The following is a 230686-nucleotide window of genomic DNA, read 5'->3' on the forward strand; positions in this document are numbered from 1 at the left end:
AAACCGAAGTATGGGAAATGACGCTGCCAGCAGCGTGATTCCTAGTGTGACGTGGGCGCCGAATATTACAATACAAGGCAGCAGCCCAGAAACAAAACGCCAAGTCGAACAAGCGCTTGGTGAAGAGCGTCAACGATTTGAAAGATGGTATAGGGATATGCAGCAGCAGCAAAGGCGGGTGTCGATGGTATGATGTACAGTACAATACAAGGCGACACTTGGGACTTAATATCGTACAGGCTTTACGGCTCGGCGCTTATGATGCCGAAACTGGTTGCAGCTAACCCGCAGCATGCCAAGACAGTCGTATTTTCCTCGGGCGTACGTCTGACAATACCCGAGACGCCAGCGGTAACATCGGCGGATCTACCGCCTTGGAAGAGGTGATCCGGATGACGCGCAGAGCGGAAGTAATAATTAGCTACAACGGCCGAGACATATCCGGATCAATCGCAGCGTCACTGCTCGACCTATCTTATACCGACAATCCATCGGGACAGATTGACGATTTACAAATCTCCTTGCAGGATCGGGAGCGGAAGTGGCAAGGTCCATGGAATCCGGTGGACGGTGATACCATTGCAGCCAGCATCCGAACAATAGACTGGAGTGGGCGCAACGAGATTGCTAGTCTTCCACTCGGAATTTTTGAGGTCGATTCTGTGAGCCTCAGCGGGCCTCCTGATGTTGTGCAAATCAAAGCGCTGGCATTACCTTCGGGCACAACTGTAAAGCGAGAGGCGCGGTCAAAAGGCTGGGAGAAGGTGAAGCTTAAGACGGTAGCAGACGAAATTGCGAAGCGCTCCAAGCTGAAGCTGTTGTATGAGGCTGCGGACAATCCGCTTTACGAGCGTCTCGAACAGTCTAATCAAACTGATCTTTCCTTTTTAGTTGAGCTTTGTATTAAAGAGGGCATTGCTGTCAAGGCAGCTTCGGGAAATCTGGTCCTCTTTGACGAGGTTGCGTATGAGAAGCGCGCGGCGGTCGCTATGCTTACCCGAGAGGGGAAATCGGTCGTTAGCTATGGATTTGAATGGAGCGCGAGCGCATCCGCGTACCGCGCTTGTCAGCTAACCTATAGTGATTCTGCCAAAGGTAAGGAGTATAAAGTGCTATACACACCATCCGGGGCGCCAGCGAACGGACCTATTCTTAAGGTAAATGAGAATGTCGGCTCAGAGGCGGAGGCGCTTCGCGTTGCTAAGAATCTATTACGGAAAGAGAATAAGAATTTCGGGCGGGCTAACCTCACACTAGTAGGGGACATTCGTATGGCAGTCGGCCTGACAATTGATTTGTCCGGCTGGGGGACTTACGACGGTAAGTATATTATTGATCGAGCAACGCATTCCGTTGGCAGTGCTGGCTTTACAACGGATGTTGAAATAAGAAGGGTATTGGGGTGGTAGCGTGCAGGGACAAATTAAAGTCGGTAGGGTGTCAACGATTAATGCTGCATTGGCAGCGATCAGGGTCACATTTCCGGATTCAGACGATCTTGTTAGTCCGGAATTGCCGCTGCTAGTTACGCCCGGCTCATACGCCTTGCCGGAAGTCGGCGAAAGTGTGTTGTGCTTATTATTCGGTGGTGGTGCGGGTATTTGTTTAGGAGCATATTACTCGGAACTTTCACCGCCGCCTAATCTAATTGGATCTCGTATTGGAACATGGTTTTCTGACGGCAGCTTCGTATATTATGACAAGACTGCGGGCGAGCTCAAGATAAAAGCGGCGAGTAAGGTGCGCATTGATGGCGATCTTGTTGTTAGCGGTACAATTACTCATGGGGGGTTACTTCCATGAGCAGTCTTGGCTCGTTTGGTCCTGTCGTATTCGTCGTGTCCGGGCAGACAATTCGTACATTTGATGGCTTAACGCGGACTGCTGCGAGCCGATGGGCCAAACATGAAGTAATAGGGCGCCGTCCATTGACTCAGTATGTCGGGCAAGGACTTGATACGATCTCATTTACGATGCATTTCGATGTCGCATATGGTCTTAATCCGCGAAAAGAAATGGACGTTCTTCGAAATATGGAGCGTGACGCTGGCGCCTATACATTAATCCTCGGGGGCAAGGGATTCGGTACAGGGTTTTGGATAATCACCGGCCTTGAACAAGCATTTGAGACGATCGACAGCGCAGGCAATGTTATCACCGCCACCGTAACGATCAGTTTGGAGGAATACGTCAAATGATTGAGATTACAAGCGCTCCGGCTCCAATTAGCTTTGACCCGACGCCTCAAGAAGCAATTATTCAAAACATCAGAACTATACTCGGCACAACAAGAGGCAGCGTACCTATGGATCGAGAATTTGGGATCGACATTTCGGCAATAGATGAACCGCTTCCTGTCGCAAAGGCTAGGCTGACGGGTGCAGTCATTACCGCAATTCAGACATACGAGCCACGGGTCGAGGTTCTTCAAGTCTTATTCGAAGAAGACCAGAGTCTCGGTCAGCTTAAGCCGATAGTTCAGATCAACATCAGAGAGGAGGGCGGCGGCTAATGACAGCCCTTATCGATTTACCCGAAATTGAGTATGTGAGCGATGATGTCACAGTTACAGCGAATAATTTAGTAATTGCTTATGAGGCGATCAGCGGTCGAACGGTAAACCCCGGCGACCCTGTACGCCTCTTTTTATTATCTCTTGCGAGCATCATCGTGCAGCAGCGGACGTTGATAAACCTGACGGCTAAGCAAAATCTGTTGCGATACGCAAGCAGTGACATATTGGACCATATGGGCATTTTCGCGGGGACGGGGCGGCTTCCGGCGTCTCAAGCTGCGGTTACTCTACGCTTTACACTTTCAGCGCCACAGACCTCCGTTGTAACTATACCGGCAGGGACGCGGGCCAGCACGACTAGCGACCCAAAACGTTATTTCGCTACATCCTCGCTCGTTCAGATCGCGTCCGGCTCGATGACGGCGGAAGTCCTCGCGCTCTGTACAGAGGCGGGCTCCCTCGGTAACGGCTACGTAAGCGGTCAGATCAATCAAATTGTCGATCCGATAGCCTATGTTGCCAGTGTTACCAACCTATCGGGCAGCAGCGGAGGAGCAGATGTAGAGGACGATGAGGCGTACCGTGAGCGGATTCGAAGCGCTCCCGAGGCGTTTTCCGTAGCTGGCCCTAGTGGAGCTTACAAGCATTGGGCAAAATCGGCAAGCTCGTCAATCGTGGATGTGGCCGTTCATTCTCCTGCACCGTGCGAAGTTGTCGTCGTCCCGTTGCTGGAAGGCGGCGAGATCCCGGGTTTGGGACTGATCGAGCTCGTCGACGCTGCTGTTAATGACCGCACACGTCGTCCGCTGAGCGATCAGGTGACGGTAGAAGCGCCTGCAGTTGTTTCATTTAGCGTGGCGTTTAATTATTGGGTGCTGCAAGAAAGAATCGGAGAACTGGCCGCAATACAAGCACGGGTTGCTGCCGCAGTGGACAGTTATATCCTTTGGCAAAAGTCAAAGCTAGGTCGAGATATTAACCCATCCGAGCTTATAACTCGCATTATGCAAGCAGGGGCGCACAGGGTTAATGTAACAAGCCCTGCGTACGCCGCGATCGCATATAACGAGGTTGCGGTTGCCGGAACAGTGACAGTGACTTACGGAGGTCTGACAGATGATTAATATCCAAAGCATCAGCCTGATGGACCTCTTGCCGCCAAATATTCGGAACGATCCAACCATAGCAGCAGCGGCGCAAGCGTTAGACGTCGAGCTCTCTTCTTTAACCCAACAGATCGAGAAGCTAACCTACTTCAACCGGTTCGACAGCTTGACTTCGGACGAGGCCAATGAGCTTGCGTGGCAATTCAAGGTTGATTTTTACGATTATTCGTTGCCGCTTGAGCAACGCCGGCAGCTTATAAAGCAGAGCTATGCTCGCCATAAGGCGAAGGGGACACCAGGAGCGGTTGAGGATCTTATTGCAACGATTTTCGGACTCGGCGAGGTGCAGGAATGGTTTCAGTATGGCGGCGAGCCCGGCTATTTTAAGATCGTCACGAGCGATCCCGAAGCAACTGCGGGGAAGGCTGATGAGTTTTTAGCGGCAATCAACTCGGTCAAGAATGCGCGGAGCTGGCTCGAGGCAATCGAATTAACGACCGGAGACGATATGCAGCTTTACATTGGGGCTGCGGTGCACATCGGCAATTACATTAACGTGAAGCAGGTGATATGATGGGCGCTTTTAACGGATTGATTCTTACAAATCGAGGTTTAGCGCTACAGGGGAAAGTACAGGCGGGAGCACCTCTCGTTTATACGAAGATTGCGATGGGTGACGGCAACCTCGGCGGGACGACAATTCCGAACCTAACGGCAATGATCAGCTTGAAGAAGAACCTGTCCATTACAAGACTGACGCCACAAACAGGCGGGAAGGCTCTTGTAGGAACAAGCTATTCGAATAGCGAGATAACGACGGGTTTTTACTTCCGTGAGCTCGGCGTGTTTGCCAATGATCCCGACCTCGGTGAAATCCTTTATTGCTATGGCAATGCTGGCGCAGGAGCAGACTATATCGCTCCAGGAGGCGGGGCGGATTTAGTTGAGTCTCATATCGTTGTGCAAGTCCTTACAGGTAATGCATCAAACGTGAGTGCGATTATTGACGAATCGCTCGTTTTTGTCACAATTCAAGAATTTGATACGGCCATCGGTGATTTAAGTGAAGCGTTGAGCAATCACACAGGATCAGGCGGAACGGCTCACGCATTGGCTACGACATCGGCAGCAGGCTTTTTGAGCGCCGCCGACAAATCTAAACTCAATGGCGTAGCCACAGGAGCCGGATCGGCGGGCTCAGCGACGGATTCCGTAATCGGGAATCGTACTGTTAATGACACGACTGCTGCTAGCTTTACGGGAACGATTACTGCCTTGCTATCAGGACTCTTAAACCTCATCAAGGGGATAACGGGCAAAGCAAGCGCACTTACTGCGCCAGCGACGAATCTTGAGACAGCAAAGACACATATGGATGCGACCGCAGATATTCATGGAGCTGTCAGCGCCGCGATAGCGAATCGTCTTATGGCTCGCGATGCGAACGGGCGTGTAAAGGTCTCCGCGCCAAGTGCATCAGACGACGTTGCGATTAAGCAGACAATTGATGATCACGCGGCCCTTACCTCTCCACATTCCGCAACTAGCGCTGCAACAGCAAGTCGCTTAATGATGCGAGACGCATCCGGACGTGCGAAGGTGGCAGCCCCATCAGCTACGGACGATATAGCACGGCTCGATACGGTAACTGCAGCGGTATCGGCCAAGATAAACAACAAGATAACGGTCTCTACGACGGCGCCTGCGAGTCCGGCTACGGGCGATATATGGATCGATATGAGCGTCTAGGAGGCGAAGCGAATGCCTCAGATACGAGGAAGTAGTTCATCTGCTTGGTCAGTGCCTAAAGCCGTAAATGTTTGGGATGGCTCTGCATGGACTCAACGAATCGGGAAGATTTGGGACGGGTCATCGTGGATCCCGTTTATTACGTACTTTAACAACGCATGGCGTATACGAACAGCTGGTGGATCTGCTACTACTTTGCCCGGAGTTGCATGGTCTGATAGGTATATTCATGTAGTAGGCGGCGAAAATAGTTCCTCTACAGGGACAAATGTTCATAGACTTTATAATGTTGCAACCGATACATGGTCTAACGGAGCAAATCATGCTTCTGGATTCAGCTCAGCTTTAGGTACGTCCATTGGAAACAATCTAATGTATCTCTATATTACTAGCAATATCAGCAGCTATAACAATGATACAAATACGTGGACTGGACTATTGACCGTGTCTCCATCGTCAGTTCCTACGGTTTTTACTAGGCTATCTTCTCAAAAGCTGATTAGAATCGGTAACAACAACATCTCAAGTCTTCACACGTATGAGATTGCTACTAACACATGGTCTGCTATTGCATCCATTGACTTAACTCGGTCATCTGCTTTCAACGCTGTCGTTAATGGTAAGTTATACATCACTGGCGGTAGCACATCAAATACAGCAATTGCAACATACGATCCATCTACCAACACATGGAGTTATGGCATTTCAATGCCTACTCAACGTTACTATGGCGCATCAGGTTCTATCAACGGAATGTTGATTTGCGCATCGGGATCTACTTTGGCTGGAAATACTCAGTATAGTACTGCACTGCTTATGACGTCTGCTTATGTGGTGGCTACAAATTCATGGACCACATTAGCTGATGCACCTGCCGCACGTCACCGATCTGGCTATACTACTAGTCCAGATAATAAAGAAATGGTTATGACAAACGGGACTTCGGTAGATGGCACACGTCAAAACTCACTTTTAACATTCAGTTAAATTAATCTCTAGGAGGCATTCACATGATAAATGCATTGCAAGTTTTCGGAGAGGCAAAAAATATTTATGGCAGCACAAAGAGCTTTACGCAATGCCAAGTGTATATTAGCGAGTTTGATTGGTCGGCTGCGCGTGCTGCTGAGAGAACGAAGTATCAGCTTGTGTTGTGGGATAAGGTTACGACGATCAACGGAATCCAACCGCAGCAGATTCTTGCAGACGCTCCCGTTGACGGTGAAATCATTCTAGTTTATATCGAAGGCAAGCTGACGGTACTTCAGAAACACGACCCTACACAATCAGGCTTCGTTGCAATGGACGTTGCGCTCGCAACCGAAATCGGCAACTCTATCATCGATAATTTCGTTGAAACGAAGGTTGATGAAATCGCGCGCGAAACTGTATTAATTCAAATGATTTCATAAGCTCCGCTGCCGCGGGGCTTATTTATTTGAGGAGGCGACCATATTGACCCAAGAACAAACGATAAATGATATCGCCGTAAAGGTTGGCCGCCTTGAGGTGATGCAAGAGCAAAATAATCGCTCTATCGGCGAGATGGTGTCTAGTGTGCAGCGACTCGTCGATAAGTTGGATAAATCGGATGACGTTGCTAAAGAGGCCGCTCAGCGGGCTAAATCAGCCCATCATCGAGCTGACGCAATCGACAAACGAATTGATGACATGAAGGTCGGCCATCGCTGGGCAATAGGTGCAGCTCTATCTGCAATTGGGCTTTGCCTGACTGCGATCGGCTTACTTTGGAAGGCAATCGGAAGTTAATATGAGAGGATGATTTGAATGGAATGGTCAGCTATTTTTGAACTCATTGATCCTAAATTACTAGTTGTTGTCGCTGCCTGCTGGGTTATCGGGTACGTACTCAAACAAACGCCCGGCGTGCCGAATTGGTCGATCGTGTACATTGTTACGGTGGTTGCTGTCGCCTTTACGATTTGGATTCAGGGATTTGGCGCTGAGGCTGTCGTTCAAGGCGTGCTGGCGGGAGCGTTTGCTGTCTTTGGGCATCAGATTGCTAAACAGGCGAAGGACGCGGCCGAGAAGGATGAATAACATGCTGCAGCGTGGGAAGATAAGCGGTTTTGACGTTGCATATGCCGTCGCCGATCCGCTTTTCGACGACATCCATGCAACTTTTAAGATCGGGGAGACGGTCAAAGAGTTGGGGGAAGGCGCGGACGTTGCCGTTAACTTCAACTACGCGGATACTAACAACGGCGTTCCGATCGGACGCGTTATTGTTGATAATAAAGTCGTCATCACGGATATTCCGAAGACTGTAGCGCGAGACGAGCTCTACATGCTGTCGGACAAGTCCCTGCATATCGGGAAAGCCCCAGCTAATGCACTATGGGCTCTGCAAGGATCACCGCCTCTCCTCAAGGACGGGAAAAACGTTGTTGCCGAGGGGATCGAACGAGATCAACTCGCCTCGGATATATGGCACGGCCCGAATTACCGTACGGCAGCAGGCGTGACAGCATCTGGCAAGCTGGTGGTTGCGCGGACATACAACAAGCTTACACTCGACGAGTTGGCTGCGCTAATGATTAAGCTGGGATGTGTGGATGCATTGAACGGTGACGGCGGAGGCAGCTCGTACTTGTGGCCGCAGGAGACAGGCTGGGGGCGGAATCTTGGGGCGGCACTCGTTGTGAAGAAAGGGGAAGATAAGGAAATGACAATACCAGTACTGATTATCGATCCGGGGCATGGCGGCACCGATCCGGGAGCAAGCGGGAACGGGATCATCGAGAAAGAATATACGCTGAAGATTTCGCTTTACCAGTTTGAACGCTTCAAGGCTCTTGGTGTTCCGGTTTCTCTGACAAGGTCGACGGACATATCCCTTGAATCGGATGAAAGGACAAATATCGTTAAGGTGAGCGGTGCGAAATACTGCATCAGCAATCATATCAACGCTGCCGCTTCTGCGGACGCTGCTGGCGCCGAGGTCATACACAGCGTGTATAACCATGGAAAGCTTGCAAAAGCCTTCGTCGAAGCATTGCGGGGTGCTGGGCAAGTGCCGCGGCCGACGCCGACCTTCTCCAAACCAAATAGCAGCGGAGGAGATTACTATTTCATGCATCGACTGACCGGAAACGTTTCAACAAACATTATCGAGTATGGTTTCTGTTCAAATGTAGCTGACGCCGTACGGATTAAATCTAACTGGCAGAGATACGCAGAAGCGGTGATCAATGCGTTTTGCGTCTTTGCTGGTTATAATTACGCTGCTCCAATCGTTCAGGGTGATCCACTGCAAACACCTTCTGCGACATTTAGCGATGTTCCTGCAAACCATTGGGCGGTGAAATCGATTGAGAAGGCGGCGAAAGCCAACATCTTCGCCGGAGTCGAGCCGGACATATTTGGTCTCGGTCAGACGGTTACAAGAGAGCAACTGGCTGTCATATTGGATCGACTAGGATTGCTTAAATAAAATAACGAAGCCCACTGACCTAAGGGTCTGTGGGCTCTGCTATTTCAGGGATATTTTGTTGCACTACTTTCTTTTAAGAGTTATTTTTACTCCAGCTTCACCTTCGAGTCCTACAATGAATTGAGTAAGACCACCAGATTTAGCTACACCTTTTACATGAATTTCAATGTTATCTAATTCAAAACCAATAAAATCTTCGACAAAACCAGCCAAAGCTTCATAAGTAACAGGAACTGAATCAATAGCAGCGCTCATACCTGAAGAAGGGTAATAATCTGTTGTTGAACTTTCTTCTTCGATTAAAGGCATCATTAGTACAAACTTTTCTTTTTCTACCATTGTTAAATCTCCCTTCATAATTAACTAACATTTACTCGTCATCAATTTCTGAAGTAACGTCATCGTCAACATGTACTTCTGAAAGCATATGAAACCGAGTTTTTGTTTCTGTTGAGATTCCACCATGAACATCTACATCTGAATTTGTTAAATCTTCAATGGTTACTATTAAAACATACTCAACTTCTTCTTCATTTAATAGTTCAGGTTTTGTATATAGCTGGAGCCAGATTTGCCAATCTCCTGGATTAAAACTAGCGAAAACTTGGTTGAAATGATGTACATTATTCCACTGTTTTCTTCCTTCTCTTCCAGATGGATTGTCTGTTACTAATGTAGCATTAGAATTAATTCTATGCAATGAAGTATCTATGAAGCCTCTTAAATATTCGTTTCCCATACTTTGGTCTATTGGAGGAAATGAGATGCAGGTCACTGTAAGTTTGACTATCTTATTTCTTCTGTTAGATTGACTGGACATTGTTGTTGGCATGTGAAATTTAACTCTTTGTTTTGTTAATCGATCTAAAGTTCCTTTGCGAATATATGTAGCCCGTCCTCTATATGAATCTTTTGCATTAATGTAACTCCCTATACCTTTTCCGTAAATCTTGCAATATAATTCTCTAAGATCAAGGCTAACACTATAAGCATCTTCTAGAGGGTTCACCGCATGATGGAGCATCAAAGCTTTAGCAACTTCTAGATCATTAGCAGGATCTTCGGCTAATAAAAGGGCAAGCTCAAGAGCTGCTACTGGTGCAGCAAAACTTGTGCCAAAGTCTTGGGCTAACTGACCATTGTGATTAATTACGTAGGCCGCTGCATTTGCAGAAATGAAAAATTTATCATCATCAACAAACACATTCCCTCCGGGATACATCATGTCAGGTTTGGACGAGCCAGGAAAACCATGCCCTATTCTACTGAAAGGTGAAAGTTCATCTTTCTGGGAAATGCTCTTTTCATGATAGTCCCGTGAAATAGCTCCGATTGTAAGTCCGTAAAAAGATTCTGCTGGTGCAGAGAGTCTAGATGAGTCATCATCAATAATATCACTTAGAGTCTTATGTACAGCCCAAAGTTTGTGGTTTCCAGTAGGGAGGACAAACTGAATTCTATGCTCTCTCATTAATGAGTCTAAATCGTATGCGAGATTACTTACATAATCACCAGAAAGTGGATCTAACTGGTTAAGTGCAAGGCAGAAGATTTTCGTTTGGTCCTTAATATGAATTACAGCTTCTCTTATTCTGTTTATTAGTGTTTGCTCATCAAGTTTACTTCGTCCGTCATTTATAATACCATCAATTACTCTTATCTTTGGTACTAACAACTTATCTCTAACTTGCATATCTAAATTATCTCCAAAGATGGCTCTACTGGCGACTTTTGTACCATGGATACAAGTTGACTGAATTTTTATGTCAGAAGCTACAAATCGTCCTGCAATGCAGTCAATCATACTATCGGGTAGTTTTATTCCATCATCTAATATACAAATGAGTGGTAAGTCTCGTGGGTCAGTTGAAAACTCAACTTTAACATCATCTAGTGAGATCTTCGTTTGACCACCACCTTCACTATTCGCTTCGAAAAAAGGTGTTTTTCCTATTCCATTTATAATTTCTTGATCTGATAATTGATCGAGTCCACTAGATGGTATTAAAGCCCTTAAAACAGGTGTGTTATTTTTAAGAATTAGACTATTAATTAATTGTCCACGTTGTTCATGAATTTTATTCTCAATGAATTTTGTCATAACAGAATAGACTGATTCATTGAATTTAGGTACAAATGATATTTGAACGTCTTGCATCTCATCAGCTGTTTCTGTGATTTCAGGTAGAGTCTTTTCGGTATGATCATACTTAGAAAATGATTTTATGAATTGAAAGAAATTATAAGATTGTCCATTTCTCTCAGTATATAGGTTTAGTTTTCGATCTAAATTATCCAGATCTGAAGGTGTTGCAGAAACAACTGCGATATTTGATTTTTTTATAGAGTTGACTATTAAGTTGTTCTTTATAAACAGAGTTTCATAATCGCCTCGAGAATCAACTTTGTCTCCCTCAGCAAGCTCAACTTTAAATATTACAATTGAATCAGAAATAGGTGTTTTATGCTCCCGGTGAAAATCTTTAATACCAGAAATTCCACTTGCTAAGTAGGATCCATGTTCTCGATGATTAATATCTAATACAGTAGGTCTGGCAGTGGGAACATACTCAAGGGACTCTACTTCACTATCGGGAATCCAAAAGTGTGGTTTTGGATCCTTATGTGTTCTTTTTTCTTTCCTATTTTTAGGAAAATCATCTTTCAAGTTTCGCTCATCTCCTTAATTCTATCTGAAATGGTTGATTTGGGAATTCCAGTTAACTCTGATATTTCTCTAAGTGTAAGCCCATTTCCTTTTAGCGATTGTAGAAAAGTTGAATCTACATAAGAATCATTGAAGAGTAACAACATATTAGTAATAGTTCTCATAAAATCAGATGTACCAATATTATTTTTCTTTTCATGAAAAAGCGTGGTCTTTAATGTTTTTGTAACAATGTCATGAAGTTGTGAAAAGTTAAAACCCTTGGTTACATTTGCGATTTTACTAATGTCAGCATCATAAGATGCATTAAATTTTGAAAGTTGTTGTCTAAGATAACTAACCCTCATTTCTAGGTCAGGCACTTCTAAATATAAAACAGTATGAAATCTTCTCCAAACAGCTGAATCTAATAAACTGTGATGATTGGTTGCAGCTATCAGAAAAACATCATCTGAAAGTAAATCAATATTTTGAAGAAGAGTGTTTACAACACGCTTTAATTCGCCTAGTTCATGTTTATCATCGCGTTTTTTTGCAATTGCATCGAATTCATCAAGGAACAATATTACATTTTTCTTCTCAACGGATTCAAATATCTTTCTGATATTTGTTCCAGTCTGACCTAACAATGAAGAAATTAGACTGTCAAGCCTCACATATGCAAGTGGAATATTCAATGATTTAGCAAGTGAGAAAGCGGTAGATGTTTTACCACATCCTGGTGGCCCGCATAAGAGTAAGCGATTTTCAAATGTCAATCCGATATCGAATAATTTATCCCGATTAAAATACTCGTTTTTAATTGAATCCACTTGGTCGGTTAGTTGTTTACTTAGAATAATGCTATCAATATTTATATCTTCAGGATAATGCCAGTCAATTAGACTATTGTTTGAGACCTTGTCTTTAGGTGTGTAATTAGTGGAAGGCTCAAACATCGTCAATCCTGATGATGGCGCGTAATGCTTGTTATCTAAAGCTTTATTTGTTGGTTTTTGTTTTGAATTGGTAATATTAATATTTAGTGTTGAAATTATCTTTTCAGACAATTGTACATTCCCTTTTTTGCCCTCCTCCTCAGAAAGTTCTATTACTGTTTTTTTGAATTTTTCGGCATCGTTACTGTTGAAAGCTTCAATAAGTTTGATTACATAATCTGAACGCATAAGTTGCCTCCTCTTCGGACAGCGCCGGAATTTTAATCAATTGTAACACTAATAACACATATGTCAAAATTAAAATTCTCGGACATGTCGGAAATCGGACTGGAATACATATAATAAACTGCCACTCAAGATAAAAAGTACGAAGTCCAACCAACTAAGGCACTATATTTTATTTGTCTCCAAAACCAAGGATTCTCGGATGACGTAATAGTCCCGATTCCGTAAACTCAAGTGCAGCTACTCGGCAAGGGAAGGGGACGGCAATCCAAGCTACATCAGATTTCTTCATGCCGGGAGTAAGGCTCTGAAAAGGACATTCACTTGGATGCTGTTGCATGAATTGCTGGAGAACCTTTTTAGATGCAACATCAAGCCCTAATGAAACGTGTCCGATGTATCGTTCTTCGTACTTTAAGACAAGGCTTGATATATAGCCTTTCCTAAGCTTGAACCCCACCACATCCGCAACGATCTGCAACTCTTTCCTCTTCTTGAACCAATACTGATGTTTCTTCCCTTCAACGTAAGGGCTATCGAGCCGTTTTGAAACAATTCCTTCCCATTCGCGTTCCTCAACCCAATTCCATAATGCAGGTCCGTCACTATGCAGCTCCGTTACAAATACCCGTTTCTCCTTCTCGGGGAAAATAGTCTGTAGTCGTTTAAATCGTTCGCTAAAAGGTAGATGGCGGATGTCGATGCCGTTATCATAGAGCAGATCGAACATGACATAAATAATGTTCTCGTCAAACCGTTTACGGTTGATGCCGGACATCACTCGCTGAAAATTAGGTTTCGTGCCATCAAAATACAAAACCTCTCCGTCCAGCACGCACGGACCGATACGCAAAGAAGAAAGCAGCGCGACAATCTCGGGGTAACGATTGTTACGCTGCTCAACACGTTTGGAGTATATCTCGACTCCACCTTCGCCATCTAAGCGGACAATTGTGCGGACGCCATCCCATTTGATTTGATAACCCCATTCGGGCCCGATAGGTATATCAGGCGATGCGATCGGCGCCATCGGCTCTTTTGGTAGAGACATGCTGATCATGAAACATTACCCTTTGGCTTTGCAGCTTCAACACTTGCCTGCAGCGCGGCCATAAGATCGAGAACGTTTGTCGTACCAGTCTTCGGAGCTTCCACGACGTCGAGACTTTGACCAGATACCTTTCGCTCAATTGCGGAAAGGAGAGCTGTTCGATATTCATCCGTATATTTTTCAGGCTGGAAAGCCTCAGATAAATGGTTAATAAGCATCTGCGCGACTTGCAGTTCGTTATCACTGACTGTTATCTGAGCGGGAAGGTTTGGCACCTGAGTCAGAGGTCGGATCTCATCGGGGAAATGCATCGTCTCCATGCAGATGCAGTTTCCAAGCGCACGAATGGCTGCAAGTCTGGTCTTGCTCCGAATTGAGACCTTTGCAATTCCAATCTTACCTGACTGCCGAATAGCTTCGAGCAGCAAGTTATATGCGCCTCCGCCGGACATATCAGGTGACAGGTAGTAAGCTTTCTCAAAATAGATAGGATCGATCTCTGTGAGGTTCGCAAAGCTCATAATCTGTATGACCTTGGCAGACTCCGGCTTTAGTGCATCAATTTCATCCTCGTTGAAGAGAACGAATTTTCCTGTTTCATACTCGTAGCCCTTGATGGTGTCATCTGTTCCAACTTTGGTATTACAGTGCGAGCATGTTCGTGTTTGCGAGATTGGGCTGCTGCAAGTCTTATGTAATGTTCGAAAACTGATGTCTTTTTCATCGGTTGAAGTAAACATTTTAACAGGCACATGGACCAAGCCGAAGCTGATTGCGCCTTTCCAAACTGTGTTCATAAATATCCCTCCTTATCATTCATTCTTACCAAAAATCATGTTCTTCAACGTCATACCCCTTCTTTAATAGGGCAGCAATAATATTTCGTTTTGTAAGACCAGTCGCTTTATACTCATTATCTCCACAGAGCTTCGTCACCGTAGGTCTGCTTACTCCACTCCATTTAGTGAGTTCAGATTGTGAAATCTCTTTCCTATCAAGCCATTTGCCTAACTTCGTTCTTGATCTTCCTAGTTGAGCACTCCATGCCATAAAAAATCTCCTCCATCGAGCTCGTTATAGCAGCAGGATGGACGAGTCTAGTAAAAAATATACATGCTCTATGAATATTTTTAGCACATTGTGCAAGCAGTAACCCATAGGATGCTTACATAACCAGATACACAACGACAGGATTCGGCGCCAGTCCTGTTCCTTAACTGGTTACGTAAGGAGGAATCGACAGCATGAGCATACTGGCAATTGACGCGGGCGGACACACTACCAAGCTTTTCGACGGCAGCACGGCCCGCGTGTTTCCCTCAGTGATTGGTTACGACTGGCGGGAGCGCAATATCAACCATCAGCAGGGTGAGCACGACATTGAGTGGCAATACCGAGGGCAGCGCGGCTTCGCCGGCACGCTTGCGCTACATGAGAGCGAGTGTGCTGAGAGTAGGAAGGGCGACAGCAAAGCACATCCAGACGCTCTGCTCCGGATCCTCATCGCGTTACACCAGCGGGAAGGTATGGAGCATAAGATCGTGGTCGGGCAGCCGATTAAAATGCACACGCCAGAGGAAAAGCAGCTTATCAAGGAGATGGTCCTCGGTCGGCACGAGCTGACTGTTAACGGCCGTCAAAAGCAGATATTAATAACACGCTGCGAGGTTGCGGCGGAAGGCGTAACGGCGGGTCTGCTCGTGCCGGGCAGTGGCGTGGTCCGCGTTATCGACATCGGCAGCGGCACAGTAAACTTTGGTACGTTGATTGATCGTCGATTTAACGATCGTGGCAGCTTCACTTTAACTTCAGGCCTTGAGACGCTTCGTTCGGTCGATCCGATTGCCTTCGGGCGTCAGATCGCCATCAGGGCGCTTGCGGCGGGGTGGGGGAAGGGTGATGCCCTTTATCTTTGCGGAGGTGGAGCGGAGGCATTACGGGAGGCGTTGCGGGCTTATTTCCCGAAGGTGCAGGTCATTTCCGGCGATCCAGTGACGGCAAACGTACGTTCATTTTATCTGATCGCGAGGAAGCTATATGGCTAAGCAGCGCGATGTCGAAATCATACAGGTCTGCTTTAGCAGGAACGACATTTATCAGCAACGCCTATACTATCATGCTTCAAGCTTCCCAAACCGCTCAGGCTACCTCAAGCGGCTGATACAACGGGATATGGAGCAGTCGGTGGGAGCAACTGCTCAAGAGCCGCAAAAGGCCGCTCCTGCGGTCGTGGATGACTTTAACGCAGAGGGTTTTATCTACAGGAGGACGATGGATTATGGAAATATTGCTACCGGCATTTAAGATCGCGGGCATAGTGATCGCGAGTGAGTTTGTAGGCAGGCTTATGGAGGAGCACGGGCACGGTAACAAGGTTGTTTTCGTCAAGATCATCACTTATGTGGGCTGCGCCTATATCGCAATGGATTTTTGGTGGAGCGGATTGCGTACGATCGCCCGTGCGTTCGGGGTGTACGTATGATTCGCGCAGCTTCTCGATCTGATTTTGTAGGGTGGGCATTGGTCGGCGTCGCCGCGGTGCTCGGGGTGTATGCCTGTTATCTGTTCGAGACTGTGTCCGGACCGGTTGCCCACATGCTTGTAAAAATATTCGTTTGATCCCATGTATACTTTCGCCCGAATGGGGCATACTGGTTCGCGGGCTTCGCCGCTCTTTCTTCGTTCTTCTTCCTCCTCCGTCGTCATCAGTCTTCGAAACAAAATTCAAAATCCAGCCATATCAAGCATTTCTGCTTGTATATCCGCGGTATTGATACCTCGGTAAAGTCCTCGGTAATTGTCGCGGCAGTTACTGCGGTAGGAAGGAGTTGTCTATCCATTGCTATTATTAGGTTCGGGGCTGGCTGTAGTCGCCAAGATCGCGGGGATCGCCGCCAGCTCTTACATCTCATGGACTGCTTATGCAACAATGCCGGAGACTGAGCTGCGGCGTAACATCGCCAAAGCCTTTAGAGCGGGCGAAGTCGGGAAGAGGGTTAAGCGCGGAACCGGCAAGAACGTCCGGGAAGTAATTTTCTATCCGAAGGTGCAGCGAGTGAGTGCTTCGCTTGAGCGAAAGCAGATCGTGTTTACTGTGCCGACGGGGTTAAATCCAAAGGATGTATTCGACCGCGATTGGCTCTTCCGACAAGTTTTCGGTGAGCACATCGAGTTAAGCGGTAGCGTGAAGACGTTTGTGCTGTGTATATACGAGGCAGGTATCAAGCCATTTGAATACGATCTGCAGGAGGCTCAAAAGGCGGTCGAAGGGATACTGTTGCCGATTTATGCAGGGCGCAGCCGATCCGGACCAGTCGCATACGATATGTGCGAGCATCCACATCTCCTGATTGTCGGAGAGACAGGAAGCGGCAAATCCGTTTGTTTGCGGTCAATCTTGTCGACATTGATCGTGCTGGCCGGTGATCGCGTCGAGCTCTATTGCGCCGATCTTAAGCGCTCCGAGTTTCACGTTTTCCGAGACATCGCAAAGACCGTCGATATCGAAGCAGTGAAACTGCATGCGACTTTGCTCAAAATTCGGAAGGAGCTCCGGAAGCGCGGGGATTTGCTCGACGCAGCCGGCCAGTCTAACGTAAACGATTTGCCCGAAAGCCAGCGTCCGCCGTATATCGTATTGGCGATCGATGAGGTCGCTTTGCTGAAGAAGGAAAAAGACATCATGGAGATTATCGATGAGATCAGCGCGATCGGCCGCGCGCTGGGCGTCTTCTTAATCTTGAGCATGCAGCGACCGGATGCGGACGTACTCGACGGCAAGCTGAAGAATAACCTCACGGTCCGGATGGCTTTCCGTCATTCTGACGAGATCAACAGCCGTATCTCGATCGGAAGCGGCGAGGCTGCCGGCATTAAGCAAAGCGAGAAGGGGCTTATGGTCCACAAGCTCGACGGAATCCGCTACGTCCAGGCGCCGCATCTAAAGATTGAGGCAGCCAAGAAGCTGTTAGCACCATTCAAGGAAGGCGCAATAACACCTCAGAAGTCGAAAAAGCAGCGCCAACCGCAAGCTGAAGCAAACGTTGAGGAAATTGTCGAGAAGTACAACAATGCCCTGCAGGAGGTCGAGGAGGGCGGAGAGGACGACAACATAGAGTTTGGGGTGCTGTAGATGATCGAACGCGATAAGGCGATCATAGCCGACTTGGAACGCTTCCGCTGCCTCACAAGGGATGATGTGGCGGAGCTCCACTTTTCGGGCAAACGTAATCCGGCAAAGGAAGCAAATGAGGTATTGCTGCGCTTGCGGAAAGATGGCCGGATCGGCGTATCGAAGGAACGTCGTATGTACGTGTATTTCCCCGTTCCAGGCATCAAGAAGGATTCGTCGAAGCTGGGGCACTTCCTCGCTATCGCGAACTTTTACCGGGAGATACGGCGGATCGAAGCGCCTCGGATATTTGAGGTAGAGCCGAAGCTCGGCGGAAAGGGGCTGCCGGAGCCGGACGCCTTCGTTATTTGGCGGGGCGCGCCGTGGTACGTGGAAATCCAGCGGAGTGTATATAGTTAGCGGCAATGGACGGAGAAGATGAATCGCTATGAGAAGTACTACATTAACGGAGAGTGGGAGCGCGCTGAGTGGCAGCCGAAGGAGCGAAAGATTTTTCCTTATTTGTGGATAGTAGGTGGGAACAAATATAAGTTTGTAACTCGCTCATTCAAGGTGTTTCAGGGTAGCGTAAATTGTATCATAAAGAGGGAACGTCTTTGAAATCTGAAACAGGCGAGAGAACAACCTTCAAATATTTAGAGTTTGTTCAGCTTTATTCAAATATTTCGTAAATAGAATAGGCTACCAATTATAGGTAGCCTACTGATCTAATATTCAATTTTCTTCTTTTGAGAGTAATTCTATAATATGATCCATTTTCTGTGACAGAAGTTTATCTTGACGTTTTTTATATCCAATATAGTTAAGTACGCAAAACATTGTATACATTAATAGACCAAATAAAAGTAACACGATTAGGGATAGCAAGCCCTCATCCATTTCATTCTCCCCCTTTGCAGATTCACTCAATTATTGATTTTTTAATAGTAACAAATACTGTCTGGGCAGAAAAGTGGTAAATATTAAACGATTCTCATAGCCAGAAAAGATGCTATTATTCATTTGCACAAATCATGTTTCCGGGACATGATGTTGGTTGCTTTATAAAAAAATAATATCGAATTTCTACAAACGGGAGGAAAAAAGAAAATGAGAAAAAAAGTATTATCTATATCATTAGCTGCTGGTCTTGTGCTTGTAAGCAGCGTCACTGCATGGAAAATGGTGAGTGCAGAGAGCGATAAAGAGCAGACAATTGTTTCATCTCCAAAATGGGTCGCTGATGAAACTATTCAACCTAAACAATGGTTTAAGGAAAAAATCAAGACTGATAATGAGAAAATTAAGCCTGAAAAAGTTAGTAAGCAATATAATTTCATTCATAAAAATGGGAAGCCTATTTCTACAGAAGAAATTTCAACATTGATCGAAGGAAGTATTGATTTTGGACCTGATCAAAATTTAGTAGCAGTAGGATACTATACTGTTAATGGTGAAAATCAAATGGATTATTATTTTTCTAATATTGCTAATCCACCAATTAAAGATATTAAGAAGTATGCAGATGACACTGCAAACAAATTATATATTAGTACAGATGCTTTTACTAAGAAAAAAGAAAAATAAAAAAAGGGTGGTAAATAACAATGATAAGAAAAAGGATTACTATTTCATTGACTGCACTGGCTTTGTTTGCTAATGCACTTGCATTGCCTTCAATAGCTAAGGCCGAGGTTGCTGACGGAAAAGTCTATACTGATACCTTCCATTGGGCAATCTATAGTGATACAGAGTTAAGTAATGGTACAGCTGTAGTAGCTGGGCTATTGGATAGTACTGTTACTTACACTAAACAAGGAACAACCACGATAAATAATACAAACGTGGCCGTATGGGACATGAAAGCGTCAACGCAGACAAGACCTGTTAATGGTTATCAGACTCGTCAGATTGGTTCTCGCCATACTATTGAGCCGTATGTTCCGGACCAAAAACTTCTATCTTATGGGCCTACAACTACTGTCGCTGGTGCTAACTTCTCCGTATCACTAACAGGAGGAATGCCATCAGTAGGATGGAATTTTTCCAGAGAAACAGTCGACGTAATTGATAGTTCATCATTATCGTTGGGCTATGGAAAATGGACATTCGATTTCCCACTAGGTTCCACTGTAGCAAAAAGTTCTTTCCTTATGGAACCGGGTATTCGTATATCCAACGCGACAGGAATGGTAAAGTTTCAACATAGCCATCAAGGGAATTATTATAAGAATATTAGTTATCAAGGGATAGGTATTACTGGACTAATCAATCGTGATTTTGTTGATCGATAAATTTTAAATGTAGTTGCAAAAACACGTCCTTTATGGGACGTGTTTTTATTTTTGAAGAAAACTCAATGAGCTAAATATGGAGCTTAGAGTTAATATGTTCTCCTCCATGTAAAATTAGATATCACGTTCATGTCCAGCACTTCTTCAATATCACTTATTTGGATTACAAATTGTTGTAAATCATCCATCATAAACTGAGGAGCAAATTACTCACCTCTCAATTTATTAATTCGCAGTTTTACTGCAGGTAAGTGAATTCCGAAGTAGCTTGGTCGTTCGGGACTGACAACTAACTCAGTTGAAGCAATTGTAAGGCTAATAATCTGATCATCAAAATCTTCGGCTGTAAACCGTTGAAACGGTAAGTGGATTGGGATATAGAGGCATTCTTGAGTCCATTCAATGCCACCAGGTTTGAACTTAATGATCATCCACAGTGGGACGAGTTCAGCTTCTATGTAATCGAAGTACACAGATAATTTAGCCTTCATACGTCGAATTCAACCTTTTTAACCTGCCCCTGAATTCGTACATCATAGATCGGCAGGATACGAGGTGGGATACCCTTATTAGCAGCTTGTAAAACAACAGTATCTCCTTCATAGTAAACACGCTTTAATGTCCCTTCGTCACCGTTAACAATGACAACACCAATTTTCCCATGCTCACAGTGGTTTTGGCTCTTAACGAGTACTCTCATTCCTTCATGAATACCTTCCTCAATCATTGAATCACCTTTTACTATTAAGTAAAAGTAATCGCCGTCTCTTACGCTTTCTTTTGAAACAACCTCATATCCAATGATCCTCTGTTCAGCTAATGAGTCATAACCCGCTCTAATTTCTCCATAAATAGGTATTTGTACTAGCTCAACTGGAGGTGCAGACTCAGGTACGAGTGAGCCTTTTGTCACATTGTAATCAGAACGAGCTTCGTGGATTGTTTGTACGTAAGGGTCAATAATTTGGTTATATTCGGTTCTACCAAGTAAGTAATCCGTAGTGCAATTAAACACTTCAACCAACTTAAGCATAATATCCATTGGTGGAGTTGCTTTACCGGTTTCATAATTTGCGATGCTTGAACGATCCACTCCGACTTTATCCCCTAGTTGTACTTGTGTGTATCCTATTGAACTACGCATTTCTTTAATACGTTCACCAACAACATTCTTCCGTGTTTCACTCATAAAAGTCACCTCGAAAAATTGATGTTGACGTGCATAAAATAAACATGCTATTATTTGCATGTGCAGTATATGCACGTCATTGATATTATAGTCATAAGTTTTTAGTTTTATACGAAAGGAGTGAAACAATGGGCAAGCGCAAAGCAGACCCTCGTGTTATACAAAAGAGGGTACGATTTAAAGAACTTCGTGAAGAGATGGGCAAATCTCAACGCGGAGTATCGCTTGATTTGGCTGTGAGCGAAAGTTTTATTCGTAGTATTGAGAACGGACGATCCAACCCGGAATTACATTTTGCTTTTAAACTAGCTGCTTATCTAGGAACCACTGTCGATGAATTATTTAATGACCTTGTGGTTTAGTTTGTTACGTCTATAGCGTGCATATTATGCACACAAACAACATTATAAAGCGTTAATATAATTAACGCAACAGAACAAGTGTTCCATTTACAGGAATTTGAAATACGTGTTGATTAAATTCAAAACTGAGGAGTTAATTATCTGATGATGTTTTCACAACTGCTTAAGAACAAGGGTTTAACTTCTGGACCAGTGTTTGTATCTGGTTTGCTTAAAGGACATGAAGCTGCTCGAATGATTGCAGAGAGCAAGGCACAGGAGACGATCCGTGCCGCGCATGACCGTATTATTGCAGAAGCTGAGCCGGGTAGCACCGCCGAATTGGTGGAGCGTCTAGCGACCTTCTATCATTCCGAACACGTCGCTGCATGCCAGCCTTGGATACTAGAAACGCCGTTCGAGGTGTGGCGCGATCGGCAATTAGCAGCGAAGGGGTTTGTGCTATGAGGGCTGGCGAGGTGTTGATAAAAGACACATGCGATGCTGACAGCAGAACTATTGCAGAAGCCATCCTCAAAAACGCAGGTTTTAAGTTTCAGATCGATGAGCTAACTCTCGAGTGGGCACAGCAAACTTATAACCGGTCTGAATGGGAGCCGCGACCGTGGCCGGAACAAATTAAATGATTTAACTTTTATCTTCAGCTACCGGTGCCTTAAAGCAGAAGTAACATAAAAAATCTTTGTCTTTTCCTTCATTATAGAACTGCTTTACATCATACACCCGAAGGTGAACAATTTTTCCGCATTTAATGCACTTCAAGAAAGGCATAGTCACTCCTCCATCACATGGATTTAATCTTGAGATTCAGTTGTTCTATTATTTTTTTGCCAAAAACGGCAATTTGGGCTCGAAAAACGCATGAGGGGAGGTGGGGAAGGTGCAAATAGGAACGATTATTCAGTCGATTACAGTAGGTCAAAACCTGCAGCGGACATACTCGGTCGGGGACGAAGTGAATGGACGAGTAGTTATCGAGATTAGCGCAGTGGCGGAAGGCGATGGTGAAACAGCTAATTTCATTGGTTACGCATTGTTCGATGAAGACGAAGAATTGATCGTCAATATCGAGAACATGCCCGTCATCGTGGAACACAAGACGATCGTCGTCGACGGACCGTTAACGATTTAATGAAAAAGACCCATACAGCGATGGCAGTCGCGTAAGGGCCACTAAGTAAACAACTCATCGCCAGTTTACCACGGAGCTGGCAGAAAGGAAAGATATATGGACCGTAAGACGTTGGAGTACATGGAAGAACGGGCGAAAAAAGCGCGGGAGCTTGTAGATAGAATTAGCTCTTTGACACATCAAGCAGAACGACTCGATAATGCTCGTTTTATTACTATCGATAACGGAACAAGGCAACTTGTAGCTTCATTTGAACATCGCTCCAAAGCTCCAGGTAATGAAAGTTTGTTTCCATTAATCTGTTCTACGATTCAATCACTCATAGTCGATCAAATCAACTTGCTCGAGCAGGAGCTCGCGGAACTATGAAGCCAAATCACAGCAAACCTGATTCACGCGGCATTTTGTTCGTAGTTTGCTCCGAATGTCAGCGCGGCGGTAACGGCGATCAAGACTGCAGTAGCGGTTGGCGGATCAAAAGAGGTGGCCCCGAAAAGGGCGGCTGCTTCTCAGGTACATTACTAAACAAATACAAATCGGAGGAAATCAATCATGGCAATTAATTACGGATTCACGGAACAAGGCAAAGCGGGTCGCCGGCTGCTGGCGCAAGTGATGGCGGCGCGTCAATGGGCTGAGATGAAGCGGAATCGTCGCTTCAAACGCGAAAAATCGGACAAGCAGCCGTACAAGCCGGGCAAGACTGTTCTCGGTACTAACCCGGCTCATGAGGGTTATCCGGATTCGATCCGCGTTCGACACAGCGTGAATCCTCACCGGACGTCCCGGAGGTGGAGACATGCATAAAAGCCTCACTCTCATTTCTCTAGCCTTCAGCTACTTTAAGGGTCTTGTAAGTTTCAAGCTCGAAGCAGAAGGCAGCGACCTGGACGTATACGGCGACAACGCCGCCGGCAAGACGACGCTCTTCGATGGATTCTTCTGGCTTCTCTTCAATAAAGACAGCCGCGATAAGGCGCAGCCCGAGAAGTGGATCAAAACGCTTGATGCCTCCGGCCAGCCGATCCACCAACTCGAGCATACGGTCGAGGGAGTGCTGCTTATCAATGGGCAACGCCGAACGTTTCGAAAGGTGTTCAAGGAGGACTGGACCAAGAAGCGCGGTTCGGCAACGAAGGAGTTCAGCGGTCACTCGACTGATTACTTTATTGATGGCGCCCCAGTCAAAAAGTCTGATTACGAAGAAGAGATCGCCGATTTCATCGACGAAGAGACCTTTAAACTGTTGACGAATCCTACTTACTTCAATGAGCAGTATGACAAGAATAAGCGCCGAAAGCTGCTGTTGGACGTATGCGGCGACATTACAGACGAAGACGTTATCGCAAGCAATACTGCTTTGGCACAGTTGCCGGACTTGCTTGAGGGGCGTTCGATGGATCGGCATCGTGAGAAGATTAAAGCCGATCAGAAACGCATCAATGACGAACTGAAGGAGATTCCGGTTAGGATTTCAGAGATTCAACGGACAATGCCGGCTATTGATGGTCCAGACGAGAATACGGTCGTTGCTCAACTGGAAGCCCTTCGCGGCCGGATTGCCGGCAAAGAGTCGGAGTTTTCCAGGATACAGTCAGGCGGAGAGATCGCCGTTAAGGAGAACCGCAAGCGTGAACTCCAAGGCGAACTGCTGCAGTTGAAGAACAGCATTCAATCCGGATCGCTCGATAAGGTTTCCGCGCAACGCCGGACGGTCAGCCAATTACAGGGTCAGTTGAGCGATATCGAGAACGAGATAAGCAAAATTGGCGGACAAATCAAGCGGAATGACCAAGAAATTGCAGGTCAAAACGCCGTGAGGAAACAGCTTCGCGATCAGTGGCATCAAGTCAACGGAGATACATTCTCCCATAATCATGACGATACAAGCTGCTTAGCATGTGGCCAGCAGCTGCCCGATGACCAAATTGAAGCGGCACGACAGAAGGCAGAGGGATTGTTTAACCGATCAAGGTCGGAACGCATCGAATCGATAGAGCAAAAAGGCGGAGCTGCTAAGACAGAAGTTGAGCGCTTAGAGGCGGAGAGCAAGAATCTCGCGGGCAAGCTTCAGCAGTTGACGACACAACAGGATTCAGCATCTAAGCAGATCGAGGTAGCCAAGAACGCGCTCAGCAAGCTGGAAGCAGGCATTCAGGTCGTGGATACCGACCCGGTCTACATCGCTAAGCAGCAGGAAATTACCAAGGTTGAGAGTGAGCTGACTGGCTTGCGATCGGCATCGATTGGAGCGCTTGATTCTGCACGACTGGAACTCGCTAACCTGCGAACTGAAGCTGAAAGACTAGAGCGTGACCGTGGGGCATATGAAGCTACCGCAAAGGGTCGTGAACGAATTGAGGTCCTGAAAGCCGAGGAGAAGGTTCTTGCAAAACAATATGAAGAGCTCGAGCGGCAGTTGTATGTCACAGACGAATTTATCCGGACGAAAGTGAGCTTGCTTGAAACACGAATCAATTCAATGTTCCGAAACGTCCGCTTCAAGTTGTTCGAGACGCAGGTTAATGGCGCAATCAACGAAGTCTGCGAGACGCTGTATGGTCCGAATCTTGTTCCTTATAGCGGTGGCCTCAACCGAGCAGCACAGCTTAACTCCGGGCTCGACATCATCGAGACATTATCCCGTCATTACCAAGTCTCTGCGCCGATCTTCATTGATAACGCTGAGGCCGTCACCGAGTTGGTGGAAACGACAGGACAGCAGATTCGATTGATCGTTAGCAAGCCGGACAAGCAACTACGAGTCGAAGTAAACCAATAAAACCAACGGAGGATGACATATGACGAAACAAGTTTATTCCACGGCATTAACCAAGGTGAACGATACATTCCTGCCTATGATTCAAGGCCAATTAGAAGGCAATGGGATCAACATGGACCAATATTCGAAACAATGCGTCATGAATGCTTTGTCTGCCATCAATACGGCGCTTGATTCGAAGGGCATTACGTTCAGTGACCCCTCGCTTGATAAAAACAACCTGACAACAAACCTGCTAAACGTCGCTGCTCTCAAACTTAATGCAGCAGCAAGCCCGCGGGAAGTGTACTTCCAGATCCGAAATGTGAAGGTCAAGGTTGAGGGCAAGGATGTCTGGAAGAAGCAGATTGAAATGGGTATCGAAGGGGACGGCAATGATGCGATACTTTCGAATTTTGGGCGAGACGTCGCGAAAGTGTATCCGTTCTGGCTAGTTCGAGAACATGACAAATTCGAATATCCGAAATACCGAGGTGTCGAATATGAGCCGCCGGTGTGGGAACAAACAGGGAAAGGCAACGTGGTTCGTGTCGTTTATCCAGTCCTGCACGAAGATAAGACGATTCACTACTACATCGCCGAGCGGGAGGATGTTTCAAAGAACCTGCTCGCTCATATCAGCAACAGCATGATGAACGAGACATTCGGCATATTGGCGGCTGGAAAAACTCGTTATGATGCAACCCCAGAGCAAGCCAAGAAGATTGCGGTGAAGAAGGCTGAAATGCTGAAGAAAGCTGCGGATCTCGGTCTGAATGCTCTTGATGATCCGGAGCTGCAGCAATGGATCAGCCCGGCATGGTCTGAATATCAAAGCCGTGAATCCATGATTGTTCGTAAAATGCGAAACAACGTTGTTAAGAAGATTCCTAAAGACTTTGGAAGCGCGTTTGTCGAAATGATCCATAACGAAGCTACGGATGAAGGTTACACGGCAGCCCGACAAGAGGTGGAGCAGCAAGCAAATACAACTCCGATTGATGTCGAGTTTGAAGCAAGAACCATTGATCCTGAAGGCGATGGGCAACAAGAGCCGTCTGCCGAATCTAGCGCTCCTGTAAACGATGGTAACTCTAGTGAAACGGTAAATTCGCAAGAGCCGCCATTGGATGCTTCAGCAACCGGCCCTAAATTCTGATGATTAGCATAACCCCACTAGGCTCAAGTAGCGCGGGGAACGCATATCGAGTGACGGACGGCACGACCGTCCTTCTCCTCGAGGCGGGGCTTCGGATCAAAGATATACAGCGAGGCTTCGATTTCCGGTTAAGCGAAATTGCTGGCTGCCTGATCACGCATGAACATGGTGACCATGTTAAATCGGCAAAAGACCTCATGAAAGCTGGCATCGATGTTTATTGTTCTGAAGGAACAGCTAACGCCGCCGAGCTGCATGGACATCGAGTGATTACGATCGGCGCGCTTAAGCAATTCACGATCGGCACATGGACCATCCTACCGTTTGACGTGCAGCATGATGTCGCTGAGCCGCTAGGCTTCTTGCTCGCTAACCAAGCAGGAGAGAAGCTACTCTTCGCTACAGATACCTACTACATTCGTTATAAGTTTTCGGGGCTAACGCACTTAGTGATTGAATGCAATTACAGCATGGACATCTTGGACTCCAACATCATTTCCGGCCGTGTGCCTCCGGCGATGAAGTCCCGATTAATACGATCGCATTTCAGCTTGGAGAACATGAAGGAATTTATCCGCTCGAACGATATGAGCAGAGTATTGGAGATATGGTTGATCCATCTATCCGACACGAACAGCGATGAGGCACTTTTCAAGCGTGAGTTACAAGAACTAACCGGCAGGCCGATATACGTCGCCGGAAGATAAGGAGAGGGAGCACTTGCTGGATGACGTTTGTGTATTTGATTTTGAGACCTCTGGTCTCGACCCAGTAAAAGAGCGGGTTATTGAAATGGCTGCGATTCGCGTTATCAACGGTATAACGGGTTCCGAGTTCCGGACCTTCGTTAAATATGATGGGGTACTGGAGTCAAAGATCACCGAGCTCACTGGAATTACTGACGCCGATCTTGAGGGCGGCATGGAAGAAAAACAAGCGTTCATAGCGCTTCGCAAGATCATGGGGCCGAAAACGTTGCTTGTGGCTCATAGTGCTCAATTCGATCTATCATTCTTGCATTATGCTATGTTCCGGATTCAAGGAATCACTTTCGACAACCCGTTTATCGATACGCTTACGATCTCCAGGGATCGGACGCCGTTTCCGCACAAGCTTGAAAACATGTGCGATAAATACGGAATTAAGCTGGAGGGTGCGCATCGAGCATTGAATGATGTTGAGGCTACTCTGGCGTTGCTTAAGGCGCTGCATGCTGAGAAGCCGGTCGACGAATGGGTCAACAAATTGACTTATGTGGCAAAGTACGGGAAGCCGGAATGGATCCCTTCTTATGCTGAGCTTTCTCCGGTCGTTTGGAGGAACGAAAGGTCGGTGGTGTAAGTGGTAGTCCTTATAACAAACGGTTCGAATCCATCGACTTGGTATTACGGTAAAGACGGCCATTTATTCGAAGTAGATTATTTAAAGGATTGTCATTTTTTCGTGAAAGGCGTGGACAATGACGGTCCGGCAGGCGTTCATTATCCGGATGGAAAACTACTTTACACGTATTCAGAATTCAAGGAAGTCGAGTTGAGTAACGACAAGCTGCGATACGATAAGGAACGTTTGATTAATAACGTTGCACAACTGCAGCAAAAATTGGCTGATGAACGAGCAGTTTCTCAAGCGCTTCGAGATCAACTCCTATTCATCGACCTGCATCAGCTTTTCTTGGGAGGCGGGCGGATCCGTGATCTTGCTTTCGCTGCGGACAAGCTACTTAACAAATACATCAAAGAAACTAAAACTTGAACGGGTGAGGTGGAATGCAGGGTTACATCCTTGATCACCGTCAGGAATTAAGCTCTGATATTTGGAAAATGCCCCCGCTGTATCATCGTCTCTGGCAATGGTTGAAATATATCGTTAATCATGCCGACAACGAAATTCCTATGCGAGATGGAACAAGGATGCTCATCAAGCGGGGGCAACACCTCACGTCAGTGCGCGATATTGCAGAAGCCATTGGTTGGTATGAAGGGCGGAAGAAAAAGGTGCCTAATCCCAAGACGATTGACGCCATTCTGAAATTTTTAATACTTAACGACATGATTTCTGTAGATCGCGGTAAGGGTAACAGAGAATACACGCTCATAACCCTTATAAACTATGACAAATACCAGCCTGTTAAAGATCAGGGTAACGGAAAAGTAACAGTTGATGGAGAAGGTAGGGAACAGTCGATGGATATAAACAATAATGATAATAATGAAAAAGGAATGATAAAGAAAATATACGACTTCTGGATGAGTAAGAATCTGGTCAAACACAGAAAGTCGACTCCACACATTGAGCTTCAGATCAGGTATAAACTCAGTGAATACTCAATGAAAGAAATCATGGGTGCAATCTCGAACTATGAAGCTATTCTTAATGATCCTGCATACAAGCTATCTACTAGATGGGGATTGGAAGATTTCTTGGGAAAAGAACATTTCATGAAATTCCTTTCCGACAGAGATCCATATACCTTTTACCCAAAGGTCTCAAAAGATCCATCACCATCAAAACAGTCCAAGCTCAGTAAAAATAAAGAAAAACTCCTAGGCGGGGCGGTGAGCGGCAATGGAGAAGCAACAGGCACGATTCATCCTATTCAAAGCGTCGGCAGCTTACCCGAACCAAATTGAGCTCGAGGATGAAACGATTGCAGTATGGGAGGAACGATTGGCCGATGTTCCGTTTGCATGGGGCGTTAGCAATCTTAACTACCATATCGACAGGAGTCCGTACTTCCCCAAAATAGCCGACATTGCACGTTATGACCTAAAGCCCGTTCAGAACAACGCAGTATTGCGGCTGGAGGCTGCCGAACAACTCGCTTACCTGGAGTATTGGTCATCTGCGGATGCCGCCCCGCCTGAAGGCTATTGGGAAGAAATAAAAGCAAAACTCCGAGGAGGGGATGGCGGGTGAACGGACTATTTGAGGAAGAGGTTAACGTTCAGCCATTTAATCGCGAGGCGGAGCAATCGGTAATTGGATCGATTCTATTGAGGTCGGAAGCGATCGAAGAGATCGCCGGAAGGCTGGGCAGCGAGAAGTTTCTTGATAAGGCGCTCAGAAAGATCTACAAAACCATGCTCGAGCTTCGCAAGGCCGGCACGCCGATCGACCTTGTCACGTTATCGGCCGAATTGCAGGATCAAGATCAATTGGAGAATGTCGGCGGAGTATCGTTTCTCACTAGACTGGCGAATGCAGTTCCGACAGCGAGCAATATATCGTATTATGCCGACATCATTCTTGATATGGCCTTACGGCGCGATTCAATCGAAATAGCGCGGCAGCTATACAATCATGCGCGGGACGAGCAGGATGTATCCGGCTTCGTCGCACTGGCTGAGAAGCAGATCAGCAAATTGACGAATGCGAATAAGCCGGCGCGCGCATTTGTAACGATGAAGGATGCTCTCTTTCAAGTCTTTGAAGAGGCGGAGCAGAAGTATGTTAACCGCCATGAAAACAAGGGCGTTACCGGTCTCCCGAGTGGTTTGACTGACTTGGACAATATGACGGCCGGATTCCAAAAAAGTGATTTAATCATTGTCGCAGCGCGGCCGTCGGTCGGCAAGACGGCTTTCGCGCTGAACATCGCGCAAAACGTTGGTGTTCGGGCGAAAGAAACCGTCGCGATATTCAGCCTTGAAATGTCAGCGGCGCAGCTTGTGCAGCGAATGATTTCCGCTGAGGGCAGCATCGACGGCGCGAAGATGAAGTCCGGTTATTTCGAGAATGACGATTGGGAGAAGATGACGCACGCGATCGGCGTCCTCTCGGATGCGAATATCTTCATAGACGATACGCCTGGTATTACGGTGAATGAAATTAGATCGAAGTGTATTGCCTTGAAGAAGAAGAAAGGGCTCGGGCTGATTCTTATCGATTACCTTCAACTCATAAAGGGGCGCGGCCGCCCGGGAGAGAACCGGCAGCAGGAAGTTTCCGAAATATCACGGATGCTGAAAGAAATCGCTCGAGAACTGGAAGTGCCAGTTATCGCACTGTCGCAGCTCAGCCGCGGCGTTGAGCAGAGGCAGGACAAGCGCCCGATGATGTCCGACCTTCGGGAATCCGGATCGATAGAACAGGACGCTGACATCGTAGCTTTCCTGTACCGCGACGATTACTACGATAAGCAATCATCAAAGAAGAACATCATCGAAATTATTATCGCAAAGCAGCGCAATGGTTCTACGGGGACAGTAGAAGCCGTGTTCATGAAAAATTACGGGAAGCTGGTTAACCTGCTGCGGCAATCGACATTGGACGATTTTGAAGAAATGGAATAACGGGAGGCGAATGAATCGTGAGGCAGCCGGTTAAATACGATCCATATTTCAAGTCTAAACCCACCATTCGAATTAAATCGTTCGGCAAGGTGATAGGCGAAGTGTTCATTCCTCCGGCCGAATATTTGAACGACGGCCTAGTTAAGCGAAAGGAGCAGCATCATGACAGACGACCAACTCATACAAAGGGCAAACGCCTGCTTAGATGAAGGAGAGGCGATGGGACTTGCTTTTATGCGTGAGGCACTAGAAGCGAATCGGCGGCTGGTAGAAAAGCTGCAGGCGAAGCGGCCGCAGTTAGTTACTGGGCTCAAGCCGCTTTCTGCTCGGCAAGGTGAAGTATTCGATTTTATAACTAACTTCGTTGGTAAGCACGGCTATCCACCTTCTACGAGGGAGATTGCCCGAGCTGTCGGCCTACATTCTTCATCAACCGTACATGGTCAGCTTGAGCGATTGGAACAAAAGGGATACATTAAGCGTGGCAGCCCCGGCGCGCCGCGGGCAATTCAAATTATCGGAATGAGGGAGGTCGCTACCGATGCGGTTCGGTAAAAAGAAAGTGGCTGAAGGTGAAGAAGTAAGAACAAAGTACAACGCAAAGAAGGCGCTGCTCAACTTGGAAACGGAGTCGATTGTTGAGATCAGTAGCCAGCAAGTCAAAGATTTGCGGGAACGAGGGTTGGATTCGGACAGTCTGATCATTTTCGATTCGAAGCTCGAAGCGAAATATTACCTGGAGGAGCTGCTACCGCTCGTAAGAGAACAATCGATATTAGTGGAGCTGCAGCCGAAATTCACACTTGTCCCGAAATTCGAGAAAGATGGAATGAAGCATCAAGCGGTGACTTATTCACCGGATTTTAAGGTGACATATTTCTCCGGAAAGGTCCTTTTGATTGACGTGAAAGGGACGGAGGATCAAAAGTTCCCGATCAAACGGAAATTGTTCGATTATACCTTCCCAGAGTTCCCTCCGCTTCTTGTGATGAAATACGTTAAGAAATTCGGCGGATGGATTACTTTCGAGGAGTATACGGTCAAGAAGCGCGAGGAGAACAAACAGAAGAAGGCTGCGGCCAGTGTGTAAATAACCGCGCAAGCGCTCGGTGAAGGGGCTTCTGCTGTCTTTAAACCGAACATACGTTTCTAAATGGAGGCGATTTGAATGAAATTGAGCTGGCGTAAAGCCACTCGAGCACAGTTGTACGAGATCGCTTTTAACGACCCGGGCGCTTCAGTGTCCGACAAAGCTGCAGCCCGCAATGAGATTGCACGGAAGAAAAAGCGTCGCAGCGGCAAAGCTGACAAGCATGCTGGATCAAAGCGATGAGGCCTATTCGGATTCAGAGGATGAGTGAAGCTGAGCTTGATGCGGCCATTGGGGACTTGGTCAAGCGGGGTTTTAAGCTGCTGAATCGAGGATCATCGGGGTACACGATCAGTGAGATTCGATATGAGCCTTCGTCATTACGTCCGTTCAAGCATCGCGGCACGCATTTGCATCGACAGCATTGGGCGGTAATGCGAAAAGATGGTGATTAGGTGAAAAGGATGGCTTACGCGATAGCACACTAAGATTCAGTTTGAAGGGAATCACTATATTCTGAGGAGCGATCAAAGATGAAATACGATTTAGAGTATCTCTATCAAATGCAAAAAGACCTCGATGCGCGGATCATTCGGGAGATGGGGCTTGATGGACAAGACCTGCTGCCGAACACGGTGCTTGCGCTGCAGGTAGAGCTCGGCGAGCTGGCAAATGAATGGCGCGGTTTCAAGCATTGGAGTGATCGGCAAACACCGAGACTATTCCCGCTTGAAAAATGCGATTATTGCGAGGATGAGGTCGAATATACACGACCAACTCCTTTTATGGCTGACGCAGGCGCCAGTATGTGCAAACGTTGTTGGAATTGTACAAAGTCCGAATATGCTGCGGCCAATGACGAGTATATCCCTGATTTCGAAGATTACCCCCATTTCCCGCTGAAGCAGCCTGTTAAGCTTCTCGAAGAGTACGTAGATTGCGTTCATTTCATTTTATCGATTGGCCGACAAACGGTAAAAAATTTGCACGGTTACTTTTACGAAGATTTGTCCTCGGAATTCATCAGTATTACCGAGGCATTCAACCATAGCTTTAATTGGGTCGTGAACGTGTCGTTTCTACATGAGACTGGTAGGGACACGAGAGAAGGCTTCCAACGACTTCTCGATGCCTTCTTCTCTCTTGGTAAAATGCTTGGGTTCACATGGGACCAAATCGCCGAAGCATATGTAGCCAAGAATGCCGTCAACCATGAGCCGCAGCAGAATGGATACTGATACATGTAAATGATTAGAGGCGATCGTAAAAACTATTTATTTTCTCTAACTCTCTTTTTTCTCGCAGTTCAGCTATTTTTAGGAACGGTCTAAGAAATATGTGAAGTGCTTCTGCTGCAGCTGCTCCAATAAGAAATGGAAAGAGATTTGTATCTATTAATTGAATAAACTGATCTACTTTCTCGCTTCCAGGTAAATCGTTCGCTTTCATTTGAAAATATAAATACGTTGCAATCAATGAATAAGAAGTAAACTTCACGACATAAAGAACAAAATCTAAAGCTTTAACAATGGTATTAAACATTTTAATCCCCCTATCTAAGTTATTTATCGGAAATTCATTGGATATGTTTACAGCAGTTTGAAGAGGGTTAAGGGCCTTCTGCTGCCATTGAACCGAACATATGTTTGAGTGAGGAGTCTCTAGCATGCTCTATATCAGCACAAAACAGGCTGAATTGCTTGAAATGATCCGTTCTGATCCTATGATTACTTACCCGAAAATCGTCAAGGTCAAAGGATGGTCGCTAAGGGCCGTTGCAAACCGCTTCGTATCGCAGCTGAAGAACGAATTTATTGAGCGCTAAGGGAAGAAGAGGAACTTCAAATACACGGTCACTGAAGTGGAGTACGAGGTCACGATCGACGGCCTCGCTCCAGGCACTCCCGAAGTAGTCGAGGATGATCTGTTATTAAACAGGCTGACAACATTCAAGCCGACTAAGGAACAAATTGCATTCCTTCGGCAGCACCACGAGCTCCCGCGTAAGGAGTTAGCAAGAAGGCTCGGAATCGGCAAGCTCGAGGTAAACCAAGCTCTGCTGCAAGCGGGCATTGGTCAAAAGTAATTGAAATTATTCCAAAAATTATTCCGAGGAGCGATTTAATATGAAAATTTCCGTAAACGTGAACTTCACTAAGAATAACACTAACAAGAAGGATGAGACGGAGCTTGGTTTCTTCGTCCGTGGCAATCTGTCAGACGAGCAAATCGTTAAGCTTGCCCGCTTGAAACAAACCGGCGAAGTCATTATTGATATCCGCAGCTCGCAGTCTGATATCGAAGATTATGAGCGGGAGGAGCCGCGGGAAGGCGTGCGCGGGACAATTGCCTCTGACGGGACCGTGAACGTCGAAGATTCCGGTCAGATGACAATCGATCAAGTTGCCGGCCAACAGGGAGGCGAAGGTGCGGGAGAGCCAGTTGAGCACGATGGCGAGTCTCAAGAGTACGCTGCTGATGACCAAAATGAAAGTTCTGTTGAGGAAAGAGACCAGGACGACGACTCCGATCCGATGCGTGAACAAAACGAGGAAGAGGATACGCAGTTCACTGATGCGCCTGACCCGAATGAGCATGACCCAGAATATGACGGCCAGCATCGTGAAGACGAGGACAATCTTGAATAAGCGTATTAACTGGAACATCGCCTTCAGCAACGTACTGTTCATGGCTTGGTGGTTTCTAGCATTTTGGCTCGTATCGAAAATTTAACATAAAGCGTCTCGGCTTCGGCTGGGGCGCTCCCACCAAAGGGGTGAGCGAGAGTGGGTGAGAGGAAGAAGCAAGAGAAGATACCGGAGCTCGATGAACGTGGCTTCCTAGTGGAGTTTAAGGAACTAGAAGCCGGATATAGAAGGACGCACCAACTGCTTCGCGAGGCGATCGTTGCGACGGGCGAAGATGGGACGCATCCCGACGAACAGATATTGCGCGGTGCGATCTCGGATGTAAATTATGCGATCAACTGGATGCAGAGCGGCCGCCGACCAGGCAGCAAGCGCGGCATCGAACGGAGAAGTGTATATCAGAACACTGTACTGATGGACCCGATGATCATGGCGAACTTCTCGAATGCTTACAACAGCCGCAGCGGCACGACGCTCACGCCGGAAGAAGCCGACAGGCTGCGTGACGCGCTTGAGATACTGAGCCCGCAAGAAAGAGAGTGCTTCACGCTCGCATTCGGCCATTGCTATAGCCATGCGGATATCGCAAAGACGCTGGCGATCAGCAAGGGCGCGGTGGACAAGTACGTTAAGCGGGCGCACGAGAAGATGAGTAAGGAGTGGCAGGGGACGTTATTTTGAATTATGGACAGACCGCAGAACATAAACATATAGCGGGTGATGAATCATGGCGGAGAAAAGAAAGGCTTTTATAATAAATATTATTCGTGTAGGGAACAAGTCGGATGAAATTGTCAGATCACTAGTAAAGGAAAAGATCGAATCTGTGCTTGCTAAAAATGGCGCGGTGTCGCATAATCTTGATGAGGTTCTGCACAAATACATTTCGGAGGAAATGCGTAATGAGCAAAACGGGTGAAGATAGAGCTTATGTCAGGGTGTCGACCCTAAAAGATTCACAGAAAGACAGCCCTGAACATCAAGAGGCTTTTATTAGAGAAACAGCAAAACGGATGAATATTGAAATAGGAAAAGTTTATGAGGACCGTGATTCAGCGACAAGTATTGTCGCTAGAGAAGATGTTCAACAAATGATCACTGATGCAAAGAGGGGCGACATTCGTTCCCTCTTTTTCACGTCATTGTCCAGGTTTAGTAGGGATGCTCTTGATGCAATATCCTTAAAACGTATTCTAGTTAATGCTTTGAAAGTCCGCGTAGTTTCTATCGAGGATGGATACGATTCAGGGATAAAAGATGATGAGTTGTTGTTCGGCATTAAATCTGTCGTAAATCAGAATACGAGTGGAGATATAAGTGTATCTTCGAGACGAGGAATCAGAGCCTCCGCCGCTGCTGGTAACTACACAGGATCAATTCCGCCATATGGGTATAAGAAAGTTTTAGTCGAAGGCCGGAAAACTTTAGAGATAATACCGGAACAAGCGAATATCGTTAAAATGATCTTTGATTTGTATGTGAACGGCGGAAAAGGAGAAAAGGCGATAGTCAATTTCCTTAACGGAGACAATGGTAATCGCCAAGCAATACCTTCTTACAAGGGAGGTCTATGGGGGCTATCTACTGTACAGCGAATTCTTCAAAACGAAAACTATACTGGTTATACAGTATTTGGAAGGCATACAGTAGAGGTTACTTATAATGATCTCTCTGATCTGATGGATCGCGGTAAGAAATTAGTACAGAAACCGAAAGATGAATGGGAGATCACTAAGTTTCCAACACACGAAGCGATTATAAGTAAGGAACTTTATGATCGAGCGCAGGAAATACGACTAGTGCGAGGTGGAGGCTCTCGTGGCGGGAGAAGATCTTTCGTAAATGTATTTGCCAAGATGGTCTACTGCAGCGATTGTGGTTCTGCTATGGTTACAATGTCATCACTGGTTCGTGGGACTCAATACAGATATTTGATGTGTTCTCGTCGTCGTAGAGTCGGGGAGAGTGGTTGTCATAATGGGAAGTGGATTCCTTATTTCGAGATGCGGGACGAGCTAATCGGTCTCATCCTTGAAATTCTCAGTGAGAAGTTAACCGCATTTGATTCTGGTGGAGTTGAGAGTGTTGAAGCAAGTCTGCCTGAGAACTCCAATAAGAAGGATAAAGCTAAACTTGAGAAGAAAGTAATGGATAATCGGAAGTTGCTATTTGAAACAAGGAAGCTAAATATGCTTGGGGAAATCGATTCAGTCCAATACGAATTTGAAAAATCAATTTACGAGAGGGAGATCGAAGAGGTTGAGCAGAAATTGCGCGTTATCGAAGCCAACGAAAGGTTGACTTTGGATATGGAGAAGAATTATAAGGAAATTCGAGCTGTTATTAAAGAGTTGACTAGCCTTGAATCGTATGAAGATATCGAGAAAACAAGGTCTCTTCTGTTAAGGGTTGTGCAGAAAATTAATATCGATAAGAACGGTGTCATCAATGCAGAGGTTATTGTTTAACTTTATGTGCTTGGAAACACACTACGAATGTCATGCAGAAATTGAACGTAAAAGGTCGTTCGCAAGCGGTTGTCGAGCTGATTAAGCTTGGGGAGTTACAAATTTAACATAGTAAGCTCTCTCCATTCTCGTTTGTCAGGGCTTCTCGCCCTTTCTACATGCTTATAGAGAAAGTCAATGAGGCAGCATAGCGATATGCTGTCTTTGTTTTGCGTGGCGAGGAGACAAGCTTTGAAGGGTATCGACCATAAAGGCAAGTCTTCATTATTTCAGCCGCTTGTCCCTGAATCTATCATTTTCAATCGGCAAACGCCTGATTTTGTAATAAATAGATATCAGTCTAGCATCAGGTGGGTTAATATACGATCAGCTTTGATAGGCTATGAGTAATATATACAAATCCGTAGGAGGTGTATATATTTGTATAAGTTTGTGAACAAAAGGTCTCATAAGAGAGTAGTTTCGAAGTGTGAGCCGAAGTGGAAACCGGTATTTAAACCAGAGTGGAAACCGGAGTCTAAACCTAAGTGTAAGCCGAAGTGGAAACCGATTGATAAACCTAAATGTAAACCGAAATGTCATAAAAATATTGTTTTGAAAAAGAAAGTCGTAAAAGTAACTTGTCCGGCTCCTATTGTTAGAGTTCGTCCTGTTCCAGGGCCGCAAGGACCACAAGGTGCGCAAGGTCCTCAAGGAAATACGGGGCTTACGGGCCCTCAAGGAACTCCAGGAACTCCAGGCGCTCCAGGCGTTCAAGGACCTCAAGGCATTCAAGGCGTTCCGGGGATGCAAGGCCCTCCGGGAGGCATATCCGCGTTCGCTTTCGTATGCAGTGATGTAGATCAGGAAGTAGAGGCAGCAGAGGAAGCTGGTTCTCAAGGCGGAGCTGTTACGTTCGAGAATCCACCGGTTGTGGTTGGAACTGCAATTACTTTCACTGCTCCTTCTAGCCTGAATATTATCGAGAACGGCTTCTATCATATTAGTTGGGAAGTTTATCCAATGGAGGGGAATTCGGCATTCGGCTTGTGGTTCGATGCCGACGGCGCTGGGCCTGGAGCAGCAACGCTAGTTCCTTGCAGCAACTATGGATCAGCAGCTGGCAACAATCCTTATCAAGGTCAAGTCGTGGCTCAATTATCCGCAGGCGGGGTGTTGACACTCAATCGCATAGACCAAACGGGTACGGTAATTCTCCAAGGTAATTTGACTGGGCCGAATAGTGCGCCAACCGTTAGTGCTTCGATTGTAATCCAAAAAATAGCTTAATAAAGTCAACGAGACAGCATAGCGATATGCTGTCTTTGTTTTTGGGACAATTCAAATGCTCATCAACCGTTCAACTCGGCGCGCAAAATAATTTCATGGCCAGAAGAGACGTTGCCGTCCGTAACTAGCTGTTCAACGGTCTTTGTCAGTTCTGCGTTCTCGATCGCAACGGATGTAACCGGCGAATAGCCGGATGCAACAATCGCATCAATGTCGAAGTCAATGAGCGTTTCGCCTGCTCGGAACGTATCTCCAGCTCGAACATGAGACCTAAAACCATCGCCGCCGAGCTCGTCGGTACGAACGCCGATATCGATCTGAAGTCTTAAGCCTGATGCGTGCTCGACGACAATGGAGTGGCTGGTATCGGCAATATGCGATACGGTGCCATAGAAAGGTGCGACGATTTGTCCGCTCTCCGGGTTGATGGCGAGCGCATCCTCGCGGGGTCCCGCTAGAATCTCTCCTGATAGTGGCGAAGCGATGTCGACCTTGGTAAGCTTGCTCCTGCCGAATAGCTTAGTCAGCATATCGTAATATACTCCTTATAAAAGTTTAATTGCGCTAGTAAAAGAGCCATGTGAGAGTGCCTTTTCTGCCGCTGAAGCGACAGATGTCTCTGCATGGCTCATTTTTTTTGCATATCAAATGTTGCTTCGACTCAGTATCCGTCCGTTTGCTCGCCCAGCTCTTTTGCAATTTCCATACCTTCGTTCGCTGGATGCGTGCCGACATGGCCGGAAACGCCTTGTCCATTCGCATTCGCTTGCTTCAAGCCATCAGCGACACGAGCGCCATAATCGGCATCCGCTTCAGTGAAATGGCTGATCATCTTCTCTTGAATGTACGGCGTGCAGTTGCTCAATGCATCTACCAGGTTAGCGATTAGGTCATCGCGCTCAAGCTGGCTGAACTGGCGGTATGTATCACCCGCCTGTTTGAAGTTGTTCTGGCGGTCGATCGTCGCCCGCGTAAGTTTGTCCGAGTAGAACGGCTCATGTGGGGCGCCGGGGCGGTCTGCCTCTTGCAGTCCGCCGAGCGATGAAGGCTCATAGTTGACATGCGGATTTTGTCCAGGCGCGATATCGACGTAGAACGCCATTTGGCCGTCGCGCTGATTGGTCGCCACCCGTTTCTTTGGCGCATTAATCGGCAATTGCAAGTAGTTGCTGCCTACCCTGTAACGCTGCGTATCGGAGTAGGAAAGCGTGCGGCCTTGAAGCATTTTGTCATCGGAGAAGTCGAGTCCGTCAACGAGGACGCCTGTTCCGAAGGCAGCTTGCTCAACCTCGGCGAAATAGTTTTCCGGGTTTTTGTTCAGAACCATTTTGCCGACGGGCAGCATAGGGAATTGGTCTGGCGGCCATCGCTTCGTATCGTCAAGCGGATCGAAGTCCAGCTCCTCATGAGCATCGTCGCTCATCCATTGTACTTGAAGCTCCCACTCCGGATAAATGCCTTGTTCGATCGCTTCATACAGATCCTGTGTGGCATGATTGAAGTTTTTGGCTTGCAGCCTCTCTGCCTCGTCTTGGGTCAGGTTGCGAATCCCTTGAAGGGGCTCCCAATGGTATTTGACGAGAACGGCGTTGCCCTCCGCATTCACCCATTTATATGTATTGACGCCGGAGCCTTGCATCTGGCGATAGTTAGCCGGTATACCCCAAGGTGAGAAGAGGAACGTAATCATATGCGTAGCCTCAGGCGTTTGCGAGACGAAGTCGAAGAATCGCCCCATGCTCTGCACATTCGTTACCGGGTCGGGCTTAAAGGCATGAACCATATCCGGAAATTTCATCGCATCGCGAATGAAGAAGATTTTGAGGTTGTTCCCTACTAGATCCCAGTTGCCGTCTTCGGTGTAGAACTTCGTTGCGAAGCCTCGCGGATCGCGCAGCGTTTCCGGAGAATGGCCGCCGTGAATAACGCTGGAGAAGCGCACGAACACCGGCGTTTGCTTGCCTGCCGTCTGGAATAGCTTCGCGCGCGTATACTTGGCAATTGGCTCATCGCCAAGCTTGCCATACGCTTCGAAGTAACCGTGCGCCCCGGCGCCTCTGGCATGAACGACCCGCTCAGGCACGCGCTCGCGGTCGAAGTGCGATATTTTTTCAATAAAATGGTAGTTTTCGAGTGTGGACGGACCGCGATTGCCAATCGTTCTAATATTTTGGTTGTCGGTTATCGGATGGCCTTGGCGATTCGTTAACGTTTGCGCCGTCTCACCGGGAGCTACGCTGCCTTTATTGTCATTCGTTTCATTTGTACTCATAGCACAGCTGCCCTCCATATTGGAATCATGTGGATCCTTGCTATAGTATGAAGCGGCATAAATATTTTTATTCATATAAAAAAGAATGGGACAATATAGATCAATTTGCTCAAAAAATATGAATTATATGGTATGATAGAACCATTACATACGCATATTCACGCTTTTCAGATTGAAATTTCATAAAATTTGCACGTTTTGTTATGTTGCTAGGAATATTGTTCCGTATTGTAATGAAAGTTTACATGGCTAAAGGCTAATGATTTTGCTCTTTTTTTATTCAGGTTTTTGCCATTATTCAATTGTCAAAAAGAGTTGGATTGTCGATTAAGCGATCATGAGACATAATGAGAGCTATAATATACAGAAGGGCAAGATGCAGGGGATGCAGCGCAACATTTGGTTAATGGCGGTTAGCATTATCGTCATTCTTATTCTAATCAATAATACGGTCTATTATTTTTTGACGAAGAAGACGCTGGAAGAGTCGTTGAATCATGAAATGCTGGCACTGGCGAAGCAACTTGAGATATCTCTCGAGCAATCAAGGCTCGGCGCGGAGCTTTATCAGAATCAAATCGGTCGCGAGCTGCGCACTGCTTCGATCGCAACGCAATACGCGCTTGATCCGGATGTTGAGAATGTGACGAACGAGCAGCTAGTGGAGCTGAGAGACAAGCTTGATCTTAGCCACATCACACTGCTCAAGCGAGAGCCCGACGACATTATTTTGTACAAATCCTCCGACCCAACCCAGCTTGGCAAGAGCACGAAGTCATGGGATCCTTGGTACACCGCCTTCAATCAGCTTTTCGACAATAAGGAAGTGACGGTTGATTGGTTAGGACAGACGCTGGCTAATTTCTGGAGCGGGCCCTTTGAAGTATCATCCACTGACGTCAGCAAAATTTATAAATGGGGCTATTATTTCGACGGAGCATCCAATTACATCGTTGACCCGTATGTCAGCTATGAGCTGTTGGATGAATTCGAGAAGATGACGGGTGTCGATCGAATGATCGAGAATTCGGTCAAGCATAACGACGATTTGCTCGAAATTGCTTTCATTAATCCGGAAATGTTCCCTGACGGCCATCAAACGATTCATCCGAATGGCGATGTGCAGGAGCATCAAGTGCAGCGACCGATTTTCTACGGCAATTATACGTTTAAGTCGAAGAAGGATATCGAGCTCGTAAGGCAAGCGTATATGTCGAAGCAAATGGTAACGTTGAAAGAAAAGATAAACGGCAAGCATGTATTCAAAATGTTCATCCCCGTCGATGTAACGGATAAAGGGATGAGCATAACGGACGAGAACGGCGTTCCGATGAACAGCTATGTGCTCAGTCTCGTATCCGACTACAATGTTGTACAGAAGCAGCTCGACAAGCAGTTCCTTAATCTTGGTTTTATTATTATCATCCTTACGGGTTTTAGTTTGCTCATTGCCTTCGTAGCCATGCGTTATTTCAGACAGTCTCGCGATAAGGCGGTTCGTGTTACGCAGGAAACTTATATTGATGAGATTAACCAAATGTTCCATTCAATACGTGCCCAAAGGCATGATTTCCTTAATCACGTACAGACGATCCACTCTCTGGCCGAATTAAGCAAGACGAGGGAACTTGCTGCCTATACGAAGGAGCTAACCGGCGAAATTCGCTTAATGAACGATATTATTAATATCGGCAACCCGGCTATTGCGGCGCTCATCCGCTCGAAGATCTCGCAAGCAGAGAGCCACAAAATTCAGTTCGCTTGCTCATTCAGCGGATTGAATATGCAGGAGATGGGAGCTAAGACGCTGGATGTGAATCGCATACTCGGCAATCTTATCGATAACGCCTTCGATGAAGTGCTCAAGTACGCTGATGAGCAGCGAGTCGTCAATTTAACCGGCAATCAGACTGATTGCGAGTTGGAGCTGACGATCAGCAATATTTGCGCGAATGCTCCGAGTGTCATAACGAAGCCGCTTATGGAGGCTGGTTATTCGACGAAGCAGGATGAACATCAAGGTCTCGGTCTGTCGATCGTAAAGTCGATTACGGACAAATATAAGGGCTCGGTGAAAATAACTGCCGAACCTAATAATTGGATTACGTTTTCAGTTATCATTCCTATTTAACGCTGCTAATAAGCCAATTCGACGAGTATGATTCGTCGGATTGGCTTATTTTTGTTTCAAGAATGAAGGATTGGGCACTTAGAGAGGCAATTGACTAGTCGTCATGTGGTATAATAGTAAGAATGCAATGGAACGGAAAGGAAGCGGGTGAATGTCATTTATGCCTCTTAGTGAAAAGCTGCACACTGCGCTGGAACAAGAGCTGCGCGATCATATAGATGCATCCGTATTAAAGCGGGGTTGGCAATATTATGTAGACGGCCGCGTTCAAAATACTCGAGCGAGCGAATACGATACGCTGTATGGGATTGTGCAAGGCAGCGATCTTTATTCGGTCGTCATGGATGCAAGTCACTTTGCTTACAGCTCATGCACTTGTCCGGAGGATCATTACTGCAAGCATATGGCCGCTGTCTTATTCCAAGCATGCAGCGAGCTGCCTGATGGTCATAAGACGGCGGAAAGGACCTACTTTCGAATGCTCGGACTTACGTCCGCTAGCGAAGTGTCGATAGGCGGCCTGGAACAAGCTGCTGTAGCAGCGGGGAGCGTCACTCATCCGTCCGAGAGAGCAAGCGGCGAGGAGTGGCTTGCTTGGATGGAGCAATCGCAAGGCGAGACATGGCGCAAATGCCGGCATTCGCTTCATGCCCTGCAGCCAGTGCTTCAATCACTTAAAGGGTTATCCAAGGATTGGGAGAAGCCGCGTCAACGGCTGCACTGGGCAACTGCGGTTATTTTCGTGCTTGAGCAGGCTGAGGTGGCTATTACGACAGTCGATTCGTTCAGCCGGTATTATCATGAAATGTCGTTTATTCGAATGGCTGAGCCTTGGGTTGAGCATTTATATACACTCATTGGAGAGCTTGAACCCGCGGATATGGATGACGCGGAGACACGGTGGGCAGATCTGCTCGTAGCGGTCATTAAATCGCGGGCTTCTAACGTAGAACGCCAATTGTTTGAATGGGAATATATTTATTTGTCACTAAGCGAGAAGTTGTCGAGTAATAGAGAATGGTTCGAGCGTGAGCTGACGTCGATGCTGGAGGCGGAGAAAGAAGAGCCGTCGGCATTCGTGCAGATTGCAATAGCCATGATGTATTTCTTCGATAAACAGGATGATAAGTCGATGGAGCATTTCGCCAAGGCTAGCTTCGATAAAGCGCAAAGGGTTATTTATCCTTGCGCGGCACAACGGATGGAGGAGGAGAAGTGGGAGCTTGTAGAGCTCTGGATGAGCTTCCTGTATGAGCGCGTCTATCCGAATCGCAACGGCAGAACGGTAGGCGTCTTCGTGACGTTGTGCCGGAGAGCGGACCAGGATCGTCCCGACCTGCCGCAATGGTCTACCTATATGACAGAGCTGTTGCCATTTTCCTATCTCGAATTATCGGAGCATTGGCTGGGTCAGCAGCGTTATGAGGAATGGGCGGATCTCCAGCTGCTAACCGGAGCAAGGCTAGAGGATGTTGGCGTTCAGGCGTTGCGTGAAGTAGCCAAATCCGCGCCGCAGGTGCTCCTGCCGCTATACCATCAATCGATTGACGCAAGCATTCAGTCTCGTAACCGGCAAGGGTACAAGATGGCGGTGAAGCAGCTCAAGAAGCTGGAACGTCTGTACAAATCCGAGCAGGAGGATGCTCGCTGGGATAACTATATTAAAGGCTTAACTTCGAAATATCAGCGTTTGCGCGCATTCCAGGAGGAATTGTGGAAAGGGAAAATCGTAACATGAGAGTACAAAGCAGCGTTCGCAAACTGGTGGTTGACGGATTTTGGAACGAGAACGCGGAAGAGTCGGCGATTATGCTGGTCGCAGAAGGCCGGAAGGATGCGGCAGACAATCGGCTGCGCTCTCTCTTGTTCGCATGGCATAAGGCTTCATGGTACGGTACGGAAGTTGAAGAAATCAGCGCTGGCGGCAGGACGCTACTGCAGCTTAAGCCGCTAATAGCGGTCGATTATTTATCCGCCCCTCAGGCGGTAAGGCTGCTGCAGCTCGAATGGACGCCGAGGCTAATGCTTCTCATGCGAATCGCAGAGCAAATAAGAGAAGCGCTATTGAACGGTTGGTTCATGCCTGATTGGGCGACGTGGACCGAGCATCATCGCAGCTGGCGGATGGCGATTCCGAGGCAAGAAGAGCAAAAGTTGCTCATGTGGGAGCAGTCCATGCAGGAGGCTGCAGATGCCGGAGATAAAGGCGTCGATAGATGGCTCGGTTATGCCGTCGAGCAGATGATCGAGGAGAATGAGCTAGCTGCAAAAGCATGGCGAGAGATCGGCCTGTTATCGGGCGAAGGCGTGCTAAGGCGCAAATCGTCGGATGAGGAAGATTGGCTCATTGCTATTGGGCTGAGCAAGGATACGCTGCCGTTCCGCGTAGCGTTGCAGCTCGTCGAGCCTCAAGAGACGAGCGGCTGGCGTCTGCGCCCGGCGCTTCAAAGCCGGGAAGGCGGGCCGTGGCTGCCGATTCGCCATGACGGTTATACCGGCTGGGAAGCAGACACGGAAGATGGCCGCGCGATCGAAGAAGCGTGGCTGCCGCTTATAGAGGCGAAGCTTGCGAAGGAGCAAGCGAAGTGGATTGACGCGCTGCCGGAGTGGGAAGATACGGCGGCAGAAGGTGTGATTCGCGCAGAGCTGACGGATAATGAAGCGTGGATGTTTCTTGAGGGTGCAAGCGTGCAACTGCTGGAGGCCGGCTGTCCGGTACTGCTTCCGAGCTGGTGGGAAGCGGTGCGTTCGCGCAAGCTGCGTCTGAAGGCGAAGATGAAGTCGTCGGTCGGGTCGGCTGCCCAGCCGATGTTCGGTCTGAATCAGATCGTTCAATTCGATTGGAAGCTGGCGCTTGGCGACGTCGATCTGTCAGAGGCGGAATTTCTTCATCTCGCCGAGCAGAATCGCAGACTCTTCCAAGTGGGCGGCGAATGGGTGCATCTTGACCCGCAGGATGTTGACCAAATCAAGCAATGGCTGAATAAGATGGGCAAGCGCAGCGGATTATCGTTCCGCGACGTGCTGGAGATGCACCTGCGCGGCGGAACGCCGCTGGAAGACGACAGTGTCTATGAATCAGAGCTTCGCGCGGAGGTTGAGCTGAACGAGCATCTGACGACATGGCTTGCCCAACTGCAGCAAGCATCGCAGATTCCGCTAGCCGAGCTGCCTCCGCAATTTCTCGGAGAGCTTCGTCCTTATCAGCTGGAAGGCGTGTCATGGCTGTTGTTCTTGCGCAGATTCGGACTTGGCGGCGTGTTGGCCGATGATATGGGTCTCGGCAAGACGATTCAGTTCATGGCCTATATGATGGTGGTGAAGGAGAAACAGGGCGGATTCAGAGGTCCGTCGCTGCTCATCTGTCCGACCTCCGTCATAGGCAACTGGGAGAAAGAGCTTGAGAAGTTCGCCCCGTCGCTGAAGGTGATGCTTCATTACGGCGCGAAGCGCGACAAGGGTGACGCGTTCAGAGCGGCGGCCGATCAAGCGGATATTGTTATTACCTCGTATTCGCTTGCTCAATTAGATGAAGAAGTGCTTAGCCTCGTTGAATGGGATGTATTGTGCTTGGATGAAGCGCAAAATATAAAGAACGTATATACGAAACAGTCGAGCGCGATACGCAGGTTCAATGCCTTGCACCGAATCGCTCTCACCGGCACGCCGATGGAGAATCGACTTACGGAACTATGGTCGATCTATGATTTTATTAACCCAGGGTACTTAGGCAGCTTGAATGAATTCCGCACCGCCGTGGTTGCCCCGATCGAGAAGACGCGCGACGAAGCGATGATTGCAGGGCTGCAGCGCTGGGTGAAGCCGTTCATGCTGCGCAGAATTAAGAAGGATCCTTCCATTCAGCTGTCGCTGCCGGAGAAGAATGAGGCGAAGACGTATATGACGCTGACAGCAGAGCAAGGTGTCATCTACGAGAATCTGGTTGCCGATCTGCTGGATAAGCTCGACAAGCTGGGACCGATGCAGCGCCGCGGGCTTATCTTGTCCGCGCTCACGAAGTTCAAGCAGCTGTGCGACCATCCCTCGCTTCTTAATGCTGAGGAACGCAAGCTGCAATGGGAACCCGAGCGCTCGAATAAAGTGGTGCGGCTGCTGGAGATGTGCGAGGAGATCGCTGCTGAAGGCGAGCGCTGCCTCATCTTCACCCAATATGTTGATATGGGCGAGCAGCTTCAGAAGCTGCTTGAAGAGCGTCTCGGGATGCCGGTGCCGTATTTGCACGGCGGCGTGCCGAAGGCGAAGCGCGATGAAATGATCGAACGGTTCCAGAATCAGGATGAGCCGTGCTGCGCCTTCGTATTATCGCTTAAGGCTGGCGGGACCGGGCTTAACCTGACAGCGGCCAACCATGTGTTTCACTTCGATCGGTGGTGGAATCCGGCGGTCGAGAATCAGGCTACGGACCGAGCGTTCCGGATCGGACAGACGAAGCAGGTGCAGGTGCATAAGTTCGTTACGCTTGGCACGCTGGAGGAGAAGATCGACGAGATGATCCAGAGCAAGCAATCGCTTAGCGAGCAAGTCGTCGGACAGTCGGAGCAATGGATTACGGAAATGTCTACCGAGGACTTGAAAGAGATTTTTGCCCTCCGCAAGAGCTGGCTGAAGGGGTGAGGGATATAAATGTCGGACGATAATGCTCAGTTTAAGCAAAGACTGGAGAGACTGCGGCAAGAAAACGCTCCCATGTTGAAGGAAAACTCACATGAGGATTCTTCGAAATCCAAAGAAAATGGCGGATTGCAAAGTGAAAACGGAGAGTGGAGACGGTTTTACGAAGTAGTCAAGCAAATAACAGAGGATATGCGTCACTAATACGTAAGATAAATTTACATAGCCTGTCGGGAAAAGTAACCCGGCGGGCTATAAGATTTTATCCCTCCCCGCCAAAAAAGTAGAATTGTATCCCTAACTTATTGTTTTTTGGACCTCCTAGCGATAGGCAATGGCATCCTATAATGAGGGTGCGAGGCAAACAAGCAACACCATAAACGAGGAGGTCTATCAAATGAAAAGAAGCTTTACGAGTATCGCTGTTGCATTGGTATCCATTATGTTGGTCGCATCCGCTTGCGGAGGCAACAACAACGGCGGCAACAACAAGCCGGCTAATGAAGGCACGGACGCAACAAACGCACCGGTAGAGACGAAAGCGCCGGAAGCGGAAGCGAAAGACGTAACGTTGTCCCTTCGTCACACACAAATTAAAGAAACAAGCAAAACACGCTTGAAAATCCTAGAAGATGTCGTTGCAAAAACACAAGATGAGAACAAAGGCTTGACTTTCAAGCTTGAAGGCATCGACGAGATCGTTAACCGCGATCAGAAACTGAAAGCCGAGATGGCTGCAGGCAACCCTCCGGACATCTTCGAAGTATTCGGCGGCGCTGACCTTAACCTGTATGTGAAAGCAAACCGCATGCTTGACCTGACACCGATTATCGAAGAGCTTGGCATTAAAGACAAGTTCGCGAGCTTGGATGAGTTCACGATTGACGGCAAAGTATACGGTCTTCCTTTCGGCGGCTACAGCGAAGCAATCTTCTACAATAAGAAAATTTTCTCCGAGCTAGGCTTGGAAATCCCTACGACTTGGGCGCAATTGCTTGAAATTTCCGACAAAATCAAAGCTGCAGGTTACACGCCATTTGGTCTTGCTGCCAAAGACGGCTGGGTTAACGGCATGATGTGGAACACGATTATGGAGCGCAACGTAGGCATCGACGCATTCAGCAAAGTCGTATCCGGCGAAGCAAAATGGACAGACGAAAACTTCGTTAAAGGTCTAACATCCTACGCTGAACTTGTTAACAAAGACTTCTTCACGAAAGGCGCACTCGGACTTGCATACGCAGATCAAGGCGCACAGTTGCTTTCCGGCAAAGCAGCAATGGTATTCACGGGAACATGGGATGCGAACCGTTTCTCCGGCGACGAAGCTGGCGAGCTGAAAGGCCAAATCGGCTACTTCGCATTCCCGTCCATCGAAGGCGGCGCAGGCGACCAAACGTCGATCAACGCATCGTACTCGAACGGATTCGGCTTCTCGGCTAACCTGAACGAAGATCAAATCGGGGCCGTTAAGAAATTTATCGCTAACTTCTACACCGAAGAAGTGCAAAAACGCACGCTTGTCGAAGACAAATTGCTTCCTTCCATGAAGCTGAGCGACCTGTCCGGCGTAGACCCGCTTACGACTGAAATCTTGACGGTAATGGCTAACGCTTCGAGCTCGTGGAAAGCTTATGACGCTATCGTACAACCGGCAGTCGGCGCTGACATCAACGTTGGCATCCAAGAGCTGATCGGTAAAGTAAGCACGCCTGAAAAAGTAGCTGAGAAAATTCAAGCTTCCCAAGAGAAAGCGAATGCAGCTCAGTAATTGACAAATAGCGACACATGACAATCGATCCTGATGGGCGAGAGGGTGTCCTTCCTTCCAGGAGGACACCCTCTTTCACCCTTGGGCGCGGTATCGCTTACAAGTGAATCGTATTCGCAAAACTGTTAAGGAGAGGGAAGCTATGAACAAAGCGCTCAAAAACCCGATCACCTATATCGCGTTCATTATTCCAACGCTCGTCTTGTACGCCATATTTTTCTGTTATCCGGTTATCGTTTCTTTCATTTACGGTTTCTTCCGGTGGGATGGCATTACCGAGAAAGTATTTATAGGTTTCGACAACTTCGTAAGGCTCTGGGACGATGAAGTATTTAGAAAAGCGTTACTGAACAACTTCTACTTCATGGTATTTTCCTTAATCGTGAATATTCCGCTCGTCTTCCTGATCTCGATCATAATCAGCAAAGTTAGACGGATGCGTGACTTCTACAAATCGGCCGTGTTCGTGCCGGTTGTTATATCGACAGCTACTGTAGCGATTCTGTTCGGCGTTCTATACAATTACGATTCCGGTCTGATCAATCAGTTCATTCGCCTCGTTGCTCCAGAAAGCTGGGCGCGCGAATGGTTGTCCGATCCGAAGCTCGCGCTGCTCTCCATCTTGATTGCCAACGCTTGGCAAAACGTCGGTTTCTTCATCGTATTATGCCTTGCTGCGATCTTGAACATTCCGAAGGAAATCGTTGAAGCATCGAAGATTGACGGCGTTAACGGCTGGCAAGAAACGTGGAGCATTACGCTTCCGCTCGTGAAGCCGGTGCTGTTCGTTATGCTGCTGCTCTCGGTATCCGGAACAATGAAGGTGCTGGACATTGTCCAAATTATGACGAACGGCGGACCGTTCCAATCGACCGAGGTTATGGCAACATACATGCTTAAGGTAGGCTTCCGTTCGATGGAGCTTGGTTACGGCAGCGCGATCGGCGTTGCGATGTTCATCATTATTTTGGTTCTGACCGGCATTCTGCAACGGTTAACGAAGAGCGAGGAGGTGCAGTACTAATGACAGCACGTATGAAAAACTCACAATGGTGGATGCACAGCTTCCTGTTCGTTTATGTCGTCGCGCTGCTCTTCCCGTTATTATGGCTGTTCATGTCTTCCTTCAAAACGAATCGTCAAATTACGGAAAATACATGGTCTTTCCCGACTTCGTTCAACTTCGACAACTATGTAGCCGCATGGGGTACGGCCAATATCGGCAAGTATGCGCTGAACAGCGTGTACGTAACCGTTGCCGCATGTCTGCTAACGCTGCTATTCGCTGCAATGACTTCATTCGCGATTTCCCGAATGAAATACGAGAAGATGAATAAAATCGTGTATCAATTCATCCTGCTGGGCCTGCTCGTTCCGGCCGGCGCCTTGTTCATCCCGCTGTACCGCTTGATTCAAGGGATTGAGCTGTTCGGACATAAGCTTTATGATACGCATTTGTCGCTAATTTTGGTATACTCCACATATGCGTTGCCGATTACCGTCTTCATTATTTACGCCTTCATGCTTTCGATTCCAAGCGAGCTCGAAGAGGCAGGCATTATGGACGGATTAGGCGCATCGGGGCTGTTTTTCCGAATTATAGTTCCGATATCTGTGCCGGCGCTCGTTACGGTGTTTATATTGAACTTCATCGGCAATTGGAACGAGTATATTTTATCCCAATTGTTCATAACTTCCGAATCGCTCCGAACGCTGCCGACAGGCATGGCGACCTTTAACGACGGTTATCGAACGAACTTTGCTTCCCTATCGGCTGCCGTTATCATAAGTATCATTCCTGTTCTTATCGTCTATGTGTTCCTGCAACGTCAGATTATAGAAGGAATGACAGCGGGCAGCGTCAAAGGTTAATAGAATCGCTTTTCAATCAGAAGCAGCTTGCCGTCCTTGGACGGCATCTGCTGTTTATGCTAGATACCAACCGGGAGGCTCCCTAGATGAACTTGAGACCGAAGCTTATGCTCGCATTCATAGCTCTGATCGTCATTCCGATGATCGGCCTCGGCATCTTCTCGTTTCTGAATTCAGAAACGCTGCTTGAGGAAAAATACAGCGAGCAGACGGAAATTTCGCTCAAGGCGGTAGGAGGCAACATCCGCTATTTCTTCCGGGAACTCGATCAACTGTCAGACGGCAATCTGACAAGCTCCGAGGTTCAGGATACGCTCAAGTACAGCACTTATACGGCAATCGATCCAAGTACGCTCATCGCGATTAATCAGGCGGAGAAGGAAATGAACCGGATTCTGTTCCAGCATCCGGCGGTCAGCTTCGTCGTGCTTTACGCGAAGGACGGTACGATGTTCCGCTCCTATCGCAACGATCCGACGACGTTTAAGCCGATTACCTTCGATATGTTCAAGCTGCATTCGATCTATGACGAGGTGATAGCGCTAGGGGGCCGTCCGCTATGGATCGGACCTTATGAGCAGCGAGAGCTGACGGGTGTTGATCCGCCCTTGTTTACTCAGCTTCGCGTCGTAAAGGATATTGAGACGTTCAACGATCTAGGCGTTATGATTACGCAGTACAAGACCGAAGAAGTGATGAGCATGCTCAAAGCTTTCCAGAATCCCGATAGCGATGTGCCGGAAACGCGTTATATGATAATTAATAATAGCGGACTCATTATGCTGGACAGCATGGGAGAAGCGCAGGGCAACAAAATTAACGAATACACGGCGCTTAAGCTGCAAAATACGGTCAATTACGAGAGCTCGCGCGAGACCTTCGATACGATTGACGCGCTTGTCTCGTCCTATCAGCTCGATCGGAGCGGGTGGATTCTCGTTTCGATTAAGTCGTGGAACTCGCTGACGAACGAGAATGTACGATTCGTGCAGTGGATCGGCATGATTACGGCGCTTGGCGTTATTTCGGCGATATTGTTCAACGTTTTCTTCGTTAACCGCGTAGCGAGGTCGATTATTAAGGTCGTTCGCAAAATGCGTCTTGTAGAGCAAGGACTATTAGATATTCGCATTACCGCCCAAGGCAAGGACGAGACGGTGCTGCTCGCAAATAGTTTCAATAGCATGGTCGAGCGAATCGGCAGTTTGCTTAACGAGGTCCGCAGAGAGCAGCAGCGCAAGCAGCATGCGGAGATGATGCTTATGCAGGCGCAGATCAAGCCTCACTTCCTGTTCAATACGTTGGAGTCGATTAATGCGCTTGCCGCGCAGAACGAAGGCAAGAAGATTATGCTGATGGTTCGCCGTCTGAGCAACCTGCTGCGCACGAGCATGCATCATTCCGAGGAAATTACGATCGCGCAAGAAATTGAGCATGTGCGAAGCTATTTGGAAATTCAGAAATACCGCTTTGAGGAGCTGTTCACCTACGAGATGAACGTTCCGGATGAAGCGCTCGATTATTCGATTTTGAAGCTGACGCTCCAGCCCCTTGTAGAGAACAGCATACAGCATGGACTTGAAGGATATGGCGACGGAGAAGGGGTTATCACGATCGAAGTGCGTGTTGAACTTCACCAAATCGTGTTGTTCATCCGCGACAATGGAGTCGGGATGAGCGAAAGCGTATTGCAGAAGCTGGCGCAGGGCTTGGGGCCGACCAGCAAAGGTCAGAATGCAGCGGAGCTTGGCGAGAGAAGAGGACTTGGTCTTAGAAACGTAGCGGACCGGCTGCGTATCCATTACGGACCGAACTTCGGTTTATGGATTTGCAGCGGCGAGGGATATGGTACCGTTATCCGCTGCGTCATTCCAAAGAGCAGAGGTGAACAGCAATGAGCGGTAAAGTACTCTTAGTCGACGACGAAGCACATATTACACGAAACCTAGAAAAGGTCATTCCCTGGGAAATGCTTGGCTTGACCGTAGCTGGCGTTGCCAAAAACGGCGTCGAGGCGCTGGAGCTGATGGAGCAAGGACCGATAGATTTGCTGTTATGCGATATTCGTATGCCGGTTATGGACGGTCTTGAGCTTGTCCGCCATATTCGCGAGAAAGAAATAGCTTGCGATATCATCATGCTTTCGGGATACCAAGATTTCACTTATACACGCACCGCCATTCAATATGGCGTCAATGATTATATGCTGAAGCCCATTCCATACGATGAGCTGACGGGCGTCATTGCCCGCATTATGGCGAACCAGCGGAACAAGCAGAAGCAGAAGCTTGAAGAGAAGCAGAAGCTGGGGCGAATGATCGATCTTGCCAGTGAAAAAATATTGTACGACATCATCATGGATTATACCGATGTGACGGCAGACAATTGGCTGCTTACAGGCGATGAGCAGCAGCTTAAGGAGCAGCAGTTCGTCCTGATTGTATTGGATCTGGACGTCAGCTCGGAGAAAACGAAGGATTGGCGCGACTGGTCCGACAAGGAGCGTAAGCTGTGGAACTTCGCGGTGTGCAACGTGCTTCGCGAGAAGCTGCATCAGCAATCGCTTCACCATGCGGTCATACAAATTCGCGATGGCGAGTGGTGCGTGCTGATTGAGGTGGATAAAGATATTCCATTCAATTTGGCTCAAATCAAAGAATGGACGGAGATGCTGCTCATTACCGTAAGCGGTCATGTGAAGCTGAACCTGTTCGCCGGCATATTCCGAGAATTCGCCTCTGTAGCCGACTTGTCCAGTGCTTATAAGGTTGTACAGCAAGGCATGCAGCTTACACCCGTGCACGATGTCATTGCGGTCTATCCATCGGAGCAGATGAGATCGTCGAAGGCGGATCAAGCGTTCTGGGATACGGCGGAGAAAATTATCGGCGCGGTGAAGCGCGGCGATTCGATCACCGTTGATTTCGAATTGCAGAGCGTGACGCTGCTGCTCCAGCAGATGAATGAGCCGAGTCTTGGCCGGGTGAAGCCGCTGCTCCATTTCTTCGTCCTGCATCTGATGCGGGAGATGAAGGAAATGGGCGTGTTTACCCGCGAGCAGGAGGATATGCTGTGGCGCAGGTTGGACCGCAGATTCGGCATTAAGGATTTGTTGTCGGTCATCAGGCAAGTGACAAGCGCGGTATCCGAGAAATCAATGGATAAGAAGAAGCAATCGGAGCGTTCGATGGCCGAGGCGAGATCGTTCTTGGATCGCAACCTATACCGCGATCTTAGCGTGGAGGAAGCGGCGACGCATGTGGGCCTAAGCACGTCGTACTTTAGCTTGCTGTTCAAGCAGACGTTCGGCGAGACGTTCATCGAATATGTAACGAGGCAAAGGATGGAGCGTGCGAAAGTCATGCTCGCCGATACGCAGAAGAGCGTCGCGCAGATTGCGAAAGAGGTAGGATACGCGGAACGACGGTATTTTACGAAAGTATTCATGAAATATACGGGCGAGAATCCGACGGATTATAGAAGCAAGCATCAAGATGGGGAGCAGGGGACGGATTCGTTATAAGGAGAGAGGATGGGGAAGCGGTGTCTATTAAGCGCGATTGGAAGCAATGGAGTCTTAAGGAGAAGATCGGCCAGCTGTTCGTATTCGGCTTTCATGGGACGGAGCCGACGGAGCAGATTCAGGCTCTCATTCGCGAATATGGGATCGGGGGAACGATCTACTTCTCCCGTAATGTCGTGAATGCCCAGCAGGTTCATGAGCTGAGCGGCAATCTGCAGCGCATCGCAAGCGATGCGGGCAAGCCGCCTGTATTCGTCGCAATTGATCAAGAAGGCGGCATGGTTGCAAGGCTAGTAGAGGGCGTGACGCTTATGCCTGGCAACATGGCGTTAGGTGCTGCCAGTGAAGCTGAAGGTGCTCGCGAGACGGCGCGAGTATGCGGCGAGGAGCTTCGCAAGCTCGGCGTTACGATGAACTATGCGCCGTGCATTGACGTTAACAATAACCCGGACAATCCGGTTATTAACGTTCGTTCGTACAGCGACCGCTCGGAGGTCGTTGCCGAGCTGGGCGCTGCGGCGGTTCAAGGCTACCAGGCGGCGCGCATTGCCGCGACGGTTAAGCATTTTCCAGGGCATGGCGATACGTCGGTAGACTCGCATCATGCGCTGCCGGTATTGCTCCATGATCGCGCGCGTCTCGACGCGATCGAGCTTAAGCCGTTCCGAGCGGCGATCGAAGCGGGAACGGATTGTATTATGACGGCGCATGTATGCTTGCCGGCGCTTGATCCGAGCGGCGTGCCGTCGACGCTGTCGCAGCCGGTATTGACCGGACTGCTGCGCGAGGAGCTTGGCTACGACGGCATCGTCGTGACCGATTGCCTCGAGATGAGCGCAATCGACGAGTTTTACGGTCCGGGACCGGGCGCCGTACAGGCGCTGCGGGCCGGAGCGGATATGGTGCTCGTCAGCCATACGTACGAGAAGCAATTGGCTGCGCTGGAAGCTGTCGCAAGCGCGGTGGAGAGCGGTGAGCTTGCGATGGGTCGGATTGACGAAGCCGTAGGCCGCGTCATGGCTTTGAAGGAAAAGCTGGCGCTCGATGAGCCATTGCTTCCATGGGAAGAGGCACGGGGGGAGATTGCCACGGAGGATAATCAAGCGGTAGCCGCGCGTTGGAGCGAAGCATCCGTGACGCTTGTTAAGAACGAAGGCGGCTTGCTCCCGCTGAGCCGAACAGCGAGAACGCTTGTCCTGTGGCCGGACATCGTGCCGGTATCGGTAGCTGACGAGATGTTGTCAGGTCAAGGTACGCTTGGCGACTTCCTTGGTCAGTTTCATTCGAATCTAGTAGAACGTAGATTGAGCGATCGTCTCGCGCTGGCAGAGCTCGATACATTCGAGCAAATCGTCGTCGTTACCTATGACGCTTCTAAGCACCCGCTGGAGCGGGACATTGCGCGCGAGGTTGTGAAGCTCGCCGGCGACCGCACAGTTGCGGTATCCGTCCGCAACCCGCTTGATCTGCTGCTCTATCCGGATGTGCTTGCGTACATCGCGGTCTACGAATGCCGACCGCTGGCACTAGCGGCCGCGGCGAAAGCGCTCGTCGGCGAGCTTATCCCGCAAGGCAAGCTGCCGCTCGACATTTCTAGCGACTACCCGTTCGGCTGGAGCGCTGGCGCATCGGCGTTATAATATGGAAACGGCTGCCTCTCGAAGCTATGAGCTTCGTGAGGCAGCCGTTTTGTGTTTGGTTCTGTCTTGCCCTCACCAGAGGAAGGGCGCGTTAGTAGGTGTAAGAGCATATATGATCTAACAGCGTAAGAAAATACTCGTAATAACGTTTGTAAGAGCATATGTGCACTTACGGAGGTGATGAGGTATCTAGACGATTGAGTGAGTAGGTACGCAGCGTGAAGATTATCTGATGGGAGGGGCATATCGGCTATGCCCCTCCCCCGGCTATGAGGTTGGATAGGTTGAAGCTATTGAGCGGGAGCGGTGAAGCCGTATTTCGTGAACACGGCCATAGCCTCATCGCTTTGCAAGTAATCGTAGAGCGCTGCTGCTTCATCGGGATATTTGGTCGCCTTCACGATGCCGATTGGGTATACGATCGGTTTGTGGCTGGCTGCGTCTACTTTGAACGCTACCTTCACTTTGTCGGATGTGAGCGCGTCTGTGGCGTAGACGAAGCCAATGTCGGTATTGCCTGTTTCCACGTAGGTCAATACTTGCCGAACGTCCTTGGCGAAGACAAGCTTGGGTTGTACGGCTTCCCATAGCTTGTAATGGTCGAGTGCTTCTTTCGTATAGCCGCCTACCGGTACGGTTGCTGTCTCGCCGACCGCTATTTTGCCAAGTGCTGCTTGGGACAATTCCTCCATCGTGCTGAGCGCCAAATCTGAATCCGTTGGCACAACGGCCACGAGTTCATTCGCGAGTACATTTACTTGCTGAGTGTCCTCGATAAGCTGCTTGTCAACCAAGGCGTTCATTTGCTTCGTACCTGCAGATAGGAATAAGTCTGCGGGAGCGCCTTGCTCGATCTGCTGCTGCAGCGTGCCAGAAGCTCCGAAGTTGAATGTTAGCGTGACGTTATCATGCTCTTGCTCATAAGCGGATTTAAGTTCATTCAAGCTGTCTGTCAAGCTGGCCGCAGCCGAGATAAGCAACTCGACTTTTTTCGACGGAGCGTTGTTGTCCGCGTCGGTGTTGGCTGGCGTATTGCTGGAGCAGCCGGCAATTGCGATTACCGCGGCGAGCAAAGCTAGCGTTAGCCATTTGGATATTTTGTTCATTGATCGATTCTTCCTCTCCAATATGTATCTATCTCTTTGTTAGCTATGTTAACATATGTTTGAGTATAAATAAATATGTTTCGTTATAACTAGATATAAATAGATATAACTAAATATGAATAGACGCAATATGATGCCAGAAATCAATGATTGCGATATACTTTGGTTTAGTAATCAACGCGAAACGGATCACGGCCGCATCTCGGAGGCGGCAATCGTTTACGCTTGCGGAAGCAGGTGAAGGAATGACGGAACAAGTGTCCTATACGACGGAAGAAATCGCCAAGCTGCTTCGCATATCGAAGCTAACGGTGTATGACTTAATAAAGAAGGGCGAGCTGCCCGCCTATCGCGTCGGCCGTCAAATGCGTGTGGATGCCGACGATCTTGAGCGGTACAAGCATCGGGCAAAAGGGAGCAATAGCCGAATGACGAACGTTATGCCGCATAGCGGTCAAGCGCAGACGGCAGCCTCTGATGTTCGCAGCCTCGTCATTACAGGACAGGATGTGAGCCTCGATATTTTATCGAAGCACATCGAGAAGCATACGAAAGAATATCGTCCGCTTCGCTCTCATATGGGCAGCATGGACAGCTTGATTGCCATGTATCAAGGACGGGCTGATATTGTTAGCACGCATTTGCTGGATGGGGATACAAGCGAATATAACTTGCCTTACATACGGAAGCTGCTCGTCGGCTTCCCTTATATCGTCATTAACTTGCTTACTCGTACAGCCGGGCTTTATGTGCAAAAAGGGAATCCGAAAAATATTGTCAGCTGGGCAGATTTGTCGCGAAGCGATGTTCGAATCGTGAATCGAGAGAAGGGTTCGGGAGCTAGGGTGCTGCTCGACGAACAGCTGAGGCTGCATGGACTATCGCGCAACAGTGTGAGAGGGTATGAGGATGAGGAATCGAATCACTTGGGCGTAGCGGGAAAAGTAGTAACGGGAGCGGCAGATACGGGAGTTGGCATTGAGAAAGCGGCTTACATCGTAGGGGCGGAGTTCATACCGCTTGCGAAGGAGCGTTGCGACTTAGTCATGCTGCAAACGCCCCAAAATATAGCGTGGATTGAGCTCGTTCAATCCATCGTTGCTTCACCCTCTTATCAAGAGGAGCTGCGATCGATACAGGGTTACGATCTTTCGCTCACCGGTACGGTTCTTCTGGACAGCAAGTGAGCTGAGCCGGGAATCATTATTGACCAATTAGATTCGAATACGTTAAGTCATGCAAAATATAAGCGAGGAAAAAGATGACGCAAGGGTTTTCGTACCGATGCTGAATTTTGATCAACTGCTGATAGTACGTCTCCGCATAATGCGGATTGTTGCGCATTTCCAGACCGGCTTTGATTAACGCGTCGAGCTTATCGGCGATATCGACCATTTCGCCTGCGTAATCATCCGATTTGCTGTCGACGATATAGCTGGTCATCTCATTTCGGAAGACAGCAGGCAGCAATTCAACGATAGTCGCGGCCGTCTCCTTCTCATATTGCTCGAAGGCGAGCTTAATCTCTTCGTTATTATGCTTGAAGTTCGTCACGACATCGCCGGAAAGCACTTCCGGCAGATCGTGCAGAACTGCCTTTGCGACCAGCTCATACAGGTCGAACTCGGCTTGGCCGAAACGCTCCCGTTCGAGCAGGCCGTTGAACAAGGCAAGCGATGCGACGCGGAAGGAATGTGTCGCATCATTATCCGGCACGAGGTTATAGCTGCCGTTCCAGCGCTTGACCGTATCGAGATCAACGATATAACCAAGGAAGGCGGCAACGCCTTCCTGCTTCTCGTATTCGGAGAGCAGCCATACGATCGATTGCTGCTTGGAGCCTGCCAGCAGTTGGCGCAGCTCCTCGTACTTCGCTTGGAAGAACGGGTTCGAACCGTACTTCGCTTCGCGGTGGCAGAAGAGCATCGCGTCAAAGGTATCGATTGCCTCGACCAATTGTCCGACAAATGTGTCGTCTTGGGCGTCCACGATGAAGTCGGCCGCGGAGGGCTGCAGCGACTTGGACAAGTAGGAGACGATCTCCTTGCTGAGCTCCTTCTCGAAGGAGCGGATATGGTTCATGACGAGCGTTTCTTTTTTCGTAACGTATTTAATAGAGCCTGTGCCCGTGTTTTTGAGATCGCCCCATAGGCAGCGTCCGAGCAGCTTCAGCTTGTCGATAGGGTTGTTATATAGAAGATCCTCGGCTGCGGCGATAACGATCGATAACGCAGCGCATCGGAAGCTATGGCTTGCCGCGTTGTCCTCGAATCTTGGCGCGTATTCGCTCCATCGCGGGACGTATTGCATGCGGATGATCGTGTTCGTGAATTTACCGTTTTTCATATCAACACTTCCTTAGCAGCGCCTCGTTACGGCGCATCTATATGGGCTGCAACATGCCCGACTATGCTATTATAATGCTTATCATCTGAACCGAATAGATACAACTGGGATACGCTCAACAATCGTGTATGCTGCGCAAACCATTAAGGAGTGGGATGACTTACGAGAGAGTTAGGACTTGCTTTCAATCGGATTTTTGAAAAATGGATGTTCGTTATCATACCCGGATCGCTTATTCTCGGCTTCATTTTCTCGTCTAGCCTGCAGCCGTTAATCAAGGCTGTGCCGTATATGTTCGCTTATGTGACGCTGACGATGGCTATCGGCTGCGGTTTGACTCAACTGCGCGAGGTCGCGAAGCGGCCGGGGATAATGGCGCTTACGTTCGTTATTGCTCACATCGTATCGCCGCTGCTCGCTTATGGAGCAGGCACGCTCCTATACGGAGCGGATTCGCCGTACGTCATCGGACTCGTATTATTCACCATCATACCGCTTGGCGTCTCAACGGTACTATGGGTAGGGCTGTCGGGCGGCAGCGTGCCGCTTATGCTGGCGATGGTCGTGCTTGATTCGGCGCTGAGTCCGCTTGTTATTCCGGCGGGCATCCATCTGTTCTTCAATACAGCGGTAGAGATCGAAGCAGGACCGCTTATCGCCGATCTCTTCATCTTAATCGTTCTGCCTACTATAATCGGGGTCGCGCTTAATCAGTTCAGCAAAGGGCGCATCCAGGGCATCGTAATGCCGTATACCGCACCGCTGTCCAAGCTTTGCTTCGTAGGGGTCGTTGCGCTGAATGCTTCGGCCATCGCGCCCCATCTGGACAAGCTCAAGGAAGATATGGCAACGCTCATACCGCTTACCGTGCTGCTGGTAGGAGCATGTTATGCGCTCGGCTTCATCGGGACGGCGAAGCTCCGCAACCGCGAGCAGCAGGTTACGGTGTCGTACGCAACCGGCATGCGAAACATCTCGCTTGGCATCGTGCTGGCGCTTGGTTATTTCAGTCCTTTGACGGCTGTGCCGGTCGTGCTGTCGATCCTGATTCAGCAGCCGCTCGCGACCGTTCACCATTACATTTTACAAAAACTTAACAATAAGACGGCTGGCAAACCTAAGCCATCGCAGGTACGATAGGGGCAGGCAAGAAGATGAAGGAGAGAGAAAGAGATGAACAGCTTTCGCAATCGGCTTACGCTTATTATGATCATTATGGTTGCTATATCCGTCAGCTCGGCAGGCGTATTTATGGCGAAGACGTTCAAGGATAATCATATCCAGGCGCTGGAGGAAAATATGATTCGCGAGATGCGCATCATATCCTCGAAGATGGATTGGAGATCCGGAAATCTCGACGAGCTGTACGTCTTCTATAATAAAGAAGCGAAGGAATTGAAGAGTTATACGGACGCTAGGGTCACTTTCATACGGAGCGACGGCGCCGTGCTTGGCGATTCGGATACCGAGCCGGAGAAGATGGACAACCATCTAGACCGGACGGAAGTAAGAGAGGCGCTGGAGTCGGGTACGGGAAGGTCGATCCGGGAGAGCGAGACGATCGGTCAAAATATGATCTATGTCGCGATACCGGTGTCGGTTATTCCAGGCGAGGAGCCTTATATTATTCGGCTGGCTATGAGCCTGCAGCAGGTCGATGAAAGCATCCACAGGATGACGGCGGTGCTCATCATGGGCTTGCTCGTGTTGTTCCTTATTGTAGCGTTGATCAGCTATCGCTTAGCGCTCAGCTTGACGAGACCGCTGGAGCAAATAACGAAGGTAGCGAAGCGGATCAAAAATATGGACTACGCCGCGCGCGTCAAAGTAACGAAGCAGGATGAGATAGGCGAGCTTGGCTATGCTATTAATGCAATGGCAGACAGTCTGAATGAGCAAATGACGCGCATTCGAGAGAATGAGGGACAGCTCGAGAGCGTATTGAACAATATGATTAACGGTATCGTTATGATCGATCAAACGGGGCGTATTCTGCTTATGAACCGCCGCGCGGAGGAAGTGCTCGGCTTCTCCGCGCGCGAGCTTGTCGGCCGTCACTTCGCCGAAGCGAAGCAGCAGTATGAGCTGGCGCAAATGATTCAAGAGGGACTCGATACGAGGGAGCATCTTCGCGAGGAGATTACGTTCTACTTCCCTGAGGAGCGGCTGCTGGAGCTGAACGTCGTTCCAATTCACCGGGAAGTGCACGTGTTCACCGGCGTCCTTCTCGTGCTGCAGGACGTATCGGCGATCCGCAGGCTGGAGCGGATGAGAAGCGAATTCGTAGCGAATGTATCACATGAGCTGAAGACGCCGATCGCAGCGGTGAAAGGGTTCGCGGAAACGCTGCTTGGCGGTGTTGTGAAGGACGAGGAGACGGCGAGATCGTTCCTGCAAATTATTTTTGACGAGAGCGATCGGTTGAATCGGTTAATCGGCGACATCCTCGAATTGTCCAAGATCGAATCGCGCCGCGTGCCGCTTATTTTCTCGCCGATTGAGCTCGATTCCTTCGTCTCGAAGACGGTAACGCTGCTTGAATCGGAAGCGGCGCGCAAAAATATTAAGCTTCATATGCAGATCGAGCCAGGTCTCTACATGGAGGCGGACGAGGATCGGCTGCGGCAAATTATGATGAATGTGCTCGCGAACGGCATCAACTATACGCCGGAGGGCGGCCGCGTATCGATTAAAGTGCATGCCCGCGGCGAAGAGCATATTCATTTCCAAATTAGCGATTCCGGCATCGGCATTCCGAAGAAAGACCTTCCGCGCATTTTCGAGCGCTTCTACCGCGTCGATAAGGCCCGCTCACGCAGTTCAGGCGGCACGGGGCTTGGTTTGTCTATCGTGAAGCATCTGGTCGAGCTTCATAAAGGGACGATTACGGTGGAGAGCACCGTTGGCGTCGGAACGACATTTGATATTGAATTGCCCGTTCTGCACTAGGAACTGGCGCATGTCAGCATGCCGATGACAAAAACATTTACCTATTCTTTATGAAACCGTGATAAACTATAGGAGAATTCGATACTATGCGGACGGGTTCTCCGTTCGCGAAGTTGGAGGTAAGTATGCCGCATAAAGTGCTCGTAATTGAAGACGAACCGACACTAGCGCGATTGTTGTCGTACAACCTGACGCAGGAAGGCTATGAAACAACGGTCATTGATCACGGCGGAGAAGGTCTGCAGACGGCTTTGCAGCGAAGCTTCGACCTTGTTATTCTAGATATTATGCTGCCGGGCTTGAACGGCTTCGAAATTCTGAACAGACTGCGCCAGAATGGCGTCAGAACGCCGGTCATCATATTAACGGCGCGCAATGCAGAGGAAGAAGTCGTGCAAGGGTTAAAGCACGGCGCGGACGATTATATTACGAAGCCGTTCGGCGTTGCCGAGCTGCTGGCCCGCGTATCCGCCGTCCTTCGCCGTACGCAGGAAGGCGATGTGAAGCCGCTGCAGACGTCGGAGAAGGTAATAACGGCTGGCGATCTGTCCATCTATCCCGATAAGTACGAAGTGGTACTGAATGCGGAGTCGATTCCGCTTAGGCCGAAGGAATTCGAAGTGCTGCTGTACCTCGTGCAGCGTCCCGGAATGGTTATTACGCGCGACGATCTTATGAATGTCGTGTGGGGCTTCGATTACATTGGCGGACAACGCACGGTTGACGTTCATGTCAGCTCCCTGCGCAAGAAGCTGGAGCTCGGCCAGCAATCGGTTCAGATCGAATCGATCCGCGGCGTCGGCTACAAGCTCGTAATGCCCAAAAAGCTCGCCTCCCCCAAAGTATAGGGTGGACGAGCTTTTTTTGTCTGCCGAGATGATGCGAGGGGCTTGTCTTATTGCTTATTCCATACGAGCATCTTCCGCTGGAATTGCTTCGGCGAGCAGTCGTTGTATTTCTTGAACATTTTGTAGAAGTGAGCCATGTTGGGCATGCCGATTCGCTCGCCGACCTCGGATATGCTGAGATCCTTCGTAAGCAGGATGCGCTCGGCCCATTTGACTTTGCGATAATTGACATATTCGGTGAACGAGAGGCCGATCGTTTTTTTGAAATATTTGACGAAGTAGTAATAGCTCATATTGGCGATCTTGCATACCTCTTCCACCTGAATGCGGTCGGTTAAGTGCGTCTCGATATAATCAAGCACCGGGCGCAGCCGTGTTCGGTCGAAATCCTCTTGCAGCGTAAGTACCTTACGGCTGTCGCCGCGCAGCAGCAGCAATAGAATCTGCTTAATGAGTATGCTCACGGCAAGCTCGTAGCCGGTATCCTTGCGGGTAGCCTCTTCAAGAATCTCTTTCGCTAATGAAGCGGTCTGCTGCTTAATGTTATGATTCAGATGGAAAATATAGTTCGCTTTACTTAACGGCATCTGTGTCTCGGAAAAATAACGCATATAAGGAATCGTGCTCTGATCGTAAAATTGCTCCAAATCGAATTGAAGCACGATATAGTCGAGAACGCCGATGCTGCGGTCCCGGTGGAGCTCTGAAGCGCCGATAAGAACGACGTCGCCGCTTGCTAGATGGAAGTGCTCTTCCTCGACGTAGACGTCAAGCTCGCCACCGAGAACGAGCAGCAGCTCCAACTGCTTATGATAATGCCAATTCGTTAGCCCCTCTTCATTGCGGATGGAGCGGAATACGCGTATCGATAGCAATGGGTTCTCATAAGCTACCTTCTCGTTAAAGGCTTCCAATCAAATTGTCCTCCTTGGCGCGCGGCCTGCAATACTTATATTTTAGTGCTGAAATCTATCAAAGGCAATACGGGAAAGGGAGGGCGTAAGGATCATGGAATGGCAACAGGAGCTGAAGGACAGGATGAGCGGTATGCTCTTGCTCGATCGAATGAACGAGGTGAGGGAGCTTGATCCGCTGCACGCCTTCGCGCTTGATGACTGGTTATGTCGACGAACGGGGCAAGGAGGACCGGCGATATGCCATCTATGGCGCCATCCGCAGGCATTCATCCTCGGAATGCGCGACAGCAGGCTCCCCCATGCGGACGAGGCGCGCGGGTGGCTTGAAGCTGGCGGCTGGCGCACGGCTGTACGCCATTCGGGAGGAGCGGCCGTTCCGTTAGATCTAGGCGTCGTCAACGTATCGCTTATTATGCCGAAGACTAGCGTGAACCACATGCACTACCATAATGACTTTGAACTGATGTATCGCTTCATTCAGGAAGCGCTGCGGATGACGGGAAAGCAGGTGGACAAGGGAGAAATCGGGGGCGCTTATTGTCCGGGAGATTACGATCTGAGCATTGGCGGGCTGAAGTTCTGCGGCATTGCGCAACGCAGGCAGACGCATGCGTTCATTGTGCAGGCGTTCGTTGTCGCGGAAGGCTCGGGAGCGGAGCGGGCGAAGCTTGTGCGTTCTTTCTATGAGCGGGCAGCTGGTGCTGCCGATACGGAAGCGGAAGGCAATAACGGCGAATATCCGATCGTGGAGGCTGGCAGTACAGCCAGTCTGGAGGAGCTTGCGGGACTAGGGCCGCAGGCCGGTCAAGCGTTCGCGCGGCAGCTGCGGCGAATCGTGAGCGAGGGGCAGACGGAAGCAGGCCTCTCAAGCGCTGCCGAACGTCTCGCGATGCCTGCGGCCGAGGAGTTGGAGAGGGATATTGCAGCGCTGCGAGCCAGGTATGCCGATTCTTCGCATTAGCAGCGGTTCATAAGTTTTGGGCGCATTGGAGGAAGCTGGCGATTGTCTCATCCAGCTGTCGTCGCAATTGGTGCAGCGGCCATATGCCGGCATCGGACTCGATATCCTTGGCGATGAGGCGGAGCATCCATAGCGAGTAGACGGCTGCAAATAAATAATAACCTCGCTTGAACCCGGCAGGCGTCGTAGCAGTCAAAGCTACATATTCGTCCAGCAGACGTTCTCTGTGAGCAATAGTCATTTCCTTCGGAAATGTCGGATGAGACATGTCGATGACATGATACAAGTCCCAATACGGGATGTTCAAATGAGCATGCTCCCAGTCAAGCACTTTCAGGTTGCCCATTACGATAGCGTAGTTGCCGAGGTGAAGATCGCCATGCGACAAAACGAGCGGTTGGTCGAGCAGCAGCTTACGCCCCTCGCGCTCTAGCGTATCGAGTACAAGGCTGATGTTATGCTGCGGAAGCTGAAGTTGCGAGGCTAAGTTATACCAGCTCGGGCGATCCTCCAGAAGTTCGGCTGCAACATGATCAGCATTAGGTTTTGGGCCTTGCACGGAAGCGAACTCGGGGATATCGAGCGTTAACGCCTGCCAAGAGACGATATGCGGGATTAATGCCAATGACGACCGGAGCTCGAACTGATGGCTTAGCGGACCAAGATCCTCATATAACGTCCAGCTATGCTCGGGGACGGCATCTTTTGACGACTTCGCCAGCAGCATCGGGTAGACGGGCTGCAAGCGAGGCAATATATGCTCATACACCCAAGCCTCCGCACCGGACTGGCTGTCATTCGTAAGCGGCTTGAAGATGAAGCTGCCTGTGCCTGTTGGATTAATGCGTTCAACCGACTTCCCGTTCATTCCTTTGTATAGGATTTGTCTGCTTACAATTCGAGACGCAATAACGTTGCCGCGTTGATCAATCCATGACGTATCCATCTTCTCCTGTCCCCTCCCCCGATTATTGCCGATGGCGCTCCGATCGTTTGATCATTTGACCGATCACTTCCGAGAATACAAGGCCGATCGCGATTGCGCCTGAGATCATGAACGCTTTGGCGCTTAGCTCTACAGCGGCATCATATTGATTCTCCACGACATTGCGCATGGCGTCGTAAGCAATGCCGCCGGGCACAAGCGGAATGATGCCGGACACGCTGAATACGATCATCGGCATTTTATACAGCTTGGAGAACAGCTGGCTGACGACAGAGACGATGAAGGCGGCGATCAGCGTAGCCGGTATCGCATCCATGCCAAGTTCGGTAGCCATTACATAGATAAGCCAGCCGAGCATGCCGACGGCGCCGCACTGCAGCAAAGCGTTTTTGGGCACGTTAAAAATGAGGCCGAATGCAGCAGAAGCGATAAAGCTCGTTACGAGCTGTGCGAATATGTCCACTCCGTACCTTCTCCTCTCAAGCTTCTCGTTCCATATCCGTTAATAAAATGAAAGCACCGCTGCGATGCCGGCCCCAATGGCGAAGGCGGTCAGAAAAGCCTCCGCCCCCTTTGACAGACCGGATACCAGATGTCCTGCCATTAGATCCCTCACCGCGTTCGTTAAGTGAAGTCCGGGAACGAGCGGCATGACGGAGCTTATAATAATTTTGTCGAGATCGGTGCCGAAGCCGACATGGACGGTAAGGACGGACAGCAGGCCGATCAGGACAGCGGTTAGAAATTCGGCGAAAAACGTAATCGGGACGATACGGTTGAGCGTCACGAAAAATAAATAGCCGATGCCGCCGCAAACGATGACTGGCCAAAAGTCCGACCAGACGCCTTGGAACATAATGAGGAAGCAGCCGCTGGCAATCGCGGCGGTGATGACCCGCAGCCAACTCGGGTAGCTGTAGCCGCTGTCGCCCGAATCGATGCGCCGGAGCAGCTGATAGGCTTCCTCGGGCGTCACTTCTCCGCGGCTAATCTGCCTCGAAATATCGTTTACAAGCGTAACTTTCAACAGATTAGTCGACCGCTCAGAGATGCGCATGAGTCTGGTCGTATGGGCAGTGCCCTCGATGGCGAAAATAATCCCGGTCGGCGTTACGAAGCTTTGGGACTGCGAGACGCCGCAGGCGGCTGCGATGCGCACCATCGTATCTTCAACGCGGTAGGTTTCGCCGCCGTTCTGGAGGATGATCTTACCTGCCAGCAAGCAGAGCTGCGAGATGTCGCAGCGGCTGTTATCGTCGGTAGTCTGAGCGTTTGCCGTCATGGCTGCTTCGTCTGCCGCTCGAACTCCTCGCGGATGCGAGCGAGCAGGGCTGGATCGGCGCATACGTCATAAGCCGTCGCAGCAAGCATTTTGGCGCTGAACAACATGCGGTCGTACGCTCGTTCTGTCATAGCTGCGTCGCGGAACGCTTCCGTATGCAGCAGGAAGCGCTCCTCGACTACTTTGACGTAGGGATGAATGGCCGGACAGCGAACGGATACGTTGCCGAGATCGAGTGATCCGTGGTCCTTGCCGAATGCAATCTCTTCGGGAAGGATGCCAGCGTCAATCAGATTTTGGTTGAATTGAGCCGACAGTGTTTCGTTCGTAAGCAGCTCGTCATACGAGAACTCATATTTATTCGTTGTTAACGTACATCCGGTTTGCAGAGCGGCTCCTTCGGCGCAGCGCAGCACCTTCTCTGTCAGCTCGTTCGTGTAGGCGCGTGAAGCGGAGCGCACGTAGAACTTGGCCGAAGTATAATCGGGAATGATGTTCGGCGCTTTGCCGCCGTTGTCGATAATGCCGTGAAGGCGAGCGTCGCTGCGGCATTGCTGGCGAAGCGCGTTAATGCTATTGAACAGCATAAGCACGGCATCGAGCGCATTCACGCCTTCGTACGGACTTGCCGCGGCGTGAGCGGCAACGCCTGTATATTCGAATTGAATCGCGTCAAGCGCAAGCGATTCGCCGGAACGCTCGAAGGTATAATAAGGGTGCGCCATTAAGGCGAAGTCGCAATCGTCGAATAAGCCGGCTGCAGCCATCGGCACCTTTGCGCCTTTCGTTTCTTCGGCAGGCGTGCCGTAGATGCGGATTCGGCCGCCTAATTGATCGATCGCCGACTTTAGTCCAACGGCCGCCGCAATACTCATCGAGCAGATGAGATGATGCCCGCAAGCGTGGCCGATCTCCGGAAGAGCGTCATACTCGCAAAGAAAGCCCGCGGTAGGACCAGGCTTGCCGGAATCATAAACGGCGATGAAAGAAGTCTCTATGTCAAGAATGCCGCGCGTAACCTCGAAGCCGAAGCGCGCAAGCTCCTTTGTTAGCAGCTCCGCAGCGAAGAACTCCTCATGGCCAAGCTCCGGCCTGCTTCCGATCGAGCGGGAAATAGAGCGGAAAGTTTCGGCATGCTCGTCAATCGTATTAAATACGGTTTGTTTGTTGGTCATCGCAGAGAATATGCCTCCTCATATCGTTCGTCTCATTTTACCGCAAGCCGTGAATTTTTTTGAATTGCTCAGGACTAAGGCCTTCAAGACGCTTGAATACCGAGCTGAAGTAGCTGGGGGAGTCGAAGCCGACCCGCCTTGCGATCTCGTTCATCTTAATATCGCTTTCATGGAACATAAGCTCCTTGCTGCGGTTGATGCGCTCACGGTTCACGTATTCCAGCGGCCGCATCTTCAGCGCTTTCTTGAACAGCAGGCATAAGTATTGCGGCGTAATGTCGATACAAGCGGCTAAGTCCTTGATCGTAATAAGCTTGTCGTAGTTGTCTTCAATATACTTCAGCACCGGCTTCAGCTTCAATATATGATGCTCCGCCGATTGCGAGCTTACGAGAATAACTTTCATCAAATCAAGCAAAAACATGTAAACGAGCTTAGAGCATTCCAAGCCGAGAAAAGAGCGGCCTGATTGCGTCATCGCAAAGATGTTTTTCATATGTGTCAACATCATATCATGATCGGCTGTCGAATAGACGCCAGATTGCTTAATCCCTGCTTGCCGCAGCATCGTTTCCGATAGATCGCCGCGAAAGCTAAGCCAGAAGATTTCCCAGGGCTCTTCCGTTGCATAATAAGCATGAGGATCGCCCGGTAAGAGACAGAAGCCTTGTCCGGCTTGAACAGACATTTTATGCTCACCGACCTGAAGAATGCCTGCTCCGTTCATGACCTGCAGCCACTGAAAATGCGGATATCCGTCAGGACGGTCGATCGTTTCTTGGTTGCTCCAATGACCGATGCTCGTAAGGTAGAGGGGAAGCGTTGTATCGGCTTCTGTAAGCGTCGGGAAGACCATCGTGTCCATCTGTATGCAGCACTCCTGTTTCATATTTTGATATCTATGCGAAAATACTATTATTTTAATGGAGATACTTTCATTTTATAATATGAATATCATTATAGTCTACCCAATTACGACGATTCTCAAGATGATATAGGAGGCTCTTATCATGACAACAAAGTTCCCGCCGATCAGCGGCAAGATCCCGCAAATGCTGCATGGAGCAGATTACAACCCGGACCAATGGCAGAAGTATCCCGAGGTGCTGGAGGAAGATATACGCTTAATGAAGCTGGCTAGCTGCAATGTGATGTCGGTAGGCATCTTCGCATGGGCGGCGCTAGAGCCTGAGGAAGGCCGCTTCACTTTCGAGTGGTTGGATACGCTGCTGGACAAGTTCGCCGCGAACGGTATTTTTGCCCTGCTGGCAACGCCAAGCGGCGCGCGTCCGGCTTGGATGTCGGAGAAATATACGGAAGTATTGCGCGTTGCCCCGAACGGCATTCGCAATCTGCATGGCGCAAGACATAACCACTGCTTCTCTTCGCCGGTTTACCGCGAGAAGGTAGAGATTATGAACAGCAAGCTGGCCGAACGTTATTCGCAGCATCCGGCTGTTATCGGCTGGCATATCTCCAATGAATACGGCGGCGAGTGCCACTGTAATTACTGTCAGGACGCATTCCGCGGCTGGCTGCAAAATAAATACGGATCGCTCGAAGCGCTCAACGATGCATGGTGGACGACGTTCTGGAGCCACACGTATACGAACTGGACGCAGGTCGAATCCCCTACCGCGCGCGGCGAAAATGCCGTTCATGGTCAAAACGTGGATTGGAGACGTTTCGTAACGGATCAAACGGTCGATTTCTGCCGTCATGAGATTGCACCGCTGCGTGCCGCTAATCCGGAGCTGCCGATTACGACTAACTTCATGCTTGATTTCGAGCCGCTTAACTATTGGAAGTTCAGCGACCTGCTCGATATGATTTCGTGGGACGCTTACCCGACATGGCATGACAACTTTGGCGACGACAGCTCGCTGGCATCTTGGATTGCGTTCAACCATGACGTGTTCCGCTCGCTCAAAGGCGGCAAACCGTTCATGCTGATGGAAAGCACGCCGAGCATGACGAACTGGCAGCCGGTGAGCAAGCTTAAGCGTCCAGGCGTTCATATCTTGTCCTCTTTGCAGGCGGTAGCGCATGGCTCGGACACGGTTCAATATTTCCAATGGCGCAAGAGCAGAGGCTCGAGCGAGAAGCTGCACGGTGCGGTTGTTGACCATGTCGGCAACGAGCACACACGCGTCTTCCGCGAAGTGTCCGAACTTGGACAGACGCTGGAGAAGCTGACGGAAGTCGTCGGCACTTCTGTGAAGCCGGAAGTAGCGCTTATTAACGATTGGGAAAACCGCTGGGCGGTGAAAGATTCGCAAGGACCGCGCAACGGCGGCTTGCACTACGAGCAAACGCTGCACAACCATTACCGTCCGCTGTGGGATCTGGGTGTATCGGTTGACGTTATTGATTCCGAATGCAGCTTCGATTCTTATAAGGTGCTTATCGCGCCGATGCTCTATATGGTGCGTCCGGGCGTTGGCGAGCGCATTGAACGCTTCGTCGAGAACGGCGGTACGTTCATCGCGACTTATTGGAGCGGCATTGTCGACGAGAACGACCTTTGCTTCCTTGGCGGCTTCCCAGGTCCGCTTCGCAAGACGCTGGGCATCTGGTCGGAGGAGATCGATTCGCTCCATGATCACGACTCGAACCGTGTCGTGATGAACGAAGGCAACGAACTAGGCTTCGGCGGCGAGTTTACTGCTCGCGAGCTATGCGACCTTATTCACCTCGAAGGCGCTGAGGCGCTCGCAGTGTACGGTGAAGACTTCTATGCAGGACGTCCAGCCTTAACGGTGAACAAGCTTGGCAAGGGTAAAGCGTATTATATTGCGTCGCGCAATGACAATGAATTCATTAAACAATTGACGGCAAGCGTACTCGAGCAAGCTGGCGTGAAACGCGTCATCGAGTCCGAGCTGCCGGAAGGCGTAACCGCTCAGCTTCGTACGGACGGCGAACAAGACTTTGTATTCGTCTCGAACTTCACGGATGCTAGCAAGTCGCTAGAGCTGGACGGCCGCGTTTACACGGAACTGCTGACAGGTGCGGCTGTAGGCTCTTCAATCGAGCTTGAAGGCCATAGCATAAAGCTTCTGAAGCGCGCATCGAAGTAATATTCTTTTATTTCAATCAGACTGTGCAGCATGTACGAAAGACGTACGTGCTGCACAGTTTTTTTTGCGTTGCGGTTGAGCGGGGTCTGTAAGCGCATATGAGCTCATACACGCGACCCCGACAAGTTACTCCTTCGCCGTAAGAGCACATACGCACTTACAGTTCACATTCTGTCATGCAGTTTGTTCAAACCGGGCCTGTAAGCGCACATACGCTCTTACAGGCCGCCCCGACAAGTTACTCCTTCGCCATAAGAGCATATACGCACTTACAGCTCACATTCGACCAAGTAGCCTGCCCGTCTTGCCTCTGTAAGCGCACATGCGCACTTACACGCCGCCCCGACAAGTTACTCCTTCGCCGTAAGAACACATGCGCACTTACAGCTCACATTCGATCATGCAGACTGGCAACTCATAAATCTATTTATCAATTATTGTCGAATTTAACATTCCGATAACATTTCGCGCCTCTACAGTTGATGCTTGAGACCTATAGTGTTCCTGAGAGGATATGGAAGGAAGGGTGATCGTGAATGACGGTGTCCGTTCTGGATAAGCAAATGAAGCAAGAAGTGGTTGAGCACGAAGAAGGAAATTCTTCGGCAGCGACTGTAGCAGAAGTTGCACCACCTGCCGCAGAGGCCGTTTCCGAAGCTGTAAATGAAGCTTTGGTACAATCGGAGCTCCTATTTATTGAAAGAGAACTTAACCAAACATCATTAACAGCTGATGAAGAAACAACAGATGAAATGACAGAGCAGCGGTCCGTTCGGATTGCCGATTATATGCGCGGAGCGCCGACCGTTGAAGAAGAGCGCTCCTGTCGCGAGACGATAAGCGTGTTCAAGCAGCATCCCGATTGCGAGTGCGTAGTCGTCGTACGAAGCGTTGATCAGATTCCGGTCGGTCTCATGATGCGCAACCGGTTTTTCTTAAAGCTGGGTCATCGGTTCAGCGCCGATCTGTACTATGAGAAGCCTGTAACGAAGCTGATGGATACAAGCCCGTTAATGGTACATAGAGCGGATGCGCCGCAGCAGATCATCGACAGCGCGCTCAGCCGCGATGAGAGCATCCTCTATGATTGCGTCATCGTGACGCAGCATGACGGATTGTTGGCTGGCGTGCTGACCGTATCGGACATGCTTAAGATGTCGAGGGAGCTGCAGCAGGAAGCGGTTCATGCGCAGCGACGGATCATTCAATCGGCGGAACAGCGAGTAAGGCAGATCGAGCAGGCGGCAAGCGCCGTCAGAGGCTCAACCGAACAAGGGGAATCGCTGTCTGTAGAGATGGTTGATCTGACGTTAAGCGGCAAGAACGAGCTGGACAAGGTAAGCAACGCTTTCGTATCGATAGCGAATTCCTCACAGCGTCAAGAGCAGCGGATGAACGAGCTTCAAGCGGAAGCGGGTTCCATCAGCCGCGTGTCCAAGGTGATCCGCGAGCTGGCGGATCAAAGCAATCTGCTCGCGATCAATGCTTCTATAGAAGCAGCGCGCGCGGGTGATCACGGGCGCGGCTTCGCCGTTGTGGCCGGCGAGGTTATGAAACTAGCAGGCCAGACGAAGCAGCTGGCCGGAGAGATTACGATGCTGACGAAGTCGATCGTCGATGCGATCGGCGAGACGGCGGCGCTTACGCGATCGGGGCGGACGGAGACGACGGCCAGCGAAGCGTATGTTCTCGCCGCGGTCGAAGCGTTCAATCGCTTGTTCCAAGCGGCTGCGGATAACCGCGGAAGCGCGAAGCAAGTCGGAGAGCTGTCGGAGCAAGCGCATCGTCAATCGATTCATGTCGCCGATGAAATGGAGAAATTGCGGCAGTCGTATTTTTAACATGAAGTTTACAAAAAGAGAGTACCCGATTTACAAACGGCTAGTAGTATTGAACTCGTTAGGGAAAACACATACTAGACAAATTAAGAGGAGTGGTAGAGTTGTTTAAGGGGAAAAAGAAAGTTGTAGTAACGTTGATGATGTCCATGTTGATCGTATTCGCAGCAGCTTGCGGCAATAACGCCAATAGCGGAAATAACGGTTCGGAGAATAATGGCGGAGCAGCAACGAACAATACGGCAACCAATGCGCCAACTGAAGAAGCGGTTAAGCTGTCGGGCGAAATTAAAATAGACGGTTCCAGCACCGTGTTTCCATTAACGGAAGCAGCGGCCGAAGAGTTCAACAAAGAGCATTCGGATGTACGCGTACCAGTCGGCGTATCCGGCACAGGCGGCGGCTTCAAGCAATTCTGCGCTGGCGAAATTGCAATTGCAGACGCATCGCGTCCGATCAAGGAAGAAGAAGCAACGGCTTGTAAAGATGCAGGCATCGAGTACACAGATCTTTCGGTAGCATTCGACGGTTTGTCGGTTGTTGTTAGCAAAGAAAATGATTTCGTAGACCACCTGACAGTTGAAGAGTTGAACAAAATCTTCACAACAGGCAGCACGGTTGCTACTTGGAAAGACGTTCGCGACACATGGCCTGCAGAGCCGATCGTTATGTTCTCGCCAGGCGCTGATTCCGGCACTTATGACTACTTCAATGAAGCAATCCTTGAAAAAGCAGGCATTCGCAACGATAAAGCAATCAGCTTCAGCGAAGACGACAACGCACTCGTTCAAGGTGTAGCAGGCAGCAAATACGGCATCGGCTACTTTGGCTTCGCATACTTCGAAGAAAACGCCGATAAGCTGAAAGTCGTTCCGGTTGACGGCGGTTCCGGCCCAATCGAACCTACGTACGACACGATCAAAGACGGCACTTACGCGCCATTGTCCCGTCCGCTCTACATCTACCTGAACAACAAAGAGCTTGAGCGTCCTGAAGTGAAAGAATTCGCTAAGTTCTACATTGAAAACATCGGAGCATTGGCTGGCGAAGTTGGCTACGTATCGTTGCCAGATGAGCAATACGCAACAGAAGCTGCCAAAATCCAATAATAAATAAGCTCGTACTTGAAATATAGGAAAGTATAAAATGCTCTTTGTTATACTGGCCTATATTTCATCCGCGAAACGATGCTTATGCCGCCAATGGACGGCAACAGCCGTTTACGCTTGGTGATGAATATGTGATGTCTCGCGAGACATCACATTTTTCACGCCGCATATGTTAATGAATTGTAAATGGCAAGAAGGAGGCCGCCGGCATGCAAAGCGAAGCTCTGCAAAGCAAAGATAATGCGCAAACCACTACCGTAAAAGTCGACGCATACAATTTCAAAAACGAGCGCGTCAGCATCATGAACAAAGTAATGCCAATCCTGCTGTTTCTTTGCGCGTCCGTATCCATCATGACAACGATCGGAATCGTTGTGACATTGTTAACCGAAACCATCCAGTTTTTCAAAACGATACCGATAACGGACTTTTTGTTCGGAACGAAATGGTCGCCGCTAATCCCGCCTAAGAGCTTCGGAGTGCTGCCGCTGCTTACCGGAACGCTAATGATTACCGTCATTGCTTGTCTTGTTGCCGTGCCGATCGGACTTGCAAGTGCCATCTACTTATCGGAATATGCGCCCAAAAAAGTACGGAAAGTCGTAAAGCCCATCCTTGAGGTGCTCGCCGGCGTGCCGACAATCGTATACGGCTATTTTGCGCTAAGCTTGATTACGCCGATTATTCAAAGCATCTTTCCAAGCGCCGGCATATTCAATGCGCTCAGCGCCGGAATTGTCGTCGGGATCATGATTATCCCGATGGTCAGCTCGCTAAGCGAGGACGCGATGTCGTCCGTACCGCGCAGCTTGCGCGACGGCGCTTATGCGCTTGGAGCTACCAGGTTCGAGGTTGCCCTTAAAATCGTTGTACCTGCCGCACTATCGGGTATCGTAGCATCTGCTGTACTTGCATTCTCACGTGCTATTGGCGAGACGATGATCGTGACGCTTGCAGCGGGATCGACGCCGAACATGACGGTGAATCCGCTGGACAGTATTCAGACCATGACCGCCTACATCGTTCAAGTCAGCTTAGGCGATACACCCCATGGTACTGTCGAATACGGCTCGATATTTGCGGTAGGCATGACGCTGTTCGTCATCACGTTCTTGCTTAATATTCTTGCCCAGTACGTAGCAAGAAGATTCAGGGAGGAGTATTAATATGAACATCTTTCACGATGCGAACCGCAAGCAGATTGCCGGCCGCCGCAGAACGGACTGGCTGCTGCATATCTTGTTCGTTACGGCAACCTCGATCGGCGTAATCGCGCTTTGCGCGCTGCTTATCGACATACTGATCGACGGTGTTGCACGTCTTCAGCCAGACTTGTTCACCAACTTCCCGTCCCGCAAGGCGGACGGCTCAGGCATGAAGTCCGCTCTTGTCGGCACGATCTATATGCTGCTCATCATGGCGCCGATCTCCTTTATCTTCGGCGTAGGAGCAGCGATTTACCTAGAGGAATACGCAAGCAAAAACCGCTTCACAAGGCTCATTCAGCTCAACATTAGTACGCTGGCCGGCGTTCCTTCGATCGTATACGGCATTCTCGGCCTCGCCTTGTTCGTAAGGCTGCTGGCGCTCGATAAGAGCTTGATCGCAGGCGCGCTTACGATGACGCTGCTCGTGCTGCCGATTATCATCGTGTCGGCGCAGGAAGCGATTCGCGCCGTGCCGAAGTCTCGCCGCGACGCCTCGTTCGCGCTAGGTGCGACGAAGTGGCAAACCGTGGCTCGCTCGGTAATGCCGTCGGCTATTCCCGGCATCTTGACCGGCGTTATTCTCGCGATGTCGAGGGCGATCGGGGAGACGGCTCCGCTTGTTATGATCGGCGCGCTTACGTACGTCGCTTACTTGCCGAAGGGCATTACGGATTCATTCACCGTTATTCCGATTCAAGTGTACAACTGGCTGTCCAAGCCTAAGGTGGAGTTTCAGGAGCTTGCGGCAAGCGGCATTATCGTATTGCTGGCGCTGCTGCTGCTTATGAATTTCTCGGCTATACTGCTTCGCAACAAATATAGCAAAAACGTTTAATAACGGTTGGAGGAGACGAGCGAAATGGAAGCACTTATTAATATTAACAAGTTGAATTTGTTCTACGGCACTTTCCATGCACTCAAAAATGTATCGCTAACGATTCCGGAGAAAGCGATCACCGCCTTCATCGGCCCGTCCGGCTGCGGCAAGTCGACGCTGCTCCGCACGCTCAACCGTATGAACGATATGATTCCCGGCACGCGCATCGAAGGCGGCATCGCCATCGGCGGAACGGAAATTTATTCGAACGAAGTAGATGTCGAGACACTCCGCAAGAAGGTGGGCATGGTGTTCCAGCAGCCGAATCCTTTTCCTAAATCGATCTACGATAATGTTGCCTACGGCCCGCGCTTGCATGGCGTATCGAGCAAAAAGCAGCTTGATGAAATCGTGGAGACGAGTCTGAAATCGGCCGCGCTCTGGGATGAAGTGAAGGACCACTTGAAGCGTTCCGCCTTCGGTATATCCGGCGGGCAGCAGCAGCGCCTGTGCATTGCGCGCGCGCTTGCGGTGAACCCTGATATTTTGCTCATGGACGAGGCGACTTCCGCGCTTGACCCGATCTCCACGCTAAAGATCGAAGAGCTGGCGCAGGAGCTGAAAGATAAATATACGATCGTTATGGTTACGCACAATATGCATCAGGCAGCAAGGGTTTCCAACCAAACGGTATTTTTCTTGAATGGCGAGGTCATTGAATATTCGGATACGGAGAAGCTGTTCTCCAACCCGACCGATCAGCGCACGGAAGATTATATTAGCGGACGTTTCGGCTAAGCCGCGACTGTATTCGCGATTGAACGAATACCTAATAGGGGGAAACTAGCTGTGATGACGAAACGCAAAGAATTCGATCAAGGACTGGAACAGCTTCATAATTTGCTGGTGGAGATGGGCGGCTTCGTAGAGGCCGCGCTTGTGGATTCCATGGAAGCGCTCAAGGTCGTTGATGTCGAGCAGGCTAAGCTTGTTATTAAGAAAGATCCGCAATTGAATCAAATGGAAGAAAAAATTACGGAGATCGGCTCGCGCCTTATCGCTACTCAGCAGCCGGTTGCGAAGGATTTACGCCGCATTCTTTCGGCGTTCAAGATTGCCAGCGACCTCGAACGAATGGGCGATCTCGCGGTTGACGTGGCGAAGGTCGTATTGCGTTTAGAAGGCCAAGAGCTCATTAAGCCGCTGATCGATTTGCCGCGCATGGCGGAGATCGTTCAGACGATGACGTATGAGTCGATTCAATCCTTCGTGCTGGAGAATGTAGATCTTGCTTACAAAATGGCAAAGGACGACGATCAGGTCGATGCGTTGTACGGTCAGATCACGCGCGAGCTATTCTCGCTCATGATGGAGAACCCTCGCAATATCGCTCAGGCTTCACTGCTTAGCTTCGTTGGCCGCTATATGGAGCGGTTCGGCGACCATGCAACGAATATTGGCGAAAGCGTCGTTTACTTGGTTACGGGCAACCGTCCTGACCTGAATCAATAATTTGAATGATCGAACAATAAACCTTACCGCAGAGGATGTCCGCGCCGCAGCTGGACTTCCTCTGCGGTTTTTTTCTATGTGAACAAGCAAACATTATAATGTTTGTTGACCTGAGCCCAAAATCAGTGTACTTTAAACATTATAACGTTATAATCTTAACGGGATTGAAGGTGAGCTGCATGAAGCAAGAACGGATCGTATGGCGCAACGTTAAACGAACGAATGGCGAAGCAATCGATATAGCCGTCGAGCACGGCATCATTACGGAAGTAACGGCTGCGGGCCGCGCGAATGAAGGGAATGACGTCAGAGACGGCTCTGGACTGTATGTCTCCAGCGGCTGGATCGATGTGCATGTTCATGCGTTCGCCGAGCTCGACCCGTACGGAGACAAGATCGACGAGATCGGCGTGGGGCAAGGAGTCGCGACGATCGTTGACGCTGGAAGCTGCGGGGCGGATCGGATCGGCGACTTGGCGTTAAGCCGGGAACAAGCGCTCACGAACGTGCTGGCGTTGCTGAACGTCTCGAAGATCGGCTTGCATCGGATTGACGAGTTATCCGACCTCAGTTGGATCGACCGCGAGCTCGCGGCAGAAGCCGTTCGCAGTTACCCAGACTTCATCGTCGGATTGAAAGCAAGAATAAGCGGGAGCGTCGTGAAGGAAAACGGCATTGAACCGCTGCGGATAGCTAGAGCAATGGCGGATCAGATGAGCTTGCCGATTATGGTTCATATTGGCTCGGCGCCGCCTCGAATCCAGGATATATTGCCATTGTTGAACGAGAACGATGTCGTCACGCATTTTTTGAACGGGAAGAGCAATAATTTGTTCGACGATGCCGGGCAACCGTTGCCGGAGCTTAAGGAAGCAATCGCCAGAGGGGTGCGTATGGACGTCGGACACGGCACGGCCAGCTTCTCGTTCAAGACGGCTGAAGCCGCGAAGGAGAGCGGGATCAGGTTCGACACCATTAGCTCCGATATCTATAGAGGTAACCGACTAAGAGGACCCGTTCACAGCTTGGCGCATGTCATGTCCAAGTTCTTGTTAATGGGCTACCCGCTAGCCGATGTGGTTGACGCCGTTACCGTTCGGGCAGCGAACTGGTTGAACAAGCCCGAACTCGGACGTATCCAGGTCGGCGACAAAGCGCATCTTACCTTTTTCGCCGTGAAGCATGAGAAGACGGAGTTTATCGACTCCGAAGGGGAGAAACGTATGGGAGATCAACATATTAGGGCAAAAGGGGTAATCGTCAATGGCAAATTTGTTGAATGCTAAATACGGATTGAAGCGCGTCATTAACGCAAGCGGGCGCATGAGCATCCTCGGCGTATCGGCACCAACCGACACGGTTATGGATGCGATGAAGCGCGGGGGGCAAAGCTACGTGGAAATCGCCGATCTCGTTGATAAGGCGGGCGATCATATCGCCGGGATTCTCGGATCGGAAGCGGCAGTCGTTGTGAACTCCGCTTCTAGCGGCATCGCGTTATGCGTGGCCGGAATCGTAACGCAAGGCAATCGGCGCAGAAGCGAACGGATGCACCAGGATCCGATCGAAAAGAACGAAATCATTATTTTGAAGGGTCATAACGTTCAATACGGAGCGCCGGTGGAGACGATGGTATTCCTCGGCGGGGGCAGGTTGCTAGAAGTCGGTTACGCGAACGAAGGCAAAGCCGAGCATATCAAGGATGCGATCAGCGAACGTACGGCCGCGATTTTGTATGTGAAATCGCATCACGCGGTGCAGAAGAACATGATTTCCGTTGAGGAGGCATGGGAGGTAGCCCAGCAGAGCGGCGTGCCGCTCATCGTCGATGCGGCAGCGGAAGAGGATATTCGCAAGTACGTGAAGTTCTCGGACTTGGCGATTTATAGCGGCTCCAAGGCGATCGAAGGGCCTACATCGGGCATTGTCGGCGGCAAACGGCATTACGTGGAGATGGTGAAGGTTCAATTGCACGGCATCGGCCGCAGCATGAAGGTCGGCAAGGAGACGACGTTCGGCTTGCTCCAAGCGCTGGACGAGTATCTGGACAAACCGGATAACAGCGAGCGGGAGAAGGCGGCGCTTCAAGCGCTTATGCCGCTCGGCGAACAACCGGGCGTTCAAGTGACGATCGTACAGGACGAGGCGGGGCGGGCGATATTCCGCGCTAGAATTCAGATCGATCCTGCGCTGACGGGCACATCGGCCAAAGAAGTCGTCCAGCGGCTGCAGAACGGCGACATCGCTATCTATACGCGCGACTACGGCGTGAAGCAGGGTTACTTCGACATCGATCCGCGTCCGCTGCTCGGCGACGACATTGACGTGATTGCAGCAACTATTCGCAAGCTAACGGGAGGCAACTAATATGTCCAACATGAACAGACGATTGTATAATAGCCGCGCAGCGCTGAATGTGCTTGCGAACAGCGTAGAGAATGCCAAGGAAGTGTTCGAGGCCGCAGAAGGGCATGTGCTTGTTGGCGTACTGTCCAAAGACTATCCGACTGTCGAAGCAGCCGTCGAAGCGATGAAGCAGTATGGAGAGGCGATCGACGATGCTGTCTCCATCGGTCTCGGAGCGGGAGACAATCGGCAAGCGGCGGTCGTAGCGGAGATTGCGAAATATTATCCGGGCACGCATATTAACCAAGTATTCCCTGCGGTCGGCGCGACTCGTGCCAACTTGAACGGCCAAGAGAGCTGGATCAACAGCCTTGTCTCGCCGACGGGGCAAGTCGGGTACGTCAACATTTCGACTGGACCCTACAGCGCTGCTCAGCCGGAGCAAGCAATCGTACCGGTCAAGACCGCGATCGCGCTCGTCCGGGACATGGGCGGCAACGCGCTCAAGTATTTCCCGATGAACGGATTAAGCCGGGAAGACGAGCTTCGAGCAGTAGCGAAAGCATGCGGCGAGGAAGGCTTCGCGCTTGAGCCTACGGGAGGCATTGACATGGACAACTTCGAACCGATTTTGCGCATTTCGCTGGAAGCGGGCGTCCCTCAAGTTATCCCCCATGTCTACTCGTCGATCATCGACAAGGCGACGGGCAAGACGAACGTGGCGGACGTACAGACATTGCTGGCTACGATGAAGAGATTGGTTGACGCCCATGGCTGAACGTAACCATGACGATCGCAAGGCAGTGGCCGTCTTCGGCGAAGTGATGATGCGGCTGCAGACGCCGGGTTACGAGCTGCTTACACAGGCAAGCAGCTTGCATTATTCGTTCTCCGGAACGGGCGTTAACGTCGGTTCCGCGCTCGCTCGCTTCGGGCATCGCGCGGAGCTCGTTACGACGTTGCCGGGCAATCCGCTTGGAGACGCGGCCGCAGCGTTCGCGCGCAAGCTCGGGTTGTCGACGGATTTCGTCGTCCGGTCCGGGCAATACATCGGCATGTACTTTCTCGAGAACGGCTTCGGCGCACGCCCTGGCCGAGTCACTTATTCCAATCGTCAGGCAAGCAGCTTTAACACGGCGCCTGCCGGAACATACGATTACGAGGCAATCGCCGATCGCGTCGACCTCGCGCATTTTTGCGGCATTACGCTGGCGATGAACGACCTCGTCCGCAGCCACCTGATCGCGCTGGCACGGGCGGTCAAGGCGAAGGGCCGCCGGATCGTATTCGATTGCAACTATCGTCCGGGTCACTGGGGAGAAGACGGCCATGCGAAAGCGCGGCCTTATTACGAAGAGATGCTTTCCCTGGCCGATATCGTCCTGATGAACGAGCAAGACGCCATACGAACGCTGGGCATGGCAACGGAACAAACAGGGCGGTTCGAGCAGTTGAGCGAGCTTATGCCCCAAGTCGCAAGGAAGTACGGCATCTCCGCGATCGCTGGCACGCATCGCACCATTAACGAGAATAACACGCACACGCTGCAAGGTTACTTGTACAAAGACGGCTTCTTCTTCGCTGATCCGGTTACGTTTGCCGTTCACGATAGAATTGGAGCGGGCGACGCGTTCGCAAGCGGTATCCTGCATGGCGAGCTCAGCGGATTCGAGCCGGACCGTACGGTCCGCTTCGCCGTCGCGGCAGCCATGCTCGCTCATACGATTAGCGGAGATACGCCGATGTCGGGTGAGCAAGACATTATTCGCGCCATGACGGGAGCCGTCGGCGACGTGGAAAGGTAGGTGCCGCTGTGCGGCGTTCTCGCAACAAACCGCTTTACTTGCAGGTCATGAGCGTGCTGAAGGACCGAATTCTTCACGGGACGTACCCGGTCGGCACATTGATTCCTTCCGAGCCGCAATTGGAAGCGGAATTTAGCGTCAGCAAAATTACGGTGCGCGCCGCCATCAAGGAGCTCGCGCAAGATGGCTACGTGGACAAGGGAAGCGGCAAAGGCACGAAGGTCATCCGCAACACTTCGTCCTCGAAGCTGTCGAAGCTGAAGCGGTTCACGGAGGTGCTCGTCGACGAAGGATACCGCATCCGCAAGGAGCTGCTTGCTGCGGAAGTCATCCTGACCGAGGAAGGCTCGATCGCCAGGCAATTGTTTGGCGATCGATGCGTGAAGATTGAGCGCCTATATCGGCTGAACGGTGCGCCTTACATTTACTACACGCATTATTTGACTGACAAGGTGTCCGGGATCGAACCTAACGATTTGAATGAGCAGTCATTATACGACTTACTCGAAGAGCGTCAAGTGACACTGGACAAGTACCGCGACGAATTTTCCGTTACAGCCAGCGCCCCTGAACGTGCAATGGAGGCGCTCGAGCTCCAAACAGGCAAGCCGCTGCTGAAGCGAGCGCGCTACTCTTACGACGAGAATGGCGAGCCGGTCGAATACAGCGAAGGCTTATACGATACGGATCAACATCATTACGTTGTCAATTACGACGTGTGAACGGCTTACTCCCTCTCTTCCGAGAGGGAGTTTGTTTTGAAATATAGGAAATTATAATATTCACTCTGGCTTAATTGCTCAGAAGATGTAGTAGAGCTGCTACATGAATGAACATCATTTTGAACGGACGGAGGTCGAATGGACGGCATGAACGGCTGGTTCAGAAGATCGTTGAAGCGCAAAATCACGTTCCTGCTCCTCATTTCGATTTTGTTGCCGCTATTATCATTAGGTTTGTTTTCTTATTTCATCGCGTCCGATATAACCGAGAAAAAACAGAAGGAATCGGGTATGAGCATCATGAAGCAGATGGCCTCCAACCTCGAGTTTATTATGCGCGACATCGAGAACAGTTCTTTGTTCCTCATCGGAAACAAGGACGTTCAGCTCTATTTGAACGTCTCTAAGGAAGAAGCGAACATGCGGCAGAACCGTATGACCGAATTTTTGTCCAATCTGATGTATTCCAAGAACTATATATCGGATATTACGATTTATCCCGCTAGCGAAGCGCTTCCAGTGTCCAATACGACGATCTTCAAGGTAAGCGTACCCGACATTACGATTCAAAATCCGGATTATTTCGCCAATCATCCCTACTGGTGGACGTCGCTTTATCCGATTCATACGGCGGCGGGGAAGAAGAACATCATTTCGCTCATTCGTCCGATCCGCAACGTGAATTCGTTCAAAAACTTGGGTAAGCTCGTTATCAGCCTTGATGAGAGGGTAGTGGAGAATACGCTCAAGAAATCAGGTATCGGCGCTAACGGTTTCATGCTGCTCATTGACGGGAAGGGCAATGTCCTGTCGGGCTCGATGTCCCCGCTCCCGAACAACATCGCCAACATTCTGCCGGAGCTGTCGCGCCTTGAAGAAGGAGCAGGCTCCGTCAACTACGGAATCGGGCGAGACAAGAAGACGGTGTTGTATCACAAGCTGTCCGAGGCCGACTGGACGTTAATCGGCGTCATTCCTTTCGCCGACTACAAGGCGCAGAACCGATACGTGCTTACGCTTACCGCCGTGGCGGTCGGCGTATCGCTGCTGGCCATCGTTGTGCTCGTCGTGTTCTTCGTTCAACGGCTCACCCGTCCGCTTCGCATGCTGACGAATTTCTTGAACAAGACAGACCCGGAGGAGCCGATGCGTATGTATCCGGTGGAATCGATGGATGAGGTAGGTCAGCTCGTGCGCAGCTACAACAGGCTAAGCGGCAAAATCGAGGCGTTGACCGACCAGGTAAAGCGCAACGAAGCGATAAGGACGGAAGCCGATATGCAGGCGCTGCAGGCGCAGATCAATCCCCACTTCCTATACAATACGCTCTCGTCCATTCATTGGATGGCACTAATGAGCAAGGATCACCAGACGGCAGATATGGTCGGCAACTTAAGCGACTTTCTTCGCTTCAGTCTCAACAAGGGCGCCCAGTTCACTTCCGTCGAACAGGAGATCGCTCACGTACGCCATTACGCGAACATTCAGGCGATCCGCTACCCGGATCAGTTCGACATCGAGTTCGCGATCGATCCCCAATTGTATCGCAAGAAAATACTGAAGCTGTTGCTCCAGCCCCTTATCGAGAACTCGCTCGTCCATGGCTTGCTGAAGAAGCCGGGCAAGGGGGAGATCAGCGTGTACGCGAATCTGCAAGCGTCGTCGATGGTGTTCACCGTGGAAGATTCGGGGGCGGGCATCGATCCGGATAAGCTGGCGCTTATTCTCGCCCGGCTTAGCGAGCCGGAGGATACGAGAGGCGAGTCCAAGGACCATTACGGACTTCGGAACGTGAACCTGAGGCTGCTGCTTCACTATGGTGCTGAGGCGGGGCTAAAAATCGAAAGCAAGGTAGGCGTTGGGACGAAAATTTCGTTCGCGCTGCCGGTAACGGAGGATTCAATGGCATGAAAATCATGATCGTGGACGACGAGGTCATCATCCGCAACGGACTCAGCACCGTCATCAATTGGGAGGAGCTTGGCTTCAAGCTTCTCCCGCCCGCCGCTTCCGCCGAGGAAGCGCTGGACCGGTTCCAGGACGAACAGCCGAACATAGTGCTCTCCGACATACAGATGACGGGCATGGACGGCATCGGCTTGGCGGCCGAAATAAAGAAGATTTCGCCGGATACGGAAATTATTATATTGACCGGCTTCGATATGTTCTCCTATGCCCAGCAAGCACTCCGCGAAGGAGTGAGTGATTATTTATTGAAGTCGAGCCGACCCGAGGAAATCATCAGGGCGGCGATGAAGGCGAAGCAGCGGTTGCAGTTGCGCTGGGAGTCCATCAAGCAGGAGAACCGCGGCCGATCGGCGGTGCGCGATCGTCTGCTCGAGAAGCTGGCCAGAGAAGGGACGCTAAGCGATCAGACGGTCGAATCGGCCAGCGTGCTGCTGCCGTGTCTTGGGCTTGCGGAGCAGAACCTGTCGTTGCAGGTGCTGCTGCTGTCAGCGAGCGGGTGGGGAGGACGGCCGGAGGACTTGTCGCTCGCGCATTTTGCCGTCGCCAACATGGTACAGGAGATATTGCCTTGCGAGACACTGCTGCATAAGGATCGGGTTCTCGTTGTCGTGAACGTCAAGGCAGGCGAGACAGCTACTGATAGGCTCGAGATGGAGCTCGGAAGAGTCAGCAGGAAGCTCAAGTGCAGACTATTCGTGGCCATTGGTTCTGCCGCAAGGTCGATCAAGGAACTGAAGCGATCATTTGAGGAAGCCGAGCATGCATTCACGTACCTATCCATTTCCAAAGAAGATGCGTTCATCCGGTATGAGATGGTGAAGGACCGGGCGGGGGGCAAGACGGTCTGCTCAGAAGAGGAGGAAACGAAGTTCATCGCCATCGCAAAGTCCGGGAGCGTGATCCAACTGCGCCACTGGGTCGACGAGACGGTGTCCGCCCAGCTGTCCGATCCCGAAGTGACGCCGGACACTATGCACGCGTATTTACAATCGATCGTTCTGTCTGGACGACGTTGGCTGGAGAGAGTCATTGCAACGGTTGGGGGCCAGCCTCCCATGGTCGAACAGTTACGCACAGACCTGCTCAACCGCTCGGAAAATGTGCACGAGTCATTGTTCCGCTCGCTGAAGTCGATCATGGACCTGTACACGGAAACGATGTCCGGAGAGCGGGTATCCTATATCAAACGAGCGATTGCGTACATTAACGACCATCTGGACAAAAACTTAACGCTGCAGCAGGTGGCGAAGCATGTCCATCTGAATCCGAACCACTTCAGCGAAGTGTTCAAACGGGAGACCGGTTTTACCTATATTGAGTTTGTAACGAAGGAACGCATTACCCGCGCCAAGGAACTGCTGGACAGCACCCCGATCAAGATCAGCGATATCGCGGGCCGCGTCGGCTACGAGGACGTGAAATATTTCGGCCAGCTGTTCAAGAAGGCGACCGGGCAGACGCCGTCCGATTACCGCAATAAGACCTGATCGATGTCCCCCCTCGATCTGAAGTGTGTCCCCTGCCTCTCCGCGATCGACGGGCTTATACTGAAAGTATTCCATCGCAACACTGTTGCAGAAGACTACAAACATTAATCTGGGGGGATTTTTAGATGAACAAGAAGCTTTCTATCGTTGCTACATCGCTCGTCACCGCCTCACTCGTACTGGCCGCTTGCGGCAATAACAACGAAGCGGGCAAGGCTCCCAACACATCCAATGACAGCGGCAAAGAGAAAGTAACGCTTTCGATCTGGCACAACTATACAGGCGACGATCAACGCGCCCAAACGATGCGCTCCATCATCGAGCAATATCAGAAGGATCACCCGGAAGTAGAGCTAGACGTTCAGGCTATTCCGCCAGACGGCTACCGTACGCGACTTAAAACGGTAGCGGCAGCAAACGAAATGCCCGACCTGTTCGTGATGTGGCCTGGCGTTATGACGAAGGAATTCCAAGCTGGCAACCTGCTTCAACCGGTGAACGAGCTGCTGGACAGCAAGCCGGAGTGGAAAGAAGGATTCCTCCCAGGCTCCTTCGACGGCTTCACGATCGGCGAAGACATCTTCAGCGCACCGATCGCGTTGTCCCCGACTTCGATTCTGTTCTATAACAAATCGATTCTCGAGGCAAACGGCTTGCAGCCTCCGAAAACGTGGGACGATCTGATGAATGCTGTCGGAGTATTGAAAGAAAAGAAAATTACGCCAATCTCGCTCGGCAACAAAGCGGCATGGCTGGCGCAATCGAGTATTTTCAGCTCGCTGGCTGACCGCGTGACGGGTACGGAATGGTTCTTGAAAGCGGCAGCGCAAGATGGTGCGAAATTCACGGATCCTGAGTTCGTGCAGTCGCTCGCTTACCTTCAAGAGCTAGGTAATGCAGGCGCCTTCCAAGAAGGCTTCAACTCCATCGACAATACGCAAATGGAACAATACTTCGCTCAAGGCAAGTCGGCTATGATGATCGACGGCGGCTGGGCATTGACGAATCTAGCGGCTTCAGCTTCGAAGGAAGCTCTTGATCAGATGGGTGCGACCGTATTGCCTTCCATCCCTGGCGGCAAAGGTGATCCGAACACGATCTCCGGTGTAGTAGGAACAGGTATCGGCATGAGCGCGAAAGTAGATGGCGCGAAGAAGCAAGCGGCATACGATCTTATGTACGCGATGGCTGGTCCGGACGCTCAGAAGCGCGTTCTGGAAAGCAACCAACTCGTCAGCTACAAGGTTGATCTTGATAAATCGAAGGTTACTCCGATCTTCGCCGAAGTATACGAGCTTGTGAACAGCGTTACTCGTACTCCGGTATATGACGGTGTCTTGTCTTCCGCAGTAGCCGACGAACTGAACAACGGCCTGCAGGAGCTGCTCATGGGCGGCAAGCCGGAAGCAATCGCGAAGAAGGTACAAGCAGCAATCGAGAAGGAATCGAAATAATCTTCACGCAACAATAATTCTTTCGGGATTCGTTCTTCCTCTAGGCGTAAAGCCGGGGGGGAGAACGGATTACCATTCAACTAGCGATCGAAATGGAGGGGGCGTTATGACGTCTGCCGTACGCACCAGAAGATTTATCGTTATCGGTCTTCTTCCTGCGCTGCTTTTGTTTTCTTTCTTCGTCATTGTCCCGATTATATGGTCTGCCTATTATGGTTTCTTCGATTGGAAAGGAATCGGCGCCGCGAAATTCATCGGCTTCGAGAATTATTCGGAAATTATTCATGACGAAGTGTTCTGGCGTTCATTAAAAAACAACATGCTCGTCGTTGTCGCATCCGTGTTCGGCCAAGTGCCAATCGCGTTGGTGCTGGCGTTGCTCCTACTCAAAAACAATTGGCTTCATAAGTTCATCCGTACCGCAGTATTCATGCCCATGGTGTTGTCGTCGGTTGTCGTCGGTATCATTTGGGGCTATATTTATCACCCGGAAATCGGTATCTTAAACTTCCTGATGGATGGTCTCGGCCTCGGAGCTTGGAAGCGTCAATGGCTAGGCGACCCGGACATCTCGATGTATTCGCTCATGGTCCCAATCATATGGAACTACATTGGTCCTTACTTGGTCATGTTCATAGCTGCGCTTCACAACATTCCAAGCGAGATTGACGACGCAGCTAAAATCGACGGAGCTCAAGGCTCCCGCAAACTGTTCTCACTAACTTTGCCATTAATATGGGACACGATCAAAGTCGCTGTAGTCCTCTGCATCTCCGGCAGTCTCAAGTCGTTCGACTTGATCTATATCATGACCGGAGGCGGTCCTGCACATTCGACGGAATTGCTCGCGTCTTATATGTACAATAATACATTCGCGATTTACCGTTTCGGTTACGGCAGCGCAGTATCGACCGCAATCATCATCATCAGCTTGATCCTGGTCGCCGGCAGCCAATATCTCATGAAATCGAAAAACCGTTAAGGGGGACCTCACATGTTGCGTCGCCGTTTCAGCAGCGGACTCGCGAACGGTCTGATGACCCTTTACGCGCTCGTCACGCTCTATCCGCTATACTGGCTGTTCATTAGTGCATTCAAGTCGAACGAGGAATTTTACTCCCGTCCGTTCCAACTGCCGACCAGCTGGAAGTTCGACAGCTTCGCCCGCGCGTGGAAAGTATCCGATATGGGAACGAGCATGCTCAACTCCGTCATCGTGACAGGTTTGTCTCTCGTGCTTACGCTCGCCATCGGTGCACTTGCAGCGTACATTCTGTCCCGGTTCCAGTTCCGTTACAAGTTAGCTGTCATGGGCATATTCCTGCTGGGCATGCTCATTCCGATCCATAGCACGCTCGTTCCGCTGTTCATCGTCATGAACAAGATTCATCTTCTCAACACATACGGTGCGCTTATATTCCCGTACGTTGCGTTCGAGCTGCCAATCGCTATTTTTATCATCCAAGCATACATGAATACTTTTCCGAAAGAAATCGAAGAAGCGGCACATCTCGATGGCCTGGGATACTGGGGGATTTTCTCGAAAATCATGCTTCCGCTGTCTGCTCCGGCGTTATCGACGGTGGGCATTCTAGCTGTCCTGCGGTTCTGGAACGACTTCTCCTTCGCGCTCGTGTTCATCAGCAAGCCGGCGCTTAAGACGTTGCCACTCAGTCTGTCGCAGTTCGCAACGGGCTACATGACCGACTACGAATTGACGATGGCCGCGCTGGCGATAGCGGTCGTGCCGACGATTATTATCTATTTGATATTCCAACGATCGATCATGCAGGGCATGGTTGCAGGCGCCGTCAAAGGTTAAGCCAATCTCTCTGAGTCCGTACCACGGTGGTGCGGGCTCAGCGTCATATTCGGGGAGGAGTGTTCCTAATGAAATTGTATTTCGAAGGTTTATTCGAGGAGTTACTGCCGGGCATTCGGGCCATCGCGACAGAGCTGAACATCGAGCTTGAATCGGATCATGCGCTCGAAGAGAATGAGGGGATAAAGGTGGTCGTCGGCCGTGCATCGGACGGCTTGGAAGTCGGTTACGTGCCGGGAGAGAGGACAGCGTGTATCCGTTATGAGCGAAAGCATCAATTCTATCGCGGACTTGGCCTGGTCGTGCAGCATGCGCGCAAGAGAGAGTCGTTAATGCGCATAGAGAAGCAGCAGTTCGATACGATCGGGCCGATGTTCGATCTATCCCGCAACGGTGTGCTGACGGTAGACGCATTCAAGACGATGCTGAATCGAATGGCGCTTATGGGACTTAATACGGTCATGCTGTATATGGAAGATACCTACGCGATCGAGGGCGAGCCTTATTTCGGCTACATGCGCGGGCGCTATTCGGCGGTGGAATTGAAGGAAATCGACGACTACGCCGACATGTTCGGTATCGAAGCGTTCCCGAGCATCCAGACGCTCGCCCATCTCGAGGAGTTCCTCAAGTGGGAGCCGGTGAAAGCGTACAAGGACACGAAGGGCGCGCTGCTCGTCGGCGATGAGCGGGTGGACCAGCTCGTCGAGCGCATGATTCATTCGGCTTCGGCGCCGTTTCGCAGCCGCAAAATCCATATCGGAATGGACGAGGCGGAGGAGCTTGGACGGGGCAAGTACTTGGATCGCTACGGATATGCTGACCGAATCGACATCATGACCGGACATCTGAACAAGGTGCTGGACGTCACTCGTCGCCATGGCTTGAAGTCGATGATGTGGAGCGATATGTTCTTGAAGCTAGCGGTCGGCAACGGAGGTACTGAAAGCGATTATTACAATACAGATACGAAAATTCCAGAAGAGATGGCCAGCCGCATTCCAAAGGATGTGGACATGGTGTACTGGGATTATGTTCATATGGAGCCGGAGCATTATGCGAGCGTCATCGCAAATCACCGCCCGCTCGGCTGCAACCTTGTGTTTGCCGGAGCGGTGTGGATCTTCAATACATTCGGCGTCAATTACGGCATGTCGTTGAACGCTTCCGATGTCGCGCTGCAAGCGTGCAAGCGCGAAGGCATACGCGAGGCATACGCGACGATGTGGGGCGACGACGGCAACGAAGGCAATCCGTTCGCGGCGCTGCTAGGCTTGCAGCTCTACGCGGAGCATGCTTATTCGGAAGAGAAGCCGGACTGGAGCGTCGTTGCCGAACGGGCGAAGTTCTGTACCGGCATCGAGGCAGACGCATACCTGCTGATGAAGGACTTGGACGAAGTGCCCGGCTCCGAGCCGGACAACCGGAAGCAAAGCAATCCTTCGAAGTTTCTGATGTATCAAGACGTTTTGCTCGGATTGTTCGACTTCCAGATCGACGGCTTGCCGTTAAATGCGCATTATGCGGCGCTTGAAGAGAAATTCCAGAATGCGAGAGTCGAAGGCGCTTCACTTGATTGGATCTTCGACGTTCCGCAGAAGCTGAGCGCGGTACTGAAGCAGAAGAGCGAATTAGGCTTACAATTGAAGCGAGCGTATGATAACGGGGATAAGGCGACGCTGCGCCATGCGGCGACCGAGGTGATTCCTGTTATCGCAACGGCGGTCAATGAGCTTCGCATTGCTCACCGAAAGCAATGGCTGAGGATGTTCAAGCCGTTCGGCTGGGAGGTGCTAGACATTCGCTACGGCGGCGTCATCAATAGGCTCGATACCGCAGTGGTCCGTTTGCTCGCCTACGCGAGCGGAGAACTCGACCGGATCGAGGAATTGGAGCAGGAGCGGCTGCCGTTCAGCACCGTCAATCGGTTCAATAGCAAAGGCGTCGGCTGGAGCAGCCATTACTACCGGATGGCGAGTCCGAATGTGTTCTTCCACGTCATGAATCCATTCTAATGTATAAACCCTTGGAGCCTATCAACATCTGTTGATAGGCTCCGTTCATTTTTTTGATTTCTAATGTCACAATTTGTAGAAGTTTACCGAAATTTAACGTTATCACGCATCTTACTTCACAAATGTTTGTTAGTGTTAAGACTAAAGTGAGCATTAACGACATGCAAGCAACGAGGGGATCCTAATGGAAGAGATTGGTTATGGTCTGTTCAACAGGGATATGATTCGGGGAATTAAGGAGCGCTGGAATAATGGAGGCATCGGCGCGATCTATGTCCGCATCGATAGCGGGCAGACGGCAGCAGAGCCGTCGCTTTTGCTATGGGAGAGCGACCAACGAAGGATGTTTTGGCGGCCGAGACTGGAGAACGAATATTATTATTTGCTTGCTAGGCAGACCGGCGATCAGCCAATCGAGCAGCTCGCGCAATCGGCCGCCGATCAATTGAACAATCGAATGAATAGGGGAGATTCCCATACGAGGAAGGACTCGGTGAAGGCGCATATCGGCTTCGCCGTGGCGTTCCCTTCCTCCGCCGGCCGCTCGACAGAGACGGTCGTGTACCGATTGCTGCGGGACGCTATGCTGTTGAATACATACTCGGCTGCCGTGCCATACGTCTTCGGACAGGCTGAAGCGGCGGAGCCGGCTGAATTAACCGCTCAGCCGATCGAGAAAGCAAGAAAGCAGCCGATTGAGCTTTACCATACGGGTAAGCCTATTGCAATCGGACAGCTGGCAGGTCCTTTTCCCGTGTTCCAATCAAAGACGCTCGTATCCGAGGTTGCTTACATGTTCGATACGAACCCGAAGGCGCCCGGCGCGATAATAGTCATAGACAACCGCCCAGTCGGGCTGCTCATGAAGGAAAAGCTGCATCAGCTGCTGGCGGGGCAATTCGGACTGCCGCTCTATTGGAACAGGGGGGTGGAGCGAATCATGAATGATCAGCCTCTTATCGTGGACGAGCAGATGCCGGTGGAGCAAGTGTCGCAGCTGGCGATGAGCAGGCATTATGCCCATCTGTACGATGTCGTTATTATTACGCAGAACGGTCAACTGGCTGGTGCGGCCTCGATTCGGTCGATATTGGAATGTATGACTGCGATGCGAACGGAGGCGGCTAGGGAGGCCAATCCGTTGACGGGCCTGCCAGGCAATGAGGGCATTCAGTCAGAGCTTCAGCGCAGAATTCAGGCAGGTATTCCCTTCGCTGTTATTTATGCGGATCTAGACTATTTCAAATGGTTCAACGATTGCTTCGGCTTCGGGCTTGGCGATGAAATGATTCGATACTTGGCCGAGACGTTGTGCAAGGAGCTGGAGTTGCAAGGAACGCAGGGGGATTTCGTCGGTCATATCGGCGGCGATGACTTCATTATCGTAGCGGGAGCCGGCCAAGCAGAGTTGATCTGCCAATCGTTAATTATGAGGTTCGAGCAAGGTGTCAAAGCGTTCTATGGAGGAGTCGAGGTTACATCCGTAGAAGACCGCCACGGCAATATCGTCGAGCAGGAAGGCGTCACGTTATCTTTATCGCTCATGCTCTGGGACGGCATCGTGCCCTTGACGCCTGAGGATATATCAAGACTGGCCGCCAAGTTGAAGAAGCGGGCGAAGGCGAGCAAGGGCAGCGTCTATGTGCTCGAGCATATAACAGGAATGCATCATGGAGAGGATCGAAAATATACGTGAAACGTCTACGTGAAAGTCATCGTATCAGCCAGTTTAGAAGCGGAATATGGACGATGTCAGGCGTATTAGCCGGTCAATCCGGATTAATCGGCGTTCTGTATTTGTCATGGCAGCAATCTGGCGAACCGGAACAGAGCGGCAGCGGAAAGTCGTTTCGAGCGGAGTGGAAGCAGTTCGCCCAGCGCGAGAGCGAGGCGGCGTTCCAGAGCTCTGTGTTGTTCGAGGGAATGGATTGGATTCATGACGATCTATTCATCTATATGCGTCTTCCGGGCGGTCGCCGAGAAACGATGGAGGGCTGGCTGCTGGAGACGGCGTTCAAGCATACGTCGAATTGGGAGCAGCGCTTCGCTGCGCATATGCGGGAGCAGACCGAGCAGAACTGGAGCGGCAAGCTGTACATCGGCGCAGCCGTGGCCGAGATCAAGAGCAGCGAGGATGAAGAACCTGCTTGGTACGAAGCGGTCAAGCAGGCGATGCTGCACGGGCAATCGGCGGGCGGCATGGAGCGGAGCATCAAGCGCAGGGCATTCGATCGACTGATGGAGCAGCGGTCGATCGATCCTGTATATCAGCCGATCATGGCACTCGGCGAGGATAAAGTGTTCGGCTTCGAGGCACTGACGAGGACGCGGGAGCGAACTTGGTTCGAAGGACCGCTGGCGCTATTCTCGTTCGCTGAGCAGGAAGGGGCAGCCTATGCGCTTGATCGTCTGGCGAGAGAGAAGGCGATCGAAGGCTGCGGCGGTCTTAAGCGCGAGCAGAAGCTGTTCATCAACGTGATGGCTCAAATTATCGAGGACCCGGAGTTCTCGCCCGGTCAGACGCTTAGCTTATTGGAGCGGCGGGGCTTGTCGCCACATAACGTTGTTTTCGAGATAACGGAACGCAATTCGATCGAGGACTTCGGAGCCGTCAAGAAGGCGCTGGAGCATTACCGCAGTCAAGGCTATCAGATTGCCATCGACGATGTAGGCGCCGGTTATTCATCCCTGCAATCGATCGTCGAGCTGCGACCGGATTACTTGAAGGTCGACAGGTCGATAATTCAAGATATTCATCTCGATGAGATGAAGGCTCACATTCTTCATACATTGGCGCAGCTTGCTGCCAAGATGGACATATCGATCATAGCCGAGGGCATTGAACAGCAGGAGGAGCTTGCCAAGGTTAGAGAGCTTGGCGCTTCTTATGCGCAAGGGTACTTGCTTGGACGCCCGGCTGCGATGTCGGACGATCATGGCGTGTTGTAATTGAATAAGCGAGAATGACGATTCATTATTAACGGTTTCAATCAATCGGAAGCATGCAGGGAATGTATTGATTATTTATGGAACAGGTGGTCGTTGCAGAAAGTGCAGCAGAATGGGGCGAAGCAGCTGTTAAGTCAAGCCTTGGTTGCACATTCTGCAACGGAAAAGCAAAGTTAATGGGTATAGGAGGCCTATTGGCGTGAATCAGTTGCAAAATGTGCAAGGAGAGTTTGCTGGAAGGGTTTAAAAGTGTCGTTCTGTTGCAGAAGTGCAATCAACTGGAGAGAGACGGGTTAAAGCGGCTCGGGCGAGAGCATTTAGCAGATGGACTCCATCATTAAGGGCCGAACCGGAAGATGGATGCTGAGGGCTAAATGGTCGGTTTTGGCTGTATAAATTCCACCCAAAAGTAGCTTTGCCGGCAATTAGGAGCGATTAGACTGTAAGAAATACAGGCAAACGCAATATCAGTAACCATTTAGGACTGGACTGACCTATATGGAATCGACAGTCACTAAGCTGTAGGTATGGGCTTTCTCAAAGCGGACGATGCTTTGGGAAAGCCCATTTTGCGCTAGGCATTTTATGGTATGATAGAAGACAAGCAGGTCATTAGGCGAGGTGTTGATGTTAATGGAAAAATGGATGTTAATTGATGGCAACAGTATAGCGTACCGCGCATTCTTCGCACTGCCGCCGCTGACGAATTCAGCGGGTCAGCATACGAATGCGTTGTACGGTTTCACGACGATGCTACTTAAACTATTGGACGAGCTTAAGCCTACCCATGTTCTTGTTGCTTTCGATGCGGGGAAGGTCACGTTCCGCCACGAAGGCTATAGCGAATACAAGGGCGGACGGCAGAAGACGCCGCCGGAGCTGTCCGAGCAATTCCCGGTTCTGAAGGATCTGATCCGTTCCTTCGGCATCGCGCAATTCGAGCTGTCCGGCTATGAGGCGGACGACATCATCGGAACGCTCACCAAGCGGGCCGATGAGCAAGGGGTAGAGACGGTTGTCGTATCCGGCGATAAAGATATGCTGCAGCTTGCTTCGGACAAAGTTACGATTGCCGTAACGCGCAAAGGCGTAAGCGAGGTCGACATGTACTCGCCGGAAGCGATTCAAGAGAAATACGGATTAGTGCCGCAGCAGATTATCGATCTGAAGGGTCTTATGGGCGATACGTCCGACAACATTCCGGGCGTGCCCGGGGTAGGCGAGAAGACAGCGCTTAAGCTGCTGCATGAGCATGGCTCGGTAGAGCAAGTATTGGAAAATGTAGGCGAGCTGAAAGGCAAGCTGAAGGAAAATATCGAGACGCACAAAGACAGCGCGTTAATGAGCAAGAAGCTTGCGACGATCTTCCGCGAAGTTCCGATCGAGAGCGGAACGGAGGAGCTGCGCTATAGCGGTTATGACGGCGCTGCCTTGGCTGAGGCGTTCCGCAAGCTGGAGTTCAAATCTTTGCTGGAGCGTATGGATTTCGGCGAGTCAGTCGTGGATTCTGCCGAGGCGGCGAAACAATCCGCTGCCGAACTGAATATTTCGATCATCGCATCCGAATCGGATGGCGATGCTCTGGCGCAGCTGCTGTCTGCGCTGAAGACGAACGAGGAACATGGCTTGTACATTGAAGCCATCGGCGAGAACCCGCATCAGGCGGAGATCATCGGCGTATCCGTAGCTGTTGCGGAAGCCGTGTACGTTCTTCCTTACAGCGTGCTTAAGCAGCCTTTCACAGCGGGGTTAGTCGAATGGCTTACTGGGGCGGATAAGCCGAAGTATGGCTTTGATTTACATAAGGTAGAGCTTGCGCTTGCATGGAGCGGCATTAAGTATGCGGGAACGGCATTCGATGTTCAGCTAGCGGCTTATTTGCTTGATCCGACTGATACGGCGTTATCGCTTAGCGCAATTACGGATAAGCAGGGGCTGCCTGGTATCGCTTCCGATGAAGCGATCTATGGCAAGGGAGCGAAGTTCAAGGTGCCGGAGCCGGACACGCTGTATCGCCATTTGGCGCTGCGCGCTGACGCGGTTCGGAAGCTTGTGCCGATCTTGACGGCAGAGCTTGCGAAGGGCGGCATGAGCAAGCTGTATTTTGAATTGGAGCAGCCATTGTCCCGCGTGCTTGCAGGGATGGAGCTTCAAGGCATAACGGTGAAGAAACAAGAGCTTGAAGATTTGGGGCGCAGCTTGGAGTCGCAGCTGATCACGATTATGAGCGATATATACAAGCATGCGGGCGTGGAGTTTAATATAGGTTCTCCTAAGCAGCTGGGCGATATATTGTTCGAGAAGCTTGGTCTGCCTGCGCGCAAGAAGACGAAGACCGGTTATTCAACCGATGCCGAGGTGCTGGAGGATCTGGCTCCGTATCACAAGATCATTCCGCTTATTCTGCATTACCGCCAGCTCGCGAAGCTGCAATCGACGTATGTCGAGGGGCTGCTGAAGGAAGTGCGCGGAGAGACGGGCAAGATCCATACGTATTACCGTCAGACGATAGCGGCAACCGGACGTCTTAGCAGCCAATTTCCGAATTTGCAAAATATCCCGATCCGGCTGGAGGAAGGCCGTCAGATCCGTAAGGCTTTCGTCCCTTCCGAGCCGGGCTGGTACATCGTTGCCGCCGACTATTCGCAGATCGAGCTTCGTGTATTAGCTCATATTGCAGACGACGAGAACTTGAAGGAAGCGTTCATTCACGATATGGATATCCATACGAAGACGGCGATGGACGTCTTCGGCGTTACTGCCGACCAAGTGGATTCCAATATGCGCCGTCAAGCAAAAGCCGTTAACTTCGGCATCGTGTATGGCATTAGCGATTATGGTCTTTCGCAGAACTTGGGCATTACAAGGAATGATGCCGCTAAGTTCATTGAGCAGTACAAAGAAGTGTTCAAAGGCGTCCGCCAATTCATGGAGGATATCGTCGTCCAAGCAAGACGCGACGGTTATGTAACGACACTCCTTGAACGCAGACGTTATTTGCCGGAGATTAAGGCGTCGAACTTCAATCTGCGCTCATTCGCGGAGAGAACGGCAATGAACTCCCCTATTCAAGGGACGGCCGCCGATATTATTAAGCTAGCCATGGTGCAGATGGATGAGGCGCTGCGGGAGCGCAAGCTGAAGAGCCGCATGCTGCTCCAAGTACATGACGAACTTGTATTCGAAGTGCCTGAGGACGAGCTGGAGCTCATGAAGTCCCTTGTTCCGGAAGTGATGTCCGGTGCGCTGCAGCTGCATGTTCCGCTGAAAGCAGATGTCAGTTTCGGTGTCAATTGGTATGAGGCAAAGTAACCCGCTAGCTCTCTATTTGCGTTATAATAGATGGCGAGGTGAGGACAAATGCCGGAATTGCCGGAAGTAGAAACTGTAAGACGCACATTGATCGATCTAGTCGCGGGCAAACGTATCCAATCCGTAACCGTTAAGCTGCCGCGTATTATACAACGTCCTGCAGAGCCGGAGCAGTTCGCTGCCGCTTTAGCCGGACATACGATTCAAACCGTAGAAAGGCGCGGGAAGTTTCTGCTGATCATGCTCGACGGTCTGGTGCTCGTATCGCATCTTCGTATGGAGGGGCGTTATAGCGTTAATGGGGCTGATGAACCGACTCCGTTGCATACGCATGTCATTTTTCATTTTGACGATGGCACGGAGCTTCGCTATAAGGATGTGCGTCAGTTCGGAACGATGCATCTATTCGAGCCTGGGCAGCACTTCGAGATGGCGCCGCTTAACAAGCTGGGCATCGAGCCGTTAGAGCCGGGTTTCACCCTTCAGGCGCTTCGCGATAAGCTGGATAAACGCAAGATGAGCATTAAGCCGTTGCTGCTGAATCAAGAGCATATCGTCGGGCTAGGCAATATTTATGTCGATGAGTCGCTGTTCTTGGCCCGGATTCATCCGGAGCGATCAGCCAATTCGCTGAAGCCGGCAGAGTGGAAACGGCTGCATGAAGCGATTCGCGCAACGCTTGGACGCGCTGTTGAAGCCGGAGGCTCGTCGATCCGATCCTACGTGAACGGGCAAGGCGAGATGGGCATGTTCCAGCATTCATTTTCCGTATACGGCAGGAAGGACGAGCCTTGCAAAGTATGCTCGCGTCCCATCAAGAAGTTCGTCCTAGGTGGCAGAGGAACGCATATATGCGAGAAGTGTCAGCCCGTTCCTAAGGAATAGCTGCACTGTAGTATCATAAGCCGCTTAATCGGCTAGGCTTACTGTTATGCACCGTCATCCGCTATCCGCATATGATGTTCTTGTTAAGAGAACATAGGCGATCGCCCGTATCAACGGCTTCTGTCCTAGACATAGGCCGTTAACACCGGGCAGTCGCGATGCGGGGAGGGAATTCGTTGTTCGCGCATTTGGCTCCACTGTTAGTGATCGCTTTTGCAGTTAGCTTGGATGGTTTTGGCGTTGGAGTTACGTACGGGCTGAGGCGAATCAAAATTCCGTTTTTATCGGTTTTTATTATTGCCTGCTGCTCTGGACTTATTATTTGGCTATCGATGCAGGTCGGCAGTTGGCTGTCGGGGTACTTATCCGAGTTTGCTGCCCGCTTGATCGGCGCATGCGTGCTCATCGTGATTGGCGGTTTCGCCTTGTTCCAATTAAGGCGCGGACGCGACGAGCAGACCGCTACAACCGATGCCGAGGAAGTAGCGGCGACTGTCGAGCATAAGGCTGTGGAAACGGCATCCGCTTCTGCAACGGAGCGTATTCTTGCTTCCAACACAGCGCTCGTAGTGATGGTGGAGCTTAAACGGCTCGGCCTCGTCATCCAGATCCTGCGTACGCCGCAGGTCGCAGACGTCGATAAGTCGGGTACGATCTCGGCCTCGGAGGCCGTTATGCTCGGTGTCGCTTTGTCGCTTGATGCTTTCGGCGCAGGGCTTGGCGCCGCGATGATAGGTTTGCCTGCTCTAATGACGGCGCTTATTATCGCTGCATTCAGCGCTATTTTTCTCCTTGGGGGAATCCGGTTTGGGTTCCAATGCTCGAATTGGCGAGGGATGCAGACACTGTCCTTCCTTCCAGGGATATTATTGATCATCATGGGTATTATGAAGCTGTTATAACTTCGAGGTGAATGGAATGATAATCGGATTAACCGGCGGTATAGCCAGCGGCAAAAGCACCATCGCTCAGCTGCTCGCCCACCGCGGCGCGCTGCTGGTCGATGCCGATCAAGTAGCAAGAGAGGTTGTTCAGCCGGGAGAGCCGGCACTTGAGGCGATCGCCTCTTCTTTCGGACAAGCTGTACTTCAGGCGGACGGCTCCTTGAATCGTTCCGCGCTGGGCGCTATTGTGTTCCAGGACAAGGCGTCGTTAGCGAAGCTCGAATCGATCACGCATCCCGCGATCAGACAGCGCATGCAGCACAGAATACATACATATGCCGAGCAGAATCCGGGGGCCCTTGTTGTTGCCGACGTCCCGTTGCTATACGAGACGAATCAGCAAGCATTATATGAAGGTATAATGGTCGTTTATGTACCTGAGAAGATTCAACTTACGCGGTTAATGGACCGTAATCAGATGGATGAGACGGAAGCGAAGCGGCGTATATCGCTGCAGATGGATATCGAAGAGAAGCGGAGACGCGCAGATTGGGTGATCGACAATAGCGGCCCGCTAGCAGAAACGGAACGCCAGATCGATGATTTTTGGCGCAGTCAGGGAATATTATGAAGGTACTTTTGCGCAAACGAGTTGTGCTCGTATTATTGCTAGGATTTATCGCTATCCTTTTCTTGAAGTCGGACTGGCTTGGCGAGTATATGTATCCCGTGTATTATAAGGACGATATTCGTGCAAGCGCCTCGAACTACGGATTGGAGCCTCATTTGGTAGCCGCCGTTATTCGAACGGAATCGAATTACAAAACAAGCAGTCAGTCGGATAAAGGCGCTGTAGGGTTAATGCAGATGATGCCGAATACGGCTAAGGATGTTGTTCGAAGAGCAGGGTTCACCGAAGTGACGGAGGACATGCTCAAGCAGCGCGCGGATGTTAGCATAGAGCTTGGGTCATGGTATTTAAGCTCCTTGCATCAAAGGTTCGATCAGAATTCCATCGCTGCAATTGCCGCATATAATGCCGGTCCGACGAGAGTCAGTGAATGGTTGAATACGGGAGAGTGGGATGGAAAGCTGGAGACGGTGAAGCAAATTCCGTACGGCGAGACCCGCCACTATGTACAACGCGTCATTTATTATTATAATAAGTACAAGGAATTGTACCCTGACTTCTAACTTAGAACATAAGATGAGCCTTGAGAGGCTCGCCGCTTCATGGACGAGCTTCCCAAGGCTTCTGTTATTCATACAAACTTAATGAATCATTATTTGTATTGGCCGGCAAGAGATTGCTCGGCGATTTGCACCAGGCGACGAGTGATGGAGCCGCCGATCGAGCCTGCTTCACGAGTAGCCATGTTTCCGTAGTATCCGTCTTGCGGAATGGCAATACCCAGCTCTTGTGCAACTTCATATTTCAGTTGGTCCAATGCGGCAGTTGCTTGTGGTACTACCAATTGGTTGCTGTTTGCGCTCATGTATGTTCACCTCCTTGCGGTTGGTAACTGTATTATGTGCGTTATTCTAGAGTTCATTACAGGTAAGGTATGGGAATAACTTAAGCTAAAGTCGATATCGGTATGATAAATAAAGCATCAGGATGAATGGAGGGAAACAATCCAATGAAGTGCCCCTATTGCGATTACGCAGGTACGAAAGTGTTAGATTCACGTCCGGCTAACGAGAACAAATCGATCCGCCGCCGCCGCGAGTGCGAGAAGTGCAACCGCCGCTTTACGACGTTCGAGATGATTGAGGAAACACCGCTTATCGTCATCAAAAAAGGCGGCAGCCGCGAGGAATTCAGCCGCGACAAAATATTGCGCGGTCTTATCCGCGCCTGCGAGAAGCGTCCCGTCCCAGTCGAGCGCCTAGAAGTTATCGTCTCCGAGGTCGAGAAGGAGCTCCGCACGACGGCACTGGCCGAGGTAGAGAGCCGTGATATCGGCGAGATCGTCATGAGCCAGCTCTACCCTGTAGACGAGGTGGCGTACGTTCGCTTCGCGTCCGTGTACCGCCAGTTCAAGGACATCGATATGTTCATGAAGGAGCTTAACAACCTGTTGTCCAAGCACCCTTTGAACAGCCCACTGAACAGCTTAAGAGATATAGATTGACAATTTTGGCGACATCATGCTATTATCAACCTTGTCGTCATTTGGGGCCATAGCTCAGCTGGGAGAGCGCTTGCATGGCATGCAAGAGGTCAGGGGTTCGATCCCCCTTGGCTCCACCAATAAAACAATCAAACCACATCCATCGGATGTGGTTTTCTGTTTTATTGGTGGAGCCCAAAAGGGGGCGAACCCCGGGGTTCAGCCCGCGCGGACGGAGCGAATGCGGAGGAGCACGGCGTCTGAATCTACCTCTAAAAGTCCTCGTCGACTAAGCCTCGTCAGCCATTCAATCAAGATTCGGACATTTCATAATGAAAAGACGAGCCAAAGCGAGTCGTATCCCTTTGGCTCCACCAAACAATAAGGGGGCGAACCCCGGGGTTCAGTCCGCGTGGACGGAGCGGTTGATAATGCTTCGAAGCAATTAAATCAAGTGCAGGAGCACGGCGTCTGAATCTACCGCTAAAAGTCCCCATCGACTAAGCCTCGACAGCCATTCAATCAAGATTCGGACAACCCATAATGAAAAGACGAGCTAAAGCGAGTCGTATTCTCTTGGCTCCACTAAGGTTTAAAAGCCTTTAGCTCACTCTCCCGTCAGCTCAGGAAAATTTGCAGGCTAATCCAAGCAGACTGAAAAATGTCTAAACCCCGTCAGCCATTCAACCAAGATTCGGAATCATATCCCCCTTAACTCTATTAAGTTTAATAAGCCTTTAGCTAACTCTCCCATTAGCTCAGGAAATGAGGCAATTCTCGCAATGAGGGATAGAAATATGGCTCATAATATGTTTATATTAAATCACAATAATTAACAGTTTTTCATAGTGACAAGTAGAGGAGTGTCGGGTTTTGTTCAATCGTAAATGGTTGGTATTGTTGCTTGTTGTGGTTGTGTTCACGTCAACGGCAACGTTGTATGGCGGGGATAGCAAAGTGTATGCCGCGTTCTCTGGCGAAGGGGACGGTTCTCCTGGGAATCCTTATATTATCTCTAACATTGAGCAATTAAAAGAAGTAAGCGACGATTTGGATGCTGCCTATCGGTTAGGCGCGGATCTCGATTTGTCTGGGGAAAACTGGCAGCCGATCGGGAGTTGGGGGTCTGGACCTTTCACTGGCCTGTTCGACGGAGATGGGCATACGATTGCGAATTTGACGATAGACACGGGCGGGGCTGGCACAAACTACCTCGGGTTGTTCGGCTACGCTTCCAATGCCGAAGTTCGAAATGTCGGGTTGGTCAACGTGTTGATCGAATCTGACACCGGCGACTATATCGGCGGGTTGATCGGGTATAGCCAAAGCTCGCTTATCGAATATGTGTACGTAACCGGAACCATCATCGGCGATGAATCGGTGGGCGGTTTAACCGGTTATTCATCGGGGAATCCCGGGGATTCTATACGCTATGTTTACTCTTCTACGCATGTAGCCGGATCAATTGAAGTAGGCGGATTGAACGGCAAGGTTGAAGGGTATTTGACTGTTGAAAATAGTTACTATAATTCATCCCTGACTAACTCTTCGGCAGGCGGAGAGCCTTTAACGGAAGTGAACATGAAACTTAGGGACAGCTTTACGAACTGGCAATTCACCAACGAGGACGAGGATGGCGGCGAATGGGGAATAATCGATGGGTTAACTTACCCTATGCTTCGCAAGACGTTCGATCGAATTACGTTGGATGCGTTGAAGGTTACGGCAGTGGCTGATCCGGATAACGGCGATCCGGTGCAGCTCGAGCCGTCATTCGCAAGAGATCAATTATTGTATTCGGGCATTGTTCCGAATGAGGTAGATCAAGTCACCGTATATGTGGACGCGCAAGGCAGCGTATCTTCGATCGATAACGGAACCGCGTTGGAAACGCTCGATTTGGACGAAGGAGAGAACCTAATCGATATTAAGGTTTCGAGCGCCGGCGCAGCGGTTCCGAGTTCATGCATGGAACCTTGTACGTTGCCTGATCCCTATGTTTTAACGTATACCCTTCAAATCAACCGGGAGGATGGCAACGCATATCCTCACACGATCTCGACTCCCGAACAACTGGCGGCGATCGGCACGGGCGTCGCGGACGGTTATCAATTGAATGATCATTATATTTTAATGAACGATATTGATTTGTCCGAGTATTTGAGCGAATCCGGCGAGGGATACAACGAAGCCAAAGGCTGGGTTCCGATCGGGGATGCCGTTCATCCTTTTACAGGAACTTTCAACGGCAAAGGTCATGTGATCAATAACCTGTTTATTGATCGAGTAGACGAAGAGGATCTCGGACTGTTCGGAGTGGCGTCGGGTACCATCCAAGAGATCGGTCTGACGAATATGGAGAGTGCCGGAAAGCGTAACGTGGGGGGGATTGTCGGAACGCTCCTCGATGACGGCATTATTAGTAAAGCCTATTCTACCGGTAGGGTAACGGCAACCGTTCAAAGAGCGGGAGGATTGGTTGGCAAGTTGCAGGGAGAATTGAATGAAACGTATTCCACGGCGAACGCCATTGGATTGAACGGATCCGAGTACATAGGCGGACTAGTCGGCGAATCGGATGATGCGATCGTAACGGATTCCTTTGCTGCCGGGCGGGTAACGTCTGCTGCGAGCTCCGGAGTAGGAGGGTTAATCGGCGCCAGTATCGATACGGCGGTAACCGATTCCTTCTGGGATATCGAGACGAGCGGGCAATCGACTTCTGCCGGAGGCAGTGGTGCCGTTGGAAAATTATCTTCAGAGATGAAATCAAAGTCGACCTATTCTACTGCGGGAGTAGACTGGGATTTTACAAATACTTGGGCAATGATAGAGGGAACAACTTATCCCATGTTCGATCACGAATTAGAACCCGCGAAGCTTGCGAGCTTGAGCGTATCGGCAACGGGAGCCGTATTAACGAGGTCTCCGGCTGCCTTCGATTCCGAACTGGGTTTATACACGATTACATCTAACCGCTATATTGAATCTGTGAGCATAGCCGTCGCTCTCGTTGATTTAAACGCCAAGGTTTCGATTTCAGGTACAGAAGCGTCATCGGCAACGGTCTCCGTTAATCCCGGCGATAATGAGATCACGATTGAAACGGCGGACGAGAACGGGAAAGCCCACGGCATTTACAAGCTCAACGTTCAGGTTCCCGCACCGGCAATAAACGATGTGGATATTCCCGCAGGCGGATATTACGGAATTGGCGATACGTTGACATTCATCATAAGCTACGAAGGGGCTGTGGATGCTCCAGTTGGTACGCCGCGACTGCCGATCGTGATTGGCGAAGGGGCGGATAAGGCAACGGTTTATGCCATCTATACGGAACAGCCAGCAGGTGAACGGAACAAGCTCGTATTCGCTTATGAAGTGCAAGAAGGAATGTTGGATACGGACGGCATAGAAATCGGATCGGAAATCGATTTGCCGGCTGGCGCAGCCCTTACTGCGTCGGGCGTGGATGTTCCGCTGGATGTTCCGGTGACGGAGACGAACAGCATTGTTATGGATTCGATCGAACCCTCTATAACATGGACTCAGACGCCTGACAGCGCATCGCCGACCAAGGGATCGGTGAAGGTAACAGTGGCAACCGACGGAACGGGCAGCGATATTGTGAAAACGAAGTGGACGAATGGTGCGCGGACAGTAGACTTTTTTGCAAGCGCCGGTACGCTGTTGACAGGAGACAGCTTTGACATCACTTCAAACGGAGCCTATACCGTATACACGGAGGATCAAGCCGGCAACGGAGCGGTCGAGATTATTACAATCAACAATATCATTACAGTAACGCCAAACGGCTCAACGTCAAAAGACTCGCCTCTAATCGACATGAACGGGCAACCGCTCGATTCGTCGACTATCGACGCGTCGAAGCCATCCGTTACGCTGGAGGTAACGCCTAAGGAAGGCGCAGCGTTTGTGACTATTCCGGCAATTGTATTATCCAGCTGGAAGAGTAAAAACGAGGCCTTCGTCATAGAGATAATGACTCCCTATGGCAGTTATCGAGTACCAGTCAATCTGACTTCGCTTATACCGGGACTTAAGGATTTACTTGCCGCTAATAACCTTACAGCCGAGGATATCAGCTTCAAGATCACATTGACTGACAAGTCCGGCGTTAAGGACATTCAAGCGGCGTTCGCAAACGGTTTGCCGAACGGCAAAGCGATGGGCGCGATTGTAGATTTCAGCATTGAAATCATCAATACCAAGACAAGCGAAACCATTGGAACGGCAGATAAGTTCAGCCAGGCGCTGACCAGAGTCATTCCGATGCCGAAGAATATGTCTGACATGCCGGAGCAATGGGGTGCGTTCCGCTATAATGAAACGTCGAAGAAACTTGAGTTTGTTGCAGCGAAGAAGGTGCAGATCAATGGCGTATGGTACGCGATGATTAGCTCATACACCAACAGCGTATACGTTGTAGCAGACAACGCGGTGAGCTTCACCGATGTGCAGAAGCATTGGGGCAAATCGTTCGTCGAGCTTGCAGCGGCGAAAGGACTAGTAGCCGGTATTGGCGGAGGACAGTACGCGCCTAATCAATCCGTGACCAGAGCGGAGTTCACCGCTATGCTCGTCAGAGCGCTTGGACGCGGTACAGCTGCAAGCAGCACAGCGCCATACGAGGATGTAAAGCAAAGCGCGTGGTATTTCGACGAGGTAGCAATAGCCAAGGAGCTTGGACTATTAGACTTTGTGGAAAGCGGAAGCTTCAACCCCGATCAGCCGCTATCCCGAGAGGAAATGGCGAGTATGCTGGCGGCGGTCATTGTACTTGAAAAGCTGCCGACGACGAAGGAATTCGTCAGCTTGGACGGCTACAAGGATATCGGCAGTGTGAACTCGGCTTATCTTGAGGACGTGCGTTTGATGGTTAAGCTTAACATCATGACAGGAACAAGCGAGGTTACCTTCAATCCGAAGGGCGAGTTAACACGCGCACAAGCGGCGGTCGTATTCATCAGACTGCTTCAAGCATTAGGATCAATTGAATAGAAAAGATATAGCAAAGCCTGCTTGAGCAGAGAAATATCTGCTCAGGCAGGCTTTGTCTGTATCATGCTAAAAGTTCTCGTCGACTAAGCTGCGTCAGCAGAGATCAGCGCTCCTTGGCGAATTTGCTGCGGAAGCCCGAGGGAGAGAGGCCTTCTTTCTTGGAGAAGGAGGTAGAATAATGCGAGATATGATGGAAGCCAACCTCATCTGCGATTCGGGCAATAGACCAGGAGGTTTGCAATAGCAGCCGCTTGGACTGTTCGAGACGGTAATACAGGAGAAAGGTCATGGGAGTCATACCGTACACTTTGAGCATCACCTTAGCCAGGTAATTGGGATGATAGTTCATCTTCTTTTGCAGCACCGAATTCGTAATTTCGCTGGCATAGTTCTGGCGGATGAACAACTCGATCCGCTCGGCGAGCTGAATCGCGGTGACGTTCGTGGGGGAAGCGAGATCGCGATCCAGGTGCTGCAGGAACAACTGAAAGGAAGCTTGTCGCCTCCAGTTCCGAAGCGACTGCGGCTCGTGCTCCTGCTGGAAGAAGGTCTCCAGCGCCTCCATGGCCTTCGTCGACAGCTTCATATGCTTCGGAATGAAGATAGAGCAGACATCGGCATGGTTGAGATAAGCTAAATTTTTGTGTTCCTCGATCAATTTCAGCTGGTTACCGAGACATTCGTCCATGTCACCGCACATCTGCCAGCTGCCGAAGGTTTGAAAATGAATCCAGATGATTTCTGTGTCTACCTTGCAGGGGGCGCTGCCGTAATGGTGTCCGTCAGGAAGAAGAATGAGTCCTTCTCCCTCATTGATTTCCCAGGTATGGCCGTTCTCGCCGATCGGGAGAACCCCTTTGCGGACGACAATCAGATCGAATACTCGGATGCAATTCCGGTCGATATGGGTATCTCCTACCCCGTAATGGGCATATCCGCAATCTACGAAATAGGGAATCGGCGGCGAGATAAAGTGAAGAATCGCAGAATCCACACTCGTTCCTCCCAATGTAAAGTGAATATAAATCTAGAAAATGTTGTTATTTTTATGATACAACATACTCATCGATTAAATAAAGAGTTTCCTGCAGATAGATCGGTATCGGGAAATCGGAGGAGTGATCCGTGGAGTGCATCGAAACTCCGAGGCAGTCTTGCTAAGGTTGTAAATATTAAAAATCAGGTTGAAAAATGTTGTTTTTTTTGAAGATATTTCATGTCACAATTCAATTAAAGCGCTTTCCGAAAAAAGTGTCCTGGTATAACGGACACAGCCTGAGGATAGGGCGGTTATGTTGATGCTAAACGTTTAACTTAACAACTTGGGATGTCCAAGAAGTCGGGTCAAACGGTTAGACATAAATGTTATTTCAAATGATGAAGGGGGAACGAGGCAATGAAAGCAGGAAAGAGATTTGGTGTAGGTCTGCTCTCGGCTGCATTGGTATTCGGGGTCATTGGCTGCAGCAACAACGACGATACAAAAACGACTTCCAAGAATGAGAAAGTCAAAATTATTTACTCGATGTGGGGAAGCGCAGAAGAGGGAAGCAAAACGCAGGAAGTAGCTGACAAGTTTAACGCTACCCAAGACAGAATCGAAGTGGAAGTGCAAGCCATTCCATGGGAGAACTACATGACCAAATTGAATACGCTTGCAACGGCAAAGCAATTGCCGGATACGGGGATGATGCGGGAAGACGGCGTTATCCAGTGGTCCTCCCAAGGCATGCTGAACGACGTAAGCGCTATGTACGAGGGAAGCGACAGCAAGCCGCTCGATAGCTTGGCCTACACATACAAAGGCAAACCCGTTGCCTATGCGGCTGCCAATGAAATCCTCCTTTTATATTACAACAAAGACATGTTCGACAAAGCGAACGTACCTTATCCGCCGTCGGCACTGGATAAAGCATGGACATGGGATGAATTCGTAGCAACAGCCAAGAAGCTGACGAATGACAAGAACGGCAAACATCCAGGCGATGATGGCTTTGATCCGCAGGGCATCGTCCAATACGGCGCATCCGTAGAGAACTTGCCATGGCAATTGGAAACTTGGGCGATTAGCAACGGCGGAGGATACTATAACGAAGATGGCACAGAAGTGAAAATCGGGGAAGACTCCAGCATAGAAGCGATTCAGAAAGTCGCGGATCTGTACTTGAAAGATCATGTTGCCCCGTTGTCCGTCGGACAGACGGATGACGGCATTCAGCGCACAATTATTGCGGGAACGGTCGCCATGGCCACGAACGGCCAGTGGAACGTAGGAACGAGCTTGAACACGGCTAAGGAAGCAGGACTTAATTACGGCGTAGCCGTACTGCCTTACATGAAGGAGAAGATTACCCTTAACACAGGCGGCGCCAATGTCGTATTCTCCCAAACGAAGCACCCGGAAGAAGCGATGGAATGGCTCAAATGGTACAGCTCCGAAGAAAACAACTGGGGACTCATCTCGTCGGGCATTTGGATGCCGGTGCTGGATAAGTGGTATAAGGACGAGACGCTCACCCGCAAATGGGTCGAGAATCCGAACTTCCCTCCGTATGAGGAATACAAGTCTGCGGTAGTCGATTATGCGCAATCCTCCGCAGCGAGACCGGCTTCCTGGTTCTTTACGAATAATACGACGGAGTTCAACACCTTGCTCGGATCGGTTCTTGGCGATGTATGGACCGGAAAGACGACTGCCAAGGACGCGATTACCAAAAATCTCGATGCTTTGAAAGCGGCAAATAAAGGCGAAAAATAAAGGTTTGAAGGGTGACCGCCAAATCACGTTAAATGGCGGTCATCCTTCATACATGAGGTGGGGAGCGAGCTATGGAAACAATCAATAAACGTAGGGTGAAACGTCGTTCCCGCATACATTCGAGCGAGCAACGCGTTGCATATATTTGTTTGATTCCCGCATTCCTTGGGCTGTTCTTTCTGACCTATGCGCCTCTTGTCGGGGTGCTCGGAATCAGCTTGACGAATTGGACGGGGTTAGCCAAGCCGGAATTCATCGGCTTCGATAATTATATCAATCTATTTACTACCGATCCTTATATCAAAGATTCGATTATCGCGACGATCTACTTCGCCATGTTATCGGTAGTCGGAAGCATGATTTATTCGCTTTTTATCGCAATCATGTTGAACCGAAAAATTCCGGCAAGAGGTTTTTTTAGAGCGATCTTTTATGTGCCGTTTGTTTTGCCTGCCGTAGCCATATATGTTGGATGGTCTTGGCTGTATGAAGCGAATTTTGGATTTTTCAATTATATCCTTTCCGAAATGGGATTAAATAAAGTTCTGTTTATTGCGGATTCCAGCTATGTGGTCCCCTCTCTTTCCATGATTGCGGTATGGCTGTCGGGGAACTTGATCGTTATTTTTTTGGCCGGGCTTCAGAACGTTCCGAACGTCTATTACGAAGCGGCGGAAATGGATGGCGCGAACGGATGGAAACGCTTCTTGCATATCACGTTACCGTGTATGACGCCGATTATCTTCTACAATCTGTTGATGAGCCTGATCGCCAATCTCCAAATCGTTACGCCAGCCCTTGCTCTGACGAATGGCGGCCCTGGCAACTCTTCAAGGTTCATGACTTACCTGATGTACGATCAAGCTTTTGTCAATTACAAGTTGGGTTATGCTTGCGCGACGACCTTCATTATTTTTGCCATCCTTGCCGCCTTTACCGGCGTGTTGTTCAAAACGTCAAATCGGTGGATCTTCTCTGAAGGAGGCGATGACAAATGAGCGAAGCCGCATACAGCAGACTAAAGAGCAAGAAACGCAATGATCGAATTATGAATATTCTAACGCTTATCGTTGTTGTTTTCTTTGCCATTCTCGTACTCTTTCCGATCTGGTGGATATTCCGAACGTCTCTGATGACGAATGCCGAGATTTATAGATTTCCTCCATCTTTGTTGCCGGACAGCTGGCTGTTCTCCAACTATGAAAAGACACTGGAAATATTTAAATTCTGGAAGTATTTATGGAATACGATGATAATCATCATTCCTTCCTGCTTGGCGGGAACGTTTACGGCCACCTTGTGCGGATATGCCTTTGCAAGGCTGCGGTTTAGGGGGAAACAGTTGATCTGGGCTCTTTGCGTCGGTTCCATGCTTTTGCCTGCCATGGTAACGCTCATCCCGCTATATATCGGGTGGACGCGGGGTCTAGGGCTCAGCGACAGCTATCTGCCATTGATTTTGCCTTATTTTTGCGGCGGCGGCGCTTTTAATATCTTTTTGATTCGGCAGTTTATTCTTTCCATACCGAGAGAACTCGACCAAGCCGCAACGATCGACGGCGCCGGATACTTCCGCATCTTGTTCAGCATTATTATCCCGGTGATCAAGCCGGCTATGATCGTCGTCGCGTTGTTTATCTTTATCGGCTTATGGAACGATTTGCTCCAACAGATGATTTACATTAATTCGAGCGACAAATATACGATAGCGCTCGGGCTTACCAACTTTAGAGGTCAATTAAAGTCAGACTGGTCGCTGACGATGGCAGCCACGTGCATGTCCTTTGCGCCTGGCGTCATTTTCTACCTGATCGGTCAAAAGTATTTCGTAGAGGGAATCACGATGACCGGGTTGAAAAATTAGTCCGGTCGTTGTCTTATTGAAAGGAGAATTATCGATATGCATGTTAAGCTTATTGATCAATTCTGGCAGCCCAAGGTGAGGCAGACTGTCCAGGAAACGATTCCTTATCAGTGGAAGGCGTTGAACGATGAAATCGAAGGCGCCGAGCCGAGTCACGCCATAGAAAACTTCCGCATCTCGGCTGGAGATCAGACGGGAACTTTCTACGGCATGGTCTTCCAGGATAGCGACGTGGCGAAGTGGATCGAAGCTGCCGCGTACAGCCTGCGGCAATTTCCTGATTCGCAGCTCGAAGCCGTTATCGATGCGGTTGTTGATTTGATGGGACGGGCTCAACGGCCGGACGGCTACTTGAATACGTATTATTCGGTCGCCGAGCCGGAAAAGCGATGGAATGACTTTTCTTTCGGGCATGAGCTTTATTGTGCCGGACACTTGATCGAGGCCGCGGTGGCTTATTACGAGTCCACGGGCAAGCGGGCCTTTCTGGACATGATGTGCCGCTACGCTGATTATATAGACCGGATTATAGGACCTGATTCGGACCAAATGCACGTGTATTGCGGTCATGAGGAAATTGAGCTCGCGCTCGTAAAGCTGTTCCGGACGACGAAAGAACAAAGGTATTTGCAATTAAGCCGATACTTCGTGGAGGAGCGCGGCAAGCAGCCGAGTTTCCTGAAGGAGGATCCGGGGTTTCGGAGCCCATCCAATGATCGCTGGTTCGATCTGGATTATCATCAGGCCCACGCCCCCGTGAGAGAGCAGGTAACGGCTGACGGACATTCTGTCCGTGCCATGTATCTGTATACGGCTATGGCGGATCTCGCGATTGCTTACGGAGACGCTACGCTAACCAAAGCGCTTCGGAAACTATGGGATCAAGTGACGACCAAGCGGATGTATATTACGGGAGGGCTCGGCTCGCAAGGCCATGCCGAACGGTTTACGATTGATTACGATTTGCCTAACGACACGGCATACACGGAAACATGCGCGTCCATCGGACTTGTCATGTGGGCATTCCGAATGCTTCAAATAGAAAATGACAGCCGATACGGGGATGTGATGGAACGCGTTCTGTTCAACGGGGTGCTGAGCGGAATATCGCTGGACGGCACGCGTTATTTTTACGTTAACCCATTGGAAGTTCATCCTGCTGTCGCGGAGTACCGTTACGATATGCATCATGTCAAAACCGAACGCGTTGCGTGGTTCGGCTGCGCTTGCTGTCCGCCCAATATTGCGAGGCTGATGACATCTTTGGATACGTACTTCTTTACGCAAAACCGAGCGGAGATCGCCATGCATCTTTATGCCTCCAATGAGAGCACATTCGACGTTCATGGGCAAAAAATAATATTGTATACGGAAACGCGTTATCCATGGAACGGAGAGATTCAGATACGAATGCAAACGGATGAGCCGACGGGCTGCACGCTTTCTTTCCGGATTCCTTCCTGGTGCAGAAATCCCTCCATCACGGTAAACGGGGAGTTGCTGGCGCTGGATGCGATCGTCAAGCGCGGATATGCATATATCAACAGAAAATGGATGGATAGCGACAACATCAAGCTGCATTTCCCGATGGTCGTCGAGCGTATCGAGTCGAATCCCAAAGTGCACGAGAATGCCGGTAAAATCGCTTTGCAATACGGTCCGCTCGTTTATTGCTTGGAGGAAGTGGACAACGGCACAGACCTCACGGATATTTGCCTTTCCGAGGATTCTGAATTCATAGCAGTGAATAGGGAAGACGTTCTAGGCGGAATCGTCGTGTTGTCAGGAGAGGGGCTGCGATCGGATCTTTCCTGGGAAGATGAACTGTACAGGCCGGTTACGCGAAAGAAGAAGAGCGTCCCCATAACGGCCGTTCCATACGCATACTGGGGGAACCGGACGCCGGGGGAAATGTTGGTTTGGATTCGGGAAAAATAATAGTCGAACTCTAGGTGGCCTTGGTCAATGACTTTGTACGATTTATCATACAATACGTAAGCAAAACGGACGAATATAGTTGTTTTATTCGAAAAATCGTACAAAGTTGAACGCTCCTGCTGTGTATTGCGATTATTTGTATGAAAAGTCGTATAAACGAGAATGTAGCTTAAGTTGGCCTTTGCATTTAGTGTGAAAAATCACACAAAATGGTCATCAGACTATAGTACGGAAATAATACCTATTGCTGCTTGGCTGTAAATGAAGTATTATGGTTTTACTTAAATATGGTTTGGCGAAGAACGCCTCGGTATCCCTTCTAATGTAAGGGAAGTCGAGGCGTTTTATTTTTGTCCAGGGAAGGGTGACACGGTTGAGTTTTGAGATCGAGCATAAGAAGTGGGTAAACGATCACTTGTCCAAACGCCATGGGGAACGAAAGGATGCTTTGAAAAGAGGCACGGATTCGGCAACCTCATATTTGCGGAGAAAATATGGTGGCCTCTAATGGGGCATTTTGCGGGCTTGCATCCGGAATATGAAATTAAAGACTGGCGAGGTCGGTCGTATTTTGTGGATTTTATTTGGATCATGGGTAGTCTTCGTTATGTTTTCGAAGTCATGGATTATGGTTCACATGGCACGGATCGTTCGAAATATCGAATGGATCTAAACAGAGCTTTGTTCTTGCAATCACAAGAATGCCAAGTGATTTCTATACCCTTAGATGAAATGAAAGAAAATCCATTGTTCGTAGGAACTATGATTCGCTGCATACTAGCCCCCTATCTAGTGGCAACGGATGAAAAAAATCGAATGCCTCGTCGCGAATATCAAAAAATCGAACGCCAGTTAATGCGTCTAGCGATTCGGCACAATCGTATTATTAGCCCAGCGAAAGCAGCGATTGAACTGGAGATTCACAAGCAAACGGTCATCAAGTACTGCCGAAGCCTTGTAGAAAGAGGTAAATTCCGAGTAATTCCAACCGGTCCGGCCGGTAAAATATATAAATACGAATACATAGGGTCATTGCAGAGTCCTGACTTATTGTGACTGTAGCAACCTAAACGTTTGGCCAGCCATTCGATTAGAATGCGGACATCATCCCATTATAAAAAAGCGGCCAAGAGAGAAATTTCCCCCTTGGCTCATCTGAATGCTCGTTAGGATCGGAAAGCCGTCACTCACTACTCCCGACTAATATTTTGCCAAGCGCACTGTTGTAAAAATCAGTCCGTCGATCGTAGAAAGGAGCGACGTTTCCTTGTTTGCGATTTTGTTGAAGCATAGCGAAATCGAACTGCGCGATCACATAGGAATCTTCATTCAGCTCGCCCGCAGCGAGGATGCCATTTTCCGTAAAAGGAACGTCGCACGGAGTAAATAAACCTGCCTGGCAGTACCCATTATCTACCTGTGGACGATCCTCGGTCAACGAGCCGACCATGCCGCTTAACGCTACAAACAGCTGATTTTCAATCGCTCTCGCTTGGGTGCAAAGGCGCACGCGGTAGTATCCGGCAGCCGTATCTGTATAAGAAGGACACAGGATAAGCTCCGCGCCGCTATCGGCGGCTATTCTAGCTAGTTCAGGGAATTCAATGTCGTAGCAGGTTAGAATGGCTAAGCGGCCCCATATCGTTTCAATTATGTTTAGCTTCGTTCCTTCAGTAAGAGACCAGCGGTTTCTTTCCTCTGGCGTTAAATGAATTTTATTCTGCTCCTCGATACGGCCATCGGGGAAAAATAGAAAGGCTTTATTCACAAAGCCGTTTCCTTCTCTGCATATATGCGTTCCGCCCAAAATAATGACGTCATAGTCTCGGCTATAACGCTGGAAAAAAGCTATATACTCATCGGTGAAGCTGCTCAGATGTGAGCAAGCCTCTTCATGCGTCATCACGGGCTGATAGCCAAGCATATGGGCGGTCATATATTCAGGAAAAATTATGAGATCCGCGCCATTATCGGCCATTTCGCAAATTTTCATTCCGAGTCGGAACCAAAAAGCGTCATCCGATTGGATATCAGCGAGACCGTACTGAGCGGTTGCAACAGTTAGTAATTTCATAGGGCCTCCTCGATCTAGGAACGAATTTGCAACGTATAAATATCCGTCCGACGATCCTTGAACGTAAGGATGTCCGTCGATTTACGATGCCGTTGCAAAATTTCCATATCCAGCTCAGCCATAATAACCGTTTCCGTGTTCTCGCTGCATTCGCCTGCAATCCCGTCTCGCGGGAAGGAGAAGTCAGCAGGCGTGTAAACGCCTGATTGCGCATATTGAATGTCTACGTTATCTACGTGCGTGAGATTTCCAACAGTACCGGAAGTAACCGTAAATACTTGATTTTCTACAGCACGGGCTTGCGCGCAATATTTGACGCGAAGGAAAGCTTGCCTATCTTCCGCACAGAAAGGAACAAATATGATTTGGGCGCCTTCTTCGGCAACGATCCGCGAAATTTCCGGATACTCGATGTCGCTGCTGAGCTGAATGGATATTTTACCGCAGTCGGTATCGAATACTTCCAGCTCCGAACCGCCGTTAATTCCCCACCATTTCCGCTCGTTCGGCGAAATATGCAGTTTGTACTGCTGCTCAATCGTACCGTCACGGCGGAACAAGTGGCCGACGTTATAAATACGATTGTTTTTTTCCACAAAATGAGAACCGCCGATAATATTAACGTTATACTTAACGGCCAATTCAGTGAATAATTCGATGTATTGCTCCGTGAACGTGCTGAGCTTCCGAACGGCAAGGCTGGGCGATCGTTCGTCCAGGAAGGAGAGCAGCTGCATCGTCACATTTTCCGGGAAGACGGCAAAATCTGATTTGTAATCGGCAGAAACATCGACGTAATGCTCGCATTGCATGGCAAATTCCTCGAAGGAGTCGATTTTTTTCATCATGTACTGAATGACGCAAATTCGCACGGGAAAGGACAACTTATAGTGCGTTTTGCTGTTGCTAGGCTTATAGTCGATGTTGTTCCATTCGAGTAAAGCTGCAAAGTTTTTCGAATCTTTGTCATCGGACAAGTAGTTCGTAATAATCCGCTTCAATGTGAATCCGTTCATCATTTGGAACGTGAGCACAGGATCATAAATGTTCTGCTGCAGCACTTCCTCCGCATACTCTCTTGGCATCATTGCATCGCTATACTTGTGATATCCTGGAATTCGTCCGCCGACGATAATACTGCGCAGGTTCAGCATCTCGGCCAACCGTTTGCGGGCCTCATACAACCGCCTGCCAATTTTCATTCGGCGATAGTCGGGATGAACCATTACCTCCATGCCGTACAGATTCGCTCCGCGCGGGTTATGGTTGCGAATATAGCCTTTGTCCGTAATCTCCGAATACGTATGCTGCTCTAAATAATCGTCGAAATTGACGATCAGACTCGAGCAAGAGCCAATAATATCGCCATCGAGCTCCACGCAAATTTGTCCTTCAGGGAAAATGCGGACATGGCTTTCCAATTGCTCTATTTTCCAAGGATCCATGTTCGGGAAACAGATATGCTGAAGTGCAATAATCTTCTCGAAATCCTCTGGTTCAATGTTGCGAATGATGACTTTCTTTTCAAATTGCGCGATCTGATTCGAAGTCATGTTTTCCTCTCCCTATTCAAGCCCAGTTTTCTACAGTATAGATGTGGTTAGTATGACCAGTATTATTGGAAAGTAAATGGAATGTAAAAAGTGACACAATGATGGCTCGTCGTTGGTTGGGGATATAATCAAAAGGGTCAAATAAACGTGCCGTTAGGGCTGAAAGGTGTGATCGCGAGGTTTTTTGGCTGTCATTAACATTACTAACTGAATTCGATATTTTAATTAATAAATCTAAGTATAAACTCAAAAAATATTTATATTGTTAATCCGTTATCCATCTGATATACTCGAAAACACAAGATGTTATAAAACTTAACATCAAATAGATGTGGGAGGAGACTGTATGATGGAAAAACGAACGGGATGGAAGGTAAGTGCTGCGTTAGCGGTATTTTTGGCAATGAATCCGGCAGTTTATGTAGCGTATGCTGACATCAATGAGGAGGGGGTTAAGCCGAAGACGCATGTTCTGGAGGCGAATTCAGACAATGTCCGGTGGGGGAATATCGGCAAGGGCGAACCGGCACTAACTGTAAATTCGGGAGATATCGTAACGGTAGAGGCGATCACGCATCATTCCGGAGATGATTACGAACGGATGATTAAAGGGGATGTAGGGGTAGAAGATATTTTCCATTGGAATGAAGCAGAGAAGACGGAATCGCTCCGCGGGCCAGGCGTACATATTATGACGGGACCTATCGCTGTAGAAGGGGCAGAACCTGGTGATGTGCTGGAAGTGAAGATTTTGGACATGAAGCTGAGGCCTAACGGCAATGAGGAATATGCCGGTAAAACGTACGGCGTGAATGCGGCGGCCAACTGGGGCTATTTGTACGGAGATATGGTCGAGGAACCGAAGAAGCGCGAGGTTGTAACGATATATGAGATGGAGTCGGACGGTGCGACGGATTATGCTACTGCGTTGTACAGCTTTAAGTGGGAACCGCAAACGGATCCGGATGGCAAAGTGCATCCAACGATCGACTATCCTGGCATTGTCGTAGATCATAATACGATTGAGAAAAACTTCGATGTGCTCGAAGGCGTGAAGATCCCGGTGCGACTCCATTTCGGTACGATGGGCGTCGCTCCGAAGGAAGCGGATATCGTCGATTCCGTTCCGCCGTCTTACTATGGCGGCAACATTGATGATTGGCGTATTACCGAAGGCGCGACTATGTATTACCCTGTATCTGTACCGGGTGCGTTGCTATCGATCGGCGATCCGCATGCAGGACAAGGCGATTCCGAAATAAACGGAACTGCGATCGAAACATCGGTAACCGGCGATATTCAAGTTATCCTTCATAAGAAGGCTTCATTGAACAAAAAGCTGAGCGGCTTGGACTTCCCGCTGCTCGAGAATGCGAACGAATGGGTTGTTCACGGTTTCAGCTATGCGAATTACTTGGAAGAGCTAGGGCCGAATGCGCAGAGTGACATTTACAAAAACTCATCCATCGATAAAGCGATGAAGGATGCGGCGTATAAGACGAAACGGTTTTTGATGACTGGCATGGATTTGAACGAAGATGAAGCATACTCGCTAATGTCAGTATCCGTCGATTTCGGCATTACGCAGGTCGTGGACGGCAATTGGGGCGTACATGCATTGATCGATAAAGGGCAGTTTGGCGAATCGGAGCTGCATCCGGTCGGATTACGAAGCAGCTTTGAAAGTTATGGCGTGAAGGTTGGCTGGGAATCGGTAGACAAGACGGTCACACTCAGCTATAACGGAAATGTTCTAGCGTTCAAGGTTGGAGAGACAATAGGAACGTATAACGGAGAGGAGATCAAGCTGGCAACCCCTGCAGGACTCATTAACAAGAAGGTTGTAGTAAGCGAGTATTTCGCAAGCTTCTATAAGGCAAAATTGTCAAAGACGGAGTAGTGTCGTTAGCTATCATCCAATAATAATAGAACAGAATCGCCTGCCGTTTGATCGGCAGGCGATTCTTATGTCGATTATATATTTAAGCCATCCTGATTTTTGTGGCGTTTCAACAGAATCTGATTCTCGACACGGACGAGCCCGTCAAGCGAGTAAATCGATTCATGCATGAAGCGCTCCATCTCCTCAAGATCCTCCACGAGAATATGGATATGAAGAATGCAAGGCCCTGTCATTTCATAAAGCACGGCAACGCGATCATTTTCTTTCAGAGCTTCAACGATATGATCCAAATGGGCGGGCTCCACTTCAAGTTCCAAGTAAGCGGAAATTTTCTTGCCCAGCTTCTCGGCGCTGATGACGATCGAGAATTGCTCGATGATCCCTTGATTGACGAGACGATCAATGCGTTCTTTCACCGCGACGCCCGACAATCCGACTTCCTTGGCCAAATCCGTGTAAGAAATGCGGCTGTTCTGAGCCAAACGCTGCAATATATGGTTATCGATAGAATCAAGCATGCGGTTTCTCCTATTTCTTTTTTCGTTATTGTAACAGAAGGCGGAAGAAGTGCCTAGCGTATGTGTGAAAAATTACATGTCAATGGATAAAGTTTGCATCATTTACATCTTTACAGGACACCTTATGGTGTTATATTATGAATTAGGACACTGATTGGTGTCGGATCATAACAAATGAAAAAGGGTGTTGATACGGATGCATATACTAACCATCGTTCTTCAAAGTTGGCTGCTTTTCTCCATGGCTTTTTTTGGCGGAAGCAAGCTTGCAGGTGCAAGTCATCAGGTCGAACTGTTTGATTCGATTAAACTTCCTCAATGGTTCCGAGTCATTACAGGCATCGTTCAGATTGTTGGATGCATTGGACTCATTATCGGCTACTGGTATCCGGAGATTGCTGCATGGGCCGCTATAATGATAGGCATTATGATGTTATTCGCGTTACTCTCGCATTTCAGAGTTAAACATCCGATCGGAAAAATCATACCGGCATTATTGAACCTCGCGATTTCTATTGCAGTAGTCATCTTATATGCAGACGAATTGTCCTATCTTTTTGGGTAAGTTCATAGCTAAGGTAGTTTCTACCAAATAAAAAACGCAACCTGATAAAGGCTGCGTTTTTTATTTGGTAGAGTCTCGTTCAACTAACGTTAAGAGACTTGCGCTTACCGCCAGGTTTCCACACCGATAGAATATACATGGTCAGCAATGACAGGGTTTGTATTACAATGCCAATCCATAACCAGGTATGATTCACCGTAAAAGCAGTCTCCGACCAAGCGTTAATCCCCGAGGTGTCGGTTAGCTGAACTCCCTTCAACGTCCAATCGTAAATCCCGATTAAGCCAATTCCGATTGACAGGAGCGTAAGCACTTGTTTGGCAATAAGCCAATTGTAGCGGAATAATCCCCATGAAGTCAGGACCGATAACAGAATGCCGGTTACGGTTGTTCCGATTGTCGAAGCTCGAACGCTCGTATCGGCGAGTAGATGCATAATAGTATAGCAGGCCTGCAGCACGGAACCTGTGTCTGTTAAGGAAGCCGTCAGAGCCAAAATGATGAATGTCGCTTGGCCTCCAAGCATGATAGAGGCGAAAATAAGATGGAGCAGCAACAGCATTTTTCTTTGTTTGGAGTTTAGTTTCTTCATGCGTGATAGAGCCTCCTGAAGTGTTGCAGTATTAGAGATTGAATCGATAGCCGATACCCCATATCGTCTCCACATATTGCGGCTTGGAAGGGTCGCGTTCAATCTTCTCGCGAAGCTTGCTGATATGTACCGTAACGGTTGCATAATCACCGAGTGCGTCCATGCCCCATAGCCGTTCGAAAATTTCCTCTTTGCGGAATACCCGGTTCGGATTCGTCATGAGAAAGAGGAGCAACTCGAATTCTTTGGCCGTAAAAGGAACTTCATTATCGTTCACGAATATTCTGCGCGATTGTCGATCAATGCGTATGCCGTGGAGCTGAAGTTCGTCTCGGCGCCATTCGCCGCTTCCTACGAGCCGGTCGTAACGTGCAAGATGAGCTTTCACCCTGGCGACCAGCTCGCCAAGCCCGAATGGTTTCATAATGTAGTCATCAGCTCCGAGCCCGAAGCCGCGTATTTTGTCAATTTCCTCATTTTTCGCAGAGACGATAAGTATCGGCACGTTGCTTGCTTCCCTAACACGCCGGCAAATTTCGTAGCCGTCCATTCCTGGGAGCATCAAGTCCAGCAGAATGAGATCGTATGGATGCTGAAGCGCCATTTTAAGGCCAAGCTCGCCCTCGCTTGCAATATCCGCTGCGAAGCCGCTTGCATCCAGGTAGTCTTTCTGCACTTCGGCAATAACCGGATCATCTTCGACAATCAATATCCGTTTCATAGCTGATCTCCTTTCTTAGTTGATGCTGGCTGCAGAGCCGGAAACGTCATCACAATCGATGTTCCCGTGCCTGGCGTGCTAAGCGCGATGACCGAACCGCCGTGACCTTCAACAATTTGCTTCACAATGGCAAGCCCTAAACCGCTGCTGCCTGCTTCCGAACGGCGCGCCGTCTCCGCCCGAAAAAACTGGTCGAACACATAGGGGAGCGCAGGCTCTGGAATGCCTGACCCGTTATCTGTCACTCGGACCGTGACAGCTCCACTTGAGTCATCTGTGAGTTCAAAATGAAGCAACCCCGGCTGAATTTCCATATGTTTGATGCTGTTATCGACAATATTGAGCATCGCACGGTGCAGCTTATCCCGATCGGCGGGAATGAGCGGATGGCCATTACTGCTCCCGCCATCGCTCAAACTGCTGCTGTAAGAAACATCTACGTCGTTCATTCTCGGGTTCTGCCTTAGTTCGTCTACAAGCTGTTGCAAGAACGCCGAAATGTCCAGATTCTCGAAGTGGAAGGGCAGTTTCCCAATATCCAAAGTGGAGTATAGAAGCAGCTCCTCTATCATCCGATTCATGTCAGTTGTTTTATTAGCAATCATCGTGACGTACTTCTGCCGTTTCTCTTCCGTATCCGCGATTCCGTCTTGCAGACATTCAACGCAGCCTTGTATCGCCGTAATAGGTGTTTTTAAATCATGGGAAATGTTCGCGAGCAGTTCCTTGCGATTCGTCTCCAGCTGCAGCTCGTCGCTAATGGAATCCTTCAGCCGGATGCGCATTTCTTCGAAAGCAAGACCAAGCTGACCGATTTCATCCTGCCGCTCCAGATGAACGGCTTGGTCCAGATTGCCTTCACGAATTTGTCCTGCTGCTGCCTTAAGCGCATAAAGCGGCTTAATAATGCTGCGTGAGACAATGAACGTTAAGACGCCATTTGTCAGCACAAGCGCCCCAAGCAGCGTGAACAGAACGGTCGGCATGAACCTTCGGAAGAAGCGGGCTACCGGCTCCATATCAGATACGATGACAAGTGTGCCGGATTCACCACCGGGTTCTATGTACGAAATGCGGTCTAAGCTGAAATTAGATCCGCTAGACGGGCCAGGGTGTGAGAAACGGTTCTCCGCCTGATCTTGTTCTATTTCCTTATTCAACTCAGCCACAATGTCGGCTTCCGATAAGCCAGGGGAGATATAGCTAACAGTTGAATCACTGGAAATCAGCAGGATGCCCGCATCTACCTTTGCGAGCTCGGATTCGGTCTCCTTGATGAATGTAGGATCATGGAGCAGACGAGGATCATGCTTGGCGATAAACCGCAAGCCGGAGGCAAGTTCATTGCGTCCACCGAACAAGTCACGCAGTGCTGAGAACGGAATTGAATGCTGCTGCGACGTTTCTTTATCCGCGCTAGGCGTTATATCTCGCATGAAAGCCCCATAGGCAAATACGGCCGTAACACCAAGCAGCACAACCGGTACGACAATCATCGCTATATAGGATAGAAGCAATTTGGTTCTTATCAACATGAGGCACACAACTCCTTTCCATCCCATTGTAATAGTTAACCGTTAAGCATGCATAAACCAATTCTAAAAAAAGTCTAAAATGACGCTCGCTTCTCCACGTCATATCATCTCAAATAATAAAAAGCCCCGTTCGGGGCTTTTATTATTTATGTCGGGGGCAGTGATTCAGTGAAGTTTTTGCTTTAAGATATTCGAATCATTTATTCATATTATTCAATTTTACAGAAAATTATCCAGATTTTACAATAGGGTCAACGGTATCATGGTGGAAGGAGATACCACAGAAGGGGGATTTAAGATGACAATCTCGGTAATTACTCGCGGCAATCCAGCGGTTTCTCACTGTGCCTTTACGTTTGATGACGGTCCGATGAGGATTCCTATTGACGCATGGCTGGAAGCCTTGGAGCAGGGAGGCGCGTGCGGGACGTTTTTTTAACGGGCGAGTGGTTCGACCGATACCCGGCGAAAGCAAAAGAAATGCTAGCTAGGGGTCATGAGCTCACAACGCATACGTACCATCACCGCAGGATGGCCGATGTGACCAAAGCCGTCTTCTTCGAAGAGCTGAAGCTGGCTGAGCTTGCTTATCAAGAAGCAACGGGAAGGCCGTTTCCGGCCTTCATGCGTTTTCCTTACGCCTCTTATAGGGAGGAGAATTTGGAATGGCTAAGGGAGTGGAATTATCTGGTCATCCAGGGCTACAAGCGCTCTCAATGCTAGTCCAGTCAGATGGCGAAACGCGTTTTGTCGCCCGCAGCTTTGCCGATCAGCACTGGGCATACGTGCGTGCTTCCGTCAGCGGTAGTGCGCTCGTGCTGGAGGACTTCGCTACGAAGGAATCCCATGCGGATGCCCTGACATATATCCTGCAATGGGCGGCTCACGAGGCATCTAGCTTGGGTTGTGAGTGGGTTACTAGTACACAGGACATACGCCGTATCCATAAGCTGTGTGAACAGCTTGGCTTCGAAGCGGAGATTGTTTAGCAAGAAGGATAGCAGCTAATATAAAGACATATATCCAGTTCACCTTTATCCAATTAAAACCAATGTTTGCTTTACTTATATGTTCTTTCTCTCTCAATCCTCTATTTACATTCCCCCTATCAAAGCCGATAATAGTATGGTGGAAAATTATTGTAAATAGGGGAGAGACTAAAAATGTCCAAATGGGGTAAAAAAAGCTTGTACATCATCCTGTGCATAGTCACGATGGTTGTGTTCGCAGGTTGTGGAAAAGAGAAATCCGAAGAGGAGAAAATAAAGGAACAGGTAGAGCAAGCTTTCAAGGATGCGGGGATACAGCTCGAAGATTCATCTCAGTCAGAGGAAAAGCCTACTGTAGAATCGACATTAATGGAAATTAACAACTTCGTCATCGGGGATATTTGGAACGATGGGCTAGTTAACATCGGCCACTATGCCTACAGTGGAACTGATGCAACAGGACAAACCATGGATATTGACTTCATGATCCAGCAACTCGGCAAGGCGATGGAAAAGAAAGCCGAATACGATACGTATATCCAGGGATTAGATTCAACGTATGATGATGTAAAACAATTGTGGACGAAGGTTTCCGGCGAGATTGATACCTTGTATAAAAAACTTCAAGAAAATCCACCAAAAGCTAACGACGAAGATTATGAGTTTGATACCGGATTGTACCAGCAGTACAGTGATGCTTTTTCGGAAGCAGTAGATGTAATAAATCAAAAATAATGAGCAACGTTATTCAACTGTCGATTAGGAAAAGTAATATTAAATAGATTTGCAGCAAAAGGAAAGTATCTGAGAAAAATCAACCCAGTACCGTGCAGGTGCTGGGTTTTTTGTATTAAAAGTCATTATATATATGTCAGGTGGAGGATCATACAACTTTTCTATTGACGACACCTTTTATGAGAGAGTATTATTTTACCAATTTAGATTAATTAGTGGGGAGGATACAGATGTCTAATATTCAAGCAATCGTACTGGATCTGGACGGAACCTTGCTTGGCAGTGATAAATCGATATCTCCTAGAAATTATGAGGCTGTTAAAAGATGTTTTGATTCTGGAATTCATATTATTATTGCCACGGCGAGGCCGCCTAGAGCGGCTAATCAATTTCTGAAGATGTTCCCTTTTGTAGACTACATGGTTTATTACAACGGTGCTTTAGTTACATGCAAATCTAAGCAAAATGAGCGGCACATTAGTATTCATATGGAGATCAGCCAGCAGATTACTCCGACCAAAATTTTAGTTCTAGGTTGCTGCAAATGGGGGGAGATACGCGAGCAATTCGGCGACCATGTGAACGTGATCGCAACAGATGAAGGGGTATTGGTTCAAATCATGCATAAATCAGCGCCGTACAATGGGTGTTAAGCGATATCGAAGTGAAATCAGAAAATGTAATGGTATTCGGGGATGATTATAACGATTTAAGCTTATTCCAGATGTTCGGATTTCCGGTCGCAATGGACAACGCGATAATTGAACTTAAGAATTGTGCAGCACACGTAACCGATTCTAATGATAATGATGGTGTTGCTGTTGCCATTGAAAGATTTGTGGTGCAAATAAACGATAAGGTGGTGCAGGATTGAACTTCATTATCATAACCTTTTCTTTAATCATTTCAACGATATCATCTATCCTTATACTGAAGAACAGAAACAGCAAATGGTTTAGTGTTTTATCAGCATTTGCTATCAATGCAATCATGTTGGGAGCAGCATACGGGTTCCTGTACAACTTTGACGAGGAGTCAAAATGGTTTGGAATAGATTTTCATCGTCGTTATACATTATTAATGTACATTCCAATAGTTACTTGGATTAATTTTATTATTCTCTCTTTTGTAAGCAAAAGGGAAGTGAGTTTTTTCGGTGATAAGAGGAATTTAAGCTAGAGCTACAGACGGATATCATAAAATGAGCCAGAAAAAAGATGATTCCTGTTCAAAACAGAAATCATCTTTTTTAGCTTTGCTATTCTTCATTTATTTCAAGTCGAAACGATCCGCATTCATGACTTTGACCCATGCAGCGATAAAGTCACGCACAAACTTCTCTTTGTTATCGTCTTGCGCATAAACTTCGGCAATGGCACGCAGAACGGAGTTCGAACCGAAGGCTAAGTCGACTCTAGAAGCAGTACGTACGACTTCGCCTGTTTTCCGATCGCGTCCTTCGTATACGGTTCCGCTAATAGGCGTCCACGCAACGTTCATGTCGAGCAGGTTAACAAAGAAGTCGTTCGTGAGTGTGCCTGCACGATCCGTGAACACGCCATGTTGGGTACCGCCGTAGTTCGTACCTAGAACACGCATGCCGCCTACTAGAACCGTCATTTCCGGTGCCGTAAGGTTCAGCAATTGCGCTTTGTCTACCAGGAGCTCTTCCGCACTTACACTGTAATACTTCTTCAGATAGTTGCGGAAGCCATCAGCGACAGGCTCGAGCACAGCGAAGCTTTCCACATCCGTTTGTTCTTGGGTAGCATCGCCGCGTCCCGAAGCGAATGGAACAGTGACATTAAAGCCTGCCTCTTGTGCAGCTTTCTCAACTGCGGCACTGCCGCCTAGAACAATCAAGTCGGCCAAGCTTACTTTCTTATCCAGATCATCTTGAATGCCTTCTAGAATCGTAAGCACTTTGGTAAGCTGCTGCGGCTGATTGACTTGCCAATCCTTCTGTGGAGCAAGAGCGATACGGGCACCATTGGCGCCGCCGCGCATATCAGAGCCGCGGAAAGTGCTAGCCGAAGCCCAGGCTGTTGTTACCAGCTCGCTTACTGTAAGTCCCGATTCTAGAATCTTTGCTTTAAGTTCGTTTACTTCCGCATCTGTTAACGTATAATCAACAGCCGGTACGGCATCTTGCCAGATCAGAACTTCATCGGGAACTTCAGGGCCTAAATATCTTGCAAGGGGACCCATGTCACGGTGTGTAAGCTTGAACCAAGCACGGGCAAACGCGTCCGCGAACTCTTCAGGATTCTCATGGTAACGACGGGAAATCTTCTCGTACGCTGGATCCACGCGCAATGCCATATCCGCAGTGGTCATCATCGTCGGAACTCGAACGGATGCATCCTCTGCATCTGGGGCAAGATGCTCTTCAGCTTGATCGATAGCAGCCCATATATGAGCGCCTGCCGGGCTCTTCGTAAGTTCCCACTCATACCCGAACAGAAGATCGAAGAAACCATTATCCCATTTAGTCGGATTAGCGGTCCAAGCGCCTTCAACGCCGCTGGTGATCGTATCGCGTCCTTTGCCGGACCCGTGTGCGCTTAGCCAGCCCAAGCCTTGTGCTTCGATAGGAGCAGCCTCAGGGTCTGGACCGACAAGAGCAGCATCGCCTGCACCATGTGCCTTGCCGAACGTATGGCCGCCGGCAACGAGCGCAACCGTCTCTTCATCGTTCATTCCCATGCGTCCGAACGTTTCGCGAATGTCGCGAGCGCTTCCAAGCGGATCCGGATTACCGTTAGGACCTTCCGGGTTGACATAGATAAGACCCATTTGAACGGCAGCAAGCGGATTCTCAAGCTCACGATCGCCTGTGTAACGCTTATCTCCCAGCCATTCCTTCTCATTACCCCAATAGATATCTTCTTCCGGATGCCAAACGTCGGCGCGTCCTCCGCCAAAACCAAACGTCTTGCCGCCCATCGATTCAATCGCGACGTTACCTGTCAGAATCATCAGGTCGGCCCAAGAAATTTTGTTGCCATACTTTTGCTTAATCGGCCACAGCAGCCTGCGTGCTTTATCAAGGTTGCCGTTGTCCGGCCAGCTATTCAGCGGAGCAAAACGTTGTGTGCCGCTTCCAGCACCGCCGCGCCCGTCGCCTGTACGATATGTACCCGCAGAGTGCCAAGCCATACGAATAAAGAATGGGCCGTAATGTCCGAAGTCAGCCGGCCACCATTCTTGACTATTAGTCATTAGAACGACTAGATCTTGTTTAAGAGCATGATAGTCTAACTTTTGGAACTCTTCCGCATAATCAAAATCTTCTCCCAAAGGATTAGATTTTCTGTCATGCTGATGGAGAATATTCAGGTTTAACTGGTTAGGCCACCAATCACGATTCGAAGTCCCGCTTGATTTGAAGCTAGTAGCGCCTCCGTGCATAACTGGGCACTTTCCTGCTTGAGAAGAAACTGTAGCGTCCACATAATCATCTCCTATTCGTATAATGAAGTAGCAAATCAAAATTAGTACATATTCTCTTTATAAAGCTATATACAAATGAATACAATAGCAGATTTAAAAGTTCATCCAATCTTCACTCAACTCTGATAATTTACGGGTGTTGCGCCTTGTATGACGATCGTCACTTATCATATGACGGTCTTTTTTTATATATTTATTTTCGAAATGGACAATGTCTTAGAAGGAGTGGGATGGGTGGATAGAGAAATGGAAACAAATCAATACAGTGTAAGGAAAATTTTGGGGTTATGGGCTTTGGTCGCGTTGCCGATGGCTTTTTTTCGATTCGTCTTGCTGCCCATTCTTGTGCCGATCGTCCCTTTTCACCCGGGTATTCTCTATTGGATATTAATGATTGTAGGGATGATCTGGCAGTTTGTACTGTCTGTCATAATCTTGAAGAGAGAACTTGGCGATATAAGCTGGGAGAAGCTGAAAAAAAGACTGTGGTTAAATCATCCTATACATCCGAAAACGTTCAAAGTTTACAAAATCGCTTATTCATTCACAATTCCAATCATTATTTATGCATTTTTCTTTGAAAGCTCAGGTTTGTTCGGGTTTATAGAAGAAGCGATTAATCGGACTTTTCCTTTCATGGCGCCTAAAGCGTATACCGAAATCGAAAGTTTAGCGACCCCTGAATTTGTCGGCGCTTGGTATGTGCTCGGCATTGCTCTAATTAGTTGTTTGTTTAATTATTTGCTTGGGGAAGAGTTGTTCTTCCGAGGCGTTCTTCTGCCTAAGATGAAGGGAGCCTTCGGCAAATGGGATTGGGCCATGAACGGCGTATTGTTCGCGGCTTACCACCTTCATAAAATATCGGAAATCCCTTTGTTTATCGTCGGTTCGCTTTTTTACGGTTTTTTAAACGCCAAATACCGCAGCTTCTGGCCGTCCATCATCATACATGGTGTCGAAGCCATTCCATTGCTGATAGGCGTTTCGGCCGTCGTTTTTGGTTTCCTATAATGTTCTATTACTAAGAGATGAGTGGTCTCATGCGTTTTTCAGCGGTTCATACCTTAAGCAATACGAAGGTGTCTAGACTATTTTTCTATGGATTAGCTTGCGCTTATGTGGTCCTGCTATTGTTATATTTTGTTCTATCTCAATATAAGGGCATTATCGTAATAACAATCCTGATCGGGCTCTATTTCTTAAGGCATTCCAACTATGTGTTGAACCATCCTAAGTTTCATTCCATTGCAACCGTATCTCCAATCGTGGAGATTATTCTTCTTTTTCTATTATTTCTGCGAAGCGGTACGGAAATCGAGAGTATCGTATTTGTTCTCTTTGTTGCCGATCTTCTCCTAAACTACAAGTCGTGGTACGCCTTGCCTTTTGCCTACGGCGGCTTTGCAGCCTATCTTTTCTTTTGGCCAGCGGATGATAATGATTTGTGGCGGAATGTCTACTATATTTTGAGCTATACCTGTCTGGTCATTCCGATCTGGGGCACCAAGCTGCTGCTTAATCAAAGGGATATGAACCTACGATTGAACGAAGCTTTGGTTCAGGAAGTGAGAACAAGGGAAGAGTTGGCGGTATTTAAGGAGAGAACCCGCATTGCGGAAGAAGTTCATGATACGGTGGGTCACTCTTTAACGACAGCGATCGTTGCTTTGGAGGGGGCGCAGCTGCTCTTTGATATAAAGCCGGAGGAAGCCCGCCACAAGATCCATGTCGCGCGCGAACAATTGAAGCAGGGACTCGGCAACATCCGGCAAGTCGTCCGAACATTGAATGTCATAGACGGGAATGTAGAAGGTTTGGGGCTTAAGGAAGGAATACACAAAATTGTGAATGATACGGAGAAGCAGACAGGCGTTCAATTTATATTCAATTATGAAGTAACTGCCTCGCTCATCTCTCTTCAGGAATATGTCATGATCAACTCCATTAAGGAATCGATCACCAATGCTCTAAAGCACGGCAAAGCGACCATGGTCGATATTCGTATCGTAGAGCAACAAGATACGATTCATATGACGGTAAAGGACAATGGAACAGGCAGCGATTCGGTCATTTACGGCTTCGGTCTGAAAACGATGGAGAAAAGAATCGAGGCCATCGGAGGTCAAATGAGTGTGCGAAGCGAGCCGAACAATGGTCTCACGCTCCAAGTCCGAATGCCTATCGCAAGGGGGGAGGAGTGGTGAATATCGCTCGCAAAATCAGCGTCATGCTTGTGGATGATCAGAAAATTATGTTGGAAGGTTTGGAAACGCTGCTTTCGATTCGCTCGGACGTGGAGATTGTCGGGACGGCTCAAAGCGGTGAAGAAGCGCTTGACCGGCTGCGTTCTGTTGTTCCCGATGTTATCCTGATGGACATCCGGATGCCGGGCATGGGAGGCGTACAGGCAACCGAAATCATTAAGGAGCGATATCCGCAGGCGATCATCCTCATCTTAACGACTTTCGACGATGATGCGTATATCATAGAAGCTTTAAGCAACGGGGCTGCAGGATATTTGCTTAAAGACATCGATAGCGAGAAACTTGTTCAATCTATGTATGAAGCTCTTTCCGGCAATTTGCTTCTGACCGGCAAGGTGGCTCACAAGCTTGCTCTTAATATCCGCAATAAGAACAATCGGTTTGATAGAGCCGGTATGGACTTGGAGTTGACTCCTAGAGAGCTAGATCTTGCAAGACTTCTTGTGGAGGGCTACAATTCAAAGGAAATTGCCGAAAAATTATTTTTGACTCAAGGTACGGTGAAAAACTATTTAAGCGAGATATACACCAAGATCGGCACCAATGACCGGGCTAAAGCGGTTTTGTTATTAAATAGTTATTTATCGTTATGATAATTCGACGGCTATGAAACGACCTAGGAGGGTAACGATGAGTATAACGAAAGTAGAAGCAAACGGAGCAAATATTGCCGTTGTAGGCGGCAGCGAGATCGTAATAGAGGATGTTCAATCCGCATTGGATCTAATGGCTACCATTAAATACGAAACAGACTGCGAGCGTTTTGTGATAAGTAAAGACCTGGTCAGCGAAAGCTTTTTCGATTTGAAAACAGGTCTGGCCGGCGAAATTCTTCAGAAGTTCATCAACTACCATGCGAAGGTTGCATTTGTCGGAGATTTTTCGATATATCCAAGTAAAAGCCTTCGCGATTTTATATATGAATGCAATAATGGGACAGATTTCTTCTTCTTGCCGACCGAACAACAAGGGATTGAAAAGTTAAGTTTGTTGAAATGAAGTTTGAACGGGAGGGATATACGTGTCGGAAGTAAGGCACAGTCATGCTGAATATCCAATGGTGATCATTCCAGCAGGTGAAGTTGAATTACGAGACGATCGTATAAAGAAGCAATGGACGTTAGAAGTGAATTCTTACTTGCTGGCACCGGTACCTGTTACGAAGGAGCTGTTTTACTCGACATTGCAAAAACCACTTGCACCAAATGACCATCCCCAAACCCCGGTTGTGGAAGTCTCATGGAATGATGCGATATTGTTTTGCAACAGCTTGTCGGAGCGTTCAGGTCTAGAGGCATGTTACACGGTAAGTGATGATGGCCAGAGTGTCGATTGCAATTGGAAGGCGAGCGGCTATCGTCTTCCAACCGAAGCGGAATGGCAGTACGCATGCAAAGCAGGCACGACCGGGTATCGGTACGGCGAGCTTGATCCCATTGCTTGGTATCAGGATAATGCCGAGGGGATCGTTCACGAGGTTGGAAAGAAAGAGCCGAATGCGTGGGGACTCTACGATATGTTGGGAAATGTGTGGGAATGGTGTTGGGATGTGTATGATGTGAACGTTTACGGCTCTTACAGAGTTTTCCGCGGCGGGAGCTGGGCGGAAGAAGCCAGAGGCTGCGGTGCGACTTGCCGCCGTCGCAGTCATCCCTCGTTCCACATCGATGATCTCGGATTTCGCCTTGCCAGGTCTTTAATAGAGTGAATGATGCGAGAGCGCGCTAATAGCCTGAAATTAATGGATATATAAACATGGATGCGAGGTGATAAGATGAGCAATCAACATGCTGACAACGATAAGCCTGTTGGCAAGACGGCATCCGTTGGCTTCCAGATTGGCGTTCGGAGAACGTTGCCGATTACGCCTGAACAAGCTTGGTCTTTCTTGACTTCACCGGAAGGGCTGCGATTATGGATAGGTACCGTATCTGGCTTGTCCTTCAAAGAGGGAGAGACGTTTACTTCCGAGGAGGGCATTACAGGTCAATTCAGAGTAGTAAAGCCTGAGAAGCAACTGCGCTTGAAGTGGGGAAGGAAAGACTGGGAGAAGCTTTCGACATTGCAAATCCGACTGATCCCCAATAAACCCGACCGAACTACCATTAGCTTTCATCAAGAAAACCTGGATCATTCGGGCACGCGAGATCAAATGAAGCAATTGTGGGAAAATGCGCTGAACGAAATGGGAGCTTGAGACGTAAGACAGTTCGATAAACAATGAGAAGAAGTCCACGATTAAGGTCGTGGACTTCTTTTTTTACTGTCCTACCAATCTGTCTGCGTATTCCTTGGCGTTCTCTCAGACCAGGCACTCAGCGCTATCCATTCGACGGATCCCATATTGAATCACTTCACTCCCATTCATCGGATAGTTCATTATACCATTGAAATATTTTTTGATAATGAGAATGATTCTTACTATAATGAGAGAGTTGGTAAATGAACAGACATGGATGGTGAACATGATGACGTTGCAGGATCAATTACCATTATGGAATCATGCAGCTATAAGAGTGCTTGATGTTCGTCGGTCTAATTTGCAATTGAGCGAGAGTATGAAGGGCTTCCGATTGCCGGCTAGCGCATTCCTGCTGGCAGTAAAGGGAGCAGCCAAGATCCTAATTGATGGAACCGAGCATAACGTAGATCGCTGTTATGTATGCCATGCCGGCAAAGGCGCGACGATAGACATTGTTCAAGTGGCAGAACAAATCGATTATTATTTCATTTTCTATAAAGCGGTTCTCGTACTGCCAAGCCGAAAGGAACTTTTGAACGTATATCGAGATCATAATCCGTTCCAAATGCAGTATGGCTTCGCTCCTGCTCATCCACTTGGTCTCTTATCGAAGATAGAGAGTATGCATTCCTCTTGGCTGCTTGGCGCTCAATTGGAGAAATTTCATGTAAGGGCATCATTTCATCAATTCGTTTACGACATTTTGCAGCAGCTTCATGCGCTTGAGGGAGCAGCGATGAGCCAGTCGGACCTCGTAAGCCAAACGATTCGTTTTATGGAGGAACGCTACATAGATCCGATAAGTCTGACGCAATTGGCGGATGCCCTTCACTGCACCGAGAGAAAACTGCAGCGATTATTCAAATCGAAGCTTGGTTTAGGACCGATGGAATATCTTATTCAAATCCGCATGAATCATGCGCAAGCGATGTTATCGAATACGAATGTATCGCTTAAGGTTATCGCAGAATCGGTAGGTTATGGGGATAGTTATTATTTTAGCAAGGCGTTTAAGAAGTATACCGGCGTCTCACCTCTCCATTTCCGTCAAAACCGTCGGAAAAGTACATCACCGTTGTCGCGTTATTCCATTGGCGTGAATCAACTCCTCTCCTATAATAATGATTGTGATAATCATTATCAATATACCGACGGGGGAGTAAAAGGAATGAATCGGAGCAAGAGATCAGTATTGGCGGTAAGTTTGATGTTGAGTTTGATTTTATTGTTGAGCGCATGCTCGGCAGGGAGTAACGGAGGTAACAATACCAATGGAGCGAGTCCAACGGCCTCGCCTTCTAATACGGCTGCAACAAGCACGAATGCGCCGCAAGCAGCTCAGCAAGCGTATCCGGTCGTTATTAAGCATGCGAAGGGTGAATTAACCCTCGAGCAGCATCCGGTGAAGATTGCAGTGCTTGATACGAAGTTCGTCGATCAGCTGGTAACTTTAGAAGAGCAGCCTTCGGGCAGCGTCAAGGCAGCCGCGGACAAATCCGATTTCCCTGCTTACTTGGTTAACAAGCTGACGGACGTGAAGGTGCTTGGAACGAGGGATGAGCCTAATCTGGAAGCTATCGTCGCCATGGAACCGGACTTGATCATTTGCACCGAATTTCAAGATAAAGTGTATGACAGCTTGACTAAGATTGCTCCTACCATCATGCTCGACTTCAATGAAGACTGGCGCGATACGTTGGTTACGATTGGCAAAATCGTAGGCAAGTCGGAAGAAGCGAATGCGGTCCTGGAATCCTATAAGGAGAAAACAGCGAAGCTGAAAGAGGAGCTGAAGGCTAAGCTCGGAGATCAGACGGTCGCGTTAATAAGACCACGGGATGAAGGCATTCGCGTTCATACAGCAGGGCATCGTGCGGCTGCGATCCTATACAATGATCTTGGCTTGTCCGCTCCGCAGCAGGTACAGGAGCAGCAGGACAGCGCCTATGAAATCTCGCTTGAAGCTTTGCCTGAAGTAGGAGCAGACCATTACTTCCTTGTTCAGGACGATATGTTCAAGAAAGTCGTTGAGGAGATCCAGCAGTCCGAGGTTTGGAAAAGTATCGATGCCGTGAAAAATAATCAAGTGTATGACGTTGATTCGAACGTATGGATTGCTTATTATGGTCCGATCGCCATTAATATGGTTGTAGACAGAGTCGCGGAAGTGTTCCTTGGAACTCCATAATATACCGAAGCAGCTGTCAAAGTCGGAGTGGGGAGATTTGAAAGGAAGATTTAAACTCACTTTTGAAAATGAAACTTCTCACACAGCCCTATCTATTGACTCTGGCGATTTGTTGGATAGGGAAAAATGTGAGATCTACTTGGACGGTTTAGCCGCTCAGATCGGCTCGCCATCGAGACGAGTAACAGCGTCGATGCTTGCAAAGCGCTACGCCTATCTTGTCATAGTGCCTGTCTTGTATGCGATGACCGTATACAATAAGGGCTTGCAGCTGACGCTGGATCAATGTCGATTGGCTGCGCCTGACGACGATGAATATAAAGTCAGCAACTCCAAATTTCCTAATCTACGGATTAGGGAGCTCCGTGTAACGGAACCGGAAGCGGGCAAACGGGAAGAATGGCGGAATCAAGTCGTACATGAGCTGTTTGGAAATCACATTACCCGGCTATTTCGTTCATTATCGGTTTTTGGCCGAGTGCCCATGCCGATCTTATGGGAGAATGCGGTTGTTCGTATTGTTCCGTTGTACGAGGATGGATTAGAAGAGGAAGGGGATCCGGCAGTATGGCAACGATATAAGGATGACATTACGTTTATATCTCAGACTGCGCCGGCTAGCCTCTTCGGAGAACGCCGCAATCCGCTTACAACGTTCATTACAGCAGCGCAAGGAGGAGTCGCCGGCGAGCTGGTTCCCTACATGCGGCAGACATGCTGCTTCTACTACGAGATGTCTCCTGAATATTGCAGAGCTTGTCCGAAGTCGCCTTGTCCCGTTTAGGGGCAAGGCGGCTTTTCACTGCATTTTTTTGGGGAATGGTTGATTACAAGTTGATTAGATATTATTGCTGTCTTCTTGCTGCGAATATGCCCTGAACCTTCGCTACCGTACCGCCGTCAACGCGGATGTCGGTGCCGGTAATATAGGAGCTGTCGCTGCTGCATAGGAATGTTATGGCGCCAGCGATTTCACTTGCTTCACCCTCGCGTCCGAGCGGGGTATTGTCAAGCAGCATCTTCATGCTTTGACTTTCTTCCGCTTCTTGTCTGCCCATTGGCGTATTGATCGAACCCGGAGAAACGGAGACGATGCGAGCGCCCTTTTGTCCCCAATCCCAAGCCTGCTCTTCTACGATCAATTGAACGCCGAGCTTGGAGAAGCCATAGGAAGTATCCGACTTGCCTTGCGTGACTTGTTCGATTCGATCCAAGAAGTCGGGAGCAAGCGGGTTCTTTAGAAGATCATTGTATGCCTCGTTGCGCGGGAAGAAAAACGCCGACATCGACGCGATACAGACGGCAACGGAACCGGGAACGGCTAAAGGCAAAAAAGATTTCAAAATCAGTCCAGTCCCAACCATGTTGACTTCCATAATTCTGCGACCGTTCGACATCGTCGGCGACAAGCCTGCGGTGTGAACAATTGCCCCCAGCTCGCCTAGCTTAGCTGCGGAAGCGGCAAGCTCCTCGACTTGCTGTTCGTTCGTAATATCGACAGTCTGGATGTAGACATCCGTAATGCCTTCTGCAGCGAGCTCTGCGACGGCTTGATTCAGGCGCTCTTCGCTTACATCTGCAAGGAGCAATGTTCCTGCTTTGCCGAGACGGCGAGCAGTCGCCTTCCCTATTCCACCGGATCCGCCGGTAATTACATATACTTTGCTCATTGTTTTTGCCTCCTATTAGGTTTGCTGGTATCATGAAGTAGAACTTATTTCTAGCATAGGCTAGATCGAATTTGTTCTTCAACTTACAATCGCATAGCAAATGTCCATTTATATAAGGAGGCGTATCTGATGAGCGCAGCTGACAGAAACGTGATATCCGCACGTTGGCTCATTATAGAGGCCTTTACCTTACTATTGGCCGTACTTCCGTTCGAGAAAATTTCGGTCCATGCCATCGTTCATAAAGCCGGTATTAGCAGGTCTACGTTCTACTCGCATTTTCAAGATAAATTCGATTTGCTTCAACAGGTGACTGAAGAAATCACGAGCAAGCTTCTCGACATTTACGAAGGAAAAACCAGCGAGGAACATATGCGGATCATGGAATCGTATACGGACCAAATCCCGATTCCGGCTACGTTCGTCATATGCGAGCATATACGTTCCTACGAGAGTTTCTATCGTAACCGCTTTCATGATCCTCATTTCTTAAGCTGGTTGAATGAGAAGCTGCGGGAACGGCTTCACCTCATCTTTGGCAATGAAGCTCAAGCAACCTTCGCCGCTGGCGGAACAGTCGGCTTTATTGGCCGCTGGTTGCTTAACGGATTGCAGGGCACATCATTAGAAAATGCGCTCCAGCTGAGCGAACTAGCTACGTTCTCGCTATCCCAAGGGAATACAGGCAAGAGGCAATGAGCCAAATTGGAGGAGATAGAATGAAATTTCAAGCAGTTGTTTTGTTAGCCAAAAAGTCAGCAACGGGAATCGAAGTTCCCGAACACGTTGTTGAAGGCCTGAGCGCAGGGAAGAAGCCGGCAGTTAAAGTGACGATCGGGGATTATAGTTACCGAAGCACCGTTGCATCTATGGGCGGCAAATACATGCTTCCGCTTAGCGCAGAGCATCGTACGGGCGCAGCCGTTCAAGCTGGCGATACGGTAGATGTCGAGATCGAGCTGGACACCGAGCCTCGAGAGGTGACGCTGCCAGCCGATTTTTCGGAGGAGCTTGATCGTAATCCGAATGCAAGAGCTTTTTTCGAAACGCTGTCCTACAGCAACAAACGTCGGTTTCTATTAAATATCGAGGGAGCCAAGACGCCTGAGACACGTGCGCGCAGATTGGAGAAATCGATCGCGGCTTTGAATGAAGGTCGGCTTCTGTAGAGGTTAGCTAGCGTATTTCTGGCGGGAGCGGGAGATGAAGACTAAGCAGTGCAAATAGCTGCTCGACCATCTCCTCCGCAGGATAGGGCATCGATTGAATAATCCACCATTCCACGAGACCGACAGCAGCCGAAGTTAGAAATTGAACAGTAATATCTCTATTCATCCCTCGCTTCATGCCGTAAACGTCTATTTGCTCCTCGAATCCTCGTGCCATGATGGTCATCAGCCGTTCTCTGAATGCCGGAATTCCTTTTCGGGTCACTAATGTTTTATAGATGTAGGCGTTCTGCTCCAAATATTGAAATGTAAGAAGAAGCGACGCCTTGGCGTTCAACGGGAGCGTGTCGCTGTTAGGCATACAGCTTTCGTACAATTGCTGCAAGTATGTTTCGATACATTGATCAAGCAGATCGTATTTGTCTGCGTAATGCAAGTAAACCGTGCCCCGGTTGACATTGGCGCGGTCGGCAATGTCATTGATCGTTATTTGATCCAAATCCCGCACTCCCAGCAGTTCGACGAAAGCGTCGATTATAGCTTTACGCGTCTTGAGTACTCGTCTGTCCATCTGTTTTCCTCCAGCTCTATTAGACAATTTGGGATCATTCGTTGATTATTCAACAATAACGGATTTATTAAGCATTGAAGCGTAACTACGCGTTTGCTAAGCTTATTTTATTGAACGTTTGTTGATAAATCAACGTTTATCTATAAAATACGAGATAGAGGGATGCCGAATGAACATTTTAGTGTACGGTGCTGGCGTATTGGGCAGTTATCTTGCGCATGCTTTGAAGCGCGGGGGCAATGACGTAACTGTTCTTGCCAGAGGGAAGCGGGCCGAGGAGCTGGAGAGGAACGGAGTCGTTGTTCGTCATTATTTTCAACTTCGAACGACCGTGGACCGAGTGCGCGTCATCCGAACGCTCGAAGCCGACGAACAATACGATCTTATTTTCGTCGTGATGAAATATAGCGACTTTCCGTCTGTCCTTCCGATTCTAGCAGCCAATCAAAGCAGTCATATCGTTATCGTAGGCAACAATGCGGATGCTAGGCAGATGCAATCTTATCTTGAGGAAAACAGTCGGACGAAGAAGCGCGTTGCGTTCGGCTTCCAACTAAGCGGAGGGCGCAGATACGAGGACGGACGCATACTGGCTGTACGCGGAGGCGGACAAATGGTTTTAGGAGGGCTGGACGGCCCGATTCCGTTCCAACCTTTACTGGATAACGCATTCAAGAAGGCTAGCTACAAGCTGGACTATCATGATGATATAGATGCTTGGCTGAAAAGCCATATTATTGCTATTCTTGTGTTGAATACGGTCAGCTTCTCCCCAGAGGGCGGAATGAAGAAGCTGGACGGCGACAAGAGGCTGCTGCTCGAATTGATCGAAGCTATGGATGAGGGCTTTCGCGTACTGGAAGCTATGGACATCACGATTACGCCGGCTGGGCAAGTTAAGTTTATCCGAGAGCGGAAGCGGTTGGTTTATTATTTCTTGAAGCTGTACAGCATAATCCCCATTTATAAATTAATTGACGGAACTATCTCCGAGATGGAAGCGTTAAGCAGCGAATTCGCCCAATGGAAGCGGGCAACGAATAGTTCGACACCTTCCATGGATAAGTTGGCTAACCAGTTTTTTCCTCATCCATAAGGCGCGCATACAGAAATAAATAGGATCAGCGGATATGTTAAATATCCGCTGATTTTTTTGTTAATAATAGGTAGGGCTTATGTTTAGTTTTAGTTATCGATATTAAGTATTCGTTATTTCGTACAGGATCAGGATCAAGTATCGTTAAGATTGCTGTAGCGATATCATTTCGGGAGGTAATCGCATGAAGCGATCCGGGGCGGCAATTATACTTGCAGCTATAGCGGCAACCGGTTGCGGGAACAGCGATAATCGCTCCGCTGGAGATGTGGGCACGGCGGACAAGCCTTTAGCCGGACAATCGATCACATTAGTGACGGGTTCTCACCCATGGGTCGATGCCATTAGGCCGCTTCTGCCGCAGTTCGAAGCCGAGACGGGAATGAGCGTTAGCGTGCAAAGTTTTTTCGAGGATCAACTGACTCAGAAGCTGACCGTTCAATTCACGTCGCGCTCCGAGACGCCTGATGTATTCATGTATCGGCCTCTTCAGGAGGGCAAGCTGTTTTTTCGAAATGGCTGGTTAGAGCCGCTTGATGACTTTGTTAAGCAGACAACGGATTACGATTATGAGGATTTTACAGCTCAATCAATTGGTTCATCGATCGTGGATGGAAGGCTTACGGGAATTCCGATTATTATCGAGCAAGCTATATTGTATTATCGCAAAGACCTGTTACAAAAAGCCGGTATACCAGTTCCGCAGACGATCGAGCAATTAGCAGATGCCGCGTCCCGATTGCATGATCCGGATAACGGAGTGTACGGATTTGTTGCCCGCGGCGGGCGCAGCCCGCTCGTCACTCAAGTATCTTCCTACCTATATTCGGAGGGAGGAGACTTTACTATGGGCAATAAAGCAACGATCAATACGCCTGCGGCAATCAAGGCATTCACGATGTACGGCACGCTGCTCCGGGATTACGGTCCATCAGACGTAATTAATATGTCATGGCCGCAAGCGAGCGCTTTTTTCGCGGAGGGCAAGGCGGCGCTGTATACGGATGCCAATTCGATCTACAAGATGACGATGGATCCAGACTATCCTGATGTTGCAGGCAATGTGGGCTTCGCGACCTTTCCGGCGGGGGCGAAGGGGTCAAGACCTTACAACATCACCTCGTGGGGGCTGGCGATTAACCCGAAGTCGGCTCATAAAGAAGCGGCATGGACCTTTATCGAATGGGCGACCAGCAAGGAGATTACGATGCTGATTCAACAGAAAGGGATACCCGGGCCGAGATCCTCCATATGGAATCGGGAAGAAGGAACGGCGGGATTTCCTGCCGAGCTCGTAAAGGTATTCAAGAAATCGGTAAATGGCGGAGTCGATCATGACCGTCCGACAACGATCAACGTGACGGAAGCCCGTGAGACGGTTGGTGAAATCGTGCAAAAGATTATAACTGGGGAGACGGATATACAAAAGACGGCGGATCAGGCGAACGCTGCATTGCAGGCGATTCTCGATAAAGAAGCGGAGTGAGAAGGTGTAACGAGTGCGGAACAGATTATCTATTTTCAGCAAAATTGTCGTTACGACTGTTCTATTGCTCATCCCGATCTTGCTTCTGTACAGCTATTCCAATCGCATAGCAAGCAGCGTGGTAGAGAAGCAGGTCCGATCATCCAATTTGAATCAGCTTACTTTCCTGATGAATCAAATGGATTCAATCATCGAGAACTTGTCGGTATTCCCTGTGATCATTAGCTACGATCCTTACATCCGTGAATTTATTAGCGGAACAGGCGAATCGTTGAAAGCGCAAGCTCGCGTGACCGAGAAGCTAAGTCTGCAGAGTGTGTCCAGCGCCTGGTCGAATGATCTTACCATCGAGCTTCCAGTTGCGAAGAAGATTCTTTCTTCTAATATTTACGTGAATGGAGCGGCAACAAGGCCGGAAGAGCGACCCATACGTACAACATGGACGTATGACCAGGACAGATCGCGGGGATATCCGGTTGGAACTTTCATTCGTGAAATAACCGAACCAGCTAACGCGAACACATACAACGATTTAACGGCGATGTTTCAAGTGCGTTTTCCCGTGCAAAATATGAGCGATATGCTTGATATCCACAAAAAAGAAAATAGAAGCGATCCTTTTTTCTATCATCCGAATGAGGAGGAGACGATCCCGAACAGCACGCTTTCTTCAGCAACGGCTGAATCCATTATCCGCACTGTACTGAACGATGCTTCCGGTAGTTCGGGGCAACAGACGATTAGCATCGAACGCGAAAAGTACCTGGTCAGCTATGTGAAATCTCGTCAGCTTGGATGGTATCTCGTCGATTACGTTCCTGTTGAGCGCATCGTATCGCCAATCATGACCGCGCGTAATTGGTTTTATTGTTCCATTGCGTTACTGCTTATGATGAGCATTGTGGCTGCCTTCCTGTTGTATCGCAACGTTCAGATTCCGCTGCACAAAATGATCCGCGGCGTCCAGCGAATGAAGGATGGCGATCTCTCATGGCGGATTAACTACAAAGCCAAGAGTGAGTTCGATGATCTGATCCGTCATTACAATGAGATGGCTGAGCAGATTCAGCGTTTAATCGAAGATGTGTATACCGAGAAGCTGCGTTCGCGGGATGCGACATTAAAGCAGCTGCAGTCTCAAATTAATCCTCATTTCTTATATAATTCGCTGTTTTTCATTATCAATTCAGCGATGATGGACGATCGGGAAGCGGTCATCTCCATGACGGAAAATTTGGCGGAATTTTATCGGTACACGACGAAGGTCGAGAATCAACAGGTCACGGTTGCAGATGAGTTGAATTTAGTGAGGCATTATCTGGCTATCCATCATCTGCGAATGGGACGTCTGGCTTACGTCATTAACGTATCTGACATCATGTTAAGCGAGCCAATATCTCGTCTTATCCTTCAGCCGCTTGTCGAGAATGCCATCGTTCACGGCATCGAGCCGCGTATAGGCGGAGGCATGATCGTCATCACGGGTGAGCAGGATGATCAATATAATCGGATTCACGTAACGGATAACGGTGTCGGGATGAAGGATGCTGAGTTGGATCAATTGCGAGAACGGTTAGTGCAAAAAGACTCTAGTACGGATGAGTTGGGAAGCGGAATACGGAATGTGCACCAGCGTCTGTGTTATCAATACGGCGAAGGTTCCGGTCTAAGCTTCCGCAACGCGCCTGACGGCGGTCTAATCGTTACCGCAACCTGGACTCGCAATGGCGGCGGCGTTGATTCGGAATAGAAGGACGGGATGCGATGGCACAGCTATTGTTTGTGGACGATGAAGCTCATGTAGTGGATCGTTTTGCGACGACTATCGATTGGAAGTCAATCAACATAGAGCAGGTATATCGCGCTTATTCCAGTCTAGAGGCACTTGAGTTGTTAAGACAGTTCTCCATCGATATCGTCATCACCGATATTAAGATGCCGGGCATGTCGGGGCTTCAGTTGATCGCCGAAATCCGCCGTCTATGGCCGAAAACCAAATGCATCCTCTTGTCCGGCTACTCCGATTTCGACTTTGCCAAGCAGGCTATTCTGTATCAGACCGAGGATTACTTGCTGAAGCCGGTCAAAGAGGTCGAGCTGCTGGCAACGGTGAAGCGGGTATTAATCAAGCTTGAGCAGGATTGGGAAGAAGTGCTTTCCAGCCAGCGAATGAGCTATACGCTCAAAGAAAATATGCCGCTTCTTCGGGCGAATCTCCTTCAAGAGCTGCTTCAGGGCAAGAAGTGGAGCGCAGAGCTGCTTCAAGAGAAGATGGCCAGGCTTGAGATGGGAAGCCACGCTTGGTCAACCGTTTCGTTAATGGTTATTCGGTTGGACGAGTCTTTCCTGCAATACGAGCTTGAAGATTTGGCATGGAAAGAATATGCCGTAAGCAACATGGTCGAGGAATTGTTCGGTACAAGGTATGCCATATGGCATACGAAGGACGCTCATGATTATTTAGTGTTTGTAATGACGGCTAAGCAGGATGAACCTGACCAAGATGATTCAGTCTGGTTCGAACGGACTGCAGCTTTGCTGCAAACTGCCGTATGTACGTATCTGAAAAGCAAAATATCCATTTTGGTGAGTAACAAAGGGAAGTTTCCGAGCGATGTTGCAGCGTACTACAACCGTGCGATTTCTTCTTTCCGGAAGCGGATCGGGAACGAGCGGGAGCTCTTCATGCGTCTTGAAGACGAGCCTAAATCGGAACCGCCCATCTATTCCTTGCAAAGTCTTTACGACCCGCCAACCTTGATTCATTTGCTTGAGGCAGCGCGTTGGGAGGTCATCGAGGAGAAGCTTCGCCATATTTTTGAATCGATGGAGCAAGGCGATGATCCTTCACAGGAGCATCTGCTCGAGATCTATTTCACGATTGCATCAGCCTACACGTATATAACCCACAAGAACGGAAGGCACTTAGCCGACTTAATTGGCAGCCACTTCGATCGCATGTCGGAAGGCATACCTTTCCGGTCTTTGAATCACTTGCGGGAATGGTCGTTCCGTACGCTGCAGCATATTAGGGACGACATGGAACGAGAAACGAAAGATTCCAGATCTACGCTCATACGGGATATTCAAACCTTTGTTGAAGAGAACGTGACGCGCGATATATCGCTGCAAAAGATTGCCGAGAACGTATTTCTCCATCCGGTCTATGTCTCGAAAGTATATAAGCTGGAAACCGGGGAAAATATGAGTGATTATGTGCAGCGCGTCAAAATGAAAAAAGCCGAATATATGCTGAAGCAGAGCAACGAGAAGATCTATGAGATTGCTGCTCTGCTTGGTTATCAGAGGCCGCACTCCTTCATCTACGCGTTTAAGAAGATGTACGGAATGACGCCTCAAGATTATCGAGATCGTTGATCGTTAAATCACATAAACAAACGGAGGGAACACACATCATGTTGTTATTTATCGTTCTTGCGGCGATCGTCGTGCTGCTATTGTTGATTACCGTTGTGAAGCTCAATCCTTTCGTCGCTCTGATTATCACCGCGATCGGTGCAGGGCTGGCTGCAGGAATGCCGCTTCTGACAACGGAAGATTCGCCGGGAATCATCGATTCTATTAAGACGGGCATGGGCAATACGCTCGGATTCCTCGCTATCGTCTTGGCGCTTGGCACTATGCTTGGCAAAATGATGGCGGAGTCCGGCGGCGCGGAGCGCATCGCCCGTACCCTTATCAAATTGTTCGGTGAGCGCAACGTCCATTGGGCGATGATGTGCGTCGCTTTTATCGTTGGCATTCCGGTGTTTTTCCAAGTCGGATTTGTCCTTCTCATTCCGCTCGTATTCACGATTGCAAGACAAACAGGCCTTTCGCTAGTGAAGATCGGCGTTCCGCTCGTTGCCGGCTTGTCCGTCGTTCACGGCCTGGTGCCTCCGCATCCGGCGGCAATGGCTGCCGTTGGAATCTTTAACGCCGATATCGGCAAGACGATTCTGTACTCCATCATCGTCGGTTTGCCGACCGCCATCGTTGCAGGTCCGCTGTACGGGAACTGGATCGGCAAGCGAATCCATAAGGAAGTTCCGAAGGAAATGGGCGATCAGCTTACGGAAAATGCGGAAACAAAGCAGCTTCCCGGTTTCTTTAATACGTTGTTTACAATATTAGTGCCTGTATTTCTAATGCTCATTGCCACCGTCGCTGATCTGTTCCTAGAGAACGGGACGCTTGCGAGCGGGGACTTCCTCTACCAAGCGGCCAAGTTTGTCGGCGATCCTGTCGTGGCCTTATTGATCGCAACGGTATACTCGTTCTTCAGCCTTGGCTTCTTCAGAGGCTTAAGCCGCGAAACGGTACTGAAATTTACGAATGACTGCTTGGCGCCTACGGCAACCATTCTTCTCGTAATCGGCGCAGGCGGCGCGTTCAACCGCGTGTTGCTGGACTCGGGCATTGGCGACTATATCGCAGAGCTTGCGACCGAGTCGAATGTTTCGCCAATTCTGCTGGGCTGGGGGATTGCGGCAATGATTCGCGTCGCGACCGGCTCTGCAACCGTATCGATGATGACGGCAGCCGGAATCGTTGCTCCAATCGCAATGGCGATGCCGGGAACGAATGTCGAGCTGCTCGTGCTTGCGACGGGCGCCGGCTCGCTCATCCTCTCGCATGTGAATGACTCGGGCTTCTGGCTGATCAAAGAATATTTTGGCATGAGCGTGAAAGAGACGCTTCTAACGTGGACGGCGCTCGAGACGATCATTTCGGTCGTAGCGCTTGCTTTGATCCTCGTCTTGAACACGGTTGTCTAACCGCGATTCGAGGATAGTGGAAGAAAGGAGTGGAGGTAAGATGGCTTCCTCTTATGTAATTGGCGTTGATATTGGAACAACTAGCACTAAGTCCGTTCTGTTCGATACGAAAGGCGTGCTTCAAGCAAGCCATACCATAGAGTATCCTTTATACTCGCCTAAGCCGGATGTTGCGGAACAGAATCCGGACGAGATCTTTCGCGCGGTTATCGGCACGGTCAAGCAAGTCGTGCTAGATAGCGGCGTTCATCCAACAAGCGTATTGTGCGTGTCGTTCAGCTCAGCCATGCATAGCGTCATTGCGGTTGACGTTGACGGCAACCCGCTCACCAAATGCATCACCTGGGCGGATAACCGCAGTGCCTTCTGGACGGAACGAATTAAGAACGAAATGAACGGTCATCAAATTTATTTGCGCACGGGAACTCCGCTGCATCCGATGGCCCCGCTATCCAAGCTCACTTGGCTTAGACATGCGGAGCCGGAATTGTTCGCACGTACGCATAAGTTTATTTCCATCAAAGAATATGTGTTCTTTAAGCTGTTCAGCCAATATGTGATCGACTATTCCATCGCGTCAGCAACGGGCATGTTTAATTTGACGAAGCTGGCTTGGGATGGGGAAGCGCTGGAGGTAGCGGGCGTTACCGCCGAGCGATTGTCTGAGCCGGTGCCGACGACCTATAGCTTGACCGGCCTTGCTTCCGAATGGGCGGCCGAGCTGGGCTTGCCGGCTTCGACGCCTTTTGTCGTAGGCGCAAGTGACGGCGTGTTGTCCAACCTCGGCGTGAATGCGATCGATCCGGGAACGGTTGCCGTGACGATCGGGACGAGCGGAGCGATCCGTACCGTCACCGATCGCCCGATCACCGATCCGAAGGGAAGAATTTTCTGTTATGCGCTAACCGAGGATATGTGGGTAATCGGCGGACCGGTCAATAACGGCGGGATGATATTCCGGTGGCTTCGCGACCAGTTATGCTCTGCGGAGGTCGAGACGGCGCTTCGGCTTGGCAAGGACCCTTACGAGGTGCTCACCGAAATCGCCGCCCGCGTTCCGGCAGGGGCCGACGGTTTGCTGTTCCATCCTTATCTGGCAGGAGAGAGGGCGCCGCTATGGGATGCGAATGCAAGAGGCTCGTTCTTCGGACTTGGCCTTCACCATAAGAAGCAGCATATGATTCGCGCTGTGCTGGAAGGCGTTATTTTCAACTTATTTACCGTATTTATGGCGCTCGAAGAGTTGATCGGCCAACCGAAGAAAATACAGGCGACAGGCGGTTTCGCGCGGTCGGAGCTATGGCGTCAGATGATGGCCGATATATTCGACCAAGAGGTGCAAGTGCCTGAGAGCTTCGAAAGCTCCTGCCTAGGGGCCGCCATTCTAGGGATGTACAGCATCGGCGAGGTCGATTCGCTGCATGTCGTATCGACGATGATGGGTTCGTCGCATAAGCATCTGCCGAATCAAGAGAATGTGGTGAAATACAAAGAGCTGAGCCGCATCTTCGTGCGGATGTCCAGACTTCTGACCGATGAGTACCAGGAAATCGCAACTTATCAGAAAAAGTGGATGTAAAGTGTGGTCACGGAGACTATGTTGAAGTCGAGAACATGAAATCGTGTTGCAAAAGGTATATGATTAAAGAGTCTTCCTGATTGGGGGGGACTCTTTTTTGCTATTATCGGTATGGTATGGTTCATTTTGGGGAGGTAATAGGCTTGAGCCTTTTGAATAACGTTTTGTTTCGATCGCTCGTGTACGCAATTGTATTTCTAAGCTTATTCATCGGACTAGCTTCACTAGTTGGACAGCAGCAAATAGAGGTCTTCGACGATCATGTTGCGAATTTTATTCAAAGCTTTCATTCCGATTCGCGTACGGCTATCATGAAGGGGGTCACAACGGCAGGATCCGGTTTATACGTCGTGTCGATTATCGTTGTTATTGTCATGACTCTGCTCGTTATCGGATACCGCAGAGAATTGTTCTTTTTTGTCGGCACTATTGTCGGCTCCAGCTTGCTTAACGTCGTGCTTAAGCTGCTGGTTCAACGGGCGCGGCCGGATATTAACCGAATAATTGACGCTGCCGGCTCCAGCTTTCCGAGCGGTCATTCCATGTCAGCCTTCACGCTATATGGGCTTACCATTTATTTTCTTTGGAAGCATATTCGTCATGCTTGGCTTCGTGTTACGACACTCGCGATCGGAATCGGAATGATCCTTATGATCGGCATTAGCCGGATTTATCTTGGCGTACATTACCCAAGCGATGTGATCGGCGGTTATTTAATGAGCTCTGGATGGCTCTTTGCAGCTATTGGCTGGTACGAGCACTATCTAGAGCCAAGATGGCGATCCAACAAGTCACGCGCCTTCAGGAAAAGCCCTGCGTAATTAAGCGCATTTTCAAGCTGCCTTGCTGAGGCGGCTTTTTTTATTTGCGACAGCCGTTGACGCTTGTGTTATGTCACAAAAAACGACTCCATATCGTTATACAAGAAATCGAGTCAATAGGAGTGATCGTAATGAAAACATTAACATGCGTCGTTATTGGGGCTGGATACGCAGGCATACATGCCATGAATGAAATTCGTAAAACCTTGCAGCGGCAAGAGAACAGCCAATCCGTCAATTTCGTTCTTATCGATAAAAATAAATATCATTTTCGCAAGGTGAAGTTGTTTAAGCCTGCGGTAACGGACGAAGATATTCGAGTGCCGCTCACGCAGCTGTTTCCTGAGGGCATATCGCTCATTCAGGGAACTGTCACGGACATTATAACGTCAGCGAAAAAAATACAACTGACAGACGCTTCAGGCGCCTTGCAAAGCTTGGATTATGATATTCTTGTTGTAGCGGCTGGCAGCATCGTTCGGCGGCCTGAGCCAAGTACAGGGGGGCAACCGCTAGGAAACCTGGATGATGCCCTTCAGATACGGGAAATATGGCTTGCCAATCTACGCAAGGCTGCCATCGAACGGAATCCGCAGGAGCGGAAACGTTTGTTGACGATTGCGGTAGCGGGAGCGGGCATAAGCGGCATTGAGACGGCGGCGGAGCTGGCCTATTATGTCCGGGAGGAAGCCCGGAAGCTCGACATCGAGACGAATGAAGTTGATATTCGCTTGTATAATGCGCATGAGCGTCTCTTTACTGACGGACCGGACGGGGTGTCCCGGAAATTGGAGCATTTTTTAAGAGATTGCGGCGTAAAGGTTGTCCATGCAAACCGAGTGCTTCAGGAAAATGCGGGTATCGTTTATTTATCCGACGGGAAGAAGCTGCCCGCAGGCTTATGTGTGTGGACATTGGGGCTAATGCCAAGTCCTGCGCTTGAACAATTCGGCCTGCCGGTTACTTCGGACGGCTATGTGAAGGTTGATGCCAGCTACCGGGTACAAGCTGCTCCCGGCGTATACAGTATCGGCGATTGCGCCAAAGTCATCGATCCGCTAAACGGCCGTTCCGACGGGATGACTTGTAAGGAAGCCATCCCTCAAGCGAGCAGATTGGCGAAAGTCATTGCAGCTGATCTAGCAGGTAAACCGGCACCTGTGCATACCAGCTATATGGACAGCTTCAGTATTGGCTTGGGTCCTGATAAAGGTCTCACATGGGTGCGCAAATGGGGAATTGATTTCATAATTACCGGCAAAATGGGTTATCGGATTAAACTTTTTACTTGGAACTTGGCCAGCACAATCAAATAATAGGATATACACATAGTGATGGAGGCGTAGGAATGGAGCAAATGTATATAAAATATAAAGGTTTGCTGCTTTCTCTAGCTTACCAGTTGACCGGCTCATTCTCCGATGCGGAGGACATCGTTCAGGATGTCTTCCTGAAGGCATATGACGGAAACCCGCTAGGTTTGGCGGAAGCGCCGCAAGCGTATTTGTGCAAGATGGTGACGAATCGTTGCCGGGATTTGCACAAATCGGCGCGCAAACGCAAGGAGCAATATTTTGGCGAATGGCTGCCCGAGCCCGTTCCTACCTCTGACGACGAAAATTTCGAAATGATCGCTCGCTCCGAATTATTATCCTATGCCATGCTGGTTATGCTGGAAAGGTTGTCGCCCGCGGAGCGGGCGGTGTTTGTCCTTCGCGAAGCGCTTGGTTTTGAATACGCGGGTATTGCAGCCATTATCGACAAGAACGAGGCCAATACCCGCAAGCTGTTCAGCCGCGCGAAAGCGAAAATGAGAGAGGCTGGCAACGCGGCCGCCTTACCCTTCACGGATGAAAATGCAGCATGGGTCCGCCAGTTTTTGAACATGCTTGAACAAGACCGGGTCGACGAAGTGATGGCGATGCTAGCCCAAGATGTCGTGTTGATTTCCGATGGAGGCGGAAATGTTGTCTCCGCGGTTCATCCGATCGTGAGCAGGTCGTTTGTTTCCCGTTTCTTGCTCGGTATCATGCGCAAAAGTGCCAGCGACGGTGTTTCCTCGTCATTCCGAGTAAGTGAAATTAACGGTCAGATCGGCATCACGATTTACTCCGAGCAGGGCATAGAGGCCGTTACTTTATTTCAAATCGAAGGCCATCTTCTTCGTAACATTTACTTGATCAGAAATCCGGATAAGCTGAAGCTGTTCCAGAGCATTTGAACCAAGGTTTTGCAATCTGAACCACGTCGTTATGACGTGGTTTTTTTTATCTACTGAGAGTCATGGACATTCACTCAACGATGCAATAGGTTCTGGGATCTTCTCCATTGCGTAGGCGTCGTGCCAACGAAGCGCTTGAATACGGTCGCAAAATGCTGGCTTGATTGATACCCTAACTGGAAAGAGATGTCCGTTATCGACGCATCCGATTCCATAAGATGACGACAAGCCGCTTTCACGCGAAGCCGCTCGACGAACGTCATTGGCGGCTCTCCGGTAAAGTCCTGAAACGTTCGGTAAAAGTGCGAAGAGCTGACGCCTGCGACAGCTGCAAGCTCATTTACGGAGGGGCGCCATTCCGGCTGTTTGTTCATTCTGGCAATAAGCTCATGAAAGGCATGAATCAAATCGGATGCGATATCGTTCGTTCCGGAGCGAGGCCCAATAAAGGCAAGAATGATTTCAATTAAAGCGGAACGTACAGCGGTGCTTTGACTAGGGCTATCCTTCACTAACGACGACCTTAATTTCTTGAAAACTTCAACGGCCGGCAGTCCAAGATGGAAATGGCGCGGCAATTGCAACAATGCTTCTTCGATGACTAAGCTCTCTGAAGGCGGCAAGCATAACCAACCGTCATGATGAGGCGCTTCGATAATCAACCACCAAAACTTGCAGGGCTCGATCACATTGAAGCCCCCTCTATGCTTCTCGCCGGGACGCGAATGGAATAGATCGCCTGTCAATGTCTCATAAAATTGCCCTTCAAGCACCCAGCTTGCTTTTCCTTGCTCAATTAGAACAAATTCATAACATCCGGGATGCTCATGTTCATGCAGCGGCACTGCCTTACGCAATTCATCGCTGCCAAGCATGACGAATTCCGGTACGCTGCGGATAGGCGGATTGCTGTCGGTATCGTATGTCCAGCGTTTGTTCATGAAAGGGGAAGCTCCTTCGTTCGTTTGTTTGAGTATGTACTCTATGTTTCTCATCCTACTTCGTACGAACTTGAACGTCAATCGCTATTCGTTCAGGTTAAGATGATGTCAATCGCAAATAAGGAGGAACATAGATGACTTTACTAGCTGAAAGACAGTACAAAATTACGCAACAGGATAAAGAAATTTTTAACCGCGATGGCTATTGGATTAGCCCCAAGCTCTTTGATGACGAGCAGATCGAACGGTTGCGCGAGGCGCATCGCCGGATATGGTCGGGCGATTACGATGGCGACGGGATATCGATGAATCATTTTCGGCTTAGCGACAACCCTGGCGCGCTTCGCAAGCTGGATAATGGCTGGTGGATCAATGACGAGGTGAAGAAGGCGGTATTGGATCCGTTCATTGGAGAGCTGTCCGCCGATTTGTTGGACACGGATGAAATTCGACTTTGGCATGATCAGGTTATTTATAAGCCCGGTATCGGCAGTGAAGTTTCCGATGCAGGCAACGTGGGCTGGCATCAAGACTACGGTTACTGGCAATGCTCGGATACGCCCGATATGATAACCGTTTGGATTGCGCTGCAGGACACGGATTTATCGAACGGCGGCATGATGACGATACTCGGCTCTCACAAGTGGGGATTGGTACCTGACAGCGACTCCTTCTTTAACCAGAACATGGAGGAACTGAAGCATAAATATTCGGATGGCCGAAGCTGGGTAGAGGAGCCGTGCATTCTGAAGGCGGGACAAGCAAGCTTTCATCACGGTCTTACCTTCCATGGATCGGGACCGAATCGGACGAATGATCCGCGGTTATCGGTCGTATCTCATGTGATGAAAGGCGGTACGGGCTACCGTGCAGGTATCCAGCGTCACGACAACATTCGACTGTTGGGGCCGCGTCCGGTTCAAGGTCAGCCGTTCGCTAACGACTATTTCCCGATTCTTTTCAAGAGATAATCATACATGTGGACAAACGAACAGCCCTGCTCTCCCAATGGAGAAGCAGGGCTGTTCTTACTCATCCGGTATTAGTGATTAAGCACTTGTTTTCTTTGTTTATCGAAAGAGACGATTACGGCGAACAGCAGAAGAATGAAGCCCGTGAACATAAATCCTCCGATGGTATCGAAGGGCAGCCAGCCGAGAACGCTGGAACCGGCGACGACACCGAGCGAGAAGAAGGCGTAGAAGTAACCATAGGCTTTGCCTCGCAGATCAGCCGGTGTTGCTTGGATAAGCATCGTATTAATAGATGGGAATAGGAGTGCGAAGCCTACTCCATATAGACCGAGTACAACATAAAGTGACAGTGTCGTATTCGACTGACTAATCAATAGCTGGCTTGCTCCCATAAGCCCCATGCCGATGGCCATTGTCCTTGAAGGGGCGACACGGTCGAATATGCGATTCGTCGGAAGTACAAACAACAGGACGGCAATGATGCCAAACGTGCTCATTAACGTGCCGCTTAACCTTGAATCATAACCGAGCGACTGCACATGCAGAGGCAGTAAGTAAGCAATTACGCCTTGCGAGAACATTAAGAAGAATGCTCCGCCGTAAGCCTTAATTACACCTGATTGGAAGAGCGAACCTGACGATTGTGCTTTAGCTTCAGCCTTCTCGTTTTTTGTGATTTTATATTTCCTGAGAAAAATAGCGGATAGGACGGCGAGCAGCAATCCGAGTACGGCTACGCAAGTAAAGACGAACGGCACGGACGTTCTGCTTGCCATTATGCCGCTGAAAGCAGGGCCGATAATGGCGGCAAGTCCGACGAACGTACCCGTGAAGGCGACTTTCTTCCCTTGCTCGTTGCTCATCGTCGTATTGGCGGAGTAGGTGAACGCTGCCGGAACGATCAGCCCGGCGACGAAGCCGTGCAGGATTCGAACGATAATGAGCAAAGTCGGTTCTTCGACGAAATGATAGAGCAGCAATGCGCCGCTCGATAAGACCATTCCGGCCATCAAGATTCGGAAGGGGCCAACCTTATCCGTCATGATGCCGGACAATATGTTGCCAAGCGTATTGGCCAGCGAGTACAGACCGATAACGAAACCAACAATAAAAGAGCTGGCGCCGACAGATGCCGCGAAAGTGCTCATGACGGGCAATTGCGCGAACAAATCGAAGAAAGAGAAGAACACGATTGCGTACACCAGCACGGAAATGTTAATCTGGCGCAATTCGTATTTGCTTTTCGCTTTCTTAAGCTGCCAATCCAGCACGAAGTTGCCGAACGGGACGAAGGCCGCAATGACGGCCGCGGCAGGCCAGAGAAGATTCCACTTCACTCGAATAGCTGCATAGGCGATAGCCGCCGCATAGAGACAGAAGATGCCGCCATGTATGCTGCCTACTATCGTGACCGCTTCTTCGATTCCGCCTATATACTTCAATGGCATCGCGATGCCTAATAATACGATCAATGATATGCCATCTAGAATGCCTGTTAGGCGTAAAAGGTTAATGGGATGTGCGCGCACTTGATTTGCTCCTAATCGCGTAATAATTGCTTCCTCTATTTTAGCATGCCGTTAAGCGTGTAACACGCAAACAATTGGACATTGTTTAAACTCCGTTTAAATTGGCGCGTTATGATCGCTTTATTCAAAATATAAGAAGTATAAATTTTTTTGTTTATACCTTTCTTATATTTCACCGCGAAACGTCAGCTGTTGCCGCCAAAGGCCGGTGACAGCCGTTTACACTTGGTTTATATAGGAGGAATTGCAATGAGTCATGTATACAGAAAAGAAACCGGAGAGTGGGCTGTTGAAGCACAAGGGCTGGTCAAAATTTTCGGTGACAATCGCGCTGTAGACGGTGTGGATCTGAAAGTGCCTACAGGTTCGATCTATGGCGTGCTTGGTCCGAATGGAGCGGGGAAAACAACGACCATCCGCATGCTGGCAACGCTGCTTAGACCGGATGCAGGATCGGCTAAAATATTTGGGCATGATGTGGTGAAGGAATCTCAGATCGTAAGGCAATTGATTGGCGTGACCGGGCAGTATGCTTCGGTCGACGAGTCGCTTAGCGCTACCGAGAATCTAATTATATTTTCCCGCTTGCTAGGGCTGGGACGAGCGGAATCGAAGCGCAAAGCAGAGGAGCTGCTGGAGGAATTCGGCCTCACGGAGGCTGCGAAGCGGCCGCTTCGCAACTTTTCCGGCGGCATGCGCCGCCGGCTGGATCTTGCTGCCAGTCTGATCGCGCAGCCGCCGCTCCTGTTCCTTGACGAGCCGACGACCGGTCTCGATCCGCGTACCCGTTCGCAGATGTGGGATACGATTCGTCGTCTGGTGAATACCGGTTCAACCGTTCTGCTTACGACACAATATCTTGAGGAAGCGGATCAGCTTGCCGACAGAGTCGCGGTTATCGATCGCGGTCTCGTCGTCGCCGAAGGTACCGTAGATGAATTGAAAGCGTCGGTTGGAACGTCGTCCCTGCATTTGCGAGTAGCCGATGCAGAGTACATCGGTCAGGCGCGTCGAATTGTCGAGCAGGTGCTGCGCGTACAGACGAGCGTATCTTCAGAAGCTGCGAAGATTACGGCACCGATGGCGGATGCCGACTTAGTGACCGATCTATTGATCGCGCTTCGCTCGTCGGGTATTCATTTGGCAGAGCTTAGCGTACAGAAGCCGACGCTTGACGAAGTATTTCTAACGATTACAGGACATGGCGTTAAGGAGGAAGTAACCGTATGAACCACACAACTACAAAATCAACAGTCTATAGCGAGCTGAGAAACCGCACGAGCTTCAGACAATCGGTACGCAACTCGTTCACGATGGCGTATCGGGGCTTGCTCAAAATTAAGCGTACGCCTGAGCAATTATTTGACGTCACGCTGCAGCCGATTATATTCACTCTTATGTTCACTTATATTTTCGGCGGAGCGATTTCCGGCGATGTCATCAGCTACTTGCCAGTCATTATTCCCGGCATTCTCGTTCAAACCGTTATCACTACCTCAGTCGTTACAGGTGTTCAATTACGAGAGGATATGGACAAAGGCGTCTTTGACCGATTCAAGTCGCTGCCGATCGCCCGTATCGCGCCGCTTGCCGGAGCGTTGCTGGCAGATACGGTCCGGTACAGCATTGCCACAGTGCTTACGTTCTCCATGGGTTACGTAATGGGCTACCATCCCGAAGGCGGCTTAGGCAGCGTCGCGCTTGCCGCGCTGCTCGTCATCTTCTGTTCGTGGGCGATCAGCTGGATCTTTGCTTTCTTCGGCGTTATTGCGCGTACAGCATCAAGCGTGCAAGGCATTTCGATGCTCGTGCTGTTCCCGCTTACGTTTCTGTCCAATGCCTTCGTACCGGTCGATACGATGCCGAACTGGCTGCAATGGTTTGTGAAGATCAATCCGATTTCGCATCTCGTTACAGCCGTCCGCGAGCTTACCAATTCAGGCACGGTAGGCATGGATCTTGTTATCTCGCTTATCGGCGCTGCGGTCATCGTAGCGGTCTTCGCGCCGATTACGGTCAAAGCGTACATGCGCCGGACATAAGCAAAAACATTGATAATAATATGTGCCAAACAGTCTTGCTTTATAGCGAGACTGTTTTTTGTTTATATAGGTAAAGTTTTTTATGCTTTTCTAGCGTTTTTAGCTATAGGAAGATCCTATCATTTTGGAATCAAATAAGAGGTGAATGACAGCTAAGAAGCGCGTATAATGGTGCACATACACTTCTAGAAATTTATCGCAGAACGGATGATTCAAGTTGCAGCTCAAGTTATCGTCGGTCTACTTGCTCTTTTACATGGGGCTTGGCGCATATGCGCCGTATTTAAGCTTGTATTTGCATGATAGGGGAATTAGCGGCTCTCAGATGGGGCTCATACTAGCGCTAGGCTCGCTGGCGGGTATTGTGTCCCAGCCGTTATTCGGACTATTGAACGACCGTTCGAAAGATTATCGCTCGATATTGAGATGGATCTCGCTGCTGTCAGCCGTTGTCGTACTGGCGCTTGTTCCCGATCAAGGATTAACTGCGCTGATTATAACGTTCGTGCTGTTCTCGTTCATTAGCTCGCCTGCTTCGCCGCTAATTGATGCGATTGCCGTTCAGAACGGAACGGGGCACGGTTTTTCCTTCGGTGAAGTCCGGGTATGGGGCGCTATCGGCTTTTCGGTCATTACGGTTTTTGCAGGCTATCTTTATGAGGATATCGGCTATAAGTATATATTCACGGCGTATTCGCTGTTCGCGCTGCTTCTGTTTCTTATTCTCTTCTGGCTGCCGGCAATCCCAAGAGCCAAGCCGAAGCACCGGATAGAGAAAGGCGCCCTCCGGGAGCTTGTCACTAACTGGCGTTTTGTATGCTTTATTGCCATCAGCATCCTCGTATCGGTAAGTATGACGATGAATTTCAACTACTTATCGATCTTCCTTCAAAGACTAGACTATCCGGTGGAGCTTGTCGGATGGAGCTTTACGGTTGCAGCAGTCGTCGAAATTCCGTTATTTTGGCTTTCGTATAAGGTGATACGCCGGCTCGGATTGTTCCCGCTGCTCATCGGCAGCGTGCTCATGTATGCCTTGAAGTATATCGCGATTAGCTTCGCGCCCCCGACATCCGTCATTCTCTTACTGCAGGCGGTAGACGGCATCGCACTTGTCTTTTACTTCAGCACGGCCGTTGAGATCGTCAACCTGATGGCGCCGGACAACGGCAAAGCGACCGCGCAGACGATGTTCGCTGCCGCAGGCGGCATCGCCGGAATTGCAGCCAATGCGGCTGCCGGCTGGATCGTAGACCACCAAGGCCCTCAATTTCTGTTCGGCATGATGGGGGCGATGGGAATAACGGCGACGGTATTGTTCCTGTTATTCTATGTCAAAGGCGATAATCGGCAGCAGCTTGCAAACGTCGATTAATGGGTTGTTGTAATAGAATGGAGCCAAGCCCTTCGAAGGGATTGGCTTTTTTAACGGCATCTTATAGCTACAGGCTGGCATCTTGATTTAATCATCTATGTTTAAAATATAGGTAATTTATCCAGTTATTTATTGGAAAACTAGCCAAATAAATTTGAATAACGTAATATCCTCCTGTTAAATTCACCGATATCGGGAGAAATTACAGTGATCTCGTATAGTAATAATTGACTGATATTTCTGGTTCACTCTCTCACAAAAAAAAAAAGCGCTTGCAAAGGAAGTTATTGTCATGGTATATTCATCTCGACAAAAAAATCTAAACGTTTAAATACGGAGGTGCAGTCGTGTCCAGCATAAGCATTAAAGACATCGCCGCAAAGGCTCGAGTATCCACAGCGACCGTATCCTATGTATTGAACGGCACCCGCAACGTCAAGCAGCAAACGCGAGAACGCGTCCTGCAAGTTATTGACGAAATGAATTATAAACCGAACAACGCCGCGCAAAGTCTGAAGCGCAGACGCACGAATACGATCGGTGTTATTGCGGAAGACGTCACCGTGTTCAACGTACCGGAAATTATCGACGGCATCAACGATTGCGCCGATCGGCTGGACATGCATATTTTGTTGACTAACTTGCGGCTGGATAAGAGAATTGGGCGCAGCTTCGACAATGTCGACGCATACCGGCATTTTGCGGACAATGCGGTGTCCGAGCTGCTTAGCAAGCAAGTGGAAGGCATTATCTATATCGGCGTGCATCCCCGTGATCTGACGGGACTGTGCGATACCTTGGGCAAGCCGATTGTGTATACATACTGCTATACGCAAAGCGATCTGTCGATTCAATACGATGATGAGCAAGCAGCCTATGAGGCAATGGAGTATTTGGTGAACAAAGGCCATTCCCGCATTGCCATTATTAGCGGCGCTATGGATTCGATTCCGTCGCGGCTGCGGTTTAACGGGTTTTATAAGGCGGTTACAGAGTTTCAATTACCTTTCGATCCGCTTCTGATCAAGATGGGGGATTGGGAGGCGGAATCCGGCTACCGGTTAACGAAGGAGCTTCTGTCGCTATCCGTTCCGCCGACGGCAATTCTGTCAATGAATGACGTCATGGCGGTCGGCATTTTGCAGGCGGCACGCGAGCTTGGCGTCGCGATTCCCGGAGCGCTCTCGGTTATCGGCTTCGATAATCGGGAATTCAGCGAGTATTTGACACCGCGGCTCACTACAATGGGGCTGCCGCTTCATCAGATCGGTTATCAGGCGATGGAGGCATTGTCCCGAATCCTGCAAAGCGAAGAGCCAGGCATTAGCTCGAAACCGATATGCAAGCTGATTGAAAGAGATTCCGTAGCTTCACCTTAAAAGGCTATCGCCTTTTTTTAATGAAAAATCTAAACGTTTAGATTTTTAATGAAAGCGCTAACTCTAGCATTGGCTATGATCCGAGAGGATTGAGCATATAACAAATCAGTTAAAGGGGATGATGGAATGCGTAAGGCAAGTATGGCTTTAACTGCACTTATCTTCATTTTATCAATGGTATTGGCTGGATGCGGTGGCAACAACAATAACAACAAAGGAACGGAGGAAAGCCCGACTTCAGCGCCGGCGGAGACGAATAAAGCAACCGACGAGGCGCCGCCTTCGGCAGAGCCGACGAAGCTGACGTTATGGACCTTCGTTCAGCAGCATGCAGACTTCTACAAATTCATGGCCGATGAATGGAATAAAGCAAATCCCGATCAGACGATCGAATTGGATGCGCAGAACATTCCTTATGACGATATGCATACACGTTTGCTGCTTGCCTTCCAGTCCGGAGAAGGCGCACCGGACTTGGTCGATATCGAGCAAAGCAAATTCCCGAATTTCATGAAAGGCGACGTGCAGCTGGTTGAGCTTAACGACGTCGTCGATCCTGAGATCCCGAACATCGTCAAATCGCGTGTCGACATCTACAGCAAGGACGGCAAATATTACGGCGTTGATATGCACGTAGGCGCGACAGTCATGTACTACAACAAAGAAATTATGGATAAAGCAGGCGTCAATCCAGATGACATTAAACTGTGGAGCGACGTTGAAACGTACGGCAAAACAGTCGCCCAAAAAACAGGCGTACCGTTCATCACGTTCGAGGGCGCCGGCAACTGGTCATGGTGGCCAGCCATCAACCAATTGAAGTCCGATCAAGTGGGACCAAATGGAGAAATCACGGTTGACGACCCGCGCAATATTCAAGCGATGACGTACTTTAAGAAGCTGGTCGACGAGAAGATTGCTGCTATATCACCAGGCGTCGGACATGATACGCCGGAATACAAAGCGTTCATGAACGCAGGCGGCGCAGCAGCCGTATTCATGCCATTCTGGTTCATGAACCGGTTCACCGACGAAATGCCGGATCTGAAGGGTAAAATGATCATTCGTCCAATGCCTGCTTGGGAAGAAGGCGGCAATCGTTCTGCCGGTATGGGCGGAACAGGCTTGTCGATTACGAAGCAGTCGAAAGCGTTGGATATTTCCAAAAAGTTTTTGGCATACGCCAAGCTGTCGAAGGAAGGCAATATTCAAGTATGGAAGCAGCTCGGAATGGACCCGATCCGCACGGAAGTTTGGAACGATCCGGCGATGGCGGAACCGAACAAATTCACGGATTATTTCGGTACGGATATCTTCGCTACGTTGAATGAGGTTAAGGACGAGATCTATCCGGTTAACATCCGTGAAACGTCCCCGAAAGTGTTCGACGCGGTTCGCAACGAGATCGTTCCGAAGATCTTCCAATTCGGCGAAGATCCTGAGACGGTAATCACCAAAGCAGCGGAAGCGCTGCGCAAAGAAACGGGTCAATAAGAACAACCATTAACAAGGCCGCCGGCAAAGCTGTTCACAATAGCCGTGCCCAGCAACGCCGGCGGCCGATTTATTTTTACAGCAGATTGCTTAGGGGTGAGACGTACATGAATGCCGACAATCGAGTCTCCTATAGGCGGAAGGACAGTGCGAAGGCTAGCAGGTTCAACGGTCAGAAGCTGGCTCCTTATCTTTTTATTTTGCCTTTTCTATTATCTTTTGTCATTTTCTTCTCCTACCCGCTCGTGAGTGCCGTCATCATGAGCTTCCAACGGGTGCTGCCCGGAGATGTCGCCTTTATTGGACTGGACAATTACAAACGGCTATTCAATCCTGATTTCTACAAAGCGTTGTGGAACAGCACTCGCTATACGTTCTGGACGCTGATCGTACTCGTCCCGTTGCCGCTGCTGCTCGCGGTTCTGCTTAACGCAAAGGTGATGCGTGCCCGCAACTTATTCAGGGCAAGCTTGTTTATTCCCGCATTGACTTCGATCGTTGTTGCGGGCATCATCTTCCGGCTCATCTTCAGCGAGCTGGATGGAGCTATTATGAATTCCTTCATTAAGCTGTTCGGCTTTGACAGTCAGAAATGGCTGCTGAGTTCATCGCTCAGCATGTTTGCTCTCGTCGTGCTTGCGACATGGCGTTGGGCGGGGATTAACATTTTATACTTTCTATCGGCGCTGCAAAGCATTCCAAGAGAGCTGTATGAATCGGCAGATATCGACGGAGCGGGTACGCTGGGCAAGTTTTTCAAAATTACGGTTCCGTTATTAAAGCCAATATCCATTTATGTGTTCACGATATCGATATACGGCGGCTACGCGATGTTTACCGAAAGCTTTATGCTGTGGGGGAGCAGAGGATCACCGCAAAATATCGGCCTTACGATGGTGGGCTACATTTATCAGCAGGGCTTCCAATATTTCGATCTGGGCTTCGGCTCGACAATCGGCATCACGCTTCTGGTGATAACGCTGCTGGTCAGCATGCTGCAGTTGAACGTGCTCGGATTTTTCAAGAAGGAGGACTAACATGACAGGAGCGAAGCGGGTCGGGATTATTCCCTCCTTATTGTTGATTGTGTTGTTCACGGTGCTGGCCATTATCGCGCTGTTTCCATTATTCGCACTGTTTCTGGCGTCAGTGAAGCCGGCTTCGGAGCTCTTCCGTTTCGGTCTCAATGTACGGCTGGATTTTGATGTCATGACTTTGGCTAACTATAAGGCCATCTTCGCAGGCAAGGGCGGTTCGCAGAACTTTTTCGACTGGTATAGAAACAGCTTAATCATTACCGCTGTTTTCACGGTTATATGCTTGTTCTTGTCCTCCATGGTCGGTTATGGGCTTGCTATGTACAAATTCAAGGGCAGGACGTTCGTCTTTACGCTCGTGTTAGCCGTGATGATGATTCCGATGGAAATTATTATTTTGCCGCTATATAAGCTATCTATTGATTTACTGATTATTGATTCGATATGGGGCGTCATATTACCCTTTGTTGTCGCTCCGCTTCCGATCTTCTTCTTCCGTCAGTTCGCATCGGGATTGCCGAAGGACTTCATGGATGCAGGGCGAATCGACGGTTGCTCGGAAATGGGTATCTTCTTGCGGATCATGGTACCGCTGCTTCTGCCCGCTTACGGGGCGATGACGATTTTGCAGGCGCTGTCCAGCTGGAACAACTTCCTATGGCCTGTCATCGTGCTGCGAACGACCGAGAAGTTTACACTGCCGATCGGCCTGGCCGGCCTGCTGTCGCCGACGAGCAACAACTATGAAGTTCTTCTAGCAGGCGCCATTCTAACCATATTACCTATTCTTTTGCTATTCCTATTCTTTCAGCGATTCTTTATTGAAGGCTTAACGGTAGGCGGCGTGAAGGGATAACGATAGAGAGAAAAGGAGAGATCGCCACTATGAAAGCGCAGCATTCAGATCCGGTTCAACCGGGCGTACGCAAAGTAACGATACAGGACAGCTTCTGGTCCGACTATATACAGCTTGTTCGAAGCGTGGTTGTGCCCTATCAATGGGAGGTATTGAATGATCGCGTCGCGGAGGCGGAGCCCAGCCATGCGATCCGGAATTTCAAGATCGCCGCAGGCTTGGAGAAGGGCGAGTTCTATGGAATGGTGTTCCAAGACAGTGATGTGGCGAAGTGGCTGGAGGCTGTAGCCTATTTGTTGGAAAGTGAACCTGATTCGGAATTGGAGTCTCTAGCGGATGCCGTCGTTGAGCTGATCGTACGGGCACAGCAGCCTGACGGCTACGTCAATACCTACTTTACGATAAAAGAAAAGGACCAACGCTGGAGCAACCTGGCCGAATGCCATGAGCTCTACTGCGCGGGCCATCTCATAGAAGCAGCCGTCGCGTATTCGAATGCGACGGGCAAACGGGCGATCCTCGACGTGGCTTGCAGGTTCGCCGATTATATTGGCAACGTGTTCGGAGACGAGCCCGGCAAGCTGAACGGATATGACGGCCATCAGGAAATCGAGCTAGCGCTCGTCAAGCTCTATCATGCAACGGGACGGCAGTCTTACTTGGAGCTTAGCCGGTACTTTCTCAATCAGCGCGGGGCGAAGCCGAATTTCTATAACGAGCAATGGGAAGAGCGCGGCCGGACGGTTCACTTTCCGCAGCTGCAAATGTCTCACGATCTGGAATACAGCCAATCCCATCTTCCGGTCAAGGAGCAAGAGCATGCGGTCGGTCATGCCGTACGTCTCGTCTATATGTGCACGGCAATGGCCGATATCGCGGCGGAGACCGGCGACGAAGAACTGCTTGCCGCCTGCAAAAGGCTGTGGGCGAGCATCGTTGCGAAGCGCATGTATTTAACGGGAGCGATCGGCTCTATGGCGCATGGCGAGTCGTTTACGCAGGATTACGATTTGCCGAGCGATACCGCTTACGCCGAGACATGCGCGTCTATCGGACTCATTTTCTTCGCGCAGCGGATGCTGCAAATCGAGCCGAGCAGCGAATACGCGAACGTGATGGAACGGGCGCTGTACAACACGGTCGTCAGCGGGATGTCCAGGGACGGCAAGCAGTTTTTTTATGTGAATCCGCTTGAAGTGTATCCGCCCGTACTTGGCAAAAACAAAAATTACGATCATGTGCAGCCGCGAAGACAAGGGTGGTTCGGCTGTGCTTGTTGTCCGCCTAATATCGCAAGACTGCTGGCCTCGCTCGGCCAATACGTCTACACCGTCAAGGATGAGACGATCTATACGCATTTATACATCGGCGGTATGGCGCAATTCGAGCTAGGCCCTTGCGCTGTGACGCTGGAGCAACGCTCCGACTATGCATGGGATGGAGCAGCATCGTTTCACATTACGGTGCCGCGTGCAACGGCATTCACGCTCGCGCTGCGCATCCCGGATTGGAGCGGGGGAATTAAGCATCTGCGGGTGAACGGCTCCGAATACCTCTATGACGCGAAGGAAATAGAGAAAGGTTATATTCGATTGAACCGATTATGGAGTATCGGCGATACGGTCGAAGTCTCGTTCGAAATGCCCGTTCTCCGCATGCAAGGTCATCCGCTCATCCGTCAGACGGCAGGTAAGGTGGCGCTGCAGCGCGGGCCGTTCGTCTATTGTCTGGAAGAAGCGGATAACGGCGGGCAGCTCTATCAATTATCGTTGCCGGTAACGAGCGAACCTGCTGTTTACTTCGAAGAAGGGCTGTTAGGCGGCATGCAGGTCATTAAGGCACAGGGCGAACGGCGCAGTTCGACGCCGTGGCAGGAAGAGCTCTATCGTCCGGACGCGCAATGGTTGCAGGAGAAGACCGAGTTGACCTTTATCCCTTATTACGCCTGGGCGAACAGAGAGCCTGGCGAGATGACCGTATGGACGAATCATTCCGCTAATTGATACGTCACCATGAATAACGACACCCCCTATTTCCGGCAGCAGGCAATCGACATGCTTAAGCTCTGAGAGGTAGGGGGTTTTTTGTAAGCCCAAAAAAGTCATGAGAGGGGGTGATACGGTCAGCCATTGTCATTAGGAGGAGGTGACGTGTACGGCATTGCGCATGCAATCGCCAGATGGAAACGATATCCAGACACCATGATGTGGACAAATGCTGCACAAAAAATCCGATATACAGGAGGCTCTATTTATGTGGAATCAAGCCTTGCCCTTTCACCGGAGATGGATGTTACTTGCAGCGTCATTTTTTGTAACCGCTTCATTTATCGTTATTTATCCTCAAATTGCTTCTGCCTACACGCTAACCGACAGCAACTTCAATATTACGACGGGAACGCATGGCGAGATTAACTCCTTAAGACTCGTCGGCGACACATTCAACACCCAATACGTCATGAATCCGACCGTAACGCCGAACCAGAATACGGCAGACCACCAATGGCTGGGCGAGCTAATTTTCAAATACCGCCTCGGCACGGGAGCCTGGCAAACCGCGATGACCCAAAGCTCCGCCGATGCCAGAACGCAGACCCAAAGCGGCAATACGGCGACCATTACGTATCAAAATTCAACAAACGCGAACGGAATCAAAAACTTCAAGCTCGTCAATAAGTACTCTCTCGTTAGCGACTATTTCCTATGGGAATTCGAAATGACGAACACGAGCACGCAAACGATCGAATTCGGCGATGTTGGACTACCGCTTCCGTTTAACGAATTCTGGACGGGCGGAAGCAACGAGCAAATCTACGAATCGAGGGTACTGACGCATTCCTTCGTGGGCAATAACAGCTCCTACATTACGGTCGGACGTCCAAGCGGTATCGGTCCTTCGCTGCTCATGGTGCCTGATGCCAGCACGGGCGCGGGATTCGAGTATCAGGATCGCTGGAGAGTCGAAGAACATCCGGGCAGCATGTGGGCCATGGATCAAGGCGGCTGGATCGAAGGGCTGAACGTGTTCTATATCCACTCCAATGTCATCAAGAGCACGAATCGCGGCTATTTGCCGAATACGAGCCTGACGCTCGCGCCGGGCGCAAGCAAGAAATACGCATTCAAGTTTTTTAAAGTGACCGGCGAGGACCAGGTAAAGGATCGCCTCTACAGCGAAGGCCACATTGACGTGACGGTCGTGCCGGGCATGATGGTGCCTACGGACCAAACGGCGAAGTTCGACCTGCACACGACGAAGACGATTAACTCGATAGTCGCGCAATATCCGTCCGAGACGACAATCACCTCGTTAGGGACGACCGGAACGAATCACAAAATTTATTCCATACAAATGAACAGGCTCGGTCCAAACAATGTAACGGTGAATTATGGCAACGGGGAGAAAACGGTGCTGCAGTTCTACGCGATCGAACCGATCGGCGATGCTCTTCAGCGGCACTCCACGTTTATGGTCAACAGCACGCAGTGGAATGTTCCCGGCGATCTTAGGGATAAAGTGTTCGATGACTGGATGATGAATACGAATTCCAAGCGCAACGTGTTCAATGGCTATTGGGGCTGGGGAGATGACTGGGGTTTGACGCATGGTCAATTCCTCGCCGAGAAAAACGTTCAGACACCTGTAGCTTCCGAGGTTCAGGCCGTCGACGATTACTTAACAGTAGCGATCTGGCAGAACCTGATGGGCGAGCATCAGACCGATTATCTCATTCATGATTTCCTCATGCCCGATCCGAACGACACGCCTACGTATCGCGGTTATGCCTATCCTCATATTTACAATACCTACTTCAGCATGTACAAGATCGCGAAGCTCTACCCGGATCTGATCACATATGACAATCCGCGAAATACGTACCTGCTTCGGGCTTATAACATATTTAACGCTCTATACGGTTCAGGGGTCGCCTACAACTGGAATACAGGGCTTATGGGCGAGCTGACGACTCCGGAAATTATTAAAGCGCTTCAGGATGAAGGCTACACGACGCAAGCGAACAGCATCATTACCAAAATGGCTACCAAATACAACAACTTCGCCAATACGACCTATCCGTACGGCTCCGAATACAACTACGACAACACCGGCGAAGAAGCCGTGTATACCCTCGCCAAGATGAACAACAACACGACAATGAAGAGCAAAATCAATACGAAGACGCGCGCGGCTCGCGGACATATGCCGATCTGGTACTACTACACTTCGCCGGTGACGATTACGGGCGAGAACTGGTGGAACTTTCAGTACACCGTTTCATTGGCCGGTTATGCGATGGACGATTGGATTCGCTTCCACTCCACGACTCCCGAGGTGGAGCAGCGATTGTCCTATGCGGCCAAGATCGCGAACATCGGAGCGATCAATTCGGGTCAGATCAGCTCCGACCCGGCTGATATCGGCGCGGTAGCATGGACTTACCAAGCGGAAAAAGGCAATTACAATGCGCTTGGCCACGGCGGCGGTCCGCTGCAGAACGGCTGGAGAGGCATGTCCGGCGAAGCAGACCTCGGCTTGTTCGGCGCAATCAAGATTCTTAGCTCCGACGTTGCGGTCGATCCGATCTTCGGTCTTTACTGCTACGGCTGCGAAGTAGCGAATACAAGCACAACCTATACGGTCGTGCCGAAGGACGGCGTATTCCAACGCTTGAACCTCATTACCGAGAAATTCGGCATGGAGCTGGAGCGGGACAAATATACGACGGCAACGGTTGCGAAGGCGAAAAATGCGGTTAATTTCACTCTGAAGAGCTCGACGCCGGGCACAGCCCACACGACAAAAGTGACTTTCAGAGGGCTGGCTGCGGGCAGCTACAATATTCTGGTAAATAACGTTGCCGTCGGCTCCGTCAATGCGGCCAACAACGTCAATGCGACGATTACCCTGAATATCGGCACTGCGGCAACGTACAACATTTCGCTGCAGCAAGGCACGCCGCTTCCGAATACGGCACCGGTTGTAGATGCCGGAGCGAATGGCACCTTTACGCTTCCGTCAACGGTTGCTCTTGCCGGAACGGCGAGTGACGATGGATTGCCGAGCGGCACGGTCGCAACGACTTGGACGCTGGTCAGCGGGCCTGGAACGGCTGCCATCGCGAACAGCGCGGCATTGAATACAACGGCTACCGTAACGGCCGCGGGAACGTATGTCTTCCAACTAAGCGCAAGCGATGGAAGCTTGTCGGCTAACGACACCGTTACGCATACGGTCAATCCGGCTGCTCCGGTGCCGGAGATCATTGCAAGCTACGCCTTTAATGAAACGAGCGGCACCTCGGCCAGCGACTCTTCCGGCAACGGCAAGCATGCGACGTTAACCGGCGGAACAGCATGGTCGGCGGGAAAGACGGCTAACGGGCTTGAATTGAACGGCAGCAACGCTTATGCCAGTCTGCCGGCAGGGATCGTCAGCAGCCTAAACGATTTCACGATTGCGACATGGGTGAAGGTGGACACCTTGAGCGATTGGTCGCGCATCTTCGACTTTGGTACGGGGACAACCAATTATATGTTCCTAGCGCCTAGAGCAGGCGGATCGGGACTGCGATTCGGCATCACGACAGGCGGGAACGGATCGGAGCAGCAGCTTAACGCGCCTGCTTTGCCGACTGGAGTCTGGAAGCATGTTGCGGTTACACTCACAGGCACGACAGGACGTCTGTATGTTGACGGAGCGCTTGCCGCAACGAATACGGGCATGACCTTGAAGCCTTCAAGTCTTGGCAGCACGACCGCGAACTATATTGGCAAATCGCAGTTTTCAGATCCATATTTGGACGGTATGGTCGACGACTTCAAAATTTACAGCCGTGCGCTCAGCGGTACGGAGATCAGCACCTTATTCAGCGGATCGCCTTCAGCCGCCGATATTGCCCCGCTTGGAGTCGCTACGACCTCCTTTGTATCGACTTGGGAAAGTCTTGCCGGTTTGAATGACGGCTATGCGCCGACAAGTTCGGCAGACCGCGGACATCCGGTATACGGCAACTGGAACAATCCGAATACGACGCAGTGGGTGCAATACGATTTCTCGCAAAATTACACGATATCCGGCATTCAAGTCTATTGGTTCGACGACAATGGGGGGATCGACCTGCCGGCATCGTATACGATCCAATACTGGGACGGTACGGCTTGGGTGAACGTCTCAAGCCCGTCGGGGCTTGGCGTTCTTGCGGACCAGTACAACGCAACGACGTTCACGCCGGTATCGACGAACAAGATCCGGATCAACGTAACGGCGAAAGCGACGACGTCGACGGGCATTTCATCTTGGAAAGTATTAGGGTATTAAAGTGAAAGAGGGGCTTTCCCGAGGGGTCAGATTGTCGACCTCTACGGAAAGCCCTTTTTTTCGATTAACCTTTATTGGATCCGGACGTCAGCCCATCGACAAAGTAGCGCTGCAAGTACATGAACAGCAGCGTGATCGGAATCGCGATAAGCACGGCCCCAGCCGCGAACAGCGTAAAATAGGCGTTTTGGTATGAATTGACCATATCGTACAGCCCGACGGCAACCGTCCATTTTTCCTTGGACCGCAGCACGAGGCTGGCGAATATAAAGTCTACCCACGCGCCGGTAAAGGCGGTCAATGCGACGAATACCAGCATCGGCTTGGACAGCGGCAGCATAATGCTCGTGAACACCCGCAGATTGCTTGCGCCGTCGATGCGGGCAGCTTCCTCGATGCCTTTCGGCAGCGTATCGAAGAAACCTTTGGCCACGAACAGATTGAAGATGACCGATCCGAACGAATAGACGATGACCAGCGCCGTATGGGTATTCAGCAGACCTACCTGCATAAGCAGAATATAAACGGCTACCATGCTCATAAATCCAGGGAACATGCCGAGGATGAGCATCAAGGTTAAGGAGGCTTTCCTGAACGGGAAACGGAATCTAGACAAAGCATAAGCAGAGACCGTGACGAGAAGCGTGCTGAAGATCATGCTGAACACGGCCACTTTGAAAGTGTTGAAATACCAGGTTGCGAACATCAGGCTCTCGGAATGGAACAATTCCGCATAATGGCCAAGCGTCAAGCTTTTCGGAATAAACGTTTCGCTGTAGAGCGATTTGCCGGGCTTGAAGGAGGAGATGACGACCCACGCGGCGGGATACAAGCTCCAGCAGACGACGGCGAGCAGAAAAGCATAGCTGGCGCATACGCGTATTTTGGTCGCTGCTTTCATGCTCATTGAATCATCTCCTCATCCTTGAACGATTTCGTTTGTCTATAGTTCCATATGGAAAAGCCGGCGATGATGATGAACAAAATGATGCCGATCGCCGAAGCGATATTGTAAATGTTGTTGTTAAGAGTTAGCTTGTATAGCCAAGTGATCAACAGATCGGTATGACCCGCGTATTGGTACTGCGGATTCGACGGACCGCCGTTCGTAAGCAAATAAATGACGTTGAAGTTGTTGAAATTGCCCGCGGTTTGGATGATCATAATCGGCGCGATCGCGAACAGCAGAATCGGGAACGTCACGATTTTTCCTTGCTGCCAGCGTCCGGCGCCTTCGACCTTCGCGGCTTCGTACAAATCGGCCGGAATCGTCGACAGAACGCTGCTGACGAGAAGGAAGGACAACGGCATCCCGATCCATATGTTAACGATGATGACCGTGAGCTTAGCCCAATAGGGATCGGTCAGCCAAGACAGCTGTCCCAACCCGAAGTAAGACAGATACTGGTTAATGGGGCCGAACTTGCCGTTGAACATCATTTTCATCGCCAGCAAAGAGATCATTTGGGGAATGGCGTACGGTATGATGACAGCCGTTCTCCATGCCCCCTTCAGTCGAATTTCCTTCTGCGAAAGGACGAGCGCGACGATCAAGCCGCTTGTGAACGTCGTTACGGTCGCGACCGCAGCCCATATTACCGTCCAGCCAAGCACGCCGACGAACGTACTGCTCCAGCTTTTCAACCGAAAGAGCTGCACGAACGAGTCGAACCCGATCCAATCCACTAGATTGCCCGGCGGAATATGGTGCGGCGAGGAATAGTTGGTGAAAGCGAGCAGAATCATGAACACGATCGGCAATATCGTAATGAATAGAATGCCCGCTGCCGGAACGAACAGCAGCAGCTGCGCGAACTTGAAGTCGTGAATAAACGTTAGCGTTTGCCTGAAGCCGGACGGGGAACGTCCGTTATCGCGTAGACGACCGGTACGATAAGCGTCCCTAATCGAGCTGGCGTATAGGAACAGGGCCAGCATGAAAAGAAAGAGCACGATCAAGCTTTCGATCATTAAGTTAATCGAATGGTCGCCGGGGATATGCTGCGATTTGCCGTTGACCTCGACGAGGCGGGATGGGGCTTCCCCGAGCGTGGAGATTCCCCAGACCGCATGCCCCAAGGTGCTGCCGAAGTAAGTTGCCGCCGCCGCGCTTACGGCGACGAGCAACATTCCTTTTATCCATTGCCGGTTGTACAATTGCCCGATGCCTGGTGTCAGTGCCGAGAGGAGGGCTGCGGCCAGCCGATGTTTGCTGTTCGGTTGCATGTTAGAATGGAGCCTCCGGCGATTGTTCCGGCTGCTGGGCGTTAAGCGCAATGGCATCTTTGATTTGCTTCACGGCCCGGTCCAGCGTTTGCTTGATGTCCTTGCCCTCCCAAATCTCGACCATGGCAGCATCCATCGGAACCCAAACGCCGCTAACCTCGGGAACGGACGGGGCCGGGTGCGAGCCGCTGAACTGCTTGTAAAATGCGCTCGTTATTTCGTCGGCTTGAATAACGGGGTTGCCAGCAGCTTCCTTGTGCGTAGGAACGGCACCCGTAAGCTCATAATTAAGCAGTTGAGCCGATTGGGTGGAAGCGAATCTCGCGAATAGTTTGGCTGCGTTCGGGTATTTGCTATAAGCGCTTACATACCACGAGTTGACTTGGGAAAGCGTAACGGATTCGTTGCCCGCGATTGCCGGAATCGGAGCAACGCCGAAGTTGACGCCAGCTTGCCGGAACGTATCGATAAACCAGGAGCCGGTAACGTTCATCGCTACGCTGCCTTCGCTGAACAACGTTGTTTTGATATCGCTGGCGATATCGCCTGCCGTTACGGGAAGCACCTCCTTGCGCAGCGACGCGAACGTTTCCATGCCTTTTATGGCGCCGTCGTTGTTAAGACCGATATCTCCCGCGTCGGTGCCGTTTTTGCCGAATATATAGCCGCCGGTAGAGCCGATGAACGGGTAGCTGAAGTAGAAGAAGGGCGCATCGAACATGAACGCGTATTTATTTTTCGCGGTGTCGTTGAACGTTTTGGCATACTCGATTACCTCTTCCATCGTAGCCGGAGGTTCGCTAATCAAGTCCTTGTTATAGAACATCGCGTAAGTCATGACCTTAATGGGATAGCCGTACAGCTTATTCTTATAGGATGCGGTCGCGATCGCGACTTCCTCGTGCTCGGCTTTCGTTACCGCTTCGAATTCGTCGTTAGGCAAAATAAGTCCGGCGCTCGCCGCTTTGCCAAGATGATCCTGCGAGGTCGTAATGACGTCGGCGGCCAGGCCGGCCGGGCCATCCAACTCGAACTTGCCGATCTGATCCATGGTGCCGAGCTCCTGCATCGTCACTTCCACGCCGTAAATTTCCGTGAATTGTTTCATAATCGCTTCGACGAACGGCCTTGCTTCTTTGCTCTCCCAGACTAACAGTTTCGCGCCGGGTTCGGGCGTCAGCTCCGTATCCAGCTTCTCGAATTTCAGATCGAACTGGCCTTGCGGCGCATCGTTATTGGATTTCGAGCGTTCCTGCCCGGTTTGATTGGAGCATGCGGCAGTAAGGACGAGAGATAACGACAAGCTGCAAAGCGCGAGCCTTGCTCCCGTGCGGGCCGATAGATTCCTCTTCATGGTCATTCCTCCGATTGTTTTTGTCTTATAGGGTATTTCCTTGAACCCAGCCTTTGACTTCGTACCGGATCTTCAGATTTTCATTCGCAATGAATTTGCGCTTCGGCAATTCGGCGCCTCCGGCATCCGTCTCCTGCAGCCCCGAATAATCGCAGATACGGAATGAATATCCCGTGCCTCTAGGAAGGGAGAAGCGTCTTCTATAGATTTGACGGCCCGTTCTCTGGAGCTCAACCCCGGCATGAATCTTGGCGCCATGTGGAGTGTCCGCCGGTACGACGACCTTAAGCTCCACTGTTACTTGCTCAGGCAGCTCGTCTATTACCGCTAGGAGATGCTCGCTCTTTAGGCCGAATCGGCGGTACTCCACGTGATAACGGCCTGTTTTGGCAGCGAGAATGGTTCCCTGGGGAGTAATTCGGACACCTTCTCTCGGTATGACGCTGAATGCTGCATGAAGATCGACGATATTTAAACCGCTTTCATATTGAACGATCGGATACAGACAGCTCTTTGCCCCGCTGAGGGCAGCAAGCTCGTCGCCAATCAATAGGACGGCCGCGGGGGCGCCTTTGTCGCCGAAGAAACCAATCAAAGGGCCGTGGACGCTTGATTCCCATGCAGCTTCGTTATGCTCTGCGGTCGGCTCGTAACAGAAGTGCAAGTCGTCCCCCGAACGGTATCCGAGCTGGATGAAATGTTCCGCCATGCTTCTTACATGGGCAGCCAGCACGGTCATCCCTTCCATGCCGCCGACATCGATCCAAAGCTTAAGCGGCTGTTTCTTCTCGAATCGCAGCGCGATGGGGCTATGCTGCATCTTCTCTTCGTCGTATTGGGCGAAATAAGGAGAGAGCATGGCCAGCATGCCGAACACGTCGGGACGGCGAAAGCCGATATGATACGTGACGAGTCCTCCTCTGGACGAGCCCATGAGCGCCGTATGCCGGCTTTCCCGTTTCGTCCGGTACGTACGGTCGATATAGGGCTTTAACTCCTCGACCAAGAAACGTTCATACAATTCGCCGCAGCATGGATAGTCCAGCTCGGCGGCGAACGGTCCGTTGTGGGCAAATTCGCTGTTTCTGGCAACACCCATGTTGGATACCGCGACGACGACCAGCTTCTCGATACGCCGCTCGGAAATCAATTGGTCGCATATAACGTGAAGATTCCACGTCTGCCCGTTGAACGCTTTGGCAAATACGTTCTGTCCGTCGTGCACGTACATAACCGGATACGATGCGTCCGGTTCCTGGTCGTAGCCCGGGGGCAAATAAACGAAAACATCTCTATCGTTGTTTAAGCAAACGGAATGGAAGGAGGTGATCGTCTCTATTCGAGAATGTACGTTCATCATTATTGCTCCTTTCCTATGTTGACGGGGTTTAAGTCTATCCAGTTATTGACGGTATAGCTGACTTTTTTGTCGGCGTCCGCTACGAGCCGTCTATACGGAATCGGCCTGAACTCCTCATCGACTTCTTCTTTCTCGTACCCCCTCGTGATGAGGAAGTCGAAAACCAGATTTCGCGGCAACCGGATCGTCCCTCCGTATAAGCCCTTCTCAAGCTTGGGGATTCCGAAGGTTGCATAGATTTCCGCGTCTTCCGGCGTGGAAGGCGGTACGCGAACTTCCAACTCAATCGTTACGGTTTCCGATAATTGTTCCGTCACGGTATATGGCTTGGATGTTTGTAAGCCCTCGTACTCGTATACGACCGTCGCGCTCCCCGGTTGTTTGGGCAGCAGCCGCCCATTGGGAGCAACGTCCATGATTTGAGGCTGCAACGAGCGATAGCGGCCGGACAAGTCGCTGAACCGCAGCCCGCTACCCAGCGTAACCACCGCATTGGCATAGGTAGTCGGGCCGGCAATGCCAACAAGATCAGGACCCTCAAGCGCCACGCTTGCGGCAACGCTTTTGCCGCCGAAGAAATGAAGCAGCGGCATATGCGCCCTGCGGCCCCAATCCCATTCGGAATGGGCGGCTTCCTTGTCTTGGAAGTAATAAAGCTCCTCGCCCTGCTTCCAGCCCTCGTTCAGCATAGCCTCGGCTGCCGCCTGAACATGGGCAGGCATGAAAAAACCTTCCGCGCCGCCGATATCCAACCATAATTTCTGACCTTCGTTGTACGGATACAACCGATATTGCGGATTTTCCTTCAGCGTACTCGGTTCAACTTGAATGAAGAAAGGGGACAGGATGCCGAGCAGGCCGAATACGTTCGGATTGCGCAGGCCGATATTGTAAGTCGCGATACCGGCTGCGGAAGATCCCATCAGCGCGGTATGGGCAGCGTCGGTTAACGTTCGGAAACGGCCGTCTATCATTGGCTTGAGTTCTTCCACCAGAAAGTGCTCGTATTGCTTCCCAGTGCAGCGAATCGGATAGGCGCAAAGATCATGGAAATATTCGCTTGTTCCATCTTCGAATTTATGCTCGACGGCAACGATGATGATCGGCCGGATCAAGCCGTCGGCGATCAAGCGATCAGCAATCCGGTGCATCGCCCAGGATTCGCCGGATTGCTTCCGCGGCTCGAACACATGCTGTCCGACGTGCATGTACAGCACGGGATAACGGGCGTCCGCCTTTTCTTCATATCCGGCGGGCAAATAGACGTAAATTTCTCTTTCATTGCCTAGACGGGAAGCACGGATCCCCGGAAGAACAATCAATTGCGACGTTTGAACGGAATTAGACATGCGTTACGTCCTTTCAATTGCGATTATAGCGTGATTTGATAGTAACTTAACCGGTTAAGTTAAGCTTAGTATAGGGGAAGCCCAATTGACTGTCAACTGCTCGAATTGACATTTTTCCAATGCGGGATTTATGATTAGCTGAGCTTATAATTCGGATAAGGCGGTTCTAATACGATGAAAAAAACGACGTTGAGGGACGTTGCCAAAGAAGCGGGCGTCTCTGTCGCTACGGTCAGTTACGTTCTTAACAATGTAAGCAAGCAAACGATTCCCGAAGAAACGAGACAGAGGGTATTTCAAGCCGCAAGCAAGTTGAAGTACGTTCAGAACCTGACGGCCAAGGCGCTATCGCTCGGCAAAACGAACGTCCTCGGCGTCCTCATCGTCAGTCCTAACGATGCCATCGTTCCGAAGACGGTCAGCTACGGGGCATATCTCGACCGGCTGGAGCGGAGATGCAGGGAGAAAGGTTACCATCTGCTTGTATCGCAGCTCGATCCGTCTGAGCCGAGCCTCGATATAATCGCGGAGAGAAAGCTGGACGGCGTGTTTTTAATCGATGCCGTCGCGCATTCTTTTCATGCGATCTCCAACCATCTTCAATACGGGTCGCCTTTGGTGCTCGTCGATGGCCGGATCAACGACCCTTTGTTTCGCGAAGTGATGCCGGATCTGCAAGGGATATCGGTGATTCTGAATAATCGAATGCTTCCCGGGGAGCCCTTAGCCCTCATACATGAGCAGCTTTCGAATGTACCCTATGAACAGTCGCTCCGTGACGCATTCAGGCTGGATGATTCAAGTTTGCTCTTGGCAACGAGCGAGGAGGAAGTGTTGCGGTCCTTTATCGAGCGGCATTCGGACAAGTCTCTTGTCGTATTCAACGAATTCGTCGCGTTGCGGGCGTTGCGCTATCGCAGCCCTGACAGCATCGTCGTCGTCTGCACGTCCGAGTGCCCGGAACTTCTGCCGGCGAAGATGAGGAAGCTTGTTCCGCGGCGCTCCAAGGCAGACGCCAGCTTCGACTTGATGAGCGAGCTGCTGGTCTCTCCGTTCGGCTCGTCTTTGGAAGGGCGAATCGAGTACCGGGCGGAAGGTTTTGAATCATAATGGAAAAGGTTGCAAACTATCCCCAGCTGATGAGCTCGTCGGCAGGGGATTTTTTTGTGAAAAATTCATAAAAGCAATCCGCCGAATCAGTTACATGGAAAAAGCACTGCGGTTATGCCAGACTTGTCAGATTATGTGACAAGTCTGACATAACCGCAGTTTTTTTTGAAATATAGAGGTTTCACTTTGTTTGGACGATTACTGCAGTAAATCGAATTCTGCTCACATTGTTGGGTGAAATGCCCCGGTCTATACTTAGCTTACATTCCAAACAAGCCAACACAGGAGGCACAAAATGACAACCGTTCCGCAGCAATCAACCGCGCATCAACGTAAGTTCTGGAGGTATATGATCCGGCATCGTGCTTTCTACATCATGCTGTTTCCGGGACTCGCCTTTTTTCTGCTTTTCAAATATTTCCCGCTGATGGGGAGCTTCATCGCCTTCCAAGACTACAATATTTTCAAAGGTTACGGGGGCAGCGAGTGGGTAGGGCTTAAGTGGTTCCATCAGTTCGTTACGTATCCGAACTTCGGCCGCTTGATGAAAAACACGCTCATTATCAGCTTATACCAGGTCATATTCGCATTTCCGCTTCCGATTCTGCTAGCCGTTATGCTGAATGAAGTCCGCCACATGTTTTATAAGCGATTCGTCCAAACGCTTCTGTATTTGCCGCATTTCTTGTCTTGGACGATCGTATTCGGACTCACTTATATGCTGCTCTCGCCGACGAACGGCTTAGTCAATCAGTTCCTTCATTCCCAGACGGGAGAGACGATTGCCTTCCTGCAGCAGCCCGAATATTTCCGCTCGATCATTATTACGTCGGGTATTTGGAAGGAGATGGGATGGAATGCCATCATCTTCATAGCAGCTCTAGCCGGCATTAATCCTTCCTTATATGAAGCAGCCAAGATGGACGGCGCCAGCAGATGGAAGCAATTCCTTCATATTTCGCTGCCGGGTCTGCTTCCAGCCATTATGATTCTGCTGCTGCTCAAGCTCGGACATATTATGGATTCGGGATTCGAACAAATCTATCAATTCCTTAATCCGGCAACGTTCGAGACAGGAGACGTGCTTGATACTTATACGTACCGGGTCGGAATTTTGCAAGGGCAATACAGCATTACAACGGCAATCGGATTGTTCAAGTCCGTCATCGGATTCATCTTCCTCGCTGTAGCGAACCGGATTAGCAGATGGACAACAGGTGAAGGTATTTACTAGGAGGCCTAACATGAGAATCAGAAGATCAACAGGGGAAATCGTTTTCGATGCGTTCAACTATGTATTACTTGCCGTATTTTGCTTGGCTATCGCGATACCGCTCCTACATGTGGTAGCGGGCTCATTAAGCTCCAATGAAGCGATAACGCATTCGGAAGTAAAGCTGTGGCCCGTCGGACTGAATGTGGAGAACTATAAGTTCGTGATCCAAAATAGCGTGTTCTGGAAATCGTTCGGCGTTACCGTTGTTATCGTACTTGTCGGCACGGCAATTAATATGGTGATGACGCTGATCACCTCGTATCCGCTGTCCAAGACATGGCTTGGCGGACGCAAGTACATATTGCTCTTCATTATTTTCACGATGATATTCCAAGCGCCGATGGTACCGATGTACCTGCTGATTAAGGATCTTAACATGCTGAACAGCATTTGGGCATTGATCGTTCCGAGCGCGTTAAGCGCTTTTAATATGATGCTTTGCATCACCTTCATCAGGTCGATACCGGAGGAGCTGTTCGAAGCCGCGAGAGTGGACGGCATGTCCGAATATCGCATTCTATGGCGGATCGTAACGCCGCTGTCGATGCCAATAAATGTGACTTTAATTTTGTTCTACGCTGTAGGACACTGGAATAATTACCTGGGTCCACTGCTCTACATTACCGATCGGGAGAAGCAGCCCCTGCAGCTGTACTTGTACAAGCTTATCTCTCAATTCGATATGGATTCTGCGGGAGGCCAGTCCGTCACGGAGCTGTCGTCGGCGATTACGCCGCAAGGGCTGCAAATGGCTACGATCGTCGTGGCGACGATTCCGATTATCGTCATCTACCCGTTCCTGCAGAAGCATTTCATCAAAGGCGCTTTGCTCGGCTCGGTGAAAGAGTAGCGATAGACGTACATCACGCCCAGGAGGTGATGCTTGCTAAACGTGCGATGCACAGCCATATTTAAGAATGACACTATTAGGGAGGGTCAACCAAAGTGAAACAATCGAATAAGAGAAAACTACTGGCATTAGGCATCACCGCATTAACCTTGATCGCGTCTGCATGCGGTAATGCGAACAATACCGGCACTAATACGGGAGCTACTGCTTCCCCGAAATCATCGCCTGCGGCGAATGCGACGGATGCTCCGTCACAAGCGGCCGATCCGGCTAAGATCAGCATCTTCGTATCAAACCATGCCCGTCAAATTCCGCCAGGCAAGTCGATGGATCTGCCGACGGTTAAATATCTTGCAGAGAAGACGAACACGAATCTCGACATTACGTTCCTGCCGCATGAAAATTACATGGAACAGCTGCGCCTTAAGTTCGCTTCCGGCGACCTTCCTGACGTACATATGGTATGGGGCATCGAGAACTCGGAGCTCGTCACCAACGACCTTGCTCTCGATCTTAAGCCGTATCTTGAGAAATACGGACAAAACCTATTGAAAAATACGCCGCAATCCGCATGGGATGCCGTAACCCTTAACGGTAAAATCTTGGCCATTCCGCAAGTTGCTCAAGGCAATGCGCCGGCAGAACGCGTCATCTTCGTCCGCAAGGATTGGATGGATAAGCTCGGTCTGCAAGCGCCTAAGACATCCGATGAATTCCTCGACATGCTAAGAGCGTTCCGGGACAAAGATCCAAACGGCAATGGCAAGCAGGACGAGATTCCGTTCTCCAGCCGCGAGAAGTTCGAATGGGCCGACAACATCTTCGGCATGTACGGCGTCAATCTCGATTCGAACACGCTGATTAATGGCGAAGTGATGCCAGGCTTCGTAACGCCGAACATGAAGCAAGCGCTTGGCATGCTGCGGACCATGTATGAGGAAAAGCTGATTGATGCCGAGTTCTTGACGAATACAAGAGCGGTTTGGGATCAGAAGATTAAGTCCGACCTTGTCGGTTCTTGGAACCACGTTGTTTTCGGGGTATGGGAGCCATGGCAGAAGGAGCTTAATACCTTGCTAGCGGACAAAAATCCGAACGTTGTCGCCATTCCTACGCCGCACGGCGTCGGTTATGACGGAGAAGTCGGCCGCGTAGAGAAGTCGGTGCTGAAAACGTTCGTTGTGAACAAGGACGCGAAAAATCCGGAAGCGATTGTAAGCATGTTCGATTGGTTGATCTCTGAAGAGGGGCAATTGTTCTCCGATCTCGGGATCGAAGGCCAGACGTTCACGAAAGAAGGCACGGAGCTCAAGTACGTGGGCGACAAGGCAGATGCCGACCTCCTTTGGAGACAAGATATTTTCACGATGCACGGATTTAATGAAGAAGCGCAGAAGGTCAAGATCAATAATGAAGAAGCGTTTAACAAGCTGATCGAAACGATCGGAATTTCCCGTAATGAAGGCATCACGAATCCTACAGCGGGCATGCCGCCATCCGAGGCGCTTACGAAAAACGCCGAGCTATCCTACAAAGGCGGATTGTTCCAAGAAGCTGCAGCCAAAATCATTATCGGCGAGAAACCGCTCGATTATTTCGACGAGTTCGTAGCCAGCTGGAAGAAGCAAGGCGGCGATGCTGCCATCAAAGAAATGACGGACTGGTATAACGCTAACCGTAAATAAATAACAAGCGGAACTCCCTCTTCCAATGCCGATACCGATCAGCAGGTCGGCTTTGGAAGAGGGGGATGTTTGACGCTTGACGGGAAGGATGAGCAGATTGCGAACACGATCAGTGAAATGGATATCTATTACGTTGATTGCACTCCTATTATGGCTGCCGCTGCAGTCTATTGCTGTATTCGCGCAAGCTTTGACGGAGGAAGAGTTGAGAGAGATTGCCGGCAGCGAAGTGCTGATTGACGATATAGAGCTGGAAGGCGCCGCGCTTAATCCGGAGGCAGCAGCTTACGGTTCACTCGAGGCGGTTGAGGTAGAGGGGCAGACCTTCGAGAATGCGCTTCGGTTCACGACTAATGTCCAGCCGCAGGGCACTTATTTGTTCCAATACGTGATGCCGATCGAAGGAAAGATCGAACAGGATGACGTGCTGCTAGCTTCTTTCTATGCTAGGACGATCAGCTCAACCCACGAGACGGCTGAGGGACAGCTGGCAGTCGTCATGGAGAAGACGCAGACCTGGGATAAGTCGATTAACGAAACGATTGCAATCCCATCCCAGTGGAAAAAGTTTCTTATCCCAATCAAAGCGGCTCTGCTTATGCCTGCAGGGGAGTTCCCGGCCAATAACGCGCAACTAACGCTGCGTCTGGGCTTTAAGCCGCAGGTCGTCGAGATCGCCGATCTTCAATTAATCAATTATATGAAAGCGATTACATTCGATCAACTGCCGAGCACGCCCGTTACCTATGAGGGTATGGAGGAGGATGCGCCTTGGCGGGCGGAAGCGGATGAGCGAATTGAGCAGTATCGCAAAGGCGACTTCGCGATTACCGTTATCGATGAAGACGGCAGGCCGGTCGAGGGAGCGGACGTTCATCTGAAGATGAAGAACCACGAGTTTAAGTTCGGCACGGCGGTGAACAGCGCACTGGCGCTTGGTACGGATGCCAATTCCGAAATGTACCGGACGAAGCTGAAGGAAAACTTCAATTCGGTCGTGATGGAGAACGACATGAAGTGGTCATGGTGGGAAGGCAATCGCGCCAGAACGGTGCAGCTGTACAATTGGCTGGGCGAGAACGGGTTTGCCGTCCGAGGCCATGCATTGCTATGGGATGGCGCAAGCCGAATGCCGGCCGATATCGGCGAGCTGCTGAACGACCGCGAAGCGCTGGATAAGCGAATCAAGGATCATTTTCACGAGCTGGCCGGTTATTTCCGGGGTCGCCTATTCGATTGGGATGTGCTTAACGAGCCCGTGCTCAATAAGATGATTCGCGGCGTTTACGGCGACGAGATTGCTGCCGATTGGTTCAAATTAGCCAAGGAAGCGGATCCGGACGCCAAGCTGTATCTCAATGAAACGCAAATTTTAGGCGTTGATGCTCCGGTTATCGACAACCTGTCGGATATTCTTCAGACATTGAAGGATAACGAGGCGCCGATTGACGGCATCGGCATTCAAGCGCATTTCGGCAGCACCCCGGTAGCGCCGATGGACTTCTACGATCAACTGACGCACTTTACCCAATATGCGGATGAGATAGCCATTACGGAGTTCGATATGAATTCGCCGCGGCAGGACGTGCAGGCGATGTTCACGAGAGATCTATTGATCGCGACGTTCAGCCACCCGAATGTGCAATCGTTCACGATGTGGGGGTTCTGGGATGGCGCGCATTGGCAGAACAATGCTCCGTTATTCCGAAGCGACTGGAGCTTGAAGCCTTCAGGCGAAGAGTGGCGCAAGCTCATCTACGAGACCTGGTGGACGGATTCACAAGGAATAACAAATGGTAGCGGTGTATATGAAGATCGCGGTTTCTATGGGGATTACGACATTATTATCGACTATGAAGGCGTCAGCCAGACGATTGAGCGGTCATTGTACAAGAACAGCGATAACCGTGTTACGATCGTGCTTGGTCAAGAGGAGGATACAAGCGAGCCATTCATTCCATTGCCTATTCCGCTTCAGAATGCGGAAATAACGTCTCCCGTGTGGCCATACGGCAGCGTGTTCGGGGCATCCGAAGCTTCCGCAACTGCGGTGACGCTGTCTTGGCCCGAAGCGCATGACAATGCGGCCGTCGATGGATACCGCATCTATCAGAACGGAAGCTTGCTTCGTGAGGTGGATGCTGCGATTACGGACTACGATGTAACAGGCTTGAAGCCTGGAACGGGCTATACGTATACCGTGGAAGCGGTCGATGCGCAAGGCAATCGTTCCGTACCGAGCGAGCCGCTTTCTATAACGACGTTATCGGATGCTGATGCCGATGCAACAACGCCTGGCTGGAGCAAAGGTTCGTTCATCACCGTATCCGGGCTAAGTGAAGACGGAGCAATATTGAACTGGCCGGGAGGCGTCGATAATGGGGTCGTAGGCGGATACCGGATTTACGTGAATGGACGGATCGTTCATGAAACGACAGCGCGAAGCTACGAGCTAACCGATCTGATGGAACAATCATCGTATACCGTTCGCGTCGAATCGAAGGACGCGGACGGCAACTTGTCGCTGGGCGGACCGATAGTCACCTTCAAGACATTAGGCGCCGCCGATCATTCCGCTCCCGTATGGGCAGACGCGAGCTTGACGCCATCGGATGTCGAGGCCGACAGCGTCAAGGTGAGCTGGAGCGGGGCACAGGATGCCGGCGGCGTAACCGCATACCGATTGTTCGACGGCGTCAAAGAGCTCGTAACGCTGCCGTCATCCGTCGATTTCTACCAAATTAACGGATTAACAGAGAATCGTACGTATACGTTCAGAGTAGAGGCTGCCGATCATGCCGGCAATTGGACAACGAATGGGCCAGCAGCAACGGTAAGCACGGCTGTCACTCAAGATGCCGTCTTGCCAACGTGGCCAAAGTCGAGAACGCTCCATTACAGCGCTTTGACCGATCGTACCGTCAGCTTGAACTGGACGACTGCGACGGACAACATAGCGGTTGCCGCTTATCGAATCTACCAAGACGATGCGATTCTAGCGGAAGTGGACGGCAACACGCTTCACTATGATGCGAGTGATCTGGAAGCGGGTCTGACTTATGCGTTTCGTGTCGAAGCGGGAGACGCCGCTGGCAACTGGACCGCATCCGGACCGTCGATTACGGTTCATACTTCCTCCGGCGTCGTTCGGAACAATACGACGCTTTACCCGAGCGACGACGCTTTCATTCAAGCTCCTGCCGTGTTCGGAGGAGACGGCACGACGAACAATATAGCCTATCTGCGGTACAAGAACGCGGCGGGCGCTTCGGCAACGGAGCAGAACAAAAACACGGGCAATAATCGCAGAGCGTACTTGAAATTCCCGCTCGACACGGTAACTGGAAGTGTATATGAAGCTACATTAAACCTTTACGTGTATGCGGTGCAAACGCCGAATTTGGATATTGGCATGGATCTGTATGCAGCGGGCGACAGCTGGTCCGAGACGACGGTTAATTGGAAGAACAAGCCGGTTGACGGCAGCTTGTTAGGAAGCGCGACCGTGCGGAACGCCGGGTATTGGTTGTCGATTCCGGTGACGGATTACATTCAGTCAGAGCTGAACGGCGATGGAATCGTCACCTTCAAGCTGACCGACGACAGATGGCTTGATCAGAATGTCGATATCCACTCCAAGGAGGCGACTGGCACGAACGCTGCCTTGAAGCCTTATCTATCGGTCGGCACGGACGAGATTCCAACAGATGCAAGCGCACCGGAGTGGGATGCGGCTACGCTGAACGTGAGCGATGTGAAGCCGGACAGGGTCAGGCTTGCTTGGTCCGCAGCTACCGATGACGCAGGTGTGAATGGTTACAAAATCTATCGCGACGGTACTGCAATCGATACGTTGCCGGCAGATGTACGGAGCTATGAAGCAACAGGATTAACAGCGAATACGAGCTATTCATTCAAGGTAGAAGCGCTGGATGCGGTTCAAGAAACGACAACAGGACCTGCCGCGCAGGCAACGACGGCGGCAACCGATACGGTTGCTCCATCTTGGCCGGGTGGTACTGCCATACAAGCAGTTCGTGTAACGCGCACTGGCGTTACGCTTGAGTGGACGCCAGCCGAGGATCAGTACGGCATTGAAGCTTATGCGATTTATAATGGCGGCGTTAAGATTAATGAAGTGGCTGGCGATGTGCATGGATATGAGGTTACGGGACTGCAGCCTGGCACAGCTTATTCGTTTAGCGTGAAGGCGCAAGATGGCACGGGCAACTCGGCAAGCAGCGCAGCGATTTCAGTCACAACGTTAGCCGCCGACGACAGCGAGCCGGTATGGGGGGAAGACGACGAGCTAACGGCATCGATTGTGACAACGTCTGGCGTATGGCTTCACTGGCCTCATGCGACGGATGATACAGCTGCAACGAATTATCGCATCTACAAGGGCGATACGATTATCGGTGAAGCAGGCGCGCAGGCAGACAGTTACTTTGCTTCCGGACTTAGCAGCGATACGTCTTATACGTTTCATGTTCGTGCGCTGGATGAAGCGGGCAACCTCTCAGACCCGCTGACAGCCGAGACGGTAAGGACGCTGCAGCAGGATACGATTACGCCGCAATGGCCGACCGGCTCGCGGATCAACGCGGTGCTGGAGACAGGCGCGGTTCATGTAGCATGGGATGCAGCGGTAGACAATATTGCGGTTAAGCATTATCAGCTTTATCGGGACGGTGTGCCAATCACCCTGATAGATGGCGGTTTCACTAGCTATTCGGATATGGCTGGCAATCCAGATGCCGTGTATAAAGTCGAAGCGGTCGATCTTGTCGGCAACTGGACGGTATTCGGGCCGAGCACGACAGATCCCATCATTCCGGTGCCGCAGGATACGATGCCTCCAGGCTGGCCGATTGGCAGCAGGCTCTTGGCTAGCGCAATAAGCCAAACTTCCATACGGTTAACTTGGGATGCGGCGATCGATCAGATCGGCGTAACGGGCTACAAGCTGTTCATTAATGGAATTGAAGCAGCGACGCCGCCTGGAACGGGCTGGACAGTAACTGACTTAACGCCGGGCATGAATTATGACTTTAAGGTAGAAGCGGTCGACGAGGCAGGGAACGAGTCCGTCAATGGCCCATCGGTTCGCGCACGTACGAAGACAGCGGGGAATAACACGCTTCCGCCCGTACAGGATACGGAGGAACAGCCATTCATCACGACTAACGATGGCAAAGTAAGCATCCTGTTTCCCGATTCGTTCGTGACTCCAGGAAGCGGGCCGATTATTATGTCGCTCGATGGGACGATGCTTGCCGAGGCATTCGGCAAAACCGCAACTGATGCGTCAGGAAAAAACGTGATTAGCGTTAAGCTGCCTCCTGCGACAGATGCGACTTCCTATGGCTTGCAAATACCGGCGAGCTATCTAACAAGCAGCGGCAGCAATAGAGTAATTGAGCTTATTACCGACTGGGGAACGTTGACGCTTCCGGGAGCTATGCTGGCGAACAACGCCGCTGCCAAAGCTGCGGCATTCGTAACCGTCAGCATATCACGAGCTCAACTGCCAGCCGATACGGAGCTAAGCGGAAAAGTCGGCCTTGTATTAGAGTTGTCGGTGTCGTCGCAAGGCTCTGAGTTGCTTTACGATAATAAGGAAGCACCGATCGAGGTTGTTATTCCTTATCAAGCGACAGACTTGGAGCGCCAGCATTCGCAGCATCTGTCGGTCTGGTATGTCGGCGGCGATGGAGGAAGGCATGGCGTGCCGTCTGGACGCTACGATCAAGCAACAGGGGAGATGCGCTTCACTACAGATCATTTCAGTAAGTATGCCGTCGTCTATAACGACAAAACATTTACTGATCTGGCTGCTGTACCTTGGGCGCGTGAAGCCGTCGAAGCTCTTGCGGCGAGAGGCGTTGTTCGCGGCGTATCCGAGAACGCCTACAACCCCGTTGCTTCGATAACTCGTGCAGACTTCTTGAAGATGCTGGTTGACACTCTCCAATTATCAGCCGATGTGAAGTCATCTTCCTTCGGAGATGTCAAGGATACCGATTACTTCTATGAAGCAGTCGAAGTTGCGCATTCACTTGGCATAACGAGCGGCAAGGGAAGCGGTCTGATTCAACCAAGAGCGCCGATCACCCGCCAAGAGATGTTCACGCTAATTGCAAGGGCGCTGCCGCTTGCTGGCAAATCATTGCCGGTTGCATCTCCGGAGCAGCAGCTTGCGCCATTCAAGGATCGCAGCGCGATTGCTCCTTATGCGGAAGCTGCGATTGCGGCTATGGTGATGGAAGGGCTCGTACAAGGCAGCGCATCGAAGTTGAATCCAACAAGTCCTTCCAATCGCGCAGAAGCTGCCGTGTTAATGTACAGACTGTTAAGCTATATCTTCGATTAAACCCAAATATTGGCCGTGGCGAACATTGTCGTTCGCCGCGGTCTACTCTTGTGATTTGCCGAGAGAGTTATTAGAGTGAATAGAGTAGGAATAGAAGTGCATCCGACCTGGCCTGGAGGAAACGAGATTGTTGAAGCCCATCATCAAGTATATGAAAAGATCGCTGAAGTGGAAGCTGATCGCGCTCATTGTAACGATACTCATCTTCACGGTTTCAGCCATCGGTTATTTCAGCTACGTCCAGACGATGCATTCCGTCAGCAAAGATATCGATAAGCTGACGAATCAAGTGCTTACGCAAGCGAATATGAACCTGAATCGTTTCTATTCGGAATACGAAATGATTTTCCTGCTGCTTGGAAGCAGCCTGGAATACCGGGAATGGCTGCATGCCTCGAACGATACGGAGCTCTCTTCCGATCTCGTTCGATATTATGAACGAATTAAGGTCAATTACTTGAACCGCATCTTTCTGCAATATCCGGAGGTCATGTCGGTCACGATGTACAACCCGAACGGACGGGAGCAGACTTTTGCCAACGGCTATGTGCTTTCGCTCGATTACAGCGTGCGGGACGAGCCGTTCTTAGGCGGGCTTGGCAACTATGACAAGGTGAAATTCATACCGCGGGTGGCGGACTATTATTTGGATTTCGGCAATCGCAAGTCGGAGAAACCGGTGCTTACCCTTTTCAAAAAATTCAATAACGGCTATGTCAAAATGGACATTTCGCTTACGCCCTCCCAAAACGTCATGGACGAAATCAGCATCGCCGATTCCAGCGTGGCCGCCGTTATAACCGAAGACGGAACGGTTATTCACCATTCCAATCCGGGCGAGGTAATGAAGCATACGGACGATCGGATCGTTAGACTGCTGGACGGCAAGAGCGAAGGCTCCATTAATGATCGCTCCAGAGAGGAGCTTATCGTATTCCAATCCATTGATCGAACGAATTGGAAAATATTCGCCGTGATCCCTTACGAGAAAATTGCCGGGAGCATTGATTATGTCCGCAATATGACGATTTTCATATCGGTGACGGCGTTGATTATAGCGGTTGTGCTTACCTATTTGGCCACGACCTCCATCGTTAAGCGGATAGCCAAGCTGAGACAGGCTATGGTCATCACGCAAATCAAGAACGACTTCAAATTTCGCGCGCAGGTCGACGGGAATGATGAGGTGACGGATTTAAGCTTATCGTTCAACAGCCTGCTTGGCCATCTGGAGCAATCGGTTAACGATTTAGCGGAGACTCGCGTTCAGCAGCATAAGGCGGTTGTATCCGCCCTGCAATCCCAGATCAATTCTCATTTTTTATACAATACGCTGGAGTCGATTAACTCGATGGCAGTCATCTACAAGCAACCGGACATAGGGAGCATTGCGGTAGCGCTGTCCCATATGCTCAGGTATACGTCGGACTACAAAGAATGGGAAGTCAGTCTTGCGGATGAGGTTCGATATACGGAAGATTACTTGGCTATTATGAAAATCCGTTACGGCGATGATTTGACTTACTCTATCGATGTTCCAAAGGAAATGACGCACGTTTGTTGCTCTAAAGCGCTGCTCCAGCCAATCGTGGAGAACAGCATCAAGCATACGAGAGAAACGACCGCGGAATCGGTCGATATCCGTATAGCCGCGGAGATCATCAATGCCTCAAGGCTTCGAATAACGGTCCAAGACAACGGTCACGGCTTCTCGCCAGAAGTATTGGCCCGCCTGAGAGCGGAGCTTGCGAGAGACCCGCGTCATCGTTACGACTATACGGGGGTAGGGATATCGAATCTGATCTATCGGTTGCATATGTTTTATGCGGGCGAGGCGGACATCCGCTTTTACAATGATGCCAGCTCGGGCGGAGCTGTCGTGGAAGTCATATTGCCATTGCGATTAAGAGATGTTGGAGATAAAGGGGAGAACGAATTATGAACCGAATTGTAATCGTCGATGACGAGGAGCTGATCCGCAGAAGCTTGTCCATCCGGTTATCCGATGTGGAGGGGGTAGCCGTTTCAGCTACACTAGCAAACGGTCAAAGAGCGCTCGATTGGCTGGAAGGCCATTTTGCCGATATATGCATTACGGACGTCAGGATGCCGCTCGTTGACGGGCTTCAATTAATTGAGACTGTCAATCGGCAGTATCCGTGGATGACCTGCATCGTTATTTCCAGCTATGACGATTTTGAATATGCGAAGCGGAGCATTCAGCTTGGGGCTATCGATTACGTGCTTAAGCCGGTAGACCCGGACGTATTGACCGAGGTGCTGGGCAAGGCATGCGCGAGAATTCAGACGCAGCGGCGATATGAAGCGAACCAGCTGCTGTTGCGCAAGCTGCCAAGCTGCAAGGCATTGCTTAATCAATGGATTGAGATGATCACTTCGGTGTACTTGCACGGACAGCCGCTGCTGATCGTAGATACGCTGGCCGTTCTGGAAGAGTGGCTTGACGGACGGCTCGAAATATTGAACGAGCTGGCGATGGCATGGACGCAGCTCCTCATCGAGGAACTGAAAAAACAGGATATCGAAGTGAATTACGAGGAAGGGGAAGATACCGGACTCGGAGAAGAAACGTTAGCTAATCAGCGAGTGCGGTCTTACTTTCGGTTATGCGCGGTAAGAAGGCTGGAGGAGGCGGCGAACGTGCTGATGGAGGGAGCAAGACGAAGCAAAAACCTTCAGAAGCAAGGCGCGGTCGATCAAGTGAAACGATATATCGAAGAACATTACGCGGAGAAATGGGGACTGCAGGATGTAGCCGACCATGTCGCGATGAGCCGCTCGCATTTGGCTATTCTGTTCAAAGAGGAGACCGGAATGACCATCTGGACGTATTGCATTAGCGTTCGGATGCGCAAGGCGAGAGATCTTCTGCTGACTACGACGCTGCGAAGCTATGAGATTGCCAACCGCGTCGGCTATGAGAACAGCGTCCACTTCTCTAGAATATTCAAGGAATATCACGGCATCAATCCGATGGAGTACAAGAATAAGCTGGAAAGCGATTAGTTGGAAAATAGACAAAGATACAAGCCCGCGAATCCTCTCTGATTCGCGGGCTTGTATTGCTTTACGCCAATCGCGCGCCCATCTGCTTCGCTTGCTCCAGCCATTTCTTGCGATTCTCTGCGGTAGCATGGGTGACCGGGCCGATATCCGTTACGCGAACGGGCTTGATGCCGCAAAATTGCAGAATGCTCTGCTTCACGACGCGATGTCCCGCTTGCCCGTAGATCAGCCGATTGTACCAAGACGGCGTATCGCTCGTCACGATGAGCCGGGCGGTCTTGCCGGTTAGCAGCTTATCGAAGAACATGGAGTTCTCCTTATACCTGAAGGCAAAGCCCGGCAACAGGATGCGGTCGAAGAAACCTTTCATTACGGCAGGCATCATGCCCCACCATACAGGGTAGACAAGCACGATATGATCCGCCCATCGGATGAGCTCTTGGGCTTTAAGTAGATCGGCTTCGAGCTCCGTTCTTTGACGGTAACCGAACTTTAAGTTCGGCTCGAATTCGAGCTCGCCCATATGGAGGGCGCGAACTTGGACCGGCTGCTCTTTGGCGCCTTCGATATAAGCTTGGGACAACGCCGAACAGAAGCTTTCGGTGTCGGGGTGGCCGGTAATGACGAGAATATTTGATTTCATGATCGATCTCCTCCGCGATATTGTTGTAAGATATATACAGCATAATGAAACTGCGGCATGAGATGAATGACGAGCGGCGCAATAAAAGTGAACAAAAGCGCAAAGGCGGGATTTAGCTTGAAAGATCAACGAATAGCGATTTCGATGGTTTATCCGATCATGAAGACGCTTGTTCATATGGGTTATGAGACGGAGCGTTTCTTCCGATACGCTTCCTTCGACGAAACCTTACTACAAGATCCGGAAGCGCGGATATCGGGCAGGGAATTGGAGCGATTAATATTATGCGCTGCTGAATATGCCGGCGACGAATTTTTTGGCTTGCATCAAGGGGAGCTGGCGGAGATCGCCGATATGGGCATTCTTGGCTATGTCATGATGCATTCGGGGAAGGTAGCCGAGGCGCTCGCAGCCTATCAGCGTTACAATGTCATCCTCGTGAGCGGATTCAACCTGGAATGGGTGGAGCGGGGAGACGATGTCATCATCCGCTTATACACGAGCAATCGTGCTGAGCGCATGTCGCGCCATTGCATGGAGGATATGGCAAGCTCGCTGTATCGTCTGATCGGCAGACTGAGCAATCGCCGCATCACGCTCGATGAAGTGCAGTTTACGCATGAAGCGCCTTCTTCTACGCAGCCTTACGAGTCGGTATTCGGCAGAACGCCGCGATTCGGCGCAGAGGATAACTTTTTGCGAATGAATAAGGAAGTGCTGAATTACCCTGTTCTGTACGCGGATCCGAAGCTGCTTGGCATCTTCGAGAAGCTGGCGGAAGAGACGAAGGAGAGGCTCATACAAGGGAACGCGTTCTCTGACCAAGTGTTTCAGTGGATGATGAAATGTATGCCCGCCTATTTTCCTACGCTGCAGCAGACGGCCGACTATTTCAATATGAGCACGAGAACGCTGCAAAATAAGCTGAATGACGAGCAAACCTCGTACAATTTATTGTCAGCCCGCGTAAGGAAGGAGCTCGCATTCAGTTATTTGGAAATAAAAGCTTATTCGATAGGCGAGATCGCCTATTTGCTTCACTTCTCCGAGCCTAGCGCGTTCCAGAACGCGTTCAAGAAGTGGACCGGCGTTTCTCCTGGACAATACCGCAATACGGGGCTTGGTGTTCATTGAGTCAAGAGGACGGATTCAAAACTATGCATTTGCAAGCTTTGTACAAATTTATAGAGCTATATGTCTATTCGATGTGATAAAATACCTATAATTCGGCAAATTATGCCATATCATTGGAATCGCTCACCGCTTCTAGCGAGAGGAAGGAGACATCATGGCAAACTATCAAATTTGCGACTTTTGTGGTGAGTTATCCGAGAAAACGAGCAAAAACATGTGCAAAAGCTGCGAGGACATGTACCACAAGCTGCGCGACATTGTTGCCGCTTATCCGGATACGATGGTTCTCGATCTTTCGAACCAAACCGGCATTAGCGTAAGTAGAATCCTTTCCTTCGCGAACAGAGGGTATTTCGTTATGAGGGAAGGAACGATCGAAATAAACGATTAGTCTGTTCTGCCTCTAACCTATGTATGGAAGAAACATGCCTGTTGCAACTGGCATGTTTCTTTTTGTTGCGTACAAATCTATAGATTTATAAGTTTCACAGTGATGACGATATGATAAACTAAGGAAAACGCTTTTACGCAAAGAGAGAGAGGTCGAATTCGAAAATGCCATTAGTAGACAAACCTATTGCAGAGCTTTATAAGTATGAGGGGCGGAATCCGAAACCGTCTGATCATGCCGAGTATTGGGATCGGGCGATTGCCGAAATGAAGGCGGTCGATGCTCAAATCGAATTGATTCGAAGCGAATTTCAAGTGCCTAACGCGGTATGCTTCGATCTGTATTTTACCGGTGTCAGAGGAGCGCGTATTCATGCTAAATATTTGAAGCCGCTGCATACTGCCGAGCCTCATCCTGCGATCGTGCAATTCCATGGCTATACGGGTAATGCGGGCGATTGGCAGGACAAGCTTCAATACGTAGCACTTGGCTTCTCGGTGTTCTCGATGGATTGCCGCGGGCAAGGCGGACTGTCGGAAGATACGGGCGGCGTGAAGGGAACGACGATGAACGGACATATTGTCCGCGGATTGGACGGCAATCCTGATCATCTGTTATTCCGCCATATTTTCCTGGACACGGCGCAGTTGGCTGGAATTGCGATGTCCATGCCGGAGGTTGACCCTGAGCGCGTAGGCGCGATGGGCGGCTCGCAAGGAGGCGCGCTCACGATTGCTTGTGCCGCGCTCGAGCCGAGAATTAAGCGGTTAGCCGCTGTATTTCCGTTTCTTAGCGATTATCAGCGCGTGTGGGAGATGGACCTCGCTAAGGATGCATATGCCGAGCTTAGGACGTTCTTCCGTCATTTTGATCCGCAGCATGAGCGTGAGGAAGAAATTTTTAGGAAGCTGGGCTATATTGATATCCAATATTTGGCTGAACGAATCGAAGGCGACGTGCTGATGGGTGTTGGGTTAAGCGATACGATCTGCCCTCCATCCACGCAATTCGCGGCTTATAATAAGATCAAAGCTCAGAAGCAGGTTGAGCTGTTCCCGGACTTCGGTCACGAGCATTTGCCGGGCTTCAACGATAAAGCGATGCAGTTTTTGCTCAAGCTGTAATCTAAGGGAGAATGCGAATATGGATGGAAAAAAGCTTGCTGGAGAAAAAGCGGCTGCGTATGTAGAGAACGGGATGGTCGTAGGCCTTGGTACGGGATCGACGGTTTATTGGACGATTATGAAGCTTGGCGAGAGGGTTCGCGAGGGGCTGCAAATCCAAGGCGTACCGACGTCACGGAGAACCGAAGAGCTGGCGCTCGAGCTGGGCATCCCGCTGTTGGACTTGGCCGAGGTGGATGAGATCGACTTGACGATTGACGGCGCCGACGAATCGGACGGCGAATTGAGCTTAATTAAGGGCGGCGGCGGCGCACTGCTTCGCGAAAAGCTGGTCGCTTCCGTATCCCGGCGATTCATCGTCGTTGCCGATGAGTCCAAATGGGTTGAATCATTAGGAAAGTTTCCGCTGCCGGTGGAAGTCGTGCCGTTCGGCTGGGAGCTGACAAGCAGGCAACTGGGCAAGCTTGGCTGCGATCCGGTCCTTCGAATGGCCGGTGATGAGATTTACCTTACCGATAATGGAAACTATATTATAGATTGTCACTTCGGCGTAATTAAGGATGCAAAGTCCTTAAGCGAAACTTTGAATAAATGGCCGGGCGTCGTCGAGAACGGGCTGTTCGTGAACATGGCGGAAAGAATCGTCTTAGGTTTTACGGATGGTTCGGTAGAGGAACGATTGCCGGAGTAAATCGATGCTTATAGCTGCCCCATGGTCAGAACATGACCATGGGGCAGCTTCGTTATCCCGATATAGAAGATTCCTTGATACGGAATGCGCTTGGCAGCAGCACAGCTGTCAACACAACGAACACGAGCATCGCCGGTAGAATGGAGCCGAACGCGTCGGTGGATTTCTCGAACAAATAGACGAATGCAGTGCCTGACACTTGACCGCCCAGCAAAATAACGCCTAGAGACATGCCTTCTTGGACGGGATATGCGGTTTCTGAGCCGTGTTGGAACAAAATCGGAGCTACGCCCATGATGGCGAAGCCGGCAATTCCGGCACTGATGATAAGCCATATGACGTTATTGGCAAGGGCAAGCGCTAGATACGTGGGAAGCAGCACGGCGATTGCCGTAATGAAGAAGGGGACTCTTAGCCGGCGTCTATCGGAATACAGGGGCAGCAGAATGGCACCGATAATTCCAGCAACGATGAAGAAAGCTCCTATTATGCTTGCTTCGTCTGTCGTTATTCCTCTTGGCAGCATAATATTCTCAAGCAGCGTTAAGATCGTATTGAAGATGCCGATTGAGATGAAGCTAATGAGTAAAATGCGACCGTAAGCCCGATTATTGATCAGCTGTTTCACAGTCGATAGATTTATAGCTGTAGCAGTCGGTAATGCCTCGCCAGTGCTGGCGGGTGACTTTACGAAGGCGAATAGAATAGCGATGCATGCCGATACAATGGCGATAATCGCGAACAGCATGAACAATTGCGGAATGCCGGATTGCTCCGCTACGATCGGTGCCATCACCACGGGAACGATGAATCCCACGTATTGAGCAAGCGTCAACAGACCTGCAGCGGTCGATCGTTCGGTTACAGGAAACCAATCCGCGGCTGCTTTGGTAGACAGATTCAGCAGAAATGGCTGTGCGATAGCAATAATGAACTGGGTTATTAAGACGATTGTAAAGTCATCAGCGAAGACGGCTCTAAGCAATCCGAAGATTGCCGTTAATGATGCCCCGATTATCAAGGAGGTCCGGTAGCCGTAACGGTCGATTACCCATGATGCCGGAAAGGAGAACAGGATGAACATCAGCATGAAGCTCATCGAGCATAAAGCGATGGACAAGCTGCCCACTCCGTAATAGCTCTCGGCTAAGCTTGAGATCGGCGCTAATGATAACCACATCATTTCAATTGAAACGATGATCGGGATCATGGAAATCAGAACGATCCATCTGTACTTTGAATGTACATTTGCTTTTATAACAATTCCACCTTTGGCCATAGGATCGATCTCAAGTCATAGAAGAAAAATCAACTAGAATATACCATGGATTTGCAGGTTCTGCCAAAGCGTATTTTCGGGCACGAGAGGACGGACTAGACTGCCCAAGCGGCAAAATGCTATGATGGTAATGGGTGAAGCAGACGATGAACAATGAGACGAAAAATGCAGACGTCAATGGCAACAACGAGAATCAAGCAAACGATTCCAACGAAAGAATGGTCGAATTGATCAAGGCAGTCTATCATAACGGACTTACGGCATTGAAGATGTACTTCGACGATGTCGAGGGTCAAGTTGTGAATCAAGAACGATACGGCCCGGTATTCCTCTTTCAAGTGAAGGACGAGTCCAAGAACGGTTATGTATGCGGTTTCTTCCTGCAAGAGCTCGTCGCGAAGTTCCAGTCTGGCGGCGATCCTGCGCAGTGGATGTCTTCGTTCTACTTCGAAATGATGAAGCAAGAAGGCGGCAAACCGTTTCCAACCCCTCCGGCTACTGAGGAAGCAGCCAAAGGCATTATCGACAATCAGCTCGTACCGGCTTGCATGGAAGCCATTCGCTCGGAATTCGCACCGGAGAAAGTGCATGTAGGTCTTGATATGCATCCCGAGCAAGGTCCGGTTCTAGAAGCCGGATTCCCGTCCATTATCGACGGCAACAATGTTTGTGCTGTTCCGCTCCATCTTTTGTTTACGCATCTGATGATGAACCGCGATCCTGCGGAATTGCTCATTCAAGGTCTATACAAGATTCGCGAAGAGCATGGCTTAGACTAGCATTTGCGATACGTTTAACTTAAGTCGAACAACCGACACTCCTTCATTTAGAAGGAGTGTTTTCAATTTGTGTGACAAACAAGAGCCCGCTAGGAATGACTTCTTCCTGGCGGGCTCTTGCTCTTTGTCATACAAACGAAGTTAAGCGGCCACGTCGCGTTTCGTGAACAACAGCCAAGCGACAAGCTGGAACACGACATAGTAGGCGACGAGCATGATGATCGAGAACGATAGCGTCATTTCCGGTCGCAGCGGAGATGAGCCGCTCATATATTGCGTCAGATCGATGTTGGAGAACAGCAGGTACTTCACCCAGCCGTAACCGCTCAATAGGGCCGAAAGCATGTTGCCGACCAGCATGAACAGCAGGGAGAAGGCGATTGCCATCGAAGAGCTGCGGAAAGCGGACGAAATCATGAAAGCCATCGTGACGTACATGAGCATCGATACGACTGAATAGCCGTATTTCTCCAATGATTGAACGAAATAGGAGCTCTCTTCGATTACGCCTGCTTCGGTTATCGTTATGCTCGATTGGCTAGTGCCGTCGAAGCCTTCAAGGATGCCGCCGGCCGCAAATGCGCTTGCGAAGCTTAGGATCAGCAGCAGAAGCGCGAAGCCGAGCGTTGCGATATATTTGCTTAACAATATTTTCGAACGCGATGCCGGACCGACAAGCAGAAGCTTGATCGTACCCCAAGTGAATTCAGCGGCAATCATGTCGGCAGCGATAATGACCGTAAGTATCGTCGCCAGTATAATCAAGGAAGCCGAGTTGTTCACATAGTTCCATAACGATAATTGGTTAGGATTTATGTTCTGTTCCAGATAATATTCGTTGAGCTTTATTTCATTCGTGAAATAGGTTTTGTCGCCTTCGGACAGCTCTTTGTTATTTTGAAGCTCTTGCTGATAATAGTTGTTTTGCTCGATCAGGCTATTTTCCCAATTGACATTGGAATCCTGGCCCGAATCCCATTTCATAATACCGCTCATCAACGCTATTGCCAAAATGAGAAAGGCGATCATGAGCCACGTTCGAGGACGGCGATAAATTTTCATATTTTCATTTCGAATTAGATTAGACAAACTAGACAACCATCTCACCTCCGGTAATTTCAAGGAACTGGTCTTCCAGCGACTTCTGTACGGCGTGAATGCCAAGCACATCTATGTCCGAGCTGACGAGCAGCCTTGTAATATCGGGAATCGCTGCTTTATCTGCGGCAAGCTCAAGCAGGTTGCCTTTCACGCTAATGCGCGACGCATCGAAGATTGAAGCAAGCAGCTGCTGCGCGCCAAGCTGGTCGCCGACCTCGATTACGATCTTCGATTCGATCGAATCGCGAGCTTCCTGCAGCGAGCGTATATCGATGAGCTTGCCCGCTTGGATGATGGCGACTCTATCGCACATGAGTTCCATCTCGGATAGCAGATGGGAGGAGACGATGACGGAGATGCCTTCTTCTCTCGTCAGCTTGCGCAAATAATCGCGCAGCTCGCGAATGCCTGCCGGGTCAAGTCCGTTAGTCGGCTCGTCTAGAATAAGCAGTGAAGGGCGATGAAGAATCGCCTGGGCAACGCCAAGCCGCTGTCTCATGCCGAGGGAGTAGCGTTTAACCTTCTCGTGAATGCGGTTCTGAAGCCCAAGCAGCTGTACGACCTCATTGATTCTATCTTTCGTAATTCCTTTGTGCCGTCTTGCAAAATGAACGAGGTTCTGATATCCGGTCAAAAATTTATACATTTCCGGATTTTCAACGATTGCCCCGACATGCGTCATGGCCAGCTCGAAGTGCTCGCTGACGGATATTCCCTTTATGAGGGCTTCCCCTTTGGACATTGAGATCAAGCCTACAATCATACGAATCGTTGTTGTTTTACCGGCACCGTTCGGCCCTAGAAATCCGAATACTTCACCAGCGGGTATATCGAAACTCAGATTGTCGACGATCTTGCGTCCGCCAATCGATTTGGTTACGTTGCGAAGCTGCAACACGGCTTCTGTCATGCGAATAAAACCTCCTAGAATTATTGTACATTTGAACTATACTGGAAGTAGTATCGGTATAAAATAGACCTTTGATTAGTATTTTCCCCCTGCTTAGGTCGAGTATACCCGGAGTGGATCCGGCTATTACTGAAATGATTTTGTATGCAGACGCCGCTTTTTGAATATATAATTCGTTTAGAGCTTAGTGAGAGATTCGGAGCGGGAGGCTGGTCGATGGATACGAAGCAAGGGATGGTTATTTTGCTAGTGCTCGCCATACTTCTCATGTTGTTCGTCGCTTCGTTGTCCTATCGGAAACGGCATTTGCCCGGCGCGAAAACATTGATTGCCATTATGATAGGCGCAGTCCTTTATGCGTCAGGCTACGTTCTTGAACTACTAAGCAGCGATTTGAATACGTTCAAGCTGTCGCTCCAGATCGAATACCTGGGTATCCCTTTCGTCTCCACGCTTTGGCTGCTGCAGGCGATCCAATTTACGGGAACGGCGGCGAAGCTCGGCAGAAGCGTGATGTCAGCTCTCTTCATTATTCCCGTTGTTATCTTTTTCCTGCATCTAACGAATGATTGGCATCATCTTATCTACGAGCAATACATATGGCATTCTGACACCTCCATTCCGCTATACACGACGGTTAAGGGATTCGGATACAAAGTACATACGGCTTACAACTACGCCGTCATGCTTTGCGGCATGATGCTGTACCTATCGATGTACTGGCGATCCATGGCGAATGTGCGCAAGCAAATCGCCGTGCTTCTGATCGGCGCAGCAGCTCCGTTCTTATTCAATATGTTTTTCTGGACAGGCATTAACGTCGATCTGACTCCGTTCGGCTTTGCCGTGTCGGGCGTTGTTTACTTATGGGGCATCTATCGCATTAATCTGCTCCGTCTGACTCCTCTAGCAATGGCAAAAGTATTCGATACGATTCGCGATGGCGCGATACTGCTCGACTATGAGGATCAGATCGTCAGCTTCAATAAAGCGGCCGGCGAAGTGCTTCCGGAGCTTGGCCTGGCGAAGCAATTGCCGATCCCGGCCGTTCAGGTTCTGTCCGATTGTCCGGAGCTTCTGACGCCTGTTATGGCAGCAACGTCCGAAGAGGAACGCTTCTCTTTCCAACGGTTCATGTTGAACCGCAATCGTCACTATGACTGCAGATTATCGTTCATTTACGATACAAGCACGCTCCCGATAGGCAAAATATTGCTGTTCACCGATATTACGGAGATGAAGGAGAACGAGGCGAGACTGCGTGAGAACGCAAGGCAATTGTCCGAGCTGAACGCATTCAAGGACAAGCTGTTTACCGTCGTCACTCATGATATTCGCGATCCGATCGCCATTCTCGTTAGCTTAACCGAGCTTCTCGGCGAGGAGCTGACTGAGGCCGATATGGAGCATGCCGAGCTGTTCCGCGAGCTGAAAGGGCAAATGCAAAATACGTTTCACCTCGTCGAGAACCTGCTTGACTGGTATCGCAGCCAGCGAGGGAAGGTCGTATTCCGGCCTTCGGGCTGGAATTTGCAGCAGGTTGTCAGGCAAGCTCTGTCCATGGTTGGTACGAAGGCCGGCATGAAACAAATCCGGATGACGGAAAGGATCGATGAGCGACTCACCGTACGAGCGGACAAGGAGATGCTGGACCTTATTCTGCGGAACCTGCTCTCGAATGCGATCAAATATACAGGAATGGGCGGATTTATTGAGCTGGAGGCCGTATTGGAAGGGGAGCTTGTCGTCGTATCTGTACGCGATAACGGTGTCGGCATGGATAAGAAGACGACTGAATTGCTGCTTATGGAGGAGCCCCTCCTCGGTCCTCTAGATCAAGAAGACGAACGCGGTGCGATGCGATTCGGACTCGTGCTGACTCGGGAATTCGTTCGTATTAACGGAGGCAGCCTATGGTTCAGCACCGAAGCAGGCAAGGGGACGACATTCTCGTTCACGCTGCCAGGTTCTCTTGGCGGGCGCGAGGCGTTCGATAGCGAAGGAAGGGAGGCGGAGTTGTATGAAAGTTATACTGGTTGACGACGAACCCGCAATGCATCTTATTTTGCGCAAAATGTTAGCGAAGCTGCCCGGGATTGAAGTTGCAGGCGCGTTTACGGATACGAAGTCCGCCGCTTCCTTCATACGCGACAGCGGGGATATTGTGCTGGCATTCGTCGATATCTCGATACCGGGAGAGAGCGGAATGGAGTTCGCAGTCAGCATGGAAGCTGCGAATGCTCAATTACAGATTGTATTCGTCACGTCGCATAAGGATTATGCGCTTAGAGCCTATGAGCTTGCCGTCGTTGATTACCTCGTAAAGCCGGTCTCTCAAGAACGGCTTGGGCGGACAGTGAACCGTATCCTTGCGAACCTAAGGCAGGCGAGTCCTTCGCGAGAGGTCGAGCCGGGTACTGAGCAATCGGACAAGACAAGGGTAACGGTGCTTGGCGATGTTTCCGTGAGCAATGAACGAGGAAGGGTGAAGTGGATCTCGCGCAAGTGCGCGGAGCTGTTTGCCTACTTGCTTATCCATCATGGACGGCGAATTCCGCGTTCCAGGCTCGTCGAGGATATATTCGGCGGTATGGTCGTTTCGAATGCGGAGAGCTATCTGAATACGACTGTTTATCAGCTTCGTAAGTCGCTGGAGACGATTGGCCTGCGCGATGTTGTGCGGTCGGAGAATGACGGATACGCGCTGGAATTAAAGGATTCCATCATCGATTATATAGAGTTCGCAAGGCGAGTCGAAGAGATTCGGCCAAACGAAGTGCGTGATATGGAGCGAGCGCTGCAGGTCGAGCGGCTTTATGCGGGCAGATTATTCGGTGACAAGGCGTATATATGGGCCATTTATGAAACGGAGCGTTACGAGGATATTTATGCTTCATTCGTTAAGCAGCTCGCTGAGTTGCTTATCTCCATAGGGGATTCGTCGGTAGCCTCGAAGCTATTGCTCAAGCTTAACGAGCGTAATCCGCTAGATGATTCGGTTATTCGCATGCTGATGACGATTCGGGAGATGTCAGGGGATAAGAAAGGGTTGACGGTCCTTTATACGGATTATGCAAGGCTGCTTAGCCGAGAGCTCGGCATTCGTCCTTCGACAGATATGATTCATCACTATGATTTATTGATTAGCAGATTTGACGATAACAATAAGAGAAGTACGACATTAGAAAGGAAATGATATTTGTCTATGGCCCATTTTGCCAAAAAAGTAACCTGGCTTGAATTATTTTATGATTTGCTCTTTGTAGCAGCAGTGTCGAAGGCTGGTCATGTGCTTCTGCATGTCGAGCATGACACGATTCCCATTCCATATTTGCTGAAGTTTGTTCTTATTATTGTGCCCGTCTGGTGGGCTTGGGTAGGTCAATCGCTGTTCGTTAACCGGTACGGGGAGGATAGCGTATCCCATCGTGTGTTTCTTATTTTGCAGCTGTTCTTCTCGCTCATTATGACGGCGAGTCTATCCGTTGAGTTCGACGAATATTACTTAACCTTCCTAATCGGTTATGCTGGACTTAGAGCGATGACGGCTATTCAATATTTAGCGGTCAGCAAGCGGGAGAGCGATCATCGCAAGGATACGGCTCGATATTTGGGCAGCCGTTTCTGGATCGGTCTAATCATTTCCTCCCTATCGTTGTTCTTCGATTCATGGGTACGATATGCTGTCCTTTATGCAGGAATAGTCATCGATATGGCTCTGCCGCTTATGGGCAGACGATATTTGGTTAAGACGTCAATCAATACCCATCATTTGCTGGAGCGCTTCGCCTTGTTCACGCTTATTCTGCTTGGAGAAATATTGGTCAGTATACTTGCTGTCTTGCAGTCGAGCGAGTGGACTTGGGAATCCGTTCTATTCGCTGTACTCACCTTCCTGCTTGCTATCGCGCTATGGTGGCAATACTTTGATAATGTCGAGCTGAAGGTGAACAAAAATATAAATACAACGGGACAAATTATTATTTACGGCCATTTGCTTATTTTCATATCACTATGTATGCTAGCGGCGTCCATTCGTCTATTATTTCTAGATCAGCTGGATTACGTCTACATGGTCACGTTCCTGTTCGGTTCGGTACTGCTTTACTTTTTCTCAACAACGCTTGTATTCCATAAGTATAGACATAGTGATCAGAGACTCGGGACTTCTCATCTTGCTTTATTGCTCGGCGTTCTCGCCGTATTTATTGTCATCGGCTTCATCACGGTATTGCCTAGCTACCTGCTTGTAGGTGAGGTCATGTTGTTCTTCGCCTTGTATGCCAAAGTGACCACGAAATAGAAAGAAAGGGAGTACATTAAAATGACGATACATGTTGCGTTACTGCGCGGAATCAATGTCGGAGGCAATAACAAAATGAAGATGGCGGATCTGAGAGCTGCGCTTGCCGACCTTGGTTTAGCGAATGTGCAGACGTATATTCAGAGCGGCAATATTTTGTTCGTATCGTCGGAAGACGAGGGTGTATTGCGCGATCGGATCGAGCAGCAGATTCAGAAGGTATTCGGGTTCTCGATCAAGACGATTATTCGAACGGCTGATGAGTTGAGAGCTATTGTTGCGGGCCTTCCGTTCTCGGATGAGCTCATGGCTGAAGCGGAAGCCGGAGAAGGCGAGAGCTTGTATGTGACGATGCTGCTTAGCGAGCCGGAGCCGGAGCGTGTCGAAAGACTTCGCACATTCGAGACGGACGAAGAGCGATTCGTAATCGCGGGCAAAGACGTCTACTTATTGTTCAAGCAGAGCATTCGCAACTCCAAGCTGGCCGCTCAAGTGGAGAAGATCGGTGTACTTCCAACGACTCGCAATTGGAAAACAATGAATAAGCTCATCGCGTTAGCCGACGAGATGGCTAGTGGGAAGTCGGAATAATTATGGTTTGGGATGAATGAAAGGTCTAATGGTTTCTAGCAGAGAAGTAACCGGAGAGCCGATCAGCCGCTCCATCGCATCCGAGGTTGACGAGGTGTCCAGCTTGCGAAGAAGTCCGTAGATCCAATGCTGGGCAGCAGCGTCCTCTCGTACGGTTATGGTTGTTCCCGTCAGCTCGGATAGAGCATTAGCTAAATCGTTGAACTGTCAAGCGGACGGTACAGTTAACTCGTAGATTCTATTGCTATGAAGCTCGGGCTCGGATAGGACAGAAGCGATCGCCCTCCCCAGATCGTAACGGCTAACGGCATTGAAATGCCAATTCCCCGGGGCAATCACAAGCTCACGGCTTGTTATAACTGTGTTCAAGTCTAACACGTTAACGAAATCAACGTAGAAGGCATTGCGAAAAAAGGTATGCGTCATGCCTGCTGCCAGAATCGTTTGCTCCGTTGCTCTATGCATATGGGCAAGGGAGGCGGTGGACGCTTCCGGATAGGCGAAGCTCGTGTACATCAAATGGCTGATGTCCGCTCTCTTGGCCGCCTCGATGACATGCGAATGCTGACGAATACGAACAAGATCGTCACGATGGGAGCTGGAAATAAGGAGTACATGCGTAGCGCCTTCGAATGCCTGCGGCAGCATATCCGGCTGGTCGTAATCGCACCGCTTAACCGTAACTCCTAGCTGCTCAAACCGTTTCATCGTACCCGGCTCTCGAACGCAAGCGATCGTTTGCTCGGCGGGGAGGCGCGTGAGCAGTTGCTCCATTATGATCATTCCTAATTGGCCATTCGCTCCTGTTATAGCGATTTTCATATCAAATTATCCTTTCTTGTGGGAGATAGTTAATGGCTTAACTAAATGGTCAAGCAAACGACATCACGCTTGCTGCAGCTTATGGAGCAACGCGAGCAACTGATGAAGCTCCTCTTCGGATAACCGTTGCATCTTATTGGAGATAAGATGCCGATTGTCAGGCAGATGCCGCAACAATACGCTTTGGCCTTCAGCTGTAATGGAAATAATCGACATGCGACCGTCGCTCGGATGAGGCTTGCGGCTAATTAAGCCGTCGCTCTCGAGCGGGCTGAGCAACAGGCTAATGTTCGATTTGGTTACTCCGATCTTGCGGGCAAGCGTTGAGGGGAGAATCGTGCCGCCCTCCTTCATGATCTCGACGAGAAGCCGAATTCGCGCTCCATTCAGTCCTTTGGATTGCCAATATTGCTCCGATACGTCTACTAAGCTGGCAGTTGCCTCTACAAGCGCGAAAAATACGCGGTTGCGCAGGGGCAGATCATGAATAAATTGTTCGAGATCATCCATTTTTTGTTGCCTCCACATAGTTAAGTGCTTAACTAAATACAGTATATGATTTTATCTCTGGTCTGTAAATAATGGATTTCATAAGTTTTCTGATTTCATTTACAGGTATTGGCAGAGGAGATACAATTACATTCATAAGTTTGGAAGTCGCAGCACGCGTAAGAAAGGATGGTGACGATGTACAACTACCGATTACTGGAGAAGCTGTTGTTTTCCTCTGGGGTGCGGCTGAATAGGAGCAGATTGACCGCTGCTCTTCATAAGAAGACGATTCTGATTACCGGCGCCAGCTCCGGCATTGGGGAACGACTGGCATATAGGCTGGCCGAATTGCCCGTACATCTGATCCTTGTTGCAAGGCGAGAGGATAGACTGCTCGTTATGAAGCAGGAGATGGAGAAGCTGTCTGCACGGGTGAGCATCTATGGCGCTGATCTTCGTGAAGCGGACGAACGGGAAGGGCTGCTGTCATTCATTCATCGATTGCCAGACGGACTTGATATCGTTGTAAGCAATGCAGGTTTATCGATTAATCGCTCCATAATGGATTCATTGGATCGAAAACATGATTTTACGAGAACGATAGCGATTAACTATGTTGCCCCAGTCGAGCTTCTGCTGTCGCTCATTCCGCTGCTGAGACGTGCTCAGGGACATATCATCAATATATCGACGATTAATACATCAATCGTTCCTCTCCCGAAATGGGCTGCCTATCAAGCATCCAAGTCGGCTTTCGATATATGGCTGCGATCTGCTTCACCTGAGCTGCGCGTATCAGGCATCGCAACGACGTCTATTTACTTGCCGCTCGTACGGACGCCAATGATCGAGCCAACGGCAGCGTACCGCTCCGTGCCTGCGATGAGTCCGGACCATGTTGCGGACATTATTGCAAAATCATTATATACGAGGGGCCGAAGCTGGATGCCTTGGTGGCTGCCGCTTGGTCAGCTTGCTTCGGTTCTATTCAGAGGAACGCTTGAACGATTCGCGGAAAGACGGCTTCGCGGAAGGGGGAGATGAGGCTGTCAATGCTGACATTACTGTCGGTATTATACCGAATGAAGCTGTTAACACCTATCGGCGTGTACCGATTGCTATTCGTTATTTGCAGGTACGGGATCAATCTGATGGCATTGTTGAAGCTTGCTGCCAGCTCGCATCGTCATCGTGTCGCTCTATCCGATGATCGTGAGACGTTAACCTATCAGCAGCTGTTGGATCAATCAGAATGCCTGGCCGTGCAACTACGCGAGCAATACGGACTAGGCAGCCGCTCAAAGGCAGGTTTGCTTTGCCGCAACCATGCTTCGCTAGTGAAATCGATTTTTGCGTTATCCATGACAGGTGCGGATATTTATTTGATGAACGCCGAGATGAGCTCGGATCAGTTCGCGCAACTTCTGGATGCCCATGCGTTCGATTTCCTTATCTATGATGAGGAATTAACAGCTTTCTTAGAGCAATCCTCCTATACAAGAGCAAGCGTATTGAGCTATCACGAAAATTTACCCGCCATTAGCAATATGATTCACGGTCCTCTTACGAGGAGTTCTAGAGGGCAACGAAACTCGAACAGCAAGCTTATGCTGCTCACGGGCGGAACAACGGGAAGAGCGAAGAAGGTCGCCCATAAGCCCTCGCTGTTCCATTACTTGCCGCCTTTCTCGTCGATGCTGGAGAGGCTGCGGCTCTTGCAGTACAAGACGGTCTATATCGCTACTCCGATCTACCACGGATATGGCATTGCTATATTGCTGCTGTTCGTCGCCCTTGGGAAGAAGTCGGTCGTTACGAGCTTTTTCCAAGCAGAACATGCTTGCCGTCTCGTACGGGAGCATCAGGTAGAAGTGATAACGGTCGTTCCGCTGATGATCGATAAAATGCTCCGAGCAAGCAATGCCGGAGTAGATATGAAGTCGCTTGCCTGTATCGCGTCAGGAGGGGCGGAGCTCAATCCGAGACTGGCGGAAGAGGTGTCTGCGAAGCTGGGGGAAGTCCTGTACAATCTATACGGCACATCGGAAGCGGGACTATGTATCATCGCGTCGCCGCAAGATTTGAATGCGGCATCAGGCACGATCGGCAAGCTCATCGAAGGCGTGGAATTGAAAGTGCTGGATGGCAGCATGCATGAAGCGGCGGCTGGCGAGATTGGACAGTTTTGCGTAAAAAGTGGGTCTACGTGGATCAAGATCGGCGATATGGGCTATCGGGATGAGAAAGGTTACTTCTTTCTGAAAGGAAGAGCGGATGATATGATCGTTTCGGCTGGCGAAAATGTGTACCCGAGCGAGCTTGAGCATATTCTGTTCCAGCATCCTTTCATCGAAGATGCCGCCGTCGTTGGCGTTCCGGACGAGCAATTCGGCCAGCGGTTGAGGGCGGTCGTCCAGCTTAAGCCAGACACCGACCTTGACGTGGAGACGCTTATCGAATGGCTGCGACCGAGAGCCGCGAGATACCAGATGCCAAGGGAGATTGTATTTGTTGATCGAATTGCCTATACCCCGCTGGGCAAGGTTGATCGCAAGCAATTGCATTGAACGAAGTACGATTTTGGCGCAGCCGAGACCTCTTTAGATCCGTCTAACGGCGGTCTTTGAGAGAGATTCGGAAGAGCGCCTTTTATTTTTGTTAGCCATATAGATGATTAGCGCGGAAATTTGTCCAAAGAATAGTTTGAAATTGTCCATTGGCATGCCGTCCATATCAGGTTATATTAGTGAGTATGATAATCATTATCGAATAATAGCTTGACGAGAGGAAGGAATTTACACATGCTTCGTCGTTTTTTTGATTACTATCGTCCTTACAAGGGCCTGTTTATACTTGATTTTAGTTGCGCCATATTGGCTGCACTGCTTGAGCTTGTATTTCCGTTAGCTCTCAATCGGGTTATTGACGATTTGCTGCCAAGCGGCAAGTGGGACACCATCGTCTATGCATGCTTAGGTCTGCTGGGCGTCTATGTTATCAGTGCGCTAATGCACTTTGTAGTTACATATTGGGGCCATAAGCTCGGTATCAACATCGAATCGGATATGCGCAAGAAGCTGTTCGACCGAATCCAGAAGCTCAGCTTCGGATTTTTTGATAACAACAAAACCGGTCATCTTGTCTCCCGCATGACCAACGATCTGATGGATATCGGGGAAATCGCCCATCATGGTCCAGAGGATATGTTTATCGCCGTCATGACCCTTATGGGCACGTTCGGAATTATGCTAAGCATCAACTGGCAGCTTGCCGTGTTGACCTTCATCATTATTCCGCTCATTGTTTACCTGTCCTTATATTTCAGCCGTAAAATGTCGCGTGCGTTCGATAGCCTGTTCGCCAATATTGCCGATTATAATGCGCAGGTAGAAAACAACGTAAGCGGAATTCGTGTCGTTCAAGCGTTCTCGAACGAAAATCACGAAATTAAACGTTTTGCGGTGCAAAACGAAAACTTCCGTCTTAATAAGCTGCTCACTTATCGGATTATGGCATGGAATTCTTCGATAAGCTTTATTTTGATGAAGCTTATTTCTTTATTCGTAATTGTCGTCGGCGCATGGTATGTGATGGAGGACCGTATGTCTTACGGCCAGTTCATCGCCTTCGTCATGCTGTCGAACATGTTCCTTCAGCCGATTAGACAAATCAATTCGTTCATTGAATCGTTCCCGAAAGGGATTGCCGGTTTTAAGCGATATTTAGAACTGCTCGAGACGGAGCCAGACATCGCCGATGCGCCGGATGCCGTAGCGGTGAGCAAAGTGAAGGGCGATATCGCATTCAAAGGCGTCAGCTTCGGCTATGAGGATCGGCCGGATGTACTGAAGGGCATCGATCTGTCGGTGAGCGCCGGCGAGACGATCGCTTTGGTCGGTCCATCGGGAGCCGGCAAGACGACGTTATGCAGTCTGCTGCCAAGGTTCTACGAGGTGACGGGCGGAGCGATTACCATAGACGGCATCGACATTCGCAAGATGACGCTGGAGTCTCTGCGCTCGCATATCGGCATTGTACAGCAGGATGTATTCCTGTTCGACGGTACGATTAGAGACAATATCGCGTATGGCAGATTGGGCGCTTCCGAAGCGGAATTATGGGAAGCTGCCCGCCGTGCTCAGCTCGAGGAGCTGATCGCCTCCCAGCCAAGCGGGATGGATACGATTATCGGGGAGCGGGGGGTTAAGTTGTCCGGCGGGCAGAAGCAGCGTCTATCCATTGCCCGGATGTTCCTCAAAAATCCTTCCATTCTCATCTTGGACGAAGCGACCTCGGCGCTCGATACGGAGACGGAAGCTGCGATCCAGCTGGCGCTATCGGAATTGTCGAACGGACGGACGACGCTTATTATCGCGCATCGTCTGGCAACGATCAAGAACGCCGACCGTATTGTCGTTATAGCGGACCAAGGCGTAGCAGAGCAAGGCAAGCACGAAGAGCTGCTTAGAGTCGGCGGTGCGTATAGCCGCTTGCATCGCGCATAAGGCTTAAGGGGGAGTATAAGCTCTAACAACGGTGCTGGAATCGGCAATATATAATAACAGGCTGCCTTAGTCTTAGTGACTATAAGGCAGCCTGTTTCATTTCAATCACTGGCGGAACTATAGAACCTTAGATAAGAAAGATTTTGTCCTGTCGTGCATGGGATTATCGAACAGCTGCTCCGGAGTTCCTTCCTCAATGACAACCCCTTGCTCCATGAAAAGAACGCGATCACCGATCTCGCGGGCGAAACCCATCTCATGCGTAACGACGACCATCGTCATTCCCTCGCTTGCAAGCTGCTTCATGACAGTCAGCACTTCGCCGACCATTTCCGGATCAAGCGCGGAGGTTGGTTCGTCGAACAGCATAATGGACGGCTGCATAGCGAGTGCTCTTGCGATTGCCACTCGCTGCGCTTGTCCTCCTGACAAAGAGGAGGGACGAAACTCAGCCTTGTCCGTCAGGCCCACCTTCTTCAATAGCTCTAGCGCAATCGCACGCGCGGCTTCCTTCGATTGCTTGCGGACCTGGACCTGTGCAAGCATAATATTATCGATGACGGACATATGCGGGAACAAGTTGAATTGCTGGAACACCATGCCGATATTCGCTCGAATGGCAGGCATAGGAACGGTAGGATTCCTAAGCGATTGACCATCGATTCGAACATCGCCGCTTTGCGGCTGCTCCAGACCGTTCAAGCAGCGAAGTAGCGTTGACTTTCCCGAGCCGGAGGGTCCGATGATGACGACGACTTCCTTCGTATTTACATGAACGGTAACATCATGAAGCACCGGATTATTGCCGCCGTACGCCATCGTTAATTTATTCACTTCGATAATCGGATTCAATCTTCCAGCCTCCTTTCTATCGATGCAAGCAGCTTGCTTAACGAATAGGTAAGGATGAGATAGATGAAGGCTGCTGCTAGATAGGGTTCCCATACGCGGATATATTGGCCGCGCATGGCATTGCTCCAGTACATAATTTCCGGTGCCGCGATTAACGCGACAAGCGAGGAATCCTTAATTAGCATAATGAACTCATTGCCGAAGGCGGGAATGGTTCGTTTGATCGCTTGGGGAAGGATGACGAAGCGCATGGCTTGTCGCTTCGTCATGCCAAGCGAATAAGCGGCTTCAGATTGTCCTTTGTCGATCGACTGAATACCGGCTCTATAGATCTCTGCCGTATACGCGGCTGAATTAAGAGCTAGCGCGGCAACTGCCGAGACGATTGAGTTCGTATGCCCGATAAATAGAGGCACAAGTCCGAAGTGCACCATTAAGATTTGAACATAAAGAGGTGTGCCGCGGAAGAAGTGGATATAACCGCTCATCGGCCAGCTCAAATACCATTTGGAAGATAGTTTGCCAAGCACGACAGTTAGTCCAAGCAGGGAGCCGAGTAAAATAGAAAGAATCGAGATGCCGATCGTAAGCAATGCGCCTTTCAATAGAAGCGGAAGGTAATCGATGATAATATCGAAGCGGAAATCCAAGTGACGCCCTCCTTATGTAGGAACGTATTCATTTGCAGAAGAGGCATGCGCAACATTCCGTTTACGCATGCCTCCCTATTATTTCGCATTCAGTACATTATCGATATTCGGCTCATCGCCAAACCACTTTTTATATATTTCGGTATATGTTCCGTTTTCCAGCACGGTCTTGATTGCCGGGTCCAACTTCTCTTTCAGCTCGCTGCCCTTCGGATAAAGAATGCCGTAGAACTCGGGCGCGAACTGCTCGGGATCGAGAATGCCTTTGAATTTCTTGTCCGGGTTGTTCTTTAGATACTCGCGAACGATGGCGATGTCCGCTACAACGGCGTCAACGCCGCCGCTATCCAATTCCAGCAGGGCAACCGCATTGCTGTCGAACCGCTTCAGATTCGGATTATCGCCGCCCATGATGTCAACCATTAACGTTTCAGCTGTGGTGGACGATTGCACAGCTACTTTTTTGTCTTTCAGATCAAGAGCGCCTTGAATGGGACTGTCCTCTTTGACCATAATCATATTCGTGGATTCAAAGTAAGGGATGGAGTAATCGTACGATTGCTTGCGCTCGTCTGTAATCGAAATGCTTGATATGCCTGCGGCATAATTGTCACCGCTCTGGACTTCCGTTAGCATAGGATCCCAGCCCGTATTGTCGAGCTTGTAATCAAGATCTGCTTCCTTCATGACCGCTTCAAGAAAATCAATGTCGAAGCCGGTTATTTTGTCTTTGTCCATGTACTCCATTGGCGCATAAGCCGCATCCGTCGCGAACTTATAAGTCGTTCCGCCGCTGCCGGAGCTGCAGCCTGCAATAATTGACACCAAACATACAGCGAGTAAAGCTACCGTTCTTCTCCCCATAATCCACTCTCCCTAATGGTTTCATTTTCGCTCGCATACAGCTAATTCATGATATGCAGAGCGATAATCTATCATGATTTTAGCAGAAAATAATAGAGCTAGCTATGTCCATGTCAGATAATATTACATAAGAAGGTATTCAAATAAGATTGTTGAAACATGTCAATAAATGATGTGGTGGTAAAATTATCCTCATGATATAATAATTCAAAATATGGTAAGGAGGACAAATATGCCTACAATTGAAGAAGTAAGCCAGCAGTTAAGCAGAGTTCAAGGCGATAAGAAGAAGCTTGGCGGAGGTGAGATCAAGTATTTAGCTCAATTATTGCAAAATGACGAGCAGATTGAGAACTATGCCAAGGGAAGATACATTAAGTATACGGGTTACGCCATAGCTACGAACAAACGCGTTATTTTCTTCTACCATGTTTGGCCTGCTACACAGAAGTCGGAAGATTTTACATACGGGAGAATTAATTCCGTTGAGTATGAAGGCGGCGGTATTTTCTTAAATTCGGTATCCAGCAAAATAATCGTTCACGGCACGGGGAATAAGGCTGAGGTCGATTTGGTGCCTCGCGAGCAAGGCAAAGAGTTCTCTGATTTCCTTCGCGCTAAGGTTCATCAAGCAGGTGAACCAAGCTCGGCTCCAAGCTCGAGCGGCGGGGACGATATTATTGGGAAGCTGGAGAGGCTGGCCAAATTAAGAGAGCAAAATTTGCTTAGCGAAGCAGAGTTTAACGAGCAAAAGAGACGACTATTGGGATAATCGTAATTGCGCTTATTCATAACTATTTATGTAAAAGAACGATCTCCAAAGTCATGTAATAATGACTTTTAGAGATCGTTCTTTTTTGTTGAGTAAAACGCTGTGATATACTGTTTGTGATATAAACTGTTTATAGACATAACGTGACGGGTGCTGGGGGAGTACTGGGTATGAAAAAGGAAGACCAATGGGAAGACGAAAATAGTCCTATACATACATTGCCTCATGGCGTGAAGCTGAGCTGGGGTTATGTCAAGCGGCAGAAGAGAGGACCGAAGGGCGAGCTCAGCATCAAGCAGATCGTCGATACGGCGATTGAAATTGCGGACAAAGACGGTTTGTTCGCTTTATCGATGAACCGGGTGGCCCAATCACTCGGCTACTCTACGATGTCACTGTACCGATATATTACGGCCAAGGAAGATTTGCTTATTTTGATGCAAGAGGCCGTGAGCGCTATTGAAATACCTGACGAGAAGGAAGGGGAGGATTGGCGCGAAAGCATGCGTCAATTCGTACGCGAATTGATGCGCGTGTATCGGAAGCATTCGTGGTTTGTGGACATTCCCATTATGGGAGCTCCTATGACGCCTAACCAATTGCGATTCGTCGATTGGATGCTGCGGGCGATGCGCGATTTTCCGCTGAGCGACGCCGAGAAAATATCAGTTATACTGCTGATTAGCGGCTATGCGAGGTCGGCAGGCACTCTTCAGCGCGACATGGACAGGATGATTGGGGCAGGCTCAAGCGAGGAAGCATTCAGTGGTCTAGCCTTTACGTCTGCTCTTAAGCAGCTCGTAACACCTGATCAATTTCCATATTTATCGGGTGTTGTCGCTTCCGGCGTTTACACGGGGGAGAGTGGAGACGCAGGTCCGATTGACGACGACTTCGATTTTGGTCTTGAACGTATCCTTGATGGCATTGCGGCCTATCTCGCTCAACAAAATACTAATCGTTGAAAATATTAAGAGGGGCTGCACCGTCATCGGACGGTGCAGCCCTTTGTAATTACAACGGGTTCTATCTGCGTGCTGCTTTGCGATGGAAAGTCCAAAAGCTCCAGCCGATGGCAATGAGCAGAATGAGCATGCTCCATCCGGCTGCGAGCCAGGCGCTGTTGTCGATTGGCGTGCCGGTGAGCAGTCCGCGAATCGTCTCAATGACGGGAGTTATCGGCTGATTCTCGGCAACTCCGCGCATCCACGTCGGCATCGTATCCGTAGGAACGAAAGCGCTGGAGATATAAGGGAGGAACAGCAATATGAAGCCGTACCCACTAGCTGCGGACGGATTGCCGCTGGCAAGTCCGATTGCTGCGAATAGCCAAGTAAAGGCGAGAATGAACAATGTAATCATACCTAGCGCGGCGAGCCAATCCTTCGCGTCGGCTGTTGGGCGGAAGCCTACGAGATAGGCGACGGCAATGACGATGGCGGTTGCGATCAGGTTGCGTATAACGCTTGCCACAACATGGCCGGTTATGACGCTAATACTCGGAATCGGCATCGTTCGGAATCGGTCTATAATGCCGTTCGTCATATCTTCGGCAACATTGACCGCAGTCGAAGATGAACCGAAGCCGGCGCATAACAGAATAATGCCGGGAACGACATAATTAACATAATTGCCTGTTGCATCGATTGCTCCTCCGAATACGTAAGTGAACAACAGCATGAGCATGACGGGCAGGATGACGGCCATAAGCATCGCTTCGACATTGCGCAGGCTTAGACGAACGCTCCGGCCGATGAATACGGCATTCGTAGTGAGGAATGATGCGGACTGAACCGCCTTGTTAGACGTCGTCATAGCGTTACCGCCTCCAATTGTGTTGTCGTAAGCGCAAGGAATACGTCGTCCATGCTCGGCTTGCGCAGACTTAGCTTGGCATTTCCGGAAATCGTCAAGGAGGGATCATTGATCAACTGCCGCAGATGCTGAAGCGTGCCATCGGTTGGGATACTCCGAATCAGCTCATCGTTCTCGTCGCGCAGCTCGAGCACTTCCGTGCCGACGCGCGACTTCAATTGTCCGGGAGTGCCCGTTGCGACGATGCGGCCACCGGATATGACGGCGACGGTATCTGCCAGCTGATCGGCTTCCTCCAAGTATTGTGTGGTAAGAAAGATCGTAACGCCGCGTTGCTTCAGCGAAAGAATAATAGTCCATAGGGCGCGGCGGCTGGTTGTATCGAGCCCAGTCGTAGGCTCGTCGAGAAACAGAATCGGACGATCGACGACGAGGCTGGTGGCAAGATCAAGCCGCCGTCGCATGCCGCCGGAATAGGACTTGACGCGCTTGCCTGCTGCCGCAGTCAAATCGAAGCTTTCGAGCAGCTCGGCCGCCCTTGCACGGGACTGTGAAGGCGATAGCCCGGAGAGCCTTCCGATCATGCGTAAATTCTCTTCGCCTGTAAGCATTTCATCGACGGCTGCGAATTGGCCCGTCAGACTAATAGCGCCCTTGACCGCATTTTTGGCATTTGCTACATCGCTGCCGAACACGCGGGCAACGCCTTCATCTGCTGCGACAAGCGTCGTTAAGATATGAATGAGCGTCGTTTTGCCGGCTCCATTCGGGCCAAGTAAGGCATAGATCGTTCCGGCTGATACGGCAAGCTCGATACCGTCTAGAACGACCTGCTTGCCGTAGGTTTTGCGCAGACCTGTTACTTGAACGGCTAATTCATTCATAGGAACACTTCCTTTACTCGTTATTTATTGCGTATTATATAAACAGTATAGTGTGTAAGCAGTATTGATGCAATACATTACTTTATGCGGCAGTTGGGAAATTATAGCCGCCAACTCAAAAATAATAAGGTATAATAGTGACCAAGATGGGGGCGGCATGACCGTCTCCGTTTTGCTGTGTGATGAACGCCGTACATTTTATAATAAAGGGAGCATGAACGATGGCTAACGTACAGAGCAGGCAAAGAGAGATCGTCTGCCAATTGGCGAGCCGCGCATGGAATGAGCCTCTACTGGTCAGCGGGCTTTGGCGGCATGATGATATTCGCAACAACGTGTATGATGCGTCTTACTTGGCGGCTGCCTCGTCCGATTCAGTATGCAGCGATAAGCTGGGAATCAACCGTCAGGAGGCGATGGCCAAAGCGGTCAGCGTTCTCGAGCGTGTACTAGAGCTTCAGGACAAAAACAAAGCAAGCGATACATTCGGTCATTGGCCTCTTGGTCTCGGCGATAAGCCTGACGAGGCTCAGCCCAATCAGCTTCCGGCTGAGCTGATGGGTGTATTGATCGTTTACTTCCAGCAGCAATACGGGGCGCAGCTTCCCGAGTCTCTCAATCAATCGCTGAATGAGGCGATTGAAGCGTTGTACCAAAGTACTTACTATCGTGTATCGCTGAAGGCATTTAATCATCATGAAGCGAAGTATACGGCGACGAAGCTTATTTTCGGATATCGCTTCAAGGATGAAGAGCTGTTGGAAAGAGGCAGGCTGGATTTGCAGCAAATTTTGAACCGCGTGAGGACGCTAGGTTTACCGGAATACGGCGCACTACCTTGGTTCTGGCATTGGATTCAGGCGTTCACCTGCGCTTATGAAATCGTAGCCGTTCACGACATTCGCGAGGATCTGGCATCGCTGTTGAATGAGCTATGGAATTACCGGGCGACCTACTATTTGAAGGGGGCTTGGACAGGCGGACGGATGCGCAGCTTAGGGCATGATTTGCCGAGAGACGGCAATGTCGCATTCGATTATGTTCAGTTCGGCGACTTTTCGTTGCCGCAAGCGCTGACGCGAGTCGAATATGCGGGACTACTGTTCTACCCTGCGCCAGAGTGTGCCATACGCACAGCGATGAATAGAGATCTGCCGCAAATCATCGAGCGAGTCATTACTCCTGCTGGTGAAGAGGTGAAGCGTCCGCTGCATAGCTACTTGTATGTGGATAAAGGATTCGCTGCCGGCGGCATTTGGGAACGCGTCAAGGAATATGACAATGAGCAGCATCGCTGGGGCATTGATTTTCCATTGCGCCAAGACGGTGGCGTGAATCGGCTGTACATCCTGCAACCTGGCGAAGGATACAGCGATGGCGATCCGCGACATGCGGGAGAGTCGGGACAATTATTGTTCCATCGCAACGTGATCATTGCTTTATATCCTCTCGCAGATGGCGGGGACGGAAGGCTGGTTGGCGTTCTTCCGAAGGGAGAGTGGATGCGCGTAGACCATTCGCTCTTTGGACGCATCGATGATGTATTCGTAGCACTGTATTTACACGATGACTTCACGCTTACAGAAGAGGTTGACCGAATCAAGCTAACAACCCGTGGACTTGCTGCTGGCGGCGTTATCGCAGAAGCGGTAAGCGCTGATACAGCAGCACGCAAACAGCTTAACGGCTTGCAGGACTTTATGTCGGAAATGGTAAACCATAATCCGTTATGGTCAGTTAGTCTACATGAGTCGCTGCGAGTAGAATATGCGAACTTGGATGGAGAAATGTTGGCTTTAACTCTTCACGAGGAGCCGCAACGAACCCGGCGTAGCATGAATGATACAGTAGAGAGCGAAGGTGATGTTAATTGACAAACACGGTTGGAACGCGCGAGACTTTGATCGGCTGTTTCGAGGAGCGGCGCTTAGCGGGAGCAGCCTTGTACACGAAGGATGGAAACGCTGTCGATTGGAAGAGGATGGCGAATGATTCTCTCTATGCCGACATGATCAAGGAAATAAAGGATGAGGGAGAACGGCTGCTGACAGAACCGATACCGGAACTGACACAAGAGTTGTATGCGCTGTTCGAAACGACGGGCAACCGACTGTCCTATGAAGGTCTTTACTTCAATCGGAGACGGAGACTAACGACATTTGCGCTGCTGTCTCTTCTGTATCCGGATAATGCGGCGTATAAACGTGCGCTTGAGCGAATCGTGGAAGCGATTATGACTGAACCGACCTGGTGCCTGCCCGCGCATATGAAGGGTCACGTCATCGGGAGAAATATCGATTTGTTCGCCGCGGAGACAGGCTTCGCATTCTGTGAGATTTTATCGATGTTAGGCGACGTATTGCCGCAGACTCTGCGGGATGAAATGTTGGAGCAAGTGGATCAACGACTGTTTATCCCTTACTTAGGTTACGGGCCGTATCATTGGGAGACGGCGGATCATAACTGGGCGGCTGTATGCGCAGGATCGATTGCCTCAGCCGCATTGCTTGTCGAACGCGATAATGAGCGACTCGCTCAAATGATTGTGAAAGCGCTGGACACGATGGAGCATTATTTGTCCGGCTTCGGCTCGGATGGGGCTTGCCTGGAAGGTCCGGGTTACTGGAATTACGGCTTCGGCTATTATATTTATTTCGCTGATCTGCTTTATAACGCAACAGGTGGCAGGGCTAGCTTGCTTGATAAGGCGAAGGTCAGAGAGATTGCGATGTTCCAGCAACGCTGCTATTTAACCGGTAATAGGCCAGCCAATTTTTCTGATGCGATGCCGACTGTAAGCGTTCACATCGGTTTATCCGATTATTTGGCCGCTTCCTTTGATGAAGCGGAGCATCCGCCGCTCTCCATCCGTGCCGCTTTTACCGAGGATCATTGCATGCGTTATGCGCCTGCCTTGCGGAATTTGATCTGGTATCGTCCAGAGGCGGTCAGACAAGCCGATTGGAGTCCGGCGAGCCGGTACTTGCAAGACGCCGAGTGGCTTATATCGCGCAGCCGATCAAGCGAAGGCAGCTTCGGCTTCGCGGCTAAGGGCGGCAACAATAACGAGCCGCATAACCATAACGACGTCGGCCATTTTATTTTGCTGGCGGATGACGATCCGGCATTTGCTGCCGATCTAGGCGCTGGGGAATACACGGCACAATATTTTGGTTCTGATAGATACAGCTATGACTGTACTGGCGCGCAAGGGCATTCGCTTCCTGTTGTGGGTGGGCAACTGCAGCAGACGGGAGCCGGCAGTAAGGCCTCCGTGCTAGAGGCGCATACGAGCGCCGAGGAAGATCGGTTGGAGCTTGAACTAGCTAGCTGTTATTCGGGTGTTGCCGAACTGTCCTCGTTCAAGCGTCGGTTCATCTGGCGAAAGCTTGCGAGGCCGGTACTCGAGTTGACGGATTCATTTCGATTCACAGACAAAGCGCAGCCCATCGTGGAGACCGTCATTACACGCTGCAAGCCGTCGTTGCTCGAAGACGGGCGAATACGTTTTCAAGGGAAACGACATGACGTTGCCTTCGAGTTCGAAGCTGGACGGTATGACGTAACGATCGATGAAATAAGCTTTTCCAATCATTTTGGCCAAGTAGAAAGCTATTACCGCATTCAACTGACCGTGAAGGACGTAGGTTCGAGCGAGCCTGTCTATAAATTGCAATTCAAATTTGGATAGATGGGCAGTAGATGCTGTTCAACCTTCAAGCCGTCACGAAAGTAAGGCGGACTAGCGGCCGAATTGGAGCGAACTTCCCGCATGCGAGCAACGGCTGGACGATGTGCTGAACGGTTAGCGAATATGATTAAAAGAAATCTTCCGGTCTACGGCGGCAACAAGCAGTTGCGCTGGAGATCGGATTTTTTTTGCGGAGAAGTATGGAAGTTCGAGTCTCGGACTTCCTGTAACGTTATAAACTTGCAAATAGACGCTCTGTCTTTGCTAGATAGCGTTGACGCTGCTCCAGGCTGCGGTCTTCCATACCGGTGAAGTTATACCACTTCAGCTTGTTAATGCCCATCTTGCGGAACGTTCCGCGAAATAGGATCTTCGTGATCGGATTGCCGAAGATCCATTTGTAGACGAAGTTAGGCGTGCTCATGACGGTCAATAGGGATACACCCTTGAGCTGCGGCAGCAGACTAACGAACGGCCGGCCTTTGCGTGGTTCATCGAAGAGTACTCCTTTAACGAACACTTTATCGATGAAGCCTTTCGTAAGCGCAGGCATCGATTCCCACCATATCGGAAAAATAAAAATAATATGATCCGCGGCAATAAGCCTTCTTTGGTATTCGGCCGCAAGCGGATCATGCGTTTGTTTCTGTCTCCAAGCGGACAGATCGGCAGCCGTAATAACCGGGTTGAAACCGTCGGCATGCAAATCAATTAGGTCAATATGATGGCCATTAGCCGTAAGACCGCGGGTGACAGCCGCAAGCAGAGCGGCAGAGTAGCTTCTGCGATGCGGAATATTGTCCGAAGCGGCGGCTCCGTAAGGATGGTCAAAAATGATTGCAACATTCATTGTAGGTCAGCTCCTCATTGTTTCTAAGAAACAAAATTGTATTTATAGAAACAATAGTATGACATTGTTTCATGGATGTCAATAATGTTTCTTGGAATATATATTTTCGGGCAAAAAATTGCTATACTGAAAATAACGCGAACACAGAAGTAGGAGGAGCAAGCGATGTCCCTATCATCACAATCACAATCGACTGTTAATCAATCTGAATCTATAGAGAAGCAGCTATTGCTGCAAGAAATGATGCGGCAAATCGCAAACGTACAGCAGAAATTCCAATCGGAGGGCGAGGATGAGGAGCGTCGCTGGATGATTGCAAGGACGAGCGATGATCAAATTGCCGATTTCTTGAAGGAATCGACCATCATCATGCTCCATGTCATCGATGCGGTGGGGGATCTGCAGCCGGTTAATGGGATTACCATATCAAAGCGGTTCGGCATTCCGAGGGGAAGCGTATCGAAGATCACGCGCAGGCTTGCCGAGCAGCATATTTTGCAAGCGGAATCGTTGGAGGGCAACAAGAAGGAAGTGTTATTTCACTTGACTCCCATGGGCAGGGAGATCTATGTTCTGCATAAGCAATTGCATGAGCATATGCAACTAAACATTAAACGCTTTTTGGGACGATACGATGCCGAGCAAATGAGATTTCTTATATCGTGCTTGCAGGATACGGTTGAGGCGTCATGGGTGCAGGATTCTAATGATTCTGATGTGACTCGAGATTTAGAAGATGATAAGAAGGATGTGGAGCAGAAACCTATTGTTGAAACTAACGCTCCGTCGCCATCGCTAGAAACGGGAACGATAAGCGAGATTGTAGATATGCTGCAGCAGTTGGATGCTCGGAGCCTGAAGAAAGCGAAGAATCTTATTCAAGTTGCTCTATTTGATTAGGGTAATCCTACAAACAAAAGACGAAGCCGACTGATCTAGGACCTTAGATAACAGTCGGCTTTTCTTATTGAGCGGGGCTAATTGTCCTGTAGCAGGTTGGCGTCGGATAACTGAAGCAACAAGGTAAGCAAGTCATTCCGCCGTTCTGGCGATAAAACTTGAAGTACTTTATCGGCGGATTCTCTCATGCCGGCTCTCGCTTTGTTCATGAGCGGCTCTGCCTTGTCGGTGAGCTGAATAAACGTGGCGCGTCGATCACTTGGATCGGGAATGCGATCGAGCAGCTTCTCATTCTCGAGGGCATCGACGAACTGAGTAACTGTCCTAGGCTTTATGCCAAGCTTGGCGGCAATATCGCTCATTCGAATTTGTCCGGCTTCCGCTACGGCGATCATGAAGCGAAGCCTTGGACCGGTTAAGTAATCGGGAATGCCTGCGGCAGCTAAATGCTCCTCGAACTGCAGGTGAAGCTGATGCGTTGTTCGGATTAGCATTTCAAGCACGTAGCCTGATGTAGGCGACGAACCGTCATTGCCGGAAGGTTGCGGAATGTTCATCGTTCCTCCTTGACGTTGCGAAATTCATTGCGTATACTCATATCCATACACATACTGAGTATACTCAATATGTGTATAAGCTATAAAATTTATTGTATACGAATTCGTTCATTGTTAAAAGTCATTCGGTCAATTCGGTTCAAACTTTATGGGAGGTGATGAGTTACCATGTCGATGCAAATCATGAAGGCAATAACCTATAGCGAGTTCGGTGGACCTGAGGTGTTGAAGTTGGAGCAGCTATCACGTCCGGCAGCCAAGACGGGAGAAGTGGTGGTTCGTATCCTCGCAGCAGGCGTATTGCCTGTCGATTGGAAAATTCGCAAAGGATTGTTCCCGATGCCAGTGAAGTTCCCGGCGATTCCCGGAACAGCCTTCTCGGGTATTATTGAGGAGCTCGGACCAGGCGTTGCCGGATTCGAACGAGGACAGGCGGTATTCGGCCGAAGTACAGCAGGCACGTATGCGGAATTTACAGCTGTATCAGCAGAGTCCATTGCAATGAAACCGAAGTCTATTAGCTTCGAGGAGGCTGCCTCCATATCGGGCGGAGCAACAACGGCTTGGCGAGCGATCATGGGCGGTCAAGTGAAGAAGGGCGACCGTGTACTTATCCATGGAGCTGCTGGAGGTGTAGGCCTCTTCGCCGTTCAGTTCGCTAAGCTAAGAGGAGCATATGTGATCGGTACTGCAGGATCTGACAACATCGCGTTTATTCAATCGCTTGGCGTTGATCAGCCGATCGATTATAGAGCCGTCATGTTCGAGCAAGAGGCGAAGGACATCGATTTTGTCCTGGATACGATTGGCGGGGAGACACTTGAGCGTTCATGGTCGATTGTAAAAAAAGGCGGCCGGCTCATGACCATTACAGGACAGCCGCCTCTGGAGCGTGGAAAGGCGCTGGGCATTGAAGTGATTCCTTCCTCGTTGGCATCCAGCCGTGATCTCGAGGAGATCGCCGAGCTGCTCGGAAGTCAACAGGTGAAAGCGTTCGTGCAAAGCGTGCACCCTCTCGCTGAAGCGCGCGAAGCCCATATCCGAAGCGAAGTTGGACATGGCCGCGGCAGAATTGTGCTCCATGTTGCGGAAGAGTAAGAATAATCAATGACCGCCGTTATCGTCCTGGTCGATCGAGCAACTGTTGGCGCTTCCTGCAACATTTATCCATTTTCCAGCGTTTTACTATAGGAAGCGTCAGTAACGACTCAGTGAGAGGATGTAAGGCAATGTTGAAGCAAGCGAAGGCGCATACTCGAATGACAGGCTTGCTAATCATTGCTGGCTTGTTGCTGCTTGCATCATGCTCTGCAACGAAGAATGAGCAACCTGTAAAAGATTCGGGCTCAGCGGATTCGGGATCCGTAGCCTCGGCAGCCCCGCCAACCGCAGCTCCGGTCAGCAACGAGCCGGATTTTAAGCCAGAGCAATTAGCATTCATTCAAGGTAAAGACATCTATTTGTATAGTCAACAGTCAGAAGGCGTAACGCTGCAAGTTGGTGGCAAGGAGCAGTCGTTTGATTGGATTTATACGACGCCAAGAGATATTCCCCCGCATATGAAGGCATTCGATTACGACGGAGATGGGGAAGACGAACTGGCAGTGGACTTGTATATGGGTTCCGGAACAGGCGTTTCTGTTGAGCAACTGCACGTGGTGGAGCTGAATGATACAGGGCTAGAAAACGGACATTTCTTCAAAGACTATGTCTATATTCCAGACGTATACTTAGGGCAGCTTCATGATGCGGTTGCTTTCAGTTTGTCGAATGACGATGATGCGTTAAGCGGCCTAATCACAATAGGAGATCATTTGTATACCGTTAACTTAGAGCCCTATAAAGAGCCGGATTTAGGACCGATTAATGAGGGTTTGGTGTTCGGAAGCATTGTCCGTTTCACCTTAGAGGACAAGGTCATCAAGGCGGAATTCGGAGCTGGCATTACTGCCGGATCAGCGGTTTCTCCCCAATATATTGGCGTAATTCAAGGAGATGTTCTGTACTCAGATGGGCAATTTCAACTCGCGAATATACAATTTGCAGAAACGGAAAGTATCCAAATTGAGCATTGAATTTCATCGATCGTTATGATATGATGATGAAAATTTTTGATAACGGCGTTGATGAGAAGGAATACAATGCGCTTCATGTCCAGAGAGCAAGGGGATTGCTGCAACCTTTGCCTTAAGCCTTGTAGATCGTCGTCTCTGAGCTATTCGAAGGAAAGCAGAGTGCATCTTCTTCAGATGCATATGGAATTGCGAGTAGAATCGAACGGATTGGCACTCGTTACTGTGCTGCAGGCAAACTATTTTGCCTCATGAGACCGAAATGACAACATTTTGGTGAATCAGGGTGGTACCGCGAAAAGTTAACCCCTTTCGTCCCTTTGGCTTTAGCAGCATATGCTGCCGCCATCGGATGGAAGGGGTTTTGTTGTTGCTATCTAAACGATATAAAAAGCGATGAAGAGAAGAAGTACAAAGGCTTTATGCCCAGAGAGCAAGGGGAACGCTGCAACCTTTGCCTTAAGGTCCTGTACAAAGTCGTCTCGGAGCTGTTGAAGGAAACCGCGCCAGTCGTTACTCCACCACGAGGGCTAGCGGGTAGTAGAATCAACCGGATTGGCACACGATATCGTGCTGCAGACAAGTCGTATGTCTTGTCTCATGAGGCTGGAATGGCAACATTTCGGCAAATCAGGGTGGTACCGCGAAATGATAACCTCTTTCGTCCCTTGGCTTCGCAGCTGTATGCTGTCGCCAACGGATGAGAGAGTTTTTTTTTTGAGTAAGTTTAACCGATAGAAATAAGCGATGAAGAGAAGCGTTTACGAATGCGTTATGTACAGAGAGCAAAGGAAACGGTGCAACCTTTGCCATAAGGCGCGTGAACGGTCGTCTCGGAGCTGTTGAAGGAAAGCCAAGACGGGCAGAAGCAATGCGTTGTTCGTCCATATGGCGAGTAGACTTAACCGGATTGGCACACGTTAACGTGCGGCAGACAGATCGAATGATCTTGTCTCATGAGGCCGAAATCGCAATCGCTACAATAACATTTCGGTGAATCAGGGTGGTACCACGAGAAGCTAACCCCTTTCGTCCCTTTGGCTGGCAGCGCATGCTGTCGCCAAGGGAGAAGAGGGGTTTTTGATTCGCATAAATACTAAACCAATGGAGGGATTGGAATGAACAAAGGAACAACGGATTATATTAGTGGGTCGGAGGCGCTTCTGCGCTGCCTGCAGGCAGAGGGTGTGGATTGCGTATTCGGCTACCCGGGTGGCAGTGCGCTCTATATTTACGATGCAATGGTAGGCAATCCGGACTTCAAGCATATTTTGACTCGGCATGAACAAGGGGCGGTTCACGCAGCCGACGGTTATGCGCGATCGACGGGCAAGGTTGGCGTCTGTCTCGCGACTTCCGGTCCAGGTGCAACGAATCTCGTTACAGGCATTGCCACGGCACATATGGATTCCGTGCCGCTTGTTATTATTACGGCAAATGTGTTCCAGTCGTTGAAGGGTTCGGATGCGTTCCAAGAAGCGGATATTATATCAATCACGATGCCGATTACGAAGCATAGCTATTATGTCAGCGATGCCGAGGAGCTTCCGCGTATCGTTCATGAAGCGTTCTTTCTTGCGAATAGCGGCAGGAAAGGCCCAGTCCTCATCGATATACCGAAGGACGTATCGAATCAGAAGCTGCATTACAAGCCGCACAAGCACAAGGGCCTCGATATCCGGGGGTATAAGGCTTCTCCGTCACTAGATCTTACGCAAGTAGATGAATTGCTTGAAGTTATTGCCGTGGCGGAACGCCCGGTTATTATAGCAGGGGGCGGTGTCGTCTATGCAGGCGCAGCAGATGAGCTGCTAGCTTTCGCTGAGTTGACAAGTATGCCTGTGGCGACGACGCTGCTTGGTCTAGGCGCATTCCCAAGCGCGCATGAGCTATGGCTTGGCATGCCCGGCCATCATGGCACGTATACAGCCAATATGGCGATTCAACAGGCGGATCTCGTTCTGTCCATCGGCTCGAGATTCGACGATCGGGTCACGATGAAGGTAGACGGCTTCGCACCGCAAGCGAAAGTAATCGCCCATATCGATATCGATCCGGCGGAGATCGGCAAAATCGTCAAGACGGATATTGCTTGTGTCGGAGATATTAAAGAAGTGCTGACTCACGCGAATAAGAGTGCTCGCAGTGCCAGGTCGGCGCAATGGATCGAAAAGCTTAAGCTCAGCAGTCTGAAGCATCCGTTGCGCTATGCCGATTCAGACAAAGTACTGAAGCCGCAATTCGTCATGGAGCTGATTAGCGAAACGACAGGCGGCGAAGCAATCATTACGACCGATGTCGGCCAACATCAAATGTGGGCAGCGCAGTTCTATAAGTTCAAATATCCGCGCTCGCTCGTAACTTCGGGAGGTTTCGGCACGATGGGCTTCGGATTCCCGTCGGCTATCGGCGCTCAGATCGGCAATCCGCACCGGCTAGTCGTTTCCATTAATGGCGATGGAGGCATGCAAATGTGCGCACAGGAACTGGCAATATGTGCGATTCATCAAATTCCGGTTAAGATCGTCGTCATCAACAACCAGGTGCTCGGCATGGTTAAGCAGCAGCAAGAGCTCATGTACGACAAACGGTTCAGTCAGATCGACCTTGCCGGCAGTCCGGACTTCGTTATGCTTGCCGATGCTTATGGGGTTAAAGGACTCAGAGCCAGCACGAAAGCGGAAGCTGTGCGCATATGGGAAGAGGCACTGGCAACCCCAGGTCCAGTATTGCTGGAGTTTGTTATCCCGTCGGACGAGAATGTGTATCCGATGGTGCTAGGGGGGACGACGCTCGATCAAATGCTGCTTGGAAGCTTCGACTCGTAATCGCTGCCCTCAGCTTCCGCGATACCGAAATGTTGATCGAGTTTCTCGGCAATTCCCGGCTGCTCGTAGAACGCGATTTTATTATCAATAAGCTTCAGGTGATTAGCCAAATCGTCAATCTGCTTCAGCACGGCTTGCCGATGCAACGTCAGCATTTCCTTTCGTGGATGAATCGATCTGCCGCCTTCTTTGACCCATTCCATATATTGCTTGATTTCCTTGATCGGCATCCCTGTATCTTTCAAGCAGCAGATGAGCGCAACCCAGTCCAGATCGTTATCGGAGAATGATCGGTTGCCCGATGAATTGCGGGAGATAAAGGGGAGAAGGCCCTCCTTGTCATAATATCGGAGCGTATGCGCGGACAGTCCAAACTTCGCGGCAACCTCATTAATCGTGTATGGCATATTTATTTTCATCCTCTCGCTTGACTTCGAGTTAACTCTAAGTGATAGCCTTACTTTAGACCGAAATGCTTCTATAAGCAAGCGGTTAATAAAACAGGTTAGAGGAGAATGCAGAATGGGCAATACGACCAAAATCGCACTAGTAACCGGAGGCAGCCGCGGCTTAGGCAGAAACACGGCCATTGCGCTGTCCAAGAAAGGCATCGATGTCATTGTGACTTACAATAAAGAGCAGGAGCTCGCAGATTCCGCCGTTCATGAAATTGAAAGCAACGGAGCAAAGGGTTATGCGATGAAGCTTGATGCAGGAGATGTGCTATCTTTCGAAGCATTCAAGTCGCAGCTGCAAGCTGTGCTTAAGGAACAATGGAATCGGGATCATATCGATTTTCTAGTCAACAACGCGGGTTTCGGCATATATACCCCGATTGCCGATACGACCGTCGAGCAGTTCGACAGCCTGATGAACGTTCACTTTAAAGGGGTATTTTTCCTTACGCAGACGCTGCTGCCGGTTATGAACGATCATGGCGGTATCGTTAATATTTCTACGGGACTGACGCGCTTCTCCATGAAGGGCAGTGCAGCTTATGCGGCAATGAAAGGCGCAATCGAAGTGCTTACGAAGTATTTGGCGCAGGAGCTGGGCGAGCGCGGCATCCGCGTTAACGTCGTTGCGCCCGGTGCGATTGCTACCGATTTCGGCGGTGGACGCATAAAGTCGAACCAAGGTATAAGGGACCACATCGGATCGATTACAGCGCTCGGACGAGCGGGCGAAGCCGACGATATTGGCGGCGTTGTCGCGGCACTATGCACGCCGGAGCTCGCTTGGGTTAACGCTCAACGTATCGAGGCATCCGGAGGCATGCTGTTGTAAGTTTGCTTCAATAACTAAGAAGAACGCAAGGCCGAGGCTTCTAAAGCCCTCTGCCTTGCGTTCTTTTGGATTAGGATTCGTAAGGAATCGTCTGAATAGTGCCATCCTCATTGTAATGCAGCTCTGTAAACTTAACGCTCCGCTTGTTGTCGGCACCGCCCGACAGCGAGCTGTCATGATAGAATAAGTACCACTTCCCGCCAAACTGCACGATCGAGTGATGCGTCGTCCAGCCTAAGACCGGTGTAAGAATCGTTCCCTGATATACATAAGGTCCTTGGGGATCCTTGCTGATCGCGTAGACGATCTTATGCGTCGTTCCCGTGGAATAGGACAAGTAATAGTATCCGTTATACTTATGTACCCATGGGCCTTCGAAGTATCTGCGGTCTTCGTCGCCTGCCGGTATCGGATTGCCATCCTCGTCTACGATAGAGATTTGTTTCGGCTCGCTCTTGAACGTTAGCAAATCATCGCTAAGCTCAGCTACGATTGGACCGAGCGCCGGTTCAGACGCTGCCGGGCCTTCCACATCTTCTACAAAGGAACCGGTCTGCCATTTCTCAAGCTGACCGCCCCATAATCCGCCAAAATAAATATATGCCTTATCGTCTTCGTCGATGAAGACGGCTGGGTCGATGCTGAAGCTGCCTGGAATGTAGTCCGGCTGCGCCGTGAAAGGTCCTACAGGCGATGTGCTTGTTGCTACGCCCAGTCGGAAAATATCGTCATGATCTCTAGCCGGGAAAAATAAATAGTACGTATTGTTGCGATAAGCTGCGTCAGGTGCCCACATTTGCTTTTTGGCCCAAGGAACATCCTTAACGTGAAGCGCTTCGCCATGGTCAACACACTCGGAATTAACGTCATCCATCGATAGAACATGGTAATCTTCCATATCGTATTGGTCGCCGTTATCGTTGGACGTCATCTCGTGATCGAGATCGTGGGAAGGATAAATATAAAGCTTGCCATCGAATACATGGGCAGAAGGGTCAGCGGTATAGATATGGGTTACTAAAGGCTTGTTCGGTGTAGTCATCGTATCCTCCTAGTGAGTTCCTATGTTCGTGAAACCGTTTTCCTCCTTATTCTATCAAATAACGCTGCCCATTAAACCCTAACAATGTTTTGTTTTTAGCCCAAAATATTTAGATTTTCTCCCAAGCTTCCGTGATTAGCTCGCCGTTAAGGACAGCTGCAGCCAGCGACCCCATAGATGCGGCGGCAATCGCTTGATACATCTCTGTTGCGGCGTCTCCGGCGCTGTAGACACCGGCAACGTTCGTCTTGCCGAAGTTGTCGATGACGATGGTTCCGGAATCGGTCATGTTGCAACCAAGCATTGCAGGCAGATCGGAGCCGGCAGCGAGCTTCGGAGCGAAGAAAATGCCCGTGCAGCTAATAACGCTCCCGTCTTCCAGCCGTATTTGGTTTACGATGCCGTTGTTTGACTCAATTTGCTGAATCGGCGAAGAATAGACGGCAACATGATGCCGGTTCAGCTCCTCGCGCTGCTCCTCGGACAGCTCGTCGGGCCCATTCGAGCATATAACCGTTTGATTCGTCCAACCGGTGAGCATCTTCGCGAGATGATGCGCTCCCTGACCCTTCGCAATAATGGCGAGCGGCTGATCGCGCAGCTCCCAGCCGTCGCAATAAGGACAGACGAACGCGCTCTTGCCATACACTTCACGTAATCCGTTGATCTCGATAGGCAGATCTCGTTTGCCAACGGCAAAGAGCAGCTTCTTGACATAGTATACCGTCCCTTGAGACGTCGTAATCATGAATCTGCCATCCGAACCGGATAAGGCCGTCGCAGCTTCGTCGACGAAACGAACGCTAGGATAGGCGCTTATCTCCTCGCGCGCTACCTTCCTGAAGTCGGCGGGCTTAATGCCGTCGCGAGTGAGGTAACCATGGGTTGCATGTGTAACCCGATTGCGAGCCCGTCCCTCATCGATAACGACAACCGTTTTTCTTGCTCTGCCTAGCACAAGCGCTGCACTCAAACCGGCTGGACCGGCGCCGATAATGCCTACATCAATCAATTGTTCCATTATAATCTCCCTCTCGGATTTTGTATTATAGACTCACAATATCCATTATAGACTTTAATTATCCATAATTCAATATGCCGTTATCCAAATAAAAGAAGAGGCTGCCCATGCAGGCAGCCTCCGTTCTTTATTCGCCCCTAACATAGGCAAGAAGCTTCTGCAGCCATGTTAGGTTATTTTGGAGCATTTGATAGGCATGCTCAGAGATAAGCTTGACCGGCACGAGCTTATTCCCCGGAATGTCGTGAAGAAGCTCGGGATCGCTATTTTCGATGAGTTCTATTCGTTTGGCCATACGATCGATCGATTCCTCAATGAGATAAGCCAGCTTGTGCTTATCGACTTTATCGAGAAATAGGAGCGAGGAGTAAAGCGTTGTTACGTTCGTGACGTTTTGGAAGACGGCATAGATGTCATCCTCCAGCGCCTTACGTCCTTTATCCGTTATGCCGTAAGTCGTTTTCTCGGGACGATTATCCGATTGAACGACTTTAATTTTTTTGATTAAGCCTTTTTTGGCAAGTACCTCAAAATGATAATACAGCGTTCCATCATTAATGGATATGGCGCTGTCCAATGATTTGAGCACCTGCTTCTTCAGATCGTAGGGATGGCGCTCACCCTCGCTTAACGTTCCCAATATAAAAATTTGAAGTGTCATTATGGCCTCCTTAGCAACGGCAGACAAAAGGGCTGGCAGGACTATGATATCGTCTGCCGGCCCTTAAATTCTATAATAGCACATTAGAAAGCGTAATAATTGCGTAAACATTACATCATGATTGGCTGTGGAGCAGGCGGTTGCTGGGTGCCGCTTAGCTCTGAAGCTTCTTGAACGGCTTCCGATTTGCCGCCTTTGATAGCATGAATAACGGTGTTGATAACAAGCGCGCCGACCGCGACAAGAGCAAGCCCGAGCACATAATAGCCTGTTCGGCCTCCGCCGAATAAGTTGTTGTAGACCAATTGAACGTTGTAGAACATTGGCGTAACGTGGCTAACGGCTTTGAAGAAACCTGGCATCATATCTTGCGGCATCACAGCGCCGTTACTGACCGTTTGGCTAAGCAGGATCGGCAGGTTCACCAGCATACCGGCCTGGCCGAGCAAGATGCAGAAGATACTTGTGAATTCGATAGCTGCGAACATTTCCAGAGACTGAGTAAGCCACATATGAACAAACGTTTCGAAGCCGTAGCCTTGAACGGCAAAATAAATCGATATTCCAATGAGCGGAAGGATAAGCGACAGCAATACGTTAACGCCCTGCAACGACATGAACGCCTTCCACTTGCCGAGCTTAGACTTCAGTTCATTCAAAGCGCCAATGCTCATCATGGAGTAGATCATAGCAGCGGCATAGATAGACATCGTTAGAAACATCGGCGCCATCTGATTGTGCATCCCGGCAGGCGGTTGGTTCGTCATAACGATACTAGCCGCAAACTTGTTCTGAATCGCATCTGTCATTTGTTTTGACTGCTCCTCAGGGACGTTCAGCGATTGCAGCGCACCTTGCGTCGACTGAGCGAGCAGTTGCGAGCTCATTTGATTAGAAATTTGCTCGGCTACGCTCTGGACGGTGCTGACGACAGACGCCGGATTGGATTGATTAATGAAAAACGCAAGCTTTGCTTGCCCGCCCTGCTCTGACAGCTTCTGTGAGAAATCGGCCGGGATATGAATAAGCAGATGGGAGCTGCGGTCATCAAGTTGTTTCTTAGCATGATCCAATGAGTCATCCATTATGACTTTAAGCGGCAACTGTTCTTGCATTTGCTTTACGAACTCGTCACCGTATTGCGCATCCTCATTCACGATGGAAACGGTAAGCTGGTCTACGTTTTTGGGAATAGCGCTGTAACCCGACATGAAAATAACGATCATTACGACTTGATAAAAAACCATCATGAATATGCCTGATGCAATCCCTTTGTGCTTCAAAAAAGTTTTCATGACTCCACTCTCCGATCTTTATCTATACTCTATATAATATACTCTAATTAGAGTACTCTGTCTGTAGTTCGTTGTCAAGTTCAAAGGCAATGGACCAAGCATGCAGTGCTTGTACGTGAAGCAATTGCAAAAGTCCAAAAAATGATGCCTCTTATCTAAAAAATGCTACCTATAACGACCGCGCGCCAATTGCTACTATTTAATCGAAGGCTAGTTAGACGTCGTTACGAAGCAAAAAAACGATTCGGGAGGTAACATTCGTGAGGAAGATGGCAACCGTATTTATTGTTCTCGTCTTAGTACTGAACGGGTTCGCGACAATGGTTCATGCTGATTCGTCATCTGCGCCAGAAAACTTGAATGGCATAATGACGGTCAATTCTGCTCAGTTGAGCTGGTCAGCCGCAGAAAATGCAACCGCTTACAATTTATACCGGGCACAAACCAGTTCAGGGCCATACGAGAAGGTGAATGATGCTTCTATTGCAACTGCAAGCTATACGGACAAAGGGTTGGCGACGGATACAACCTATTATTACAAAGTGTCTGCGTTAAGGGAGGGCGGAGAATCAAGTCTATCCGCAGAATTTGCGGGTAAGACGGTTGTGGCACTCGGCCCCAATGTGAAAGTCTATGATCCGACGATGGATATAGCGACGATTCAGTCGGAGGTTGATGACATCTTCGCCGAACAGGAACGGGCGGAGTTCGGTCAAAGCCGTTATTCGCTTCTATTCAAGCCAGGCGTCTATAACAATCTGAACGTGAGAGTCGGCTTTTACACGCAAGTAGCAGGCCTTGGCCAAGACCCGGACGATGTGCTCATTAACGGCGGCGT

214 protein-coding genes, 1 tRNA gene and 1 pseudogene (2 of these 216 cut by a window edge) are annotated in these 230686 nt (G+C 49.8%); 160 read left to right on the forward strand and 56 right to left on the reverse strand.

Features of this window, described 5'->3' with window-relative positions:
* The 14 genes in view from AC0YN0_RS09300 to AC0YN0_RS09365 are tightly spaced (at most 43 nt apart) and all read left to right on the forward strand, a layout consistent with a single transcriptional unit that may run on beyond the window.
* Positions 1 to 193, forward strand: the 3' portion of a protein-coding gene (locus AC0YN0_RS09300; RefSeq protein ID WP_475821020.1) for a phage tail tape measure protein. 2150 nt of this gene lie to the left of the window's left edge; only the last 193 of its 2343 coding nucleotides appear in the window; its start codon lies off the left edge, out of view; the stop codon is at positions 191 to 193.
* The gene (locus AC0YN0_RS09305) at positions 190 to 387 is read left to right on the forward strand and encodes a tail protein X (protein WP_475821021.1); all 198 of its coding nucleotides are present in this window, start codon (positions 190 to 192) and stop codon (positions 385 to 387) included. Before AC0YN0_RS09300 ends, AC0YN0_RS09305 begins: the two co-directional genes overlap by 4 nt.
* A 5-nt stretch (positions 388 to 392) precedes the next feature.
* A complete protein-coding gene (locus AC0YN0_RS09310) occupies positions 393 to 1409 on the forward strand; it encodes a phage late control D family protein (RefSeq protein ID WP_475821022.1) in 1017 nt (338 codons plus the stop codon).
* Position 1410: 1 nt separating this feature from the next.
* Positions 1411 to 1803: a phage baseplate assembly protein V gene (locus AC0YN0_RS09315; RefSeq protein WP_475821023.1), complete on the forward strand. Its 393-nt coding sequence runs from the start codon at positions 1411 to 1413 to the stop codon at positions 1801 to 1803.
* Positions 1800 to 2198 carry a phage tail protein gene (locus tag AC0YN0_RS09320; protein ID WP_475821024.1) on the forward strand — a complete coding sequence of 133 codons (399 nt, stop codon included), beginning with the start codon at positions 1800 to 1802 and terminating at the stop codon, positions 2196 to 2198. The genes AC0YN0_RS09315 and AC0YN0_RS09320 overlap by 4 nt, the downstream gene beginning before the upstream one ends.
* Positions 2195 to 2512 (forward strand): GPW/gp25 family protein, encoded by a 318-nt coding sequence (locus tag AC0YN0_RS09325; RefSeq protein WP_475821025.1) that lies wholly within the window; start codon positions 2195 to 2197, stop codon positions 2510 to 2512. The genes AC0YN0_RS09320 and AC0YN0_RS09325 overlap by 4 nt, the downstream gene beginning before the upstream one ends.
* The gene (locus tag AC0YN0_RS09330) at positions 2512 to 3639 is read left to right on the forward strand and encodes a baseplate assembly protein (protein WP_475821026.1); all 1128 of its coding nucleotides are present in this window, start codon (positions 2512 to 2514) and stop codon (positions 3637 to 3639) included. The genes AC0YN0_RS09325 and AC0YN0_RS09330 overlap by 1 nt, the downstream gene beginning before the upstream one ends.
* On the forward strand, positions 3632 to 4195 hold the full coding sequence (locus tag AC0YN0_RS09335; protein WP_475821027.1) for a phage tail protein I: 564 nt from the start codon (positions 3632 to 3634) through the stop codon (positions 4193 to 4195). The genes AC0YN0_RS09330 and AC0YN0_RS09335 overlap by 8 nt, the downstream gene beginning before the upstream one ends.
* A gap of 17 nt (positions 4196 to 4212) precedes the next feature.
* Positions 4213 to 5370 (forward strand): phage tail protein, encoded by a 1158-nt coding sequence (locus AC0YN0_RS09340; protein WP_475821028.1) that lies wholly within the window; start codon positions 4213 to 4215, stop codon positions 5368 to 5370.
* A 12-nt stretch (positions 5371 to 5382) separates the two neighbouring features.
* Complete coding sequence (locus AC0YN0_RS09345; RefSeq protein ID WP_475821029.1) at positions 5383 to 6357, forward strand: Kelch repeat-containing protein; 975 nt, start codon at positions 5383 to 5385, stop codon at positions 6355 to 6357.
* A gap of 23 nt (positions 6358 to 6380) precedes the next feature.
* A complete protein-coding gene (locus tag AC0YN0_RS09350) occupies positions 6381 to 6782 on the forward strand; it encodes a hypothetical protein (protein WP_475821030.1) in 402 nt (133 codons plus the stop codon).
* Positions 6783 to 6825: 43 nt separating this feature from the next.
* Positions 6826 to 7140 (forward strand): hypothetical protein, encoded by a 315-nt coding sequence (locus AC0YN0_RS09355; protein WP_475821031.1) that lies wholly within the window; start codon positions 6826 to 6828, stop codon positions 7138 to 7140.
* 18 nt (positions 7141 to 7158) lie between these two features.
* Positions 7159 to 7431 carry a phage holin family protein gene (locus AC0YN0_RS09360; protein ID WP_475821032.1) on the forward strand — a complete coding sequence of 91 codons (273 nt, stop codon included), beginning with the start codon at positions 7159 to 7161 and terminating at the stop codon, positions 7429 to 7431.
* 1 nt (position 7432) lies between these two features.
* Entirely contained in the window at positions 7433 to 8824 is a 1392-nt protein-coding gene (locus AC0YN0_RS09365) for an N-acetylmuramoyl-L-alanine amidase (protein ID WP_475821033.1), read from the forward strand.
* A 63-nt stretch (positions 8825 to 8887) separates the two neighbouring features.
* Here AC0YN0_RS09365 and AC0YN0_RS09370 read toward each other — a convergent pair whose 3' ends face one another.
* The 6 genes from AC0YN0_RS09370 to AC0YN0_RS09395 form a co-directional block, all read right to left on the reverse strand.
* Positions 8888 to 9163 carry a hypothetical protein gene (locus tag AC0YN0_RS09370; RefSeq protein WP_475821034.1) on the reverse strand — a complete coding sequence of 92 codons (276 nt, stop codon included), beginning with the start codon at positions 9161 to 9163 and terminating at the stop codon, positions 8888 to 8890.
* Positions 9164 to 9194: 31 nt separating this feature from the next.
* On the reverse strand, positions 9195 to 11492 hold the full coding sequence (locus AC0YN0_RS09375) for a S8 family serine peptidase (RefSeq protein WP_475821035.1): 2298 nt from the start codon (positions 11490 to 11492) through the stop codon (positions 9195 to 9197).
* A complete protein-coding gene (locus tag AC0YN0_RS09380; RefSeq protein WP_475821036.1) occupies positions 11489 to 12658 on the reverse strand; it encodes an AAA family ATPase in 1170 nt (389 codons plus the stop codon). The genes AC0YN0_RS09375 and AC0YN0_RS09380 overlap by 4 nt, the downstream gene beginning before the upstream one ends.
* 169 nt (positions 12659 to 12827) lie before the next feature.
* Positions 12828 to 13715: an ATP-dependent DNA ligase gene (locus tag AC0YN0_RS09385; protein ID WP_475821037.1), complete on the reverse strand. Its 888-nt coding sequence runs from the start codon at positions 13713 to 13715 to the stop codon at positions 12828 to 12830.
* On the reverse strand, positions 13712 to 14503 hold the full coding sequence (ku, locus tag AC0YN0_RS09390; RefSeq protein WP_475821038.1) for a non-homologous end joining protein Ku: 792 nt from the start codon (positions 14501 to 14503) through the stop codon (positions 13712 to 13714). Before ku ends, AC0YN0_RS09385 begins: the two co-directional genes overlap by 4 nt.
* 25 nt (positions 14504 to 14528) lie before the next feature.
* Positions 14529 to 14756 (reverse strand): helix-turn-helix domain-containing protein, encoded by a 228-nt coding sequence (locus tag AC0YN0_RS09395; RefSeq protein ID WP_475821039.1) that lies wholly within the window; start codon positions 14754 to 14756, stop codon positions 14529 to 14531.
* 194 nt (positions 14757 to 14950) lie between these two features.
* Here AC0YN0_RS09395 and AC0YN0_RS09400 point away from each other — a divergent pair, with 194 nt between their 5' ends.
* From AC0YN0_RS09400 to AC0YN0_RS09420, 5 genes are all read left to right on the forward strand, one after another.
* Positions 14951 to 15751: a ParM/StbA family protein gene (locus AC0YN0_RS09400; RefSeq protein WP_475821040.1), complete on the forward strand. Its 801-nt coding sequence runs from the start codon at positions 14951 to 14953 to the stop codon at positions 15749 to 15751.
* Positions 15744 to 16010 (forward strand): hypothetical protein, encoded by a 267-nt coding sequence (locus AC0YN0_RS09405; RefSeq protein WP_475821041.1) that lies wholly within the window; start codon positions 15744 to 15746, stop codon positions 16008 to 16010. Before AC0YN0_RS09400 ends, AC0YN0_RS09405 begins: the two co-directional genes overlap by 8 nt.
* Positions 15985 to 16188 carry a hypothetical protein gene (locus AC0YN0_RS09410; protein WP_475821042.1) on the forward strand — a complete coding sequence of 68 codons (204 nt, stop codon included), beginning with the start codon at positions 15985 to 15987 and terminating at the stop codon, positions 16186 to 16188. Before AC0YN0_RS09405 ends, AC0YN0_RS09410 begins: the two co-directional genes overlap by 26 nt.
* A 357-nt stretch (positions 16189 to 16545) precedes the next feature.
* Positions 16546 to 17838: an FtsK/SpoIIIE domain-containing protein gene (locus AC0YN0_RS09415; protein WP_475821043.1), complete on the forward strand. Its 1293-nt coding sequence runs from the start codon at positions 16546 to 16548 to the stop codon at positions 17836 to 17838.
* Entirely contained in the window at positions 17839 to 18237 is a 399-nt protein-coding gene (locus AC0YN0_RS09420) for a replication-relaxation family protein (RefSeq protein WP_475821044.1), read from the forward strand.
* Positions 18238 to 18552: 315 nt separating this feature from the next.
* On the opposite strand, the gene AC0YN0_RS09425 is transcribed toward AC0YN0_RS09420, so the two are convergent.
* Entirely contained in the window at positions 18553 to 18717 is a 165-nt protein-coding gene (locus tag AC0YN0_RS09425) for a DUF4083 family protein (protein WP_475821045.1), read from the reverse strand.
* 210 nt (positions 18718 to 18927) lie between these two features.
* Here AC0YN0_RS09425 and AC0YN0_RS09430 point away from each other — a divergent pair, with 210 nt between their 5' ends.
* Together AC0YN0_RS09430 and AC0YN0_RS09435 are read left to right on the forward strand one after the other, a co-directional pair.
* Positions 18928 to 19404, forward strand: a complete 477-nt coding sequence (locus AC0YN0_RS09430; RefSeq protein ID WP_475821046.1) for a hypothetical protein — start codon at positions 18928 to 18930, stop codon at positions 19402 to 19404.
* A 20-nt stretch (positions 19405 to 19424) separates the two neighbouring features.
* Complete coding sequence (locus AC0YN0_RS09435; protein ID WP_475821047.1) at positions 19425 to 20111, forward strand: hypothetical protein; 687 nt, start codon at positions 19425 to 19427, stop codon at positions 20109 to 20111.
* 206 nt (positions 20112 to 20317) lie between these two features.
* On the opposite strand, the gene AC0YN0_RS09440 is transcribed toward AC0YN0_RS09435, so the two are convergent.
* Both AC0YN0_RS09440 and AC0YN0_RS09445 read right to left on the reverse strand, forming a co-directional pair.
* A complete protein-coding gene (locus tag AC0YN0_RS09440; protein WP_475821048.1) occupies positions 20318 to 20602 on the reverse strand; it encodes a hypothetical protein in 285 nt (94 codons plus the stop codon).
* Complete coding sequence (locus tag AC0YN0_RS09445) at positions 20599 to 21300, reverse strand: helix-turn-helix domain-containing protein (RefSeq protein WP_475821049.1); 702 nt, start codon at positions 21298 to 21300, stop codon at positions 20599 to 20601. Before AC0YN0_RS09445 ends, AC0YN0_RS09440 begins: the two co-directional genes overlap by 4 nt.
* 128 nt (positions 21301 to 21428) lie before the next feature.
* Between AC0YN0_RS09445 and AC0YN0_RS09450 the strand changes: the two genes are divergently transcribed.
* From AC0YN0_RS09450 to AC0YN0_RS09535, 18 genes are all read left to right on the forward strand, one after another.
* Positions 21429 to 21662 carry a helix-turn-helix transcriptional regulator gene (locus tag AC0YN0_RS09450; protein WP_475821050.1) on the forward strand — a complete coding sequence of 78 codons (234 nt, stop codon included), beginning with the start codon at positions 21429 to 21431 and terminating at the stop codon, positions 21660 to 21662.
* A gap of 144 nt (positions 21663 to 21806) precedes the next feature.
* Positions 21807 to 22109, forward strand: a complete 303-nt coding sequence (locus AC0YN0_RS09455; RefSeq protein ID WP_475821051.1) for a hypothetical protein — start codon at positions 21807 to 21809, stop codon at positions 22107 to 22109.
* Between the two features lie 433 nt (positions 22110 to 22542).
* A complete protein-coding gene (locus AC0YN0_RS09460; RefSeq protein ID WP_475821052.1) occupies positions 22543 to 22794 on the forward strand; it encodes a hypothetical protein in 252 nt (83 codons plus the stop codon).
* A 96-nt stretch (positions 22795 to 22890) separates the two neighbouring features.
* Entirely contained in the window at positions 22891 to 23163 is a 273-nt protein-coding gene (locus AC0YN0_RS09465; protein WP_475821053.1) for a hypothetical protein, read from the forward strand.
* A 183-nt stretch (positions 23164 to 23346) separates the two neighbouring features.
* Positions 23347 to 23601 carry a hypothetical protein gene (locus tag AC0YN0_RS09470; protein ID WP_475821054.1) on the forward strand — a complete coding sequence of 85 codons (255 nt, stop codon included), beginning with the start codon at positions 23347 to 23349 and terminating at the stop codon, positions 23599 to 23601.
* Positions 23594 to 25576 (forward strand): hypothetical protein, encoded by a 1983-nt coding sequence (locus AC0YN0_RS09475; RefSeq protein WP_475821055.1) that lies wholly within the window; start codon positions 23594 to 23596, stop codon positions 25574 to 25576. The genes AC0YN0_RS09470 and AC0YN0_RS09475 overlap by 8 nt, the downstream gene beginning before the upstream one ends.
* Positions 25577 to 25595: 19 nt before the next feature.
* Positions 25596 to 26714 (forward strand): hypothetical protein, encoded by a 1119-nt coding sequence (locus AC0YN0_RS09480; protein ID WP_475821056.1) that lies wholly within the window; start codon positions 25596 to 25598, stop codon positions 26712 to 26714.
* Entirely contained in the window at positions 26714 to 27421 is a 708-nt protein-coding gene (locus tag AC0YN0_RS09485; RefSeq protein WP_475821057.1) for an MBL fold metallo-hydrolase, read from the forward strand. Before AC0YN0_RS09480 ends, AC0YN0_RS09485 begins: the two co-directional genes overlap by 1 nt.
* Before the next feature lie 13 nt (positions 27422 to 27434).
* Positions 27435 to 28055: a 3'-5' exonuclease gene (locus AC0YN0_RS09490; RefSeq protein ID WP_475821058.1), complete on the forward strand. Its 621-nt coding sequence runs from the start codon at positions 27435 to 27437 to the stop codon at positions 28053 to 28055.
* Between the two features lie 102 nt (positions 28056 to 28157).
* Complete coding sequence (locus AC0YN0_RS09495) at positions 28158 to 28469, forward strand: hypothetical protein (RefSeq protein WP_475821059.1); 312 nt, start codon at positions 28158 to 28160, stop codon at positions 28467 to 28469.
* Positions 28470 to 28483: 14 nt separating this feature from the next.
* Positions 28484 to 29347 (forward strand): hypothetical protein, encoded by an 864-nt coding sequence (locus AC0YN0_RS09500; RefSeq protein ID WP_475821060.1) that lies wholly within the window; start codon positions 28484 to 28486, stop codon positions 29345 to 29347.
* Entirely contained in the window at positions 29283 to 29633 is a 351-nt protein-coding gene (locus tag AC0YN0_RS09505) for a hypothetical protein (RefSeq protein ID WP_475821061.1), read from the forward strand. Before AC0YN0_RS09500 ends, AC0YN0_RS09505 begins: the two co-directional genes overlap by 65 nt.
* Positions 29630 to 31009, forward strand: coding sequence for a replicative DNA helicase (dnaB, locus tag AC0YN0_RS09510; RefSeq protein ID WP_475821062.1), 1380 nt, complete (start codon positions 29630 to 29632; stop codon positions 31007 to 31009). The genes AC0YN0_RS09505 and dnaB overlap by 4 nt, the downstream gene beginning before the upstream one ends.
* Before the next feature lie 162 nt (positions 31010 to 31171).
* Positions 31172 to 31564 (forward strand): LexA family protein, encoded by a 393-nt coding sequence (locus AC0YN0_RS09515; protein WP_475821063.1) that lies wholly within the window; start codon positions 31172 to 31174, stop codon positions 31562 to 31564.
* Positions 31551 to 32099 carry a DUF1064 domain-containing protein gene (locus tag AC0YN0_RS09520; protein ID WP_475821064.1) on the forward strand — a complete coding sequence of 183 codons (549 nt, stop codon included), beginning with the start codon at positions 31551 to 31553 and terminating at the stop codon, positions 32097 to 32099. The genes AC0YN0_RS09515 and AC0YN0_RS09520 overlap by 14 nt, the downstream gene beginning before the upstream one ends.
* Before the next feature lie 78 nt (positions 32100 to 32177).
* Positions 32178 to 32342, forward strand: coding sequence for a hypothetical protein (locus AC0YN0_RS09525; protein WP_475821065.1), 165 nt, complete (start codon positions 32178 to 32180; stop codon positions 32340 to 32342).
* A gap of 20 nt (positions 32343 to 32362) precedes the next feature.
* Positions 32363 to 32554, forward strand: coding sequence for a hypothetical protein (locus AC0YN0_RS09530; protein ID WP_475821066.1), 192 nt, complete (start codon positions 32363 to 32365; stop codon positions 32552 to 32554).
* A gap of 78 nt (positions 32555 to 32632) precedes the next feature.
* Complete coding sequence (locus tag AC0YN0_RS09535) at positions 32633 to 33337, forward strand: dUTP diphosphatase (protein ID WP_475821067.1); 705 nt, start codon at positions 32633 to 32635, stop codon at positions 33335 to 33337.
* Between the two features lie 13 nt (positions 33338 to 33350).
* Here the strand turns inward: AC0YN0_RS09535 and AC0YN0_RS09540 are convergent, their stop codons facing one another.
* The gene (locus tag AC0YN0_RS09540; RefSeq protein WP_475821068.1) at positions 33351 to 33641 is read right to left on the reverse strand and encodes a hypothetical protein; all 291 of its coding nucleotides are present in this window, start codon (positions 33639 to 33641) and stop codon (positions 33351 to 33353) included.
* 124 nt (positions 33642 to 33765) lie between these two features.
* Between AC0YN0_RS09540 and AC0YN0_RS09545 the strand changes: the two genes are divergently transcribed.
* The 8 genes and pseudogenes from AC0YN0_RS09545 (at position 33766) to AC0YN0_RS09580 (ending at position 38484) form a co-directional block, all read left to right on the forward strand.
* Positions 33766 to 33924 carry a hypothetical protein gene (locus AC0YN0_RS09545; protein WP_475821069.1) on the forward strand — a complete coding sequence of 53 codons (159 nt, stop codon included), beginning with the start codon at positions 33766 to 33768 and terminating at the stop codon, positions 33922 to 33924.
* A 36-nt stretch (positions 33925 to 33960) separates the two neighbouring features.
* Positions 33961 to 34185: a hypothetical protein gene (locus tag AC0YN0_RS09550; protein ID WP_475821070.1), complete on the forward strand. Its 225-nt coding sequence runs from the start codon at positions 33961 to 33963 to the stop codon at positions 34183 to 34185.
* 40 nt (positions 34186 to 34225) lie between these two features.
* On the forward strand, positions 34226 to 34747 hold the full coding sequence (locus tag AC0YN0_RS09555) for a hypothetical protein (protein WP_475821071.1): 522 nt from the start codon (positions 34226 to 34228) through the stop codon (positions 34745 to 34747).
* Between the two features lie 138 nt (positions 34748 to 34885).
* The gene (locus tag AC0YN0_RS09560) at positions 34886 to 35428 is read left to right on the forward strand and encodes a sigma-70 family RNA polymerase sigma factor (RefSeq protein WP_475821072.1); all 543 of its coding nucleotides are present in this window, start codon (positions 34886 to 34888) and stop codon (positions 35426 to 35428) included.
* Positions 35429 to 35474: 46 nt separating this feature from the next.
* On the forward strand, positions 35475 to 35666 hold the full coding sequence (locus tag AC0YN0_RS09565) for a hypothetical protein (protein ID WP_475821073.1): 192 nt from the start codon (positions 35475 to 35477) through the stop codon (positions 35664 to 35666).
* A complete protein-coding gene (locus AC0YN0_RS09570; protein WP_475821074.1) occupies positions 35650 to 37215 on the forward strand; it encodes a recombinase family protein in 1566 nt (521 codons plus the stop codon). Before AC0YN0_RS09565 ends, AC0YN0_RS09570 begins: the two co-directional genes overlap by 17 nt.
* 17 nt (positions 37216 to 37232) lie before the next feature.
* Positions 37233 to 37322, forward strand: a pseudogene (locus tag AC0YN0_RS09575) (helix-turn-helix domain-containing protein); the annotation flags it as partial.
* A 487-nt stretch (positions 37323 to 37809) separates the two neighbouring features.
* Positions 37810 to 38484 carry a collagen-like protein gene (locus AC0YN0_RS09580; RefSeq protein ID WP_475821075.1) on the forward strand — a complete coding sequence of 225 codons (675 nt, stop codon included), beginning with the start codon at positions 37810 to 37812 and terminating at the stop codon, positions 38482 to 38484.
* Positions 38485 to 38546: 62 nt separating this feature from the next.
* Here the strand turns inward: AC0YN0_RS09580 and AC0YN0_RS09585 are convergent, their stop codons facing one another.
* Complete coding sequence (locus tag AC0YN0_RS09585) at positions 38547 to 39014, reverse strand: PTS sugar transporter subunit IIA (protein ID WP_475821076.1); 468 nt, start codon at positions 39012 to 39014, stop codon at positions 38547 to 38549.
* A 131-nt stretch (positions 39015 to 39145) separates the two neighbouring features.
* Entirely contained in the window at positions 39146 to 40756 is a 1611-nt protein-coding gene (locus AC0YN0_RS09590) for a catalase (RefSeq protein WP_475821077.1), read from the reverse strand.
* A gap of 376 nt (positions 40757 to 41132) precedes the next feature.
* Here AC0YN0_RS09590 and AC0YN0_RS09595 point away from each other — a divergent pair, with 376 nt between their 5' ends.
* From AC0YN0_RS09595 to AC0YN0_RS09635, 9 genes are all read left to right on the forward strand, one after another.
* Positions 41133 to 42887, forward strand: a complete 1755-nt coding sequence (locus AC0YN0_RS09595) for a sensor histidine kinase (RefSeq protein WP_475821078.1) — start codon at positions 41133 to 41135, stop codon at positions 42885 to 42887.
* A 151-nt stretch (positions 42888 to 43038) separates the two neighbouring features.
* Complete coding sequence (locus AC0YN0_RS09600) at positions 43039 to 44625, forward strand: SWIM zinc finger family protein (protein ID WP_475821079.1); 1587 nt, start codon at positions 43039 to 43041, stop codon at positions 44623 to 44625.
* A complete protein-coding gene (locus tag AC0YN0_RS09605) occupies positions 44622 to 47522 on the forward strand; it encodes a DEAD/DEAH box helicase (protein WP_475821080.1) in 2901 nt (966 codons plus the stop codon). The genes AC0YN0_RS09600 and AC0YN0_RS09605 overlap by 4 nt, the downstream gene beginning before the upstream one ends.
* A gap of 394 nt (positions 47523 to 47916) precedes the next feature.
* Positions 47917 to 49290: an extracellular solute-binding protein gene (locus tag AC0YN0_RS09610; protein WP_475821081.1), complete on the forward strand. Its 1374-nt coding sequence runs from the start codon at positions 47917 to 47919 to the stop codon at positions 49288 to 49290.
* A 142-nt stretch (positions 49291 to 49432) separates the two neighbouring features.
* Entirely contained in the window at positions 49433 to 50314 is an 882-nt protein-coding gene (locus AC0YN0_RS09615) for a carbohydrate ABC transporter permease (RefSeq protein ID WP_475821082.1), read from the forward strand.
* On the forward strand, positions 50314 to 51162 hold the full coding sequence (locus AC0YN0_RS09620) for a carbohydrate ABC transporter permease (RefSeq protein WP_337099032.1): 849 nt from the start codon (positions 50314 to 50316) through the stop codon (positions 51160 to 51162). Before AC0YN0_RS09615 ends, AC0YN0_RS09620 begins: the two co-directional genes overlap by 1 nt.
* An 86-nt stretch (positions 51163 to 51248) precedes the next feature.
* A complete protein-coding gene (locus tag AC0YN0_RS09625) occupies positions 51249 to 53060 on the forward strand; it encodes a cache domain-containing sensor histidine kinase (protein ID WP_475821083.1) in 1812 nt (603 codons plus the stop codon).
* The gene (locus tag AC0YN0_RS09630; RefSeq protein WP_475821084.1) at positions 53057 to 54685 is read left to right on the forward strand and encodes a response regulator transcription factor; all 1629 of its coding nucleotides are present in this window, start codon (positions 53057 to 53059) and stop codon (positions 54683 to 54685) included. The genes AC0YN0_RS09625 and AC0YN0_RS09630 overlap by 4 nt, the downstream gene beginning before the upstream one ends.
* 20 nt (positions 54686 to 54705) lie before the next feature.
* Positions 54706 to 56325, forward strand: a complete 1620-nt coding sequence (locus tag AC0YN0_RS09635) for a glycoside hydrolase family 3 protein (RefSeq protein ID WP_475821085.1) — start codon at positions 54706 to 54708, stop codon at positions 56323 to 56325.
* Between the two features lie 290 nt (positions 56326 to 56615).
* Here the strand turns inward: AC0YN0_RS09635 and modA are convergent, their stop codons facing one another.
* Positions 56616 to 57431, reverse strand: coding sequence for a molybdate ABC transporter substrate-binding protein (modA, locus tag AC0YN0_RS09640; RefSeq protein WP_475821086.1), 816 nt, complete (start codon positions 57429 to 57431; stop codon positions 56616 to 56618).
* A gap of 245 nt (positions 57432 to 57676) precedes the next feature.
* Here modA and AC0YN0_RS09645 point away from each other — a divergent pair, with 245 nt between their 5' ends.
* A complete protein-coding gene (locus AC0YN0_RS09645; RefSeq protein WP_475821882.1) occupies positions 57677 to 58618 on the forward strand; it encodes a substrate-binding domain-containing protein in 942 nt (313 codons plus the stop codon).
* 16 nt (positions 58619 to 58634) lie between these two features.
* On the opposite strand, the gene AC0YN0_RS09650 is transcribed toward AC0YN0_RS09645, so the two are convergent.
* A complete protein-coding gene (locus AC0YN0_RS09650) occupies positions 58635 to 59777 on the reverse strand; it encodes a YfbR-like 5'-deoxynucleotidase (protein WP_475821087.1) in 1143 nt (380 codons plus the stop codon).
* A 207-nt stretch (positions 59778 to 59984) separates the two neighbouring features.
* Here AC0YN0_RS09650 and AC0YN0_RS09655 point away from each other — a divergent pair, with 207 nt between their 5' ends.
* From AC0YN0_RS09655 to AC0YN0_RS09665, 3 genes are all read left to right on the forward strand, one after another.
* The gene (locus tag AC0YN0_RS09655; protein WP_475821088.1) at positions 59985 to 60917 is read left to right on the forward strand and encodes a bile acid:sodium symporter family protein; all 933 of its coding nucleotides are present in this window, start codon (positions 59985 to 59987) and stop codon (positions 60915 to 60917) included.
* Positions 60918 to 60950: 33 nt separating this feature from the next.
* Positions 60951 to 62726: a two-component system histidine kinase PnpS gene (gene pnpS / locus AC0YN0_RS09660; RefSeq protein WP_442051134.1), complete on the forward strand. Its 1776-nt coding sequence runs from the start codon at positions 60951 to 60953 to the stop codon at positions 62724 to 62726.
* A 125-nt stretch (positions 62727 to 62851) separates the two neighbouring features.
* Positions 62852 to 63574 carry a response regulator transcription factor gene (locus AC0YN0_RS09665; protein WP_442051171.1) on the forward strand — a complete coding sequence of 241 codons (723 nt, stop codon included), beginning with the start codon at positions 62852 to 62854 and terminating at the stop codon, positions 63572 to 63574.
* Positions 63575 to 63621: 47 nt separating this feature from the next.
* Here the strand turns inward: AC0YN0_RS09665 and AC0YN0_RS09670 are convergent, their stop codons facing one another.
* A complete protein-coding gene (locus AC0YN0_RS09670) occupies positions 63622 to 64488 on the reverse strand; it encodes a helix-turn-helix domain-containing protein (protein ID WP_475821089.1) in 867 nt (288 codons plus the stop codon).
* A 94-nt stretch (positions 64489 to 64582) separates the two neighbouring features.
* Here AC0YN0_RS09670 and AC0YN0_RS09675 point away from each other — a divergent pair, with 94 nt between their 5' ends.
* A complete protein-coding gene (locus AC0YN0_RS09675; protein ID WP_475821090.1) occupies positions 64583 to 65452 on the forward strand; it encodes a lipoate--protein ligase family protein in 870 nt (289 codons plus the stop codon).
* 7 nt (positions 65453 to 65459) lie between these two features.
* Here the strand turns inward: AC0YN0_RS09675 and AC0YN0_RS09680 are convergent, their stop codons facing one another.
* From AC0YN0_RS09680 to AC0YN0_RS09700, 5 genes are read right to left on the reverse strand one after another with little or no spacing between them, the layout of a single operon-like run.
* Positions 65460 to 66398, reverse strand: coding sequence for a phosphotransferase (locus AC0YN0_RS09680; RefSeq protein ID WP_475821091.1), 939 nt, complete (start codon positions 66396 to 66398; stop codon positions 65460 to 65462).
* 22 nt (positions 66399 to 66420) lie between these two features.
* On the reverse strand, positions 66421 to 66861 hold the full coding sequence (locus AC0YN0_RS09685; protein WP_475821092.1) for a threonine/serine exporter family protein: 441 nt from the start codon (positions 66859 to 66861) through the stop codon (positions 66421 to 66423).
* A 39-nt stretch (positions 66862 to 66900) separates the two neighbouring features.
* A complete protein-coding gene (locus tag AC0YN0_RS09690; protein ID WP_475821093.1) occupies positions 66901 to 67680 on the reverse strand; it encodes a threonine/serine exporter family protein in 780 nt (259 codons plus the stop codon).
* Positions 67677 to 68855 carry a M20 family metallopeptidase gene (locus tag AC0YN0_RS09695; protein WP_475821094.1) on the reverse strand — a complete coding sequence of 393 codons (1179 nt, stop codon included), beginning with the start codon at positions 68853 to 68855 and terminating at the stop codon, positions 67677 to 67679. The genes AC0YN0_RS09690 and AC0YN0_RS09695 overlap by 4 nt, the downstream gene beginning before the upstream one ends.
* Before the next feature lie 37 nt (positions 68856 to 68892).
* Entirely contained in the window at positions 68893 to 69720 is an 828-nt protein-coding gene (locus AC0YN0_RS09700) for an AraC family transcriptional regulator (RefSeq protein WP_475821095.1), read from the reverse strand.
* Between the two features lie 145 nt (positions 69721 to 69865).
* On the opposite strand from AC0YN0_RS09700, the gene AC0YN0_RS09705 reads away from it, so the two are divergent.
* The 25 genes from AC0YN0_RS09705 to AC0YN0_RS09825 all read left to right on the forward strand — a co-directional run bounded on the left by AC0YN0_RS09705 (position 69866) and on the right by AC0YN0_RS09825 (position 101262).
* Entirely contained in the window at positions 69866 to 71935 is a 2070-nt protein-coding gene (locus tag AC0YN0_RS09705) for a beta-galactosidase (RefSeq protein WP_475821096.1), read from the forward strand.
* Positions 71936 to 72471: 536 nt separating this feature from the next.
* On the forward strand, positions 72472 to 73776 hold the full coding sequence (locus AC0YN0_RS09710; protein WP_475821097.1) for a methyl-accepting chemotaxis protein: 1305 nt from the start codon (positions 72472 to 72474) through the stop codon (positions 73774 to 73776).
* 101 nt (positions 73777 to 73877) lie between these two features.
* Entirely contained in the window at positions 73878 to 74882 is a 1005-nt protein-coding gene (locus AC0YN0_RS09715; RefSeq protein WP_475821098.1) for a PstS family phosphate ABC transporter substrate-binding protein, read from the forward strand.
* A gap of 302 nt (positions 74883 to 75184) precedes the next feature.
* Positions 75185 to 76048, forward strand: coding sequence for a phosphate ABC transporter permease subunit PstC (gene pstC, locus AC0YN0_RS09720; protein WP_475821883.1), 864 nt, complete (start codon positions 75185 to 75187; stop codon positions 76046 to 76048).
* A 1-nt stretch (position 76049) separates the two neighbouring features.
* Positions 76050 to 76925, forward strand: a complete 876-nt coding sequence (gene pstA / locus AC0YN0_RS09725) for a phosphate ABC transporter permease PstA (RefSeq protein WP_475821099.1) — start codon at positions 76050 to 76052, stop codon at positions 76923 to 76925.
* A gap of 24 nt (positions 76926 to 76949) precedes the next feature.
* Positions 76950 to 77705, forward strand: a complete 756-nt coding sequence (pstB, locus tag AC0YN0_RS09730) for a phosphate ABC transporter ATP-binding protein PstB (RefSeq protein WP_337099055.1) — start codon at positions 76950 to 76952, stop codon at positions 77703 to 77705.
* A 54-nt stretch (positions 77706 to 77759) separates the two neighbouring features.
* Positions 77760 to 78419, forward strand: a complete 660-nt coding sequence (gene phoU / locus AC0YN0_RS09735; RefSeq protein WP_475821100.1) for a phosphate signaling complex protein PhoU — start codon at positions 77760 to 77762, stop codon at positions 78417 to 78419.
* Between the two features lie 179 nt (positions 78420 to 78598).
* A complete protein-coding gene (locus AC0YN0_RS09740; RefSeq protein ID WP_475821101.1) occupies positions 78599 to 79705 on the forward strand; it encodes an amidohydrolase/deacetylase family metallohydrolase in 1107 nt (368 codons plus the stop codon).
* Positions 79683 to 80786: a DgaE family pyridoxal phosphate-dependent ammonia lyase gene (locus AC0YN0_RS09745; RefSeq protein WP_475821102.1), complete on the forward strand. Its 1104-nt coding sequence runs from the start codon at positions 79683 to 79685 to the stop codon at positions 80784 to 80786. The genes AC0YN0_RS09740 and AC0YN0_RS09745 overlap by 23 nt, the downstream gene beginning before the upstream one ends.
* A 1-nt stretch (position 80787) precedes the next feature.
* Positions 80788 to 81543 (forward strand): 2-dehydro-3-deoxy-phosphogluconate aldolase, encoded by a 756-nt coding sequence (gene dagF / locus AC0YN0_RS09750; protein WP_475821103.1) that lies wholly within the window; start codon positions 80788 to 80790, stop codon positions 81541 to 81543.
* The gene (locus AC0YN0_RS09755; RefSeq protein ID WP_475821104.1) at positions 81536 to 82570 is read left to right on the forward strand and encodes a sugar kinase; all 1035 of its coding nucleotides are present in this window, start codon (positions 81536 to 81538) and stop codon (positions 82568 to 82570) included. The genes dagF and AC0YN0_RS09755 overlap by 8 nt, the downstream gene beginning before the upstream one ends.
* A gap of 8 nt (positions 82571 to 82578) precedes the next feature.
* On the forward strand, positions 82579 to 83292 hold the full coding sequence (locus AC0YN0_RS09760; RefSeq protein WP_475821105.1) for a GntR family transcriptional regulator: 714 nt from the start codon (positions 82579 to 82581) through the stop codon (positions 83290 to 83292).
* A gap of 138 nt (positions 83293 to 83430) precedes the next feature.
* Positions 83431 to 85203, forward strand: coding sequence for a sensor histidine kinase (locus AC0YN0_RS09765; RefSeq protein WP_475821106.1), 1773 nt, complete (start codon positions 83431 to 83433; stop codon positions 85201 to 85203).
* Positions 85200 to 86747 carry a response regulator gene (locus AC0YN0_RS09770; protein WP_475821107.1) on the forward strand — a complete coding sequence of 516 codons (1548 nt, stop codon included), beginning with the start codon at positions 85200 to 85202 and terminating at the stop codon, positions 86745 to 86747. The genes AC0YN0_RS09765 and AC0YN0_RS09770 overlap by 4 nt, the downstream gene beginning before the upstream one ends.
* A gap of 125 nt (positions 86748 to 86872) precedes the next feature.
* Positions 86873 to 88201: an extracellular solute-binding protein gene (locus tag AC0YN0_RS09775; RefSeq protein ID WP_475821108.1), complete on the forward strand. Its 1329-nt coding sequence runs from the start codon at positions 86873 to 86875 to the stop codon at positions 88199 to 88201.
* A gap of 106 nt (positions 88202 to 88307) precedes the next feature.
* On the forward strand, positions 88308 to 89183 hold the full coding sequence (locus AC0YN0_RS09780; protein ID WP_442051154.1) for a carbohydrate ABC transporter permease: 876 nt from the start codon (positions 88308 to 88310) through the stop codon (positions 89181 to 89183).
* A 12-nt stretch (positions 89184 to 89195) separates the two neighbouring features.
* Positions 89196 to 90023: a carbohydrate ABC transporter permease gene (locus AC0YN0_RS09785; protein WP_475821109.1), complete on the forward strand. Its 828-nt coding sequence runs from the start codon at positions 89196 to 89198 to the stop codon at positions 90021 to 90023.
* A gap of 68 nt (positions 90024 to 90091) precedes the next feature.
* The gene (locus AC0YN0_RS09790; protein ID WP_475821110.1) at positions 90092 to 92038 is read left to right on the forward strand and encodes a family 20 glycosylhydrolase; all 1947 of its coding nucleotides are present in this window, start codon (positions 90092 to 90094) and stop codon (positions 92036 to 92038) included.
* 184 nt (positions 92039 to 92222) lie between these two features.
* Positions 92223 to 93734 (forward strand): GGDEF domain-containing protein, encoded by a 1512-nt coding sequence (locus AC0YN0_RS09795; RefSeq protein ID WP_475821111.1) that lies wholly within the window; start codon positions 92223 to 92225, stop codon positions 93732 to 93734.
* Positions 93731 to 94987 (forward strand): EAL domain-containing protein, encoded by a 1257-nt coding sequence (locus tag AC0YN0_RS09800; protein ID WP_475821112.1) that lies wholly within the window; start codon positions 93731 to 93733, stop codon positions 94985 to 94987. Before AC0YN0_RS09795 ends, AC0YN0_RS09800 begins: the two co-directional genes overlap by 4 nt.
* 633 nt (positions 94988 to 95620) lie before the next feature.
* Positions 95621 to 98299, forward strand: a complete 2679-nt coding sequence (gene polA, locus AC0YN0_RS09805) for a DNA polymerase I (protein WP_475821113.1) — start codon at positions 95621 to 95623, stop codon at positions 98297 to 98299.
* Between the two features lie 48 nt (positions 98300 to 98347).
* Complete coding sequence (gene mutM / locus AC0YN0_RS09810) at positions 98348 to 99184, forward strand: DNA-formamidopyrimidine glycosylase (RefSeq protein WP_475821114.1); 837 nt, start codon at positions 98348 to 98350, stop codon at positions 99182 to 99184.
* A 176-nt stretch (positions 99185 to 99360) separates the two neighbouring features.
* Complete coding sequence (locus AC0YN0_RS09815; RefSeq protein ID WP_475821115.1) at positions 99361 to 100086, forward strand: MntP/YtaF family protein; 726 nt, start codon at positions 99361 to 99363, stop codon at positions 100084 to 100086.
* 16 nt (positions 100087 to 100102) lie between these two features.
* Entirely contained in the window at positions 100103 to 100699 is a 597-nt protein-coding gene (gene coaE, locus AC0YN0_RS09820) for a dephospho-CoA kinase (RefSeq protein ID WP_475821116.1), read from the forward strand.
* Entirely contained in the window at positions 100696 to 101262 is a 567-nt protein-coding gene (locus AC0YN0_RS09825; protein ID WP_475821117.1) for a lytic transglycosylase domain-containing protein, read from the forward strand. Before coaE ends, AC0YN0_RS09825 begins: the two co-directional genes overlap by 4 nt.
* Before the next feature lie 89 nt (positions 101263 to 101351).
* Here the strand turns inward: AC0YN0_RS09825 and AC0YN0_RS09830 are convergent, their stop codons facing one another.
* Complete coding sequence (locus AC0YN0_RS09830; RefSeq protein WP_475821118.1) at positions 101352 to 101564, reverse strand: small, acid-soluble spore protein, alpha/beta type; 213 nt, start codon at positions 101562 to 101564, stop codon at positions 101352 to 101354.
* Between the two features lie 144 nt (positions 101565 to 101708).
* On the opposite strand from AC0YN0_RS09830, the gene nrdR reads away from it, so the two are divergent.
* The 3 genes from nrdR to AC0YN0_RS09845 all read left to right on the forward strand — a co-directional run bounded on the left by nrdR (position 101709) and on the right by AC0YN0_RS09845 (position 107204).
* A complete protein-coding gene (gene nrdR, locus AC0YN0_RS09835) occupies positions 101709 to 102203 on the forward strand; it encodes a transcriptional regulator NrdR (protein ID WP_337099079.1) in 495 nt (164 codons plus the stop codon).
* A 43-nt stretch (positions 102204 to 102246) separates the two neighbouring features.
* Positions 102247 to 102322: transfer RNA gene (locus AC0YN0_RS09840), tRNA-Ala, on the forward strand.
* Positions 102323 to 103055: 733 nt separating this feature from the next.
* Complete coding sequence (locus tag AC0YN0_RS09845) at positions 103056 to 107204, forward strand: S-layer homology domain-containing protein (RefSeq protein WP_475821119.1); 4149 nt, start codon at positions 103056 to 103058, stop codon at positions 107202 to 107204.
* 103 nt (positions 107205 to 107307) lie between these two features.
* On the opposite strand, the gene AC0YN0_RS09850 is transcribed toward AC0YN0_RS09845, so the two are convergent.
* Positions 107308 to 108198 (reverse strand): AraC family transcriptional regulator, encoded by an 891-nt coding sequence (locus AC0YN0_RS09850; RefSeq protein WP_442051167.1) that lies wholly within the window; start codon positions 108196 to 108198, stop codon positions 107308 to 107310.
* Positions 108199 to 108600: 402 nt separating this feature from the next.
* Here AC0YN0_RS09850 and AC0YN0_RS09855 point away from each other — a divergent pair, with 402 nt between their 5' ends.
* The 5 genes from AC0YN0_RS09855 (at position 108601) to AC0YN0_RS09875 (ending at position 114820) form a co-directional block, all read left to right on the forward strand.
* On the forward strand, positions 108601 to 109962 hold the full coding sequence (locus tag AC0YN0_RS09855; RefSeq protein ID WP_475821120.1) for an ABC transporter substrate-binding protein: 1362 nt from the start codon (positions 108601 to 108603) through the stop codon (positions 109960 to 109962).
* Positions 109963 to 110033: 71 nt separating this feature from the next.
* Complete coding sequence (locus AC0YN0_RS09860) at positions 110034 to 110960, forward strand: carbohydrate ABC transporter permease (protein ID WP_475821121.1); 927 nt, start codon at positions 110034 to 110036, stop codon at positions 110958 to 110960.
* Entirely contained in the window at positions 110957 to 111826 is an 870-nt protein-coding gene (locus AC0YN0_RS09865) for a carbohydrate ABC transporter permease (protein WP_475821122.1), read from the forward strand. The genes AC0YN0_RS09860 and AC0YN0_RS09865 overlap by 4 nt, the downstream gene beginning before the upstream one ends.
* Positions 111827 to 111862: 36 nt before the next feature.
* Positions 111863 to 113764, forward strand: a complete 1902-nt coding sequence (locus tag AC0YN0_RS09870) for a glycoside hydrolase family 127 protein (protein ID WP_475821123.1) — start codon at positions 111863 to 111865, stop codon at positions 113762 to 113764.
* Positions 113765 to 114271: 507 nt separating this feature from the next.
* Positions 114272 to 114820, forward strand: a complete 549-nt coding sequence (locus tag AC0YN0_RS09875; RefSeq protein ID WP_475821124.1) for a hypothetical protein — start codon at positions 114272 to 114274, stop codon at positions 114818 to 114820.
* A gap of 127 nt (positions 114821 to 114947) precedes the next feature.
* Here the strand turns inward: AC0YN0_RS09875 and AC0YN0_RS09880 are convergent, their stop codons facing one another.
* Together AC0YN0_RS09880 and AC0YN0_RS09885 are read right to left on the reverse strand one after the other, a co-directional pair.
* Positions 114948 to 115838, reverse strand: a complete 891-nt coding sequence (locus AC0YN0_RS09880; protein ID WP_475821125.1) for a carbon-nitrogen hydrolase family protein — start codon at positions 115836 to 115838, stop codon at positions 114948 to 114950.
* 14 nt (positions 115839 to 115852) lie between these two features.
* Positions 115853 to 117391, reverse strand: a complete 1539-nt coding sequence (locus AC0YN0_RS09885) for a GNAT family N-acetyltransferase (RefSeq protein WP_442052103.1) — start codon at positions 117389 to 117391, stop codon at positions 115853 to 115855.
* A gap of 346 nt (positions 117392 to 117737) precedes the next feature.
* Here AC0YN0_RS09885 and AC0YN0_RS09890 point away from each other — a divergent pair, with 346 nt between their 5' ends.
* Complete coding sequence (locus tag AC0YN0_RS09890) at positions 117738 to 119291, forward strand: acetamidase/formamidase family protein (RefSeq protein WP_475821126.1); 1554 nt, start codon at positions 117738 to 117740, stop codon at positions 119289 to 119291.
* 74 nt (positions 119292 to 119365) lie between these two features.
* Here AC0YN0_RS09890 and AC0YN0_RS09895 read toward each other — a convergent pair whose 3' ends face one another.
* Positions 119366 to 119812 (reverse strand): Lrp/AsnC family transcriptional regulator, encoded by a 447-nt coding sequence (locus AC0YN0_RS09895; RefSeq protein ID WP_475821127.1) that lies wholly within the window; start codon positions 119810 to 119812, stop codon positions 119366 to 119368.
* 196 nt (positions 119813 to 120008) lie between these two features.
* Here AC0YN0_RS09895 and AC0YN0_RS09900 point away from each other — a divergent pair, with 196 nt between their 5' ends.
* Entirely contained in the window at positions 120009 to 120377 is a 369-nt protein-coding gene (locus AC0YN0_RS09900) for a DoxX family protein (protein WP_475821128.1), read from the forward strand.
* A 79-nt stretch (positions 120378 to 120456) separates the two neighbouring features.
* On the opposite strand, the gene AC0YN0_RS09905 is transcribed toward AC0YN0_RS09900, so the two are convergent.
* Genes AC0YN0_RS09905 through AC0YN0_RS09915 form a run of 3 tightly spaced genes read right to left on the reverse strand, consistent with a single transcriptional unit; the run spans position 120457 to position 123225 of the window.
* Positions 120457 to 120969: a hypothetical protein gene (locus AC0YN0_RS09905; protein WP_475821129.1), complete on the reverse strand. Its 513-nt coding sequence runs from the start codon at positions 120967 to 120969 to the stop codon at positions 120457 to 120459.
* 31 nt (positions 120970 to 121000) lie between these two features.
* Complete coding sequence (locus AC0YN0_RS09910; RefSeq protein WP_475821130.1) at positions 121001 to 121690, reverse strand: response regulator transcription factor; 690 nt, start codon at positions 121688 to 121690, stop codon at positions 121001 to 121003.
* Positions 121687 to 123225 carry a sensor histidine kinase gene (locus AC0YN0_RS09915; protein WP_475821131.1) on the reverse strand — a complete coding sequence of 513 codons (1539 nt, stop codon included), beginning with the start codon at positions 123223 to 123225 and terminating at the stop codon, positions 121687 to 121689. Before AC0YN0_RS09915 ends, AC0YN0_RS09910 begins: the two co-directional genes overlap by 4 nt.
* 298 nt (positions 123226 to 123523) lie before the next feature.
* On the opposite strand from AC0YN0_RS09915, the gene AC0YN0_RS09920 reads away from it, so the two are divergent.
* The 6 genes from AC0YN0_RS09920 (at position 123524) to AC0YN0_RS09945 (ending at position 125823) form a co-directional block, all read left to right on the forward strand.
* Entirely contained in the window at positions 123524 to 123664 is a 141-nt protein-coding gene (locus AC0YN0_RS09920; protein WP_475821132.1) for a hypothetical protein, read from the forward strand.
* Complete coding sequence (locus AC0YN0_RS09925; protein WP_475821133.1) at positions 123646 to 123948, forward strand: polysaccharide deacetylase family protein; 303 nt, start codon at positions 123646 to 123648, stop codon at positions 123946 to 123948. Before AC0YN0_RS09920 ends, AC0YN0_RS09925 begins: the two co-directional genes overlap by 19 nt.
* Complete coding sequence (locus tag AC0YN0_RS09930; RefSeq protein WP_475821134.1) at positions 123942 to 124214, forward strand: hypothetical protein; 273 nt, start codon at positions 123942 to 123944, stop codon at positions 124212 to 124214. Before AC0YN0_RS09925 ends, AC0YN0_RS09930 begins: the two co-directional genes overlap by 7 nt.
* Positions 124215 to 124388: 174 nt before the next feature.
* Positions 124389 to 124949: a hypothetical protein gene (locus tag AC0YN0_RS09935; protein ID WP_475821135.1), complete on the forward strand. Its 561-nt coding sequence runs from the start codon at positions 124389 to 124391 to the stop codon at positions 124947 to 124949.
* Positions 124950 to 125179: 230 nt separating this feature from the next.
* Positions 125180 to 125602: an HAD family hydrolase gene (locus AC0YN0_RS09940; protein WP_475821136.1), complete on the forward strand. Its 423-nt coding sequence runs from the start codon at positions 125180 to 125182 to the stop codon at positions 125600 to 125602.
* Between the two features lie 11 nt (positions 125603 to 125613).
* Complete coding sequence (locus tag AC0YN0_RS09945; protein ID WP_475821137.1) at positions 125614 to 125823, forward strand: HAD hydrolase family protein; 210 nt, start codon at positions 125614 to 125616, stop codon at positions 125821 to 125823.
* Between the two features lie 395 nt (positions 125824 to 126218).
* Here AC0YN0_RS09945 and katG read toward each other — a convergent pair whose 3' ends face one another.
* Complete coding sequence (gene katG, locus AC0YN0_RS09950) at positions 126219 to 128402, reverse strand: catalase/peroxidase HPI (protein WP_475821138.1); 2184 nt, start codon at positions 128400 to 128402, stop codon at positions 126219 to 126221.
* Positions 128403 to 128648: 246 nt separating this feature from the next.
* Here katG and AC0YN0_RS09955 point away from each other — a divergent pair, with 246 nt between their 5' ends.
* The 8 genes from AC0YN0_RS09955 to AC0YN0_RS09990 all read left to right on the forward strand — a co-directional run bounded on the left by AC0YN0_RS09955 (position 128649) and on the right by AC0YN0_RS09990 (position 135880).
* On the forward strand, positions 128649 to 129413 hold the full coding sequence (locus AC0YN0_RS09955; protein WP_475821139.1) for a lysostaphin resistance A-like protein: 765 nt from the start codon (positions 128649 to 128651) through the stop codon (positions 129411 to 129413).
* Between the two features lie 29 nt (positions 129414 to 129442).
* Positions 129443 to 130606 carry a sensor histidine kinase gene (locus AC0YN0_RS09960; protein WP_475821140.1) on the forward strand — a complete coding sequence of 388 codons (1164 nt, stop codon included), beginning with the start codon at positions 129443 to 129445 and terminating at the stop codon, positions 130604 to 130606.
* Entirely contained in the window at positions 130603 to 131259 is a 657-nt protein-coding gene (locus AC0YN0_RS09965) for a response regulator (protein ID WP_475821141.1), read from the forward strand. The genes AC0YN0_RS09960 and AC0YN0_RS09965 overlap by 4 nt, the downstream gene beginning before the upstream one ends.
* 37 nt (positions 131260 to 131296) lie before the next feature.
* Positions 131297 to 131665, forward strand: a complete 369-nt coding sequence (locus AC0YN0_RS09970; protein WP_475821142.1) for a DUF4180 domain-containing protein — start codon at positions 131297 to 131299, stop codon at positions 131663 to 131665.
* A gap of 58 nt (positions 131666 to 131723) precedes the next feature.
* Positions 131724 to 132374, forward strand: coding sequence for a formylglycine-generating enzyme family protein (locus tag AC0YN0_RS09975; RefSeq protein WP_475821884.1), 651 nt, complete (start codon positions 131724 to 131726; stop codon positions 132372 to 132374).
* 66 nt (positions 132375 to 132440) lie between these two features.
* On the forward strand, positions 132441 to 132863 hold the full coding sequence (locus AC0YN0_RS09980; protein WP_475821143.1) for an SRPBCC family protein: 423 nt from the start codon (positions 132441 to 132443) through the stop codon (positions 132861 to 132863).
* A 229-nt stretch (positions 132864 to 133092) separates the two neighbouring features.
* Entirely contained in the window at positions 133093 to 135096 is a 2004-nt protein-coding gene (locus AC0YN0_RS09985) for an ABC transporter substrate-binding protein (protein WP_475821144.1), read from the forward strand.
* Between the two features lie 139 nt (positions 135097 to 135235).
* A complete protein-coding gene (locus AC0YN0_RS09990; protein WP_475821145.1) occupies positions 135236 to 135880 on the forward strand; it encodes an IucA/IucC family C-terminal-domain containing protein in 645 nt (214 codons plus the stop codon).
* Positions 135881 to 135941: 61 nt separating this feature from the next.
* Here AC0YN0_RS09990 and AC0YN0_RS09995 read toward each other — a convergent pair whose 3' ends face one another.
* The gene (locus tag AC0YN0_RS09995) at positions 135942 to 136766 is read right to left on the reverse strand and encodes an SDR family oxidoreductase (protein ID WP_475821146.1); all 825 of its coding nucleotides are present in this window, start codon (positions 136764 to 136766) and stop codon (positions 135942 to 135944) included.
* Between the two features lie 129 nt (positions 136767 to 136895).
* Here AC0YN0_RS09995 and AC0YN0_RS10000 point away from each other — a divergent pair, with 129 nt between their 5' ends.
* Positions 136896 to 137465 carry a TetR/AcrR family transcriptional regulator gene (locus AC0YN0_RS10000; protein ID WP_475821147.1) on the forward strand — a complete coding sequence of 190 codons (570 nt, stop codon included), beginning with the start codon at positions 136896 to 136898 and terminating at the stop codon, positions 137463 to 137465.
* A 20-nt stretch (positions 137466 to 137485) separates the two neighbouring features.
* On the forward strand, positions 137486 to 137935 hold the full coding sequence (locus AC0YN0_RS10005; RefSeq protein WP_475821148.1) for a YdeI/OmpD-associated family protein: 450 nt from the start codon (positions 137486 to 137488) through the stop codon (positions 137933 to 137935).
* A 7-nt stretch (positions 137936 to 137942) separates the two neighbouring features.
* On the opposite strand, the gene AC0YN0_RS10010 is transcribed toward AC0YN0_RS10005, so the two are convergent.
* Positions 137943 to 138506, reverse strand: coding sequence for a TetR/AcrR family transcriptional regulator (locus AC0YN0_RS10010; RefSeq protein WP_475821149.1), 564 nt, complete (start codon positions 138504 to 138506; stop codon positions 137943 to 137945).
* 169 nt (positions 138507 to 138675) lie between these two features.
* On the opposite strand from AC0YN0_RS10010, the gene AC0YN0_RS10015 reads away from it, so the two are divergent.
* From AC0YN0_RS10015 to sigJ, 9 genes are all read left to right on the forward strand, one after another.
* Positions 138676 to 139602, forward strand: a complete 927-nt coding sequence (locus AC0YN0_RS10015; RefSeq protein WP_475821150.1) for a ketopantoate reductase family protein — start codon at positions 138676 to 138678, stop codon at positions 139600 to 139602.
* Between the two features lie 184 nt (positions 139603 to 139786).
* Positions 139787 to 141088 carry an ABC transporter substrate-binding protein gene (locus tag AC0YN0_RS10020; protein WP_475821151.1) on the forward strand — a complete coding sequence of 434 codons (1302 nt, stop codon included), beginning with the start codon at positions 139787 to 139789 and terminating at the stop codon, positions 141086 to 141088.
* Between the two features lie 13 nt (positions 141089 to 141101).
* Positions 141102 to 142838 carry a sensor histidine kinase gene (locus AC0YN0_RS10025; RefSeq protein WP_475821152.1) on the forward strand — a complete coding sequence of 579 codons (1737 nt, stop codon included), beginning with the start codon at positions 141102 to 141104 and terminating at the stop codon, positions 142836 to 142838.
* 14 nt (positions 142839 to 142852) lie between these two features.
* Complete coding sequence (locus AC0YN0_RS10030) at positions 142853 to 144466, forward strand: response regulator transcription factor (RefSeq protein WP_475821153.1); 1614 nt, start codon at positions 142853 to 142855, stop codon at positions 144464 to 144466.
* Positions 144467 to 144504: 38 nt separating this feature from the next.
* Positions 144505 to 145866, forward strand: coding sequence for a GntP family permease (locus AC0YN0_RS10035; RefSeq protein ID WP_475821154.1), 1362 nt, complete (start codon positions 144505 to 144507; stop codon positions 145864 to 145866).
* A gap of 40 nt (positions 145867 to 145906) precedes the next feature.
* The gene (gene gntK, locus AC0YN0_RS10040) at positions 145907 to 147445 is read left to right on the forward strand and encodes a gluconokinase (protein ID WP_475821155.1); all 1539 of its coding nucleotides are present in this window, start codon (positions 145907 to 145909) and stop codon (positions 147443 to 147445) included.
* A 143-nt stretch (positions 147446 to 147588) separates the two neighbouring features.
* Entirely contained in the window at positions 147589 to 148266 is a 678-nt protein-coding gene (locus AC0YN0_RS10045; RefSeq protein WP_475821156.1) for a phosphatase PAP2 family protein, read from the forward strand.
* 131 nt (positions 148267 to 148397) lie between these two features.
* On the forward strand, positions 148398 to 149582 hold the full coding sequence (locus AC0YN0_RS10050) for an NAD(P)/FAD-dependent oxidoreductase (protein WP_475821157.1): 1185 nt from the start codon (positions 148398 to 148400) through the stop codon (positions 149580 to 149582).
* A 32-nt stretch (positions 149583 to 149614) separates the two neighbouring features.
* Positions 149615 to 150487 carry an RNA polymerase sigma factor SigJ gene (sigJ, locus tag AC0YN0_RS10055; RefSeq protein ID WP_475821158.1) on the forward strand — a complete coding sequence of 291 codons (873 nt, stop codon included), beginning with the start codon at positions 149615 to 149617 and terminating at the stop codon, positions 150485 to 150487.
* Between the two features lie 74 nt (positions 150488 to 150561).
* Here the strand turns inward: sigJ and AC0YN0_RS10060 are convergent, their stop codons facing one another.
* Positions 150562 to 151428, reverse strand: a complete 867-nt coding sequence (locus AC0YN0_RS10060) for a helix-turn-helix domain-containing protein (RefSeq protein WP_475821159.1) — start codon at positions 151426 to 151428, stop codon at positions 150562 to 150564.
* Between the two features lie 134 nt (positions 151429 to 151562).
* Between AC0YN0_RS10060 and AC0YN0_RS10065 the strand changes: the two genes are divergently transcribed.
* Positions 151563 to 152399, forward strand: a complete 837-nt coding sequence (locus AC0YN0_RS10065; protein WP_475821160.1) for a phytanoyl-CoA dioxygenase family protein — start codon at positions 151563 to 151565, stop codon at positions 152397 to 152399.
* Between the two features lie 71 nt (positions 152400 to 152470).
* Here the strand turns inward: AC0YN0_RS10065 and AC0YN0_RS10070 are convergent, their stop codons facing one another.
* On the reverse strand, positions 152471 to 153874 hold the full coding sequence (locus tag AC0YN0_RS10070) for an MFS transporter (RefSeq protein WP_475821161.1): 1404 nt from the start codon (positions 153872 to 153874) through the stop codon (positions 152471 to 152473).
* A gap of 306 nt (positions 153875 to 154180) precedes the next feature.
* On the opposite strand from AC0YN0_RS10070, the gene AC0YN0_RS10075 reads away from it, so the two are divergent.
* From AC0YN0_RS10075 to AC0YN0_RS10115, 9 genes are all read left to right on the forward strand, one after another.
* Positions 154181 to 155161, forward strand: a complete 981-nt coding sequence (locus AC0YN0_RS10075; RefSeq protein WP_337099186.1) for an ATP-binding cassette domain-containing protein — start codon at positions 154181 to 154183, stop codon at positions 155159 to 155161.
* Positions 155158 to 155973, forward strand: a complete 816-nt coding sequence (locus tag AC0YN0_RS10080) for an ABC transporter permease (protein ID WP_442052424.1) — start codon at positions 155158 to 155160, stop codon at positions 155971 to 155973. Before AC0YN0_RS10075 ends, AC0YN0_RS10080 begins: the two co-directional genes overlap by 4 nt.
* Positions 155974 to 156190: 217 nt before the next feature.
* The gene (locus AC0YN0_RS10085) at positions 156191 to 157348 is read left to right on the forward strand and encodes an MFS transporter (RefSeq protein ID WP_475821162.1); all 1158 of its coding nucleotides are present in this window, start codon (positions 156191 to 156193) and stop codon (positions 157346 to 157348) included.
* A gap of 347 nt (positions 157349 to 157695) precedes the next feature.
* Complete coding sequence (locus AC0YN0_RS10090) at positions 157696 to 158727, forward strand: LacI family DNA-binding transcriptional regulator (protein WP_475821163.1); 1032 nt, start codon at positions 157696 to 157698, stop codon at positions 158725 to 158727.
* A 126-nt stretch (positions 158728 to 158853) separates the two neighbouring features.
* Positions 158854 to 160221: an ABC transporter substrate-binding protein gene (locus tag AC0YN0_RS10095; protein WP_475821164.1), complete on the forward strand. Its 1368-nt coding sequence runs from the start codon at positions 158854 to 158856 to the stop codon at positions 160219 to 160221.
* Between the two features lie 107 nt (positions 160222 to 160328).
* The gene (locus AC0YN0_RS10100) at positions 160329 to 161258 is read left to right on the forward strand and encodes a carbohydrate ABC transporter permease (protein WP_475821165.1); all 930 of its coding nucleotides are present in this window, start codon (positions 160329 to 160331) and stop codon (positions 161256 to 161258) included.
* Between the two features lies 1 nt (position 161259).
* Entirely contained in the window at positions 161260 to 162114 is an 855-nt protein-coding gene (locus tag AC0YN0_RS10105; RefSeq protein ID WP_475821166.1) for a carbohydrate ABC transporter permease, read from the forward strand.
* 29 nt (positions 162115 to 162143) lie between these two features.
* Positions 162144 to 164117 (forward strand): glycoside hydrolase family 127 protein, encoded by a 1974-nt coding sequence (locus AC0YN0_RS10110; protein ID WP_475821167.1) that lies wholly within the window; start codon positions 162144 to 162146, stop codon positions 164115 to 164117.
* A gap of 250 nt (positions 164118 to 164367) precedes the next feature.
* Positions 164368 to 168432: a DUF5695 domain-containing protein gene (locus tag AC0YN0_RS10115; protein ID WP_475821168.1), complete on the forward strand. Its 4065-nt coding sequence runs from the start codon at positions 164368 to 164370 to the stop codon at positions 168430 to 168432.
* A gap of 64 nt (positions 168433 to 168496) precedes the next feature.
* Here the strand turns inward: AC0YN0_RS10115 and AC0YN0_RS10120 are convergent, their stop codons facing one another.
* Genes AC0YN0_RS10120 through AC0YN0_RS10140 form a run of 5 tightly spaced genes read right to left on the reverse strand, consistent with a single transcriptional unit; the run spans position 168497 to position 174721 of the window.
* Complete coding sequence (locus AC0YN0_RS10120) at positions 168497 to 169339, reverse strand: sugar ABC transporter permease (protein WP_337099196.1); 843 nt, start codon at positions 169337 to 169339, stop codon at positions 168497 to 168499.
* Positions 169336 to 170658: a carbohydrate ABC transporter permease gene (locus tag AC0YN0_RS10125; protein WP_475821169.1), complete on the reverse strand. Its 1323-nt coding sequence runs from the start codon at positions 170656 to 170658 to the stop codon at positions 169336 to 169338. Before AC0YN0_RS10125 ends, AC0YN0_RS10120 begins: the two co-directional genes overlap by 4 nt.
* Position 170659: 1 nt before the next feature.
* Positions 170660 to 172012, reverse strand: a complete 1353-nt coding sequence (locus AC0YN0_RS10130) for a sugar ABC transporter substrate-binding protein (RefSeq protein ID WP_475821170.1) — start codon at positions 172010 to 172012, stop codon at positions 170660 to 170662.
* A gap of 25 nt (positions 172013 to 172037) precedes the next feature.
* Positions 172038 to 173369 carry an alpha/beta hydrolase gene (locus AC0YN0_RS10135; protein WP_475821171.1) on the reverse strand — a complete coding sequence of 444 codons (1332 nt, stop codon included), beginning with the start codon at positions 173367 to 173369 and terminating at the stop codon, positions 172038 to 172040.
* 2 nt (positions 173370 to 173371) lie between these two features.
* Complete coding sequence (locus tag AC0YN0_RS10140; protein WP_475821172.1) at positions 173372 to 174721, reverse strand: alpha/beta hydrolase; 1350 nt, start codon at positions 174719 to 174721, stop codon at positions 173372 to 173374.
* 174 nt (positions 174722 to 174895) lie between these two features.
* Here AC0YN0_RS10140 and AC0YN0_RS10145 point away from each other — a divergent pair, with 174 nt between their 5' ends.
* The 7 genes from AC0YN0_RS10145 (at position 174896) to AC0YN0_RS10175 (ending at position 189042) form a co-directional block, all read left to right on the forward strand.
* Positions 174896 to 175831 carry a LacI family DNA-binding transcriptional regulator gene (locus tag AC0YN0_RS10145; RefSeq protein ID WP_475821173.1) on the forward strand — a complete coding sequence of 312 codons (936 nt, stop codon included), beginning with the start codon at positions 174896 to 174898 and terminating at the stop codon, positions 175829 to 175831.
* Between the two features lie 295 nt (positions 175832 to 176126).
* Positions 176127 to 177065, forward strand: coding sequence for an ABC transporter permease (locus tag AC0YN0_RS10150; protein ID WP_475821174.1), 939 nt, complete (start codon positions 176127 to 176129; stop codon positions 177063 to 177065).
* A 10-nt stretch (positions 177066 to 177075) separates the two neighbouring features.
* Positions 177076 to 177957, forward strand: coding sequence for a carbohydrate ABC transporter permease (locus AC0YN0_RS10155; protein ID WP_475821175.1), 882 nt, complete (start codon positions 177076 to 177078; stop codon positions 177955 to 177957).
* Between the two features lie 95 nt (positions 177958 to 178052).
* Entirely contained in the window at positions 178053 to 179642 is a 1590-nt protein-coding gene (locus AC0YN0_RS10160; protein ID WP_475821176.1) for an extracellular solute-binding protein, read from the forward strand.
* 97 nt (positions 179643 to 179739) lie between these two features.
* Complete coding sequence (locus AC0YN0_RS10165) at positions 179740 to 186015, forward strand: fibronectin type III domain-containing protein (RefSeq protein WP_475821177.1); 6276 nt, start codon at positions 179740 to 179742, stop codon at positions 186013 to 186015.
* Positions 186016 to 186142: 127 nt separating this feature from the next.
* The gene (locus AC0YN0_RS10170; protein ID WP_475821178.1) at positions 186143 to 187957 is read left to right on the forward strand and encodes a cache domain-containing sensor histidine kinase; all 1815 of its coding nucleotides are present in this window, start codon (positions 186143 to 186145) and stop codon (positions 187955 to 187957) included.
* On the forward strand, positions 187954 to 189042 hold the full coding sequence (locus tag AC0YN0_RS10175; RefSeq protein WP_475821179.1) for a response regulator transcription factor: 1089 nt from the start codon (positions 187954 to 187956) through the stop codon (positions 189040 to 189042). The genes AC0YN0_RS10170 and AC0YN0_RS10175 overlap by 4 nt, the downstream gene beginning before the upstream one ends.
* Positions 189043 to 189103: 61 nt before the next feature.
* Here AC0YN0_RS10175 and AC0YN0_RS10180 read toward each other — a convergent pair whose 3' ends face one another.
* Entirely contained in the window at positions 189104 to 189685 is a 582-nt protein-coding gene (locus tag AC0YN0_RS10180; protein WP_475821180.1) for an NAD(P)H-dependent oxidoreductase, read from the reverse strand.
* A 117-nt stretch (positions 189686 to 189802) separates the two neighbouring features.
* Here AC0YN0_RS10180 and AC0YN0_RS10185 point away from each other — a divergent pair, with 117 nt between their 5' ends.
* The 4 genes from AC0YN0_RS10185 (at position 189803) to rpiA (ending at position 193025) form a co-directional block, all read left to right on the forward strand.
* A complete protein-coding gene (locus AC0YN0_RS10185) occupies positions 189803 to 190819 on the forward strand; it encodes an AraC family transcriptional regulator (RefSeq protein WP_475821181.1) in 1017 nt (338 codons plus the stop codon).
* 154 nt (positions 190820 to 190973) lie between these two features.
* Positions 190974 to 191210 carry a hypothetical protein gene (locus AC0YN0_RS10190; protein ID WP_475821182.1) on the forward strand — a complete coding sequence of 79 codons (237 nt, stop codon included), beginning with the start codon at positions 190974 to 190976 and terminating at the stop codon, positions 191208 to 191210.
* 164 nt (positions 191211 to 191374) lie between these two features.
* Positions 191375 to 192334 (forward strand): acetylxylan esterase, encoded by a 960-nt coding sequence (locus AC0YN0_RS10195; protein WP_475821183.1) that lies wholly within the window; start codon positions 191375 to 191377, stop codon positions 192332 to 192334.
* Between the two features lie 19 nt (positions 192335 to 192353).
* Positions 192354 to 193025 carry a ribose-5-phosphate isomerase RpiA gene (gene rpiA, locus AC0YN0_RS10200; protein ID WP_475821184.1) on the forward strand — a complete coding sequence of 224 codons (672 nt, stop codon included), beginning with the start codon at positions 192354 to 192356 and terminating at the stop codon, positions 193023 to 193025.
* 52 nt (positions 193026 to 193077) lie between these two features.
* On the opposite strand, the gene AC0YN0_RS10205 is transcribed toward rpiA, so the two are convergent.
* Positions 193078 to 194304: an MFS transporter gene (locus AC0YN0_RS10205; RefSeq protein WP_475821185.1), complete on the reverse strand. Its 1227-nt coding sequence runs from the start codon at positions 194302 to 194304 to the stop codon at positions 193078 to 193080.
* Between the two features lie 146 nt (positions 194305 to 194450).
* Here AC0YN0_RS10205 and AC0YN0_RS10210 point away from each other — a divergent pair, with 146 nt between their 5' ends.
* Complete coding sequence (locus AC0YN0_RS10210; RefSeq protein WP_337099209.1) at positions 194451 to 195083, forward strand: hypothetical protein; 633 nt, start codon at positions 194451 to 194453, stop codon at positions 195081 to 195083.
* Positions 195084 to 195224: 141 nt separating this feature from the next.
* Here the strand turns inward: AC0YN0_RS10210 and AC0YN0_RS10215 are convergent, their stop codons facing one another.
* Both AC0YN0_RS10215 and AC0YN0_RS10220 read right to left on the reverse strand, forming a co-directional pair.
* Positions 195225 to 196181 carry an ABC transporter permease gene (locus AC0YN0_RS10215; RefSeq protein ID WP_475821186.1) on the reverse strand — a complete coding sequence of 319 codons (957 nt, stop codon included), beginning with the start codon at positions 196179 to 196181 and terminating at the stop codon, positions 195225 to 195227.
* Complete coding sequence (locus AC0YN0_RS10220) at positions 196174 to 197094, reverse strand: ABC transporter ATP-binding protein (RefSeq protein ID WP_475821187.1); 921 nt, start codon at positions 197092 to 197094, stop codon at positions 196174 to 196176. Before AC0YN0_RS10220 ends, AC0YN0_RS10215 begins: the two co-directional genes overlap by 8 nt.
* Positions 197095 to 197310: 216 nt before the next feature.
* Here AC0YN0_RS10220 and AC0YN0_RS10225 point away from each other — a divergent pair, with 216 nt between their 5' ends.
* From AC0YN0_RS10225 to AC0YN0_RS10240, 4 genes are read left to right on the forward strand one after another with little or no spacing between them, the layout of a single operon-like run.
* On the forward strand, positions 197311 to 199134 hold the full coding sequence (locus AC0YN0_RS10225) for a sensor histidine kinase (RefSeq protein WP_475821188.1): 1824 nt from the start codon (positions 197311 to 197313) through the stop codon (positions 199132 to 199134).
* The gene (locus AC0YN0_RS10230) at positions 199115 to 200290 is read left to right on the forward strand and encodes a response regulator (RefSeq protein WP_475821189.1); all 1176 of its coding nucleotides are present in this window, start codon (positions 199115 to 199117) and stop codon (positions 200288 to 200290) included. Before AC0YN0_RS10225 ends, AC0YN0_RS10230 begins: the two co-directional genes overlap by 20 nt.
* Positions 200291 to 200299: 9 nt before the next feature.
* Positions 200300 to 201397, forward strand: coding sequence for a low temperature requirement protein A (locus AC0YN0_RS10235; protein ID WP_475821190.1), 1098 nt, complete (start codon positions 200300 to 200302; stop codon positions 201395 to 201397).
* 21 nt (positions 201398 to 201418) lie between these two features.
* Positions 201419 to 201988, forward strand: coding sequence for a DUF1697 domain-containing protein (locus AC0YN0_RS10240; RefSeq protein WP_475821191.1), 570 nt, complete (start codon positions 201419 to 201421; stop codon positions 201986 to 201988).
* A 207-nt stretch (positions 201989 to 202195) separates the two neighbouring features.
* Here the strand turns inward: AC0YN0_RS10240 and AC0YN0_RS10245 are convergent, their stop codons facing one another.
* Both AC0YN0_RS10245 and AC0YN0_RS10250 read right to left on the reverse strand, forming a co-directional pair.
* Positions 202196 to 202810, reverse strand: a complete 615-nt coding sequence (locus AC0YN0_RS10245) for an NmrA family NAD(P)-binding protein (protein ID WP_475821192.1) — start codon at positions 202808 to 202810, stop codon at positions 202196 to 202198.
* Between the two features lie 63 nt (positions 202811 to 202873).
* A complete protein-coding gene (locus AC0YN0_RS10250) occupies positions 202874 to 203320 on the reverse strand; it encodes a MarR family winged helix-turn-helix transcriptional regulator (protein WP_475821193.1) in 447 nt (148 codons plus the stop codon).
* A gap of 177 nt (positions 203321 to 203497) precedes the next feature.
* Between AC0YN0_RS10250 and AC0YN0_RS10255 the strand changes: the two genes are divergently transcribed.
* The 3 genes from AC0YN0_RS10255 (at position 203498) to AC0YN0_RS10265 (ending at position 207807) form a co-directional block, all read left to right on the forward strand.
* Positions 203498 to 204346, forward strand: a complete 849-nt coding sequence (locus tag AC0YN0_RS10255; protein ID WP_475821194.1) for an SDR family NAD(P)-dependent oxidoreductase — start codon at positions 203498 to 203500, stop codon at positions 204344 to 204346.
* 8 nt (positions 204347 to 204354) lie between these two features.
* Complete coding sequence (locus AC0YN0_RS10260; RefSeq protein ID WP_475821195.1) at positions 204355 to 205869, forward strand: AMP-binding protein; 1515 nt, start codon at positions 204355 to 204357, stop codon at positions 205867 to 205869.
* A gap of 234 nt (positions 205870 to 206103) precedes the next feature.
* Positions 206104 to 207807 (forward strand): ABC transporter ATP-binding protein, encoded by a 1704-nt coding sequence (locus AC0YN0_RS10265; protein ID WP_475821196.1) that lies wholly within the window; start codon positions 206104 to 206106, stop codon positions 207805 to 207807.
* Between the two features lie 117 nt (positions 207808 to 207924).
* On the opposite strand, the gene AC0YN0_RS10270 is transcribed toward AC0YN0_RS10265, so the two are convergent.
* The 3 genes from AC0YN0_RS10270 to AC0YN0_RS10280 all read right to left on the reverse strand — a co-directional run bounded on the left by AC0YN0_RS10270 (position 207925) and on the right by AC0YN0_RS10280 (position 210173).
* Complete coding sequence (locus AC0YN0_RS10270; protein WP_475821885.1) at positions 207925 to 208650, reverse strand: amino acid ABC transporter ATP-binding protein; 726 nt, start codon at positions 208648 to 208650, stop codon at positions 207925 to 207927.
* A gap of 5 nt (positions 208651 to 208655) precedes the next feature.
* Positions 208656 to 209309, reverse strand: a complete 654-nt coding sequence (locus AC0YN0_RS10275; protein WP_475821197.1) for an amino acid ABC transporter permease — start codon at positions 209307 to 209309, stop codon at positions 208656 to 208658.
* A gap of 78 nt (positions 209310 to 209387) precedes the next feature.
* Complete coding sequence (locus AC0YN0_RS10280; protein WP_475821198.1) at positions 209388 to 210173, reverse strand: basic amino acid ABC transporter substrate-binding protein; 786 nt, start codon at positions 210171 to 210173, stop codon at positions 209388 to 209390.
* A gap of 232 nt (positions 210174 to 210405) precedes the next feature.
* On the opposite strand from AC0YN0_RS10280, the gene AC0YN0_RS10285 reads away from it, so the two are divergent.
* Both AC0YN0_RS10285 and AC0YN0_RS10290 read left to right on the forward strand, forming a co-directional pair.
* Entirely contained in the window at positions 210406 to 210945 is a 540-nt protein-coding gene (locus tag AC0YN0_RS10285) for a PH domain-containing protein (protein ID WP_475821199.1), read from the forward strand.
* 170 nt (positions 210946 to 211115) lie between these two features.
* The gene (locus AC0YN0_RS10290; RefSeq protein ID WP_475821200.1) at positions 211116 to 211910 is read left to right on the forward strand and encodes a TetR/AcrR family transcriptional regulator; all 795 of its coding nucleotides are present in this window, start codon (positions 211116 to 211118) and stop codon (positions 211908 to 211910) included.
* Between the two features lie 61 nt (positions 211911 to 211971).
* Here the strand turns inward: AC0YN0_RS10290 and AC0YN0_RS10295 are convergent, their stop codons facing one another.
* Entirely contained in the window at positions 211972 to 212760 is a 789-nt protein-coding gene (locus AC0YN0_RS10295; protein WP_475821201.1) for an ABC transporter permease, read from the reverse strand.
* Entirely contained in the window at positions 212757 to 213644 is an 888-nt protein-coding gene (locus AC0YN0_RS10300) for an ATP-binding cassette domain-containing protein (RefSeq protein WP_475821202.1), read from the reverse strand. The genes AC0YN0_RS10295 and AC0YN0_RS10300 overlap by 4 nt, the downstream gene beginning before the upstream one ends.
* A 221-nt stretch (positions 213645 to 213865) precedes the next feature.
* On the opposite strand from AC0YN0_RS10300, the gene AC0YN0_RS10305 reads away from it, so the two are divergent.
* On the forward strand, positions 213866 to 215518 hold the full coding sequence (locus AC0YN0_RS10305; RefSeq protein ID WP_475821203.1) for a hypothetical protein: 1653 nt from the start codon (positions 213866 to 213868) through the stop codon (positions 215516 to 215518).
* Positions 215515 to 217335 carry a hypothetical protein gene (locus tag AC0YN0_RS10310; protein ID WP_475821204.1) on the forward strand — a complete coding sequence of 607 codons (1821 nt, stop codon included), beginning with the start codon at positions 215515 to 215517 and terminating at the stop codon, positions 217333 to 217335. Before AC0YN0_RS10305 ends, AC0YN0_RS10310 begins: the two co-directional genes overlap by 4 nt.
* 232 nt (positions 217336 to 217567) lie before the next feature.
* Here AC0YN0_RS10310 and AC0YN0_RS10315 read toward each other — a convergent pair whose 3' ends face one another.
* A complete protein-coding gene (locus tag AC0YN0_RS10315) occupies positions 217568 to 218185 on the reverse strand; it encodes an NAD(P)H-dependent oxidoreductase (RefSeq protein ID WP_475821205.1) in 618 nt (205 codons plus the stop codon).
* A 165-nt stretch (positions 218186 to 218350) separates the two neighbouring features.
* On the opposite strand from AC0YN0_RS10315, the gene AC0YN0_RS10320 reads away from it, so the two are divergent.
* Complete coding sequence (locus AC0YN0_RS10320) at positions 218351 to 219085, forward strand: MarR family transcriptional regulator (RefSeq protein ID WP_475821206.1); 735 nt, start codon at positions 218351 to 218353, stop codon at positions 219083 to 219085.
* Positions 219086 to 219162: 77 nt separating this feature from the next.
* On the opposite strand, the gene AC0YN0_RS10325 is transcribed toward AC0YN0_RS10320, so the two are convergent.
* A complete protein-coding gene (locus AC0YN0_RS10325) occupies positions 219163 to 219642 on the reverse strand; it encodes a MarR family winged helix-turn-helix transcriptional regulator (protein ID WP_475821207.1) in 480 nt (159 codons plus the stop codon).
* A gap of 168 nt (positions 219643 to 219810) precedes the next feature.
* On the opposite strand from AC0YN0_RS10325, the gene AC0YN0_RS10330 reads away from it, so the two are divergent.
* From AC0YN0_RS10330 to ilvB, 3 genes are all read left to right on the forward strand, one after another.
* Positions 219811 to 220740: an NADP-dependent oxidoreductase gene (locus AC0YN0_RS10330; RefSeq protein WP_475821208.1), complete on the forward strand. Its 930-nt coding sequence runs from the start codon at positions 219811 to 219813 to the stop codon at positions 220738 to 220740.
* A 131-nt stretch (positions 220741 to 220871) separates the two neighbouring features.
* A complete protein-coding gene (locus AC0YN0_RS10335; protein WP_475821209.1) occupies positions 220872 to 221717 on the forward strand; it encodes a hypothetical protein in 846 nt (281 codons plus the stop codon).
* 1115 nt (positions 221718 to 222832) lie between these two features.
* Positions 222833 to 224542, forward strand: coding sequence for a biosynthetic-type acetolactate synthase large subunit (gene ilvB / locus AC0YN0_RS10340; protein ID WP_475821210.1), 1710 nt, complete (start codon positions 222833 to 222835; stop codon positions 224540 to 224542).
* On the opposite strand, the gene AC0YN0_RS10345 is transcribed toward ilvB, so the two are convergent.
* Positions 224512 to 224949 (reverse strand): MerR family transcriptional regulator, encoded by a 438-nt coding sequence (locus AC0YN0_RS10345; RefSeq protein WP_475821211.1) that lies wholly within the window; start codon positions 224947 to 224949, stop codon positions 224512 to 224514. The two genes, ilvB and AC0YN0_RS10345, sit on opposite strands and share 31 nt — an antisense overlap.
* Positions 224950 to 225064: 115 nt before the next feature.
* Here AC0YN0_RS10345 and AC0YN0_RS10350 point away from each other — a divergent pair, with 115 nt between their 5' ends.
* A complete protein-coding gene (locus AC0YN0_RS10350; RefSeq protein ID WP_475821212.1) occupies positions 225065 to 225829 on the forward strand; it encodes an SDR family NAD(P)-dependent oxidoreductase in 765 nt (254 codons plus the stop codon).
* A gap of 70 nt (positions 225830 to 225899) precedes the next feature.
* Here AC0YN0_RS10350 and AC0YN0_RS10355 read toward each other — a convergent pair whose 3' ends face one another.
* From AC0YN0_RS10355 to AC0YN0_RS10370, 4 genes are all read right to left on the reverse strand, one after another.
* A complete protein-coding gene (locus AC0YN0_RS10355; RefSeq protein ID WP_475821213.1) occupies positions 225900 to 226871 on the reverse strand; it encodes a glycoside hydrolase family 43 protein in 972 nt (323 codons plus the stop codon).
* Between the two features lie 109 nt (positions 226872 to 226980).
* Complete coding sequence (locus tag AC0YN0_RS10360) at positions 226981 to 227892, reverse strand: NAD(P)/FAD-dependent oxidoreductase (protein ID WP_475821214.1); 912 nt, start codon at positions 227890 to 227892, stop codon at positions 226981 to 226983.
* Between the two features lie 127 nt (positions 227893 to 228019).
* On the reverse strand, positions 228020 to 228553 hold the full coding sequence (locus AC0YN0_RS10365; RefSeq protein ID WP_475821215.1) for a PadR family transcriptional regulator: 534 nt from the start codon (positions 228551 to 228553) through the stop codon (positions 228020 to 228022).
* A 110-nt stretch (positions 228554 to 228663) separates the two neighbouring features.
* Positions 228664 to 229848, reverse strand: a complete 1185-nt coding sequence (locus AC0YN0_RS10370; protein WP_475821216.1) for a YhgE/Pip domain-containing protein — start codon at positions 229846 to 229848, stop codon at positions 228664 to 228666.
* Positions 229849 to 230117: 269 nt separating this feature from the next.
* On the opposite strand from AC0YN0_RS10370, the gene AC0YN0_RS10375 reads away from it, so the two are divergent.
* Positions 230118 to 230686 carry the 5' portion of a discoidin domain-containing protein gene (locus AC0YN0_RS10375; protein ID WP_475821886.1) on the forward strand. The gene runs 4819 nt beyond the window's last position, so 569 of the gene's 5388 nt are visible here — the first part of the coding sequence; it begins with the start codon at positions 230118 to 230120; its stop codon lies off the right edge, out of view.

Source organism: Paenibacillus sp. J22P218 (assembly GCF_056269195.1).

What these genes read in the sequence shown, in the direction of transcription:
- AC0YN0_RS09305 (WP_475821021.1), top strand. Translation starts at nt 190, where the DNA reads ATGATGTACAGTACAATACAAGGCGACACTTGGGACTTAATATCGTAC.
- AC0YN0_RS09310 (WP_475821022.1), top strand. Translation starts at nt 393, where the DNA reads ATGACGCGCAGAGCGGAAGTAATAATTAGCTACAACGGCCGAGACATA.
- AC0YN0_RS09320 (WP_475821024.1), top strand. Translation starts at nt 1,800, where the DNA reads ATGAGCAGTCTTGGCTCGTTTGGTCCTGTCGTATTCGTCGTGTCCGGG.
- AC0YN0_RS09325 (WP_475821025.1), top strand. Translation starts at nt 2,195, where the DNA reads ATGATTGAGATTACAAGCGCTCCGGCTCCAATTAGCTTTGACCCGACG.
- AC0YN0_RS09330 (WP_475821026.1), top strand. Translation starts at nt 2,512, where the DNA reads ATGACAGCCCTTATCGATTTACCCGAAATTGAGTATGTGAGCGATGAT.
- AC0YN0_RS09335 (WP_475821027.1), top strand. Translation starts at nt 3,632, where the DNA reads ATGATTAATATCCAAAGCATCAGCCTGATGGACCTCTTGCCGCCAAAT.
- AC0YN0_RS09345 (WP_475821029.1), top strand. Translation starts at nt 5,383, where the DNA reads ATGCCTCAGATACGAGGAAGTAGTTCATCTGCTTGGTCAGTGCCTAAA.
- AC0YN0_RS09350 (WP_475821030.1), top strand. Translation starts at nt 6,381, where the DNA reads ATGATAAATGCATTGCAAGTTTTCGGAGAGGCAAAAAATATTTATGGC.
- AC0YN0_RS09360 (WP_475821032.1), top strand. Translation starts at nt 7,159, where the DNA reads ATGGAATGGTCAGCTATTTTTGAACTCATTGATCCTAAATTACTAGTT.
- AC0YN0_RS09365 (WP_475821033.1), top strand. Translation starts at nt 7,433, where the DNA reads ATGCTGCAGCGTGGGAAGATAAGCGGTTTTGACGTTGCATATGCCGTC.
- AC0YN0_RS09370 (WP_475821034.1), bottom strand. Translation starts at nt 9,163, where the DNA reads ATGGTAGAAAAAGAAAAGTTTGTACTAATGATGCCTTTAATCGAAGAA.
- AC0YN0_RS09380 (WP_475821036.1), bottom strand. Translation starts at nt 12,658, where the DNA reads ATGCGTTCAGATTATGTAATCAAACTTATTGAAGCTTTCAACAGTAAC.
- AC0YN0_RS09385 (WP_475821037.1), bottom strand. Translation starts at nt 13,715, where the DNA reads ATGATCAGCATGTCTCTACCAAAAGAGCCGATGGCGCCGATCGCATCG.
- ku (WP_475821038.1), bottom strand. Translation starts at nt 14,503, where the DNA reads ATGAACACAGTTTGGAAAGGCGCAATCAGCTTCGGCTTGGTCCATGTG.
- AC0YN0_RS09395 (WP_475821039.1), bottom strand. Translation starts at nt 14,756, where the DNA reads ATGGCATGGAGTGCTCAACTAGGAAGATCAAGAACGAAGTTAGGCAAA.
- AC0YN0_RS09400 (WP_475821040.1), top strand. Translation starts at nt 14,951, where the DNA reads ATGAGCATACTGGCAATTGACGCGGGCGGACACACTACCAAGCTTTTC.
- AC0YN0_RS09405 (WP_475821041.1), top strand. Translation starts at nt 15,744, where the DNA reads ATGGCTAAGCAGCGCGATGTCGAAATCATACAGGTCTGCTTTAGCAGG.
- AC0YN0_RS09410 (WP_475821042.1), top strand. Translation starts at nt 15,985, where the DNA reads ATGGAAATATTGCTACCGGCATTTAAGATCGCGGGCATAGTGATCGCG.
- AC0YN0_RS09420 (WP_475821044.1), top strand. Translation starts at nt 17,839, where the DNA reads ATGATCGAACGCGATAAGGCGATCATAGCCGACTTGGAACGCTTCCGC.
- AC0YN0_RS09425 (WP_475821045.1), bottom strand. Translation starts at nt 18,717, where the DNA reads ATGGATGAGGGCTTGCTATCCCTAATCGTGTTACTTTTATTTGGTCTA.
- AC0YN0_RS09430 (WP_475821046.1), top strand. Translation starts at nt 18,928, where the DNA reads ATGAGAAAAAAAGTATTATCTATATCATTAGCTGCTGGTCTTGTGCTT.
- AC0YN0_RS09435 (WP_475821047.1), top strand. Translation starts at nt 19,425, where the DNA reads ATGATAAGAAAAAGGATTACTATTTCATTGACTGCACTGGCTTTGTTT.
- AC0YN0_RS09440 (WP_475821048.1), bottom strand. Translation starts at nt 20,602, where the DNA reads ATGAAGGCTAAATTATCTGTGTACTTCGATTACATAGAAGCTGAACTC.
- AC0YN0_RS09445 (WP_475821049.1), bottom strand. Translation starts at nt 21,300, where the DNA reads ATGAGTGAAACACGGAAGAATGTTGTTGGTGAACGTATTAAAGAAATG.
- AC0YN0_RS09450 (WP_475821050.1), top strand. Translation starts at nt 21,429, where the DNA reads ATGGGCAAGCGCAAAGCAGACCCTCGTGTTATACAAAAGAGGGTACGA.
- AC0YN0_RS09455 (WP_475821051.1), top strand. Translation starts at nt 21,807, where the DNA reads ATGATGTTTTCACAACTGCTTAAGAACAAGGGTTTAACTTCTGGACCA.
- AC0YN0_RS09465 (WP_475821053.1), top strand. Translation starts at nt 22,891, where the DNA reads ATGGACCGTAAGACGTTGGAGTACATGGAAGAACGGGCGAAAAAAGCG.
- AC0YN0_RS09470 (WP_475821054.1), top strand. Translation starts at nt 23,347, where the DNA reads ATGGCAATTAATTACGGATTCACGGAACAAGGCAAAGCGGGTCGCCGG.
- AC0YN0_RS09475 (WP_475821055.1), top strand. Translation starts at nt 23,594, where the DNA reads ATGCATAAAAGCCTCACTCTCATTTCTCTAGCCTTCAGCTACTTTAAG.
- AC0YN0_RS09480 (WP_475821056.1), top strand. Translation starts at nt 25,596, where the DNA reads ATGACGAAACAAGTTTATTCCACGGCATTAACCAAGGTGAACGATACA.
- AC0YN0_RS09485 (WP_475821057.1), top strand. Translation starts at nt 26,714, where the DNA reads ATGATTAGCATAACCCCACTAGGCTCAAGTAGCGCGGGGAACGCATAT.
- AC0YN0_RS09500 (WP_475821060.1), top strand. Translation starts at nt 28,484, where the DNA reads ATGCAGGGTTACATCCTTGATCACCGTCAGGAATTAAGCTCTGATATT.
- AC0YN0_RS09505 (WP_475821061.1), top strand. Translation starts at nt 29,283, where the DNA reads ATGGAGAAGCAACAGGCACGATTCATCCTATTCAAAGCGTCGGCAGCT.
- AC0YN0_RS09515 (WP_475821063.1), top strand. Translation starts at nt 31,172, where the DNA reads ATGACAGACGACCAACTCATACAAAGGGCAAACGCCTGCTTAGATGAA.
- AC0YN0_RS09520 (WP_475821064.1), top strand. Translation starts at nt 31,551, where the DNA reads ATGCGGTTCGGTAAAAAGAAAGTGGCTGAAGGTGAAGAAGTAAGAACA.
- AC0YN0_RS09525 (WP_475821065.1), top strand. Translation starts at nt 32,178, where the DNA reads ATGAAATTGAGCTGGCGTAAAGCCACTCGAGCACAGTTGTACGAGATC.
- AC0YN0_RS09530 (WP_475821066.1), top strand. Translation starts at nt 32,363, where the DNA reads ATGAGTGAAGCTGAGCTTGATGCGGCCATTGGGGACTTGGTCAAGCGG.
- AC0YN0_RS09535 (WP_475821067.1), top strand. Translation starts at nt 32,633, where the DNA reads ATGAAATACGATTTAGAGTATCTCTATCAAATGCAAAAAGACCTCGAT.
- AC0YN0_RS09540 (WP_475821068.1), bottom strand. Translation starts at nt 33,641, where the DNA reads ATGTTTAATACCATTGTTAAAGCTTTAGATTTTGTTCTTTATGTCGTG.
- AC0YN0_RS09545 (WP_475821069.1), top strand. Translation starts at nt 33,766, where the DNA reads ATGCTCTATATCAGCACAAAACAGGCTGAATTGCTTGAAATGATCCGT.
- AC0YN0_RS09555 (WP_475821071.1), top strand. Translation starts at nt 34,226, where the DNA reads ATGAAAATTTCCGTAAACGTGAACTTCACTAAGAATAACACTAACAAG.
- AC0YN0_RS09565 (WP_475821073.1), top strand. Translation starts at nt 35,475, where the DNA reads ATGGCGGAGAAAAGAAAGGCTTTTATAATAAATATTATTCGTGTAGGG.
- AC0YN0_RS09570 (WP_475821074.1), top strand. Translation starts at nt 35,650, where the DNA reads ATGAGCAAAACGGGTGAAGATAGAGCTTATGTCAGGGTGTCGACCCTA.
- AC0YN0_RS09585 (WP_475821076.1), bottom strand. Translation starts at nt 39,014, where the DNA reads ATGCTGACTAAGCTATTCGGCAGGAGCAAGCTTACCAAGGTCGACATC.
- AC0YN0_RS09590 (WP_475821077.1), bottom strand. Translation starts at nt 40,756, where the DNA reads ATGAGTACAAATGAAACGAATGACAATAAAGGCAGCGTAGCTCCCGGT.
- AC0YN0_RS09595 (WP_475821078.1), top strand. Translation starts at nt 41,133, where the DNA reads ATGCAGGGGATGCAGCGCAACATTTGGTTAATGGCGGTTAGCATTATC.
- AC0YN0_RS09600 (WP_475821079.1), top strand. Translation starts at nt 43,039, where the DNA reads ATGTCATTTATGCCTCTTAGTGAAAAGCTGCACACTGCGCTGGAACAA.
- AC0YN0_RS09605 (WP_475821080.1), top strand. Translation starts at nt 44,622, where the DNA reads ATGAGAGTACAAAGCAGCGTTCGCAAACTGGTGGTTGACGGATTTTGG.
- AC0YN0_RS09610 (WP_475821081.1), top strand. Translation starts at nt 47,917, where the DNA reads ATGAAAAGAAGCTTTACGAGTATCGCTGTTGCATTGGTATCCATTATG.
- AC0YN0_RS09615 (WP_475821082.1), top strand. Translation starts at nt 49,433, where the DNA reads ATGAACAAAGCGCTCAAAAACCCGATCACCTATATCGCGTTCATTATT.
- AC0YN0_RS09620 (WP_337099032.1), top strand. Translation starts at nt 50,314, where the DNA reads ATGACAGCACGTATGAAAAACTCACAATGGTGGATGCACAGCTTCCTG.
- AC0YN0_RS09625 (WP_475821083.1), top strand. Translation starts at nt 51,249, where the DNA reads ATGAACTTGAGACCGAAGCTTATGCTCGCATTCATAGCTCTGATCGTC.
- AC0YN0_RS09630 (WP_475821084.1), top strand. Translation starts at nt 53,057, where the DNA reads ATGAGCGGTAAAGTACTCTTAGTCGACGACGAAGCACATATTACACGA.
- modA (WP_475821086.1), bottom strand. Translation starts at nt 57,431, where the DNA reads ATGAACAAAATATCCAAATGGCTAACGCTAGCTTTGCTCGCCGCGGTA.
- AC0YN0_RS09645 (WP_475821882.1), top strand. Translation starts at nt 57,677, where the DNA reads ATGACGGAACAAGTGTCCTATACGACGGAAGAAATCGCCAAGCTGCTT.
- AC0YN0_RS09650 (WP_475821087.1), bottom strand. Translation starts at nt 59,777, where the DNA reads ATGAAAAACGGTAAATTCACGAACACGATCATCCGCATGCAATACGTC.
- AC0YN0_RS09655 (WP_475821088.1), top strand. Translation starts at nt 59,985, where the DNA reads ATGTTCGTTATCATACCCGGATCGCTTATTCTCGGCTTCATTTTCTCG.
- pnpS (WP_442051134.1), top strand. Translation starts at nt 60,951, where the DNA reads ATGAACAGCTTTCGCAATCGGCTTACGCTTATTATGATCATTATGGTT.
- AC0YN0_RS09665 (WP_442051171.1), top strand. Translation starts at nt 62,852, where the DNA reads ATGCCGCATAAAGTGCTCGTAATTGAAGACGAACCGACACTAGCGCGA.
- AC0YN0_RS09675 (WP_475821090.1), top strand. Translation starts at nt 64,583, where the DNA reads ATGGAATGGCAACAGGAGCTGAAGGACAGGATGAGCGGTATGCTCTTG.
- AC0YN0_RS09680 (WP_475821091.1), bottom strand. Translation starts at nt 66,398, where the DNA reads ATGGATACGTCATGGATTGATCAACGCGGCAACGTTATTGCGTCTCGA.
- AC0YN0_RS09690 (WP_475821093.1), bottom strand. Translation starts at nt 67,680, where the DNA reads ATGACGGCAAACGCTCAGACTACCGACGATAACAGCCGCTGCGACATC.
- AC0YN0_RS09695 (WP_475821094.1), bottom strand. Translation starts at nt 68,855, where the DNA reads ATGACCAACAAACAAACCGTATTTAATACGATTGACGAGCATGCCGAA.
- AC0YN0_RS09700 (WP_475821095.1), bottom strand. Translation starts at nt 69,720, where the DNA reads ATGGACACGATGGTCTTCCCGACGCTTACAGAAGCCGATACAACGCTT.
- AC0YN0_RS09705 (WP_475821096.1), top strand. Translation starts at nt 69,866, where the DNA reads ATGACAACAAAGTTCCCGCCGATCAGCGGCAAGATCCCGCAAATGCTG.
- AC0YN0_RS09710 (WP_475821097.1), top strand. Translation starts at nt 72,472, where the DNA reads ATGACGGTGTCCGTTCTGGATAAGCAAATGAAGCAAGAAGTGGTTGAG.
- pstC (WP_475821883.1), top strand. Translation starts at nt 75,185, where the DNA reads ATGAACAAAGTAATGCCAATCCTGCTGTTTCTTTGCGCGTCCGTATCC.
- pstA (WP_475821099.1), top strand. Translation starts at nt 76,050, where the DNA reads ATGAACATCTTTCACGATGCGAACCGCAAGCAGATTGCCGGCCGCCGC.
- pstB (WP_337099055.1), top strand. Translation starts at nt 76,950, where the DNA reads ATGGAAGCACTTATTAATATTAACAAGTTGAATTTGTTCTACGGCACT.
- phoU (WP_475821100.1), top strand. Translation starts at nt 77,760, where the DNA reads ATGACGAAACGCAAAGAATTCGATCAAGGACTGGAACAGCTTCATAAT.
- AC0YN0_RS09740 (WP_475821101.1), top strand. Translation starts at nt 78,599, where the DNA reads ATGAAGCAAGAACGGATCGTATGGCGCAACGTTAAACGAACGAATGGC.
- AC0YN0_RS09745 (WP_475821102.1), top strand. Translation starts at nt 79,683, where the DNA reads ATGGCAAATTTGTTGAATGCTAAATACGGATTGAAGCGCGTCATTAAC.
- dagF (WP_475821103.1), top strand. Translation starts at nt 80,788, where the DNA reads ATGTCCAACATGAACAGACGATTGTATAATAGCCGCGCAGCGCTGAAT.
- AC0YN0_RS09755 (WP_475821104.1), top strand. Translation starts at nt 81,536, where the DNA reads ATGGCTGAACGTAACCATGACGATCGCAAGGCAGTGGCCGTCTTCGGC.
- AC0YN0_RS09765 (WP_475821106.1), top strand. Translation starts at nt 83,431, where the DNA reads ATGGACGGCATGAACGGCTGGTTCAGAAGATCGTTGAAGCGCAAAATC.
- AC0YN0_RS09770 (WP_475821107.1), top strand. Translation starts at nt 85,200, where the DNA reads ATGAAAATCATGATCGTGGACGACGAGGTCATCATCCGCAACGGACTC.
- AC0YN0_RS09775 (WP_475821108.1), top strand. Translation starts at nt 86,873, where the DNA reads ATGAACAAGAAGCTTTCTATCGTTGCTACATCGCTCGTCACCGCCTCA.
- AC0YN0_RS09780 (WP_442051154.1), top strand. Translation starts at nt 88,308, where the DNA reads ATGACGTCTGCCGTACGCACCAGAAGATTTATCGTTATCGGTCTTCTT.
- AC0YN0_RS09785 (WP_475821109.1), top strand. Translation starts at nt 89,196, where the DNA reads ATGTTGCGTCGCCGTTTCAGCAGCGGACTCGCGAACGGTCTGATGACC.
- AC0YN0_RS09790 (WP_475821110.1), top strand. Translation starts at nt 90,092, where the DNA reads ATGAAATTGTATTTCGAAGGTTTATTCGAGGAGTTACTGCCGGGCATT.
- AC0YN0_RS09795 (WP_475821111.1), top strand. Translation starts at nt 92,223, where the DNA reads ATGGAAGAGATTGGTTATGGTCTGTTCAACAGGGATATGATTCGGGGA.
- polA (WP_475821113.1), top strand. Translation starts at nt 95,621, where the DNA reads ATGGAAAAATGGATGTTAATTGATGGCAACAGTATAGCGTACCGCGCA.
- mutM (WP_475821114.1), top strand. Translation starts at nt 98,348, where the DNA reads ATGCCGGAATTGCCGGAAGTAGAAACTGTAAGACGCACATTGATCGAT.
- coaE (WP_475821116.1), top strand. Translation starts at nt 100,103, where the DNA reads ATGATAATCGGATTAACCGGCGGTATAGCCAGCGGCAAAAGCACCATC.
- AC0YN0_RS09825 (WP_475821117.1), top strand. Translation starts at nt 100,696, where the DNA reads ATGAAGGTACTTTTGCGCAAACGAGTTGTGCTCGTATTATTGCTAGGA.
- AC0YN0_RS09830 (WP_475821118.1), bottom strand. Translation starts at nt 101,564, where the DNA reads ATGAGCGCAAACAGCAACCAATTGGTAGTACCACAAGCAACTGCCGCA.
- nrdR (WP_337099079.1), top strand. Translation starts at nt 101,709, where the DNA reads ATGAAGTGCCCCTATTGCGATTACGCAGGTACGAAAGTGTTAGATTCA.
- AC0YN0_RS09855 (WP_475821120.1), top strand. Translation starts at nt 108,601, where the DNA reads ATGAAAGCAGGAAAGAGATTTGGTGTAGGTCTGCTCTCGGCTGCATTG.
- AC0YN0_RS09860 (WP_475821121.1), top strand. Translation starts at nt 110,034, where the DNA reads ATGGAAACAATCAATAAACGTAGGGTGAAACGTCGTTCCCGCATACAT.
- AC0YN0_RS09865 (WP_475821122.1), top strand. Translation starts at nt 110,957, where the DNA reads ATGAGCGAAGCCGCATACAGCAGACTAAAGAGCAAGAAACGCAATGAT.
- AC0YN0_RS09870 (WP_475821123.1), top strand. Translation starts at nt 111,863, where the DNA reads ATGCATGTTAAGCTTATTGATCAATTCTGGCAGCCCAAGGTGAGGCAG.
- AC0YN0_RS09875 (WP_475821124.1), top strand. Translation starts at nt 114,272, where the DNA reads ATGGGGCATTTTGCGGGCTTGCATCCGGAATATGAAATTAAAGACTGG.
- AC0YN0_RS09880 (WP_475821125.1), bottom strand. Translation starts at nt 115,838, where the DNA reads ATGAAATTACTAACTGTTGCAACCGCTCAGTACGGTCTCGCTGATATC.
- AC0YN0_RS09885 (WP_442052103.1), bottom strand. Translation starts at nt 117,391, where the DNA reads ATGACTTCGAATCAGATCGCGCAATTTGAAAAGAAAGTCATCATTCGC.
- AC0YN0_RS09890 (WP_475821126.1), top strand. Translation starts at nt 117,738, where the DNA reads ATGATGGAAAAACGAACGGGATGGAAGGTAAGTGCTGCGTTAGCGGTA.
- AC0YN0_RS09895 (WP_475821127.1), bottom strand. Translation starts at nt 119,812, where the DNA reads ATGCTTGATTCTATCGATAACCATATATTGCAGCGTTTGGCTCAGAAC.
- AC0YN0_RS09900 (WP_475821128.1), top strand. Translation starts at nt 120,009, where the DNA reads ATGCATATACTAACCATCGTTCTTCAAAGTTGGCTGCTTTTCTCCATG.
- AC0YN0_RS09905 (WP_475821129.1), bottom strand. Translation starts at nt 120,969, where the DNA reads ATGAAGAAACTAAACTCCAAACAAAGAAAAATGCTGTTGCTGCTCCAT.
- AC0YN0_RS09910 (WP_475821130.1), bottom strand. Translation starts at nt 121,690, where the DNA reads ATGAAACGGATATTGATTGTCGAAGATGATCCGGTTATTGCCGAAGTG.
- AC0YN0_RS09915 (WP_475821131.1), bottom strand. Translation starts at nt 123,225, where the DNA reads ATGTTGATAAGAACCAAATTGCTTCTATCCTATATAGCGATGATTGTC.
- AC0YN0_RS09920 (WP_475821132.1), top strand. Translation starts at nt 123,524, where the DNA reads ATGACAATCTCGGTAATTACTCGCGGCAATCCAGCGGTTTCTCACTGT.
- AC0YN0_RS09930 (WP_475821134.1), top strand. Translation starts at nt 123,942, where the DNA reads ATGCTAGTCCAGTCAGATGGCGAAACGCGTTTTGTCGCCCGCAGCTTT.
- AC0YN0_RS09935 (WP_475821135.1), top strand. Translation starts at nt 124,389, where the DNA reads ATGTCCAAATGGGGTAAAAAAAGCTTGTACATCATCCTGTGCATAGTC.
- AC0YN0_RS09940 (WP_475821136.1), top strand. Translation starts at nt 125,180, where the DNA reads ATGTCTAATATTCAAGCAATCGTACTGGATCTGGACGGAACCTTGCTT.
- AC0YN0_RS09955 (WP_475821139.1), top strand. Translation starts at nt 128,649, where the DNA reads ATGGAAACAAATCAATACAGTGTAAGGAAAATTTTGGGGTTATGGGCT.
- AC0YN0_RS09960 (WP_475821140.1), top strand. Translation starts at nt 129,443, where the DNA reads ATGCGTTTTTCAGCGGTTCATACCTTAAGCAATACGAAGGTGTCTAGA.
- AC0YN0_RS09970 (WP_475821142.1), top strand. Translation starts at nt 131,297, where the DNA reads ATGAGTATAACGAAAGTAGAAGCAAACGGAGCAAATATTGCCGTTGTA.
- AC0YN0_RS09975 (WP_475821884.1), top strand. Translation starts at nt 131,724, where the DNA reads ATGGTGATCATTCCAGCAGGTGAAGTTGAATTACGAGACGATCGTATA.
- AC0YN0_RS09980 (WP_475821143.1), top strand. Translation starts at nt 132,441, where the DNA reads ATGAGCAATCAACATGCTGACAACGATAAGCCTGTTGGCAAGACGGCA.
- AC0YN0_RS09985 (WP_475821144.1), top strand. Translation starts at nt 133,093, where the DNA reads ATGAGAGAGTTGGTAAATGAACAGACATGGATGGTGAACATGATGACG.
- AC0YN0_RS09995 (WP_475821146.1), bottom strand. Translation starts at nt 136,766, where the DNA reads ATGAGCAAAGTATATGTAATTACCGGCGGATCCGGTGGAATAGGGAAG.
- AC0YN0_RS10000 (WP_475821147.1), top strand. Translation starts at nt 136,896, where the DNA reads ATGAGCGCAGCTGACAGAAACGTGATATCCGCACGTTGGCTCATTATA.
- AC0YN0_RS10005 (WP_475821148.1), top strand. Translation starts at nt 137,486, where the DNA reads ATGAAATTTCAAGCAGTTGTTTTGTTAGCCAAAAAGTCAGCAACGGGA.
- AC0YN0_RS10010 (WP_475821149.1), bottom strand. Translation starts at nt 138,506, where the DNA reads ATGGACAGACGAGTACTCAAGACGCGTAAAGCTATAATCGACGCTTTC.
- AC0YN0_RS10015 (WP_475821150.1), top strand. Translation starts at nt 138,676, where the DNA reads ATGAACATTTTAGTGTACGGTGCTGGCGTATTGGGCAGTTATCTTGCG.
- AC0YN0_RS10020 (WP_475821151.1), top strand. Translation starts at nt 139,787, where the DNA reads ATGAAGCGATCCGGGGCGGCAATTATACTTGCAGCTATAGCGGCAACC.
- AC0YN0_RS10030 (WP_475821153.1), top strand. Translation starts at nt 142,853, where the DNA reads ATGGCACAGCTATTGTTTGTGGACGATGAAGCTCATGTAGTGGATCGT.
- AC0YN0_RS10035 (WP_475821154.1), top strand. Translation starts at nt 144,505, where the DNA reads ATGTTGTTATTTATCGTTCTTGCGGCGATCGTCGTGCTGCTATTGTTG.
- gntK (WP_475821155.1), top strand. Translation starts at nt 145,907, where the DNA reads ATGGCTTCCTCTTATGTAATTGGCGTTGATATTGGAACAACTAGCACT.
- AC0YN0_RS10050 (WP_475821157.1), top strand. Translation starts at nt 148,398, where the DNA reads ATGAAAACATTAACATGCGTCGTTATTGGGGCTGGATACGCAGGCATA.
- sigJ (WP_475821158.1), top strand. Translation starts at nt 149,615, where the DNA reads ATGGAGCAAATGTATATAAAATATAAAGGTTTGCTGCTTTCTCTAGCT.
- AC0YN0_RS10060 (WP_475821159.1), bottom strand. Translation starts at nt 151,428, where the DNA reads ATGAACAAACGCTGGACATACGATACCGACAGCAATCCGCCTATCCGC.
- AC0YN0_RS10065 (WP_475821160.1), top strand. Translation starts at nt 151,563, where the DNA reads ATGACTTTACTAGCTGAAAGACAGTACAAAATTACGCAACAGGATAAA.
- AC0YN0_RS10075 (WP_337099186.1), top strand. Translation starts at nt 154,181, where the DNA reads ATGAGTCATGTATACAGAAAAGAAACCGGAGAGTGGGCTGTTGAAGCA.
- AC0YN0_RS10080 (WP_442052424.1), top strand. Translation starts at nt 155,158, where the DNA reads ATGAACCACACAACTACAAAATCAACAGTCTATAGCGAGCTGAGAAAC.
- AC0YN0_RS10095 (WP_475821164.1), top strand. Translation starts at nt 158,854, where the DNA reads ATGCGTAAGGCAAGTATGGCTTTAACTGCACTTATCTTCATTTTATCA.
- AC0YN0_RS10100 (WP_475821165.1), top strand. Translation starts at nt 160,329, where the DNA reads ATGAATGCCGACAATCGAGTCTCCTATAGGCGGAAGGACAGTGCGAAG.
- AC0YN0_RS10105 (WP_475821166.1), top strand. Translation starts at nt 161,260, where the DNA reads ATGACAGGAGCGAAGCGGGTCGGGATTATTCCCTCCTTATTGTTGATT.
- AC0YN0_RS10110 (WP_475821167.1), top strand. Translation starts at nt 162,144, where the DNA reads ATGAAAGCGCAGCATTCAGATCCGGTTCAACCGGGCGTACGCAAAGTA.
- AC0YN0_RS10115 (WP_475821168.1), top strand. Translation starts at nt 164,368, where the DNA reads ATGTGGAATCAAGCCTTGCCCTTTCACCGGAGATGGATGTTACTTGCA.
- AC0YN0_RS10120 (WP_337099196.1), bottom strand. Translation starts at nt 169,339, where the DNA reads ATGAGCATGAAAGCAGCGACCAAAATACGCGTATGCGCCAGCTATGCT.
- AC0YN0_RS10125 (WP_475821169.1), bottom strand. Translation starts at nt 170,658, where the DNA reads ATGCAACCGAACAGCAAACATCGGCTGGCCGCAGCCCTCCTCTCGGCA.
- AC0YN0_RS10130 (WP_475821170.1), bottom strand. Translation starts at nt 172,012, where the DNA reads ATGAAGAGGAATCTATCGGCCCGCACGGGAGCAAGGCTCGCGCTTTGC.
- AC0YN0_RS10135 (WP_475821171.1), bottom strand. Translation starts at nt 173,369, where the DNA reads ATGAACGTACATTCTCGAATAGAGACGATCACCTCCTTCCATTCCGTT.
- AC0YN0_RS10140 (WP_475821172.1), bottom strand. Translation starts at nt 174,721, where the DNA reads ATGTCTAATTCCGTTCAAACGTCGCAATTGATTGTTCTTCCGGGGATC.
- AC0YN0_RS10145 (WP_475821173.1), top strand. Translation starts at nt 174,896, where the DNA reads ATGAAAAAAACGACGTTGAGGGACGTTGCCAAAGAAGCGGGCGTCTCT.
- AC0YN0_RS10150 (WP_475821174.1), top strand. Translation starts at nt 176,127, where the DNA reads ATGACAACCGTTCCGCAGCAATCAACCGCGCATCAACGTAAGTTCTGG.
- AC0YN0_RS10155 (WP_475821175.1), top strand. Translation starts at nt 177,076, where the DNA reads ATGAGAATCAGAAGATCAACAGGGGAAATCGTTTTCGATGCGTTCAAC.
- AC0YN0_RS10175 (WP_475821179.1), top strand. Translation starts at nt 187,954, where the DNA reads ATGAACCGAATTGTAATCGTCGATGACGAGGAGCTGATCCGCAGAAGC.
- AC0YN0_RS10180 (WP_475821180.1), bottom strand. Translation starts at nt 189,685, where the DNA reads ATGAAATCAAATATTCTCGTCATTACCGGCCACCCCGACACCGAAAGC.
- AC0YN0_RS10190 (WP_475821182.1), top strand. Translation starts at nt 190,974, where the DNA reads ATGGCAAACTATCAAATTTGCGACTTTTGTGGTGAGTTATCCGAGAAA.
- AC0YN0_RS10195 (WP_475821183.1), top strand. Translation starts at nt 191,375, where the DNA reads ATGCCATTAGTAGACAAACCTATTGCAGAGCTTTATAAGTATGAGGGG.
- rpiA (WP_475821184.1), top strand. Translation starts at nt 192,354, where the DNA reads ATGGATGGAAAAAAGCTTGCTGGAGAAAAAGCGGCTGCGTATGTAGAG.
- AC0YN0_RS10205 (WP_475821185.1), bottom strand. Translation starts at nt 194,304, where the DNA reads ATGGCCAAAGGTGGAATTGTTATAAAAGCAAATGTACATTCAAAGTAC.
- AC0YN0_RS10210 (WP_337099209.1), top strand. Translation starts at nt 194,451, where the DNA reads ATGAACAATGAGACGAAAAATGCAGACGTCAATGGCAACAACGAGAAT.
- AC0YN0_RS10220 (WP_475821187.1), bottom strand. Translation starts at nt 197,094, where the DNA reads ATGACAGAAGCCGTGTTGCAGCTTCGCAACGTAACCAAATCGATTGGC.
- AC0YN0_RS10225 (WP_475821188.1), top strand. Translation starts at nt 197,311, where the DNA reads ATGGATACGAAGCAAGGGATGGTTATTTTGCTAGTGCTCGCCATACTT.
- AC0YN0_RS10230 (WP_475821189.1), top strand. Translation starts at nt 199,115, where the DNA reads ATGAAAGTTATACTGGTTGACGACGAACCCGCAATGCATCTTATTTTG.
- AC0YN0_RS10235 (WP_475821190.1), top strand. Translation starts at nt 200,300, where the DNA reads ATGGCCCATTTTGCCAAAAAAGTAACCTGGCTTGAATTATTTTATGAT.
- AC0YN0_RS10240 (WP_475821191.1), top strand. Translation starts at nt 201,419, where the DNA reads ATGACGATACATGTTGCGTTACTGCGCGGAATCAATGTCGGAGGCAAT.
- AC0YN0_RS10245 (WP_475821192.1), bottom strand. Translation starts at nt 202,810, where the DNA reads ATGAAAATCGCTATAACAGGAGCGAATGGCCAATTAGGAATGATCATA.
- AC0YN0_RS10250 (WP_475821193.1), bottom strand. Translation starts at nt 203,320, where the DNA reads ATGGATGATCTCGAACAATTTATTCATGATCTGCCCCTGCGCAACCGC.
- AC0YN0_RS10255 (WP_475821194.1), top strand. Translation starts at nt 203,498, where the DNA reads ATGTACAACTACCGATTACTGGAGAAGCTGTTGTTTTCCTCTGGGGTG.
- AC0YN0_RS10260 (WP_475821195.1), top strand. Translation starts at nt 204,355, where the DNA reads ATGCTGACATTACTGTCGGTATTATACCGAATGAAGCTGTTAACACCT.
- AC0YN0_RS10265 (WP_475821196.1), top strand. Translation starts at nt 206,104, where the DNA reads ATGCTTCGTCGTTTTTTTGATTACTATCGTCCTTACAAGGGCCTGTTT.
- AC0YN0_RS10280 (WP_475821198.1), bottom strand. Translation starts at nt 210,173, where the DNA reads ATGGGGAGAAGAACGGTAGCTTTACTCGCTGTATGTTTGGTGTCAATT.
- AC0YN0_RS10285 (WP_475821199.1), top strand. Translation starts at nt 210,406, where the DNA reads ATGCCTACAATTGAAGAAGTAAGCCAGCAGTTAAGCAGAGTTCAAGGC.
- AC0YN0_RS10290 (WP_475821200.1), top strand. Translation starts at nt 211,116, where the DNA reads ATGAAAAAGGAAGACCAATGGGAAGACGAAAATAGTCCTATACATACA.
- AC0YN0_RS10295 (WP_475821201.1), bottom strand. Translation starts at nt 212,760, where the DNA reads ATGACGACGTCTAACAAGGCGGTTCAGTCCGCATCATTCCTCACTACG.
- AC0YN0_RS10300 (WP_475821202.1), bottom strand. Translation starts at nt 213,644, where the DNA reads ATGAATGAATTAGCCGTTCAAGTAACAGGTCTGCGCAAAACCTACGGC.
- AC0YN0_RS10305 (WP_475821203.1), top strand. Translation starts at nt 213,866, where the DNA reads ATGGCTAACGTACAGAGCAGGCAAAGAGAGATCGTCTGCCAATTGGCG.
- AC0YN0_RS10315 (WP_475821205.1), bottom strand. Translation starts at nt 218,185, where the DNA reads ATGAATGTTGCAATCATTTTTGACCATCCTTACGGAGCCGCCGCTTCG.
- AC0YN0_RS10320 (WP_475821206.1), top strand. Translation starts at nt 218,351, where the DNA reads ATGTCCCTATCATCACAATCACAATCGACTGTTAATCAATCTGAATCT.
- AC0YN0_RS10325 (WP_475821207.1), bottom strand. Translation starts at nt 219,642, where the DNA reads ATGAACATTCCGCAACCTTCCGGCAATGACGGTTCGTCGCCTACATCA.
- AC0YN0_RS10330 (WP_475821208.1), top strand. Translation starts at nt 219,811, where the DNA reads ATGTCGATGCAAATCATGAAGGCAATAACCTATAGCGAGTTCGGTGGA.
- AC0YN0_RS10335 (WP_475821209.1), top strand. Translation starts at nt 220,872, where the DNA reads ATGTTGAAGCAAGCGAAGGCGCATACTCGAATGACAGGCTTGCTAATC.
- ilvB (WP_475821210.1), top strand. Translation starts at nt 222,833, where the DNA reads ATGAACAAAGGAACAACGGATTATATTAGTGGGTCGGAGGCGCTTCTG.
- AC0YN0_RS10345 (WP_475821211.1), bottom strand. Translation starts at nt 224,949, where the DNA reads ATGCCATACACGATTAATGAGGTTGCCGCGAAGTTTGGACTGTCCGCG.
- AC0YN0_RS10350 (WP_475821212.1), top strand. Translation starts at nt 225,065, where the DNA reads ATGGGCAATACGACCAAAATCGCACTAGTAACCGGAGGCAGCCGCGGC.
- AC0YN0_RS10355 (WP_475821213.1), bottom strand. Translation starts at nt 226,871, where the DNA reads ATGACTACACCGAACAAGCCTTTAGTAACCCATATCTATACCGCTGAC.
- AC0YN0_RS10360 (WP_475821214.1), bottom strand. Translation starts at nt 227,892, where the DNA reads ATGGAACAATTGATTGATGTAGGCATTATCGGCGCCGGTCCAGCCGGT.
- AC0YN0_RS10365 (WP_475821215.1), bottom strand. Translation starts at nt 228,553, where the DNA reads ATGACACTTCAAATTTTTATATTGGGAACGTTAAGCGAGGGTGAGCGC.
- AC0YN0_RS10370 (WP_475821216.1), bottom strand. Translation starts at nt 229,848, where the DNA reads ATGAAAACTTTTTTGAAGCACAAAGGGATTGCATCAGGCATATTCATG.